This is a genomic window from Rhodanobacter hydrolyticus (assembly GCF_044904645.1).
Genome location: NZ_JADIKK010000008.1, coordinates 112284 through 342969 on the forward strand (window position 1 = coordinate 112284; position 230686 = coordinate 342969).

The 230686-nt window shown below is 63.6% G+C and carries 198 protein-coding genes, 12 tRNA genes, 1 other RNA gene and 2 pseudogenes (2 of these 213 only partly in view); 132 read left to right on the forward strand and 81 right to left on the reverse strand.

Annotated features, from left to right (window positions below; genetic code table 11):
- From hisD to hisIE, 7 genes are all read left to right on the forward strand, one after another.
- Window positions 1-617: the 3' end of a histidinol dehydrogenase gene (hisD, locus tag ISP25_RS02960; protein ID WP_404611557.1), read on the forward strand. 691 nt of this gene lie to the left of the window's left edge; the window shows 617 of its 1308 coding nt (coding positions 692-1308); its start codon lies off the left edge, out of view; the stop codon is at window positions 615-617.
- Window positions 614-1690: a histidinol-phosphate transaminase gene (gene hisC, locus ISP25_RS02965; protein WP_404611559.1), complete on the forward strand. Its 1077-nt coding sequence runs from the start codon at window positions 614-616 to the stop codon at window positions 1688-1690. The genes hisD and hisC overlap by 4 nt, the downstream gene beginning before the upstream one ends.
- Complete coding sequence (gene hisB / locus ISP25_RS02970) at window positions 1687-2754, forward strand: bifunctional histidinol-phosphatase/imidazoleglycerol-phosphate dehydratase HisB (protein WP_404611560.1); 1068 nt, start codon at window positions 1687-1689, stop codon at window positions 2752-2754. Before hisC ends, hisB begins: the two co-directional genes overlap by 4 nt.
- A complete protein-coding gene (hisH, locus tag ISP25_RS02975; protein ID WP_404611562.1) occupies window positions 2754-3344 on the forward strand; it encodes an imidazole glycerol phosphate synthase subunit HisH in 591 nt (196 codons plus the stop codon). Before hisB ends, hisH begins: the two co-directional genes overlap by 1 nt.
- 10 nt (window positions 3345-3354) lie before the next feature.
- Window positions 3355-4083: a 1-(5-phosphoribosyl)-5-[(5-phosphoribosylamino)methylideneamino]imidazole-4-carboxamide isomerase gene (gene hisA / locus ISP25_RS02980; RefSeq protein WP_404611564.1), complete on the forward strand. Its 729-nt coding sequence runs from the start codon at window positions 3355-3357 to the stop codon at window positions 4081-4083.
- Complete coding sequence (hisF, locus tag ISP25_RS02985; protein WP_192157758.1) at window positions 4077-4850, forward strand: imidazole glycerol phosphate synthase subunit HisF; 774 nt, start codon at window positions 4077-4079, stop codon at window positions 4848-4850. Before hisA ends, hisF begins: the two co-directional genes overlap by 7 nt.
- Window positions 4851-4933: 83 nt before the next feature.
- Window positions 4934-5557 carry a bifunctional phosphoribosyl-AMP cyclohydrolase/phosphoribosyl-ATP diphosphatase HisIE gene (gene hisIE, locus ISP25_RS02990; protein WP_404611566.1) on the forward strand — a complete coding sequence of 208 codons (624 nt, stop codon included), beginning with the start codon at window positions 4934-4936 and terminating at the stop codon, window positions 5555-5557.
- Window positions 5558-5931: 374 nt separating this feature from the next.
- Here the strand turns inward: hisIE and ISP25_RS02995 are convergent, their stop codons facing one another.
- The 4 genes from ISP25_RS02995 to ISP25_RS03010 form a co-directional block, all read right to left on the reverse strand.
- Window positions 5932-6945: a C13 family peptidase gene (locus ISP25_RS02995; RefSeq protein ID WP_192157754.1), complete on the reverse strand. Its 1014-nt coding sequence runs from the start codon at window positions 6943-6945 to the stop codon at window positions 5932-5934.
- Between the two features lie 12 nt (window positions 6946-6957).
- Window positions 6958-7644 carry an acireductone synthase gene (gene mtnC, locus ISP25_RS03000; protein ID WP_404611568.1) on the reverse strand — a complete coding sequence of 229 codons (687 nt, stop codon included), beginning with the start codon at window positions 7642-7644 and terminating at the stop codon, window positions 6958-6960.
- 77 nt (window positions 7645-7721) lie between these two features.
- A complete protein-coding gene (locus ISP25_RS03005; RefSeq protein WP_404611570.1) occupies window positions 7722-8276 on the reverse strand; it encodes a 1,2-dihydroxy-3-keto-5-methylthiopentene dioxygenase in 555 nt (184 codons plus the stop codon).
- Complete coding sequence (locus ISP25_RS03010) at window positions 8273-8920, reverse strand: methylthioribulose 1-phosphate dehydratase (RefSeq protein ID WP_404611572.1); 648 nt, start codon at window positions 8918-8920, stop codon at window positions 8273-8275. The genes ISP25_RS03005 and ISP25_RS03010 overlap by 4 nt, the downstream gene beginning before the upstream one ends.
- A gap of 177 nt (window positions 8921-9097) precedes the next feature.
- Here ISP25_RS03010 and ISP25_RS03015 point away from each other — a divergent pair, with 177 nt between their 5' ends.
- Window positions 9098-9430, forward strand: coding sequence for a high-potential iron-sulfur protein (locus ISP25_RS03015; protein ID WP_192157746.1), 333 nt, complete (start codon window positions 9098-9100; stop codon window positions 9428-9430).
- Between the two features lie 448 nt (window positions 9431-9878).
- Here ISP25_RS03015 and ISP25_RS03020 read toward each other — a convergent pair whose 3' ends face one another.
- Together ISP25_RS03020 and ISP25_RS03025 are read right to left on the reverse strand one after the other, a co-directional pair.
- Window positions 9879-11327 (reverse strand): amino acid permease, encoded by a 1449-nt coding sequence (locus ISP25_RS03020; protein WP_404611574.1) that lies wholly within the window; start codon window positions 11325-11327, stop codon window positions 9879-9881.
- Between the two features lie 73 nt (window positions 11328-11400).
- Window positions 11401-12885, reverse strand: coding sequence for an amino acid permease (locus tag ISP25_RS03025; protein ID WP_192157742.1), 1485 nt, complete (start codon window positions 12883-12885; stop codon window positions 11401-11403).
- Between the two features lie 161 nt (window positions 12886-13046).
- On the opposite strand from ISP25_RS03025, the gene ISP25_RS03030 reads away from it, so the two are divergent.
- Window positions 13047-13598, forward strand: a complete 552-nt coding sequence (locus ISP25_RS03030) for an NUDIX hydrolase (RefSeq protein ID WP_404611576.1) — start codon at window positions 13047-13049, stop codon at window positions 13596-13598.
- 67 nt (window positions 13599-13665) lie between these two features.
- Here ISP25_RS03030 and ISP25_RS03035 read toward each other — a convergent pair whose 3' ends face one another.
- From ISP25_RS03035 to ISP25_RS03055, 5 genes are all read right to left on the reverse strand, one after another.
- On the reverse strand, window positions 13666-14187 hold the full coding sequence (locus tag ISP25_RS03035; protein WP_404611578.1) for a 3-hydroxyanthranilate 3,4-dioxygenase: 522 nt from the start codon (window positions 14185-14187) through the stop codon (window positions 13666-13668).
- Between the two features lie 59 nt (window positions 14188-14246).
- Window positions 14247-15605: a GDSL-type esterase/lipase family protein gene (locus ISP25_RS03040; RefSeq protein WP_404611580.1), complete on the reverse strand. Its 1359-nt coding sequence runs from the start codon at window positions 15603-15605 to the stop codon at window positions 14247-14249.
- Between the two features lie 20 nt (window positions 15606-15625).
- Window positions 15626-18121, reverse strand: coding sequence for an acyltransferase family protein (locus ISP25_RS03045; protein ID WP_404611582.1), 2496 nt, complete (start codon window positions 18119-18121; stop codon window positions 15626-15628).
- A 106-nt stretch (window positions 18122-18227) separates the two neighbouring features.
- A complete protein-coding gene (parE, locus tag ISP25_RS03050) occupies window positions 18228-20117 on the reverse strand; it encodes a DNA topoisomerase IV subunit B (protein ID WP_404611584.1) in 1890 nt (629 codons plus the stop codon).
- Between the two features lie 78 nt (window positions 20118-20195).
- Window positions 20196-21995, reverse strand: a complete 1800-nt coding sequence (locus ISP25_RS03055; protein ID WP_404611586.1) for an aminopeptidase P family protein — start codon at window positions 21993-21995, stop codon at window positions 20196-20198.
- Between the two features lie 129 nt (window positions 21996-22124).
- On the opposite strand from ISP25_RS03055, the gene ISP25_RS03060 reads away from it, so the two are divergent.
- From ISP25_RS03060 to ISP25_RS03095, 8 genes are all read left to right on the forward strand, one after another.
- Window positions 22125-23795 (forward strand): CTP synthase, encoded by a 1671-nt coding sequence (locus ISP25_RS03060; protein ID WP_192157726.1) that lies wholly within the window; start codon window positions 22125-22127, stop codon window positions 23793-23795.
- Entirely contained in the window at window positions 23792-24625 is an 834-nt protein-coding gene (kdsA, locus tag ISP25_RS03065; RefSeq protein WP_404611588.1) for a 3-deoxy-8-phosphooctulonate synthase, read from the forward strand. The genes ISP25_RS03060 and kdsA overlap by 4 nt, the downstream gene beginning before the upstream one ends.
- A 45-nt stretch (window positions 24626-24670) precedes the next feature.
- Window positions 24671-25984, forward strand: coding sequence for a phosphopyruvate hydratase (gene eno, locus ISP25_RS03070; RefSeq protein ID WP_404611590.1), 1314 nt, complete (start codon window positions 24671-24673; stop codon window positions 25982-25984).
- A 17-nt stretch (window positions 25985-26001) separates the two neighbouring features.
- A complete protein-coding gene (gene ftsB / locus ISP25_RS03075) occupies window positions 26002-26355 on the forward strand; it encodes a cell division protein FtsB (RefSeq protein ID WP_192157720.1) in 354 nt (117 codons plus the stop codon).
- Window positions 26352-27044 carry a 2-C-methyl-D-erythritol 4-phosphate cytidylyltransferase gene (ispD, locus tag ISP25_RS03080; RefSeq protein ID WP_404611593.1) on the forward strand — a complete coding sequence of 231 codons (693 nt, stop codon included), beginning with the start codon at window positions 26352-26354 and terminating at the stop codon, window positions 27042-27044. Before ftsB ends, ispD begins: the two co-directional genes overlap by 4 nt.
- Before the next feature lie 2 nt (window positions 27045-27046).
- Window positions 27047-27520 carry a 2-C-methyl-D-erythritol 2,4-cyclodiphosphate synthase gene (gene ispF, locus ISP25_RS03085; RefSeq protein WP_404612068.1) on the forward strand — a complete coding sequence of 158 codons (474 nt, stop codon included), beginning with the start codon at window positions 27047-27049 and terminating at the stop codon, window positions 27518-27520.
- Between the two features lie 89 nt (window positions 27521-27609).
- Window positions 27610-28629 carry a tRNA pseudouridine(13) synthase TruD gene (gene truD, locus ISP25_RS03090; protein ID WP_404611595.1) on the forward strand — a complete coding sequence of 340 codons (1020 nt, stop codon included), beginning with the start codon at window positions 27610-27612 and terminating at the stop codon, window positions 28627-28629.
- A gap of 13 nt (window positions 28630-28642) precedes the next feature.
- Window positions 28643-29233: a hypothetical protein gene (locus ISP25_RS03095; RefSeq protein WP_404611597.1), complete on the forward strand. Its 591-nt coding sequence runs from the start codon at window positions 28643-28645 to the stop codon at window positions 29231-29233.
- A gap of 9 nt (window positions 29234-29242) precedes the next feature.
- Here ISP25_RS03095 and ISP25_RS03100 read toward each other — a convergent pair whose 3' ends face one another.
- The gene (locus ISP25_RS03100) at window positions 29243-29785 is read right to left on the reverse strand and encodes a Smr/MutS family protein (RefSeq protein ID WP_404611599.1); all 543 of its coding nucleotides are present in this window, start codon (window positions 29783-29785) and stop codon (window positions 29243-29245) included.
- A gap of 143 nt (window positions 29786-29928) precedes the next feature.
- Between ISP25_RS03100 and surE the strand changes: the two genes are divergently transcribed.
- From surE to ISP25_RS03120, 4 genes are read left to right on the forward strand one after another with little or no spacing between them, the layout of a single operon-like run.
- Entirely contained in the window at window positions 29929-30717 is a 789-nt protein-coding gene (gene surE, locus ISP25_RS03105; RefSeq protein WP_404611600.1) for a 5'/3'-nucleotidase SurE, read from the forward strand.
- A gap of 3 nt (window positions 30718-30720) precedes the next feature.
- Window positions 30721-31416 (forward strand): protein-L-isoaspartate(D-aspartate) O-methyltransferase, encoded by a 696-nt coding sequence (locus ISP25_RS03110; RefSeq protein ID WP_192157707.1) that lies wholly within the window; start codon window positions 30721-30723, stop codon window positions 31414-31416.
- Window positions 31416-32024: a YqaA family protein gene (locus ISP25_RS03115; RefSeq protein ID WP_192157705.1), complete on the forward strand. Its 609-nt coding sequence runs from the start codon at window positions 31416-31418 to the stop codon at window positions 32022-32024. The genes ISP25_RS03110 and ISP25_RS03115 overlap by 1 nt, the downstream gene beginning before the upstream one ends.
- 50 nt (window positions 32025-32074) lie before the next feature.
- The gene (locus ISP25_RS03120; protein WP_404611603.1) at window positions 32075-33058 is read left to right on the forward strand and encodes a peptidoglycan DD-metalloendopeptidase family protein; all 984 of its coding nucleotides are present in this window, start codon (window positions 32075-32077) and stop codon (window positions 33056-33058) included.
- 51 nt (window positions 33059-33109) lie between these two features.
- Here ISP25_RS03120 and ISP25_RS03125 read toward each other — a convergent pair whose 3' ends face one another.
- Both ISP25_RS03125 and ISP25_RS03130 read right to left on the reverse strand, forming a co-directional pair.
- A complete protein-coding gene (locus tag ISP25_RS03125) occupies window positions 33110-33490 on the reverse strand; it encodes an Mth938-like domain-containing protein (protein WP_192157703.1) in 381 nt (126 codons plus the stop codon).
- Complete coding sequence (locus ISP25_RS03130; protein ID WP_404611605.1) at window positions 33490-33786, reverse strand: YhbY family RNA-binding protein; 297 nt, start codon at window positions 33784-33786, stop codon at window positions 33490-33492. The genes ISP25_RS03125 and ISP25_RS03130 overlap by 1 nt, the downstream gene beginning before the upstream one ends.
- Before the next feature lie 76 nt (window positions 33787-33862).
- Between ISP25_RS03130 and rlmE the strand changes: the two genes are divergently transcribed.
- The 16 genes from rlmE to ISP25_RS03210 all read left to right on the forward strand — a co-directional run bounded on the left by rlmE (window position 33863) and on the right by ISP25_RS03210 (window position 46686).
- Complete coding sequence (rlmE, locus tag ISP25_RS03135) at window positions 33863-34513, forward strand: 23S rRNA (uridine(2552)-2'-O)-methyltransferase RlmE (RefSeq protein WP_192157699.1); 651 nt, start codon at window positions 33863-33865, stop codon at window positions 34511-34513.
- On the forward strand, window positions 34510-36465 hold the full coding sequence (gene ftsH, locus ISP25_RS03140; protein WP_192157697.1) for an ATP-dependent zinc metalloprotease FtsH: 1956 nt from the start codon (window positions 34510-34512) through the stop codon (window positions 36463-36465). The genes rlmE and ftsH overlap by 4 nt, the downstream gene beginning before the upstream one ends.
- 268 nt (window positions 36466-36733) lie before the next feature.
- Window positions 36734-36810, forward strand: a tRNA-Arg gene (locus tag ISP25_RS03145).
- Window positions 36811-36984: 174 nt separating this feature from the next.
- Window positions 36985-37061, forward strand: a tRNA-Pro gene (locus ISP25_RS03150).
- Between the two features lie 24 nt (window positions 37062-37085).
- A tRNA-Arg gene (locus tag ISP25_RS03155) sits at window positions 37086-37162 on the forward strand.
- Window positions 37163-37177: 15 nt separating this feature from the next.
- A tRNA-His gene (locus ISP25_RS03160) sits at window positions 37178-37253 on the forward strand.
- A 14-nt stretch (window positions 37254-37267) separates the two neighbouring features.
- Window positions 37268-37343: transfer RNA gene (locus tag ISP25_RS03165), tRNA-Lys, on the forward strand.
- 182 nt (window positions 37344-37525) lie between these two features.
- A tRNA-Leu gene (locus tag ISP25_RS03170) sits at window positions 37526-37611 on the forward strand.
- 83 nt (window positions 37612-37694) lie between these two features.
- Window positions 37695-38987 (forward strand): trigger factor, encoded by a 1293-nt coding sequence (gene tig / locus ISP25_RS03175; RefSeq protein ID WP_404611608.1) that lies wholly within the window; start codon window positions 37695-37697, stop codon window positions 38985-38987.
- A gap of 86 nt (window positions 38988-39073) precedes the next feature.
- Window positions 39074-39697 (forward strand): ATP-dependent Clp endopeptidase proteolytic subunit ClpP, encoded by a 624-nt coding sequence (clpP, locus tag ISP25_RS03180; protein ID WP_192157693.1) that lies wholly within the window; start codon window positions 39074-39076, stop codon window positions 39695-39697.
- 167 nt (window positions 39698-39864) lie between these two features.
- Window positions 39865-41157, forward strand: a complete 1293-nt coding sequence (gene clpX / locus ISP25_RS03185) for an ATP-dependent Clp protease ATP-binding subunit ClpX (RefSeq protein ID WP_192157691.1) — start codon at window positions 39865-39867, stop codon at window positions 41155-41157.
- Window positions 41158-41376: 219 nt separating this feature from the next.
- Window positions 41377-43869: an endopeptidase La gene (gene lon / locus ISP25_RS03190; protein WP_404611610.1), complete on the forward strand. Its 2493-nt coding sequence runs from the start codon at window positions 41377-41379 to the stop codon at window positions 43867-43869.
- A gap of 334 nt (window positions 43870-44203) precedes the next feature.
- The gene (locus ISP25_RS03195; RefSeq protein ID WP_192106112.1) at window positions 44204-44476 is read left to right on the forward strand and encodes an HU family DNA-binding protein; all 273 of its coding nucleotides are present in this window, start codon (window positions 44204-44206) and stop codon (window positions 44474-44476) included.
- 19 nt (window positions 44477-44495) lie between these two features.
- Window positions 44496-44570 (forward strand) — tRNA-Val (locus tag ISP25_RS03200).
- Window positions 44571-44579: 9 nt separating this feature from the next.
- Window positions 44580-44656: transfer RNA gene (locus ISP25_RS03205), tRNA-Asp, on the forward strand.
- Window positions 44657-44781: 125 nt separating this feature from the next.
- Window positions 44782-46686 (forward strand): SurA N-terminal domain-containing protein, encoded by a 1905-nt coding sequence (locus ISP25_RS03210; protein ID WP_404611613.1) that lies wholly within the window; start codon window positions 44782-44784, stop codon window positions 46684-46686.
- Between the two features lie 85 nt (window positions 46687-46771).
- Here the strand turns inward: ISP25_RS03210 and ISP25_RS03215 are convergent, their stop codons facing one another.
- A complete protein-coding gene (locus ISP25_RS03215) occupies window positions 46772-48016 on the reverse strand; it encodes a transglycosylase SLT domain-containing protein (protein ID WP_404611615.1) in 1245 nt (414 codons plus the stop codon).
- Window positions 48013-48780, reverse strand: a complete 768-nt coding sequence (gene gloB / locus ISP25_RS03220) for a hydroxyacylglutathione hydrolase (protein WP_404611617.1) — start codon at window positions 48778-48780, stop codon at window positions 48013-48015. The genes ISP25_RS03215 and gloB overlap by 4 nt, the downstream gene beginning before the upstream one ends.
- A gap of 224 nt (window positions 48781-49004) precedes the next feature.
- Between gloB and ISP25_RS03225 the strand changes: the two genes are divergently transcribed.
- The 3 genes from ISP25_RS03225 to dnaQ are packed head-to-tail and all read left to right on the forward strand — an operon-like array spanning window position 49005 to window position 50886.
- On the forward strand, window positions 49005-49685 hold the full coding sequence (locus ISP25_RS03225) for a class I SAM-dependent methyltransferase (protein ID WP_192157683.1): 681 nt from the start codon (window positions 49005-49007) through the stop codon (window positions 49683-49685).
- Between the two features lie 14 nt (window positions 49686-49699).
- A complete protein-coding gene (rnhA, locus tag ISP25_RS03230) occupies window positions 49700-50146 on the forward strand; it encodes a ribonuclease HI (protein ID WP_192157681.1) in 447 nt (148 codons plus the stop codon).
- Window positions 50143-50886 (forward strand): DNA polymerase III subunit epsilon, encoded by a 744-nt coding sequence (gene dnaQ, locus ISP25_RS03235; protein ID WP_404611620.1) that lies wholly within the window; start codon window positions 50143-50145, stop codon window positions 50884-50886. Before rnhA ends, dnaQ begins: the two co-directional genes overlap by 4 nt.
- Here the strand turns inward: dnaQ and ISP25_RS03240 are convergent.
- Window positions 50878-51579: a PP2C family protein-serine/threonine phosphatase gene (locus ISP25_RS03240; protein WP_192157678.1), complete on the reverse strand. Its 702-nt coding sequence runs from the start codon at window positions 51577-51579 to the stop codon at window positions 50878-50880. The genes dnaQ and ISP25_RS03240 overlap by 9 nt on opposite strands.
- Before the next feature lie 442 nt (window positions 51580-52021).
- Between ISP25_RS03240 and ISP25_RS03245 the strand changes: the two genes are divergently transcribed.
- Together ISP25_RS03245 and pgm are read left to right on the forward strand one after the other, a co-directional pair.
- Window positions 52022-60517, forward strand: coding sequence for a GH36-type glycosyl hydrolase domain-containing protein (locus ISP25_RS03245; RefSeq protein WP_404612070.1), 8496 nt, complete (start codon window positions 52022-52024; stop codon window positions 60515-60517).
- A gap of 195 nt (window positions 60518-60712) precedes the next feature.
- Window positions 60713-62362: a phosphoglucomutase (alpha-D-glucose-1,6-bisphosphate-dependent) gene (gene pgm, locus ISP25_RS03250; protein WP_404611622.1), complete on the forward strand. Its 1650-nt coding sequence runs from the start codon at window positions 60713-60715 to the stop codon at window positions 62360-62362.
- 41 nt (window positions 62363-62403) lie between these two features.
- On the opposite strand, the gene ISP25_RS03255 is transcribed toward pgm, so the two are convergent.
- Together ISP25_RS03255 and ISP25_RS03260 are read right to left on the reverse strand one after the other, a co-directional pair.
- The gene (locus ISP25_RS03255) at window positions 62404-63924 is read right to left on the reverse strand and encodes a mercuric reductase (protein ID WP_404611624.1); all 1521 of its coding nucleotides are present in this window, start codon (window positions 63922-63924) and stop codon (window positions 62404-62406) included.
- A complete protein-coding gene (locus ISP25_RS03260) occupies window positions 63921-65285 on the reverse strand; it encodes a glucoamylase family protein (RefSeq protein ID WP_404611626.1) in 1365 nt (454 codons plus the stop codon). Before ISP25_RS03260 ends, ISP25_RS03255 begins: the two co-directional genes overlap by 4 nt.
- Window positions 65286-65457: 172 nt before the next feature.
- On the opposite strand from ISP25_RS03260, the gene ISP25_RS03265 reads away from it, so the two are divergent.
- A complete protein-coding gene (locus ISP25_RS03265; RefSeq protein WP_404611628.1) occupies window positions 65458-69333 on the forward strand; it encodes a GH36-type glycosyl hydrolase domain-containing protein in 3876 nt (1291 codons plus the stop codon).
- 343 nt (window positions 69334-69676) lie between these two features.
- A complete protein-coding gene (locus tag ISP25_RS03270) occupies window positions 69677-70387 on the forward strand; it encodes a hypothetical protein (protein ID WP_404611630.1) in 711 nt (236 codons plus the stop codon).
- 423 nt (window positions 70388-70810) lie between these two features.
- On the opposite strand, the gene ISP25_RS03275 is transcribed toward ISP25_RS03270, so the two are convergent.
- Window positions 70811-70900: transfer RNA gene (locus ISP25_RS03275), tRNA-Ser, on the reverse strand.
- Window positions 70901-70997: 97 nt separating this feature from the next.
- On the reverse strand, window positions 70998-73370 hold the full coding sequence (gene ppsA / locus ISP25_RS03280; protein WP_404611631.1) for a phosphoenolpyruvate synthase: 2373 nt from the start codon (window positions 73368-73370) through the stop codon (window positions 70998-71000).
- Between the two features lie 234 nt (window positions 73371-73604).
- On the opposite strand from ppsA, the gene ppsR reads away from it, so the two are divergent.
- Both ppsR and ISP25_RS03290 read left to right on the forward strand, forming a co-directional pair.
- Window positions 73605-74420, forward strand: coding sequence for a posphoenolpyruvate synthetase regulatory kinase/phosphorylase PpsR (gene ppsR / locus ISP25_RS03285; protein WP_192157664.1), 816 nt, complete (start codon window positions 73605-73607; stop codon window positions 74418-74420).
- 25 nt (window positions 74421-74445) lie between these two features.
- Window positions 74446-74928 (forward strand): DUF1249 domain-containing protein, encoded by a 483-nt coding sequence (locus tag ISP25_RS03290; RefSeq protein ID WP_192157662.1) that lies wholly within the window; start codon window positions 74446-74448, stop codon window positions 74926-74928.
- A 118-nt stretch (window positions 74929-75046) separates the two neighbouring features.
- Here ISP25_RS03290 and ISP25_RS03295 read toward each other — a convergent pair.
- The 3 genes from ISP25_RS03295 to ISP25_RS03305 all read right to left on the reverse strand — a co-directional run bounded on the left by ISP25_RS03295 (window position 75047) and on the right by ISP25_RS03305 (window position 75315).
- Window positions 75047-75123 (reverse strand) — tRNA-Asp (locus tag ISP25_RS03295).
- Between the two features lie 30 nt (window positions 75124-75153).
- Window positions 75154-75229 (reverse strand) — tRNA-Glu (locus ISP25_RS03300).
- Window positions 75230-75239: 10 nt separating this feature from the next.
- Window positions 75240-75315: transfer RNA gene (locus ISP25_RS03305), tRNA-Ala, on the reverse strand.
- 171 nt (window positions 75316-75486) lie between these two features.
- Between ISP25_RS03305 and ISP25_RS03310 the strand changes: the two genes are divergently transcribed.
- From ISP25_RS03310 to ISP25_RS03330, 5 genes are all read left to right on the forward strand, one after another.
- The gene (locus tag ISP25_RS03310; protein ID WP_192157660.1) at window positions 75487-77256 is read left to right on the forward strand and encodes a cation:proton antiporter; all 1770 of its coding nucleotides are present in this window, start codon (window positions 75487-75489) and stop codon (window positions 77254-77256) included.
- Window positions 77257-77407: 151 nt separating this feature from the next.
- Window positions 77408-78196 carry an FKBP-type peptidyl-prolyl cis-trans isomerase gene (locus ISP25_RS03315; RefSeq protein WP_192157658.1) on the forward strand — a complete coding sequence of 263 codons (789 nt, stop codon included), beginning with the start codon at window positions 77408-77410 and terminating at the stop codon, window positions 78194-78196.
- Between the two features lie 120 nt (window positions 78197-78316).
- Entirely contained in the window at window positions 78317-79660 is a 1344-nt protein-coding gene (locus tag ISP25_RS03320; RefSeq protein ID WP_192157656.1) for a UDP-glucose dehydrogenase family protein, read from the forward strand.
- On the forward strand, window positions 79660-79872 hold the full coding sequence (locus ISP25_RS03325; RefSeq protein ID WP_192157654.1) for a SlyX family protein: 213 nt from the start codon (window positions 79660-79662) through the stop codon (window positions 79870-79872). The genes ISP25_RS03320 and ISP25_RS03325 overlap by 1 nt, the downstream gene beginning before the upstream one ends.
- A 150-nt stretch (window positions 79873-80022) precedes the next feature.
- A complete protein-coding gene (locus ISP25_RS03330; RefSeq protein WP_404611635.1) occupies window positions 80023-80616 on the forward strand; it encodes a DUF2058 domain-containing protein in 594 nt (197 codons plus the stop codon).
- 65 nt (window positions 80617-80681) lie between these two features.
- On the opposite strand, the gene ISP25_RS03335 is transcribed toward ISP25_RS03330, so the two are convergent.
- Entirely contained in the window at window positions 80682-82745 is a 2064-nt protein-coding gene (locus ISP25_RS03335; RefSeq protein ID WP_404611637.1) for a 3-hydroxyacyl-CoA dehydrogenase NAD-binding domain-containing protein, read from the reverse strand.
- Window positions 82746-82928: 183 nt separating this feature from the next.
- Between ISP25_RS03335 and ISP25_RS03340 the strand changes: the two genes are divergently transcribed.
- The 11 genes from ISP25_RS03340 to recO all read left to right on the forward strand — a co-directional run bounded on the left by ISP25_RS03340 (window position 82929) and on the right by recO (window position 94481).
- A complete protein-coding gene (locus ISP25_RS03340) occupies window positions 82929-83432 on the forward strand; it encodes a hypothetical protein (protein WP_404611639.1) in 504 nt (167 codons plus the stop codon).
- A complete protein-coding gene (locus ISP25_RS03345) occupies window positions 83429-85642 on the forward strand; it encodes a putative bifunctional diguanylate cyclase/phosphodiesterase (RefSeq protein ID WP_404611641.1) in 2214 nt (737 codons plus the stop codon). Before ISP25_RS03340 ends, ISP25_RS03345 begins: the two co-directional genes overlap by 4 nt.
- 132 nt (window positions 85643-85774) lie before the next feature.
- Window positions 85775-86395: an RNA polymerase sigma factor RpoE gene (gene rpoE, locus ISP25_RS03350; protein WP_192157645.1), complete on the forward strand. Its 621-nt coding sequence runs from the start codon at window positions 85775-85777 to the stop codon at window positions 86393-86395.
- Complete coding sequence (locus ISP25_RS03355; protein ID WP_404611643.1) at window positions 86392-87066, forward strand: sigma-E factor negative regulatory protein; 675 nt, start codon at window positions 86392-86394, stop codon at window positions 87064-87066. Before rpoE ends, ISP25_RS03355 begins: the two co-directional genes overlap by 4 nt.
- A 127-nt stretch (window positions 87067-87193) precedes the next feature.
- Window positions 87194-88678, forward strand: a complete 1485-nt coding sequence (locus ISP25_RS03360) for a DegQ family serine endoprotease (RefSeq protein WP_404611645.1) — start codon at window positions 87194-87196, stop codon at window positions 88676-88678.
- 125 nt (window positions 88679-88803) lie between these two features.
- Complete coding sequence (gene lepA, locus ISP25_RS03365) at window positions 88804-90594, forward strand: translation elongation factor 4 (protein WP_192157639.1); 1791 nt, start codon at window positions 88804-88806, stop codon at window positions 90592-90594.
- A 24-nt stretch (window positions 90595-90618) separates the two neighbouring features.
- Window positions 90619-91569 (forward strand): signal peptidase I, encoded by a 951-nt coding sequence (gene lepB, locus ISP25_RS03370; RefSeq protein ID WP_404611647.1) that lies wholly within the window; start codon window positions 90619-90621, stop codon window positions 91567-91569.
- 121 nt (window positions 91570-91690) lie between these two features.
- Window positions 91691-92074, forward strand: coding sequence for a DUF4845 domain-containing protein (locus tag ISP25_RS03375; RefSeq protein ID WP_404611649.1), 384 nt, complete (start codon window positions 91691-91693; stop codon window positions 92072-92074).
- Window positions 92075-92084: 10 nt separating this feature from the next.
- Window positions 92085-92744: a ribonuclease III gene (gene rnc / locus ISP25_RS03380; RefSeq protein ID WP_404611651.1), complete on the forward strand. Its 660-nt coding sequence runs from the start codon at window positions 92085-92087 to the stop codon at window positions 92742-92744.
- A gap of 74 nt (window positions 92745-92818) precedes the next feature.
- Window positions 92819-93754 (forward strand): GTPase Era, encoded by a 936-nt coding sequence (era, locus tag ISP25_RS03385; protein ID WP_404611653.1) that lies wholly within the window; start codon window positions 92819-92821, stop codon window positions 93752-93754.
- Between the two features lie 16 nt (window positions 93755-93770).
- Window positions 93771-94481, forward strand: coding sequence for a DNA repair protein RecO (recO, locus tag ISP25_RS03390; RefSeq protein WP_404611655.1), 711 nt, complete (start codon window positions 93771-93773; stop codon window positions 94479-94481).
- Window positions 94482-94483: 2 nt separating this feature from the next.
- Here the strand turns inward: recO and ISP25_RS03395 are convergent, their stop codons facing one another.
- Window positions 94484-95188 (reverse strand): response regulator, encoded by a 705-nt coding sequence (locus ISP25_RS03395; RefSeq protein WP_404611657.1) that lies wholly within the window; start codon window positions 95186-95188, stop codon window positions 94484-94486.
- A 44-nt stretch (window positions 95189-95232) separates the two neighbouring features.
- Between ISP25_RS03395 and ISP25_RS03400 the strand changes: the two genes are divergently transcribed.
- The 11 genes from ISP25_RS03400 to fabV all read left to right on the forward strand — a co-directional run bounded on the left by ISP25_RS03400 (window position 95233) and on the right by fabV (window position 105934).
- Window positions 95233-97254: a hypothetical protein gene (locus ISP25_RS03400; protein ID WP_404611659.1), complete on the forward strand. Its 2022-nt coding sequence runs from the start codon at window positions 95233-95235 to the stop codon at window positions 97252-97254.
- A gap of 56 nt (window positions 97255-97310) precedes the next feature.
- Window positions 97311-98654, forward strand: coding sequence for a 23S rRNA (uracil(1939)-C(5))-methyltransferase RlmD (gene rlmD / locus ISP25_RS03405; RefSeq protein ID WP_404611661.1), 1344 nt, complete (start codon window positions 97311-97313; stop codon window positions 98652-98654).
- 112 nt (window positions 98655-98766) lie between these two features.
- Window positions 98767-99291 (forward strand): CYTH domain-containing protein, encoded by a 525-nt coding sequence (locus ISP25_RS03410; RefSeq protein WP_404611663.1) that lies wholly within the window; start codon window positions 98767-98769, stop codon window positions 99289-99291.
- Complete coding sequence (gene nagZ / locus ISP25_RS03415) at window positions 99291-100307, forward strand: beta-N-acetylhexosaminidase (protein WP_404611665.1); 1017 nt, start codon at window positions 99291-99293, stop codon at window positions 100305-100307. The genes ISP25_RS03410 and nagZ overlap by 1 nt, the downstream gene beginning before the upstream one ends.
- Window positions 100304-100852: a hypoxanthine-guanine phosphoribosyltransferase gene (locus ISP25_RS03420; RefSeq protein ID WP_192157617.1), complete on the forward strand. Its 549-nt coding sequence runs from the start codon at window positions 100304-100306 to the stop codon at window positions 100850-100852. The genes nagZ and ISP25_RS03420 overlap by 4 nt, the downstream gene beginning before the upstream one ends.
- A 24-nt stretch (window positions 100853-100876) precedes the next feature.
- Entirely contained in the window at window positions 100877-101419 is a 543-nt protein-coding gene (locus ISP25_RS03425; RefSeq protein WP_404611667.1) for an NADPH-dependent FMN reductase, read from the forward strand.
- Window positions 101416-102168, forward strand: a complete 753-nt coding sequence (locus ISP25_RS03430; protein ID WP_192157614.1) for an S-methyl-5'-thioinosine phosphorylase — start codon at window positions 101416-101418, stop codon at window positions 102166-102168. Before ISP25_RS03425 ends, ISP25_RS03430 begins: the two co-directional genes overlap by 4 nt.
- Before the next feature lie 191 nt (window positions 102169-102359).
- Entirely contained in the window at window positions 102360-102566 is a 207-nt protein-coding gene (locus ISP25_RS03435; RefSeq protein ID WP_049620931.1) for a cold-shock protein, read from the forward strand.
- Window positions 102567-102887: 321 nt separating this feature from the next.
- A complete protein-coding gene (locus ISP25_RS03440; protein ID WP_404612072.1) occupies window positions 102888-103883 on the forward strand; it encodes a N(4)-(beta-N-acetylglucosaminyl)-L-asparaginase in 996 nt (331 codons plus the stop codon).
- Window positions 103880-104599, forward strand: a complete 720-nt coding sequence (locus tag ISP25_RS03445; protein WP_404611670.1) for a copper homeostasis protein CutC — start codon at window positions 103880-103882, stop codon at window positions 104597-104599. The genes ISP25_RS03440 and ISP25_RS03445 overlap by 4 nt, the downstream gene beginning before the upstream one ends.
- Window positions 104600-104731: 132 nt before the next feature.
- Window positions 104732-105934: an enoyl-ACP reductase FabV gene (gene fabV, locus ISP25_RS03450; RefSeq protein ID WP_404611671.1), complete on the forward strand. Its 1203-nt coding sequence runs from the start codon at window positions 104732-104734 to the stop codon at window positions 105932-105934.
- Between the two features lie 99 nt (window positions 105935-106033).
- On the opposite strand, the gene ISP25_RS03455 is transcribed toward fabV, so the two are convergent.
- Window positions 106034-106558, reverse strand: a complete 525-nt coding sequence (locus tag ISP25_RS03455; RefSeq protein WP_404611673.1) for a PepSY domain-containing protein — start codon at window positions 106556-106558, stop codon at window positions 106034-106036.
- A gap of 358 nt (window positions 106559-106916) precedes the next feature.
- Between ISP25_RS03455 and ssrA the strand changes: the two genes are divergently transcribed.
- From ssrA to ISP25_RS03470, 3 genes are all read left to right on the forward strand, one after another.
- Window positions 106917-107268, forward strand: a transfer-messenger RNA (tmRNA) gene (gene ssrA / locus ISP25_RS03460).
- A gap of 295 nt (window positions 107269-107563) precedes the next feature.
- Window positions 107564-109063 (forward strand): GGDEF domain-containing protein, encoded by a 1500-nt coding sequence (locus ISP25_RS03465; protein WP_404611675.1) that lies wholly within the window; start codon window positions 107564-107566, stop codon window positions 109061-109063.
- A gap of 516 nt (window positions 109064-109579) precedes the next feature.
- Window positions 109580-110233 carry a response regulator gene (locus ISP25_RS03470; protein ID WP_404611677.1) on the forward strand — a complete coding sequence of 218 codons (654 nt, stop codon included), beginning with the start codon at window positions 109580-109582 and terminating at the stop codon, window positions 110231-110233.
- A 77-nt stretch (window positions 110234-110310) separates the two neighbouring features.
- On the opposite strand, the gene ISP25_RS03475 is transcribed toward ISP25_RS03470, so the two are convergent.
- Window positions 110311-113331: an Rne/Rng family ribonuclease gene (locus ISP25_RS03475; protein WP_404611679.1), complete on the reverse strand. Its 3021-nt coding sequence runs from the start codon at window positions 113329-113331 to the stop codon at window positions 110311-110313.
- Between the two features lie 345 nt (window positions 113332-113676).
- Between ISP25_RS03475 and ISP25_RS03480 the strand changes: the two genes are divergently transcribed.
- Window positions 113677-114681 (forward strand): RluA family pseudouridine synthase, encoded by a 1005-nt coding sequence (locus tag ISP25_RS03480; protein WP_404611681.1) that lies wholly within the window; start codon window positions 113677-113679, stop codon window positions 114679-114681.
- Here the strand turns inward: ISP25_RS03480 and ISP25_RS03485 are convergent.
- Window positions 114659-116149: a CPBP family glutamic-type intramembrane protease gene (locus tag ISP25_RS03485; RefSeq protein WP_404611683.1), complete on the reverse strand. Its 1491-nt coding sequence runs from the start codon at window positions 116147-116149 to the stop codon at window positions 114659-114661. The genes ISP25_RS03480 and ISP25_RS03485 overlap by 23 nt on opposite strands.
- A gap of 14 nt (window positions 116150-116163) precedes the next feature.
- The gene (locus tag ISP25_RS03490; protein WP_192157596.1) at window positions 116164-116505 is read right to left on the reverse strand and encodes a 4a-hydroxytetrahydrobiopterin dehydratase; all 342 of its coding nucleotides are present in this window, start codon (window positions 116503-116505) and stop codon (window positions 116164-116166) included.
- A gap of 155 nt (window positions 116506-116660) precedes the next feature.
- On the opposite strand from ISP25_RS03490, the gene ISP25_RS03495 reads away from it, so the two are divergent.
- Complete coding sequence (locus ISP25_RS03495) at window positions 116661-117269, forward strand: NfuA family Fe-S biogenesis protein (RefSeq protein WP_404611685.1); 609 nt, start codon at window positions 116661-116663, stop codon at window positions 117267-117269.
- A gap of 118 nt (window positions 117270-117387) precedes the next feature.
- Here ISP25_RS03495 and ISP25_RS03500 read toward each other — a convergent pair whose 3' ends face one another.
- The 4 genes from ISP25_RS03500 to ISP25_RS03515 all read right to left on the reverse strand — a co-directional run bounded on the left by ISP25_RS03500 (window position 117388) and on the right by ISP25_RS03515 (window position 120869).
- On the reverse strand, window positions 117388-117738 hold the full coding sequence (locus ISP25_RS03500; RefSeq protein WP_192157592.1) for a c-type cytochrome: 351 nt from the start codon (window positions 117736-117738) through the stop codon (window positions 117388-117390).
- Between the two features lie 13 nt (window positions 117739-117751).
- Window positions 117752-118084: a c-type cytochrome gene (locus ISP25_RS03505; RefSeq protein WP_404611687.1), complete on the reverse strand. Its 333-nt coding sequence runs from the start codon at window positions 118082-118084 to the stop codon at window positions 117752-117754.
- 402 nt (window positions 118085-118486) lie between these two features.
- Entirely contained in the window at window positions 118487-119719 is a 1233-nt protein-coding gene (locus ISP25_RS03510; RefSeq protein WP_404611689.1) for a TraB/GumN family protein, read from the reverse strand.
- A gap of 259 nt (window positions 119720-119978) precedes the next feature.
- The gene (locus ISP25_RS03515; RefSeq protein ID WP_192157586.1) at window positions 119979-120869 is read right to left on the reverse strand and encodes a carbon-nitrogen hydrolase; all 891 of its coding nucleotides are present in this window, start codon (window positions 120867-120869) and stop codon (window positions 119979-119981) included.
- Window positions 120870-121037: 168 nt separating this feature from the next.
- Between ISP25_RS03515 and ISP25_RS03520 the strand changes: the two genes are divergently transcribed.
- The gene (locus ISP25_RS03520) at window positions 121038-122837 is read left to right on the forward strand and encodes a chloride channel protein (RefSeq protein ID WP_192157584.1); all 1800 of its coding nucleotides are present in this window, start codon (window positions 121038-121040) and stop codon (window positions 122835-122837) included.
- Window positions 122838-122905: 68 nt separating this feature from the next.
- Here the strand turns inward: ISP25_RS03520 and ISP25_RS03525 are convergent, their stop codons facing one another.
- The 4 genes from ISP25_RS03525 to ISP25_RS03540 form a co-directional block, all read right to left on the reverse strand.
- Window positions 122906-123430, reverse strand: a complete 525-nt coding sequence (locus ISP25_RS03525) for a YbhB/YbcL family Raf kinase inhibitor-like protein (protein ID WP_404611691.1) — start codon at window positions 123428-123430, stop codon at window positions 122906-122908.
- Window positions 123431-123520: 90 nt separating this feature from the next.
- Complete coding sequence (locus ISP25_RS03530) at window positions 123521-124270, reverse strand: helix-turn-helix transcriptional regulator (protein WP_404611693.1); 750 nt, start codon at window positions 124268-124270, stop codon at window positions 123521-123523.
- Between the two features lie 8 nt (window positions 124271-124278).
- Window positions 124279-125316, reverse strand: a complete 1038-nt coding sequence (locus tag ISP25_RS03535; protein ID WP_404611695.1) for an agmatine deiminase family protein — start codon at window positions 125314-125316, stop codon at window positions 124279-124281.
- 188 nt (window positions 125317-125504) lie between these two features.
- The gene (locus tag ISP25_RS03540) at window positions 125505-125852 is read right to left on the reverse strand and encodes a hypothetical protein (protein ID WP_404611697.1); all 348 of its coding nucleotides are present in this window, start codon (window positions 125850-125852) and stop codon (window positions 125505-125507) included.
- Between the two features lie 135 nt (window positions 125853-125987).
- Here ISP25_RS03540 and abc-f point away from each other — a divergent pair, with 135 nt between their 5' ends.
- From abc-f to asnB, 5 genes are all read left to right on the forward strand, one after another.
- The gene (gene abc-f / locus ISP25_RS03545) at window positions 125988-127934 is read left to right on the forward strand and encodes a ribosomal protection-like ABC-F family protein (RefSeq protein ID WP_404611699.1); all 1947 of its coding nucleotides are present in this window, start codon (window positions 125988-125990) and stop codon (window positions 127932-127934) included.
- Between the two features lie 6 nt (window positions 127935-127940).
- Window positions 127941-128855 carry a phosphoglycerate mutase gene (locus ISP25_RS03550; RefSeq protein ID WP_404611701.1) on the forward strand — a complete coding sequence of 305 codons (915 nt, stop codon included), beginning with the start codon at window positions 127941-127943 and terminating at the stop codon, window positions 128853-128855.
- Complete coding sequence (locus ISP25_RS03555) at window positions 128807-130666, forward strand: single-stranded-DNA-specific exonuclease RecJ (RefSeq protein WP_404611702.1); 1860 nt, start codon at window positions 128807-128809, stop codon at window positions 130664-130666. The genes ISP25_RS03550 and ISP25_RS03555 overlap by 49 nt, the downstream gene beginning before the upstream one ends.
- A gap of 352 nt (window positions 130667-131018) precedes the next feature.
- Window positions 131019-131390: a SpoIIAA family protein gene (locus ISP25_RS03560; RefSeq protein WP_192157566.1), complete on the forward strand. Its 372-nt coding sequence runs from the start codon at window positions 131019-131021 to the stop codon at window positions 131388-131390.
- Between the two features lie 464 nt (window positions 131391-131854).
- Entirely contained in the window at window positions 131855-133519 is a 1665-nt protein-coding gene (gene asnB / locus ISP25_RS03565; RefSeq protein ID WP_404611704.1) for an asparagine synthase B, read from the forward strand.
- 338 nt (window positions 133520-133857) lie between these two features.
- Here the strand turns inward: asnB and ISP25_RS03570 are convergent, their stop codons facing one another.
- A complete protein-coding gene (locus tag ISP25_RS03570) occupies window positions 133858-135171 on the reverse strand; it encodes an aspartyl protease family protein (RefSeq protein WP_404611706.1) in 1314 nt (437 codons plus the stop codon).
- 98 nt (window positions 135172-135269) lie between these two features.
- On the opposite strand from ISP25_RS03570, the gene prfB reads away from it, so the two are divergent.
- The 3 genes from prfB to lysS all read left to right on the forward strand — a co-directional run bounded on the left by prfB (window position 135270) and on the right by lysS (window position 138501).
- Window positions 135270-136395, forward strand: a protein-coding gene (gene prfB, locus ISP25_RS03575) for a peptide chain release factor 2 (protein ID WP_192157559.1) whose coding sequence is annotated in 2 segments (ribosomal slippage) — window positions 135270-135344 and window positions 135346-136395 — 1125 coding nt in all. Because the reading frame shifts where the segments join, the coding sequence is not laid out codon by codon here.
- 87 nt (window positions 136396-136482) lie between these two features.
- Complete coding sequence (locus tag ISP25_RS03580; protein ID WP_404611709.1) at window positions 136483-136830, forward strand: hypothetical protein; 348 nt, start codon at window positions 136483-136485, stop codon at window positions 136828-136830.
- A 165-nt stretch (window positions 136831-136995) separates the two neighbouring features.
- Window positions 136996-138501, forward strand: a complete 1506-nt coding sequence (gene lysS / locus ISP25_RS03585) for a lysine--tRNA ligase (protein WP_404611711.1) — start codon at window positions 136996-136998, stop codon at window positions 138499-138501.
- A 59-nt stretch (window positions 138502-138560) separates the two neighbouring features.
- On the opposite strand, the gene yidC is transcribed toward lysS, so the two are convergent.
- Complete coding sequence (yidC, locus tag ISP25_RS03590) at window positions 138561-139196, reverse strand: membrane protein insertase YidC (RefSeq protein ID WP_192157553.1); 636 nt, start codon at window positions 139194-139196, stop codon at window positions 138561-138563.
- Between the two features lie 137 nt (window positions 139197-139333).
- Here yidC and ISP25_RS03595 point away from each other — a divergent pair, with 137 nt between their 5' ends.
- From ISP25_RS03595 to zipA, 4 genes are all read left to right on the forward strand, one after another.
- Window positions 139334-139633, forward strand: a complete 300-nt coding sequence (locus tag ISP25_RS03595; protein WP_192157551.1) for a YciI family protein — start codon at window positions 139334-139336, stop codon at window positions 139631-139633.
- The gene (locus tag ISP25_RS03600) at window positions 139630-139881 is read left to right on the forward strand and encodes a BolA family protein (protein ID WP_404611713.1); all 252 of its coding nucleotides are present in this window, start codon (window positions 139630-139632) and stop codon (window positions 139879-139881) included. Before ISP25_RS03595 ends, ISP25_RS03600 begins: the two co-directional genes overlap by 4 nt.
- Window positions 139882-140024: 143 nt before the next feature.
- On the forward strand, window positions 140025-143534 hold the full coding sequence (gene smc, locus ISP25_RS03605; protein WP_404611715.1) for a chromosome segregation protein SMC: 3510 nt from the start codon (window positions 140025-140027) through the stop codon (window positions 143532-143534).
- Between the two features lie 81 nt (window positions 143535-143615).
- Window positions 143616-144620 carry a cell division protein ZipA gene (gene zipA, locus ISP25_RS03610; RefSeq protein WP_404611716.1) on the forward strand — a complete coding sequence of 335 codons (1005 nt, stop codon included), beginning with the start codon at window positions 143616-143618 and terminating at the stop codon, window positions 144618-144620.
- On the opposite strand, the gene ISP25_RS03615 is transcribed toward zipA, so the two are convergent.
- Complete coding sequence (locus tag ISP25_RS03615) at window positions 144590-144967, reverse strand: hypothetical protein (RefSeq protein WP_404611717.1); 378 nt, start codon at window positions 144965-144967, stop codon at window positions 144590-144592. The two genes, zipA and ISP25_RS03615, sit on opposite strands and share 31 nt — an antisense overlap.
- A 48-nt stretch (window positions 144968-145015) precedes the next feature.
- Between ISP25_RS03615 and ISP25_RS03620 the strand changes: the two genes are divergently transcribed.
- The 9 genes from ISP25_RS03620 to ISP25_RS03660 all read left to right on the forward strand — a co-directional run bounded on the left by ISP25_RS03620 (window position 145016) and on the right by ISP25_RS03660 (window position 159195).
- Window positions 145016-145486, forward strand: a complete 471-nt coding sequence (locus ISP25_RS03620; protein ID WP_404611719.1) for a chemotaxis protein CheW — start codon at window positions 145016-145018, stop codon at window positions 145484-145486.
- The gene (locus tag ISP25_RS03625; protein WP_404611721.1) at window positions 145464-146906 is read left to right on the forward strand and encodes a CheR family methyltransferase; all 1443 of its coding nucleotides are present in this window, start codon (window positions 145464-145466) and stop codon (window positions 146904-146906) included. Before ISP25_RS03620 ends, ISP25_RS03625 begins: the two co-directional genes overlap by 23 nt.
- Window positions 146903-147439, forward strand: coding sequence for a chemotaxis protein CheW (locus tag ISP25_RS03630; RefSeq protein ID WP_192157539.1), 537 nt, complete (start codon window positions 146903-146905; stop codon window positions 147437-147439). The genes ISP25_RS03625 and ISP25_RS03630 overlap by 4 nt, the downstream gene beginning before the upstream one ends.
- Before the next feature lie 29 nt (window positions 147440-147468).
- Window positions 147469-149178 carry a methyl-accepting chemotaxis protein gene (locus ISP25_RS03635; protein ID WP_404611723.1) on the forward strand — a complete coding sequence of 570 codons (1710 nt, stop codon included), beginning with the start codon at window positions 147469-147471 and terminating at the stop codon, window positions 149176-149178.
- A 6-nt stretch (window positions 149179-149184) separates the two neighbouring features.
- A complete protein-coding gene (locus ISP25_RS03640) occupies window positions 149185-151518 on the forward strand; it encodes a hybrid sensor histidine kinase/response regulator (RefSeq protein WP_404611725.1) in 2334 nt (777 codons plus the stop codon).
- Entirely contained in the window at window positions 151515-152576 is a 1062-nt protein-coding gene (gene cheB / locus ISP25_RS03645; protein WP_404611727.1) for a chemotaxis-specific protein-glutamate methyltransferase CheB, read from the forward strand. Before ISP25_RS03640 ends, cheB begins: the two co-directional genes overlap by 4 nt.
- Window positions 152573-155260, forward strand: coding sequence for a response regulator (locus tag ISP25_RS03650; protein ID WP_404611728.1), 2688 nt, complete (start codon window positions 152573-152575; stop codon window positions 155258-155260). Before cheB ends, ISP25_RS03650 begins: the two co-directional genes overlap by 4 nt.
- Window positions 155235-156455, forward strand: coding sequence for an EAL domain-containing response regulator (locus ISP25_RS03655; protein ID WP_404611730.1), 1221 nt, complete (start codon window positions 155235-155237; stop codon window positions 156453-156455). Before ISP25_RS03650 ends, ISP25_RS03655 begins: the two co-directional genes overlap by 26 nt.
- Before the next feature lie 568 nt (window positions 156456-157023).
- On the forward strand, window positions 157024-159195 hold the full coding sequence (locus tag ISP25_RS03660) for a bifunctional diguanylate cyclase/phosphodiesterase (protein WP_404611732.1): 2172 nt from the start codon (window positions 157024-157026) through the stop codon (window positions 159193-159195).
- Between the two features lie 129 nt (window positions 159196-159324).
- Here the strand turns inward: ISP25_RS03660 and ISP25_RS03665 are convergent, their stop codons facing one another.
- The 3 genes from ISP25_RS03665 to ISP25_RS03675 all read right to left on the reverse strand — a co-directional run bounded on the left by ISP25_RS03665 (window position 159325) and on the right by ISP25_RS03675 (window position 162301).
- Window positions 159325-160401 carry an oxidoreductase gene (locus ISP25_RS03665; RefSeq protein WP_404611734.1) on the reverse strand — a complete coding sequence of 359 codons (1077 nt, stop codon included), beginning with the start codon at window positions 160399-160401 and terminating at the stop codon, window positions 159325-159327.
- Window positions 160402-160834: 433 nt separating this feature from the next.
- The gene (locus ISP25_RS03670; protein ID WP_404611736.1) at window positions 160835-161380 is read right to left on the reverse strand and encodes a hypothetical protein; all 546 of its coding nucleotides are present in this window, start codon (window positions 161378-161380) and stop codon (window positions 160835-160837) included.
- Between the two features lie 24 nt (window positions 161381-161404).
- Complete coding sequence (locus tag ISP25_RS03675; protein ID WP_404611738.1) at window positions 161405-162301, reverse strand: DNA-binding protein; 897 nt, start codon at window positions 162299-162301, stop codon at window positions 161405-161407.
- A 104-nt stretch (window positions 162302-162405) separates the two neighbouring features.
- Here ISP25_RS03675 and ISP25_RS03680 point away from each other — a divergent pair, with 104 nt between their 5' ends.
- Window positions 162406-163494, forward strand: coding sequence for a site-specific integrase (locus ISP25_RS03680; RefSeq protein ID WP_404611740.1), 1089 nt, complete (start codon window positions 162406-162408; stop codon window positions 163492-163494).
- 214 nt (window positions 163495-163708) lie between these two features.
- On the forward strand, window positions 163709-165967 hold the full coding sequence (locus ISP25_RS03685) for an AAA family ATPase (protein WP_404611742.1): 2259 nt from the start codon (window positions 163709-163711) through the stop codon (window positions 165965-165967).
- A 96-nt stretch (window positions 165968-166063) separates the two neighbouring features.
- On the opposite strand, the gene rmuC is transcribed toward ISP25_RS03685, so the two are convergent.
- Both rmuC and ISP25_RS03695 read right to left on the reverse strand, forming a co-directional pair.
- Entirely contained in the window at window positions 166064-167848 is a 1785-nt protein-coding gene (gene rmuC / locus ISP25_RS03690; protein WP_404611744.1) for a DNA recombination protein RmuC, read from the reverse strand.
- Between the two features lie 356 nt (window positions 167849-168204).
- Window positions 168205-168282: pseudogene (locus ISP25_RS03695) on the reverse strand (integrase core domain-containing protein); the annotation flags it as partial.
- 225 nt (window positions 168283-168507) lie between these two features.
- Between ISP25_RS03695 and ISP25_RS03700 the strand changes: the two are divergent.
- Window positions 168508-168993 (forward strand): hypothetical protein, encoded by a 486-nt coding sequence (locus ISP25_RS03700; RefSeq protein ID WP_192160452.1) that lies wholly within the window; start codon window positions 168508-168510, stop codon window positions 168991-168993.
- Window positions 168994-169090: 97 nt separating this feature from the next.
- Here the strand turns inward: ISP25_RS03700 and ISP25_RS03705 are convergent, their stop codons facing one another.
- From ISP25_RS03705 to ISP25_RS03765, 13 genes are all read right to left on the reverse strand, one after another.
- On the reverse strand, window positions 169091-169408 hold the full coding sequence (locus tag ISP25_RS03705) for a CsbD family protein (RefSeq protein WP_404611746.1): 318 nt from the start codon (window positions 169406-169408) through the stop codon (window positions 169091-169093).
- 140 nt (window positions 169409-169548) lie between these two features.
- Window positions 169549-170658 carry a DNA topoisomerase IB gene (locus tag ISP25_RS03710; protein ID WP_404611748.1) on the reverse strand — a complete coding sequence of 370 codons (1110 nt, stop codon included), beginning with the start codon at window positions 170656-170658 and terminating at the stop codon, window positions 169549-169551.
- A 43-nt stretch (window positions 170659-170701) separates the two neighbouring features.
- The gene (locus tag ISP25_RS03715) at window positions 170702-170944 is read right to left on the reverse strand and encodes a hypothetical protein (protein WP_192160450.1); all 243 of its coding nucleotides are present in this window, start codon (window positions 170942-170944) and stop codon (window positions 170702-170704) included.
- Window positions 170945-171007: 63 nt separating this feature from the next.
- Window positions 171008-171901 (reverse strand): trehalose-phosphatase, encoded by an 894-nt coding sequence (gene otsB / locus ISP25_RS03720; protein WP_404611750.1) that lies wholly within the window; start codon window positions 171899-171901, stop codon window positions 171008-171010.
- 228 nt (window positions 171902-172129) lie between these two features.
- Window positions 172130-172837, reverse strand: a complete 708-nt coding sequence (locus tag ISP25_RS03725; RefSeq protein ID WP_192160442.1) for a response regulator transcription factor — start codon at window positions 172835-172837, stop codon at window positions 172130-172132.
- Between the two features lie 24 nt (window positions 172838-172861).
- Entirely contained in the window at window positions 172862-173209 is a 348-nt protein-coding gene (locus ISP25_RS03730) for a PRC-barrel domain-containing protein (RefSeq protein WP_404611752.1), read from the reverse strand.
- A 150-nt stretch (window positions 173210-173359) separates the two neighbouring features.
- Window positions 173360-173737 carry a sensory rhodopsin transducer gene (locus ISP25_RS03735; RefSeq protein ID WP_404611754.1) on the reverse strand — a complete coding sequence of 126 codons (378 nt, stop codon included), beginning with the start codon at window positions 173735-173737 and terminating at the stop codon, window positions 173360-173362.
- Window positions 173734-174801 carry an SDR family oxidoreductase gene (locus ISP25_RS03740; RefSeq protein WP_404611756.1) on the reverse strand — a complete coding sequence of 356 codons (1068 nt, stop codon included), beginning with the start codon at window positions 174799-174801 and terminating at the stop codon, window positions 173734-173736. The genes ISP25_RS03735 and ISP25_RS03740 overlap by 4 nt, the downstream gene beginning before the upstream one ends.
- A complete protein-coding gene (locus tag ISP25_RS03745) occupies window positions 174798-177767 on the reverse strand; it encodes an FAD-binding and (Fe-S)-binding domain-containing protein (protein WP_404611757.1) in 2970 nt (989 codons plus the stop codon). Before ISP25_RS03745 ends, ISP25_RS03740 begins: the two co-directional genes overlap by 4 nt.
- Window positions 177768-178023: 256 nt before the next feature.
- Window positions 178024-179094 (reverse strand): enolase C-terminal domain-like protein, encoded by a 1071-nt coding sequence (locus ISP25_RS03750; RefSeq protein ID WP_404611759.1) that lies wholly within the window; start codon window positions 179092-179094, stop codon window positions 178024-178026.
- A gap of 22 nt (window positions 179095-179116) precedes the next feature.
- Complete coding sequence (locus ISP25_RS03755; protein WP_404611761.1) at window positions 179117-180913, reverse strand: thiamine pyrophosphate-requiring protein; 1797 nt, start codon at window positions 180911-180913, stop codon at window positions 179117-179119.
- A 169-nt stretch (window positions 180914-181082) separates the two neighbouring features.
- Window positions 181083-182381, reverse strand: coding sequence for a glucoamylase family protein (locus ISP25_RS03760; protein WP_404611763.1), 1299 nt, complete (start codon window positions 182379-182381; stop codon window positions 181083-181085).
- 8 nt (window positions 182382-182389) lie between these two features.
- Window positions 182390-183850 (reverse strand): GH39 family glycosyl hydrolase, encoded by a 1461-nt coding sequence (locus ISP25_RS03765; protein ID WP_404611765.1) that lies wholly within the window; start codon window positions 183848-183850, stop codon window positions 182390-182392.
- A 535-nt stretch (window positions 183851-184385) separates the two neighbouring features.
- On the opposite strand from ISP25_RS03765, the gene ISP25_RS03770 reads away from it, so the two are divergent.
- Window positions 184386-184673: a hypothetical protein gene (locus ISP25_RS03770; protein ID WP_404611767.1), complete on the forward strand. Its 288-nt coding sequence runs from the start codon at window positions 184386-184388 to the stop codon at window positions 184671-184673.
- A 156-nt stretch (window positions 184674-184829) separates the two neighbouring features.
- On the opposite strand, the gene ISP25_RS03775 is transcribed toward ISP25_RS03770, so the two are convergent.
- Window positions 184830-185561, reverse strand: coding sequence for a response regulator transcription factor (locus ISP25_RS03775; protein WP_404611769.1), 732 nt, complete (start codon window positions 185559-185561; stop codon window positions 184830-184832).
- 444 nt (window positions 185562-186005) lie between these two features.
- Here ISP25_RS03775 and ISP25_RS03780 point away from each other — a divergent pair, with 444 nt between their 5' ends.
- The 3 genes from ISP25_RS03780 (at window position 186006) to ISP25_RS03790 (ending at window position 188216) form a co-directional block, all read left to right on the forward strand.
- Window positions 186006-186968 carry a cation diffusion facilitator family transporter gene (locus ISP25_RS03780; protein WP_404611771.1) on the forward strand — a complete coding sequence of 321 codons (963 nt, stop codon included), beginning with the start codon at window positions 186006-186008 and terminating at the stop codon, window positions 186966-186968.
- Between the two features lie 515 nt (window positions 186969-187483).
- On the forward strand, window positions 187484-187729 hold the full coding sequence (locus ISP25_RS03785; protein ID WP_404611773.1) for a response regulator: 246 nt from the start codon (window positions 187484-187486) through the stop codon (window positions 187727-187729).
- A gap of 148 nt (window positions 187730-187877) precedes the next feature.
- Window positions 187878-188216 (forward strand): response regulator, encoded by a 339-nt coding sequence (locus tag ISP25_RS03790; protein ID WP_404611775.1) that lies wholly within the window; start codon window positions 187878-187880, stop codon window positions 188214-188216.
- Here the strand turns inward: ISP25_RS03790 and ISP25_RS03795 are convergent, their stop codons facing one another.
- Together ISP25_RS03795 and ISP25_RS03800 are read right to left on the reverse strand one after the other, a co-directional pair.
- Window positions 188217-191081 (reverse strand): hybrid sensor histidine kinase/response regulator, encoded by a 2865-nt coding sequence (locus ISP25_RS03795; RefSeq protein ID WP_404611776.1) that lies wholly within the window; start codon window positions 191079-191081, stop codon window positions 188217-188219.
- Window positions 191082-191589: 508 nt separating this feature from the next.
- A complete protein-coding gene (locus ISP25_RS03800) occupies window positions 191590-192081 on the reverse strand; it encodes a DUF6496 domain-containing protein (RefSeq protein WP_404611778.1) in 492 nt (163 codons plus the stop codon).
- Between the two features lie 144 nt (window positions 192082-192225).
- On the opposite strand from ISP25_RS03800, the gene ISP25_RS03805 reads away from it, so the two are divergent.
- From ISP25_RS03805 to ISP25_RS03815, 3 genes are all read left to right on the forward strand, one after another.
- A complete protein-coding gene (locus tag ISP25_RS03805; protein WP_404611780.1) occupies window positions 192226-193218 on the forward strand; it encodes an SDR family oxidoreductase in 993 nt (330 codons plus the stop codon).
- A gap of 354 nt (window positions 193219-193572) precedes the next feature.
- A complete protein-coding gene (locus ISP25_RS03810) occupies window positions 193573-193830 on the forward strand; it encodes a hypothetical protein (RefSeq protein WP_404611782.1) in 258 nt (85 codons plus the stop codon).
- A gap of 97 nt (window positions 193831-193927) precedes the next feature.
- On the forward strand, window positions 193928-194179 hold the full coding sequence (locus tag ISP25_RS03815) for a hypothetical protein (protein ID WP_404611784.1): 252 nt from the start codon (window positions 193928-193930) through the stop codon (window positions 194177-194179).
- A gap of 502 nt (window positions 194180-194681) precedes the next feature.
- Here ISP25_RS03815 and ISP25_RS03820 read toward each other — a convergent pair.
- A complete protein-coding gene (locus ISP25_RS03820; RefSeq protein WP_192160416.1) occupies window positions 194682-194885 on the reverse strand; it encodes a hypothetical protein in 204 nt (67 codons plus the stop codon).
- A 97-nt stretch (window positions 194886-194982) separates the two neighbouring features.
- On the opposite strand from ISP25_RS03820, the gene ISP25_RS03825 reads away from it, so the two are divergent.
- The 8 genes from ISP25_RS03825 to ISP25_RS03860 all read left to right on the forward strand — a co-directional run bounded on the left by ISP25_RS03825 (window position 194983) and on the right by ISP25_RS03860 (window position 201291).
- Window positions 194983-195576, forward strand: coding sequence for a hemerythrin domain-containing protein (locus ISP25_RS03825; RefSeq protein WP_404611786.1), 594 nt, complete (start codon window positions 194983-194985; stop codon window positions 195574-195576).
- A 135-nt stretch (window positions 195577-195711) separates the two neighbouring features.
- Window positions 195712-197031, forward strand: a complete 1320-nt coding sequence (locus tag ISP25_RS03830; RefSeq protein WP_404612074.1) for a carbohydrate porin — start codon at window positions 195712-195714, stop codon at window positions 197029-197031.
- 175 nt (window positions 197032-197206) lie between these two features.
- Window positions 197207-197533 (forward strand): hypothetical protein, encoded by a 327-nt coding sequence (locus ISP25_RS03835; RefSeq protein ID WP_404611788.1) that lies wholly within the window; start codon window positions 197207-197209, stop codon window positions 197531-197533.
- 549 nt (window positions 197534-198082) lie between these two features.
- On the forward strand, window positions 198083-199387 hold the full coding sequence (locus ISP25_RS03840) for an NRAMP family divalent metal transporter (RefSeq protein ID WP_404611790.1): 1305 nt from the start codon (window positions 198083-198085) through the stop codon (window positions 199385-199387).
- A 98-nt stretch (window positions 199388-199485) separates the two neighbouring features.
- On the forward strand, window positions 199486-199938 hold the full coding sequence (locus tag ISP25_RS03845) for a PA2169 family four-helix-bundle protein (RefSeq protein WP_404611792.1): 453 nt from the start codon (window positions 199486-199488) through the stop codon (window positions 199936-199938).
- Between the two features lie 41 nt (window positions 199939-199979).
- Window positions 199980-200108 carry a hypothetical protein gene (locus ISP25_RS03850; RefSeq protein ID WP_404611794.1) on the forward strand — a complete coding sequence of 43 codons (129 nt, stop codon included), beginning with the start codon at window positions 199980-199982 and terminating at the stop codon, window positions 200106-200108.
- 49 nt (window positions 200109-200157) lie between these two features.
- The gene (locus ISP25_RS03855) at window positions 200158-201057 is read left to right on the forward strand and encodes a hypothetical protein (protein WP_404611796.1); all 900 of its coding nucleotides are present in this window, start codon (window positions 200158-200160) and stop codon (window positions 201055-201057) included.
- Window positions 201058-201132: 75 nt separating this feature from the next.
- Window positions 201133-201291, forward strand: coding sequence for a DUF3309 family protein (locus ISP25_RS03860; RefSeq protein ID WP_192160408.1), 159 nt, complete (start codon window positions 201133-201135; stop codon window positions 201289-201291).
- A 155-nt stretch (window positions 201292-201446) separates the two neighbouring features.
- On the opposite strand, the gene ISP25_RS03865 is transcribed toward ISP25_RS03860, so the two are convergent.
- The 5 genes from ISP25_RS03865 to ISP25_RS03885 all read right to left on the reverse strand — a co-directional run bounded on the left by ISP25_RS03865 (window position 201447) and on the right by ISP25_RS03885 (window position 206437).
- Entirely contained in the window at window positions 201447-202214 is a 768-nt protein-coding gene (locus ISP25_RS03865) for a hypothetical protein (RefSeq protein ID WP_404611798.1), read from the reverse strand.
- Window positions 202211-202957 carry a hypothetical protein gene (locus tag ISP25_RS03870; protein WP_404611800.1) on the reverse strand — a complete coding sequence of 249 codons (747 nt, stop codon included), beginning with the start codon at window positions 202955-202957 and terminating at the stop codon, window positions 202211-202213. Before ISP25_RS03870 ends, ISP25_RS03865 begins: the two co-directional genes overlap by 4 nt.
- Complete coding sequence (locus ISP25_RS03875; protein WP_404611802.1) at window positions 202957-203850, reverse strand: ABC transporter ATP-binding protein; 894 nt, start codon at window positions 203848-203850, stop codon at window positions 202957-202959. The genes ISP25_RS03870 and ISP25_RS03875 overlap by 1 nt, the downstream gene beginning before the upstream one ends.
- A gap of 417 nt (window positions 203851-204267) precedes the next feature.
- Window positions 204268-204576 carry a PadR family transcriptional regulator gene (locus ISP25_RS03880; protein WP_404611804.1) on the reverse strand — a complete coding sequence of 103 codons (309 nt, stop codon included), beginning with the start codon at window positions 204574-204576 and terminating at the stop codon, window positions 204268-204270.
- A 322-nt stretch (window positions 204577-204898) separates the two neighbouring features.
- A complete protein-coding gene (locus tag ISP25_RS03885) occupies window positions 204899-206437 on the reverse strand; it encodes an aldehyde dehydrogenase family protein (protein ID WP_404611806.1) in 1539 nt (512 codons plus the stop codon).
- A 208-nt stretch (window positions 206438-206645) separates the two neighbouring features.
- Here ISP25_RS03885 and ISP25_RS03890 point away from each other — a divergent pair, with 208 nt between their 5' ends.
- Together ISP25_RS03890 and ISP25_RS03895 are read left to right on the forward strand one after the other, a co-directional pair.
- Complete coding sequence (locus tag ISP25_RS03890; RefSeq protein ID WP_404611808.1) at window positions 206646-207470, forward strand: SDR family NAD(P)-dependent oxidoreductase; 825 nt, start codon at window positions 206646-206648, stop codon at window positions 207468-207470.
- A 57-nt stretch (window positions 207471-207527) separates the two neighbouring features.
- Complete coding sequence (locus ISP25_RS03895; RefSeq protein WP_404611810.1) at window positions 207528-208049, forward strand: Dps family protein; 522 nt, start codon at window positions 207528-207530, stop codon at window positions 208047-208049.
- Window positions 208050-208188: 139 nt separating this feature from the next.
- Here the strand turns inward: ISP25_RS03895 and ISP25_RS03900 are convergent, their stop codons facing one another.
- Window positions 208189-208482 (reverse strand): hypothetical protein, encoded by a 294-nt coding sequence (locus ISP25_RS03900; RefSeq protein WP_404611812.1) that lies wholly within the window; start codon window positions 208480-208482, stop codon window positions 208189-208191.
- Between the two features lie 90 nt (window positions 208483-208572).
- Here ISP25_RS03900 and ISP25_RS03905 point away from each other — a divergent pair, with 90 nt between their 5' ends.
- From ISP25_RS03905 to ISP25_RS03915, 3 genes are all read left to right on the forward strand, one after another.
- Window positions 208573-208749, forward strand: coding sequence for a hypothetical protein (locus tag ISP25_RS03905; RefSeq protein ID WP_404611814.1), 177 nt, complete (start codon window positions 208573-208575; stop codon window positions 208747-208749).
- Window positions 208750-208910: 161 nt separating this feature from the next.
- Entirely contained in the window at window positions 208911-211841 is a 2931-nt protein-coding gene (locus ISP25_RS03910; RefSeq protein WP_404611816.1) for a sensor histidine kinase, read from the forward strand.
- Window positions 211842-211993: 152 nt separating this feature from the next.
- On the forward strand, window positions 211994-212443 hold the full coding sequence (locus tag ISP25_RS03915) for a DUF302 domain-containing protein (RefSeq protein WP_404611818.1): 450 nt from the start codon (window positions 211994-211996) through the stop codon (window positions 212441-212443).
- 214 nt (window positions 212444-212657) lie between these two features.
- On the opposite strand, the gene ISP25_RS03920 is transcribed toward ISP25_RS03915, so the two are convergent.
- Window positions 212658-212993, reverse strand: a complete 336-nt coding sequence (locus tag ISP25_RS03920) for a hypothetical protein (RefSeq protein WP_404612094.1) — start codon at window positions 212991-212993, stop codon at window positions 212658-212660.
- Between ISP25_RS03920 and ISP25_RS03925 the strand changes: the two genes are divergently transcribed.
- The 3 genes and pseudogenes from ISP25_RS03925 to ISP25_RS03935 all read left to right on the forward strand — a co-directional run.
- Window positions 212926-213858, forward strand: coding sequence for an alpha/beta fold hydrolase (locus ISP25_RS03925; RefSeq protein WP_404612076.1), 933 nt, complete (start codon window positions 212926-212928; stop codon window positions 213856-213858). The genes ISP25_RS03920 and ISP25_RS03925 overlap by 68 nt on opposite strands.
- 300 nt (window positions 213859-214158) lie before the next feature.
- The gene (locus tag ISP25_RS03930; RefSeq protein ID WP_404611820.1) at window positions 214159-214314 is read left to right on the forward strand and encodes a type 2 periplasmic-binding domain-containing protein; all 156 of its coding nucleotides are present in this window, start codon (window positions 214159-214161) and stop codon (window positions 214312-214314) included.
- A 15-nt stretch (window positions 214315-214329) separates the two neighbouring features.
- Window positions 214330-214590 (forward strand): annotated as a pseudogene (locus ISP25_RS03935) (LysR substrate-binding domain-containing protein); the annotation flags it as partial.
- A 215-nt stretch (window positions 214591-214805) separates the two neighbouring features.
- Here the strand turns inward: ISP25_RS03935 and ISP25_RS03940 are convergent.
- From ISP25_RS03940 to ISP25_RS03985, 10 genes are all read right to left on the reverse strand, one after another.
- Complete coding sequence (locus tag ISP25_RS03940; RefSeq protein ID WP_450088472.1) at window positions 214806-215735, reverse strand: glyoxalase; 930 nt, start codon at window positions 215733-215735, stop codon at window positions 214806-214808.
- Between the two features lie 39 nt (window positions 215736-215774).
- Complete coding sequence (locus ISP25_RS03945) at window positions 215775-216239, reverse strand: DoxX family protein (protein WP_404611822.1); 465 nt, start codon at window positions 216237-216239, stop codon at window positions 215775-215777.
- Window positions 216218-218107, reverse strand: coding sequence for an amidohydrolase (locus tag ISP25_RS03950; RefSeq protein WP_404611824.1), 1890 nt, complete (start codon window positions 218105-218107; stop codon window positions 216218-216220). The genes ISP25_RS03945 and ISP25_RS03950 overlap by 22 nt, the downstream gene beginning before the upstream one ends.
- 282 nt (window positions 218108-218389) lie before the next feature.
- Window positions 218390-219661 carry a thiolase family protein gene (locus tag ISP25_RS03955; protein ID WP_404611826.1) on the reverse strand — a complete coding sequence of 424 codons (1272 nt, stop codon included), beginning with the start codon at window positions 219659-219661 and terminating at the stop codon, window positions 218390-218392.
- 62 nt (window positions 219662-219723) lie between these two features.
- Window positions 219724-220368, reverse strand: a complete 645-nt coding sequence (locus ISP25_RS03960) for a YceI family protein (RefSeq protein WP_192157447.1) — start codon at window positions 220366-220368, stop codon at window positions 219724-219726.
- A 75-nt stretch (window positions 220369-220443) separates the two neighbouring features.
- Complete coding sequence (locus tag ISP25_RS03965; RefSeq protein WP_404611828.1) at window positions 220444-221451, reverse strand: c-type cytochrome; 1008 nt, start codon at window positions 221449-221451, stop codon at window positions 220444-220446.
- Entirely contained in the window at window positions 221448-222137 is a 690-nt protein-coding gene (locus ISP25_RS03970; RefSeq protein ID WP_404611830.1) for a c-type cytochrome, read from the reverse strand. The genes ISP25_RS03965 and ISP25_RS03970 overlap by 4 nt, the downstream gene beginning before the upstream one ends.
- Window positions 222121-222891 (reverse strand): substrate-binding domain-containing protein, encoded by a 771-nt coding sequence (locus ISP25_RS03975; RefSeq protein ID WP_404611832.1) that lies wholly within the window; start codon window positions 222889-222891, stop codon window positions 222121-222123. Before ISP25_RS03975 ends, ISP25_RS03970 begins: the two co-directional genes overlap by 17 nt.
- A gap of 36 nt (window positions 222892-222927) precedes the next feature.
- Window positions 222928-223917 carry a substrate-binding domain-containing protein gene (locus ISP25_RS03980; RefSeq protein ID WP_404611834.1) on the reverse strand — a complete coding sequence of 330 codons (990 nt, stop codon included), beginning with the start codon at window positions 223915-223917 and terminating at the stop codon, window positions 222928-222930.
- 65 nt (window positions 223918-223982) lie between these two features.
- On the reverse strand, window positions 223983-224543 hold the full coding sequence (locus ISP25_RS03985; RefSeq protein ID WP_225578345.1) for a DsrE family protein: 561 nt from the start codon (window positions 224541-224543) through the stop codon (window positions 223983-223985).
- 383 nt (window positions 224544-224926) lie between these two features.
- On the opposite strand from ISP25_RS03985, the gene ISP25_RS03990 reads away from it, so the two are divergent.
- From ISP25_RS03990 to ISP25_RS04015, 6 genes are all read left to right on the forward strand, one after another.
- A complete protein-coding gene (locus ISP25_RS03990) occupies window positions 224927-225352 on the forward strand; it encodes a DUF302 domain-containing protein (protein WP_404611836.1) in 426 nt (141 codons plus the stop codon).
- Window positions 225353-225590: 238 nt separating this feature from the next.
- Entirely contained in the window at window positions 225591-225944 is a 354-nt protein-coding gene (locus ISP25_RS03995; RefSeq protein WP_404611838.1) for an SH3-like domain-containing protein, read from the forward strand.
- Window positions 225941-226576, forward strand: a complete 636-nt coding sequence (locus ISP25_RS04000; protein WP_192157439.1) for a nitrile hydratase subunit alpha — start codon at window positions 225941-225943, stop codon at window positions 226574-226576. Before ISP25_RS03995 ends, ISP25_RS04000 begins: the two co-directional genes overlap by 4 nt.
- Window positions 226577-226578: 2 nt before the next feature.
- Window positions 226579-226905: an SH3-like domain-containing protein gene (locus tag ISP25_RS04005; protein ID WP_192157437.1), complete on the forward strand. Its 327-nt coding sequence runs from the start codon at window positions 226579-226581 to the stop codon at window positions 226903-226905.
- A gap of 1 nt (window position 226906) precedes the next feature.
- Window positions 226907-227641, forward strand: a complete 735-nt coding sequence (locus ISP25_RS04010) for an aquaporin (RefSeq protein ID WP_192157435.1) — start codon at window positions 226907-226909, stop codon at window positions 227639-227641.
- A gap of 70 nt (window positions 227642-227711) precedes the next feature.
- Entirely contained in the window at window positions 227712-228785 is a 1074-nt protein-coding gene (locus tag ISP25_RS04015; RefSeq protein WP_225578343.1) for a HoxN/HupN/NixA family nickel/cobalt transporter, read from the forward strand.
- Between the two features lie 399 nt (window positions 228786-229184).
- Here the strand turns inward: ISP25_RS04015 and ISP25_RS04020 are convergent, their stop codons facing one another.
- On the reverse strand, window positions 229185-230686 hold the 3' portion of the coding sequence (locus ISP25_RS04020) for a TonB-dependent receptor (protein WP_404611841.1). The gene runs 1090 nt beyond the window's last position; 1502 of the gene's 2592 nt are visible here — the last part of the coding sequence; its start codon lies beyond the right edge, outside the window; its stop codon occupies window positions 229185-229187.

Genomic DNA, 230686 nt, shown 5'->3' on the forward strand with positions numbered 1-230686 from the left:
TCGATATGCCGGCCGGTCCGTCCGAGGTGCTGGTGATCGCCGACGCGGAAGCCAATCCGGTTTTCGTAGCCGCCGATCTGCTGTCGCAGGCCGAACACGGCCCGGACTCGCAGGTGATCCTGGTCAGCGAGTCCGCCTCGCTGCTGGATCGCGTCGAGAGGGAAGTCGCGCGGCAATGCGCCGACTTGCCCCGCGCGGAGATCGCCCGGCAGGCGCTTGGGCAGAGCCGCCTGATTTCGGTGTCGTCGCTCGCGCAGGCGATCGAGGTGAGCAACCGTTACGCGCCCGAGCACCTGATCCTGCAGGTGGCCGCGCCGCGCGCGCTGCTGGCCGGTATCGAAAGCGCCGGATCGGTCTTCCTCGGCGCATGGACGCCCGAATCGGTGGGCGACTACTGCAGCGGCAGCAATCACGTGCTGCCCACCTATGGCCATGCGCGCAGCTACAGCGGCGTGTCGGTGGCCAGCTACCAGAAGCAGATCACCGTACAGGAGCTTTCGGCCGACGGGCTGCGCACCATCGGTCCATGCACCGCCGTGCTGGCGGCTGCCGAGCAACTTGAAGCGCACCGCCGTGCGGTGACTTTGCGATTGACCGAACTGGAGACGACGAAATGAGCGTGCTCGATCTTGCGCGGGCGGAAATCCGCGCCCTGCAGCCGTATTCCTCGGCGCGCATGGAGGCCAGCGGCGGGCGGCTGCTGCTGAACGCGAACGAATCGGCGTGGGCGCCGACCGGCGATGTGGGCACCGGCTGCAACCGCTATCCGCAACCGCAGCCGTCGGCTCTGGTGGATGTGCTGGCGCGTCTGTACGACGTGCGCCGCGAACAGCTGCTGGTGGGCCGTGGCAGCGACGAAGCCATCGACCTGCTGGTGCGGGCATTCTGCCGTGCGGGGCGCGATGCGATCCTGATCCAGCCGCCGACCTTCGGCATGTACGCAGTGAGCGCGCGCATCCAGGATGCCGCCGTGGTCGAGGTGCCGCTGCGCGGCGACTTCACGCTGGATGTGGATGCCGTGCTGGCTGCGGTCACCGATGCAGTGAAGCTGGTGTTCGTCTGCACGCCGAACAATCCTGCCGGCAGCGTGGTGTCGCGCGACGACATCGAGCGCCTGGTGCGGGCGCTGGACGGACGCGCGCTATTGGTGGTGGACGAAGCTTATGTGGAGTTCGCGGACGAAGGCAGCGTGGCCGACCTGCTGGACCGCCACGACAACCTTGCCGTGTTGCGCACGCTCTCCAAGGCCTGGGCGCTGGCCGGTGCGCGTATCGGTTGCTTGCTTGCGCATCCGGATGTGATCGCGTTGCTGCGCCGGATCATGCCGCCGTATCCGTTGCCGCTGCCCAGTGTGGACGCAGCCCTGCTCGCGCTGTCCGGGTGGGGCCAGGCGAACGCCCGCGCGCACATCGACGTGGTGCGCAGCGAGCGTGCGCGCATGCGCGCGGCGTTGGCCCGGCTGCCGGGTGTGCGTGACGTGCTGCCTTCGCAGGCGAACTTCCTCACCGTGCGTTTCGACGATGCCGAGGCCGCGTATCGACGCCTGTTCGACGCCGGCATCGTGGTGCGCGACGTACGCCGCTATCCTGGCCTGGGCGATGCGTTGCGTATCACCATCGGCGCACCGGCGGACAATGCACAGGTGCTGGCCGTGCTGGCCAGCTCGGCGACGGTGCGGGGCGCGGCATGAGCGGACGCAAGATCCTGTTCGTCGACCGTGACGGCTGCCTGATCGAGGAGCCACAGGACGAGCAGATCGACAGCTACGAAAAGTTGGCGCTGTTGCCGGGCGTGATCGCCGCGCTGCAGCGCTTCGCCGCTGCGGGCTACGAGCTGGTGATGGTGACCAACCAGGATGGCCTCGGCACGGCGAATTTTCCGGAGGCGGACTTCCAGGGGCCGCAGGAGTTGCTGCTGCGCATCCTGTCCTCGCAGGGCATACGCTTCCGCGAGGTGCTGATCGACCGCAGTTTCCCGCACGAGGGCCTGGACACGCGCAAGCCCGGCACCGGCCTGATGCGTGGCTGGCTGGCCGACGACAGCTGGAGCCGTGCGGCTTCGGTAATGGTGGGCGATCGCGAAACCGACCTGAAGTTTGCCGCGAACATCGGCGTGCGCGGTTTGCGTGTTGGGCCGCAAGGCACGACGTGGAGCGAGGTGGCACACCTCGTGCTGGATGCGCCGCGCATCGCCGAGGCGGTACGCAATACCAAGGAAACCCGGATCCGCGTGCGCGTCGACTTGGACAAGTTGGCCGAGCCGAAGGTGCATACCGGCCTGGGCTTCTTCGACCACATGCTGGAGCAGATCGGCAAGCACGGCGGTTTCGCGCTGGAGCTTTCCTGCGACGGCGACATCCACATCGACGAGCACCACACTGTCGAGGATTGCGCGCTGGCTCTGGGGCAGGCGCTCAAGCAAGCGCTGGGCGACAAGCGCGGCATCGGTCGCTACGGGTTCTGCCTGCCGATGGACGAGAGCGCGGCGGAGGCGCGGCTGGATCTTTCCGGTCGTCCGTACTTCGTGTTCGAGGGCAATTTTCCGCGCGAACGCGTGGGCGAAGTGGCGGTGGAGATGGTGCCGCACTTCTTCCGTTCGTTGTGCGAAACGCTGGGTGCGAACCTGCATCTCGCGGTGCGCGGCGACAACGCGCACCACATGGTCGAAGCCTGCTTCAAGGTGGTGGCGCGCACGCTGCGCCAGGCGATCCGCCGCGAAGGCGACGAATTGCCCAGCACCAAGGGGGCGCTGTAATGACCGTGGTGCTGGTCGATGCCGGCGGCACCAATATCGGATCGGTGCGTTACGCACTGCAACGCCTCGGCGTGGATGCGGCGCTGACCTCCGATGCCGCGGCGATACGCGCCGCCGACAAAGTGATCCTGCCCGGCGTGGGTGCGGCGGGGCCGGGCATGGCGCGGCTGCGCGAGCTGGGCCTGGTCGAGCTGATGCGCTCGCTGACCCAGCCGGTGCTCGGCGTGTGTCTCGGCATGCAACTGCTCTGCGCGCATTCGGAAGAGGGTGATACCGAGTGCCTCGGCCTGATCCCGGCCACGGTGTGCCGCTTCGCGGAGCGGCCCGGCTTGCGCGTTCCGCACATGGGCTGGAACGGCCTGACCGTGCAAAACGCGCATCCACTCCTGCAGGACCTGTCCGACGGCGAGCAGGCGTATTTCGTGCACAGCTATGCGGTGCCGATGAACGAGTGGACCCTGGCTTCGGCGAATTACGGTGAACCGTTCTCCGCCGTGGTCGCGCGCGGCAACTTCCACGGCATGCAATTCCACCCCGAGCGCTCCGCCGCCGTCGGCGCCAGGCTCCTCAAGAATTTCCTCGCCTTATGACGGGTGTCGTATGACTTTTGCCGTGATTCCCGCCATCGACCTGCGCGGCGGCCGTGTGGTGCGCCTGAAGCAGGGCGACTACGCGCAGCAGACGACCTATTCGGACGATCCGCGCGCCGTGGCTCAGCGCTACGCCGAGGCCGGTGCGCGCTGGCTGCACCTGGTCGACCTGGACGGCGCACGTTCGGGCAGCCTCGACAACCTCGCGGTGATCGAGGCCATCGCCCGCGACGGTATGCAGGTGCAGGCTGGAGGAGGCGTGCGCGAGGAGGCCGATCTGCAGCGCCTGTTCGATGCTGGCGTGGCGCGCGTCGTGGTGGGCAGCGTGGCGATCCGTGATCCCGAGCGCGTGGCTGGTTGGCTGGGAAAGCTCGGCGCCGAGCGGCTCACATTGGCGCTGGATACCCGCAACGCCGAAGGCCGCTGGACCTTGCCCAGCGCGGGTTGGATCAAGGCGGAAACGCGCACGCTGGACGAGCTTGCGCCGTGGTATGCCGCGCATGGCGCCCGCCATCTGCTGTGCACCGACATCGAGCGCGACGGCATGCTGGCCGGCTTCAACCTCGGCTTGTATCGCCACCTTGCCGGCATCGTGCCGCAACTGGCGGTGCAGGCCTCGGGCGGTGTGCGTTCGCTGGATGACATCGTCGCGGCGCGCGAAGCCGGCGCGCGCGGCGTGATCCTCGGGCGTGCCCTGCTGGAAGGTCGCTTCACCGTGGCAGAGGCTTTGGCATGCTGAGCCGACGCATTATCCCCTGCCTCGACGTACGCGATGGCCAGGTGGTCAAGGGCGTGCGCTTCCGCGACCACGTGGCGATGGGCGGCATCGTGGACCTGGCGCTGCGCTACCGCGACGAAGGCGCCGACGAACTGGTGTTCTACGACATCACCGCCAGCCCGGAAGGGCGCAGTGTGGACCGCGGCTGGGTGGAGAAGGTGGCGCGGGTGATCGACATCCCATTCTGCGTGGCAGGCGGCATCCGCTCCGTGGACGACGCGCGCGCCGTACTGCATGCGGGCGCGGACAAGGTGTCGGTGAACTCCCCGGCGCTGGAACGGCCGGAGCTGGTCGCCGAGCTGGCCGCTGCCTTCGGCGTGCAGTGCGTGGTGGTGGGTGTCGATTCGCTGCGCGACGCCGACGGCGAGTGGCGCGTACGCCAGTACACCGGCGACCCGTCGAAGACGCGCGCCCTGGCGCGTCGCACGTTGGACTGGGTGGCCGAGGCGCAGCGCCTCGGTGCCGGTGAGATCGTGCTCAACTGCATGGGCAGCGATGGCGTGCGCCAGGGCTACGACCTCGAACAGCTCGGCGCGGTGCGTGCGCTGTGCCGCGTGCCGCTGATCGCGTCGGGTGGCGCCGGCACCATCGAACATTTCCGCGATGCTTTCGTCGAAGCCGACGTGGACGGTGCGCTCGCCGCGAGCGTATTCCACTCCGGCGCGATTGCGATTCCCGAGCTCAAGCGCTACCTGCAAGGGCAGGGCGTGGCCGTGCGAGCCTGTTAACTCGTCATTCCGCCTTTCGCCGGAATGACGGAGAAACCATACTTTCCTGTATGCCTTGGCGCATATGACTGCAGGTACCGCCCATGAGCGACATCCAGACTGATCTAGCGCGACTCGACTGGCCCAAGGGCGACGGCCTCTTGCCCGCCGTCGTGCAGCACTGGCTGACCGGCGAGGTGCTGATGCTCGGCTACATGAACGCCGATGCCCTGGCGGAAACGCAGCGCAGCGGCCACGTCACGTTCTGGAGCCGCAGCAAGCAGCGTCTTTGGACAAAGGGCGAAAGCTCCGGTCACGTGCTGGCGCTGAAATCCATCCGCGTCGACTGCGACGCCGACACGCTGCTGCTGCAGGCGGAGCCGCACGGGCCGACTTGCCACAACGGAACATCCAGCTGCTTCGGCGACGACGTACGGCCGCCACTGGGCTTTCTGGCCGAGCTCGATGTGCTGGTCGCGCGGCGCGATGCCGATCGTCCGCAAGGCAGCTACACCACCCGATTGTTCGAAGGCGGCGTCCGCCGCATCGCGCAGAAGGTAGGCGAGGAGGGCGTGGAGACTGCGCTCGCCGCCGTAGCGCAAGGCGAAAAGGAGCTGCTGGGGGAGGCGGCGGATTTGCTGTTCCACCTCGTCGTGCTGTTGCGTGCGCGCGGGCTATCGCTTGCCGATGCGGCAGGCGTGTTGGAGCGGCGTCACGCCGCGCGTTGAGGCGTCGCCCCAGAGCTCCTTCAAGCTCTCCGCATTAACTGTATTGCCTGGACAGCGAGCCACAGAAGCAGCTCAGCTTTCGGATATCGCGTGGCAGTCCGCCTGTCGCCTAGGAGAAACGGCTTCCGCGACCCTCTGCACAACTTGCTTGTAGCTCCGGCGTATCAAACTAGGCGGCTTCTGGTTCCTTCTCCCTTGACCATGGGCATCCCGCCCTCGGCACCTCGCGCCGGCTTCGCGGCTCGTCACCACTCCTGCGATGGTATGGGTCGGCACAGGGAAGGAGTTCGGGCAGCGGCAGCGATCGAAATCATCTTCTTACTTGCGACAATGCAGGGTGAGGTCCCCAGTGAATCGGAGATTGTCAGGAAGCCTCAAGGATTCGCCGCGGTGGAAGCGGGCGCTGGCGGCGCCGGCATAAACGGTACGGAGGCGCCGGGCACAACGCCCTTGCGCCAGGCATCCAGTTCGCCTTCGATGCCGTCCCCTACATAGCTCTGCGGTTCCGAGGGCGTGAGCTTGTCATGCTGCTCCCACTGCGCGATCTCGGTTTTGGCCTGGGCGAAGGCATCCACGAAGTTGTCGGTACGGTTCAGGGCATCAACCAGGAACGCGTGGCCGAAGTAGGTAAGGTCGGACTCGGTCCCGCAGCCGAACGAGCTGCGGTCGGTGCGCGCGGAAGTGAGCACCAGCGTGCCGCTGGTGGACAACGGAGGAATGAAGCCGCCGGAATAGCAGGCATTGACCACCACCACCTTCCACTTGAACGGGTGCTCCTTGAGGATCTCGGCGAGGTCCTGCGCACCGATCTGGTCCAGCGGCAGCGGATCCATGTCCACCAGCAGTTCGTGGTCGTCGCTGCCATGGGTGGTGACGTAGAGCATCAGGATGTCGTCAGGCTGCATCACCTTGGAAAGTCCGGTCAACGCGGCTTCGAGGTTGTTCCAGCCGGCAATGGGATGCGTGGAAAGCGAGGCCGGGTTGTTCTCCAGCACCAGCGCGTGCGCGCTGGCGCCGAAGCGTTGGCGGAACAGCTTGGCGGCATATTCGGCTTCGTTGCGGAACACGTCCTGGCTGCCGTCGCCGGCAAAGGCGACCAGGTAGAGGTTGGGCTTGCCGGGAACGCGCGGACCCAGTTTCGCCAGCTCGTCCTGCAGCATCTTGGGCTGGGAGTACAGCACCTGCTCGGGCGTGGGGGCCTGCTGCGGCCAATTGGCGTCGCCCTCGCTGTCCTCGCCGTCGTCGGCGGACGAACTGGACGAAGCGACACTGCCGGCCGCGGCCACCGTCGTGCCGGCAATGGACGGCGGCGCGGCGTGGCTGGGCAGCCACTGCATCAACAGCAGGCCGGCGGCGAAGGCGAGCAGGGCGGTAAGGACGGTGCGCATGCGGCGGCGGGCTCAGAGGGTGATGGCGTCGAAATCGGCGTAGGCGGGGTGGCGTGGTTCGGTGGGTATTGCCTGCGGTGGACGCAGCAGCCAGCCAGTCTGGAAGCCGGCGGCTCGGGCGGCGTCCAGTTCTTCGACGATGTCGGAGAGGAACAGCAGATGTTGCGGTTGCTCGCCGATGGCCCCGGCGATTTTTTCGTAGGAGTCCTGCTCGCGCTTCGGGCCGGTTTCGGTGTCGAAATAGCCGGCGAACAGCGTGGTGAGGTCGCCACTCTCGCTGTGGCCGAAGAATAGCTTTTGCGCCGGCACCGAGCCGGAGGAATACACGTACAGGTGCAGGCCCTTTGCGCGCCACGCGCGCAACTGCGCCGCCACTTCGGGATAGACATGGGCGCGGTAATCGCCGGCCTCGTAGCCTTCCTGCCAGATCATGCCTTGGAGGGCCTTCAACGCGGTGAACTTGCGATCCTCGTCTATCCAGCGCAGCAGCAAGTCGATCACTTCCTTGCGACTGGCCTCGATGTAGTTGGCTTCCTTCGCCGCTTCGTGCAGCCAGTGCTGCACCTCGGGCCGGTCGGCGTGGGTCTCGACGAAGGCGGGCAGGCGCTTGCGCGCATAGGGAAACAGCACGTCTTTGACGAAGCTGATCGAACTGGTGGTGCCTTCGATGTCGGTGACGATGGCGCGGATTTCGGGCATGGCTGCTGCTTGGGGCGGTGAACGAACAGTTTACCCGGCCTTGCGCGTCAAACCTTTTCCTGGGAGGAAGGCAAGGCTCAGGTTGTGACGGGTTGCATGCGCGGGAAGCCTGCTGCGATGTCGCTGCCGGTGAAGTTGGCCACCCAGCCTTCCTTGTTGGTGAACAGGCGGATCGCCACGAAATAGGGCGCCTCGCTCATGTCGAACCAGTGCCGGGTGCCGTCCGGCACGCCGATCAGGTCGCCCTGCTCGCACAGCACCTCGTAGACCTTGCCGGCTATGTGCAGGGTGAATTGGCCGGCACCAGCCACGAAAAAGCGCACCTCGTCCTCGCTATGGGTGTGTTCGGAGAGGAACTTCTGGCGCAGCGCGGCGCGATCCGGGTGATCGGGCGCGAGGCTGATCACGTCCACCGACTGGTAGCCTTCCTCGCGCATCAGGCGGTCGATGTCGTTGCGGTAAGCAGCGATCACCGTGTCCTGGCCGGCGCCGGGAGCGATGGGCTGGTTGGCAGCCCACTGTTCGAAGCGCACCCCCACCTTGCCCAATTCGTGGGCGATGGCCGCGTGCTCGGCATGGAGGGACAGTGGTGTTGCCGGATGGTTTTCGTCGAAGATGCGCAGACGGCTCATGCGTTGAGTCTCCGTAGGTCGAGTTCGCAGCCCAGCAGGAATTCCAGTGCCTCCAGATGGCGTCGCGCCTCGGCCATGTCGCGGCCCCAGGTGTAGATGCCATGGCCATCGATCAGGTAGGCCGCGAGCGGCTTGCCGGCGTCCAGCCATGCGTCGACGCGCGCCACCAGCTCGGGCATATGCTGGGTGTTGGGAAACACCGGGATTTCCAGCACGCTTTCGTGCGTGGTGTGGCCGGCGATGGCCTTCTGCAATTCCCAGCCCTCCAGCCGAATCAAGCCGTCGCGCGCGAACAGCCGAGACGCCACGCTCTGCGTGCGCGAATGGGTATGCAGCACGGCCTGTGCTCCCGGCCAGCGCCGGTAGATCTGGGTATGCAGCGCGGTTTCCGCGCTGGGGCGGGCGTCGGTGCCGACGGCATGGCCTTGCATGTCCACCAGCATGATGTCGTCGCGGCCCAGCTTGCCCTTGTCGCGGCCGGAGATGGTGATCGCGGCGTGTTCCGCATCGATGCGCATCGAGAAGTTGCTGCTGGTGGCAGGCGTCCATCCGGCGAGCGCCAGTTCGCGAGCTGCATCGGCAATGGCCTCGGCTCGCGCTGCGAAGAGGCCGGGTGGAATCGAGTCGGGCAGCTGTTGGCTCATGCAAATGGACGTCCAAACGAGTGCGAAACTATATCACGCATGAAGGGGTCGCCCTGCGGCAACGTGTCTGCACCGAATGCGATCCATTCGCGCCTCGATTTGGACGGTGGGCGTAGCATTCCGGATGTTTCCACCATCACGCGTGGTGGGGGCGTTGGCCCATGACGGAGGTTTCCGATGTCTCGTGACGAAAACAACGAATCGCGTCGCCGTTTCCTTAAGTTGGCTGCCGGCACCACGGCGGCCGTGATGGCAATAGGCGGTCTGCCGCGCGTGGTCCGCGCTGCCGATCTGCCGCACGTGGACGATTCCGACCCGACCGCCAAGGCGCTGGGTTATGTGGAGGATGCCAGCAAGACCACCGATCCCAAGCACAAGGCCGGCGACGCGTGCGCCAATTGCCAGTTTTACTCCGGTGGTCCGACCGGCTACGGCCCGTGCGCACTGTTTCCGGGCAAGGCAGTCAATGCGAAGGGATGGTGCGTGTCGCATTCGCCGAAGGCGAAGTGACCGAGCGATTCAGTCCGTTGCATCGGTGATTTGCGTGAAAGGCCGGCACGAGTTGCCGGCCTTTCTTTTGCGCGTGTTCGGCGCGGGGATCGATTGCCAACGGCTGCGTCGTGCAGTCGTGGAATGCGAAGGGAAGGGCGGCGGGAAAAGTGCTGCCCGGCGCGTCAGGCTTGAGGAGCTACCCACCTGACGCGCCGGGCGGCGATCCGGGGCCCACTGCCAAGTGATCAACCCTCGGACTGAGGATCATACCCCCGGCCGAGGCGAATGGGCTGTGGATAGTCGAGGCTCTTTCGGAAATATTCCGTTAAGTCATTCAAAGACAAGGATTTGTTTTTGAATTTGAAGTGTTCCCTGGTGCGGCGGCACTTCGAGACTGGGCCAGTCATGATCGGCATTGATGGCCGAAAAAGGAATGGTTTTCGGCACATTTTGCCGAAGTTCCGGTTCAGGCACTGGCCTGGGTGCGGCGCAGTTTGCTGTGCCGGTAGCCGTAGCCGAAGTAGATCGCCAGGCCGATCATCGTCCAGCTGATCATCAGCAGCCAGTTGAACCAGGACATGAAACTCAGCAGAGCCAGGCAGCTCAGCACGCCGGCGGGACAGATCACCCACGCCCACGGCACGCGGAAGCCGCGATGCAGCTGCGGGGCGGTGTAACGCAGGATCAGCACGCCCGCGCACACCGCGACGAACGCGATCAGTGTGCCCATCGAAGTGAGGTCGGCCAGCAGGTCCAGCGGAAACACCGCGGCGAGGATCGCGATGCCGACGCCGGTGATCACCGTGTTGATGTGCGGCGTGCGGTGGCGCGGATGGATGCGCTCGAGCACCGGCGGCAAGAGGCCGTCGCGCGCCATGATCATGAAGATGCGCGGCTGCGCGATGATCATCACCAGGATCACGGATGACAGGCCGATCAGGGCGCCGATCTCCACCACCCAGCGCAGCCATGCCAGCTGCGGGATGTTCTTGATGGCGGTGACCACCGGATCGGGCGTGTCGAGCTGGGTGTAGGAAATCAAGCCGGTCAGCACGGCCGCCATCGCCAGGTAGAGCACCGTGCAGATCACCAGAGAGACCAGCGTGCCGAAGGGCAGGTCGCGCTGCGGGTTCTTGCATTCCTGCGCGGCGGTGGAGGTGGCCTCGAAGCCGATGTAGGCAAAGAACACCATCGCCGCGCCGCGCATGATGCCCGACCAGCCGTACTTGCCTGACGCCACATTGTCGGGGATGAAGGGATGCCAGTTGGCCGGGTTGATGTAGCGGTAGCCGGCCACCACCACGATAATGATGAGGCCCACCTTTAGCGCCACCATCAGCACGTTGAGGCCGGCTGATTCCTTGATGCCGACGTAGCACAGTGCCGTCAGCGCCATCACGATGGCGACTGCGGGCAGATTCATCAGATGGCCGGTTGCCACGAGGTGGCCATCGGTGAAAGCGAGCGGTGCATCGGTCAGCGTTGCGGGCAAATGGATACCGACTTCGCCGAGGAGACTGACGAAATAGCCGGTCCAACTGGCCGCGACGGCGGATGCGGAGATCCCGTACTCCAGCACCATGTTCCAGCCGATGAACCATGCCACCAGTTCGCCCAGCGTGGCGTACGCATAGGAATAGGAACTGCCCGAGATCGGGATCAACGTGGCGAACTCGGCGTAGCACAGCGCGGTGAAGCCGCTGCAGATCGCCGCGAGGATGAAGGAGATCAGCACCGCCGGGCCGGCATGCTCGGCTGCCGCCTGTCCGGTGACCACGAAAATGCCGGTGCCGATGACGGCGCCGATGCCCAATGCGGTGATCCCCCAGGGGCCGAGCGTGCGCCTCAGTCCAATGCCATGCGCGCCATCGGCGCTGGAGAAATCAATCTTGCGGGCGAGCAGTTGCTTGAACATGGGACTTCCAAACAAGGAACCGGCACGACGTGGTCGTGCCGGTAATGTGGCGAATGACTTGTGCCTGCGCGAATCAGTCCGCTTCGGTACCGTGGGCCAGGTGGCTCTTGCGGTAGCCGTACAGGTAGTACACCACCAGGCCGATCGCACCCCACACGAAGAAGGTGATCTTGGCTTCGCTCGACAGATTGAGGAACAGCAGCAGGCAGCCGATCACCGCCAGCGGACAGATCACCCACGGCATCGGCGTGCGGAACGGACGCGGACGATCGGGCTGCGTACGGCGCAGTATCAGTACACCCAAGGCGACCATGATGAAGGCGAACAGCGTGCCCGAGTTGGTGATGTCAGCGAGGATGCCGACCGGGAACAGCGCTCCGAACAGCGAGACGAAGGTGCCGGTGATCAGGGTGATCACGTGCGGCGTGTGGAAGCGCGGGTGGATCTTGGCGAGCGAGTGCGGCAGCAGGCCGTCGCGCGACATGGTGAAGAAGATACGGGTTTGGCCATAGGTCATCGTCAGGATCACCGACGGCAATGCGATGCCGGCGGCAAAGGCGATGAAAGCGGCGACTGTGTTGTGGTTGAGCAGGCGCACCACATGGGCCAGCGCCTCCTTGCTGCACACCAGCGCCTGCGAACCGTCGCAGGCCGCAGCAAACGCTGGAGTGCCCGGCTCAAGCGCCAGACCGTTCGGGCCCAGCATGGGCTGCGCACCTACTGAACCCACGGCACCGTAGCTCACGAGAAGGTAGTAGACGGTGCACACGCCCAGCGAAGCGATCAGGGCGATCGGGATGTTGCGATTAGGGTTCTTAGTTTCCTCGGCAGCGGTGGAGATGGCATCGAAGCCGATGTAGGCGAATACGATGGAGGCCGCCGCGCCCAGTACGCCGATGCCTCCCATCGGGCTGCCCCAGCCGTTCGGCACGAAGGGCGTGAAGTTCTGGTCCTTCACCGCCGGCAGCGCGACGAAGATGAAGGCGGTAAGGGCGGCAATCTTGATCAGCACCAGCACGGTGTTGACCTTGGCGGACTTCGAAGTGCCGACCACCAGCAGGCCGGTGACCGCCAGGCCGATCAGGCAGGCCAGCAGGTTGAAGCTGCCGCCATCCATCGGGCCAGCCTGCAGGAAGTGCGGCAGCCCGTACCCCGCATGCGCGAGAAGGCCGTTGACGTAGCCAGCCCAGCCCACGCATACCGTACTTGCTGCGATGGTGTACTCCAGCACCAATGCCCAGCCCACGATCCACGCGACGCCCTCGCCAAGCACGCCGTAGGTATAGGTGTAGGCCGAGCCGGCCACCGGCACCATCGCGGCGAGTTCCGCGTAGGCCAGCGCGGCGAATGCGCAGACCACCGCGGCGATCACAAACGCGATCATCATGCCGGGACCGGCCTTCTGGCCCGCCTCGGCGGTGAGCACGAAGATGCCGGTGCCGATGATCGCGCCGATGCCCAACATGGTGAGCTGGAAGGCTCCGAGCTGGCGGGTGAGGCTTTTCTTTTCCGCCGTGGCGATGATCTGATCGATCGGCTTGATGCGTTTGAACAGCATGTGTTGCTCCCCGGGAAACTACGGCGTCACGCTCGAACGGAAACGCGACGAAAAGGGGCGCGACGAGCCGACGGACGCCCAACCATAGCCGAGCGGTTGGAGGGGGACAAGACGCGATGCAGCTAGAATGCGCTTTGTTTTCCGCGCCTCTGCCACAAGTCATGCCACTTCATTTTCCGCATATCGCTACCGCGCTGGACGACTATCTCGCGCGGCATCCCGAAGAGGGCGAGACCGTCGCCGACTTCGAGGTGTTCCTCGCCTCCCACAGGGCCGTGTTCGAGCGCGGCCATGCCGTCGGTCATTTCACCGGGTCCGCCTGGCTGACGAGTGCGGACGGCGAGCGCGTGCTGCTCACGCATCACGCCAAACTGCGGCGCTGGCTGCAGCTCGGCGGCCATGCCGATGGAGACAGCGAACTGGCGCGCGTGGCCCTGCGCGAAGCCGAAGAGGAATCCGGTCTGGGCGATTTGACGGTCGAGCGGGAGATCTTCGACATCGACCGCCACCGCATTCCCGCGCGCGTCGGTGAGCCGGAGCATTGGCATTACGACGTGCGGTACGTGGTGCGCGCCACCGGCAGCGAGGAGTTTGCGATCAACGCGGAATCGCTGGCGCTGGCATGGCAGCCGGTACGCGAGATCGTGCGTAATCCGCAGGCCGATGACTCGCTGCGGCGCATGGCGGGCAAGTGGCTGGCGCGCTCACCGTAGATGCTCTTCGTGCGCGAATGCTCTGGCGCTTCGATCGGAGCACAAGGCAATCGCGCACAGGGTGCTCCTACCCGTAGCGTTCTGGCGCGGGATTGAGGTGTCCGCAATCCTGGCAGGTGCGCGCCTCGCGTGAGCGGTAGAAACGTTCGAATACGGGCGGGAAATCGCGCTCGATGCTGTCGAGGACGAAGTACTCCTCATACAGCTTGTGGTTGCAGCGCTCGCAGAACCACAGCAGGCCGTCCTTCTCATGTGGCAGACGCCGCCGCTCGATCACCAGGCCGATGGAGTCGGCCATGCGTTGTGGCGAATGCGGCACGCGCGCCGGCAGGTAGAACATCTCGCCGGCATGGATCGGGATGTCGCGCGCCACGCCGTCGTCCTGCACTTTCAGCACCATCTCGCCTTCGAGCTGATAGAAGAACTCGGGGCCTTCATCATGGTGGTAATCGGTGCGCGCGTTCGGGCCGCCCACGATCATGACGATGAAATCCCCGTCCACGATGCACTTGTTTCCCACCGGCGGCTTGAGCAGATGGCGATGCTCGTCTATCCAGCGTTGCAGGTCGAAGGGGGCAGTAAGGGCCATGGAGGATCGGTCGAGTGAGAGGCCAAGTATCGGCGGAGCACGGGTGACGATAGCGCGATTTAAGGCGCCCAATCCAGGCTATGGGCCAGCGAACGGCCGGTGAGGCGGTAGCCGTCCGGGCTGAGGTGGATGAGATCGTGCCCCATCAGGCTGGGGTTGGCATGCGCCCAGCCATAGCTGCCGCCCGGGCCGCCCATGAGATCCTGCCAATTCCACGCCACGCAACCGAAGCGGCTGCCCACGTCGCGCTGTATCTGCTCGATGCGCTGGTGGATGCGGCCGTAGGTGAGCAGCGGCAGCGTGCCGCCCTTGCCCTGGCGCAGCACGCCGCGATCGGGCGGCCCGACGAGCACGCAGGACGCGGCGGGAAATACCTGCCGCAGGTTGCCCAGCGCCCGGCTCAGCATGGTCGCGTACTTGTCTCCGTCGAAATCAGGGTCGGCGCCTTCGTTCGTGCCGTATTCCAGCACCACGCCGTCGTAACTCACGCCGTGCAATGCCTGAGCAAGCGCTTCCGGATTGGCGTTCGCCCAGCCTTTGGCGGTGGCAGACGGGATGCCGAAGAAATCGAACGCGACGTCCGGTACTTGCGTGCGATCGAGAATGAAGCCCTGCAATACCAGCTTGCCTCGCGATAGGCGCAGCTTGAGGGTGGAGATCGGGGCGTCGGCGCGTAGCGCCACCATGTGGCTGGTGGCCGCTGCGGGCAGGGACACCGTACGTTGCACGCGGTCGTCGATGACGTAATCGATGGATGCTCCGGCGGGGGCGCTGTAGACCAGTTGCACCTGTTGCACGTCGGTTTGCCGCGCCGCGTCGCGCAGATCGAGCCAGAGATAGCTGTCCGGGCCGGCATCGACAGTGCGATTGGCCAATGCCGGCCCGATATCCAGCGTCGTCGGCGAGGTGTAGGCAATCTCGGTCGTCCAGCTTGAGCCGATGCAGTAAGCGCGCAGGCCGGGCAGCACGATGTTGGCGCGGCCCATGGTCGGCGGCAGGAAGCGTGCTTCCACGCTGAGCCCCTTGTCGCGCAAGGCCTGGATCAGGGTGGGTGCGAACGGACCGCCGGCAATATGGCTGTCGCCCCAGAAGGCAATGCGACGCGGACGGGTGGCGCTACCCGGTGCGAATCCGGCAATGGTTCCGGCAGCCAGCAAGGGTTGTGTGCGGATGACCGTGCGGGCCAGCGACCCGAGCTCGGCATCGCTGGGCATCTGTGAGCCCACCAGGGCAGCGCGACCGCCGGGATTGGTCGCGGACGGCTTGGGCTGGGCCGGCGACGTGTTGGGGCACACCAGGTCGTTGACGCCACCCACGGGCGGTGCGCCATCCTGCGCCATCAACGGCCGGCAGAAAGACAAGGCAAGCCAGCCAGCGCACCAGGCACTGATCGTCAATAAGCGCGAAACAGATGCCATGCGCCACGTACTCCGGTTATTCAAGAATCCATGCCTGCCAAGGATCCGGGCAGGCCGTTCTGCTTCAGGTAAATGAGGTGTTTCCTGTGCAGCTTCCTGCTGTAGATGCCGTCGGGCGCATCGCCAAGGATGCGTTGCAGGTCGCGCACCACTTCGCCGCGTTCGCCAAGATGGAAGGTCTGGGAAAGCACGCTCTCGCGAGTGTAGGTGTTAGGGGAGCTGGAATGCGGGCGACCCAGCGCCGCTACGCAGCGCCAGCGGACGAAACCGACCGGTTTGATGACCTCGCCCTGCGGATTCGCCCATCCCTGCGTCGAAATGCGGTTGGCCACTTCGATCTGCTGTGCAGGCGTCGCTTCCGCCGGGGTCGGGGCGAATTCGTCGCCGCCCCAGGTTTTCCAGTCATCCTCCGAAATCCCAAGGCCGCCCGAGCGGTGTCCGTTGTTTTTCCAGTTGGCGTCGGTTTCGCACAGCGCCATCTTGCGCCAGTAGGCGTCGCTGGCGGCTGACTGGGCGGCGAGCACCAGGGTCGGCGAGAGGTCGCCTGCCATGTTGGCACTTGCTTGAGACACGAGGGCGGTGTCCGTTGCCGGCGTGTTGTCTCGCGCCAGATGCCCGGTGCGCATGATCTCCGTGATGAACGCGCGCTGCCCGATGGTGGTCAGGTGCACGCCGTCGGAGACGAAGTAGTCGGGCTGGTTTTCGGAGAGATCACTCCAGCGGACTACCACGACGTTGGGAAATTCCGGTGCGACGTGGTCGATGAGCGCGTTGTTCGCTTCCATCCAGCGCCGCGGCACGTGCGTGTTGACCAGCACCACGCGCTTGCAGTCCGACAGCATGGAGAGGATCTGCCGCAGTTGTTCCTCGGTGACGTACCCGTTCGTTCCCAGGTGCACCAAGGCGACGGCACGCAGCGACTCGGCGTTCTTGAGCGCCTTGAGCTGGCGGATGACGTCGGCGGCCTGCCACCCCATCGTGGCGTGCACGTCCACGCCGGGCAGGGTGACCTTCAGCAGCCTGCTGGAACCCAGCAGCACCGAATCGCCTATGGCAGTGAGATCGCCACCGGTGTACGTCTGGACGGTGGGTTCATCCGGTAGCGTCGGCAGGACCGGCGGAACGATTGGCTCGATGGGAATTTCCACCGACGTGGCGGAAAGAGGGGCGAGCTTGCCTTGCAACGCAATGGGCGTTGCCGGCGCATCCAGTGACAGCGCTTCGCGCACGTCCAGTGCGGGCCTCGCTTCGGCAGGGGCGTGCCGCAGGGTCGCGCCCACGGAGCCGAAGGCCAGAGCCATCGACAACGCGATGGCCAGTCGCCCCGACCAGGCGTGGCGACGCTTGCCGGCGAAGATGCGTTCGAGCGCGCCGCGCCGCACCGGCATCTCCAGCCAACGGTAGGATAGTTCGGCGACGGCGAGCGTGAGCATGATGCGCAAGACAAGCGTCTCGCTGTGGCCCAGCCTGCGCAGGTCGATGTCCGGCCGCGTCAGCATGAAGATGGGCCAATGCCACAGGTAGATGCCGTAGGAACGCTCGCCGAGCCAGCGCATTACCGGGTTGTCCAGGCAGCGGCCGAAGGCCATGCCGGGATGGGTGGCCACGGCGATCAGGGTGATGGCCGCGGTGGCTGCTCCCAGGAAGCCCCAGGGATAGAGCACAGGCGAATTCTCGCCCATCACGGCGAACAGCATGATCATCAGGGCGAGCGCCCAGAGGCCGAGCAGCCAGCCAAGGATGCGTAGTGCGATGCCCGGATGTTCGGCCGGCGAAGGTTGCCAGAGCAGCCCAAACGCCGACCCAAGCAGCAAGGCGAAGCCATGGGTGTCGGTCCCGAAATACAACCGGGACGGATCGCCCTGTCCGGGGTAGCCCATCCGCTGCGCAAGCACCACCATCCAGGTCGCCGAGGCGATGGCAAGCAGGATGGCGACGGTCGCCAGCGCGCGCCGGCCAATGCGCGGCAACACGATGAAGGCCAGCGGTGCCCAGGCGATGTAGAACTGCTCTTCGATCGCCAGCGACCACAAGTGCTGCAGCAGCGGCGGCCGGCCGGTGGCTTCGAAGTACGAGGTCTGGCTGCGCAGCAGTTCCCAGTTGGTGGCGTAGAAAAACGAGGCGAAGGCATCGCTGCGCAGGTGGGGCAACGCGTCGCGCGCGACCCGCGCCGCGACGGCCACGACGACAGCCATCATCAGCCAGGCGGCCGGAAGCAGGCGCTTGGCGCGGCGCCAATAAAAGTTGCGCAGACCGAGCCGTCCCGTATCGTCCACCTCGCGGGCGATCAGACCGGTGATCAGGAAGCCCGAGATGACGAAGAACAAGTCGACTCCCAGGTAGCCGCCGCGGGCCCAGTAGAAGTCGGCATGGAAAAGCACGACGGCCGTGACCGCGATGGCCCGGAGGCCATCGAGTCCGGAAAGGCGTGCAGCGGGGACTGGAACAGCTTGCGTGGAGACAACGGCCACCCCTGGATGGCCTTCCACTTCCTGTGGGTACTCGGCGACTAGCATGGAGCTGTTCTTGGGTTGGAGGATGGTGCGAAAAGGATGGTCGCCCATTGTGCTGGGGCGGCGGCCAAAACGGGCGAATTCGGGGCGGCTTGGGGCGCCCTCCCGGTCAAACCTCCAGCGTGGCGAGGTCGCCCTTTTCCTCCAGCCAGGCCTTGCGGTCGCTGGCGCGCTTCTTGGCGAGCAGCAAGTCCATCAGCTTCGCGGTGCCGTCGTCGCCCTCCACGGTGAGCTGGACGAGGCGACGGGTGTCGGGATGGATGGTGGATTCGCGCAATTGCGGCGGGTTCATCTCGCCCAGGCCCTTGAAGCGGGTAACGCTGACCGTGCCCTTCATCTTCTCGCGCTCGATCTTCTGCAGCATCGCCTGCTTTTCGTTCTCGTCGAGGCAGTAGAACACCTGCTTGCCCACATCGACGCGGAACAGCGGCGGCATCGCCACGAACACGTGGCCCTCGCTGACCAGATGCGGGAAGTGCTTGAGGAACAGCGCGCTGAGCAGGGTGGCGATGTGCAGGCCGTCGGAGTCGGCATCGGCGAGGATGACAACCTTGCCGTAGCGCAGGCCGGCGAGGTCGTCCTTGCCTGGGTCGCAGCCGATCGCGACGGCGAGGTTGTGCACTTCCTCGGAGGCCAGCACCGAGGTCGATTCCACTTCCCAGGTGTTGAGGATCTTGCCGCGCAGCGGCAGGATCGCCTGGAACTCCTTGTCGCGCGCCTGCTTGGCGCTGCCGCCGGCGGAGTCGCCCTCCACCAGGAACAGCTCGGTGCGCGAGAGATCGGTGGAGGTGCAGTCGGCCAGCTTGCCGGGCAGGGCGGGGCCTTGCACGATCTTCTTGCGTACCACCTGCTTGGCGGCCTTGAGCCGCGCGCTGGCACGCTCGATGGCGAGCTGGGCGATGCGTTCACCGCTGTCCACGTTCTGGTTCAGCCACAGGCTGAAGGCGTCGTGCACCACGTTCTCCACCAGCGCGGCGGCATTGCGCGAGGAGAGGCGCTCCTTGGTCTGGCCGGCGAACTGCGGATCGAGCAGCTTGGCGCTGAGCACGAAGGCGAGCCGCTCCCACACGTCTTCCGGCGCCAGCTTCACGCCGCGCGGCAGCAGGTTGCGGATGTCGCAGAACTCGCGGATGGCATTGGTGAGGCCGGAGCGTAGGCCGTTGACGTGGGTGCCGCCCTGCGCGGTAGGGATCAGGTTGACGTAGCTTTCTTGCACCAGCTCGCCTTCCGGCAACCAGGCCAGCGCCACGTCCATGCCTTCGGTGTCGCGCGCGATGTGATGCACGAAGAGATCCGCCGGCAGCGCCTCGCCGCCGTCGAGTTCGCCGCGCAGGTAGTCGCGCAGGCCGTCCTCGTAGAGCCATTCGCTGGTCTCGCCGCTGGCTTCGTCGGTGAGCTTCACCGCGAGGCCGGCGCACAGCACGGCCTTGGCGCGCAGCAGGTGCTTGAGTTTCGACAGCGAGATCTTCGGCGAGTCGAAGTATTTCGGGTCGGGCCAGAAGTGCACGGTGGTGCCGGTCTTCTTCTTCGGCACCGTGCCGATCACCTGCAGCTCGCTCACGCGGTCGCCGTGCTCGAAGGCCATGCGGTATTCGTTGCCGTCACGGCGGATGGTCACTTCCACCCGCTGCGACAGCGCGTTCACCACCGACACGCCCACGCCGTGCAGGCCGCCGGAGAAGTTGTAGTTCTTGCCGCTGAACTTGCCGCCCGCGTGCAGGCGAGTAAGGATCAGTTCCACGCCCGGAATGCCTTCCTCCGGATGGATGTCCACCGGCATGCCACGGCCGTCGTCGGTGACCTCGACCGAGCCGTCCGAGTGCAGCACCACCTCGATCGCTTTCGCGTGGCCGGCCAGCGCCTCGTCCACCGAGTTGTCGATCACCTCCTGCGCCATGTGGTTGGGGCGGGTGGTGTCGGTGTACATGCCCGGGCGGCGCTTGACCGGGTCCAGGCCGGAAAGGACTTCAATGTCGGCGGCGTTGTAGCGACTGCTCATGCGTGGGGAATATGCCGGTGGAAACGCCGCAGCATGGCTGCGGGTGGGTGGAGGGTCAAGCCGTTCGACGTGGCGCGATCAAAGTGGAGCGCAATGCCACTCCAGCCAGGCGAGGTCGGCACCTTCCAGCAGCGGCGCCAGTGCCGCGCGCACGGTGGCATGGTAGTCGTCCAGCCACGCGCGCTCGTCGGGGCCAAGCAGGCTCGGTTCCAGTGCACGGCGGTCGAACGGGCACAACGTGAGCGTCTCGAAGGCGTAGTAGTCACCGAACTCGGTGCGCTCGGCTTCGGCTACCACCGCGAGGTTTTCGTGGCGGATGCCGTGGCGACCCGGCTTGTACAGGCCAGGTTCGATGGACGAGATCATGCCCGGCTCCAGCGCCACCAGCGCGCCGCCGGAAATCGGCGGCCGGATGGACTGCGGACCTTCGTGCACGTTGAGGAAGTAGCCCACGCCGTGCCCGGTGCCATGGCCATAATCGCAGCCGGCCGCCCACAGCGGCGCGCGCGCCAGCGCATCGAGCTGCGGGCCGCTGGCGCCTTTCGGGAAGCGGGCGCGGGACAGCGCGATCATGCCCTTCATCACCAGCGTCGCGTCGCGTCGCTGTTCGGCCGTGGTTTCGCCCAGCGCCAGCACGCGGGTGATGTCGGTGGTGCCGCCGAGGTATTGGCCGCCGGAGTCGATCAGCAGCAGGCCCTTCGCCTGCAGCGTGCTGTGCGACGCCTGCGTGGCGCGGTAGTGCGGCAACGCGCCGTTGGCCTGGTAGCCGGCGATGGTGGCGAAACTTTCGCCGATGAAGTCCGGCTGCGCGGCGCGGGCGGCGTGCACGAGGCGGTGCACGTCCAGTTCGGTGAGCGGCTTGCCTTGCGCGAGCTGGTGCTCGATTTCACGGAACGCGCCGGCCAGTGCGGCACCGTCGCGGCGCATCACCTCGCGCACGTGGTCCAGCTCGGCCGGTGTCTTCAGCGCCTTGAACGCAGTGCTGGGGTTGGCGGCTTCGGTGCGTTGCACGGCGGCAGGAATCGTGTTGCTGATCGCGCAAACCACGCGACCGGCATCGAACAGCAGCGTGTCGGCCTTGCCCAGCTCGGCCAGTGCGCCGGTGATGCCTTCGTAGGACGCGATGGCAATGCCATCGGCGGCGAGCTGCGCCACCAGTGCGTCGTCGAACTTGCCGCGCTCGGCGAACAGCGTGGCCTTGCCTTCGGTGGCCACCAGCAGGTGGGCGAGAAACACCGGGTTGCACTCCACGTCGCTGCCGCGCAGGTTGGTGAGCCAGGCGATGTCGTCGAGACTGGAGAGCAGGTGGTGCGTGGCGCCGTGCTTGCGCATGGCGCTGCGCAGTCGCGCGAGCTTGTCCGCGCGGGCGGTGCAGGCCCAGGCGATGGGATGCTCGACGATGCGTGCATGCGGGAGACCGGGACGATCGTCCCAGATCGTGCCAGGCAGGTCGAGATCGGTGCGCACGCGCACACCGTGTTCGGCCAGCTTGCCTTCCATCGAGCGCAGGCCGGCCAGCGACACGCTGTCGCCGGCCACGGCGAGGGTTTCACCGTGATGCAGGTGCGAAGCCAGCCAGTCGAGGTGTTCGGCCGTGTGCGCCACGCGCAGCTTCATCAAGGCGACACCGGTGCCGGCCAGTTGCTGTTCGGCCTGCGAGAAGTAGCGTGAGTCCGTCCACAGGCCCGCGTGTTCGCGCGTGACGATTAGCGTGCCGGCCGACCCGTCGAAGCCGGACAGCCATGCGCGCGCCTGCCAGCGTTCGGGCAGGTATTCGGACAGGTGCGGGTCGGCGCTGGGGACGATCACGGCGGCGACGCCGTGCTGCTGCATGGCCGCGCGCAACGCGGCGATCCGGGCGGGGATGGGCGTGTTCATGCGCGGCACTTTAGCAGGCGCGACAGCGCGGCCCGCCAAATCTCACAACAGATGAATTCGGTCGCCCGGACATCTCGCAGCGAAGGCCGTCTGCCGCTAGAATATGTATTTCCAGCACGGCTGCATCCCATGACCCCCCTGATTTTCGTCACCGGCGGTGTGGTGTCCTCGCTTGGCAAGGGCATCGCCGCGGCGTCGCTGGCCTCCATTCTGGAAGCGCGTGGCCTCTCGGTCACCATGATGAAGCTCGATCCCTACATCAATGTGGATCCGGGCACCATGAGCCCGTTCCAGCATGGCGAGGTCTATGTCACCGACGACGGCGCCGAGACCGATCTCGACCTCGGCCACTACGAGCGTTTCGTCCATACCCGCCTCACCGGCAAGAACTCCATCACCACCGGCAAGATCTACGAGAGCGTGATCCGCAAGGAGCGCCGCGGCGACTACCTGGGCGCCACCGTGCAGGTGATCCCGCACATCACCGACGAGATCAAGCACTGCATTCACGAGGCCACGCGCGGCTTCGACGTGGCGCTGGTGGAGATCGGCGGCACGGTGGGCGACATCGAGTCGCTGCCGTTCCTCGAGGCGATCCGCCAGCTGCGCTCCGAGCACGGCCCGGAAAAGTGCCTGTTCATGCATCTCACCCTGGTGCCCTTCATCAAGGCCGCCGGCGAGATCAAGACCAAGCCGACCCAGCATTCGGTGAAGGAGCTGCGCTCCATCGGCATCCAGCCGGACATCCTGTTGTGCCGCAGCGAGCAGCCGCTGCCCGAGGGCGAGCGCCGCAAGATCGCGCTGTTCACCAACGTGCCCGAGAACGCCGTGATCAGCGCGGTGGACGTGGACGTGATCTACAAGACCCCGTTGTGGCTGCACCAGCAGGGGCTGGACGAGATCGTGGTGAAGCGGCTGGGCCTCGACGCGAAGCCGGCCGATCTCTCCGGCTGGCAGCGCACGGTGGATGCCGTGGTGCACCCGAAGGACGAGGTCACTGTGGCCATCGTCGGCAAGTACGTGGAGCACAAGGACGCCTACAAGTCGCTGGGCGAGGCGCTGCGCCACGGAGGCATCAAGCAGCAGACGCGCGTGAACCTGCAGTGGATCGATTCCGAGCAGGTCGAGGCCGAGGGTGCCGCCAAGGTGCTGGGCGGCATGGACGCGATCCTGGTGCCGGGCGGCTTCGGCAAGCGCGGCTTCGAGGGCAAGATCATGGCCGCGAAGTACGCGCGCGAGCACGGCGTGCCGTACTTCGGCATCTGCTACGGCATGCACGCGGCGGTGGTGGATTTCGCCCGCCACGTGGCCGGCCTGGCCGATGCCGACTCCAGCGAGAACGACCGCAACACGCCCAATCCGGTGATCGCGCTGATCACCGAATGGACGACGGCTGCCGGCGAAGTCGAGCAGCGCAGCGAGCGCTCGGATCTCGGCGGCACCATGCGCCTCGGCGCCCAGGAATGCCGCCTCAAGGCCGGCACGCTGGCGCGCGAGATGTACGGCCAGGAAGTGGTGCGCGAGCGTCACCGCCACCGCTACGAATTCAACAACCGCTACCGACAGAGTTTCGAGGACCAGGGCCTGGTGATCTCCGGCAAGTCGATGGACGACCTGCTGGTGGAGATCGTCGAACTGTCGCCGCAGAAGCACCCGTGGTTCCTCGGCTGCCAGGCACACCCGGAGTTCACCTCCACGCCGCGCGACGGCCATCCGCTGTTCATCGGCTTCGTGCACGCCGCGCGCGAGTACAAGGCGGTGCGCGACGGGCAGAAGCTGGCGCAGGGAGCCGTGGCATGAAGCTGTGCGGGTTCGAAGTCGGCCTCGACCAGCCACTGTTCCTGATCGCCGGCCCCTGCGTGGTCGAATCCGAGCAGTTGCAGCTGGATACCGCCGGCAAGCTCAAGGAGATCACCGGCAAGCTGGGCATCCATTTCATCTTCAAGTCCAGCTTCGACAAGGCCAACCGTTCTTCCGGCACCAGCTTTCGTGGCCTGGGCATGGAAGAAGGGCTGCGTATCCTCGGCGAGGTGAAGCGCCAGATCGGCGTGCCGGTGCTTACCGACGTGCACGAGTACACCCCGTTCGCCGAGGTGGCTTCGGTGGTGGACGTGTTGCAGACGCCTGCCTTCCTGTGCCGCCAGACCGATTTCATCCAGGCCGTGGCCCGTGCCGGCAAGCCGGTGAACATCAAGAAGGGCCAGTTCCTCGCGCCCTGGGACATGAAGAACGTGGTCGCCAAGGCCAAGGACGTCGGCAACGACGCCATCATGGTGTGCGAGCGCGGCGCCAGCTTCGGCTACAACAATCTGGTTTCCGACATGCGCAGCCTGAGCGCGATGCGCGACACCGGCTGCCCGGTGGTGTTCGACGCCACGCACTCGGTGCAGCTGCCGGGCGGCCAGGGCACGAGCTCCGGCGGCCAGCGCGAGTTCGTGCCGGTGCTGGCGCGTGCCGCGGTGGCGGCTGGCGTGGCCGGTCTGTTCGCCGAAACCCATCCCGATCCTTCCAAGGCGCTCAGTGACGGTCCCAACGCATGGCCGCTGGACAAGATGGAAGCGTTGCTGGAAACCCTGCTGGAACTGGACGCCGTGACCAAGCGTCACGGCTTCCTCGAAAACACTTTGTAAGCCCCGGATCGTCCCCTCTCCAAAACTTTGAAGGATTGCAGCCGCATGAGTACCGACATCACCCGCATTCACGCCCGTGAAATCCTCGACTCGCGCGGCAATCCCACGCTGGAGGCCGAGGTCACCCTGGCGGGCGGCGGTTTCGGTCGCGCCGCAGTGCCCAGCGGCGCCAGCACGGGCACGCGCGAGGCGGTGGAACTGCGTGACGGCGACAAGTCGCGCTACCTCGGCAAGGGCGTGAAGAATGCGGTGGCCAACGTCAACAACTCCATCGCCAGCGAGCTGAAGGGGTTCGACGCAGCCAACCAGGGCGGCCTGGACGCCAAGCTGATCCGGCTCGACGGCACGCCGAACAAGGGCAAGCTGGGCGCCAACGCGCTGCTCGGCGTATCGATGGCCGCCGCGCACGCGGTGGCGGCGCAGCGCAAGCAGGCGTTGTGGCAGTACCTCGCGGAGATCAACGGCACCACCGGCAAGCCCGGTGCGCTGCCGGTGCCGATGATGAACATCATCAACGGCGGCGCGCATGCCGACAACAACGTCGACGTGCAGGAATTCATGGTGCTGCCGGTGGGCGTGTCCAGCTTCGCCGAGGCGCTGCGCGCCGGCGCGGAGATCTTCCACGCGCTGAAGAGCGTGCTGAAGGGCAAGGGCCTGAACACCGCGGTGGGCGACGAAGGCGGCTTCGCGCCGGACCTGCGCTCCAACATCGAGGCGCTGGACACCATCCTCGAGGCAGTGAACAAGGCCGGCTACAAAGTCGGCAGCGAGATCCTGCTCGGCCTCGACGCGGCCAGCTCCGAGTTCTTCAAGGATGGCAAGTACGACCTGGCAGGCGAGGGCAAGATCTACACCTCCGAGCAATGGGTCGACGTGCTGGCCGGCTGGACCCGGCAGTACCCGATCATCACCATCGAGGACGGCATGGCCGAAGGCGACTGGGGCGGCTGGAAGCTGCTCACCGACGCCATCGGCAAGAACATCCAGGTGGTGGGCGACGACCTGTTCGTCACCAATCCGGCCATCTTCAAGGAAGGCATCGACAAGGGCATCGCCAACGCCATCCTGATCAAGGTCAACCAGATCGGCACGCTGTCCGAAACGCTGGAAGCCATCGCCATGGCCGACGCGGCGAAGTACGCGGCGATCGTGTCGCACCGCTCGGGCGAGACGGAAGACACCACCATCGCCGACATCGCCGTGGCCACCACCGCGACCCAGATCAAGACCGGCTCGCTGTGCCGCACCGACCGCGTGGCTAAGTACAACCAGCTGCTGCGCATCGAGGAGGCGCTGGGCGCGTCGGCACGCTATGCCGGCCGCAACGCCTTCCCGAACCTGGCCCATCTGCCGGGCTGACGGAAGCACGTTGCCCCATGCTGCGTTGGGTCGCTCTCGTCCTGGTTCTGCTGCTGATCGGACTGCAGATGAAACTGTGGTCCGCGCAGGGCGGTGTGCATGAGGTGGATGCCCTGCGCGTGGCCATCAAGAAACAGACCGACGAGAACGGCCGCCTGCAGCAGCGCAACCAGGCGCTGGCCGCCGACGTGGCCGACCTGAAGAACGGCAATCAGGCCATCGAGGCGCGTGCGCGCACCGGGCTGGGCCTCATCAAGCCCGGCGAGGTGTTCTATCAGGTGGACAGCCAGCCGGCGGGCGCGAGCAGCAGCTTGCCCTTGCCGCCACCAGCCCGCCCGGCAGGCGCCGCCGCGGGCGGCGTCGTCAAATGAGCGAGGCCCTGTGGTGCGTGGTGCCAGCCGCAGGTCGCGGCATGCGCATGGGTGCGGATTGTCCCAAGCAATACCTGCCGCTGGCCGGCAAGCCGCTGATCGCGCATACGCTGGAGCGGCTGGCGGCGCATCCGCGCATCGCCGGCCTGCTGGTGGTGCTCGGCGCGCGGGACGAACTCTGGCCCGGCATCGAAACACTGCATGGCAAACCGGTGCGCGTCGCCATCGGTGGCGCCGAGCGCAGCGATTCGGTGCTGGCCGGCCTCAACGCGTTGCCTTCCGAAGTGGAGAATGCCGACTTCGTGCTGGTACATGACGCCGCACGCCCCTGCGTGCGTGCGAAGGACATCACGCAACTGATCGAGCGCGCTTCCGAAACCGATGGGGGTCTGCTTGGCGCGCCGTTGCGCGACACGCTCAAGCGTGCCGGTGAAGGCGACTGCAGCCTCGCCACGGAGCCGCGCGACCAGCGTTGGCGTGCATTCACGCCGCAGATGTTCCGCCGCGGCGAACTCGTTGCTGCGTTGGGCGCGGTATCGAACCATGGCCGTGCGGTCAGCGACGAAGCGATGGCGATGGAACTGGCCGGCTTCCGGCCGCTGCTGGTCGAAGGCGCCGAGGACAACATCAAGGTCACCACGGCGGCGGACCTCGCGCTCGCCGAATTCCTGCTGGCGAGGACGGCATGAGCATGCGCATCGGCAACGGCTTCGACGTGCACGCCTTCGGCGAGGGCGACCACGTCACCCTGGGCGGCGTGCGCATCCCTCACGCGCACGGCCTGCTCGCGCACTCCGACGGCGACGTGGTGATCCACGCGCTGTGCGACGCCATCTTCGGCGCGCTGGCGCTGGGCGACATCGGCAAGCACTTCCCCCCCTCGGACGAACGCTGGCGCAATGCCGACAGCCGCCAGTTCCTGCGCCATGCCGCCATGCTGGCGGCACAACATGGCTATGCGCTGGGCAACGCCGATATCACCGTGATCTGTGAATCCCCAAAGATCGGCCCGCACGCGCAGGCCATGCGTGAAAACCTTGCCGCCGATCTCGACTGCCAGCTCGGCCAGGTCAGCATCAAGGCCACCACCACCGAAAAACTCGGTTTCACCGGCCGCGGCGAAGGCATCGCCGCACAAGCCAGCGTATTGCTTGAAAGGCACTGAAGCACGAGTACTTCGATCCTCAGTTTCCAGATATGGCACGGTGTGGCCGTATCGTATGAGGGAGTGAACACCCGGATACCTGTCACGCCATGACGACTCAAGAGCTTCCATTCGCCCACGGCACCGCGCCTCCACTGGCAGCGCGCCTGCGCTGCACCCCTGAAGACTTCGTCGTCGAGGAAATCCTGGGCTACGACGCCGACGGCAACGGCGAGCACGCCTTGCTGTGGGTGGAGAAGCGCGGTGCCAACACCGACTGGCTGGCAAGGGAGCTGGCGAAATTCGCCGGCGTGCCGCCGCTGGCCGTGGGCTACGCCGGCCTGAAGGACCGGCACGCGGTGACGCGCCAGGCCTTCACCGTGCAACTCGCCGGCAAACCCGATCCCGACTGGTCGGCCTTCCCGCACGAGAACGTGAAAGTGCTGGCCGCCACTCGTCACGGCCGCAAGCTCAAGCGCGGTGCCTTGCGCGGCAACCGCTTCGTGCTGGTGCTGCGTGAGGCGCAAGGCGAGCGTGAACGCGCGGAACAGGTGCTGGCCGCGATCGCGGCACGCGGCGTGCCCAACTACTTCGGCGAACAGCGCTTCGGCCGCGAGGGCGGCAACCTGGAGCAGGCGCGCGCGATGTTCGCGGGACGCAGGGTGGATCGCGACAAGCGCGGCTTCCTGCTCTCCGCCGCGCGCTCGCAGATCTTCAACGACGTGTTGGCGGTCCGCGTCGAGCGCGGCACATGGGATGCGCAACTGGATGGTGAAATCTGGTCGCTGGCCGGCTCGCGTTCCTGGTTCGGGCCGGAGCCGTACAACGATGTCCTGGCGCAGCGCCTGGCCAAGGGAGACATCCATCCTTCCGGTCCGTTGTGGGGGCAGGGCGAACCACCCACGGCAGGCGAGGCGGGCGAGTTGGAACGCGAAGTCGCCGCAACGCACGATGATCTTGCGCGAGGCATCGCCGCTGCGCGCATGGATCAGGAACGCAGGCCGCTTCGCCTGTTGCCTAAAGACTTGCGCTGGCGCTGGCTGGCCGACGATGCACTGGAATTGTCTTTCGAGTTGCCGGCGGGCGCGTATGCGACGGTGGTGGCACGCGAAGTTGCAGCGTCTGCGTAGACAGGAGGTCGCGGTGGCGAATGACGCGTTGATTGCGCTGATATCGATGGGGATGTTGGCAGTCGCGTTCCTTGGATGGAGGAGTTCACTATCCGAGCGCGAGAACGCCGAGTTGTTCAAGACGACGGGCGAGCTGAAATCGCCCAGATATCGGGTGGTGCTTTTTCTGGCGCTTGGCCTGCTCAGTAGTGTCATCTCCATGGCAACTTTTCATCATGGGCGTGGCGGTGTGACTTGGCCCATGGCTCTGATTGGCCTTGCCGGATCGGTGTTCGTCTGGATCCGCTCCTTTTTTGGCCTTCGTTTGGAACAAAACGACATCCGCTTTGGTTGGCGATGCGGACAAGTTGTTGCCTATACGGATGTGCTCGAACTTGAGCGCAGATCGGATAGTCGTGAAGCACACCTGGTGTTGGTGCTCAGATCCGGTGTGCGGCGACGAATCGGCAGTTCCTTTCCGTGCGAGTGGCTGCTCATAGACGAATTGCAAAAGCGCACGGGATGCACGGTCACTTACTGGCTGGGCAATCGCACCACCGCCAAGCCGGAATGGCTGGCTTTGCAATCGAACTACGAAAAAGCCAAGCCCGGTACGCGGAAATAAGGCCTCGCGTCAACCTTGGAGTAGCACAACCACCGCCCCGGTGCCGCCTTGCGCCGGCCTTGCCGAAGCGAACGCGATCACGTCGTCCCGCCGCCGCAGCAGGCGATCGGTGAGCGTCTTCAATACCGGGCCGGCGGCTTTCGAGCGCAGACCCTTGCCGTGGATGATGCGCACGCAGCGCAGGCCGTGCCGTTTCGCTTCGGCGAGGAAGACGGCGATGCTGGCCTGCGCCGCGGCGGCGTTCATCTGATGCAGGTCGACTTCGTCCTGCACGCTGTACTGGCCGCGCTTCAACTGGCGCAACAGCTTCGGCGGATAGCCGTCGCGCAGATAGTTGAGTTCCTCGCCTACCTCGAGCGTGGCCGGGTCGAAGGCCATCTCCAGCAATTCGCCCGGCACGGCGGCTTCGTCGGCTTCTAGCATGCGCGGCTGCGGCGAGGGCTTCGGTGCGGACGGCGGTGCGGCTTGCGTGTCGATGTGGCGCACTTCGCCGACCGCCTCGCGGAACAGGCGGGCATCGTCTTCGCTGATCGCAGGCGGCCGGCGTTGCATGCCCCGATGCTAGCAAGCAACGGCTCGGGCGCAATGCATGCCGTCGATCCGTGAAACCGCGGTGTCGCTCCGGTAAACTCGGGCGATTGCGGGGTGCGCTTGCCTCTTGGCGATGCGCTGCGGTCGACTCAACACGGATCAGCATGCGAGTTCTTGTCAGCAACGACGATGGCGTGGATGCGCGGGGCATTCATGTGCTTGCCGCGCGTTTGCGCGAGGTGGGCGAGGTGACGGTGGTGGCGCCCGATCGCGACCGTTCCGGCGCCAGCAATTCGCTGACCCTGGACGCGCCGCTGCGCGTATTGCGCATGGAGGATGGCCGTTACCGCGTCGCGGGCACGCCCACCGACTGCGTGCATCTCGCATTGTCCGGCCTGCTCGACCACGAACCCGACATCGTGGTATCCGGTATCAACAACTCGGCCAATCTTGGCGACGACGTGATCTATTCCGGCACGGTCTCGGCGGCGATGGAAGGGCGCTTCCTCGGCTTGCCGGCCATCGCGGTGTCGCTGGTCAGCGAGGATCATCGCGGCGAGCATTACGACTCCGCGGCGACGGCTGTGCTGTTGCTGATGCGCCGCCTGCTGGTCGATCCGCTGCCGGCCGACACCATCCTCAACGTCAACGTGCCGGATCGGCCCTGGCCGGAAATCCGCGGCTTCGAGGTCACGCGGCTGGGGCGTCGCCATCGTGCGGCGCCATGCATCGCGCAGACCGACCCGCGCGGTCGCCCGATCTGGTGGATCGGCCCGGCGGGCGAAATCGATGACGCCGGCCCTGGCACGGACTTCGACGCCGTCCGTCGCGGCCATGTTTCGGTCACTCCCATCCATGTCGATCTCACCCGCTACCAGGCACTGGAAAAGGTGAGCAGTTGGGTGCAATCGCTGGGCAAAGACCAGGCCGCGCCCGGCCACAAGGCGGCTTGAGCGATGAGCATGCACACGCTGCCACCATCGGTATTGAAAGGCGAGGGCATGACCTCGCAGCGCGCGCGCGACCGGCTCGCCGCGCAGCTCAAGGAAAGCGGAGTCCGCGATGCACGGGTGATCGACGTGATCCGGAACCTGCCGCGCCACCATTTCATCGACCAGGCGCTGCATTCGCGCGCCTACGAGAACACCGCGTTGCCGATCGGCCACGGCCAGACCATTTCCCAGCCCTGGGTCGTGGCGCGGATGACCGAAGCGTTGCTGGAGCACTTCGACGAGCGCAAGGAAAAGCCCGGCCGCGTGCTGGAAATCGGCACGGGCTCCGGCTACCAGGCCGTGGTGTTGGCGGCGCTGGTCGAGCAGGTCTACACGGTGGAGCGCATCGAGGAACTGCTGCGCCAGGCGCGGCGGCGCTTCCGTCAGCTCGGCATCGGCAACATCCGTTCGCGCCACGACGATGGCAAGCTCGGCTGGGCTGACGAGGCGCCGTTCGACGCGGTGATCCTCACCGCGGCAGGCGACAGCATTCCCAGCCGCATTCTGGAGCAGCTCAGTCCCAGCGGCGTGCTGGTGGCGCCCGTAGGGTCGCCCAGCAATCAGGTACTGATTCGCCTGCGCGGCGACGGAGAGGGCGATTTCGTGCAGGAAGAACTCGGGGCGGTCAGCTTCGTGCCATTGCTCGGGGGCATCGGCTGATGCGTTTGTTCGGCAGACTCTACGCCCGCGCGCTGACGTGGGCGCGCCATCCCCACGCCGTTCGTTACCTGTGCGGACTCAGCTTCGTCGAAGCCTTCATCTTCCCGATCATGCCGGAGGTGATGCTGGCGCCGATGATGCTGGGAAAGCGGCACAGGGCGTTCTTCTACGCGAACATCAGCCTGGCCTTCTCGCTGCTCGGTGCGTTGGTCGGTTACACGCTGGGGCATTGGGCGTTCGAGGCGTTGAAGCCGCTGCTTGGCACGCTGCATCTGCTGGCGCCCATCGAGCTGGGTGTGCAGAGCCTGCGCACACAGATGGCCGAGCATCGCTGGGGGCTCTATGGCGTGCTGATGCTGGCAGCCTTGCAGCCGGTGGTACCGATGAAGTTCGTGACCTGGGCAGCGGGTATCGTCGGCGTGCCGGTGCTGCCCTTCCTTGCTTGCGTGGCGCTGGGGCGCGGCAAGCGCGTGTGGTTGCTGGCGTTGTTGATACGGCTGTTCGGCGAGCGCGCCGAGCACCTGCTGCACAAATACATCGAATGGATCGGCTGGGCCGTGCTGGTGTTGCTGGGAGCATTGCTGGCGTGGTGGATCTGGCGGCATTGACGGCGGCGGGTCGCATGAAAGTACAGGGGTGCTTCGCTATGCTGGCGCGCATGAATCGATACCGTTCTTTATTGCCGCTCTTCGTTGTATCGCTGCTGCTGTCGGCCTGCAGTACTGTGGTGGTGGAGCCGGCTCCGGGCCAGCAGCACTACGGCGCGCCCGTTGCGCCTGCACATGCCGTGGCGCGCACGCCGATTCCCGGTGGCAGCTATGTGGTGGTCAAGGGCGACACCATGTATTCGATCGCCTTCCGCAACAGCGTGGACTATCGCGACTTGGCGAAGTGGAACGGCATCGCCGTGCCCTACACGATCTGGCCGGGGCAGAAGCTGCGCCTGTCGCCGCCAAACGGCGGCAGCGCACCGCCCTCGCAGGCGGCGACTGCCGTAGCCAAGGCGAACCCTGCATCCACACCAGCTGCGCCGCCTGCTCCGGCCGCGCCGGTCTTCGAGAATGTGCCGGCGGAAGCGTCGGTATCGAATGCCGCGAGCGCGGTAGCGCCGCCGCATGCGCAGGCACCCACGGCAACGACCGCTGCGTCAATTACCGTGCCTGCCGTACCGGCGAGTACCGTGGTGCCCGTCGCGGGTGGCCCCAAGCCTGTGCCACCGCCGGCTCCGGCCCCGACGCCCGTGGTAGCGACCGGCAATTCCCACGCGGCGGGCGGCGTGACCTGGCGCTGGCCGGCCGACGGACAGATCCTCAAACGCTTCACGCCTGGCGACGCGGTGCCGGGTGTCGAGATCGCCGGCAATGCCGGCGACCCGGTGCGAGCGGCGGCCGATGGCGTGGTGGTGTACAGCGGCAATGGCCTGGTCGGCTATGGCGAGCTGGTCATCATCAAGCACAACGACAGCCTGCTGTCCGCCTATGGGCACAACAGCAAGCGTCTGGTTACGGAAGGCCAGCGCGTCAGCGCCGGCCAGGAGATCGCCCTGATGGGTTCCAGCGGCGCCTCGCGCGTGGAGCTGGGGTTCCAGATCCGCAAGGACGGCAACCCGGTCGATCCGATGAGTTACCTGCCAGCGAAGTGAGTTCTTCCTGAATAGCGCGGCCCCGGACAGCCGCCCGTCTGGTCTTTGCGCTCAGGAATGAGCGCCAAGAATGAACGCGGCGACGACACGCCGTCCTTCGCCGGCCAACAGGTTGTAGGTGCGTGCGGCCGCAGCGTTGTCCATCGCCTCGAGGCCGATACCCTTGCGCAGGAAGCCAGCCATGAAGGCAGCCGGTGGAAATGCCTGGCGCGAACCGGTGCCCAGCAGTACCAGCTCCGGTTGCAGGGCGAGCAGGGTTTCGACGTGCTCGGCCCCCAGGCTGCCGATTTCGTGTACCGGCCAGTGTTCGACCGCTTGGTCGGGTGCCAGCAAGAAGCTGTCAGTGAGCTCGCGGTCGATCAGAGTGATGCCGCTCTCGCCGACGCGGCGTACGAACAGGTACCCATCGGGCCGGTCGAGCGAGAGATCCATCAGCGGGGCAGGGCGATCTTCGGCTCGTCGGCATTGCGACGGAACAGCACGGCGACGTGGCCGATCTGCTGCACGGCTTCGGCGCCGGTGCCGGTCAGCAGGACGTCGAGTTGCGCTTGTCGCTCGTCCTTGTCACCACCGGAGAGCTTCACCTTGACCAGTTCGTGGATCTCCAGCGCCGAGCCCAGTTCCTTGACCACGGCTTCGCTGGCGCCCTTGTTGCCGAGCAGGATGACCGGGTTCAGGCCATGGGAAAGGCTGCGCAGGTAACGGATCTGCGACGGAGAGAGGGCCATGCGGTGGCTTCGATTCGCGGGGATTGGGCGGCAAAGGGTATCATGCGCGACCATACCCCTGTAGCGATGTTGTCCCATGAGCCGCAGCAAGAGCAGCGCCGGCTGGCTGCGTGAACATTTCAATGACGTCTACGTGAAGAAGGCGCAGGCTGAGGGCGTGCGCTCGCGCGCCGTCTACAAACTGGAGGAGCTGATCGACCGCGACCGCCTGCTCAAGCCGGGCATGGCCGTGGTGGATCTGGGCGCTGCGCCGGGCGGATGGTCGCAACTGGTGCGGCAACGGTTGGGCGACAGCGGCAAGGTGTTCGCGCTGGATATCCTGCCGATGCAGAGCATCGCCGGCGTGGATTTCCTGCAGGGCGATTTCCGCGAGGAAACCGTGGTGCAGGCGCTGGAGGCGCGGCTGGAAGGGCAGAAGCTGGATCTTGTGCTGTCCGACATGGCCCCCAATATGAGTGGAGTGGCGTTGGCCGACCAGATCCGGGCAATGGCGCTGGCCGAACTGGCGCTGGATTTTTCCCGGCAGTGGCTTAAGCCGGGAGGTGCGTTCCTGATCAAGCTGTTCCAGGGCGCGGGCTTCGACGATTACCTGCGCAGCTTGCGCGCGGACTTCTCGCGCGTGACGATGCGTAAACCAAAGGCCTCACGCGCGCGTTCGCGCGAGGTGTACGCGCTGGCGACCGGCCGCAAGGCCGCCGCGGCGCATCCGGGCGGGAACGGCGCATGAACGAAACAGCGAAACAAGTGTTGCTCTGGGTGATCATCGCGGTGGTGTTGTTCACCGTATTCCAGAGCTTCAACCCGCACGGTGGCGGGTCGTCCAACATGGCCTACAGCGCCTTTGCACAGAGTGTGGACAACGGCAACGTTTCCAGCGCCGTGATCAGCGCCGACCAGCCGGCCAGCATCAGCGGCAAGCTGAAGGACGGCACCAGCTACCGAACCGTGGCCCCGATGCTGGGTTTCTCCACCAATGCGGTGGTGAAACAGATGCAGGACAAGGGCGTGGAAGTCCGTCAGGATCCTGCCGAGAGCTTTTCGCTGATCGGCTTGTTCGTAAGCTGGTTGCCGATCCTGGTGTTCGCCGGTGTACTCATCTGGTTCATGCGCCAGATGCAGTCCGGCGGCGGCGGGCGCGGTGCGATGAGTTTCGGCCGTTCGCGCGCCAAACTGCAGGGCGAGGACCAGGTCAAGGTCAACTTCAGTGACGTGGCCGGTTGCGACGAGGCCAAGGAGGAGGTGGGCGAACTCGTCGAATTCCTGCGCGACCCGTCCAAGTTCCAGAAACTGGGAGGCAAGATTCCGCGCGGCGTGCTGATGGTTGGCCCGCCCGGCACCGGCAAGACCTTGCTGGCCAAGGCCATCGCGGGCGAGGCCAAGGTGCCGTTCTTCTCGATCTCCGGTTCGGACTTCGTGGAAATGTTCGTGGGCGTGGGCGCCAGCCGCGTGCGCGACATGTTCGAGCAGGCCAAGAAGCATGCGCCCTGCATCATCTTCATCGATGAAATCGACGCGGTCGGCCGCCATCGTGGCGCCGGCCTCGGCGGTGGCCACGACGAGCGCGAACAGACCCTCAACCAGTTGCTGGTCGAGATGGACGGCTTCGAAGGCACCGAAGGCATCATCGTGATCGCGGCTACCAATCGTCCCGACGTGCTCGATCCCGCGCTGCTGCGCCCGGGTCGTTTCGACCGTCAGGTGGTGGTGGGCCTGCCAGACGTGAAGGGGCGCGAGCAGATCCTCAAGGTGCACCTGCGCAAGGTGCCGGTCGCCGCCGACGTCGACGCCATGACCATCGCGCGTGGCACACCGGGTTTCTCCGGGGCCGACCTCGCCAACCTGGTCAACGAGGCGGCGCTGTTCGCCGCACGCGAGAACGCGCGCGAAGTGCGCATGGCTCACCTGGACAAGGCGCGCGACAAGATCCTGATGGGCACCGAGCGCCGCTCGATGGCGATGAGCGAGGACGAAAAGAAACTCACCGCCTACCACGAGGCCGGCCATGCCATCGTCGGCCGCCTGGTGCCGGAGCACGATCCGGTCTACAAGGTCACCATCATCCCGCGCGGCCGTGCGCTGGGCGTCACCATGTATCTGCCGGAAGGCGATCGCTACAGCATGAACCGGGTGGCGATCGAATCGCAGTTGTGTTCGCTGTACGGTGGACGCGTGGCGGAAGAGCTGATCTTTGGCACCGACAAGGTGACTACAGGTGCCTCAAACGACATCGAGCGTGCCACCAAGATGGCGCGCAACATGGCCACCAAATGGGGCCTGTCCGACGAGCTTGGCCCGATCACCTATGGCGAGGACGAGGACGAAGTGTTCCTCGGCCGTTCGGTGACTCAGCACAAGAGCATTTCCAACGAAACCGCCAGCAAGATCGACGGGGTGGTGCGCGGCATCCTGGATCGCGCCTATGCGCGCAGCACCCAGCTGTTGACCGACAACATCGAAAAGCTGCACGCAATGGCAGAGGCGCTGCTGCAGTACGAGACCATCGACGCGCGCCAGATTGACGACATCATGGCCGGACGGCAGCCGGGGCCGCCTGCGGACTGGAACCGCAATGCCGGCGGTGGTTCCACGCCGCCGCCTCCGCCGCCCAAGAGCGGTGACTCCACGGTGGGCAAGGTGGGCGATCCGGCGACACAGAACCGCTCCGGCCTGGACGTCTGAATTGGCCGTCTGGACGTCCAGACGGAAGTGGGTGCCGAATCGACCAAAGGGAGCCGCCACGACGGCTCCCTTTGTCGTTTGTGGAGCGGCCTGGTAATCCTGCCCGGCGAGTTTCGACGCGCAGCCGGAATGGAACAGGGCAGAGCACGGATTGCGAACGTGAAAAAAATTCACGAAAAGTGTTGACCTTCGATGCGTGACCCTGAATAATTCCGCTCCTCGCTTCGGCGGCCAGTGAAACCGGTCGACGAAACGATAAGTTCAGTGCGCGCCCGTAGCTCAGTTGGATAGAGTACCTGGCTACGAACTAGGTGGTCGGGAGTTCGAATCTCTCCGGGCGCGCCATTTTGTACTGCAAGTCGAAGCATCCGCGCTTCGTCATGCGCCGCGGAACAGGCTGTTTGCCGATGCCGCGGGATGGTGGGCATGGTGTCCTGGGCGATGCTTGCGGTTTGATGCTTGGTACGATCAACCGTGGTGTTCCGAGGCTCCGTTGATGAAGGCTGTCGCGGGCTCGTTCGGGGTATAGCTCAGTCTGGTAGAGCGTTGCGTTTGGGACGCAAAAGTCGGGGGTTCGAATCCCTCTGCCCCGACCACTGCCTGTTCTGCAAATGGCGTCCGCGCCTGTAGCTCAACCGGATAGAGCATCGGCCTTCTAAGCCGACGGTTGCAGGTTCGAGTCCTGTCGGGCGCACCACTAAATGATTTCATGGTGGACGTAGCTCAGCTGGTAGAGTCCCGGATTGTGATTCCGGTCGTCGTGGGTTCGAGTCCCATCGTTCACCCCAAAATTCAGGTTTCAGGGCCGTTAGCTCAGTTGGTAGAGCAGTTGACTCTTAATCAATTGGTCGTAAGTTCGAATCTTACACGGCCCACCAACACCGGAACGCCGACCCTCGTGGTCGGCGTTTCGCTTTGCGGATGCGGCTGGCGACATGCGTTGCGTGCTTGTGCTGCGGCTTGGCGCGCCCGTACAATGAACCGCTTTAGCGCAGGGTAATCATCGACTTAGGTACTGGCTGGGCGGGTGGGGTTCTGCCATGAAAGCCGGGCACGACAAGCGAAAGTGGCGGAACTGGTAGACGCACCAGATTTAGGTTCTGGCGGGTAACCCCCGTGCGGGTTCGAGTCCCGCCTTTCGCACCAACAGTGATGGTTCTCGGCGCAGCTTACGGTTGCCGCCATGGCGCCCGGTCGGGTGTCACAACAATCAGGTTTCAGGAGACGACATGCAGGTTTCGGTTGAAAGCATCGGCACGCTCGAGCGCAAGCTCACTGTGAAGTTTCCCGCCGAGCGCTACGAGACGCAGGTGGGTGCGCGCATCGCGGAGCTGGGTCGCACGGTGCGACTGAAGGGTTTCCGCCCGGGCAAGGTGCCGGTGGCCGTCATCAAGCAGCGCTTCGGAGAACAGGTGCGTGGCGAAGTGTTGTCCGACCTGATCGGCAGCACGCTGCGCGAGGCGGTGACGCAGGAGAAGCTGCAGCCGATCGCCAACCCCGCCATCGACACCACCGGCAAGCCGGAAAACGGCGAAATTGCCTACACCGCCACCTTCGAGGTGATGCCGGAGTTTCCGTCGATCGACGTCTCCGCGCTGGAGATCAAGCGTCCGCAGGCCGCGGTGAGCGACGCCGACATCGAGAAGATGCTGGAAACGCTGCGCCAGCAGCGCCGCAGCTTCGAACTGGTCGAGCGTGCTTCGGTCGAGGGCGATTTCGTGATGTTCGAGTACGCCGCGCAGGTTGGCGACTACCGCTTCCCGGCGGAAGGCCTGGAGCGTGCTGGCAGCGTGCTGGGCTCGGGTAATCTGTTCAAGGCGCTGGACTCGGCGCTGACGGGTCACAAGGCCGATGACAGCTACGAGGCCGACATCGAATTTCCGGCGGATTTCCGCAACGAGAACTTGGCCGGCAAGACTGCCAAGGTCAGCTTCAAGGTCGTCAAGGTGCAGGAGCCGAAGCTGCCGGAGATCGACGCCGAGTTCGCCAAGTTGTTTGGCATCGCCGATGGCGACCTGGAACACTTCCGCAAGGAAGTGCGGGCGAACCTCGAGCGCGAGCTGAAGGCGGCGCTGATGGGCCGCCTGAAGTCCGAGGTGGCCGAAAAGCTGTCCGACAAGCATGGTTCGCTGGACGTGCCGAACATGCTGGTGCAGTCCGAGGCCCGTGCGATGGCCGCGGGCAGCGTGCCGCGTGGCCAGCAGCCGCCGCCGCAGTTGGTCGAAGCAGCCCTGCCGATGGCGCGCAAACGCGTGATCGCGGGCCTGCTGATGGGCGAGATCGCCCGCAAGCAGGAGCTGAAGATCGATCGCACGCGTGTGGCGGAGCAGCTCGCCGCGATCGCCTCGACCTACGAAGAGCCGGAAAAGGTCATTGAACTCTACAACGGCGACCCCCAGTTGATGTCTGGGTTGCAGAACCGCGTGATGGAAGACCAGGTGGCCGAGTGGGTGGCGGAGCATGCCAACACCACCGTGCAAGACCTGAGCTTCGACGAAGTGATGCGCCCCGCGGGCGCCTGATACAGGCATCCGTCCATCGGGTCTGGCGCACGCCGGGCCCGATGGCATACTCCCTTCAGGCACATCAATCAGAGAGCGCACAGACCATGGAACCGATCCAGAACCTCAACTTGGTGCCGATGGTCGTCGAGCAGACCGCCCGCGGCGAGCGTTCCTACGACATCTATTCGCGCCTGCTGAAGGAGCGCGTGATCTTCCTGGTCGGCGAAGTGAACGACCAGGTGGCGAACCTGCTGGTCGCGCAGATGCTGTTCCTCGAATCGGAAAATCCGGACAAGGACATCCACCTGTACATCAACAGCCCGGGCGGTGCGGTCACGGCGGGTCTGGCGATCTACGACACCATGCAGTACATCAAGCCCGACGTCAGCACCATGTGCATTGGCCAGGCATGCAGCGCGGCTTCCTTGCTGCTCATGGCCGGCGCCAAGGGCAAGCGTTTCTCGCTGCCGAATTCGCGCGTGATGATCCATCAGCCCTCGGGGGGCGCCCGTGGCCAGGCCACCGACATCGAGATCCAGGCGCAGGAAATCCTCTATCTGCGTCGGCGCCTCAATGACATCTATGTGCAGCACACCGGCCAGCCGCTGGAGAAGATCGAGCGGGACATGGAGCGCGACCGCTTCATGAGCGCCGAGGCGGCCCGCGAATACGGCCTGATCGATGCGGTGCTCGACCGCCGTGCCGTCGATTCGGTCAAATCGGCCTGATATTGACCTTGCGATCATCCTGATCGCAAGGTCAAGTGGGTGGCCGTCCATGGCCCCACTCATCGCGGTATCGACCAAGGGGCTTCGCGTCCGCCAGCCGGTGCGGAGCCCTGTGCTATTCTCGGGCCGTAATTGAATTAACCACGGTTTTACCAGCGGGATCGAATATGAGCGACGACCGACAGGGGCGTTCCGGTGACAGCGGCAAGATTCTCTACTGCTCTTTCTGCGGAAAGAGCCAGCATGAGGTGCGCAAGCTGATCGCGGGTCCGTCCGTGTTCATCTGCGACGAGTGCGTTGAGCTTTGCAACGACATCATCCGCGAAGAGCTGGAAGAAAAGGCGGCCTCCGGTCGCACTCAGCTGCCCAAGCCGAAGGAAATCCGCGAGTCGCTGGATCAGTACGTGGTGGGCCAGGCTCGCGCCAAGAAGGCGCTGGCGGTGGCGGTATACAACCACTACAAGCGGATGGAGTCGCGCCAGAAGGGCGACGACGTCGAGCTGGGCAAGTCCAACATCCTGCTGATCGGCCCCACCGGCTCAGGCAAGACGCTGCTTGCCGAGACGCTGGCGCGCCTGCTCAACGTGCCGTTCACCATCGCCGACGCCACCACGCTGACCGAAGCCGGCTACGTGGGCGAGGACGTCGAGAACATCATCCAGAAGCTGCTGCAGAAGTGCGACTACGACGTCGAGAAGGCGCAGTCGGGCATCGTCTACATCGACGAGATCGACAAGATTTCGCGCAAGAGCGAGAACCCGTCAATCACCCGCGACGTTTCCGGCGAAGGCGTGCAGCAGGCACTGCTCAAGCTGATCGAGGGCACGCTGGCCTCGGTGCCACCGCAGGGTGGACGCAAGCATCCGCAGCAGGAATTCCTGCAGGTGGACACCAAGAACATCCTGTTCATCTGCGGCGGCGCGTTCGCCGGCTTGGAAAAAGTGATACAGCAGCGTTCCGAAAGCACCGGCATCGGTTTCGGCGCCGAAGTGCGCAGCAAGGAGCGCACGCAGAACCTGGGCAAGGTGCTGGCCGACGTGGAGCCGGCGGACCTGGTGCGCTTCGGCCTGATCCCCGAATTCGTCGGTCGCCTGCCGGTGATCGCCACGCTGGAGGAGCTGGATGAGCCGGCGCTGGTGAAGATCCTGACCGAGCCGAAGAACGCCGTCACCAAGCAATTCAAGAAGCTGTTCGAGATGGAAGAGGTGGAGCTGGAGTTCCGCCCCGAGGCCCTGCAGGCGATCGCCAAGAAGGCGCTCAAGCGCAAGACTGGCGCACGCGGCTTGCGCACCATCCTCGAACAGGTGCTGCTCGACACCATGTATGAGCTGCCGTCGCTGGAGCACGTCAGCAAGGTGGTGGTGGACGACGCGGTGATCGAAGGTCAGGCCGAGCCCTACCTGATCTACCGGGGCAACCTGCAGCAGCGTGCGGCAGGCGAGGGCGGCGACGCCGCCTGATCGTCGCAGGCTATGCAAACACGGCTCCGGCGTCCGCGTCGGAGCCGTTTTGTTTTGAAGAGTGCAGGGACAGGTGGCGGTCCGCTCGAATCTCGTGAAACATGGACGTTCGCCTAGGTAGGCCGCGCTTGAGTAATTCCCGTTTTGCCACCACTTGACGTGTCATGCGGCCCGGCGCAGTGTCGGGCTCGCCCCACCGTATTGCCGTGAGAAAACCCGATGGCCAAGAACGCCCCCAAGCGCGCCATACTCGATGCGCTGCCCGTATTGCCACTGCGCGATGTGGTGGTCTATCCGCATATGGTCATCCCGTTGTTCGTTGGGCGGGACAAGTCGATGCGTGCGCTGGAGCGTGCCATGGAGGGCGAGCGGAAGATCCTGCTGGTGGCGCAGAAGAGCCCGGATATCGACGACCCGGCGGTGGACGATTTGCATCAGATCGGCACCTTGGCCGGCGTGTTGCAGCTGCTCAAACTGCCCGATGGCACGGTGAAGGTGCTGGTCGAGGGCCAGTCGCGCGTTTCCATCGAAGACTGCCGCGAGGACGGCGGCATGCTGGTGGCCGGTTCGCGCGTTATCGAGCCGGTCTATGGCAGCAAGGACCGCGAACTGGACGTGGTGTCGCGCACCCTGGTGTCGCTGTTCGAGCAACTGGTGAAGCAGAGCCGCAAGCTTCCGCCGGAAGTCCTGGCCAGCCTGTCCGGCATCGAGGACCCCTCGCGTGTGGCCGACTCGATCGCGGCGCACTTGTCCGTGCGCATGGCTGACAAGCAGAAGGTGCTGGAAACGGCCGACGTGGGGGAGCGGCTGGAATTGCTTATCGGCCTCGTCGACGGCGAAATGGACCTGCAGCAGGTGGAAAAGCGCATTCGCGGTCGCGTGAAGTCGCAAATGGAGAAGAGTCAGCGCGAGTACTACCTCAACGAGCAGATGAAGGCGATCCAGAAGGAGCTGGGTGAGGGCGAAGAGGGCCCGAACGAGATCGAGGAACTGCAGAAGAAAATCGAGAACGCCGGCATGCCCAAGCCGGTGCTGGCCAAGGCGCGGCAGGAATTCGGCAAGCTGCGCCAGATGTCGCCGATGTCGGCCGAGGCCACGGTGGTGCGCAACTACCTGGATTGGCTGATCGGCGTGCCGTGGAAGAAGCGCAGCAAGGTGCGCAAGGATCTGGCGCTGGCGCAGGAAGTGCTGGACGCTGACCACTTCGGCCTGGAGAAGGTCAAGGAGCGCATCCTCGAATACCTCGCCGTGCAGCATCGCGTATCGACGATGAAGGGGCCGATCCTGTGCCTGGTCGGACCGCCCGGCGTGGGCAAAACCTCGCTCGGTCAATCCATCGCCAAGGCTACCAACCGCAAATTCGTCCGGATGTCGCTGGGCGGAGTGCGGGACGAGGCGGAGATCCGCGGCCATCGGCGCACCTACATCGGATCGATGCCGGGTCGCATCGTGCAGAACCTCAACAAGACCGGCAGCAAGAACCCGCTGTTCGTGCTGGATGAGATCGACAAGATGTCGATGGACTTCCGCGGCGACCCGTCCTCGGCATTGCTGGAAGTACTCGATCCCGAACAGAACCATGCCTTCAATGATCACTATCTGGAGGTCGACCTCGACCTTTCCGAAGTGATGTGGGTCGCCACCGCGAATTCGTTGAACATTCCCGGGCCTCTGCTCGATCGCATGGAAGTGATCCGTATTCCGGGTTACACCGAGGACGAGAAGCTCAACATCGCGCAGAAGTATTTGCTTCCGAAGCAGCTCAAGGCGAATGGCCTGAGGCCGGAGGAATTGAGCGTCGCCGAGGAGGCCGTGCGCGACATCGTGCGCTACTACACGCGCGAGTCCGGCGTGCGCAATCTCGAGCGCGAGATATCCAAGATCTGCCGCAAGGTGGTGAAGGAGCTCACGTTAGGCGAAGTGCGCAAGGCCAAGGGCAAGACGAAGCCGGTGGCGGCGGCCAAGGCAGCCAAGGGCAAGACAAAGGCCGCGGGGGCCGTGGTCGTGGATTCGTCCAACCTCGACCACTACCTCGGCGTGCGCCGCTTCGACTTCGGCCGCAAGGAGCTGCAGAACGAGGTTGGCCTGGTCACCGGCCTGGCCTGGACCCAGGTGGGCGGCGAGTTGCTTAGCATCGAGGCGTCGGTGGTGCCGGGCAAGGGGCATCTGGTGCATACCGGTCAGCTTGGAGACGTGATGAAGGAATCCATCCAGGCCGCGTTGTCGGTGGTGCGCGCGCGCGTGGATCGATTGGGCATCGACGCCGATTTCCACCAGAAATTCGATATCCACGTGCACGTGCCCGAGGGCGCCACGCCGAAGGATGGCCCCAGTGCCGGCATCGGCATGTGCACCGCGTTGGTGTCCGCGCTGACCAAGGTGCCGGTGCGCTCGGAAGTGGCGATGACCGGCGAGATCACCCTGCGCGGCCGCGTACTGCCCATCGGTGGCCTAAAGGAGAAGCTGCTGGCGGCGCATCGCGGAGGCATCACCACGGTGATCATCCCGGAGGACAACAAGAAGGACTTGGCCGACATGCCGGCCAATGTCACCTCGTCGTTGGAAATCCACCCGGTGCGCTGGATCGACGAAGTGCTGGACATCGCATTGGAGCGCGCGCTGCAGCCGAACGAAGCGAAACCGGAATCGCACACGGCACACGAGGAAAAGCCGGAAGCCGAGGAGGCTGAGTCGCATATCCGCCCGCATTGAAATCACACGCAGGCAAGGCGCCGCCGGGTCGTCAATCGACCTGCGGCGCCTTGTTCATTCACGCCTCCGGAGAATCCGCAAGTGCCGCAGGTGTTTTGCGGGATGCAAAAGTTTCAGCGACCTCCATGTATCGCCCGGAAACCTTGCTGCAGCTTGTATTGCGGTGCTTGGCGAGGCGCTGGTATAAAGGCGGGACCGTGATCCCGGCGCCTGCTGCATGCGTCCGCGATGCGGGGTTGCGTCACGACGCCCAGCGGCTACCAACCATCCATGGCGGTTGCGCGCGCCCATGCCACGGGGCGAGCCTGCCGCAAAACGCACTAGGGAGTTTTCAATGAATAAAACCGATCTGATCAATGCCATCGCCGACAAGGCCGAACTGACCAAGGCCGATGCCGGTCGTGCGTTCGACGCGTTTGTCGAAGTCGTGCAGAAGTCGCTGAAGAAGGGCGAGGACGTGTCGGTGGTGGGTTTTGGCACCTTCACCGTGCGCAAGCGCGCCGCCCGCACCGGTCGCAACCCGCGCACCAACGAGACGATCAAGATCAAGGCTTCGAAGGTTCCCGCCTTCAAGGCTGGCAAGACGCTCAAGGACGCCCTAAACTGAGCGGCTGATGCTCGGTTTCGGGTGCTTAGCTCAGCGGTAGAGCGCCGCCCTTACAAGGCGATGGTCGTAGGTTCGATCCCTACAGCACCCACCAGAAATCTGTGGAGCGGTAGTTCAGTCGGTTAGAATGCTGGCCTGTCACGCCGGAGGTCGCGGGTTCGAGTCCCGTCCGCTCCGCCACGGTTTGCAAGGGCGCCCCAGCGGCGCCCTTGTTGTTTGACGACGTCGCTGGGGAAGCCGTCGTGTTGAATGGTTCAGGCAACGCGCGCCGAGTGCGCCGCACAACACTCGCAGGAAGGTAGGCAATGCTGCAGGCAATTCGCAACAAGATGCACGGATGGCCCGCCGCTGTCCTTCTCGGCCTGGCCACCTTCGCGATGTCGTTCTTCGGCATCGAGGGCTACATCATGTCCCGCGCCGACACCTACGTGGCGAAGGTCGGCAAGCACGAGATCAGCCAGCAGGATTTCCAGGGCCGCATGAACGAGCTGCGCCAGCAGATGAGCGCAGAGCAGGGCGACAGGTTCGACGCGGACGCGTTCGAAAAGCCGGACATGAAGCTGAAGGTGCTGGACGGCATGATCGACCAGCAACTGCTGTTGAAGGCGAACGAGGACTGGGGCGTGCGCGTGCCGGACCAGGCCGTGCGTGACTACATCGCCGGCATTCCCGCGTTCCAGGTCAATGGCCAGTTCGACCCCAATATGTACCGTACCGTGCTGGCCGAACAGCGCAAAACGCCCGACATGTTCCAGGACGACGTGCGTGCTTCGCTGGCCACGCAGGCCTTGCCGAACGCAGTCAACGCCAGCACCATCGTCACCGACGAGGAAATCAACCATTACCTCGACCTGCGCATGCAGCGCCGTGACATCAGCTACGCCGTGCTGCCCAAGCCGCAGCCTGCCGACGCCAGCGTCACCGATGCGCAGATCGCGGACTACTACAAGGCGCACCTCGCGGATTACATGAATCCCGAGCAGGTATCGCTGCAGTACATCGAGGTGAAGGGTTCCGAGCTCAAGCCGGATGCGCCGCCCAGCGACGCCGACCTGATGAAGCGGTACGAGAACGAGAAGCAGCGCTTCGTGTTGCCCGAACAGCGCGAGGTGTCGCACATCCTCGTCAACGTGCCCGCCAACGCCACGCCCGACCAACAGAAGGCCGCGCTGGCCAAGGCCGAGAAGATCGCCACCGGTCTCACCCCGGACAATTTCGCCAAGGTCGCTGTGCAGGACTCGGACGACCTCGGTTCGAAACGCCAGGGTGGTGATCTGGGCTGGCTGCAGAAGGGCGTGACCAACGCCGTTTTCGACAGCGCGATGTTCGCGCTGAAGAAGGGCGAGATCTCCAAGCCGGTGCTGACGCCAGACGGTTACGACATCCTCTGGCTGCGCGACATCCGCAGCGGCGATGCCAAGTCGTTCGCCGAAGTCCGCGACCAACTGCTGGCCGAGGCGACCAGCGGCGACAAGGACCGCAAATACAACGAAGTGGCCGGAAAATTGTCGGACAACACCTATCAGAACCCGTCCTCGCTGGAACCGGCCGCGCAAGCGCTTGGCCTGCCGATCAAGACCACGGCGCTGTTCTCGCGCCAGGGCGGCCAGGGCGTTGCAGCCGATCCCAAAGTCATCAAGGCGGCGTTCGGCAACGACGTGTTGGCACAGGGCAACAACTCCAACCTGATCGAGCTGGGCAATGACGACGCGGTGGTGGTCCGCGTGGCGCAGCACGTGGCTGCTGCAGCCAGACCGCTGGCCGAAGTGCACGACGCGATCAGCAAGACCATCCTCGACCAGCGCATCACTGCCGCCGCGAAGCAACAGGCTGACGCGCTGCTGGCGCGCCTGCGCAAGGGCGAGACGCTGGCGGCAGTGGCCGCTTCCGACAACGCCAACGTGAAGAGCGTGGCCGACGTGGTGCGCATCCAGCCCGACGTGCCCGCGACACTGCGTGATCAGGCCTTCCTGCTGCCACACCCGGCGGACGGCAAGCCGCAGTACGCCGCGGTGGACATGCAGGACGGCAGCTATGCACTGCTGGCGGTGGACAAGGTGCAGGGGGCGGATCTTTCCAAGATGCCATCCGACCAGCGCAACGCGCTGCGCCAGCAGATGACTCAGGCCTACGGTGCCGTGGCAACCGAAGAGTTGATCAAGGCGCTGCGCGCTGGCACCGAGATCAAGATCGCCAAGGACCGGATGTAAGCCGAGGCGCCCCTGTATCATGCAAAGAAGGCGGCCAATGGCCGCCTTCTTTGCATGCGTCGCCACAGCGTGGTGTTGATCATGGTTATTGCGGCGAGCTGACCATGAGTACCTCGCCGGGACGAATGGCCTGCCCTTGCAGATGGTTCCATTGCTGCAAATCACCCACGCTTACCGAATAGTGGTGCGCGAGCTGCCACAGGGTTTCGCCTTGCGCGACCCGGTGCGTGACGGGGTGCGTGGCCGGTCTCGAACCCGTCGCATTGGGCGACGACGCGGGGCCGCTCTCGGCGGCGGCGAAGCTGTTCGCGAAGCCGCCATCGGTCGAATCACCGGCGTTCATGGCCTGGGCAAGCAGCGCATCGTGGAACTGCTGCGCGTGGTTTGCCGGCATCATCAAGTAGGAGGCCACGCTGGCATCCGCGATGTCGTTGCGGAAGGCGGCATTGAGGTCCTTCAATGTGTCCAACGGCATGCCGGCCTTGTCGGCAGCACGCGCCAGCGGCATCGAATGCGGCAGTTGCACCTTGACGAGGTGCTGGCTGGGCGCCAGTACGGGCAGGCTGACATTGAAGCGCCCGGGTTGGCGCACCACGCAGGCCATGGCCAGCAACTTGGTGAGGTGCTCACGGGTGATGTTGTGCACCGGCCAGCGCGGTATCGCTGGTGCCGCCGGCGGAAGACCGTGGCCCTGCACCAGCTGGCGCGCCTTGTACTCGCCGGCGTTGTAGGCGTAGTCGGCGACGCGCCAGTCGCGGAATTCGTCGTAATAGCGGCTCAGCAGCTTCATCACCGCGTCTGCGGTGGATTGCACATCCAGGCGCCCGTCGTAGCGTCCGTTCACACGCAGACCCATCGCGGCTGCGGTGGCCGGCATGATCTGCCACATGCCGGCGGGGCGACCGTTATGGCCGGGAATCGGCCGATAGCCGCTCTCGATCCACGGCAGGAAGGCGAACTCGCCGGCCACACCGTGTTCCGACGCCACCTGCTGCACGTAGATCAGCTTGGGCAACGCGTCCTGTACTTGCTGCTCGAAGCGCTGCGGGTTGCTCGTGTAGCGCTTCGCCCAGGACAGCACTGCGGGGTCTTCATCGCAATCGGCCATCTGGAAGCTGTTGCGCAACCGATTCCAGACGTTGTCGTCGTCTGACGGCGCTTGCGTGGCCGTCGCAGCGGACGTCGCCGCAGCAGCAGGAGCGGGCGCGGTTACCGGTTGGACGGCGGGTGTCGTCGTCGAGGGGCGCGGTGCCGGCGCGGTGGCGCATGCGGTGAGCAGGGCCGAGATTATCAGCGGCAATAGCCGTTTGGGATGAAGGTGTACGTTCATGCGCGGAACACATCCTTGGCTGCGCGGACGGAGGCGAAGCGTGCAATGCGATCCTCGGCTCGGCCGACCTGCCGTTCGCACCAGGCAATCACGGCTGGTTCGTCGATGCGCAGGAACGGGTTGGTCGCCAACTCGCTGGCCATGGTCACGGGCAGGCTGGGGTGCTGCCGGGCGCGAAGCGCGGCCACCTCCTGCCGGCGTGCCGACAGCGCGGCATTGCCGGGTTCGATTTCGTGGGCGAAGCGGCCATTGGCCGCCGTGTATTCGTGCCCGCAACAGAGCAGGGTGGCGGCCGGCAACGCGGCAAGACGATCCAGCGACGCCAGCATCTGCGCAGGCGTACCTTCGAACAGCCGGCCGCAGCCCATGCTGAAAAGGGTGTCGCCGGCCAGCAGCACGCCTTCGCCGTAGTAGGCCACGTGACTCAGCGTATGGCCCGGAACGGCGATTACCTTGTAGTTGGCTCGCGGCTCCGAAAGGGCGATGCTCTCGCCGTCGCGCACGCGCACGGTGGCTGCCTCGATGTGCGCATCCTCGGGCGCGTACACGGAGGCGCCATGTCGTTGGCGCAGCGCGGCCGCACCGCCGATGTGATCAGCATGGTGGTGCGTCAACAGTATCGCGCGCAGCCGCAGCCCCCGTGAGGCCAGTGCCTGCTCCACCGGTGCGTCATCGCCGGGATCGACGACGATGGCGTTGCCTGCGTCGTCGTGCAGCAGCCAGATGTAGTTGTCGGCCAGTGCCGGTAACGGTACGAGGTGCACGGCATGCTCCGCTGCGTTGGTCGAACGTGCAGACGCAGCCGTCCCGGCGTGCGTGAAGCTTCCGACTATAAACAGCCTGTTGCGGCAACTCGTTAGCTTGTCGTTAAGGGGCGTGGGCAGTTAAGCGATATGCATCGGGTCCGCGGGAACGCGACACGAGCGGCGCCTCCAAACGTTACACTGCCGACTGGATTCCAGCGACGACCGTGCGTCGGATCGAATGCATGCCGCTTCAACACGACGACGATATCCAGGCCAGTGCGCCCCTGCGGCGGTTGCGCAGCGGGCAGTGGCGCAGCATGGCGCCGCTGTTGCGGCGCGAGACGGGGCGGCGTGCGCTGCGCATTGGCGTGGCCGACGACGATGCCGTGCCCCCGCTGCCGGACATGGCATGGACACGCCTGTGGCTCGCACGCGACGGCTATCGTGGCGACTTGCGCAGCCACGCCGACGATCCGTTGCCTTTCATCGATGAAGCCTTTGATCTTGTCTGGTTGCAGCATGCGCTGGAACCCGCGCCGCAAACCGCCGCGCTGCTGGCTGAGGCCTGTCGCGTACTCGCACCTGGCGGCATCTTGCTGGTGACAGCCGTGCATCCGCTGGGCGGCTGGGCACCGTGGTTCCGCTGGCACGCGCGCGGACAGCGGCAATCGCTGCAATGGCCGTGGCGCCTGCGCCAGTATCTGCAACGCGACGGATTGGAAGTCGAGAGCCTGCGCCGCCTGGGCGCGTACCGGCCCGGCACCCAGGCGGTCGGCGACGACAGCCGCTGGGGTGGTGCATACCTGATGCTGGCGCGCAAGCAGCGGCGCATCGCCACCCCTCTGAAGCTGCGGCCGTTGCCCGCGCATGCGCCGGTGAATGCGCGCCTGTCGCCAGGTACGCGGCGACATTCCGTCTCTTGATTGTGGAAAACCGTGTGACTGAAGAAGTACAAGCCTTTACCGATGGCGCCTGCCTCGGCAACCCGGGCCCGGGCGGCTGGGCGGCGCTGCTGCGTGCCAAGGGGCACGAACGCCTGCTGGCCGGCGGCGAGGCAGACACCACCAACAACCGCATGGAGCTGATGGCTGCCATCGGTGCACTGGAAGCATTGACCCGGCCCTGTGCCGTGTTGCTCACCACCGACTCGCGCTACGTGATGCAGGGTATCGAGCAGTGGCTGCCGAAATGGCGCGCGAACGGCTGGCGCACGTCGGACAAGAAGCCGGTGAAGAACCAGGATTTGTGGGAGCGCCTCTCCGCCGCCACCGGCAATCACCGTGTGCGCTGGCAGTGGGTGAAGGGCCACAACGGCCATGTCGAGAACGAGCGCGTGGATCAGGCAGCGCGCGAGCAGGCCGAACAACGCAGGAGCCACGCATGAGGCAGGTGGTGCTGGATACGGAAACCACCGGCCTCGAGGTGCGCCAGGGGCACCGGCTGGTCGAGATCGCCTGCGTGGAAATGCTGGGCCGTCGCCTCACCGGCCGGCACTGGCAAACCTACCTCAATCCGCAACGCGCGATGGACGAAGGCGCCAGCCAGGTCACCGGCATCCGCGATGACTTCCTCGTGGACAAGCCGCTCTTTGCCGACAAGGTGGACGATTTCCTCGCCTTCATCGACGGCGCCGAACTCATCATCCACAACGCCAGCTTCGACGTGGGCTTCCTCAATGCCGAGCTGGCGCGACTGGGCGACAGTTTCGGCAGCATCGGCGATCGTTGCAGCGTGCTCGACACGCTGGCCATGGCGCGCGAACGCTATCCTGGCCAGCGCAACAGCCTGGATGCCTTGTGCAAACGCCTCGGTGTGGACAACTCGCGGCGCGACCTGCACGGCGGCCTGATCGACGCACAGTTGCTGGCCGACGTCTATCTTGCGATGACGTCGGGCCAGGTCGCCATGGATCTTGCTTTCGAGCAGCCGCAGGAATCGTCGACCGCCGCGATGGTTGCGGCACCCCTGGTTCTTCGCGGGCGTCCGCGCGTGTTGCGCGCGAGCGCCGAAGAGGTCGCCATGCATGAGCATCGGCTCGATGCACTGGACAAGAGCGCAGGCGGCGCCAGCGTTTGGCGCAAATTGGAAGCCCCCGCAGCCCTTGCGGAAGCCGGCTCAGCTTGAGCGCACAAGGATCGCGGTGATGTTGTCCTTGCCGCCGCGATCCAGTGCATTCAGCAGCAGCTGATCCACGCACTCCTGCGCGGCGAGATCGGTGCGCGCCACGGTGCGGGCGATTGACGCTACATCGAGGTCCTCGGTCAATCCGTCGCTGCACAGCAGGAAACCCATGCCGGGTGCGAGGCGGCCGTGCGCCATGCCCACGTGCAATTGCGCCGCGGCGGTTACACCCAAGGCCTGCGTCAGCACGTTGCGGTTCGGGTGTCGCGCGGTGTGCGCCGGGTCCAGCTTGCCCGCTTCGACCAGTGCTTGCACCAGCGAATGATCGTGACTGATCTGGCGCAACTCGCGACCCAAGGTGTAGATGCGGCTGTCGCCCACCCAGGCCGCCTCGTAGCCGTCGTCCACCAGGCGCAAGGCAGCGATGGTGCTTCCCATGGGCAGGCTGTTGCCTTGGTTGAGCAGTTGCGCCATCAGGTATTCGTTGGCGCCATGGATGGCCTCGGCCAGGCCATGTCCACGGCTGACCAACTCGACCACGTTGTCGCGCACCAGCGCCGAGGCTACCTCGCCGTGCAGATGGCCACCCATGCCATCGGCCACCAGGAACAGGCCGAGCGTGGCGTCGGCGTAATAGGTGTCTTCGTTGCGCGTGCGGCGCAAGCCGACGTGGGTGCCGTGTCCGAATTCGATCATGAGAGGTTGGGTAGGGCTGTTGCGGGGAGCATGACGGATGTCGGTAGGCGGTGCAAAGAATCTCTGTAAAAGCAAAAAGCGTACGCGAGTTTGCGAAGGCACGGTGTGGCGCAGCGTAGAACAGGCAGTTGACGGGTGCGCGCCGCATCGGCCCGTCGCGCGCGATGTGAACGCAGGATCACGGAGGCCTTCACGCGGCGCTTTCGCGCAGCCCGTTATCTAAAGAGGGACAGGGTCGAATCCATGGCCGCCTCGTGCGGTCGAAGCGCATCCGTGCGATGCGGCATCCCCTCACGCTCCTGCCAAAGGACGCCCGCTTTTGAAAAACGGCCTGCTATCCATTCCCTTTCTCCGCCGTCTGCGTATACGTCTGCGCCGTCGCCGGCAGCAGCAGGACGAGCCGGAATCGGCGTTGCGTGACGAGCTGTTCAGCGCCGATCGGATGGATCAGCACGGCGCCGAACTGGCCAGTCGTCACCGCACGAGTGCGCAGACGCGGACCGACGCATTGTTGGCGCGCCTGTCCAGCAATCAACGGCTGCTGGCAGAGGCCAGCGACCTGCTCACGCAAACCATGCGCGACGGCCGTCGCATCACCCCCGCGGCAGAGTGGTTGCTGGACAACTATTACCTGGTCGAGGAACAGATCCGCACGGCACAGCGTCACCTTCCCAAGGGTTACAGCCGCGAGCTGCCGGTATTGTTGAACGGGCCATGTGCGGGTTTGCCCCGGGTATATGAAATCGCCCAGGAAACCATTGCGCACGGCGATGGCCACGTGGATGTCGAAAGCCTGCGCCGTTTCGTCACCTCGTACCAGACCGTGGCTCCGCTTACGCTCGGCGAGCTGTGGGCCATCCCGATCATGCTGCGGCTGGCGCTGATAGAGAACCTGCGCCGCGTGGCCGCACGGGTGATGATCGACTGGGGCGATCGTCGCCGCGCCGCGCACTGGGCCAATCGCATGAGCGAGGTGGCGGAGCGCGATCCCAAGAGCGTCGTGCTGGCGGTGGCCGACATGGCACGCTCGAATCCACCGATGGTCAGCTCCTTCGTGGCCGAGCTGGCGCGCCGATTGCAGGGCCAGAGTCCTGCGCTGGTGCTGCCGCTGACCTGGGTGGAACAGCGCCTGACGGAGTCCGGACAAAGCATCGAACACATGGTGCGGATGGAAGCGCAACAGCAGGCGGCCGACCAGGTTTCCATCGGCAACAGCATCGGCAGCCTGCGCACGCTCTCGGCGATGGACTGGCGCGGCTTCGTCGAGAGCACCAGCCTGGTGGAGCGCGCGCTGCGCGAAGACCCGACGGGTGTCTACGCGGACATGGACTTCGCCACGCGCGACCAATACCGCCGCGCGGTGGAGACTCTGGCGCGGCATTGCACGCTGTCCGAGCAGGCGGTAGCCCAGGCCGCAGTGGCGTTGGCGCGTGAAGGTGGCGGTGGCGAACGGGCTGAGGCGCGCGGCCACGTCGGCTTCTACCTGGTGGACGGCGGAGTGGAGGCACTGGAAGCGCGTGTGGAAGCGCGCGCGACACCCGCGCGGTTTTGGCGTCGGCTGGTGTTTCACGGGCGCCGGCCGGTGACGCTCTACCTGGGCTTGATCGTGCTGCTCACCGTGCTGCTGGCGTGGCCGCTGGTACAGAACCTGCCGCTCGACACCGCCCGCCGCTGGCCCTGGCTGTTGCTGGCAATTCCGGTAGTCCTGGTAAGCAGCCAGCTGGCCATCAGCCTGGTGAACTGGCTGGCGACGGTAATCACCGATCCGCGGGTCCTGCCGCGGATGGACTATGACGAAGGCCTGCCGTCCGACAAGCGCACCCTGGTGGCGGTGCCCGCCATGCTGACGGATGCGGACGACGTCGACGAACTTGCCGAAGGCCTGCTGGTGCGCTACCTGGCGAACCGGGACCGCTACCTGCACTTCGCCCTGCTCACTGACTTCGCCGATGCCGCCGCCGAAAGTCAGCCGCAGGACGAAGCACTGCTGAACCTGATGCGCGAACGCATCGAGGCCTTGAACGAAGCCTATGCCGACGCCGAGGCAGATCGCTTCTTCCTGTTTCACCGTCCGCGCCGGTGGAATCCTTCAGAACGCACCTGGGGCGGACGCGAGCGCAAGCGCGGCAAGCTGTCCGACCTCAATGCATGGTTGCGCGGCGGCGCGCGCGACGCCTTCGCCCTGGTGATGGGCCGCGCCGATGTGCTGGCGGACGTGCGCTATGTGATCACGCTGGATGCGGATACCCAGTTGCCGCGCGAGTCCGCGCGCCGCTTCGTGGGTGCGATGGCGCATCCGCTCAACAGCCTGGTATTCGACCCCACATGCGTGCGTGTCGTCGCGGGCCACGCCATCCTGCAGCCGCGCGTGGGCATCAGCCTGTCCAGCGCGATGCGTTCGGCGTATGCGCGGCTGTTCGGCAGCGACGCGGGCATCGACCCATACACGCGCGCGGTATCGGACGTGTACCAGGACCTGTTCGACGAAGGATCCTTCATCGGCAAGGGCATCTACGATCTGGACGCCTTCGAGAAGGTGCTCGGCGACCGCTTCCCGGACAACCACATCCTCAGCCACGACCTGCTGGAAGGCTGCTACGCGCGCAGCGGGTTGATCAGCGACCTGCTGCTGTACGAGGAATATCCGGCGCGCTACATCGACGACGCCAGGCGGCGGCACCGCTGGATCCGCGGCGACTGGCAACTGCTGCCCTGGTTGCTGCCATGGGCGCCGGCGCGCGGCGGCGGCTGGCGGCGCAATCCGCTCACTGCGCTGTCGCGCTGGAAGATCCTGGACAACCTGCGGCGCAGCCTGGTACCGCCCTCGTTGATGGTCTTGCTGTTGTTCGGATGGCTGTCGTGTGCGACGCAACCCTCGTGGACCCTCGCCGTGCTGATGGTGGTGTTGGTGCCGCTGTTGCTGGCCTCGTTGTTGGAACTGTTCCAGAAGCCGCGCGACGCGGTGCTGGACCAGCATCTGCGCGCCGCCATGCGCGAGGTCGGGCAGCATGCGGCGCGCGCCGCACTCGGCCTGGTGTGGCTGCCGCACGAGGCGCTGTACAGCCTCGATGCGGTGCTGCGTACCCTGTGGCGACTCTTCGTCAGCCGCCGGAACCTGCTGCAATGGAAACCTTCGCGGCAGACCGCGCGTGCGGGGCGCGACGACCCCGCGGTGCTGTGGCGCGCGATGTGGATCGCTCCGTTGCTGGGCGTGCTGGTCGGCGCGACCCTGGCGTGGACCCGGCCGGCCGCGCTTGGCGTGGCCGCGCCGTTCCTGCTGCTGTGGCTGGTGGCGCCCGCGATCGCCTGGCGGATCAGCCGGCCGCAGCCGTCGCAACATTTCGACGCCACGCCCACCGATATCCGTTTCCTGCGCCGACTGGCGCGCAAGACCTGGGCGTTCTTCGAGAGCCATGTGGGTCCGCAGGAGAACTGGTTGCCGCCAGACAACCGGCAGGAGCAGCCGGAGCTGATGATCGCCCACCGTACCTCGCCCACCAACATGGGCCTGGCCTTGTTGGCGAATCTGTCGGCGTGGGACCTGGGCTACCTGAGCGTCGAGCGCTTGCTGCAACGTACGGGTGGCACGCTGCGCACGTTGCAGGACCTGCCGCGCCATCGCGGTCATTTCTACAACTGGTACGACACGCTGTCGCTGCAACCGTTGCCGCCCCGCTACGTATCTACCGTGGACAGCGGCAACCTTGCCGGGCACCTGCTTACCCTGCGCATCGGCCTGCTGGAGCTGGCCGATGCGCCGCTGTTCGAGCACCGCCAGCTCGAAGGCCTGGCCGACACCCTCGACCTGCTGGAGCGCGCACTCGTCGCGGAGGACCGCCGCACCGACGCGCTGGCTGCCCTGCGCCGCGAGCTGGAAGCCGCGCTTGGCCAGCCGCTCGGCAACGTGAAAGCCGCCGTCGCCTGCATGGAACGCCTGACCGACCTTGCCGAGGCCGCCGCGGCCGCGCTGGATGTCGAGCCGGAGGGAGACGCCGACTTCTGGTTGCAGGCACTGCGCGTGCAATGCCACGACGGTTGCGATTGCCTCCGCCCCTTCGTCCACTGGGCGGCCGGGGAGGGCGACCTGGGCATGCCTACGCTGCGCCAGCTGGCGCAGATCGACGAGGTGCAGGCCTCGATCCCGTTGCAGGAGGCGCGCAATCGTGCCTCGGACCTGCTCGCGACGATGGAGCGGCTGGCAGCACAGTGCGGTGCGTTGGCGATGATGGACTACGGCTTCCTGCACGACGCGCGGCGCGAGCTGCTGTCGATCGGCTACAACGTGGACGAGCGCCGGCTGGACTCGGGCTTTTACGACCTGCTCGCCTCCGAGGCACGACTCACCAGCTTCGTTGCCATCGCGCAGGGCCAGCTTTCGCAGGAAAGCTGGTTTGCGCTCGGCCGCCTGCTCACCGTCACCGGTGGCGAGCCGGTGCTGCTGTCGTGGTCCGGCTCGATGTTCGAGTACCTGATGCCGATGCTGGTGATGCCCAGCTACGAAAGCACCTTGCTCGACCAGACCTGCCGCGCCGCGGTGGCGCGGCAGATCGAGTACGGCCACCAGCTAGGCCTGCCATGGGGCGTATCGGAATCGGGCTACAACACGATGGACGTCCATTTCAATTACCAGTACCGCGCCTTCGGCGTGCCTGGCTTGGGCCTGAAGCGTGGCCTGGGCGAGGAACTGGTAGTGGCGCCCTATGCCACGGCGCTGGCGCTGATGGTTGCGCCGAAGGCTGCCTGCGCCAACCTGCAGCGGCTGGCGGAAGAGGGCCTGGAGGGCCGTTATGGATTGCACGAAGCCGTTGACTACACGCCCGCGCGGTTGCCGCATGGACAGCGCGCCACGGTGCTCCGTTCCTACATGGCGCACCACCAGGGCATGAGCCTGTTGGCGCTGGACCACTTGCTGTGCAGCCAGCCGATGCAGCGCCGCTTCGTCGCCGATCCGGCCCTGCAGGCCACCCTGTTGCTGCTGCAGGAGCGCGTGCCGCGCAGCGCGGCCGAATACCGTCATGCCACCTCGGCACCCGCGCCCGAAGCGCTGGCGCGGGGAGCGGAGACGAGGTTGCGCGTGTTCACCGATCCGAACCGCCCGCGGCCCGCCGTGCAACTGCTTTCGAATGGCCGCTACCACGTCATGGTGAGCAGCGCCGGCGGCGGCTACAGCCGTCGCCGCGAGCTGGCCGTGACACGCTGGCACGAGGACATCAGCCGCGACGACTGGGGGCAGTTCTGTTATCTGCGCGACGTGGAGAGCGGCGTGTTCTGGTCCGCGGCGCATCAACCCGTGCGGCGCCGCGTCGGGTTCCATGAGGCGATCTTCTCCGACGCACGCGCCGAGTTCCGCGTGCGCGAGCGCGACTTCGACACGCACACCGAGATCGTGGTTTCGCCGGAGGACGACATCGAGCTTCGCCGCATGCGCGTTACCAACTTCGCGCGTACGCGGCGCACCATCGAGATCACCAGCTACGCCGAAGTGGTGCTGGCGCCGCCGATGGCCGATGCGCTGCATCCGGCCTTCAGCAAGCTTTTCGTGCAGACCGAACTGGTGCGTGCACTGCAGGCCATCGTTTGCACGCGCCGGCCGCGCTCGGCCGACGAGCATGTGCCGTGGATGTGCCACTTGCTTGCAGTGCACGGCGCGGACATCGACGAGATCTCCTACGAGACCGACCGCGCACGCTTCATCGGCCGCAACCGCACTCTTGCCGCGCCGCGTGCGCTCGCATCGGGTGAGGCGCATCGCAAGCTCGGCGACAGCGAGGGATCGGTGCTCGATCCCGTGGTGGCGATCCGCTGCCGCATCACGCTGGAGCCGGAACAGTCGGCGCGGGTGGACCTGGTCACCGGCATGGGCGACAGCCGCGATGCCTGCCTGCGCCTGATCGAGAAATACCGCGACCGCCACCTTGCCGATCGCGTGTTCGACCTGGCCTGGACGCACAGCCAGGTACTGCTGCGCCAGCTCAACGCCAGCCTTGCCGACGCGCAGCTGTACGAGCACATGGCCACCTCCATCGTCTACGCCAATCCGTCGCTGCGCGCCGATCCCGGCATCCTGCGCGCCAACCGGCGCGGGCAGTCCGGTTTGTGGGGGCAGGCGGTTTCCGGCGATCTGCCTATCGTGCTGCTGCATATCTCCGATCCTGCACACATCGAGCTGGTGCGGCAGCTCGTGCAGGCCCATGCCTATTGGCGCCTGAAAGGCCTGGCGGTGGACCTGGTGATCTGGAACGAAGACCACGCCGGCTACCACCAGCAGCTGCGCGACCAGATCATGGGACTGATTGCTTCGGGTGTGGAAGCGAATCTGATCGATCGTCCGGGCGGCATCTTCGTGCGTTCCGCGCAGCAGCTGTCCGGCGAGGAGCGGTTGCTGATGCAGGCGTCCGCACGGCTGGTACTGAGCGACAGCCGCGGTGGCCTGGCAGAGCAGGTCGGGCGCCATCACGTGCAGACGCAACCGGCGCCGTTCCGCGCCACCGAAGCAAAGTCCTCGGGTGCCTTGTCCGCGCCGGCGCAAACACCGGCGAGCGAGGAGTTGATGTTGCGCAACTCCTACGGCGGCTTCGCGCCGGACGGCAGCGAATACGTGGTGACGCTGGCGCCGGGCCGCGCCACGCCCGCACCCTGGGCGAACGTGCTGGCCAACGCGCAGTTCGGCACGGTTGTTTCGGAAAGCGGCGGCGCCTACACCTGGAGCGAGAACGCACACGAGTTCCGGCTCACTCCCTGGGGCAACGACCCGGTCACCGACGCAGGCGGCGAGGCGATCTACCTGCGCGACGAGCAGAGCGGAGAGTACTGGTCGCCCACGCCGCTGCCATGCCGCGGACGGGGCACCTACCGCACCCGTCACGGCTTCGGCTACAGCGTGTTCGAGCACGAGCAGGACGGTATCCGCAGCGAGCTGTGGGTGTACGTGGCACTCGATGCGCCGGTGAAGTTCTCGGTGCTGCGCGTGCGAAACACCAGCGGCCGCACGCGCAAGTTCAGCGCCACCGGTTACGTGGAGTGGGTGCTCGGCGACCTCCGCGACAAGACCGCAATGCACGTGATCACCAGTTCCGATCCCGTCACCGGCGCGCTGATGGCGCGCAACGCCTGGAACATGGAGTTCGTCGGCCGCGTCGCCTTCATCGACGTCGACCACCCTGCGCGCAGCATCAGCGGCGACCGGGCGGAATTCCTCGGCCGCAACGGCAGCCTGCGCCGACCGGCGGCCATGGCGAACGCGAGACTTTCCGGCCAGGTCGGCGCCGGCATGGATCCCTGCGGCGCGGTGCAGGTGGCATTCGAGCTGGACCATGACGACGAGTACGAGGTGATCTTCCGCCTTGGTGTCGCCGCCGATGCCAAGGCGGCCAGCGAACTGGTACAGCGCTTCCGCTATCGCGGCACTGCCGCTGCCGCGTTGGAGGCGGTGCGCATGCATTGGCGCTGGACGCTGGGCAAGGTGCAGGTGCGCACGCCCGATCCGGCGGTGGACGTGCTCGCCAACGGCTGGCTGATGTACCAGACCATCGCCTGCCGCTTCCTGGCGCGCAGCGGCTATTACCAGTCGGGCGGCGCGATCGGTTTCCGCGACCAGTTGCAGGATGCGATGGCGATGGTCCACGCCTCGCCCTATGCGGTGCGCCAGCATCTGTTGCTGTGCGCCGAGCATCAGTTCCCCGAGGGCGACGTGCAACACTGGTGGCACCCGCCGCTGGACCGTGGCGTACGCACGCGCTGCTCGGACGATTTCCTCTGGTTGCCACTGGCCACCAGCCGGTATGTGGAAGTTACCGCCGACACCGGCGTGCTGGGCGAACAGGCGAACTACATCGAGGGACGGCTGCTGGGACCGGGCGAAGAGTCCTACTACGACCTGCCCACGCATTCGGAATTGCGGGAGTCGCTCTACGAGCATTGCAAGCGTGCGATCAACCGTGCTGCCGCGCGCGGTACGCACGGCCTGCCGCTGATGGGCAGCGGCGACTGGAACGACGGCATGAACAAGGTGGGCGAAGGCGGCCGCGGCGAAAGCGTATGGCTGGGCTTCTTCCTGTATCACGTGCTGCAGCGCTTCGTGCCGCTGGCGCGCCTGCACGGCGACGAGGCTTTCGCACAGCGATGCGTGGACGAAGCCGCCACACTGCGCGAGAACCTCGATCGCAGCGCATGGGACGGCGGCTGGTATCGCCGCGCCTGGTTCGACGACGGTACGCCGCTGGGCTCGACGGCCAATCTCGAATGCCGCATCGACTCCATCGCGCAGAGCTGGTCGGTATTGTCCGGCGCGGGTGATCCCCTGCGTCAGCGTCAGGCGATGGATGCGCTGGATACGCATCTGGTGCGCCGCGACGCCGGCCTGGTGCAATTGCTTGATCCCCCGTTCGACACTTCCGCGCTCGACCCCGGCTACATCAAGGGCTACGTGCCCGGCGTGCGCGAGAACGGCGGCCAGTACACGCATGCCGCAGTATGGGCGGCGATGGCCTTCGCCGAACTGGGCGACGGCGCGCGCGCCTGGGAGTTGCTCAACCTCATCAACCCCGTCAACCACGGCCAGGGCGATGCCATCGCCACCTACAAGGTGGAACCCTATGTGGTGACCGCCGACGTGTACGGCGCACCACCGCACGTGGGACGAGGGGGCTGGAGTTGGTACACCGGCTCGGCAGGCTGGCTGTACCGCCTGATCGTGGATTCGCTGCTGGGCCTGCGCGTGGAAGGCGAGCGCCTGCGTCTGCTGCCCTTGCTGCCGCAAAGCTGGGACACGTTCGCGCTGGACTATCGCTTCCGCGAAACCGACTACCACATCGTGGTGCGCCGTGTGCGGGACGGCGAAACCGAACGCTGCGTACTCGACGGCCAATTGCAGGACAGCAACGACATCGCGTTGGTGGACGACGGCCGCGACCATCACGCCGAGGTGTTCCGTGGATGAACGCGATGTTCGCTCCTGTGTGCGGCTTGCATACCTGATCTTTACGCCGGCACATCCATGCTTGCCGACCTCCTCGCCGTCCGGCGGACACAAGGCAATTGACATGTCGGCATCAGGCGCCCAGCCAGCATCGCCGGATCTGCATGGAGCCGTGATGGCGCTGACTGCACCGCTTCCCACCCAGCAGGAATCCACATGAGCACAGACATCAGTCCGCTCGCCGGCAAGCCGGCGCCCGCCTCGATCCTGGTGGACGTGCCCAAGCTGCTCGCCGCCTACGCCAGTCTGCGCCCGGATCCGGCAGTGGCGGACCAGCGCGTGGCCTTCGGTACCTCAGGCCATCGCGGCAGCTCGCTGGAGCGCAGCTTCAACGAATGGCATATCTGGGCGATCAGCCAGGCGATCTGCGAATACCGCAAGAAGAAGGGCATCGATGGCCCGCTGTTCATCGGTTGCGACACCCACGCGTTGTCGCGCCCAGCCTTCGAGAGCGCGCTGGAAGTACTGGCAGCGCATGAGGTGGAAGTGCGCGCTTCCGCCGGTGACGAGTTCACGCCCACGCCGGCGGTATCGCACGCCATCCTGGCGCACAACCGCGGGCGCAGCACGGGCCTTGCGGACGGTATCGTGATCACGCCTTCGCACAATCCTCCGGACAATGGCGGTTTCAAGTACAACCCACCCAACGGCGGTCCGGCCGATACCGGCATCACCGACTGGGTCCAGCACCGTGCCAATGAATTGATGGAGGGCGGCCTGAAGCAGGTGCGACGCGTGCCGTTCGCACAGGCGCGCCGCGCCTCCACGACGCAGGAGCACGACTACCTCGGCGCCTACGTGGCCGACCTCGCCAACGTGGTGGACTTCGAAACCATCCGTGCCGCCGGTGTGCACATGGGCGTGGATCCGCTGGGCGGCGCGGGTGTGCACTACTGGGCGCCGATCGCCGATCGTTATGGCATCGACCTCGCCGTGGTCAGCGAAGAAGTGGACCCGCAGTTCGCCTTCATGACGGTGGACTGGGACGGCAAGATCCGCATGGACCCCTCCTCGTCGTACGCGATGCAGCGCCTGATCGGACTGAAGGACCGTTACGACGTGGCCTTCGCCTGCGACACCGACCACGACCGCCACGGCATCGTGACGCGCAGCAGCGGTCTGATGCCGCCCAACCATTACCTGTCGGTGCTGGTGGATTACCTGTTCCGCCATCGTCCCGGCTGGAAGGCCGATGTCGGCGTGGGCAAGACGGTAGTCAGTACCGCGTTGATCGACCGCGTGGCGAAGCGCCTGGATCGTCGCCTGCACGAGGTGCCGGTGGGCTTCAAATGGTTTGCCGAGGGTCTGTTCGACGGCTCACTGGGCTTTGGCGGCGAGGAAAGCGCGGGCGCTTCGTTCCTGCGCTGCGACGGCACCGTGTGGACCACCGACAAGGACGGCCTCGTGCCCGCGCTGCTCTCCGCCGAAATCACCGCGAGCAGCGGGCGCGACCCCGGCGAGCTGTACGCGGAACTCACCCGCGCACTGGGCGAGCCCTGCGCCGACCGGGTCGAAGCGGTCGCCGATGCGGGGCAGAAGAAACGCTTGTCCCAACTGACGCCGAAACAGGTGAAGATCGATACGCTGGCCGGTGAGAAGATCGAGCAGGTGCTCGACCATGCGCCGGGCAACAACGCGCCGATTGGCGGCATCAAGGTGGCTACCGCCAGCGGCTGGTTCGCCGCGCGCCCCTCCGGCACCGAGGAGATCTACAAGATTTACGCCGAGAGCTTCCTCGACGAGGCGCACCTCAAGTCCATCCTGGACGAGGCGCAGCACATCGTGGACGAGGCGTTGAAGGGATAGCGGCGCATATCCGGCGATCCGGCAGCCGTCCGCGGGTCCACTCAGGTCTTGTCCAGCCATCGGGTCAACCGCGCCCGCACCCGTTCGGTGAGGCGCGAGGCACGGTAGGCGTCGGTGGCGGCGCGGATCACTTCGGCCTGCGTAGGGTAGGCATGGATCACGCGCTCAAGCCTGCGCAGGCCCAGGCCGGCCTCCATCGCCAAGGTGAGGCCGTTGATCATGTCGCCCGCGTTGCGGGCCACCACGGTGGCGCCAAGGATGCGGTCGGTGTGGTCCTGCACGTGGATCTTCGCGAAGCCCTCCCGTTCGCTGTCTATCACCGCGCGATCGATTTCGTGCATGGGTACGGTGTAGGTCTTCACGGGAATGCCGCGACGGTTGGCCTCGCGCACGTAGAGGCCGACGTGGGCGATCTCGGGATCGGTGAAGGTGCACCACGGAATCACCAGCCGGCTGAGGCGTTCGCTTCCGCGGAACAGCGCGTTGGACACCGCCAGGCGCGCGGCGGCCGCCGCGGCATGCGCGTATTTGTGTTCCATGCATACGTCGCCGGCGGCATAGATGCGCGGATTGCTGGTGCGCAGGAAGTCGTCCACCCGCACGCCCGAGGCGCGATTGCATTCCACTTCCGCACGCTCCAGGTCCAATCCGTCCACGTTGGCGACATGGCCGATGCCGGTGAGGATCGCGTCCACCTCGACGGTGCTGTGGTAGTTGTCGCTGACCATCTCGACGAACCGCGTTTCCCCCTGGCCGCGCACGGCGGTGATCCGGTTGTTCAGGCGGATGGCGATGCCGTCCCGGGCCAGTGCATCGGAGAGCAACTGCGCGGCGTCGCGTTCCTCGCGCGGCAGGAACAACGGGCGGTCCTGCACCAGGGTGACTTTCGCACCCAGTCGGCAGAACGCCTGCGCCATCTCGCAGCCCAGCGGGCCGCCGCCGATCACCAGCATGCGCGGCGGCAGCGTGGTGAGGTCGAATATGTTTTCGTGGGTGAGGTAGCCCGTTTCGACCAGGCCGGGAATCGCGGGAATGTTCGGACGCGCGCCGGTGGCGATCAGCGCCTTGGCGAAGTGCAGCATCGTGCCGTCGACACGCAGGCAATCGGTGCCGGCAAAGCGCGCCTCGCCAAAAAAAAAGTCGATGCCCGAAGCCACCAATCGCCGCGCACTGTCGTCATCGGCGAGGCGGGCGCGGATGCGCTGCATGCGTTCCATCGCGCGGCCGAAGTCCGGCGGCGCCGTTTCATCGGACACGCGGGCACCATAGCGCGCCGCGTCGCGCAGATCGGCGCACAGGCGTGCGGTACGGATCAGTGCCTTTGAAGGTACGCAGCCGGTGTTGAGGCTGGTCCCGCCGATCTGTGCGCGCTCCAGCAGCGCCACCCGTGCACCTGCCGCGGCGGCGGCCCGCGCAGCGGCTACGCCGGCGGGGCCGGCGCCGATCACCACCAGGTGATAGCGCGATGCAGGTTCCGGATTGCGCCACTGCGTCGGATGCAGGTGCCCGGTGCGACGGAGCTCGACCTCGTCCTGCGGAAGGGAAGGGGCTGCAGTCGTCATCGGCTCGTTTCCGGCGCGACATTCTCCAGCCAACCGCCACGGAAGCCCGCGCGCCGCAGTCCGCGCACCAGCCAGGGATTGCGGCGCATCAGGCGCCAAGGCAAGCCGCTGCGGTGATTCTCTATCATCATCGCCACGATGCCCTGGTCCAGCCCGTAGTGCCCATCCGACACCCAGGGCCGGCCATGGCTGTCGGCCAGTGAGGGATTGAAGCTGGCAGCCAGGCGATCCCCGCTGAGCATCTCCGGGTACTGCGCCAGCATGTGGCGCAGCCCCTGCAGTGCCAGCTGCGGTTCGAATGGCAGCGAGGCCAGTACGGCCGGTGCCGACACGGTGCCGTCGTCCGGGCCGTAAGGAACGCCGCGCGCCGAATAGCCGAACAGGCGATGCGGTTCGCCGCAGGCATCCAGCCGGCCCTCACTGGGGCCGTCGCACGCCGACAGTCCCCAACACGATTCGCCGTAACCCGCGAATCCGTTCGGATTGCGCCGGGCGTATTCGCGCTGCACCAGCGCTGCCCGGCGGCTGTTTTCGAAATAGTCGCAGCGTTTCTCGTGCATGAAGCGGTCGCGGATGCCGCGGAAATCGATCCACGCATGCGAGTAGTGGTGCACGAACAGCGGTCCGGCATAGAGGAAATCGTGGCCGTACAGGTTTTCCCACTGGTAGGTGAGCGTCCACGCGCGGTAACACTCGTCGGTGATGGCATGGGCGGGCGAACCGGCCGCCAGCGCGTACAGCACGATGGCCTCGTTGTAGCCATCCCAGCCGTAGTGCAGGAAGCCGCATTCCGGCTTCCAGCCCTGGCGTATCGTGGACTTGCCGTCCTGGGCCCAGTGCCAGTCCACGCGCAGGTATATCTCGTCCGCCAGCTCGCGCACGTCGCGTTCGGCCGCGGCATCCGTATCGAAGTATTCACGTGCGGTCAGCATGCCGGCAATCAGCATGGCGGTGTCGATCATCGAAAGCTCGCATGTCCAGGTGCGTCCGCCGGTGTGCATGTCGAGGAAGTGGTAGTAGAAACCCTTGTAGCCGGTGGCATCCGGGCGATCGCTCTGCTCGCTGGCGCGAAAGAAGCGCAGCGCCGCCAGGCTGCGCTGGAGCGCTTCGGCGCGCGACATCCAGCCGCGTTCCACCGCAACCGGATAGCACGACAGTGCGAAGCCCGTCACTGCGGTGCTCGACGGCGAGCCTTCGCGCGAGGTGTCCGCCATCAAGCCGTTGTGCGGATTGCCTGCCTGGGTGAAATAGTCGCAGGCTGCGCGCTGCAGGCGGTCGAGCAGAGACTCGTCGTCCAGCGCGTCGAGGGACGGCCGGCCGGCAGCGGCAGAGGCGGGCGTGGCGGAATATTTTTCTGACATGCAGGGCCAGTAGACGTGAACCGCCTTGCAGCATGCCGCAGCCATTGCATGGAGCATGTGTAGAGGACGCCTAGCCATCGCTTTCACGCCACATTTCTGAGCGGGCCGTAGGCTCGGGTTCTTTCTGCATGCGCGGCCTGAGCTTGGCCGTGCGAAGGATCACCGACCGATCATGGCCTCGTCTTCCCGCGTCGCGCATCCCGTCTTGTGGCTTTCCAACGGCCGTCTCGCCAGCTTCGTGAGCGCTGCCGGCACGGGCGGTTGCCAGTGGAACGGGCAGGCGGTCACACGCTGGCGCGGGGATCCCGTTGGCGATCCCTGGGGCAGCTATGTGCTGCTGCGCGACGAGGACAGCGGCGAGGCCTGGTCCACCGCAACGCAACCGCTGGGTGGAGAGGCGCAGGAATTCGCCGTGGAATTCCATGCTTCCCATGCACGTTTTATGCGCTGTCACGGCATGCTCGAAAGCGTGCTGGACGTCGCCGTGCATGGCGATTTGGACGCGGAGCTGCGTCACCTCACCGTGACCAACCACGGTGACCGGTCGCGCGATCTTTCGCTCACGTCGTATGCGGAATGGGTGCTGGGACCGGCCAACGAAGACGCCACGCATCCGGTGTTTTCCAAGATGTTCGTGCAGACGGAATGGGCGGCCGATGCCGGCGCGTTGCTGGTCACCCGTCGTCCGCGCACGCCGGACGAGACGCGCATGTGGGCTGCGCATGCCATGACCCTCGAAGACGGGGCACCGGGCGCCGAGGCACACGAAAGCGACCGCATGCGCTTCCTTGGGCGCGGTCACACGCTGCACGATGCGCTTGCGATGCGCGCGGGCGCGACGCTGTCCAATCGCACCGGCTGCATGCTCGACCCGGTGCTCAGCGTGCGTCGCCGCGTGAAGCTGGCGCCTGGTGAGCACATCAGCCTGTGTTTCTGGACCGCACTGGCCGACAGTCGCGATGGCGTGTTGTCGCTGTTGCGCTCCTTGCAAACCCCGGGTGCCGCCGATCAGGCACTCCGCAGCGCCGAGGCCCGTAGTGCGTCGCGACGTCGCGCGTTGGAGATCGACGAAGAACAGGCCGCGCGCTTCGATGCCCTGGTCGGTCCGATGCTCTATGCAGACATCGCCTGGCGCGCGCCGACGGACGTGCTGGCGCGCGGGCAGGGCGGCGCGCCGGCACTGTGGAGCGCTGGCATTTCCGGCGACCGTCCCATCGTGCTGCTGCGACTGACGACCAAGGCCGCACTTGAACGCGCGCGCGAACTGCTTAAGGCCCAGCGCTACTGGCAGGCCATGCAATTGGGTGTGGATATGGTGTTGCTGGACTGCGCGGACGGTGCTTTGCACGACGTGCTGCAGCCCATGACGAAAGCCCAGACCGAGCAGCTCAAGTCGAAGGATCTCGCGCATGCGCAATGCTTCGCGCTGGACGACAAGACCTTGCAACCGGCATTGCGCGATGGCCTTCGCACCGTCGCGTGCATCGAGCTGGATAGCACCTCACCGTTGCCGGCACCGCTGCGTGGAACGATGAAGGTGGCTGGTGCGCTCTCGCAGCGCGCACATGTTCCGCCGGCACCTGCGCCCTCGTCGACGCAGGCGGCCACGCAGTCGCGCGAATTCGACAATGGTCTGGGCGGCTTCGTGGACGGCGGCCGCAGCTATCAGGTCGAGCTGATCGGCGAACGCTGCACGCCGGTGCCGTGGATCAATGTGCTGGCGAACCCGCAATTCGGCTGCCTGGTCTCGGCCGAAGGCGGCGGCTATGCGTGGTCGCAGAACAGCCAGCAGAACGCCTTGACGCCCTGGCCGAACGATCCCGTCTCCGACACTCCGCACGAAGTGCTCTACCTGCGCGACGAAGATCGCGGCCTGCTGTGGAGCGTCACCGCCGCGCCGATACGCGTGCCTTCGGCGCATTACCGCGTCACGCATGGCAAGGGCTGGAGCCGCTTCGAGCATATTGCGCACGACGTCGAGGTTGAGCTGCTGCAATGCGTACCCACGCACGACACGGTGAAGCTCTCGCGGCTGCGCCTTCGCAACCGCTCGGCGCAGTCACGTCGGCTGTCGGTCACCGGCTATGTGGAATGGGGTTTGAGTGCCAACGGCGTCGCCGGCGCGCCCTTTGTCGTGACCGAACGCGACACCTCCGGCGCCTTGTTTGCGTGCAATGGCTGGCGCGAGGAGTTCGGTACGCGCGTGGCCTTCGTCGACCTGGGCGAAAAGGCGGCCGTCTGCACTGGCGATCGGCTGGAGTTCCTCGGCCTCTATGGCTCGGTGGGGCGGCCGGCCGCATTGCTCGAGCAGGGTGAGCTGTCCGGCCACACGGGGGCGGGATTCGATCCCTGTGGCGCGCTGCAGGCTGTGCTGGAACTGCAGCCGGAGGGAGAGGCCGAACTACTGTTCATCCTTGGCGATGCCGCGTCGCACGAGGACGCGCGCGCACTGGTGCGCCACTATCGGGAGGCGGGCATCGACTACGCACTGGCGGAAGTGCGCGCGCAGTGGGATGCCATGCTCGATGTCGTGCAGGTGCGCACACCCGATCGCGCCATGGATCTCCTGCTCAACGACTGGCTGCCGTACCAGGTGCTGGCCTGTCGCCTGTGGGCGCGCACCGCGTACTACCAGGCCAGCGGCGCGTACGGCTTTCGCGACCAGTTGCAGGACATCATGGCACTGTGCACAAGCCGGCCCGACGTCGCGCGCGAACATCTGCTGCGCGCCGCCGGCCGTCAGTTTCCCGAAGGCGATGTGCAGCACTGGTGGCTGCCGCCCACCGGCAAGGGCATCCGTACCCGCATCAGCGACGACCGCCTATGGTTGCCGTTCGTCGCTGCGCATTACGTGGAAGTCACCGGCGACACGGCCGTGCTCGACGAGTCGCTGCCCTTCCTGAAGGGCGATCCGATCCCGCAAGGTGCATCCGACGCGTTCTATCTGCCCCAAGCTTCCAGCGATTCCGCCAGCGTGTATGAACACGCTGCGCGCGCCATCGATTCAAGCCTGACCACCGGTGCGCACGGCTTGCCGCTGATCGGCACCGGAGACTGGAACGACGGCATGAACAGTGTCGGCGCACAGGGCCGTGGCGAAAGCACCTGGATGGCCTGGTTCCTGATCGCCACCATCGATGCGTTCGTGCCGCTGGCGGAGTCGCGAGGCCAGGACAAGCGCGCCACACACTGGCGCCAGCATGCCGACGCGTTGCGCGGGGCCATGGACGGCGATGCCGGTTGGGACGGCGCCTGGTACCGGCGTGGGTACTATGACGAAGGCACCCCATTGGGTTCGCACCAGAGCGCGGAATGCCGTATCGATACCATCGCGCAATCGTGGAGCGTCCTCGCCGGCGCCAGCGACCGCGCTCATACCGAGACCGCCATGCAGGCCGTGCGTCAACAATTGCTGATGCCTGACGCGGGCATCGCACGGCTGCTTACGCCCCCGTTCGACCATACCGACAAGAACCCCGGCTACATCAAGGGTTATCCGCCAGGTATCCGCGAAAACGGCGGACAGTACACGCACGGCGCCGTCTGGTCGGTATTCGCCCTCGCCAGGCTGGGGCAGGGCAACCATGCCGGCGAACTGTTCGACCTGCTCAATCCCATCCGTCACGCAGACACCGCCGCAGCATTGGAACGCTATCGCGCGGAACCATACGTGGCCTGTGCGGATGTCTATTCGGTCGAGCCCTGGATCGGTTGCGGCGGCTGGACCTGGTACACCGGTTCGGCTGGCTGGCTGTATCGCGCCGGCGTGGAAGCCATCCTCGGCTTCCACCTGCAGGGCAGCCGGCTGCAATTGTCGCCATGCCTGCCGGCTGCGTGGCCGTACCTGGAGATGCGCTACCAACGCCGTGCTTCCGACGGCCTCGTCACCCGCTATGAGATCGGGGTGGACAATCCGCACCGCTGCCAACACGGCATCGCCAGCGCCTCGCTGGACGACAAGGCATTGGCGATTATCGGCGGTGTGCTATGCGTTCCCCTGGTTGATGACGGCGCCATTCATCGCATCCATGCGGTGCTTGGTGCCTGACGCGGTCTCGACGGACGGCCAGAAGTGACTCAAATCAAAAAGGGCTGCATCCTCTGATTTGGTGAAGAGGACGCGACCCAACAACGGCTGTCATATCACGGTGAAACCAGCCTCGATCAGGGCAGGGTGCCGAGGGCGATCAGGGTCGCCGCAAACACCGCCTGCCCTACGTTGGCCATACGCATCGCTTGATCCTCTCGGTGCTGTTGCGGCTAAAGGTTACGCAAAGGCGCGGAAAGCGGACTCCGCGTCGCTCATGCATTAAGAGCAGCGAAGTTGCTTCAGCGGGCTCCGCCAATAATTTCAACAATTTCGACCGCCTGGTTGATGGGACTTCCGGCCCTTGCGCGCACCTGCCGTTGGTCGCGATGATCGGGCGCTTCAACCGGTTGCATTCGATGCTCCGGCAACGCCCACGGGAAGACAAGGCCTGGTTATGGAACTGGAACCTGAGGTACACGCGCACTCGCACAAATCAGGACACAGCCTGGTCGATCTGATGCTGGCCTTGAGCGCGCTGGTGCTCTCCGTCGTTTCGATGATCATCGCCATCGAGAACCATCACGCCATGAAGCAGTTGGTCATGGCCAACTCGTGGCCTTACCTGCGGCACGAATCCAGCAACGTCGGCAGCAGCGGCGACGCGGTGGCGCTACTGGGGCTTACCAATGCCGGTGTCGGCCCGGCCTTGATCGAGAAGTTCACCGTGAGCTATCAAGGAACGCCCATCAAGACCACTACCGACCTGTTGCGCCACTGCTGTGTCAAAGATGCTGGCGATGTCACTGCGATGAAAGCCAACATGATCACCGGCAGCATGAACGGGCGTGCCGTGGCTGCCAGGGAGTCTGCCTATTTTCTGCAGATGAAGAGGCCAGGCGAGGGGCCGATGCTTGACCACTGGAAAGCGCTGGACGATGCCAGGGAGCATGTTTCGGCAGCGGTTTGCTACCGATCGGTGCTCGGCGATCACTGGGTCACCACCAGCGACGACTTCCGGCCCAGACAGGTGGATTCCTGTGATGTGTTGCCCGGGCCGGCCTATCAGGAATAGCGACGGACGCATGGACGGGTTCATCCGGTGACCACTACGAAGTGGCTGAGTTGGGATGCCGGGGCGACCAGGGGCGCCGCATACGCTGAGCTAGCAGTACGCCATTGCTTCATTCTTTTCCCGGTGATGCCTCGCTGTGCCCCGCAGTGCACTGCTCGTCCGTAGCAGCCATTTATGCCAGCGTTAATGATCTTCCCGATCAAATCGCGGACTGACGGTACACCCACGATCCAGCGAGTCTTGGCAGAACCGATGGCGTGTCCGCGGTGCCGGTGTACGGAGGTCAGGTCAGCGAGTTGACGATGGGTGGCACCCATTTGTGGGTCACCACTACGGATGCCGCGGTGACCCCAAGGTGACCCCGACCCCCCAGAAACACAAATCCCAGCGCATGGCTGGGATCGTGTAGGGCTTTGATATTACTGGCGGAGAGGGTGGGATTCGAACCCACGGTACGCTTACACGTACGCCTGATTTCGAGTCAGGTACATTCGACCACTCTGCCACCTCTCCGGAAGCTGTCGCGTGGTCTGCGCGAGCCGGCGATTTTACGTGCTGGCCGGGGCTGTGGCAAGCGCGACGGGTCGGCTTGCCGCGCCTGCCGTGAGGTTTAGCCGGCCTTCTTCTTCGCCAGCCGCAGCCAGGTGTCGACCACGGTGTCCGGGTTGAGCGACACGGACTCGATGCCCTGGTCCATCAGCCATTCGGCCAGGTCGGGATGGTCGCTGGGGCCCTGGCCGCAGATACCGACGTACTTGCCCTTGGCGCGCGCGGTCTGGATCGCCATCGACAGCAGCTTCTTTACCGCCGGGTTCCGCTCATCGAACAGGCTGGCGACGATGGAGGAATCGCGGTCCAGGCCCAGGGTGAGCTGGGTGAGATCGTTGGACCCGATCGAGAAGCCGTCGAAGATCTCCAGGAACTCTTCGGCTAGCAGGGCATTGGAGGGCACCTCGCACATCATGATGACCTTGAGGCCGTGCTCGCCCTGCTTGAGGTGGTTCTTCGCCAGCACCTCGACCACCTTGCGGCCTTCGTCGAGCGTGCGCACGAACGGGATCATCACCCACACATTGTCCAGCCCCATCGTCTCGCGCACGCGCTTGACCGCCTTGCACTCCAGCCCGAAGGCCTCGGCGAAGCTGGGGTCGACGTAGCGGCTGGCGCCGCGGAAGCCGATCATCGGGTTCTCTTCGTGCGGCTCGTAGCGCGAACCGCCGAGCAGGTTGGCGTACTCGTTGGACTTGAAGTCGCTCATGCGCACGATCACCGGCTTCGGGTACACCGAGGCGGCGATGGTGGCGATGCCTTCCGCGAGGCGATCCACGTAGAACTCGACCGGGCCGGTGTAGCCGGCGATGCGTTCGTCGATCTTCGCGCGGGTCTCGGCATCCTGCTTGCCGTATTCCAGCAGCGCCTTCGGATGCACGCCGATGTGGCTGGCGATGATCATCTCCAGGCGGGCCAGGCCGATGCCGGCGTTCGGCAACATGCCGAAATCGAAGGCGCGCTCGGGGTTGGCCACGTTCATCATGATCTTCAGCGGCGCTTCGGGCATCGCGCCGAGATCGGCGGTGACACGTTCGAATTTCAGCTGGCCTGCGTAGATCGTGCCTGTGTCACCTTCGGCGCAGGACACGGTGACGTCGGCGCCATCGGGGATGGTGTCCAGCGCGTTGTGCGTACCCACTACGGCCGGCACGCCCAGCTCGCGCGCGATGATCGCCGCGTGGCAGGTGCGGCCGCCGCGGTTGGTGACGATGGCGCTGGCGCGCTTCATCACCGGCTCCCAGTCGGGGTCGGTCATGTCGGCTACGAGTACGTCGCCGGGCTGCACCTTGTTCATGTCGGCCAGCGAGCGGATCACGCGTGCCTTGCCGGCGCCGATCTTCTGGCCAATGGCGCGGCCCTCGGCCAGCACCTTGCCCTTCTCGCTGAGATGGAAGCGTTCGAGCTGGGTGGCGTGCGCGCGCGACTTCACCGTCTCCGGGCGCGCCTGCACGATGTAGAGCTTGCCGGTGTTGCCGTCCTTCGCCCACTCGATGTCCATCGGACGGCCGTAGTGCTGCTCGATGATCAGCGCCTGCTTCGCCAGCGATTCCACGTCGGTGTCGTTGATGCAGAACTTGCGGCGCAGTTCGGCGGGCGTCTCCTCGGTCTTCACGCGCTCGCCGGGCTGGTTCGAATAGATCATGCGCAACTGCTTGGCGCCGAGATTGCGGCGCAGCACCGCAGGCTTGCCGGCTTTCAGCGTGGGCTTGAACACGTAGAACTCATCAGGGTTCACCGCGCCCTGCACGACCATCTCGCCCAGGCCGTAGCTGCCGGTGACGAACACCACGTCGCGGAAGCCCGACTCGGTGTCCAGCGTGAACAGTACGCCGGAGGCGCCCACGTCCGAGCGCACCATCAGCTGCACGCCGGCGGAGAGGAACACGTTCTCGTGGGCGAAGCCCTGGTGCACGCGGTAGGCGATGGCGCGGTCGTTGTACAGCGAGGCGAAAACTTCCTTCACCTTGTGCAGCACGTCCTCGATGCCGACCACGTTGAGGAAGGTCTCCTGCTGGCCGGCGAAGCTGGCGTCGGGCAGGTCCTCGGCGGTGGCAGAGGAGCGCACGGCTACGGCGATGTTGTCGGCGCCGGCGTCCTTGCACAGCTTGGCATAGGCATCACGGATCGCCTGGTCGAGGTCGGAAGGCAGCGGCGTCTCGGTAACCCACTCGCGGATTTCCTTGCCTGCCGTGGTCAGCGCGTCCACGTCGTCCACGTTGAGGTCGGCGAGGCGCGCGGCGATGCGCTTGGCTACGCCGCTCTTTTCCAGGTACTGCTGGAACGCGTCGGCGGTGGTGGCGAAGCCGCCCGGCACGGACACGCCGAGCTTGGCGAGATTGCCGATCATTTCGCCGAGCGACGCGTTCTTGCCGCCGACCTTGGCAAGGTCGGTCATGCGCAGTTGGTCGAGCCAAAGCACCAGGTGGTTCAAGGCAATCTCCTAGAGGGAAGGGCGATAAAGAGTGGAATGCACGCGCAGCGAAGGCCCGAAGCGGGCTGCAAAGGATTGGTATTGTCCGCTGTCGATGGTGCGTGGCACAAGAAGACCAATGCCAGCCGGCGTCGCGCCAACTGCATACCAGTCAGGCGGCGGTCAAGCGGCGACAGCATCCGGACCTTGCGATATGGTGCGAGACAGACAGATGACACGGCCTTCGGACTTCCCATGCAGCGCACGGTTTTCTTCATATCCGACTCCACCGGCATCACCGCGGAGACGATAGGCAACAGCATCCTCGCGCAGTTCGAGGGCGTGAGCTTCGACAAGCATCGCTTGCCCTTCGTCGACGACGCGGGCAAGGCCGAGGCGGCCGCGCTGCGCATCAAGACGCACTACGCGAAGAGCGGCGAACGACCCATCGTGGTCAACACCCTGGCGGACCGCGCATTGTGCGAAATCGTGGCCTCCAGCGGCGCGTTGATGCTGGACGTGTTCGCGCCCTTCATCGGTCCGCTGGAGGAGGAGCTCGGCGCCAAGCGTTCCGGCGCGGTCAACCGTTCGCACGGTCTGGTGGATTTCGACAAGTACGAGGCGCGCATCAACGCCACCAACTACGCGCTGTCGCACGACGACGGCATGGACGTGGACTACGCGCAGGCCGACCTGATCCTGGTGGGGGTGTCGCGCTCGGGCAAGACGCCGACCTGCCTGTACATGGCCTTGCATTACGGCGTCAGCGCCGCCAACTACCCCTTGACCGACGAGGATCTGGAAAAACTGGAACTGCCTGCACGCCTGCGGCCGTATCGCGATCGCCTGTTCGGCCTCACCATCGAGCCCGAGCGGCTGGCGCAGATCCGCGAACAGCGTCGGGCCGGCAGCCGTTACGCCACGCTCAAACAATGCCGCTGGGAACTGGAGCAGGCCGACCGGCTGATGCGCCAGGCCGGCCTCCCGTTTCTCAACACCACACACGTCTCGATCGAGGAGATCGCGAGCAAGATCTTCGCGAGCTTCGGTATCGAGCGCACCATGTACTGAAGCCGCACGGAGTAGTCAGCGCCCCATGAGTGCCGTACTCGACGATCGCCACAGTCTTCTGCCGGGACGCTTCGAGTTCCTGATGGGGCTGTACGCGGAGAATTACCACCGGCTGACGCGGCTGTTCGCGCCCCAGCAGCTGGCGCCGGGACAGTACGTATCGGACGTGGACGACAGGCTCAACGTGCACCTGTCGGTGCAGGAGCGCCATCCCTACACGCTGGAGCTGGAGCTCACCTACGATTTCGTCGATGCGCACACCGGCCGCCGCGCGCCGTCGGCGCAACTGCGCATGTATACCGACGCCCATGTGGCGGAGGCGCTGCATTGCCATCCGGGACGGCACCTGTGGCAGGTGCTTGGACCGTTCGCGCCGGCGCACACGGTTTTCCAGCATCGCCTGCAGATGAATGGCTTTCTCGCGCGCTGGCTGGAGTATCTGGCGGAGCAGGGGCATTCGGTGGGTACGCTGGAACCGTTCGAGCCACGCGAAAGCGACAGGGTGTAGCGACGCTTCGTAAAAAAAGCAGCCGTGTGCGGCTGTCTTTTGATACTGGCCTTCACGGACGAGTGCACAAATGCACAACAACAAAAAAACCGCCCGAAGGCGGCTTCTTTGTTGTTAGTGGCGGAGCGGACGGGACTCGAACCCGCGACCTCCGGCGTGACAGGCCAGCATTCTAACCGACTGAACTACCGCTCCACTTTGTTTACCAGCGTTGTGAGCCAACCTTGGCGTCCCCACGGGGATTCGAACCCCGGTCGCCACCGTGAAAGGGTGATGTCCTAGGCCTCTAGACGATGGGGACGTGTTTAGGTTGGTGGAGCCAGGCGGGATCGAACCGCCGACCTCCTGCATGCCATGCAGGCGCTCTCCCAGCTGAGCTATGGCCCCGCCGCTGGAAGCCGCAAAGAATAGGCACGGTTCGCATTTCCGTCAAGCTTTTTTTCAACAAATTTTCACGCAAGTGTCGAAGCGCGACGAGGTGCTTCGCGGAGCGCCAAGTGCGACGCATCGAAGACATCGCGATTAAGCTTCGGACCTGGAAGCTGCACAGAGGAAGACATGCACGAGATCGGCTTCATTCGCGACCTCGCCCTGGTGATGCTGGTCGCCGGCGCCACCACGATCCTGTTCCAGCGCCTGCGCCAGCCGGTACTGCTGGGTTACATCCTCGCCGGCGTGCTGATCGGCCCGCATACGCCGGGCATGCTGGTGGCCGACGCGCAAGCCATCGACGACATCTCCAACCTTGGCGTGGTGCTGTTGATGTTCACGCTGGGCCTGGAGTTCAGCGTGCGCAAGTTGCGCGAAGTCGGCATAGGCGTGCTCCTGGTGGCGGTGCTGGAAGTCGGGCTGATGCTGTGGGTGGGTACAGGCATGGGCCGCGCGTTTGGCTGGAAGGGTATCGACGCCCTGTTTCTCGGCGCGATCATTGCGTTGTCCTCCACCATGGTTGCCACGCGCACGCTGAAGGACACCGGCAAGCAGGCGGAGCCGTTCGCGAAGCTGGTGATCGGATTGCTGGTGGCCGAGGATGTGTTGGCCATCGTGATGCTGACCTTGCTCACCGCGTTGGCGGTGGGCGGCAGTGTGCACGCGGGAACCGCGTTCGCAGTGATCGGCCACCTGGGCTTGTTCGTGGTGGTGGGCATGATCCTGGGCCTGCTGCTGTTGCCGCGGCTGGTGGATTACGTGGCCGGCTTCGGTCGCGACGAAACCTTGCTGGTGAGCGTGCTGGGCATCTGTTTCGGTGCGAGCCTGCTGGCGGCGCAGATGGGTTTCAGCGTGGCGCTGGGCGCCTTTATTGCCGGTGCGGTGGTGGCGGAGGCGCGCAGCGTGGGGCGCGTGCTGCATCTGGTCGAGCCGTTGCGCGACATGTTCGCGGCGCTGTTCTTCGTTGCGATCGGACTGAAGATCGACCCGGCCATGCTGTGGCAATACGCGCTGCCGGCGTTGCTGATCGCCTGTGTGGTGGTCGTTGGCAAGACCCTGGCATGCAGCTTCGGCATCCTCGCCCTGGGGCACGACGCGCGCGCAGCGTTGCGATCGGGTCTGGGCATGGCGCAGATCGGCGAGTTTTCGTTCGTGATCGCCACACTGGGCCTGTCGCTGCATGTGACCAGCGACTTCCTGTATCCCATCGCGGTCGCGGTCTCGGTGCTGTGCATGGCGGCCTCGCCCTACCTCAACCGGTCGTCCGATCGTGTCGCCGATGGTCTGGCGCGCATCGTGCCGCGACCGCTGCACGTACTGCTGGACAGCTACAGCGGCTGGCTGGAAAACCTCGGGCCGGTGAACGAGAACGCCGCGTTGGCGGCGATGTTCCGGCGCCTGTTGTGGCACATCGCGATCAACGTGTTGCTGGTGGTCACGTTGTTCGTGATCGGTGCCTACGTGAATGCGCACGGTTGGGACTGGTTCTCGCGGTTCGGCATCCAGCGCGACCTGCGCCACGCGCTGATCTGGGCTTGCGCATTGTTCCTGTCGCTGCCGATGCTGATCGCGGTGTATCGAAAGGCCGAGGCACTCGGCATGCTGCTGGCCGAGTTGGGCATACGCGAGCGCTACACGGGTGCGTACACGCATGCGATCCGCAAGGTATTGGCGCGGATGATCCCCTTGGCCACGCTGTTCGCGCTGGCATTGCTGGTCGGTGCACTGGGGTCGGCGATCCTGCCGCCGCGCGGGGTGGCGCTGTCGCTGCTGGTGGCGCTGGTGGTGCTGGCGGTAGTGCTTTGGCGCACGCTCGTTAAGCTGCACGCACGCTTGCAGGCGGCCTTGAAAGAGACGCTGGACAAGCCGGAGCCGCCAGCGCCCGAACATTCCCCCTGAATTCCGGGGCTGCTGAACCTTTTCCCTGCTTGATTGTCGCAACTGCACCCGATTGCAAGCCCGGCGCGGGAACCCCACAATGGGCGACCATGCCCCTGCAGTAGGGGCCCGGCCGGCGGCACCGGCATATCCAAACACGAGGGAGTTCCGAATGAAGCATTTTCTGCGTCCTACGCTGACGGCGGTGGCGATGACCGCGGCGCTGGGCCTGTCGGCGGGTGCGTTCGCCGCCCAGACAACCGCCAAAGCGGCTAGCAGTGCCCCTGGCACGGTCGACAAGGCCAAAGCCAGCTACGTGGTGGGCTACCAGCTGGCTGGGCAGATTCCGGAGCCGATGCGCGCCGAGCTCGACCCCAATGCCGTGGCGAACGCGGTGAAGGCTGCGCTCTCCGGCCAGAAGCCGACGATGACCAATGCCGAGGCCGAAGAGGTGATGAAGCCCTTCATGGCCAGGGTCAAGGCCAATTACGAGGCCGAGCGGGCACAGGAGGCAGCCAAGAACAAGGCTGCAGGTGATGCCTTCCTCGCCAAGAACCGTACCCAGCCCGGCGTGAAGGTCACCGCCTCGGGCCTGCAGTACCAGGTCATCAGCCAGGGCACCGGCGCCCGCCCGGGCCCGAGCGACACCGTGAAGATCAACTACACCGGCACCCTTATCGACGGTACCGAGTTTGACGCTTCGTCCAAGCACGGCGATGCCCCGGCCGAAATCCCGCTGAGCGGCGTGATCCCGGGCTTCCGCGAAGGCCTGCAGCTGATGCAGGTGGGCGGCCATTACAAGCTGTACATCCCGGCGGGCCTGGCCTATGGCGCCGAGCCGCAGCCGCCGATGCAGCCCAACGAGACGCTGATCTTCGACGTGACGCTGGTCAGCACCAAGCCCACTCCGGCTGCCCCTGCCGGCAATGGCGGTCCCGGCGGTGGCGACAGCGGCCAGTAAGCGCTGTTGCTCAGTCCATGGCGAGAGGGCGCGAAGCGATTCGCGCCCTCTCGCTTTCCCGTTGCTGTAACCATCGCGCGTTAGAATGCGCGCTCGCGTTTTCCGGGAATCGACCGCACGATGAAAGTCACGATCTTCGGTACCGGCTATGTCGGCCTGGTTACTGGTGCCTGCCTTGCCGAGATGGGCAATCACGTGGTGTGCGTCGATATCGACGCGGGCAAGGTCGACCGGCTGGCGCGTGGAGAAATCCCGATCTACGAGCCTGGCCTTGAGCCCATCGTCAAGCGCAACCACGCGGACGGCCAGATTGATTTCACCACCGACGCCGCGGCCGGCATCGCGCACGGCGACATAGTCTTCATTGCGGTGGGCACGCCGCCTGACGAGGACGGCAGCGCCGATCTCAAGTACGTGCTGGGTGTGGCCGGGACCATCGGCCAGCACCTGGAGCGCCATGCCGTGGTGGTGAACAAATCCACTGTGCCGGTGGGCACGGCCGATCGCGTGCGCGAGGCGATTGCGGCGGAACTCGCGGCGCGCGGTGTCGGTGTCGAGTTCGACGTGGTCTCCAACCCCGAATTCCTCAAGGAGGGGGACGCGGTGGAGGATTGCCTGCGTCCGGACCGCATCGTGATCGGCAGCTCCAGCGCGCGTGCGGTGGCCTTGCTGCGCAAGCTCTACGCGCCGTTCAACCGCAACCATGAGCGTATCGTGGTGATGGACGAGCGTTCCGCCGAACTGACCAAGTACGCCGCCAACGCGATGCTCGCGACCAAGATCAGCTTCATGAACGAGATCGCCAATATCGCCGAACGTGTGGGTGCCGACGTGGAGCAGGTGCGCCAGGGTATCGGCGCCGATCCGCGTATCGGCTATCACTTCATCTATCCGGGCGCGGGCTATGGCGGTTCGTGTTTTCCCAAGGATGTACAGGCGCTGGAACGTACCGCGCGCGGCGCGGGTTACGAGGCGCGCCTGCTCGGCGCAGTCGAGGCGGTGAACCGCGACCAGAAGACCAAGCTGTTCGAGCTGATCGCACGCCACTTCAATGGCGATCTGCGCGGCCGGACCATCGCCCTGTGGGGACTGGCCTTCAAGCCGAACACCGACGACATGCGCGAAGCCTCCAGCCGCCGCCTGATGGAAGCGCTGTGGGCGGTCGGTGCCAACGTGCAGGCTTTCGATCCCGAGGCGCGCGGCGAAACCCGGCGCATCTACGGCGAGCGCGCTGATCTGGTGTTGTGCGAGCATGCGTGGGATGCCTTGCAGGGCGCCGATGCCTTGGCCATCGTTACCGAATGGAAGGCCTTCCGCAGCCCGGATTTCGCGCGCATCCGCGCCGTGCTGAAAACGCCGGCGATTTTCGACGGCCGCAACCTTTACGACCCGGCGACGGTGGAGGAGGCGGGCCTCGCGTATTACGGTATCGGCCGCGGTCGCAGCCTGCAGGCGGTGCGCTGATGGACGCCATAGAACAGCGCCTTGCGGATCTGGAGGTGCGGTTGACCTTCATTGACGATACCGTGCAGGCTCTGGCCGCCGCGGATGCCGAACAGGCGATGCGCATCGTCGAACTGGAGCGGCTGCTGCATCTGCTGCGGCAGGAGTTGCAGAGCGTGCGCCTCGGTTCGGCTTCCGATCCGCACAACGAACCGCCGCCGCCGCATTATTGATACATGTCTCCAATGACGACCAACCTTTGATTCCCGTGATCGTGGATGGTCGGAAAATTGAAAAGTGCGGCGAGGAAGGCCGCCCATACGATCTCCGCGATCATGGATGGTCGCAATTGAAAAGCATCGAGCATCACTGGAACCACGAGCATGAGCGAATCCCTGCGCGATCAGCTGCTGAAGAGCGGCCTCGTCAAGCAAATCCGCGAGGAAAAGCGCGGCAACGAGGGCAAAGGCAGGCCGACTGGCAGGCCTCAAGGTCATGGCGGAAAGCCGCAGGGTCATGGCGGAAAGCCGCAAGGCCATGACGGAAAGCCGCCGTCTTCGCGCCGCAACCAGGAAGAGATCGATCTCGCCAAGGCCTACGCGATCCGGGCGCAAACCGAGGCGAACGAACGCAAGCGTGCCCAGCAGGAAGCCGAGGAACAGGCGCGCGCGCGCCGTGAGCGCAAGCAGAAGATCCAGCAATTGCTGGACGGCAAAGTCTTGAACAAGGCCGAGACCGATCAGGTACGCAACTTTGAATACGGCGGCAAGATCCGCCGTATTCACGTCGATGCTGCCCAACTGGTGGCGCTCAACGCCGGCGAGCTGGCCGTGGTGCAGCAGGCGGGACGTTATCTGCTGGTTGCCCGCGAAATCGCCGAGCAGGTGCGGGCGATCGACGAACATCAGCTGGCTTTGTTGATAGATCCGAACGCTGCCCGCGACGACGACGGTGTGCCGGACGATCTGGTTTGGTGAACCGCTGGCGCTCGCAAAACGCCCGGCCATGACCGGGCGTTTTGCGTCTTGATGCGGGCCGTCTTTCAGACGAAGTCGGTGACAGCCACCAGGGCCGGATGATCCCAGCCTTCCTTGGGCGTGAAGCGGGCGCCGTGGCGCTGCGCCAGTTGCTCCAGCTTTGCCCTTACCTTGTCCGCGCCCTCGCTGCGCACGTACTGGATCGGGCCGCCACGGAACGGCGCGAAGCCGGTACCGAAGATCACGCCGGCATCGAGCAGGTCGGCATCGTCCACCACGCCGTCGGCGAGGCAGGCGACGGCCTCGTTCACCATGGCCAGAATCATGCGATCCGTGAGGTCGGGCGCGGGCTGGTAGTCGGGATCGACCTCCGGTTTGATGGGTTTGCCTTCCTGCCACACGTACAAGCCCTGGCCGTCCTTCTTGCCGCGCTTGCCGGCATCGAGCTTTTCCTCCAGGCCAGGCGGCAATTCCAGACCGAGGAAGGGTGACAGCTCCTTGCCCACCGAGGCGCACACGTCCAGACCCACAGTGTCGGCGAGTTCGATCGGTCCCATCGGCATGCCGAATTGCGTGGCTGCCTTGTCCAGTACCGGGCCGGGCACGCCTTCGTTGTACAGGCGCAACGCTTCCAGCAGGTAGGGCACCAGGATGCGGTTGACCAGGAAGCCGGGCGTGCCTTTCACCGCCACCGGCAGCTTGCCGATGGCCTTGCAGAAGGCCAGTGCGCGCCTCTCGATGGCGGGATCCAACGTGTCGTGGCGCACCACTTCCACCAGCGGCATCTGCGCTACCGGGTTGAAGAAGTGCAGACCGAGGAAACGTTGCGGCGCCTTGAGTTTCTTGCGCAGCTCGTCCAGCGGAATGCTTGAAGTGTTGCTGGCGAGGATTTCGTCGTCCTGGAATTGCGGCTCGATGGCAGCGTACAGCGCCTCCTTGGCCTCGGCATTTTCGTAAATCGCCTCGATGGCGAGGTCGGCGTCCTTTACGCCGACGCCTTCCACATCGGCGCGCAGTCGGCGCGTGGCGGCCTCGATCTTCTCCGGCGTCTTCAGCTTCTTTTCGTAGAGCTTGAATGCACGATCCAGCGCAGGCTGGACGAACTTCATCTCGCGATCCTGCAAGGTCACGTCGAAGCCCTTGAGCGCTGCCCACGCTGCGATGTCGCCACCCATCACGCCGGCGCCCACCACATGTACGTGACCGATGCCATGCTCGGCGCCGGTGCCTTGATTCTTCAGCCGCTCCTGCAAGAAGAAGATGCGGATCAGGTTGCGCGCAGTGGGCGTCTGCGCCAGTTTCGCCACCGAGCGGGCTTCAAGCTTCAGCCGTTGCTTGATGTCCCCGCCGCCACGCTGCCACACATCGATCATTGCGAATGGTGCCGGGTAGTGTTCCCTGCGCACCTTGGCTGCTGTCTGCTTCATCACCATCGGAGCGAGTATCTGCCGCGCCGGCCATGAATTGGTGAGCCACGCTTTGGCCCGTCGCGCGAACGGACGTGCCTGCGGACGGCGCAACAATGCGCGCGCTTCGGCCAGCAGCTCGTCGGGCGGTGCCACGCGGTCGATCACTCCCAGCGTCAACGCGCGCCGGGCCGACGAGGCGTTGCCGGTAAGCATCAATGGCAGCGCCTCGGGTGCGCCAATCAGTCGCGGCAGGCGTGCCGTACCGCCCCAGCCGGGATGGATGCCGAGCATCACCTCGGGCAGGGCGATCCTGGTTTTGTCGTCGTCTGCGGCGATGCGCTGCCTGCAGGCCAACGCCAGCTCGGTGCCTCCGCCCATGCAGGCGCCATGGATCGCGGCTACCGTTTGACAGGGCAGTTGGGCCAGGGCATCGAACACGCGCTGGCCGTTCTCGATGCTCTCAAGCACGCTGCCTTGCTTGGCGTACTCCACGAATTCCTTGATGTCCGCCCCCACCGCAAAGCCGGCGACCTTGGCAGAATGCACGATCACGCCTGCCGGCCTTTCGATGGCCAGTCGCTCGACGATCTGGCCCAGCTCGTCCAGCACGGCGCGGCTGATCGCATTGACGCTGCTGCCGGCGCGGTCGAGGCCAAGCATGACGATGCCGTGCTCGTCCAGGCTCGTCTTCCAGTGGTTGAAGCGCAGTCCTTCGAACATGGCCGGAGTGGGGTGGTGGTGGGAACCCGAACCATACCGTTCCGTGTGGTGGAATGCGAGATGCACCCCCGAATGTGAAGCGGTTCGCCATTCGCGGCACCGGCCAATGCGCAGAATGGGCATAAACCGTGGAGAATGCAGGGTGACGCCGGTTGCCGGCGCCGGATTACCCAGGAAACCGCGATGACATCCTTGATGCGCATGCCCATGCCGTCCTCCGGTCATGACGTGTTCGAGCGCATCCTGGCCGCGCCGGCCGGGGTGGTGGCTCTGCGCAGCCGCGATGGCGAGGCCTTGCTGGAGCAGTTCCGCAGTATTGCCAGGCATAGCGGGCAGGCGGTCTACCTCTGGCAGCCCGGGCAGGGACTGTCCAGCCTGCGCGATGCCTATGCGAGGGTTCCCGATGCGCAGCGCCTCGGCCAGGCGCTGCGCTACATGCAGCAGAGCATGCATTTCGGCATCTACCTGTTGCAGGAGGTGGAGTTGCCTTTGGCTGCGACCGATCTCACCTTGCTGCGGCAACTGGCGCGCGCCACCACTGGGCACCTGCGTCGTGTGGTGCTGCTCAATGCGCCGCGGGCTCTCGTCGAACAGTTGGGCGACCAGATCGCATGCGTCGATGGCGAGCCCGAGGCGCCTGCGCGCCTGCGTTTGCGCGATGGCCGCTGGTTGAGTGGGCAGGCATGAGCGAGGGCATCCTTGTTCTCGCCGAACGGCGCGATCTGCGCCGCCGCCTGTTCGACGTGTTCGACCAAGCGGGCTGTCGGCACATCCACAGTGCGCGCGATGCACAGCACGCGGCGATCGTGCTGGAAGGGCGGCAGTCGCTCGACCTGATGGTGGCCGTGCTCGGCGACGACGCGGCGCAGGCCCGCCAGTGCTGCGAGCAACTGCGCACGCTTAAGGCCTGCGAAGACGTCCCTCTGTTGGCGGTGCTCGACGAAGGGGCATCGTTGCAGCCAGCGCAGTTGCCCGGCGATATCGCCGGTTGGCTGCATGCTGCGCAGATAGAGACCGAGTTGTTGATGCGCTGGAAGCAACACCCGCCCACGGTGTCGATGGCGCGTCCTGCGCCAGCTCCCGGCGCGGCGGAGAAGGCACTGGCCTTGCTCGCGCGCATCTTCGCCACCGGCGGCGGTGGCGCCACCCGGGATGCCACTGCGCGGTTGCTGTTCGACGAGATGGCGCTGGATTACTTCGCGGTGTGGCCGCTGCGCAAGGACGGCGGCGAGTTCCCGGTGCCGCTGCTGCAGCTGTGGAACGGAACCGAGCCAGCTTGGCCGGCGGTCGAGTCGCAGGCGCTGCTGCAACACGTGTTGGCCGGCGAGCCGGTGCTTTGCCGCAGTGACGCGCAACAACGGGTGCCAGACGACCCGCTTCTGCCGTTGCTTGGGCTGTCCGGTTTTGTGGGCATTCCATTGCTGGACGAGCGTAGTGTGGTGCTGGGCGCAATGCTGGCCGGCACCCGACGTGGCTTCGGCGACATGGCCATCGTCGAACCGCTGCTGCGCTGCGCGGCGGCACGCTTCGCGCAAGGGCTGGAACTGGGCCTGACCCGCGAGCAGGGGCGGGCCGAGGGCTTGATCGACGCACTTACCGGCTTGCCGAACCGGCTGCTGTTCGCCGATCGGCTGGAATCCATCCTGCGCGAAGCCGTGCGCAATGGTGAATGCTTTGCCGTGCTGTTCGTGGACCTCGACCACTTCAAGGTGATCAACGACACCCATGGCCACGCCGCCGGCGATCAGGTGTTGCAGGAGATCACCCGTCGACTGCGTGGCAGCGTGCGCGCGTCCGACACGGTCGCACGCTATGCCGGCGACGAGTTCACCGTGGTGGTGCGCCACATCGTGAAGAGCGATGACGTGCAGCGCATCGCCGAGAAGATCCTGCAGACGGTGGCCGAGCCGCTGCAACTGGAAAATGGCGTGTATCTGCAGGTCGCTGTGTCGATCGGCGTGAGCTTCTTTCCCGATGACGCATCCGATGCGGAAACCCTGCTGAAGCACGCCGATGAGGCGATGTACGCGGCCAAGCACCAGGGGCGCAACGCCTATCGCATCTACGAAGTGAGCCCGGAGTACGCGCGCGAGCATGGCATGGCGTTGCGCTCGCGCCTGCGTCATGCGTTGGGCAACGGCGAACTGCGGCTGGTCTACCAACCGCAGGTGGACACCGGCAGCGAGGACATCGTGGGCATGGAGGCGCTGCTGCGCTGGGAGCACCCCGACCTCGGGCCGATCAGTCCTGCGGTATTCGTGCCGCTGGCCGAGGAAACCGGGCTGATCGTGCCCATCGGCGAATGGGTGCTGCGTACCGCTTGCCGGCAGGCCCAGGAATGGGAGCAACGTTACGGGCTGCGCCTGCGTCTGGGCGTGAACCTGTCTGCGCTGCAGCTGATGGAGCCCAAGCTGCCCGCCACGGTGTTCCGCGCCTTGCAGGAAACCGGCCTCGATCCCGCGCTGCTGGAGTTGGAAGTCACCGAAAGCATCAGCATCAAGGCCGCGCCGAACCTGGTGGAGAACCTGCAGGCGCTGCACCGCATGGGCTGCGGGATCGCGATCGACGATTTCGGCACTGGCGCCGCTTCGCTGGACTACCTGCGCAAGCTGCCCGCCGATCGCATCAAGGTCGATCAGAGCTTCGTGCGCAACATCGGCGTGGATCCGGACGACGAGGCCATCGTACGCGCCACCATCGAGATGGCGCACCGGCTCAAGCGCACCGTGGTCGCGGAGGGCGTGGAAACCGAAGCGCATCTTGCCTTCCTGCGCGAACAGGCTTGCGACGAACTGCAGGGTTATCTGTTCTGCCGGCCGCTGCCGGTGGTGTCCTTCGAACGCTTGCTGGCCGAGCGCCAGCAGTTAATGGGTTTGCCGACCGCCGTACCGGCTTGAGCCGGCTGCGCGTCGTCCCCATGCTAGCCATGCGTCAGCAAGGAATCGCTAGACTTGGCGGCAACGCTGAACTTGCGTGCTTGATTCCTGTCTGACAGCGCGCTCGATCTGGCATAGGCTTCGCAGCGGGACATGGCATTGACGACGGAAACGGCCCGTACGGGCGAAAACGAAGTGGATCGGGCTCTGGTCGAACGCGTGCAGGGCGGCGACAAGCGTGCTTTCGACCTGCTGGTGCGCAAATACCAGCACAAGGTGGTGGGGCTGGTTTCGCGTTATGTGAAGAGCCATGCCGAATGCGAGGACATCGCCCAGGAGTCCTTCATACGCGCTTGGCGGGCGATCGGCTCGTTCCGTGGCGACAGCGCGTTCTACACCTGGCTCTACAAGATCGCGGTGAATACGGCCAAGAACCATCTGGTGGCGATGGGCCGTCGGCCGCCCACCGACGATATCGATGCCGAGGAGGCCGTGTTCCTGAGCGGTGCCGAACGCATGCACGACAGCGCCACCCCTGAACGCGAATTGATGCGGCAGGAAATTGAACGTTCGGTATTTTCCACTGTCCAAGCCCTGCCCGAGGAACTGCGGGTGGCCATTACGCTGCGCGAGGTGGACGGCTTGAGTTACGAGGAAATTGCCGAACAAATGGGCTGCCCCATCGGCACGGTGCGTTCGCGCATCTTCCGGGCCCGTGAGGCGATCGACGAAAAATTGCGCCCGTTGTTGACGGGTGGCGAGGAAACGACATGAACCAGCCTGACCAGCACGCGCGTGAACATCTTTCGGCCGGCATCGATGGCGAGCTGGCGCACGAGGAACTGCGCTTCCTGCTGCGCCGGCTTGACCACGACATCGAGCTGCAGCGCACTTGGGTTAGCTATCACGTGGTTCGCGACGGCTTGCGCCGGCAGTTGCCGCCACTGGCCGGATCAGGCTTCGCCTCGCGGGTGATGTTGGCTATCGAGCAAGATTCCGTGGCAGTCGCGGTTGCGGCACCGCGACATCATCGTTGGTTGCGGTGGTCGGCTGGTGGCGCCATTGCCGCCGGTGTGGCCGCCGCGGCGTTGATGGTTTCCCAGCCTGCCGGCAATGCTGATCGGCATGCGGCCCCGCTCACTGCCCGGGCTACGGCTGGTGCCCCGGCGCACAGCCTGCCGACCACGGCGCCACAGCCCGAGGTAGCGGTGGTACCGCAGTGGTTGAGCGGCAACACACCTGGCCTACTCAGCCAGCAGGCCTCGGCCACCTTGGGTGCGCCGGCCAGTTCCCGTTTCTCGCCTTACGGCAGCAACGCTTCGCCATTTCCCGTGCAACGCTACCGCACGCTGGATAACCACGATGGCAGTTACCTGATCCTGCTCGATCCGGCCCAGCAGCCGGCGCCGAATGCCCTGCGCCAGGGTACCGTCAGCGCGCAGTAAGGCCGGTCCGCGTGTCCGCTGCGCAGTCGGATCGCCGTTCCAAATGTCTTCACCCACACACGGCCCGATCCGGGTCGCGGGTGAGGCATGCCTGTTCCATTGCCCGAGTTCAACCAAAGGAGGAGTCATGCATTCGTCCATCCTGCGCAGCACCCGCTTGAGCATACTGCTGTGTTGCGCCTTGGCCGGCACGGCCTTTGTCGTGCCTGATGCGCCGGCCCAGTCTGCCCCGTCCACGGCTTTGTCGCTGCCCGATTTCACGGGCATCGTGCAGAAGAACGCGCCTGCCGTGGTGCAGGTGGAGGCGAAGTACGATGGCCACGACAAGCCAAGCGTGCGTGGCCGGCAGGGGCAGGGCGGCATGCCGGACGACCCGCAGGCCGAGATCCTTCGCCGCTTCTTCGGCATGCCGATGATGCCGTCGCCGGCGGAGCAGGCGCACACGTCGCTGGGTTCCGGTTTCATCATTTCCGGCGATGGCTACATCCTTACCAACAATCACGTCGTTGCCGACGCGGACAAGGTGATCGTGCGCCTGCAGGACCGGCGCATTCTCGACGCCAAAGTGGTGGGTACCGATGCCACTTACGACATTGCCCTGCTCAAGGTGAACACGAGCAGCAGTCTGCCCACGGTGAGCATCGGCGATTCGCGCAGCCTCAAGCCCGGCCAATGGGTCTTGGCGATGGGCTCGCCGTTCGGCTTCGACTACACCGTGACCCAGGGCATCGTGAGCGCGGTGGGCCGCAACCTGGGCAGCCAGGACCAACCCTACACCTCTTTCATTCAGACCGACGTACCGATCAACCGAGGTAATTCCGGCGGTCCGCTGTTCAACCTGCAGGGCCAGGTAGTGGGTGTCAATTCGCAGATCTACTCCAGCACGGGGGGATACCAGGGCGTGGCGTTCTCCATCCCCATCGACGTTGCGATGAGTGCGGTGGATCAGCTCAAGACCAAGGGGTACGTGACACGCGGCCAGCTCGGCGTGCAGGTGTCGGCGGTGAGTGACGACATGGAGAAAGCCTACAAATTGCCGGATGCCTCCGGCGCAGCGGTGGCGGATGTCACCTCTGGCGGCAGTGCCGACAAGGCGGGTATCCAGAACGGTGACATCATCCTTAATTACAACGGGCAGGCCATCCACGATCCTGCGGATTTGCCGCCGCTGGTCGCCATGACCAAGCCGGGCACCCGGGTGCCCTTGGAGATCCTGCGCAACGGCAGCAGGAAGACCGTGCAGGTCACCGTCGGTGCGATGGCGCGTGACAAGGATTCGGTAGACAGCAGCGGCGCCGCGCCAAATCCAGGCAGCAGCGGCTCCAGCATGCTGGGCATCACCGTACAGTCGTTGGACGATGCCACACGCAAGCAGGCTGGCCTGAAACCTGGGCAGGGCGTGTTGGTGGGCGATGTCACGGGCGATCTGGCAGCGCAGGCCGGCCTGCAGCCGGGCGACGTGATCCTGATGGTGAATCAGCAGCCGGTAGGCAGCGTAGAGGCGTTCCGGGCCGCCACCAAGGACGTGAAGGCCGATTCCACCGTGCTGCTGCTGGTGCGCCGCAATGGCCAGAACGGCTTCATCGGCCTGACAGTGCCGGGCGGCAAGTGAGGGTGGCGCGCGCGCCGGCTTGATCGGCCGGTGCGCCTCGCACCACCACGGTTCCATGCGACAATAGGGGGTTCATGTCGCCCTACCGGCGGCATCCCCAAGGTAAGGCTGGCTGTCCGCGCTCCATGGAACTGATCCGCAATTTCTCCATCATCGCCCACATCGACCACGGCAAGTCCACGCTGGCGGATCGCATCATCCAGATCTGCGGTGGCCTGGCCGAGCGCGAGATGGAAGCGCAGGTGCTCGACAACAACCCGATCGAACGCGAGCGTGGCATCACGATCAAGGCACAGTCGGTGTCGCTGCCGTACAAGGCTCGCGACGGCAAGACCTACCAGCTCAACTTCATCGACACCCCCGGCCATGTGGATTTCAGCTACGAGGTGAGCCGTTCGCTGGCCGCCTGCGAAGGCGCGCTGCTGGTGGTGGACGCCGCACAGGGCGTGGAGGCGCAGTCCGTCGCCAACTGCTACACGGCGGTGGAGATGGGGCTGGAAGTGGTGCCTGTTCTCAACAAGATCGACCTGCCCACTGCCGACATCGACAAGGTGAAAGGCGAGATCGAGGCGGTGATCGGCATCGATGCCATCGACGCGGTGGCGATCAGCGCCAAGACCGGCCTCAACGTGACCGAGGTGCTGGAAGCCATCGTGGCGCGCATCCCGCCACCGAAGCCGCGCGACACCGACAAGCTGCAGGCGCTGATCATCGACTCGTGGTTCGACAACTACCTCGGCGTGGTGTCGCTGGTGCGCGTGATGCAAGGCGAGATCAAGCCGGGCGACAAGCTGCTGGTGATGTCCACCGGCCGCGTGCACGAAGTGGATGACGTGGGCGTGTTCACGCCCAAGCGCAAGAAGCTGGACAAGCTTGCGGCGGGCGAGGTGGGTTGGATCAACGCCTCGATCAAGGACGTGCATGGCGCGCCGGTTGGCGACACGCTTACGCATGCTGGCAAGCCTGCTTCCGAACCGTTGCCCGGCTTCCAGACCATGCAGCCGCGCGTGTTTGCCGGCCTGTTCCCCGTCTCGGCGGACGACTTTCCAGCCATGCGCGAAGCGCTGGACAAGCTGCGCCTCAATGACGCCGCGCTGTTCTTCGAGCCGGAAAGCTCCGAGGCGATGGGCTTCGGTTTCCGCTGCGGCTTCCTCGGCATGCTGCACATGGAAATCGTGCAGGAACGGCTGGAGCGTGAGTACGACCTCAACCTCATCACCACCGCGCCCACCGTGGTGTACGAGGTGCTGAAGACCGACGGTACGGTGCTGGCGCTGGACAATCCGGCCAAGCTGCCGCCGGTGCCGCAGATCGACGAGATCCGCGAGCCGATCATCGTGGCCAGCATCCTCACCCCGCCGGACTACATCGGCAACATCATCACACTGTGCGAGGAGAAGCGCGGCGTGCAGCGCTCGATCCAGTACCTGGCCACCCAGGTGCAGATCACCTACGAGCTGCCGCTGGCCGAGGTGGTGCTGGACTTCTTCGACCGCCTGAAGTCCGTGTCGCGCGGCTATGCCTCGATGGATTACCACTTCGAGCGCTTCGACGCCGGTCCCTTCGCGCGCGTGGACGTGCTGATCAACGGCGACCGCGTGGACGCGCTTTCGCTGATCGTGCACCGTACGCATGCGGATCGCCGCGGTCGCGAGCTGGTGGAGCGCATGAAGGATCTGATCCCGCGCCAGCAGTTCGATGTGGCGATCCAGGCGGCGATCGGCGCGCAGATCATTGCGCGCTCGACGGTGAAAGCGTTGCGCAAGAACGTGCTTGCCAAGTGCTACGGCGGCGACGTCAGCCGCAAGAAGAAGCTCCTGGAAAAGCAGAAAGAAGGCAAGAAGCGCATGAAGCAGGTCGGCCGGGTGGAGATTCCGCAGGAAGCCTTCCTCGCCGTGTTGCGTACAGACAAATAAGAAGCGGCACTCTCAGGAGCAAGCATGGAATTCGACTTTTCCGCCATCCTGCTGGCCCTCACCGTATTGTTCGGTGTGGTGTGGGGACTGGACCGGCTGTTCTTCTACAAGAAGCGCAAGGCAAGACTGGACGCGACGGGCAGCGAGTACGTCGATCCGGTAGCGGTGGACTGGGCGCGTTCGTTGTTCCCGGTGGTGCTGGTGGTGTTGCTGCTGCGTTCCTTCGTGGCCGAGCCGTTCCGCATCCCCTCCGGCTCGATGATGCCGACGCTGGACGTAGGCGATTTCATCCTGGTCAACAAGTTCGCCTATGGCCTGCGCATGCCCGCGTTCAACACCAAGTTCCTCGACCTTGGCGAGCCCAAGCGCGGCGATGTGGTGGTATTCCGGTTCCCGGGTTACCTGTGCCGCCGGCCGGATGGTTCGCTGATTCGCGTCGGAGGCGACGAAGGCAATGGCTCGCCGGCTGTCGGCTCGGAGCAAAGTTGCCCGAGCACGATGCTGCCGGTGCAGAACCAGAACTGGATCAAACGCGTGATCGGCCTGCCCGGCGACACGCTGGAAGTCCAGGGTTCCGACCTGCTCGTCAACGGCAAACCGGTGCAGGCCGATGAAATCGGCCCCTTCGTGGGCAACCCGCAGCGCGACGAAGACCGGCTGATGCTGGACATGGGCGCCACGGTCTGGACCGAACACCTGGTGCGCGAGGACGGCAAAGTGGTCAACCACACCATCGCGCGCATGCCGGCCTATACCACGCCCAACTCGATCCCGAACCCGGTGGTGCCGTCCAAGGTGCCGCCGGGCTGCTACCTGGTGATGGGCGACAACCGCAACAACAGCACCGACAGCCGTTGGTGGGGCTGCCTGCCGGAGAAGAACCTGGCGGGCAAGGCCTTCATGATCTGGATGAGCTGGAAGGGCTGGGGCACCGGCGGTGTGGATTTCCATCGCATTGGCAGGATCATCCATTGATGTGATGCGACAGCACGTGCAAGGCGCTCCACCGCTGGCATAATCGCCACGAGCGGCTGCGTGGGGTGCGGCCGTCGCACGCATCCACAATCGGCCTGGCTGGCCGCATGGCGAGGGGACTATGAAAACGAAACAGTCGGGTGTGACCCTTATCGGGTTTCTGATGATCCTGTTGGTGGTGGGTTTCTTCGGCTACATGGCGATGAAGCTGGTGCCTGCCTACACCGAATACGGCGGGGTGGTGAAGGCGATGAGCGGCATAGCCAGCTCCGGTACCAGTGGCCAGTCGCTGGACGAGATTCGTCGCGAACTGCTTCGTCGGATGGATTTCCAATATGTGAATGACGCCACCATCAAGCCGACCGATATCACGATCAGTCGCAATAACGGCGGTACCAATTCGCTGAACGTGTCCTACGACAAGGACATTCCGTTCCTGTACAACATCGATTTCCTGCTGCACTTCCAGAAAAGTGTGCCACTGCAGGGTAACGTGAACCAGTGAGCCGATTCGCTTGCCCCTGAACTATCGTTTCCGAGACCCCGCGCTTGCCGCGCTGGCGCTGACCCATCGCAGCGTCGGCAAGCCGAACAACGAGCGCATGGAGTTCCTCGGCGACGCGCTGCTCGGCGCCTTTGTCGCCGAGATGCTTTACGAGGCGCATCCCAAAGCCAGCGAAGGCGAGTTGTCGCGTCTTCGCGCGCAGCTGGTCAACGGCCAGGCATTGGCGGAAATCGCGCGAAAACTCGAGCTGGGCAATGCGCTGACGCTCGGCCCCGGTGAATTGAAGAGCGGTGGTTTCCGTCGCGACTCCATCCTGGCCGATGCATTCGAAGCCTCGCTGGCGGCAGTTTTCCTCGATGGCGGCCTTGAGGCGTGCCGACAGGTGGTACGCGAACTGTTTGGCGAGCGCGTCGGCGCATTGCCGCGTTCTTCCAAGGACGCCAAGACACGCTTGCAGGAATGGTTGCAAGGCCATGGCCATGCGTTGCCGCAGTACGAATTGATCGACAGCCATGGCGAGGACCACGCCAAGACCTTCGACGTGCGCTGTACGGTGAGCGAGCCGCAAGTGCATAGCGCCGAAGCCAGTGGCTCCAATCGCCGCCAGGCGGAGCAGGACGCCGCGGAGATCGTGCTGGCTCGACTGACCGCGCAGGCGCGCAACACCTGAACATGCGGCGCGTGCCGCCTAGATCACCGTCAGGCGCACTACAATGCCTGCATTCCTTTCAGTAGTCGTCATCCATGGATCACACCCTCGAAACCGAAGCTGACGCCGCGCTGCCACACGACGACTATCGCTGTGGCCTGGTCGCGCTCGCCGGCCGGCCAAACGTGGGCAAGTCGACCCTGCTCAACGCGATGATCGGCTTCCGCCTCTCCATCGTCAGCCCGCGTCCGCAGACCACGCGCCATCGCATCCTTGGCATTGCCAGCAGCGAGGCGGGGCAGATCCTTTATGTCGATACGCCTGGCCTGCATCGCGGCGCCAAACGGGCGATGAACCGCAGCCTCAACCGTGCCGCACGGGCGGCGATCAGCGATGTGGATCTGGTGGTGCAGGTGATCGAGGCCGGCCGCTGGACCGACGAGGACGAGGCGCTGTATGCCGCACTCACCGAACAGAAGGCGCCGCGTATCCTGGTCATCAACAAGGTGGACTTGAGCAAGGACAAGGGCGCCCTGCTGCCATTCGTGGCCTCGCTCAGCGAGAGCCATGTCTACGACGAGATCCACTACGTCAGTGCATTGAAGAAGAAGGGCCTGGCTGAGCTGGAGCGCGCCATCCTCGGCCGCCTGCCGGTGCGTGCACCGGTTTACGGCGAAGACGAGATCACCGACCGCAGCGAGCGTTTCCTTGCTGCGGAGATGGTGCGCGAGCAGTTGATGCTGCGGCTCGACCAAGAACTGCCTTACGCCACCACGGTGGAAATCGAGCAGTTCAACGACCGCCCTGATGGCATCGCCGAAATCCACGCCGTGATCTGGGTGGAACGCGATGGCCAAAAGGCCATCGTGATCGGCCAGGGGGGTGCCCAGCTCAAGGCGATCGGCACGGCCGCGCGCCGCCACATGGAGCGCCTGTTCGAGCGCAAGGTCTTCCTCAAGCTGTGGGTGAAGGTGCGCGAGGGCTGGGTCGACGACGAGGCGATGCTGAAGAAGTTCGGCTACACCGACTGAGGCATGCCAGGCTGCGATGCGCCTCGACCAGCAACCCGCATATGTGTTGCATGCGCGGCCTTACCGCGAAACATCGCTGCTGCTCGAATGCCTGACGCGGGACCATGGCCGGCTGGGCGTGGTTGCGCGCGGGGCACGTGGCGAGCGGGCGCGCCTGCGCCGTTCGCAGTTGGAACCGTTCCAGACTCTGGCACTGGATCTGGTGCTGCGCGGCGAGTTGTCCACGCTGGCCGGCGCCGAAGTGGTGGGCATGCCGTTGCGGCTGGCTGGCGACCATGGTTTTGCCGGGCTCTACCTCAACGAGCTGGTGGTGCGGCTCACCGCACGGCAGGACGCACAGCCGGTGCTGTTCGACGCCTATGCGCGGACACTGACGCGGCTGGCTGCCGGTGAACCGGTGGCATGGACGCTGCGCCGTTTCGAGCGCGACCTGCTGGAAGCCATCGGCTACGGATTGCAGTTGCAGCACGAGGCTGATGGCGAGAGCACTCTGCAGGTGCAGGCGCATTACCGTTACGACGTCGAACAGGGAGCGCTGCGTTGCACCCCGGGAACGCCTCACGCCGTGCGTGGTGCCGACTTGCAGGCACTGGCTGATGACCGCATGCCGGATCGCGCAGGGATGGCTGCCTTGCGCCACCTGATGCGCGAGGTGATCCGCTACCACCTCGGCGGTGGCGAGTTGCGCGCCTGGCGGGTGCTGGCCGGCGTGCAACCGCAACGCTGAGGTCAAATATCCAGTGCCTGCAATGTGACCTGCAAGGCGGTGCGGAACTGTTCGATAGCCTTGAGGGGCGCAGAAGGGGATTCGCGGAGCCGCCGTTGCAGGTGTTCCGCCTCGATCGCCAGTGCAGTGGCGCCGCAGAAGCCGCAGGACGAGCGCAACCGGTGCAGACGATCGCCCAGCGCCGAGTCATCCCGGCCGACCTGACCCAGGTCGCAGTGCAGTTGAGCGAGTTCATCGCGCAGCAGACTGCGCAGCGCCTGCATGGTGGCGGCATCGCCACTGGCACGCAACGCTGCTTCGTTGTCCAGCACGGGAACGGTGCCAGGCAACAGGGCCAGCAGGCGCTGCAGCTCGGCGATGCCACAGGGCTTGCGCAGCACCTCGTGAAAGCCGCCGGCCAGCAGTTCGCGCCGTTCGGCGATGCCCAGCTCGGCGGAACTGGCGACGGCAAGGCAACTGGCGGAGGCGCCACCGTTCGCGTGCAGTGCCGCCAGCACCTCGCGTGCACCTGCACCGGGCATGCGGCAATCGAGCAGCAGCAGGTCGAATGCCTGCTCTCGGGCCAATTGCAAGGCTTGCGTGCCGTCGACACACTCCCAGGCCTCGGCGCCCAGCGAATGCAGGCCATCGCACAGGAAGCGGCGGCTGGCCGCATCGTCGTCGGCCACCAGCACGCGTGGCGAGAGATCGGCGGGTTGGGCCGGCATGACCGTCTCCTTGGTTCAGCTGTTGTTTGGCAGAATGGACGGACATGCGTGCGACTTCAAGCCACCTGCTGTTGTGCCTGTTCCTGCTGCTCGGCCTGGGCCTGCTGCCGACCGCGCGTGCTGACGTCACGGTCGCCGCTAAGCAGATCGATCTGCCGGGCCTTCGCCTGCAGGACGTGAACGCGCAACTCGGCGAGGACCCAGCCGGCGGCCTGCATCTGCAATTGCAGGCGAGCCAAGCCGACGTTGCCGCGATGGGTTGGCGCCACGTGGGTCTGCATCTCGAAGGTCGTCTGCAACGCGATGCGCAATTACGTTGGGTGTTCGACGGCCGGGTGCAACTGCGTGGAGCGCCTGGCGGCGCGTTGGCCGATGCGCAGCTGACTTGGGTGTTGGATCCCGACGCCGACACCATGCAGGTCGAAGTGCAGCAGGACAAAGCACTGGCCAACGCATGGCTGCCGCTGGACCAGCCCAGCCACGCAAAGATCAGCCTGCACCAGTTGCCCGCCGGCTGGTTGCAAGGTGTGTTGGGGCGCTTGTGGCCGGCGCGACTCACCAGCGGTCACGTGGATGCCGACCTTGCGCTGGATGTGGAGGATGCAAGCGTGCAGTCGTCCGGCCAGTTCACGCTGGATGCCGTGGGCTTCGACACGCCTAGCAACGCGATGGCAGGGCAGGGTGTGGCCGGCAGCGGGCGCTTTGGTTTCGACAACAGTGCGGATGGCCGCAGGGTAAACGTTCAGTGCAACCTGGAGGGGGGCGAGCTGCTGCTGGGCCCGTTCTACGCGAAGCTGCCAGCGCATCCGGTGCAATTGGATGTGGATGTGCGCACCCGCCAGGGTACAGTCGAATTGCAGAAGCTCTATATCGACGATATGGATGCACTGCAGCTCGATGGTGCGATGGCGTTCGATGCCAGGGGCAAGCTGCAGAAACTGCAACTGAATCGTTTCCAGGCGAATTTCCCGCTGGCCAGCCAGCGCTATGGTCAGGCTTGGCTGGCCACGCTGGGCCTGCGCGACGCGCGCATCGCCGGGCGCGTCGCCGGCAGCATCGACTGGCGCAGCGACGGTCTGCATGCCTTCGCATTCGATACCGACGGGCTCGACTTGGCCGATGGCGAAGGGCGTTTTGCAGTGAGCGGACTGCATGGCGGCCTGGACTGGTCGTCGCAAGACGATCGCCCCGCCACTACGCTGGCCTGGCAAGGACTGCAGCTCCGTCGAATTTCCGTGGCCGCCGCGACATCGCACTGGCGGGATCGCGGTGGCAGCCTGATCCTGTCGCAGCCGCTCGCCATGCCCATGCTGAAGGGCGAGGTGCGGTTGACCAGCCTGGATTGGCGTCCAGCGCCGGCAAGGGGACAGCGCATCATTGCCAGCCTTGCCGTCGCCGGCGTGGACATGGCAGACCTCAGCCGCATGCTGGATTGGCCGATCATCCCAGGCACGCTAGCCGGTACCTTTCCTTCGCTGCGCTGGGCCAATGATCGCCTGGAGCTGGATGGCAGCCTCGTGGCAGGCGTGTTCGGCGGCACCGTGGAAGCTACGCATCTTTCATTGCAGCAGCCGTTTGGCGACGCGCCGGTGCTGGCCGGCGACTTCAAGTTCGACCAGCTCGATCTGGCGGCGTTCACCAGCGTGTTCGACATCGGCGCCATAACCGGGCGACTGCATGGTGCCGTCGATGACCTGCGCCTGGTGGACTGGCATCCCGTCACATTCAAGGCATCGCTGCTGGCCGACGGCGGCGGACGCATCAGTCAGCGCGCGGTGAACAACCTCGCCGCTTTGAGCGGCGGCGGCGTGGCCAACGGTCTGCAGGGTGCAATGCTGAAACTGTTCAGAAACTTCAGCTACAAACGCATCGGCCTGGCTTGCACGTTGCAAAGCGGAGTCTGTCTGATGGGCGGGTTGGCGAACGAGGAGGACGGTTACACCATCATCGATGGCAGTGGCTTGCCGCACTTGCAGTTGCTCGGCCGCCAGACCAAGGTGGATTGGCCCACCTTGCAGCGACGCCTGCACGAAGCCGCAAGCAGCCGTGCGCCGACGGCTCACTGACCCTCGAATCGGCGATAATGCCCGGTCTGCTCCTGCCGTGTTGAAACCTCGCAGACATGTCCCGATCCAACTCCCGTTCCCGCGCGCCCGTCGCGGAGATTGAAGCCGACATCGCCGACCTCGCCCACGATGGCCGTGGGGTGGCCCGCATCGATGGCAAGGCGGTATTCGTCGCCGGTGCGCTCGAAGGCGAGAGGGTGCGGTTGCGCATCCGTAAGCGCCATCGCCATTTCGACGAGGCAGAGGCGGTCGAGGTTCTCATGGCCTCGCCACATCGGGTCGAACCGAAATGCCCCCACTTCGGCGTGTGCGGCGGCTGCTCGCTGCAACACCTGGATGCGGCCGCGCAGATCATCGCCAAGCAGCGCGTGCTGGCCGACAACTTCGCGCGCATCGGCAAGGTTGAGCCATCCGGTTGGCTTCCACCCTTGGTGGACGAACCCTGGGGTTATCGCCGCAAAGGCCGTCTTTCCGTGCGGGCCGTGGCGAAGAAGGGACGTGTGCTGGTCGGGTTCCGCGAGGAGGCCAACCCGCGCTATGTGGCCGATATCCGTCATTGCGACGTGGTGCATCCTGCGTTGGGTACGAAGATCGAACTGCTCGGTGAGCTGGTCGGTTCACTGGACGCCGCTGCCGACATCGCGCAGATCGAATTCGCCGCCGGCGACGACACCGTGGCGCTGGTGTTCCGCCACCTGCAGCCATTGAGCGATGGCGACCGCGCCGCACTCATCGCCTTCGGCCAGCAGCACGGCTTTGCCATCTATCTGCAGCCAGGTGGCGTGAGCAGCGTGCATCCGTTGTGGCCGGAGGCGCCCAGGCTGGCGTTCAAGCTGTCGCCGGGTGGCGGCGCGGAAGATGTGGAACTGGAATTCCGGCCCCTGGATTTCGTACAGGTCAATGCCGGCATGAACCGGCGCATGATGGCGCGCGCGATGGAATTGCTCGATCCGCAGCCCACCGACCGCGTGCTCGACCTGTTCTGCGGCCTGGGCAACTTCACCCTGCCCATCGCGCGCCGGGTGGCCGAGGTGGCGGGTGTGGAAGGCGAACACGGCCTGGTCGAGCGAGCGGGCGAAAACGCCCGGCGCAATGGCATCGCCAACGCGGGCTTCCACGTCGCCAACCTGTTCGAGGACCAGCGCGGTACAGACTGGGCGTGCCAGCCTTGGGACAAGCTGTTGCTCGATCCGCCACGCGCCGGCGCCGACCAGGTGTTGGCCTACCTGCCGCACAAGGCCACGCGGCGCATCGTCTATGTTTCCTGCCATCCCGCTTCGCTGGCACGCGATGCCGGCATTCTGGTCAATCAGCACGGCTTCAAGCTCAGCGCAGCCGGAGTGATGGACATGTTTCCGCATACGGCGCATGTCGAATCCATCGCCGTGTTCGAGAGGTGATGCCCGTGCTTTTGTCCATGCATGCGAAGATCGGGCGGCGGCGATCCATGGCCGCACCCTTGCCAACGCCGCACCTTGTGAGTGGGATTCTGCAGACTGCTGGCGCCGAACCATGGGTATAGAGATCGAACGCAAATTCCTCCTGCGCGACGACGGCTGGCGTGCGCAGGTTTCGTACAGCGAGCACATTGCACAGGGCTATCTGGTCGGTGCGGCAGCGCTTGCGGCAGGGAACGCGCGCGGTTCGGTGCGCGTGCGCCGCGCGGGCGACGAAGCGTGGCTCAACATCAAGGCCGCGCGACTGGGCATCGAACGCGCCGAATACGATTACGCTATTCCGCCCGGCGATGCCGATGCGCTGCTGGCGACTTTGTGCGATGGCGTGCTGGGCAAACGGCGCCACCACGTCACGGTGGAAGGCGTGCTGTTCGAGATCGACGAGTTTCTGGGCGACAATGCCGGCCTGGTAGTGGCCGAGGTGGAACTGCCGTCGGTGGATGCGCCATTCCCGCGACCCTCATGGCTGGGTCGCGAGGTGAGTGCACTGGCGCGCTATTACAACGTCAACCTGATCGCGCACCCGTATGTCCGCTGGACGGCTGCCGAGCGCGACGCCAACGATGGAGCGAATGCCTGATGCTGCTGATCGGCCTGGCCGGACTCGAAGTCGCCGAGCGTGAACGCGCATGGCTTGGTGCCCCTGGCGTGGCGGGCGTGATCCTGTTCGCGCGCAACTATGCCGACCGTGCGCAATTGATGGCCCTGTGTGAATCCATCCGCGAGATCGGCGGCGAGCACCTGCTGGTCGCGGTGGATCAGGAGGGCGGCCCGGTACAGCGCTTCCGCGAGGGCTTCACCCGCCTGCCGGCGCTGGCGCGCATCGGCGAGGTATACGACTGCGACCCCATCGAGGCGGTGCGTCTCGCCGAGGAGCACGCCTGGGTGATGGCCAGCGAGTTGCGCGCCTGCGGCGTCGACTTCAGCTTCGCACCGGTGGCGGACCTGGCGCGTGGCAACGCGGCCATCGGCGCGCGTGCTTTCCACGCCGATCCCGCCGTGGCCGCCGAACTCGCCGCGGCCTACGTGCGCGGCATGCATCTCGCTGGCATGGCCGCGGTGCTCAAGCATTTCCCCGGCCATGGCTCGATCGCGGTGGATACGCACAAGGCGCAGGCGGTCGATGCGCGGCCGCTGGAACTGATCCGCCGCGATGATCTGCGCCCGTTCGTCGAGTGCATCGCCGCGCGGGTGGAGGCGGTGATGATGGCGCACGTGGTCTATCCCGCTGTGGACGCCCAGCCGGCGGGCTATTCGCGCAAATGGACCATCGAAATCCTGCGCGGCGAACTGGGTTTTGCCGGCGCGGCGATCAGCGACGACATCAGCATGGCTGCCGCGGGCGTCGCTGGTGGCGTGGCCGAGCGAGTGCATGGCCATCTGGACGCTGGCTGCGACCTCGTGCTGACCTGTTTCCCCGACGTGGTGGACGAAGCCATCGCGGCCGTCGCACGCCGCGTGCCTGCGCATCCCGAACGGCTGGCGGCATTGCGCGGCGCCATCGGCGCCAGTTGGGACAGCCTCACCGACAACCCGCAGCGCGACCGCTTCGTCGCGCGCATCACGGCGCTGGACGCCACGCAGGCCAATGCATGAACGACAAGCTTCCATCCTTGAGAGATGCACTGGCGAACGCCGACGTGCTGTTCGAGCGCGCCGAACTGGAAACCGTGATCGCCGAGCTCGGTCGACGCATCGATGCCGCGCTGGACGGCGAGCGCGCGGTGTTCCTTACCGTGATGAACGGCGCCCTGATGTTCGCCGGCCAGCTCGCGCTGACGATACGCACGGATCTCGAATTCGACTACGTGCATGCCACCCGCTACCGCGGTGCGACCAGCGGTAGCGATCTGCATTGGCTGCGCGAGCCGACGGTGGATCTCGCCGGTCGTACCGTATTGCTGGTGGACGACATCCTCGACGAAGGCCATACGCTGAAGGCCGTGCGCGATGACTGCCTGCACCGCGGCGCCAGGCGCGTGCTGATCGCCAGCCTGTGCTGCAAGGATCACGATCGCCTGGCTGAGGGCGTCACCTCCGACTTCAACGGCGTGGTCTTGCCCGACCGCTACGTGTTCGGTTATGGCATGGACTACCACGAGCAGGGTCGCAATCTGCCGGCGATCTACGCATTGCGTTGAGCAGCACTTCCTGGGAACTCGTGCATGAACATTCTGGGCATCTCCGGCAGCCTGCGCCGGGCTTCGTTCAACACGGCGCTGTTGCATGCCGCGCAGGAACTGCTGCCAGTGGGCACGACCCTTGCCATCCACGACCTGCACGGCTTGCCGCTGTTCGACCAGGACGTGGAGGAGCAGGGTGACCCCGCGTCGGTCGCCGCGTTGAAGGAGGCGGTGACCCGAGCGGATGCGTTGCTGCTGGCCTGCCCCGAATACAACGGCGGCATCACCGGCGTGCTGAAGAACGCCATCGACTGGGTCTCGCGGCCAGGCATTGCCAGGACGGTCGCGCCGCTGGCAGGCAAGCGTGCCTGCATCTTCGGGGCCAGCCCGGGCATCACCGGTACGGTGCGCGCGCAGGATCAGTTGCGGCTGGTGCTGCGCCGTGCCGGTGCTGTGGTCGAACCGCAAGGCGAAGTCCTGGTATTCCAGGCGCACACCAAGATCGCCGATGGCCGGCTGGCGGACGAGCGCACCCGCGAACTGCTGGCGCGTCACCTTCACAACTTCCTCGGAACCTTCGCATGAGCAACCACCTGATTGACCTGGCCGTGATCGGCGGCAGTGGCCTGTACAAGTTTCCGGGCCTGGAAAACACCAGCCGGCATGCGGTGGGGACACCGTTCGGTGTGGCCTCGGGTGAGGTGGTGCTGGGTGATTTCGCGGGTAAGCGCGTGGCCTTCCTTGCGCGCCACGGCGAGAGCCACAGCCTGCCGCCGCACCGGGTGAACTACCGCGCCAATCTCTGGGCGCTGCACCAGCTCGGTGCGCGCGCGGTGATCGGCGTCAACGCCGTAGGCGGTATCCGTTCCGACATGGGGCCGCGCGCCATCGTGGTGCCCGATCAGCTGATCGACTACACCCATGGCCGCTACACCAGCTTCTGCGACATCGAGGGAGCCGAGGTGAACCACATCGATTTCAGCGAGCCGTACACCGCTTCGCTGCGCCATCGCCTGCTGCAGGCCGCGCGCAAGACCGGCATCGCGGTAATCGATGGCGGCTGCTACGGCGCCACGCAAGGACCACGGTTGGAAACCCGTGCCGAGATCGCGCGCATGCGGCGCGATGGTTGCGACCTGGTCGGCATGACCGGCATGCCCGAAGCCTCGCTGGCGCGCGAACTCTCGCTGGAATACGCCTGCCTCGCCCTGGTGGCGAATTTCGCCGCCGGTTGCGGCGACGAGGCCGAAATCAGCATCGAGGAAATCTTCGCCCATCTCGCCGCCGCCACCGCCGAAGTGCCACGCCTGTTGGAGGCGATGCTGCGCGCCTGATCGCGCATTAGCGCATTACCGCGTTGCGCAGCATCTTGCGCGGAGTGTGCGGGCAAGCCGCGAATCGGTCCGCGCATATTGCGCTTTGCCCCGGATCATGCGGATACTTCCCAGGCACCAGGACGGTGAGCCAGGGGGATGGTTCGAGCTCGGTCGGGTGCATCCTGTCCATGCTTCCAGAGGTTCCAGCAATGCGTTTCGGTACGGTCAAGTGGTTCAACGACGCCAAGGGCTTCGGTTTCATCGCGCCCGAGGACGGTGGGGAGGACGTGTTCGTCCATTTCTCGGCGATCAATTCCAAGGGCTTCCGCAGCCTGCAGGAAGGCCAGCGCGTGAAGTTCGAAGTCACTCAGGGCCCGAAAGGCGCCCAGGCTTCGGGCGTCGAAATCGCGGGTTGATCTCCATGGGCCGGCCTTGCTTCGGCCATGCAATGAAGTCGAGCCCCGCGCCCAGGCGCGGGGCTTTTTGCTTTGAGAAGTGTGACCATGGGCAACCGCACATGGTTTCCGCGGCGCGATCGCCAGATTTGAAAAAAGCGGCCACGGACGGCTACTCGTTTGATCTCATCACCATGACGATCGCAAAAAATAAGAATGCAGCCACGGACGACTGTCCGTTTGATCTCCGCGACCATGGACGATCGCAAAAACGAAGGAATAGACATGACTGACCGGCGACAATTCCTCAAGACTTCCTTGCTTGGCGCATCAGCGCTAGCGATGGCCAAGCCGCTTGCCGCGGCTGCTTCCTCGGGCGCAACGGGTGCCACGGGCCAGCCCGGCATCGTGCGCGTGGCTTCCACCTGGGATTTCGGCGTGGCGGCGAACCAGGCGGCGTGGACTGTCCTGGGCCAGGGCGGCCATGCGTTGGATGCGGTCGAAACCGGCGTACGCGTCCCGGAGGCCGATCTCAAGAACCACAGCGTGGGCCGCGCGGGTTATCCGGATCGCGACGGCCACGTCAGCCTCGATGCCAGCATCATGGACGCCGAGGGCAACTGTGGCGCGGTCGCCGCGATCGAACACATCGCCCATCCGATCTCGGTGGCCCGGCGCGTGATGGAGCGCACGCCGCACGTGTTGCTGGTCGGCGACGGCGCGCTGCAGTTCGCGCTGGAGCAGGGCTTCAAGAAGGAGCATCTGCTCACGCCCGAATCCGAAAAGGCCTGGCACGAATGGCTGAAGACGGCGCACTACGAGCCGTCGATCAACAGCGAAGTGCGCGATTACGGCAAGACGAATCTCGGCCTGCCCGGCGGCAAGGACAACCACGACACCATCGGCATGCTCGCGCTGGACGCGCACGGCAAGCTGGCTGGTGCCTGCACCACCAGCGGCATGGCGTGGAAGATGCGCGGTCGCGTCGGTGACAGTCCAATTATCGGTGCCGGCCTGTACGTGGACGGCGATGTCGGCGGTGCCACGTCCACCGGCGTTGGCGAAGAAGTGATCCGCAACGCTGGAAGCTTCCTGGTGGTGGAGCTGATGCGCCAGGGCCGCACGCCTACCGAGGCCTGCAAGGAGGCGGTGATGCGCATCATCAAGCGCCGCCCTGAGGCCACCAAGACACTGCAGGTCGGCTTCCTCGCCATGAACAAGGAGGGCGAAGTGGGCGCCTACGCGATCCAGCATGGCTTCACCTACGCCGTGTGCGACGCAAAGAAGCAGGACGCGTTGCTGCCTTCGGCCAGCGTCTATACCACGAGCTACTCATGATCCTCGAAGTCTCTGCCAATTCGGTGGCCTCCGCGCTGGCTGCACAGGCCGGCGGGGCAGGGCGGGTGGAACTGTGCGCCGCGCTGGAGCTCGGCGGCCTTACTCCTTCGCACGCCACCATCGCGATGGCGCGCGAGCGGGTGCGCATCCCGCTGTACGTGCTTATCCGGCCGCGTGCCGGCGATTTCCTTTATGACGACGACGAATGCGAGGCCATGCGCCGCGACATCGAAACCTGCGTGGCGCTGGGTTGCGACGGCGTGGTGCTGGGTGCTCTGGATGCCGATGGCGACGTGGACATGGAGCGCTGCTACGGCCTGATCGCTGCGGCGGGCCATATCGGCGTTACCTTCCATCGCGCCTTCGATCTCGCGAGCGACCCGCATCGCGCGCTGGGCGACGTGATCGCCCTGGGTTGCGAGCGCGTGCTTACTTCGGGCGGCCAGGCCAGCGCGATGGAAGGCGCTCCGCTGATACGCGAGTTGATCGCGCAGGCCCACGGCCGCATCAGCATCATGCCCGGGGCGGGCGTCACCGACCGCAACATTGCCGCGCTCGCCGCGGCCACCGGGGCGCACGAAATCCACGCCTCAGCCAAGCGGCAATTGCCTTCCGGCATGCGCCATCAGCCGCCACGGCTCGGCGACATGCAAGGCGGGGAGCTGCGCAGCGATGTCGAGCAGGTGCGCGCCTTGGTGCGGGCGATGCAGCCTTAGCTTCTCTCGCCTGGGGGAGTCGTGGCCTGGCTTCGGAAGGGCCGAGACCAGGGCCGATTTCCCTACCGCAGCGCATGTTGCCCCACCTTCGCTAAGATGCCGCTTTGCAATTCCCTTGCGGAGCGAGTTCCTGTGATCATCAAACCCAAAGTGCGCGGCTTCATCTGTGTCACGGCCCATCCGGTCGGTTGCGAGCTCAACGTGGCCGAGCAGATCGCCACCACCAAGTCCGCCATCCATGACGACGGCAAGGGCCCGAAGCGCGTGCTGGTGATCGGAGCCTCCACCGGCTACGGCCTCGCTTCGCGCATCACCGCCGCCTTCGGTTATGGTGCCGCCACACTGGGAGTGTTCTTCGAGAAGCCAAGCAGCGAGGACAAGCCCGGTACTGCCGGCTGGTACAACGCTGCGGCGTTCGACAAGTTCGCCAAGAACGCCGGCCTGTACGCGAAGTCCATCAACGGCGACGCCTTCGCCAACGCGACCCGCGAACGCGCCATCGAGATCATCAGGAACGAGATGGGCGGCCAGATCGATCTCGTCGTCTATTCGCTGGCATCTCCTGTGCGCAAGCTGCCGGACTCCGGCGAGGTGGTGCGCTCCGCGCTCAAGACGATTGGCGACACGTTCACGGCGAGCTCCGTCGATACCAACAAGGACACGGTGATCCAGGCCAGCGTTGAGCCAGCCACCGAGCAGGAGATCAAGGACACCGTCACCGTGATGGGGGGCGAGGATTGGGCGCTGTGGATCGAGGCGCTGGGCAACGCTGGCGTGCTGGCGCCGAATGCAAAGACCATCGCCTACAGCTACATCGGCACCGAGATCACCTGGCCGATGTACTGGCACGGCACGCTGGGCCAGGCCAAGCAGCACCTCGACAACACCGCCAAGGCGTTGCGCGGGGGCCATGCCGGGCTGGATGCCCGCGTGGGCGTGATGAAGTCGGTGGTCACCCAGGCCAGTGCCGCGATCCCGGTGATCCCCCTGTACGTCTCCATCGCCTTCCGCGTGATGAAGAGCAAGGGTATCCACGAAGGTTGCATCGAACAGATCAACCGCCTGTTCCATGATCGTCTCTACCGGGCCGACGGGGCTGCGGTGCCTACTGACGACGATGGTCGCGTACGCCTCGACGACTGGGAACTGCGCGAGGACGTGCAGGATGCCTGCAAAGCGCTCTGGCCCACCGTTACCACCGAGACGCTGCGCGAGGTCACGGACTACGACGGCTACAAGCACGAGTTTCTCAAGCTTTTCGGCTTCGACCGCAACGACGTGGACTATGGCGCCGAGGTGGATGCCGATCGCCGCTTCGACTGCGTGGAAATGTAAGAGCCCGCTCCGCTTCATGAAAAAGCCCCGCACAGCGGGGCTTTTTTGTGCGCCGGAATTATCGGCCCGACATAACGCTGTCAGGTGCGAAGTGTCGGATCATCCGTGTGACTGAGCGACTACGCTGCCGTCATTGGGATCGGCCAGCAATTCGACGCTATGTCCATCATTGGACTTCGCCTTTGCACTCCACAAGCCGTGATCGAACTTCACGTCCTTGACGTTCTGGTAGCCGGCGGCAGTCAGCTTGGCGCTGACCTCGTCTTCGTCGAGCTTGGACGGTGCATCGGTAGGATAGACGCGGCCGGAAACGGGGCCGACCGCAAGCTTGACCCACTTCTTGTTGCCGCCACGAGCCTTGCTGCGCCACACACCGTCCTTGAATTCCAGGTCTTTCACTTCCTTGTAGCCGGCATCGGCGATCGCGGTCTTGATAGCGTTCTCGCTCATGGCCCCATTGGGCGGCTGCGTAGACCAAGTGCTTGTGGTGGTGGTCGTGGTGGTGTGGGTCATGGACGACGCGGCCATTGGCGTAGGCGGCGACGTTGGCGAAGGCTGGGTTTGCGCGAAGGCGACACCGCCAATCGACAGTCCAATCAACAGGGGAAGCAGGCGTTTGCTCATGATGCACTCCTTGATGATGGGGCAGGGTCGTGCCGGCAGGGAAAGCTCACGGTTCGGTGTTTGCGATGGATAGACCGTCTGTCGGCTCTGACAGAACAAATGAGACCATCGCATTCCAGACGGTGGTCTGAATAAAAGCGTGGACGGGAGGTGAAAGCCGGCTTCGGTTCAGTTGGTCTGGATTTAGTTCGCAGCGAGGCGGTCACGCATCGGACGCCTGCGGCGGATGGGAGGGGCACATTTCAACGTAGTTGTGCCCTAGCCCAGGTGGGGGCGGCTTTGCAGAGCCCCAGCAATGCGATCGCATTGATGCAATACGTCGCGACCCCATATACTTGAGCGGCCATACCGTTTCCCCGGGGGTGTACTGGCTTCGACGGGGGTAGTGAGATGGCTTGGTGCATGCCGAGGGGGCAGCTTTCCTCGTTAATCCAGCAGCAAACTTATAGTTGCCAACGACGACAACTACGCTCTGGCCGCTTAAGGCCTAGCCCCGAACCCGCTTGTGCTCGTGCTCGCCGGTGTAGGGTCATTATCACGAGATCGCCCGAAGCTGCCGCCTGTCGGTAAGGGTTAAATCAAGCAGGCTGGTCCTTCGATGCGCTTCGCACATCGTGCTGTCGCGGGACGAGATTCAACGGTGAGCTAAGCATGTAGTACCGGGCGTCAAGCGCCTTCGGACGCGGGTTCGACTCCCGCCACCTCCACCAATACAGCCACCTAAGCGAATGATTCGCTCAGGTGGCTTTTTCATTTTGGTGGTGGTTGGGTCTGGACTTGGTGTCGACGATGATGACGGGAATAAGCATATGATTTGCTTAAGGGCGGTCACGTAGGATGTTTGCCAGCGTCAGGGCAGAGTGAGTAGGACCTGGGGCGTTGCCTACATTTCCATGCATATGCCTGCACGACGGCGCTGGCGGAGCACTTTCCCTATTAACGCGACGCGTTTTGTCCGTAGACGTTGGGCCATCGCCCCTGCGCTGATCTAGAGGAACCATACGCTTGCAAGTTGTCTTGCTCATCGTATTGCTGACGGCCCACTTGGCACTGGCGCACTGGTACGGGCATACGGAGGCAGTGCTGCCCCAGTTGGCCATGTTGGCGGTGCAGGGCATGGCGGTGTGGGCGGTATTTACACGCTATCGACGCAGCCCGTCTCTGATACGGCTGCCATGGCTGCTGTTGGCGCTGGCTGTGCTGATGCAGATGCTATGGGACAGTACCAATGTGCTGGCAACAGTGCTGGGCGACAAGGGCGGCTACCTGGCCGCGTTGGCAACGGTGTTGTCGGCCTTGTACGTGATCCCGTGCATGTTCATGTCGACGCGCTTGTTTACGCAGCATGAGCCGCGCACAGTGGTGGCGCTGGATCTGGTGCTGCTGTGCATGGTGGCGGCGCTGGTCTACCAGTTCTTCATCACGCTGTTGAGCGGCCCGCTGGCTTCCGATCCGGCCAGCATCTACGTGGTGGTCTACCTTGCCGACGCCATCGACTTTTCGCTGGCTGCGATGGCGATACTGCGCCTGTTTGGTGCGCGCAGCTTCCGCTGGCGCTTCTTCTACTACGTGGCCAGTGCCTATCTGCTGGTCAATGCATCGGTGGCCTGCATCTACAACCGCGTCGAAATGCACGGCCTGCCGTGGTGGGCGGGTTCATTGATCGATGTTCCGCATGCCTTGCTGCTGGTGGTGGCCTTGCGCCAGCCACCGCGCTGGTTGCGCACTTACCGTCCGTCGCTGGGGGTTTCCCAGACGATCGGCTCGTTTGCGCCGATCCTGCTGGCGATGATGGTGGTGATGCTCGGCATCAGCACTTCGCGCATCAACTTCGTGCTCAGCTTGCTGGTCGGGGCGGCGGCGGTGCTGTTCTATGGCTTGCGTGTCGCATTCATCCAGAGCCGCCATATCGACCAGCAGCGTGCCATCGATCTGAGTACCTGGCGATTGGAACAACAGGTGGGGCGCGACCCGCTTACCGGCATCGCCAACCGGGCCACGCTGGACACGCGCCTGCGCGAAGTACTGGAAGAGGGGCGCAGCACCGGCTGCTTCGGCTCGCTGCTGATGATCGATATCGATTACTTCAAGCAATACAACGACAGCCTCGGACATATCGCCGGCGACGCTTGCCTGATACAGGTGGCCGGTGCCCTGAGTCGCAGCCAGGTGCGTGCACGCGATCTGGTGGCGCGTTACGGCGGCGAAGAGTTCGCCATCGTGCTGGTCGATACCAATGCGGAGGTGGCGCTGGAAGTGGCGCGCCGCCTGGTCACCGCGATCGAGCACCTGCAGATCGCCCATCCGGCCTGTCCTCTTGGACGCCTTTCGATCAGCATCGGAGTGGCTACCCAGACAGAGCAGACGCCGATAGATCCTGTGGCTATGCTGGATCAAGCCGATCATGCGCTATATCGCGCCAAGCGCAATGGCCGCAACCGTTTCGAGGCGGCGACAGGCGATGCCGATCCATCTTCGGCTCTGTACGGCGCCAGCAACGCGTAGCGCACCTGATCTGTCCACGCAGCGTGCGATTCATCTATGCCAGCTGGCTACTGCTGGGTGAAACGTGATTCGCCAGGTACGTGCAGTGTCGCGGGTCGCGCCGTGGCCGACCCTGTAGGGATATCCGTAAAAGGCCGGTAAGCTCGGCAACATCGAGGCTACGGGCTTTTCTTGCTCGAAGCCGCCTCGGGCATTCATCGCAGTCCGGCCTTTGTCGGGGAATGGCCAATTCCTGCCTGTTTAGCGGACACGAGATGTGGGCATCGGCTGACGCATCCAATGGACATGGCATGGCACAGTGCATGGGATCGGCGGTGTTCGACGCCGCCTCGCACCGTGATTCACACGTGAAGAAACACTTGGTGATTGGCAATTTTGTGACGGCTTGCGTTGTTCGATGTACACCCCACGCTTGCATCTGGCGGCGGGGCTGCCTAGCTTGCAGGCAGGAGTGTCCCCGTGGGCGCGATGACATGGTGCATCGGCAACCGAGATATCCATCAAGGAGGAGAGGGCATGATCCAGATTGTTCTGATCGACGACCACGAGCTCGTTCGCACGGGCTTCCGGATGATCCTGCAGCAGCAGCCGGACATGCACATTTGTGGCGAGGCGGCGAGTGCGGAAGATGGCTTGCGCTTGATCCGCAGCCTGAAACCGGAGATCGCTCTGGTGGACGTACACATGCCGGGCATGAGTGGTATCGAGTTGACGGAACGGGTTAGTCGTGCCGACTTGGCCACGCGTATCGTGGTAGTCACCGTGGTGGACGATGGCCGCTTCCCCAAACGCCTGCTCGATGCGGGTGCCTCGGGCTACCTGACCAAGGGTTGCAATGCCGACGAGCTGGTGACTGCCGTGCGGCAAGTGGCTGGCGGCCGACGTTACCTCGCGCCGGCAGTGGCTCAGCAATTGGCACTGGCCACGCTGGATGGCAAAGCCTCGCCGTTTGACTCCCTGTCCAGCCGTGAGCTGGAAGTGGCAATGATGCTGGTGCGAGGCAAGCCCCTGACGATGATCGGTGAGCAACTCAACCTCAGTCCCAAGACCGTATCCACCTACAAGCAACGATTGATGGAAAAGTTGCGCGTGGAGCACGTGCTGGAGCTTGCGCACCTGATGACGACGCACGGTTTGATCGACGCCCCGAATCATCGAGTGGGAACCTGAGCAACCGGCACGGTATGGGCTGACAAAAAAGCCGAACCCCTAGGGTTCGGCTTTTTTGTTTTGATGACGGGTGGCGCTTAGGGCGCCGCGTCGTGTCGAGGCTTTTCCGGGGACTCCGTGGCCACATCGTCGGAAGGTTCGGTCGTGGCAGGCCGCACGGGCGAGGCAGGAGCACTCGTGGTTTCGGCCACGAGTCCAAGCAAATCGCCCTGTTGCGGTTGCGCGGCAGCCGGCGGTGCGGCGTGCTCGTTCCCGGAAGGCTCCGCGTGCGTTTCCACGACGGCAACCGGAGCCGGAGCAGCCGGCACAGCGGTTTCCGTAGGCTTCTCCTGCTCCGCGGCCGGATTCTTCGTTACGGGCTCACGCGACTGCTCCGTTTCAACAGTGGCAGCCTCTGTTCCAGCGGAGGACGACACTTCTGTTTCCGCGGTGGCGGGTGCCATGGGCTTTTCGGGAATCGGCGGCAGTGTCGGCAGACTGAAGGCAGTGGCAACGGCAGCGGCCAGCGGCGCTTCGGTCAGTACTACGCGCACGGGTTCGTGGCGTTCGGCTTGCGGAGGCGCGACACGTGGAGCGGGTGCCGGACGAGGAGCCGGGGAAGTGGCCGGGCTGGGCGAAACGGCTTCGGCGACAGCCTCATCGGCAACGGCAGCAGGTGCCGCCACGGCGGGCGAAGCGGCATCTGCAGGTCTGGCTTCTCCAGCGGCGACGTCCGCCTCGTCGCGATCCTCGTCGTCCAGTTCGCCAGCCTGCTCGGCGCCGGGCAGGCCTGCGGTGGCCTCGTCGTGACGGCGGCGGCGACGCCCGCCACGGCGACCACGACGGCGACGCGAGGAACCTTCGGCGTCGCCCTCGGTGGCGCCGGCCGCCACTTCCTGGCCATCAGTCACCGGGGCAACGGCCAGTTTGGCTTCATCCATTGCTTCAGCAGGAGCGACAGTGGGACGTACAGCCGGTGCTTCCGGTTTCGGTGCTGCGGGCATGGCGGCGACGGGGGCCGGAGCCGCAGGCTTGCGCTCAGGCTGGGGAGCCTTGTTGCTCTCCAGATTGTTGTTGCGCGGCTGCTGTTGGCGGTCTTGCTGGCGCTCTTGCTTCGGTGCCTGGCTGGCCTGCTGCTGGCGCTGCGCGCCTTCGTTGCCCTTGTTGCGGCTGTTCTGCTGCTGTGAGTTCGGCTTGGCCTGCTGCGTACCGCTATCGCGACGTTCGTCACGACGCTGCTGCTGGCGGTTGCCGCTGCTGCCCTGTGCGTTGCGGCTGCGCTCGTCGCGACGGGGTTGTTGCTGCTGGCGGTTGTTGCCGCGCGCGCTGCCGCGGTCGTTGGCGTTCGGCTGTGCGGCGGCCGCAGTCGTGTCCGTCGCTGCGGCGCCGTTGCGGAACCAACCGAACAGGCGGGAAATGATGCCGCCGCTCGGAGCGGAAGCAGGGGCAGGTGCCGCCGCCTGACGACGTGGCGCCTGTTGTTGCTGCACAGGTGCTGCGGTCTCCTCGCGCACGGGTGCGGGGGTGGCGGGCACGATGCCGCTGACGGCGGGCTGCTCGTTGCTGCCCAACGCCTGGCCCATCTTCGGGATCGGCGTGGCGTCGACCGCGGTGAGGCGCTCGTAACTGGGCTTGCTGTGCTCGCCCATGTCCGCTTCCTTGATCCGCTGGATCTGGATATGCGGCGTTTCCAGCTTGTCATCGGCCACGATCACCACGTGCGCCTTGTGGCGCAGCTCGATCTCGACCACGCTGGCGCGCTTCTCGTTGAGCAGGAAGTTGGCCACCGCGGACGGAGCCTGCACCAGCACCTGGCCGGTGTTGTCCTTCATCGCATGCTCTTCGATCAGGCGCAGGGTGGACAGGCCCAGCGACTCCACGCTGCGGATGTGGCCATGGCCTTCGCAACGCGGGCAGACGATCTGGGTGGCTTCGCCGAGGCTGGGGCGCAGGCGCTGACGGGAAAGCTCCAGCAACCCGAAACGCGAGATGCGGCCCACCTGCACGCGGGCACGGTCGAGCTTCAGGGCGTCCTTGAGCTTGTCCTCGACCTCGCGCTGATGACGCGGGCTGTCCATGTCGATGAAGTCGATCACGATCAGGCCGCCGGCGTCGCGGATGCGGCACTGACGGGCGATCTCCACCGCGGCTTCGAGGTTGGTGTTGAACGCCGTTTCCTCGATGTCCGAGCCCTTGGTGGCCTTGGCCGAGTTGATGTCGATCGCGGTGAGCGCCTCGGTCTGGTCGATCACGATCGAGCCGCCGGAGGGCAGGCGCACCTGGCGGTCGAACGCGCTCTCGATCTGCGTCTCGATCTGGTAGCGGCTGAACAGCGGGGTGTCGTCCTTGTACAGCTTGAGTTTGCGCAGCGAGGTGGGCATCACCTGCTGCATGAACTCGCGGGCGTCCTCGTACAGCGATTCCTCATCGATCAGGATCTCACCGATGTCGCTGCGCAGGTAGTCGCGCAGGGCGCGGATGAACAGCTTGGATTCCTGGTAGATCAGGAACGGCGCCTTGCGCTTGCTGGCGGCGTCGGAGATCGAGCGCCAAAGGGTCAGCAGGTAGTCGAGATCCCATTGCAGCTCTTCGGCGTCGCGGCCCAGACCGGCGGTACGCACGATCAGACCGACGTCGTCGGGTACGGTGACGTGTTCCAGTGCTTCCTTCAGCGCCTGCCGATCCTCGCCCTCGATCCGGCGCGAGACGCCGCCGGCCTTCGGGTTGTTCGGCATCAGCACCATGTAGCGGCCAGCCAGCGAGATGAAGGTGGTCAGCGCGGCGCCTTTGTTGCCACGCTCTTCCTTCTCGACCTGGACGACGACTTCCTGGCCTTCCTTCAGCAGGTCGCGGATGCCCGACTTGTGCGGGTTCAGGCCAGGGGTGAAGTACTGCTCGGCGATTTCCTTCAGCGGCAGGAAGCCGTGGCGCTCGGCGCCGTACTCGACGAAGCAGGCTTCCAGGGATTGCTCCACACGGGTGATGCGGCCCTTGTAGATATTGGCCTTTTTCTGCTCGCGGGAGGGGATTTCGATGTCGAGATCGTAAAGGTTCTGGCCATCGACGATGGCCACGCGCAACTCTTCACGCTGAGTTGCGTTGATCAACATGCGCTTCATTGTAGTTTTCCTCAGCTCGCCCGCGCGTCGCGTGCCGCGGTGGCGCCGGGATGGCGGCCTGCCGGGGATCGCGCCGCTGCGGTGGAGCGGCTCATGTGACGGCGCCGTTCCCGGCGCCCGGATGTTCGGGTTGCTGCACCAGCCGCGCCCAAGCCAAACGGGCTTCGGGCAAACGACGGTCCGAACCGTTACGATGAAAGGGAGTCGCGACCGCTGCCTGGGAATCAATCCTTGGGCAGTCGGCGCAATCCTCGCCGGCGTGACGGGCGGGGCCCCGGCCCGAACCGGTCTCGGCGGGCAGGGAATGGCGCTCGCCGAGTATCCTATTTCGACAGGTTTTTTTCAATGCAGACGGCAACTTCCCGCGACGTACCTCAAGGTGTGCGTCAAGTCGCGATCGGACCCGAGCGGGACGGCCAGCGTATCGACAATGCGCTGGCGACCCTGCTCAAGGGTGTGCCGAAAAGCATGATCTACCGGCTGCTGCGCACCGGCCAGGTGCGCGTGAACGGCAAGCGTGCCAAGCCGGATACGCGGCTAACCGACGGCGATATGCTGCGAATTCCGCCGATACGGCAGGCAGAACGCCCCGAAGAGCGTGCGGCGCCAGAGACAATGGTCGCCTCGGTAGCCGGGGCGGTGATCTTCGAGGACAAGCACTTCCTGGTGATCGACAAGCCCTCGGGCATCGCCAGCCATGGCGGCAGCGGAGTCAGCCACGGCGCCATCGAGCTGCTGCGCGCGGCGCGCCCCCACGAATCCCTGGAGCTGGTGCACCGGCTCGATCGCGATACCAGCGGCGTGCTGGTGCTGGCCAAGTCCCGGGCCGGCCTGACCGGCCTGCAGGCGGCGATCCGCGCCGGCGAAGTCACCAAGCAGTACCTGTGCCTGATGGTCGGCCATCCGCCCAAGGCCAAATTCGACGTCAACGCGCCGCTGCGCAAGTTCGCCCTGCAAGGCGGTGAGCGCATGGTGCGGGTCAGCGAGGACGGCAAGCCCGCACTGACCTTCTTCCGCGAGATGGAGCAGTATCCGGGCGCCCGCCTGATGCAGGCCACGCTTGGCACGGGACGCACCCACCAGATCCGCGTGCACGCCGCCCACGTCGGTCACCCATTGGCCGGCGACCCGAAATATGGCGATCGCGAGATGAACAAGCGCCTCCGCGAGATGGGGTTGCAACGGCTGTTCCTGCACGCCTCGCACCTCAGCTTCGAGCTGGATGGGCGCCTTTACAGCTTCTCCGCGCCGCTGCCGGACGACCTGAAGACCTTTCTTGATGTCCTGGCCGTGAAGGGCAAGCACCTGCCGTACATCCAGGCTGCCGCTAGAGAAAGAAACGGGCGCTGACCTCCAGCGAACGCAACAAGCCACCCTCCAGCCCGGCTTCCACCAGCAACGCGCAGGCGGCATGTGCCGCGGCCACCGGCAGCAGTGCGCGCGACCGCTGGAAACACCAGGCCCACCACAATTCGGCCAACAGGCAGAGCTGCATCAGCGCGCCGTTCGGCGTGTGCATCAAGGCGAACACGAGGGCGGTGAGCAGCACGGCAAAAGTGCCGTGCACCTGTTTGCTTTCGAGGCGACGCATCACCACGACCAGCATCAGCCATTGCTGCAACAACGCCCACGACAGATACATAAGCGCATGGCTCAATGCCGGCACCGCGAGCTGGCCACCGAAACGGATGACCAGCAGCAGCGCCAGCGGCAGCAGCGCGAATGGCAACAGCCACGTACGGGGATTGCCCCACCAGCACCAGTTCGCCGGGCGGCGCCGCCGTTCGGTTTGCGCGGCGAACAATACGGCGCCGACGAAGACCAGCACGCTGGGTACGGTCAACCGCAGCCCGAGTTGAAGACCGGCAATCAGCCACAGCGGGCCGGCGAGGCAGGCGAGCAACTCCAGCCATAGGCGCCCAGGCAGGCGTGGCCACCACGATGCCAGCATGAGCAGTCCCAGCAGGTAACCACCGGCACCGATCCATGGCAGCCAGCCATGATCATTGGACTCCCGCATGGTTGCCGGCGCGTCGCCATGCGGCAGGATCAGCGCACCCGGTCGTTGCCGCCACGTCAATTCGCGCAGCATCAATTGGGTTTCCGCCGAGGCGCCTGCGGGCAGGGCGATCCAGGGCACTGCCGGCAACATGGGATCGGCGAGCTGACGTGCCGCCGTCAACGGATCGGGCGACAGCAGCAGTGTGGGCAGCGCGGGGGCGGGCAGGGACGCATCGGGGTGCAGCGCCAGCTCGTCCAGTCGCAAGGAGACGTGTGCAGGAAGTAGCAGTCTCAGGCGCAGCACGTCGATCCGCTTCGGTGCGGAGCAGTCGCTGCCGCCAGCGGTTTGCCAATGCAGGTGGCGCAGATCGACCGCAAGTTGCAGCGGGCCGGCGGCGACGGGAGCGTCCTGCCAACCCAGGCAACCGGGCTGGTCCAGTCGTGGCTGCCAGACAATACCCAATTTGAACGGCGCATCCGCCACGCCGTGCAACGACAGCCGGGGCCAATGCTCCACATCGAGCATGCCGTGCACAGGCAGGCCGATTTCGAACGGCGAGCCGTCGCGGCTGGTGATGCGCAGGGCGCCGCCGGAGGATTCAACATCGGCGGCACCGAAGGCACGCCCGGCAACGAGGTCGTGCGGTTCGCGCAATGGCCAACGCCACAGCGGCTGGCCATGCTCGATCAGCGCAAGCCGGCGGTTCGCCACCTCATGCAGGTGCAAGGCGACAATGCGTTCGGCCAGGGTGCGCAGGCCGAGCAGCAGCAGAACCACCAGCAGCGCGAAAGCCGTGCCGGCAAGCCATCGGCGCACGATGGGGCGCACGGTCAACGTGCCAGCAGCGCCTCGACCTTGGCTGCACAGATGATGTCGTTGAGCGACAGCCCGCCCACGTCGTGGGTGGACCACAGCAACTGGCAATGGCCGTAGCCGGCTTCGATGTCCGGATGGTGATCCTCGTGGTTGGCCATGAAGCCGACCGCGTTGATGAAGCCCAGTGTGCGGTGGAAATCGGGGAAGCGGAAATCCTTGACGATGGCGTGGCCATCGGCAGCAAGCGTCCAGCCGGGCAGCAGCTGCAACAACTGGGTGATCTTGTCCGCACTCAGCGCATGTTCCTTGCCCTTGCGCGGCTGGCAATGCTGGCTGGCGAAATCGTGGATGTTCATGGCAGCTCCATCGGATGCACAAAGGCGAGGCTGCGCAGCGTCGAAGTTGTGCGTGCAAATGTCAAAGCCCGCAGCGCAGGAAAACAGTACTAAAATGGTGCTGATTCGACGGGCCGCGCTGGCGCGGCTGTCGCAACAGTTGCCACAGGTGAGACATGATCGAAATTTCTGAACGCGCCCAGCAGCACTTCCGCCGCCTGTTGGCGCAACAGGGCAACGAAGGCATGAGCATCCGCCTGCACGTGACCGCACCGGGAACGGCCGCGGCGAACTGCGAGCTGGAGTTCTGCGAGCCGGCCGAGTTGATAGGCAACGAGTGGACGGTCGAATGCGCAGGCTTTGATTTCCACGTCGAAGGGAGCAGCGCGCCGTGGCTGGATGGCGCCAGCATCGACTTCGAACCCAACACCACCGGCGGCCTGCTCAACATCCGTGCTCCGAAGATCAAGGGAGACGTGCCGGGGCTGGAAGCTGGCGTGATCGAGCGCGTGCGCTACGTGCTCGATGCCGAGATCAACCCACGGCTGGCCTCGCACGGTGGCCGCGTCACCTTGCTGGAGGTCGATGCCGAAGGCGTGGTGCTGCTGCAGTTCGGCGGTGGCTGCCATGGTTGCGGGATGGTGGATGTCACCCTGAAGCAGGGTGTGGAAAAAACCTTGCGCGAGCGCGTGCCTGAAGTGAGCGCAGTACGCGACGCCACCGATCACAGTGGCGGCAAGCAGCCGTACTACAGCAAGCACGAAGGCAAATCGGCCTTGGGCTGAGGCAGGCATTCGCAGGCGTCCCGATCGTGATAACCCGGCAAGCGGCCGTCCACGGCTGAACTCCTCAAACAGAAAGCCCGCCGTGAGGCGGGCTTTCTGTTTCGGTGAGAGGAGCGCGTCAATCGCCCTGGACGTGTCCCTTCAGCGTGTCGAGCTTGGTCGACTGGCTGGAGAAATAAGCGGCGATGTCCTCGATGTCCTGATCCGACAGCGTAGCCACCATACCCTTCATGATCGGGTTGTTGCGACGGCCGTCCTTGTACTCGTGCAGCACCTGTTGCAGGTATTCGTTGTACTGGCCGGCGAGGCGCGGGTACTGCGGATCGACCGCGTTGCCGTCGGCGCCGTGGCAGGCGAAACAGGCGGTGGCCTTGGTCTTGCCATCCGCAGGGTTGCCGCTGGCAAGCAGCGGAGTGGAGGCGATCGCCAAAACGGCGCCGAACGAAAGCAGGGCAAGTGCGCGTTGCATGCGGGGTCCTTGGTTACTTGGTCGGCGTGATACTGGACAGGTAGGCGGCGATGTCCTTGATGTTCTGGTCGGTCAGGCTTTGCGCCTGGGCCACCATCGTCGGATAGGTGCGGTCGCCACTCTTGTATTCGTTCAATGCATTGATGATGTACTGCTCGTTCTGCCCGGCGATTTTCGGCACGGGGTAATCCGGGTAGGCGTTGGCATAGCCCGGCACGCCGTGGCAGCCGGCACAGGTGTAGACCAGCGTGCGCCCAGCGGCCTTGTCGCCGCCTTCGGCGTGCGCGCTGACGGTGGCCAGCAAGGCAAGAGCGCCCGCCAAGCCAAGTGTGTGCAGTCGAATCATCGAGATCGTTCCCCAGGTGCGGCGGCAGATGCGAATGAATGCAACAATCGTCGCAGTATAGACAGCAGCTCCGGGCACGGACAACCTGCGGTGGCTAGAGCTTGCTCAAAGCCTCCCTACGGATCGCGCCGGGAGCTGTTTGCGCACAGGCCAAGGAAGAACGAAGGCACGCAGGGAGAGCTGCGGACGCACGGCTTTGTGGGGCAGGCAGTGGCCCATTCGCGACGCGGTGATGACATGGGCATCTGCGCAAACGGGCCCCGTCCCGTGGACTGCCTAGCAGCGGCCGCCATGCGACGGTGCGCGACTCGACCAGCCGGCCAGACAAGCACTGCGCCATGCACTACGACCTGACGACTGCGCAACGCGGGCTATGCGGAGATTTCGAACAAGTTTTGCCGCTCAGAACAGGCTGCGGACAATGTGGATGCCCGCGCTGTACTCGCCCACGATGGTGCCGAGGCTGACCAGGAAGAAGTTCAGCAGGGTGCGCGCCACGCGGTTTTTCCACCAGCCGCTCCAGTGCACGATGTCGTCGCGCAGCGTGTCGAAGTCGGCCACACGCGGGCGACGCACCCAGGCTTCGGCCATGGCGCTGATGCCGCCGGCCGGGATGCCTGGACGAAACGGCTTGATCGGCGCGGCGATGAAGGCGGCGAGGATGCTAAGCGGATGTGCGCCCGCAGCGACCGCGCCCAGCGCGGCGAAGCCGCCGGTGAACAGCACCCACGCGGTGAGCACCTGCGTGCCCAGCGCCGCGTTGCGATGGAAGGCGAAGGCGATGGCTGCGAATACCGCCAACACGAGGCCCACGGCCAGCCATTTCGGCCACCGTGCCTTTGGCGGCGACCGCGCCAGATCGGCGGCGATCGTCGCCGGGTCGTCGCGCTGTTCGCGCAACAGTTCGCACATGCCCTTCAGGTGCCCTGCGCCGATCACCACCAGTACGCGGCGCGGTTCGGCAGAAGGCTTGCGCGCGGCTTCCTCGCGCAAGCGCGCGGCCATGTAGGCGTCGCGCTCGCCGATCAGGCTCTGGTACAGCGGCTTGGACTCGCTGGCGAACTCGCTGAAGGCGCTTTCCAGCATGTCGCCCTGCTTGAGCTTCTCGATCTCGCCGGGCTCGATTTCCTCGCGCTCGAACACGCTGGCGAGCAGGCCGCCGAGCAGGCCGAAGCGCTGCCAGAAACCTACGTTGTGCCAAGCGCGCTTGAGCGTAGTGCCAACCTCGCGGTCGATCAGCCACAGCGGCAGGTTGCGCGCGGCGGCGCCTTCCATCGCCGCCTTCATCTCGGCACCGGGCTGGATGCCGGATTGCTCGGCGAGGCGTTTCTGGAAGGTGGAAAGGACCAGGCTGGCAGCCACCATGCCTGCTTTGCCCTGGCGTATCACCTGGAACAGGTCCATGCGCTTGAACGCCTCGGGATCGCGCATGCCCTGTGCGCGGCTATCGCACAACTCCACCGCGACCGCGTCGAAGTGCTCGTGGTCCAGCAGTGCCTCCACCGCCTCCATGCTGGTGCGCGAGACGTGCGCCGTGCCCAGCACCACGTACTCCACGCCGTCGCGCGTCACGCGTTCGATGGGCTGGTCCTGCAGCACGGCTGGCAGGGGAGAAGTGGATTTGGGAACACTCATGCGTAAGGCATATCGGTCACTGGGAAGTCCCCAAGCATGGGGACGCGCCCCGCGCGAAGCAAGTCAGAAGTGTGGCCACGGGAGCCACGCATGTGATTTTCGTCGCTGGGAATAGTCGCCATGAAATTGAAGAGTGCGGCCATGAATGGCCGCCCGTGTGATTTTCGCGATAGGGATGATCGCCATGGAATCGAAGAGTACGGTTATGGGTGGCCGCTCATGTGGTTTTCGCGATCAGCGATCACCGCAAAGGCAAAATTCAGTCCCGGAAACGCTTGAGCAGGTCGCCGTAGGAGTCGATGCGACGGTCACGCAGGAACGGCCAGATGCGACGCACGTGCTCGCTGCGCTGCATGTCGATCTCGACCAGCAGCAGCTCGCGCTGATCGGTGCCGGACCTGGCGAGGAATTCGCCTTGCGGTCCGGCGACGAAGCTGGTGCCCCAGAACTGGATGCCCGCGCCCGTGCCCGAAGGGTCGGCCTCGTGGCCGGTGCGGTTGCAGGCCAGCAGCGGCAGGCCGTTCGCCACCGCGTGGCCACGCTGTACGGTGACCCAGGCTTCGCGCTGGCGATCCTTCTCTTCCTGTGCGTCGTTGGGGTCCCAGCCGATCGCGGTGGGGTAGAGCAGCAGCTCCGCGCCGGCCAGCGCCATCAGGCGCGCGGCTTCGGGATACCACTGGTCCCAGCACACCAGTACGCCAAGCTTGCCTACCGAGGTCTGGACCGGATCGAAACCAAGGTCGCCTGGCGTGAAGTAGAACTTCTCGTAGAACGCCGGGTCGTCGGGAATGTGCATCTTGCGGTACTTGCCCGCGATCGCCGTCGAGCGGTCGAATACCACGGCCGTGTTGTGGTAGAGCCCCGCCGCGCGCTTCTCGAACAGCGAGGCCACCACCACCAGCTTCAGCTCCTCAGCCAGCTTGCCGATGCGGGCGGTACTGGGGCCGGGGATGCTTTCCGCGAGATCGAACAGGTCGACCGACTCGTGCTGGCAGAAATACGGGCCGTTGTGCAGCTCCTGCAGCAACACCAGTTCGGCACCGGCCTTGGCAGCTTCGCGCAGGCCGGCCTCGATCGCATCGAGGTTGGCGTCGCGGCTGCCGCGGTCGGTTTCCTGCAACAAGGCGGCTTTCAGGATTTTGCGGGTCATGGCGATTCGGCGTGAGAGTTTGCGCCGCATAGTGTAACAAGGCCGTCCGCCATGACTGCCGTTTGGGCTACTCTGGATCGCAGCGATGCTTCCCTGACGGAGGTGGCCGATGGTTGGTGCAGACGGACGCATGATCCGGTGCTGCGGCATCGGTGGCGGGTGTGCCGCATGAACGCTGTCGCCAACTGGCTGCTGCGCAAGTACGAACGCTGGAAGCAGGACACGCTGAGTCAGAGCGATTTCCGCCCCAGTGTCAGCATCCTCAAGCTCTCGCTGATGGCCGTGTTCGTGGGTATCGCTGCGGCCTTCGTCGCGTACGTGCTGTACCGGATGATCGGCCTGGTCACCAACCTGGCGTTCCGCCAGCAGTTCTCCTTCGATTTCATCGCGCCGGCCCTGCACGCTCCGTTGTGGGCGATCGTGCTGGCGCCGCTGGTAGGCGGCCTGCTGGTGGGGCTGATGGCGCGCTATGGCAGCGACCGCATCCGCGGGCACGGCATCCCGGAGGCACTGGAGGCGATCCTGTTCCGCCGCAGCAAGATGATGGCGAAAGTGGCGATCCTGAAGCCGCTGTCCGCGGCGGTCGCAATCGGCACCGGCGGCCCGTTCGGCGCGGAAGGGCCGATCATCATGACCGGCGGCGCGGTGGGCTCGCTGTTCGGCCAGATGTTCTATCTCACCTCGATGGAACGCCGCACCTTGCTGGTGGCCGGCGCGTGCGCCGGCATGGCGGCGACCTTCGGCACGCCGATCGCGGCGACCCTGCTGGCGGTGGAACTGCTGCTGTTCGAGCTGCGCCCGCGCAGCACGATTCCGGTGGCGATCGCTTGCTTTGTGGCCGACGCGCTGCGCATGTGGTTGCTCGGCCCCGGCGCGTTGTTTCCGTTGGCGACGGCATTCGAGGTAAGCCTGCCGACCTTCGGCCTGGCCGCAGTGTGCGGCTTCCTCGCCGGCTTGCTTGCCACGGCGCTCACTGCATTGGTGTATCGCGCGGAGGATCTGTTCCACCGCTTGCCGGTGCATTGGATGTGGTGGCCGCTGATCGGCGCGGTGGCGGTAAGCGTCGGCGGCGTGATCGAACCGCAGGCGCTGGGCGTGGGCTACGGCGTGATCGACAGGTTGCTTAACGGCCAGTTGGTAGGCATGGCGATTCTGGTGTTCATGCTGGTGAAGTCCGCGATGTGGGTGATCTATCTCGGTTCGGGCACGTCCGGCGGCGTGCTGGCGCCGCTGTTGTCGCTGGGTGCCGGCCTGGGCGGGCTGGAGTCGATGGTGTTTCCCGGCCAGGATCCGTTGCTGTGGCCCTTGCTCAGCATGGGCGCGATGCTGGCCGGGGTGATGCGCCTGCCGTTCACCTCGATCATGTTCGCGCTCGAGCTCACCCACAACGCCAGCGCACTGCCAGTGCTGCTGGTGTCCTGCACCATGGCCTACGGCGTGAGCGTATTCCTGATGAAGCGCTCGATCCTCACCGAGAAGATCGCGCGCCGTGGTCTGGACATCTTCCGCGAATACACGGTGGACCGGCTCGAGCACATCCCCGTGCGCGAGGTGATGACCACCACAATGATCACCGTACCTGGTGATGTCAGCGTGCGTGAGCTGTCCGAACGTTATTTCGGTCCAGACCAGCGATACCGCGCATTTCCCGTGGTGGATGCCGAAGGCGGCCTGCTCAACGTGGTCAACCGGCAGGACGTGCAGCGCTGGCTGCGGGACGATCCTGCAGGTAGCGCGCGGCTGGCCGAAGTGGTGGACAAGGAACCGGTGGTCGCCTTGCCCGACGAGAGCTGCCAGAGCGTGGCCGTGCGCGCCGCGGTGGAAAAGCTCGATCGCATCCCGGTGGTCGGCCCGGACCGTCGCACCCTGGTCGGCATGGTCACTCGCTATGACCTGCTCAAGCCGTACACGCACTACCACGACGAAGAGAAGGTACGCGAACGCTTTTTCCGCAACGGCAAGCCGTGACGGCGGCGTCGAGAGCGCGAAAACGCAGGACACGGAAAGCCCGGGCCACATGCGCTCCCGCCGATCATTCAACGGCCGTAGGTCAACGTGACATGGGCTTTGCCAAGCGTATGGCCGTGGATCATGAAGCCGGCCAGTGCCGGCGAAGCGCCTTCCGGCAGCTCCATGGAAGGCACGTCCAGCGCATACACGGTGAAGATGTAGTGGTGCGGCGCATCGCCCTTGGGTGGGCAAGGGCCGCCCCAGGCTGCCTGGCCATAGTCGTTGCGCACCGCAAGTGCGCCGGTCGGCAAGTCGCCGCCGGCCGGCAGCGCAGTGTTCGAGGCCGGCAGGTTGATCACCACCCAGTGCCACCAGCCGCTACCCGTGGGAGCATCCGGGTCGTAAACGGTCAGCGCATAGCTGCGCGTGCCGGCCGGTGCGTGCTGCCAGTGCACGGCGGGTGCGCGGTTGCCGCCGGTGCAGCCAAAACCATGGAAGCTGCTGCTCCGGGGCAGGTGGCCGTGTTCGCCATCGACCTGCACCCGGAAGTCGGCGGCATGGGCACCCAGAGCAAAGGCGGATGCAAACAGTGTGGCAATCAGGCGGCGCATGGGGAACCTCGCGGGGACGGAGTGCACGCATGGTGCGTGGCATCGCATCGTCGCGGTGGCTCCAAACGCGCAAGCGCTCGCTCGATCCGCTCAATCACGCAGCTCGGAGGGCAAGCTGCCGAAGCGTTCGCGGAAACGCGCGGTGAAGCGCGAAGGCGAGGCATAGCCGCACTCGACGGCCACTTGCTTGAGCGGCTTGTGCGAGCCCTGCACCAAGGCCAGCCCGTGGGTGAGCCGCACCTCTTCCAGGATCCCGCGGAAGCTTGTCGCCTCTTCGGCCAGCCTACGGCGCAGCGTGGCGGTGCTGAGCGCGAGTTGCGCGGCCACGGCTTCTGCGCGCCACTCGCGTGCGGGCTGTGTGTTGAGCAGCAGGCGAATGCGCTCGCCCAGCCCGCGGTCGCGCGGCATCGGCGCTCGGTAACCGGCCAGCGCCACGGCGGCCACCAGTTCGGCGACACGGTGGCGCAGCAGGTTTTCCGGGAGCTGTTCGGAGACGCCTTGCTCGACGTGGGCAAACGCCTGTTCCAAGGCGCGCTGGACAGGCAGTGCCGCCCAGGGCGGTGCATCGGCGGGCGCCAGGTCGGCAGTCGTCAGCATCGCCTGCGGCAGGCACAGGCAGACGGCGCGATACGCGCCATCGTCCGGCGGCAGGTTCTCCACATGCAGCAACTGTCCAGGCGCCACCGCGGCAAAACCGCCGGCAGGGATTTCGTCCTGACGTTGTCCGTTGCCTATGCGCTTGCGGCCCGCGCGCACCTGGAAGATCGAGAACTCGGCGAAGGGCGCGGCAGCGATGCGCTGGCGCCGCCTTGCGAATATCTCCAGGCGTGCGATGGTCACGCGTGAACTTAATCGACCAGCCCGGCAGGCAACTGCATGGTGATGCAGTGCAGGCTGCCGTTCTGCCAGATCAGCGGACGGCAGGGCACCTGCACCACTTCGCGGTCGGGATGCGCAGTGGCGATGATGCGCGCGGCCTCGTCGTCGACCGCGTCGCCATAGGCGGGCACCAGTACGGCGCCGTTGACGATCAGATAGTTCGCGTACGAGGCGGCGAGGCGACGGCCTTGGTCGATGATGGGCTGGGCCCAGGGCAGCGGGTGCAGCCGATAGGGGCGGTCATCGGTAGTGCGCAATGCGGCGAGTTCGTCGCCCATGCGCGCGAGCTCGTCGTGGTGTTTGTCGCCGGCGTCATTGCAGGCTTGGTACACGATGCGTTCGCCAGGCGCGAAGCGGGCAAGGGTGTCGATGTGCGCATCGGTGTCGTCGCCTTCCAGGTAACCGTGATCCAGCCACAGGATGCGATGGGCGTGCAGGCTGTCCATCAGGACGGCGTCCATCGCCGCGCGACTCTGTTCGGGGTGGCGTTGGCTGAGGCACTTCCAGGTGGTGAGCACGCTGCCGACGCCGTCGCTCTCGATGCCGCCGCCTTCCAGCGCCCAGTCGATGCGGCGGTGGCCGGCCTTGCCGAACACCCCGGCATCGACGAGGCCCGCGATCAGCGCGTCGTCCTGTTCGGCGCCGAACTTGCCGCCCCAGCCGGTGAAACGGAAATCGGCGAGCTGGAAGTTGCCGTCGCCGTCGGCGAGGGTGATCGGACCGGAGTCGCGCAACCAGGTGTCGTCGTAGGGGAGCTCGATGAAACGGATGCGGGCAAGTTCGACACCCGCCGCGCGCAACAGGGTTTCGGCATGGGTACGCACATCGGCATCAGCCACCACCACGATCAGGCGCTGGAAGCGCGTGACCGCTGCGGCCAGCGCCACGTAGGTGGTTTCCACCTCTGCAAGGCGTTCGGCCCAGTCGGTGCCCGCATGCGGCCAGGCGATCAACACCGCGGCTTGCGGCTCCCATTCGGCGGGCAGGCGCCAGCGGGGTTCGGTCATGAGGAGATACTCGTGCGGGTCGGACGGCGCCACCGGGGCGCAGGGCCGCTCATTTTAAGCGATACGCACAGCGCAAAACGGCGGGGCGCCGCTTTGCGCGCCCGAACGGCGCCGCAAGGGCGGCACAGAAGTGTGCGGCATGAAAAAAGCGGCCCGCATTGCCGCGGGCCGCGATTGGGAGCCGGCAATCAGTTCGTGGCGGCCGGATTGGTGTTGTTGCCGGCCGGCGTGTTGAGCACCGAATGGATCACGTGGCTGCCCTGGAAATATACGATGAAGTCCGCGTATTCCCAGCGGTTGATGACCGGATGCTTGCTGCTGTCACCGCCGCGCGGCGCGAGTTTGCGCTGCGGTGCGCCGTAGCGCTGTTCGACCTGCGCCATGCTCATGCCGCGCGTCGGTAGGTTCATGGTGTTCTCCTGCTGCACGCGATGGATCAGCAGGTTGTCGGCGCGGGCCATTTGCGGCGCGGCGAAGCCGCTGAATCCGATAGCGATGGCTGCCAGCAAGGGCAGGTTGTAGCAATGCTTGGACATGATCCCCTCTCCGCACGTGGCGTTGCCGCGCCGTTGTAGCAGAACTGCCGACGACTATCCACGGTTGGTGGCGCCGGGTGTGATCCCCATAGCCGTTATGATGTGCGGCCGATTCGCCCCGATTGAAGTGTTCCCATGATCGCGTTCCGCCATTTTGCCCTGCGCCGCGGCAGCCGCCTGCTGCTGTCCGACATCGACCTGGTGATCCAGAGTGGCTGGCGGCTGGGCGTGATCGGGCGCAACGGCTGCGGCAAGTCCAGCCTGTTCGCCGCGTTGCAGGGGCAGGTGGAGGCCGACGCCGGGGACATCGACCTGCCGGCCAGGCTGCGCCTGGCCTCCGTCGCGCAGGAAACGCCCGCGCTGCCCGATCCGGCGATCGACTATGTGCTGGGTGGCGACATCGAGCTGGCTACCGCACTGCGCGACGAAGCCGACGCCGAGGCGCGCGGCGACAGTGAGGCGATGGCGCGCGCGCATCACCGCATCGAGGAACTGCACGGCTACGACGCCCGCGCCCGTGCTGGCCGCCTGCTGCACGGCCTCGGCTTCGCGCCGGAAACGCACGAACGCGCGGTCAAGGAGTTCTCCGGCGGCTGGCGTGTGCGCCTGAACCTGGCGCGCGCGCTGATGGCGCCGTCCGAACTGCTGCTGCTCGACGAGCCGACCAACCACTTAGACCTCGACGCCGTGCTGTGGCTGGAAGAGTGGCTGCGGCGCTACCAGGGCACCTTGCTGATCATTTCGCACGACCGCGAATTTCTCGACGGCGTGATCGACCACACCTTGCATCTGGTCGATGGCGGCGCGCGCCTCTATACCGGCAACTACAGCGCGTTCGAGCGTCTGCGCGCCGAACAGCTGCGCCAGCAGCAGATCGCGCACGAACGCGAGCAGGCCGAGCGCGCGCACCTGCAGAGCTTCATCGACCGTTTCAAGGCCAAGGCCAGCAAGGCCAAGCAGGCGCAGTCGCGCATGAAGCGACTGGAGAAGATGGCCGGCACCGAGGCGGTGCGCGCCGAACGCGCCTTCCATTTCCAGTTTGCCAGGCCTGATCGCGTGCCCGATTCCATGCTGCAGCTGGAAGAGGTGAACGCCGGCTATCCGGCCGGTTCGCGCGAGGAAGGCAACGATCATCTGCCCGGTCACGACGCGCCCAGCCGCGAGGCCACGATCATCCTGCGCGACGTGCGTTTCCGCCTCGAAGCCGGCGAACGTATCGGTCTGCTCGGCCCCAACGGCGCTGGCAAATCCACGCTGGTGAAAACGCTGGTGGGCGAGCTCACGCCGCTGGCGGGCGAGCGCAAGGCGCACAAGGACCTGAAGATCGGCTACTTCGCCCAGCACACGGTGGAGAGCCTGCGCGAAGGCGCCAGCCCGTTCGACCATCTGCAGGACAAGGCGCCCGGCGTGGCCGCGCAGGCACTGCGCGATTTCCTCGGCACGTGGAACTTTGCCGGCGACCGCGCCTTCGAGTCGGTGGACGGTTTCTCCGGTGGCGAACGCGCACGTCTCGCGCTGGCCTTGATCGCCTGGGACAAGCCCAACCTGCTGCTGCTCGACGAACCCACCAACCATCTCGACCTCGACATGCGCGAGGCGCTGGCCGATGCGCTGGCCGACTTCGACGGCGCGCTGGTGCTGGTGTCGCACGACCGTCACCTGCTCGGCATGGTCAGCGACAGCTTCTGGCGCGTGGCCGACGGCGTGGTGGAGCCGTTCGATGGCGATCTCGACGACTACGCACGCTGGCTGCGGGCGCGCGGTTCGGCGAACAGGAAATCCGCCAAGGTCGAGGCGAAACCTGCGGCAACCGTCGAATCGCCGGAAGAACGTCGCCGCAATGCGGCCCAGCAGCGCGACAGCGAAAAGGCCTCGCGCCAGCGCGTGAAGAAAATCGAGACGCGCGTGGCCGCCATCGACGCCGAGCTGGTTGCGCTGGAAGCTAAGCTGGCCGACCCGGAAACCTACAACGGCCCCACCGCTGCGTTGATGAAGCTCGGCCAGCAGCAGACCGAACTGCGCCGCGAGAAGGAAACGCTGGAGACGGAATGGATGGCCCTCTACGAAGAACTGGAAGCCTGATTGCCGATGAGCGCGCAACCGACGCAGTTGTGGCTGCCGGCGCTGGATCGCTTTGATCGCACACATCCGCTGCGTCGCCTGTTGGTACGCGCGGATCGCGAGGCAGACTGCGGCCATGACCGGCTCGCGGCGCTAGCCGATGCCTTCCAGGCTGGCGCAGCGACGCTGCCGGCGGCGGCGCTGCTGCGCCAGCATCTGGCAGGCGATGCGGGCGACGCCATCTGGCTCAATGCCGATCCCGCCTGGGTACAGCCGGACATGGCCGGTGTGCGCATGCTTGCCTGCGGCTCGATGCCGCTGGAAATGGACGAGGCGCAAGCCTTCTTACAGGTGCTGCAACCGGCCTTCGCCGAAGCCGGCCTGCAACTGGAGGCCGGCGCGCCCAACCATTGGCAATTGCGCCTGGCGCACGAGGTGCGGCTGCCGGATTTCGCCACGCCCGAGCAGGCGTTGGGCGAGGACTTGTACCAGCACTTGCCACAAGGCGCGGAAGGCCGCGTGTGGCGCATGCTGCTCAATGAAGTGCAGGTGTCGCTGCACCAGCATCCCTTGAACGTCGCGCGCCAGTCGCGTGGCCTGCCGCCTGTCAACAGCGTGTGGTTTTGGGGAGCAGGGCGGCTGCCTGCGTCGCTGCAAGGCCGATCTGCTGGTGTGGTCGGCAGCGATGCGTTGCTGCTTGCGCTGGCCGCGCGCGCAGGCATTCCGTTCGCAGGACGCACGCAGGATGCCGTGGCGTCGGTGCCAGCCGGCTGGCTGGTCGACCTGCAGGACTTGCCTGCGGCGGAGTTTGACGAAGCATGGTGCTCGGCCATCCAGACGCTGGCGCAACGACAGCCTTTGCACATCGCATTCGCCAGCGGCGAACGCTGGTCGTGGCGGCCGCTGCACCGCTGGCGCTTCTGGCGTGGAGTGCCGCATTGAGCGTGCTGGAACTGCGGCGGCGCGAATCGCAGGGCGAACCGTCCGGCTGGGACGCCGCCGTGCACCCGGTGTTGCAGCGGGTCTATGCCGCGCGAGGCGTGCTGCGACCCGAAGGCGTGGCGCATCGCTTGCAGCATCTGCTGCTGCCGCAGTCGCTGGGCGGCCTGGATGCCGCCACCGAGCTGCTGGCCGAGGCCATCCGCGACGATTGGGCCATCCTGATCGCCGGCGACTACGACTGCGATGGCGCCACCGGCACCGCCGTGGCCGTGCGCGGCCTGCGCATGCTGGGCGCCAAGCGCGTGGCTTATGCCGTGCCCAACCGCTTCGTGCACGGTTACGGGCTCACGCCCGCGCTGGTCGATTCGCTGCAACCGCGGCCACAACTGATCGTCACCGTGGACAACGGCGTGGCCAGCGTGGCCGGCGTGGCGCGGGCGCGCGAACTCGGCATGCGCGTGATCGTCACCGACCACCACCTGCCGGGCGAGCAGCTGCCGGGTTGCGATGCGATGGTGAATCCCAACCTTGCCGGGGACGGCTTCCCGAGCAAGGCGCTTGCCGGCGTGGGCGTGATGTTTTATCTCCTGCTCGCACTGCGCGCGCGGCTTTACCCGGGCGATCGTCCGGATCGCCAAGGTCGAGAAGAGTCCATCCACGGACGCACTCCCGAAAAGGGCAGACCCGACCTCTCCACCTTGCTCGACCTGGTGGCGCTCGGCACCGTGGCTGACCTGGTGCCGCTGGATTTCAACAATCGCGTACTGGTGGAGGCCGGCTTGCGGCGCATCCGCAATGGCTATGCCTGTGCCGGCATCGCTGCGCTCATCGAGTGCGGCAAGCGCAGTGCGGCCACGCTGTGCGCCAGCGATCTCGGCTTTGCGGTGGGGCCACGTCTCAATGCCGCCGGCAGGCTGGAAGACATGCAACTGGGCGTGGAATGCCTGCTCACCGACGACATCGCACAGGCACGCCGCTACGCCGGGGAGCTCGACGCGATCAACCGCGAGCGCCGCGACCTGCAAGCCTCGATGGTGGCCGAAGCCGAGGCGATGACGGCCGGCCTGAGCGATATCGACGCGGTGGGCGTGGCGCTGTACGAACCCTCGTGGCACGCGGGTGTGGTGGGCCTGGTGGCCTCCAAGCTGAAGGAGCGCCTGCACCGGCCGGTGATTGCCTTTGCGCCGGCCACCCTTGAAGAGTGCGGCGACGGATCGCCGCTTCTTGATTCTTCCGCACAAGAAGTGCGTACCAACCGCTCCGACACCGAACACCTCCGCGGCTCGGGGCGCTCGATTCCCGGTTTCCACCTGCGCGATGCGTTGGCGATGATCGATGCCCGCCAGCCCGGCCTGATCGAACGTTTCGGCGGCCATGCGATGGCGGCCGGCCTGAGCCTGCGCACGGCGGATTTCCCGCGCTTCGCCGCCGCTTTCGACACGGCCGCGCGCGAGCTGATTGCGCCGGAACGCCTGCAAGCGGCTCTTTACACCGATGGCGAACTTCCTGCAGGCAGCCTGTCGCTGCAGCTGGCCTTGCAACTGCGCAGCGCCGGTCCCTGGGGGCAGGCCTTTCCCGAGCCCCTGTTCGACAACGTGTTCGAATGCGCGAACTGGAAGCCGATGGGCGAGGGCCACTGGCGGCTGGGACTGCGCGATCCGCGCGACGGCAGCATGCACGACGCGGTGATGTTCAACGTCGGCAGCGTCTCTCCACCCTTGCGTCTGCGCGCCGCCTACGAACTCGTGGTCAACGACTGGCAGGGCCGCGAGTCACCGCGCTTGCTGCTGCGCCACATCGAGCCGGCCTGAGAGTCTGTTCGCGATCTCCAAGTGCCGGGCGTTGCCATCGAGTGGCAGCGCGCGGCGTAGCGCCTGTCCAGCAACCGTGCGCCGCGTGGCGGCCACTCGATGAGAGCCTAATGAGCCGAGTTTGTTTGCCCATAGGCTGGCCTCATCATTCGATATTGGACAGGCGTCTACTCCTCGCTTCTCAAGGCCGAATCCATCCATGGATTCCCCTGCGTGCCTTCGGCCTTCTTTCGCCTGCGCATACACAGAGCTCTGCGTGCGCGGCACCTGGAGATCGTGAACAGACTTTGAGCTCGCGCGGCGTTCACGACGTACGTCCCACACTGGTCACCCGCTCGTCACGGAGACCCTCATGCTTGAACAGATCGATGGATTGCCGCCCGGTACAGTGGGCTTTCGCGCGCACGGCCAGGTGACCGCGGCGGACTACGAGCAGGTGCTGGTGCCGGACGTGGAAGCGGTGTTCGCGCTCAATCGCAAACTGCGCATGCTGTTCGTGGTGGACCCCGACTTCACCGGCTTCGACGCCGGCGCGATGTGGGACGACGCCATGCTCGGCATGCGCCACCTCAGCGGCTGGGACCGCGTGGCGCTGGTGACCGACGTGCGGTGGCTGCGCACGGCGACCAAGGCGACGCGTTTCCTGGTGCCCGCCGATTTTCGCCTGTTCGCGCTGGCCGGGCTGGAGGAAGCGACGCGCTGGATCGCAGAACCAGCGGAATAGTGCATGCCGCGCCGGGTCACCGGGTCACCGGGTCAGTGCATGGTGAGTACATGGACGGCCAAATGCCTTCATGCCCAATCGTCACTTGCGCAAACGCCAGCCTTCTGTTCTAGTCGTTCCATGACCTTCACGTCCGCCATGTTTCCGAACGCCACCGCGCTTGCCGCGCCGGGCATCGTGGCGGTCGCCAACAATAATCGCGCGAGCAGTAACGCCAATCGTTGGCGGGCCCGCGCGTAGCTGAAAGCAACACCACCAGACACGCGACCAAGGCCCGCCCAGTGCGGGCCTTGGTTTTTTTGTGGGTCTGATTTGTGCGCGGATCCATCCGCGCGAAGGCAAGACCGGCTCTCCATGGCCGTGCATCGACCATTGCGTGGCTCCATCCACGCAAAGCAAAACCGGCCATCCGTGGCCGACTTTCAAATAGAGCTTTCATCACCAGCAAACGAGGAACGCCCACCATGTGTTCGATTTTCGGAATGTTCGACCTGCAACCGGGCGACGATCTCGCCGCCCTGCGCCGGCAGGCGCTGGAACTGTCGCAGCGCCAGCGCCATCGCGGCCCGGACTGGAGCGGCGTGTTCGTGGATGCTGGCGTCATCCTGGTGCACGAGCGCCTCGCCATCGTCGATCCGGCCTCCGGCGCGCAGCCGCTGCGCTCGCGCGACGGCGCGCTGGCGCTGGCGGTCAACGGGGAGATCTACAACCACCGCGAATTGCGCGATACCAGCGGCTATGACTTCACCACAGGATCGGATTGCGAAGTCATCAACGCGCTTTACCGCGAATACGGCGCGGACTTCCTGCACAAGCTCAACGGCATCTTCGCGTTTGCCCTGTGGGACGGCGCCGCGCAGCGTTACCTGATCGCGCGCGATCCCATCGGCGTATGCCCTCTGTACTGGGGGCATGACGAGCAGGGGCGCCTCTGCGTGGCTTCGGAGATGAAGGCGCTGTCCGGCGTGTGCGCCGACGTGGCCACGTTCCCGCCCGGCCACCTGTACGACAGCGCCACCGGCGAGCTGCGCCGCTACTACGAGAAGGGCTGGCGCGACCATGCCGCCACGCGCGGTCACGAAGTGCCTGCGGCCGAGCTGCGCGAAGCGTTCGAGCGGGCCGTGCATCGCCAGCTGATGACGGACGTGCCCTATGGCGTGCTGCTTTCCGGCGGGTTGGATTCCTCGCTGGTGGCCGCCTGCGCCGCGAAGTTTGCCCGCGAGCGTATCGAAGACAACGACAGGAGCGAGGCGTGGTGGCCGCGCCTGCATTCCTTCGCCATCGGGCTGGAAGGTTCGCCCGATCTTGCCGCCGCGCAGATTGCTGCCGATGCGCTGGGTACGGTGCACCACGGTTTCGTCTACACCTTCTGGGAAGGGCTGGACGCGCTGCCCGAGGTGATCCGGCATCTGGAGACCTACGACGTCACCACCATTCGTGCCGCCACGCCGATGTACCTGCTGGCTCGCCGCATCAAGGCGATGGGAGTGAAGATGGTGCTGTCGGGCGAGGGTTCGGACGAGATCTTCGGCGGCTACCTGTACTTCCACAAGGCACCCTCGGCGGAGGCTTTCCACGAGGAAACCGTACGCAAGCTCGACGCACTGCACAGCTACGACTGCCTGCGTGCGAACAAGGCGATGATGGCCTGGGGCGTGGAGGCGCGCGTGCCGTTCCTCGACCTCGAGTTCATCGACGTGGCAATGGGCATGGACGCCACCTACAAGATGGCCGGCAACGGCAGGATCGAAAAGCATGTGCTGCGTGCCGCATTCGACGGTGCCTTGCCGAAGGAAATCCTCTGGCGCCAGAAGGAGCAGTTCAGCGACGGCGTGGGCTACGGCTGGATCGACGGACTGAAGGCGAACGCCGAGCAGATGGTGAGCGACCGCGAATTCGCCGCCGCCGCGGCCCGCTTTCCGTTCAACACTCCCGCCACCAAGGAGGCGTACTTCTACCGCCGAATCTTCGAACAGCATTATCCGGGCGAAGCCAGCGCGGCCACCGTGCCGGGCGGCAAGTCCATCGCGTGCTCCTCGCCGGTTGCGATCGAATGGGATGCGAGCTTTGCCGGCATGGCCGATCCGTCGGGTCGCGCGGTGCGCGGAGTGCACGAAAAGGCGTTGTAACGACGCCGAAGGTTCAAGCGGTTATTCCAGGGCACGCCCATTGCTGTTCGGGATATCCGAACTCCTGTGTCCAGACTCCTGGCACCGCGGACCCTTGCTCCAAACAGTGAAGCCGGGCGACTTGAATTCGCGCGAACGCCGGATAGTGAATCTCTCTCCCTCCGGGAGAGGGGGCGGCAGCCGGGAGAAGGTTCGGGCAGAGCGAGATGCCGTGGCAGGTACGGCCCCTCTCCCCCGGCTCTCTCCCGGGTAGGAAAGGGGAGAAGAGCGGCCGCGAAATATTCCGGGCAGCAATGGATGCACACCGGGATGTGCACTCCATCTGGCGTCGACAGGCCTCAATGTTTCAGCAGACAAGTGTGCTGGCTGTTGAAGTCCACGTAGAGGTCCATGTCGTCGAGCATGGCATGGCCCAGCGCGTAGTCCCATGGCAGGTTCGGACTGCGCGCGGCGACATAGGGCATCCGCAGGGTCTTGCCATCGAGCGTGACCTCCAGCGTGCTGCGCGCGCTGCCGCCACGGCCGCCGCCCATGCTCCCCATGCCTCCGCCGCCCATGCCGCCCATCCCACCCATGCGATGTCCGCCTCCATGGCTTGGTGCTGCCGGCGCATCCTTGTTGCCATAGAGATAGAACGGGCTGTCGAGGCTCAGCATCGCCACGCTTTGCGCATCGTCTATGCCCAGCTGCACAGCCAGGCGCAGGCCGGTGCTTCCGCCTGCATCGCTGGCGAGCAGCATCGCGTCATCGCAGGCCGGGCGGGCGTCGGTCGGGCCGTAGACCTGGATGTTGTCGCGCGCCATGCGGAACGTGCGCAGATACTTGAAGAGGCCCATGCCGATGGCATGGATGTGCGCGCCAGGCACGACCTGCACCGGCACATGCCGGAAGGTGGCGCCGGCGAAACTCAGGCTGTCCAAAGTGGCGAAGGTTGGCGATGCCGGGTGGTCCTTGTCGGCGCTTTCAGCTGCGACCTGGATGCCCAGGCCCTGGGCAGTGTCCTGATCCAGTACGACATAGGCGCTGCTGGTGCCGACACGTAGCGCGACTGGCTTGCCGTTGATTTGCGCGTCGATGGTGTCGTCGTCACTTTCGCGATTGCCATGATGCCTGCCGGCATGTACCGGGATGTCGAAGCCCGTGCTCGGCAGCTCCGCTTCAGTCACCGCCTGCCCGGTCTGCAGGGCTACAAAATGGTTCAGCTGCTCCCATTGCGCGGCCGGCAGCTTGCCCTGGAATTGTTGCGGTAGTTGCTGCATCGCTGTGCTGGCGGCATGGTCCTGACCGGACAGGCGCAGGTTGCCCAATGCGAACAGCGCGCAATACAGCGCTACCTGTGGCTGGTTGTTGATCAGGCCATTTTTGCAGGTTGCGGCCTCGGTGCTGGACTGGGCCAGGCGCCCATGCACGCGGTCCAGCGCCATCGCGGCCAGCACCCGCGTCAGCGGATCGTTTTGTCGGAGGAGTTTGTCCAAGGCATCGGTATCCACCTTGACCAGGGCGGTGTTGATGACTTGCACGGTATCCGCCGGGGTGGCGGCTGGCGGATTGTCTGCCGCAGCCACCGGCATCGCGGCCACGGTGGCGGCAAGCATGGCAAGCAGGGCGAAAACAGGGCGAAGGCGCACGAAGATTTCCCGGATCGATGGCATTCCGAACGCCAACGCGGCAAATCCGGGTCGGTGGACAGGGCCATGTCATGGGGCGCTCTGTTAACATGGACGGCCTTTCTCCACCGTTTTCACCATCCATGATCGAGACCAATCCGATCCTCGCGCAGATCGCGGACCTCACGGCCCGCGTCGAGTCGCTTAGGGGGTATCTTTGACTACGCCACCAAGCGTGAGCGCCTCGAAGAAGTAAGCCGCGAACTGGAAAGCCCCACCGTGTGGGACGATCCGCCGCGCGCGCAGGAACTGGGCCGCGAACGCGCGCGCCTGGACACGGTGGTGACCGGCATCGACGAACTCACCGCCGGCCTCTCCGACGCGGGTGAGCTGGTGGAAATGGCCGCCGCCGACGGCGACGAGGAAACCGTCGCTTCGGTCACGGACGACGTCGGCAAGCTCGAAGCCCGTGTCGGCAAGCTGGAATTCCAGCGCATGTTCTCCGGCAAGATGGATTCGGCGAACGCCTTCGTCGACATCCAGGCCGGCGCCGGCGGCACCGAGGCGCAGGACTGGGCCGAAATGCTGCTGCGCATGTACCTGCGCTGGGCCGAATCGCGCGGCTGGAAGACCGAGCTGCTGGAAGCCTCCGGCGGCGAAGTGGCGGGCATCAAGTCGGCCACGTTCCGCGTCGAAGGCGACTATGCCTACGGCTGGCTGAAGACCGAGATCGGCGTGCACCGCCTGGTGCGCAAGTCGCCGTTCGATTCCGACAACCGCCGCCACACCAGCTTCACCAGCGTGTTCGTCTCGCCCGAAGTCGACGACGACATCGACATCGAGATCAATCCGGCCGACCTGAAGACCGACGTCTACCGTTCGTCCGGCGCCGGTGGCCAGCACGTGAACAAGACCGAGTCCGCGGTGCGCATCACCCACGTGCCCAGCGGTGTGGTGGTGGCCTGCCAGACCGAGCGCAGCCAGCACGCCAACCGCGACCGCGCGATGAAGATGCTGGCTGCCAAGCTGTACGAGCTGGAAGTGCAGAAGCGCAATGCCGAGAAAGATGCGCTGGAAGCGACCAAGTCCGACATCGGCTGGGGCAGCCAGATCCGCAACTACGTGCTCGACCAGAGCCGCATCAAGGACCTGCGCACCGGCGTGGAGCGTTCCGACACGCAGAAGGTGCTGGACGGCGACCTCGACGAGTTCATCGAGGCCAGCCTGAAGTCCGGTCTGGATGCGGGCGCCAAGCGCATCGATGCCTGAGGAATCCGTATCGCGGCTTCAGCCGCGATACGGAAGGTCGCCTGTATAGAGCTTTCCCGGTTCCCAACACAGACGGAGGTAGCCAGCATGAATGCCAAGAAGATTTGCAGCATCCTGTTTGCCTGCGCCGCATTCACGGCGTTTGGCGCGAGTGCGCAGAGCGCAGGCCAGGACATCAAGCAGGGCGCAAAGGACGTAGGCCACGGTGTCGCCACCGGTGCACGGGCGGTGGGGCACGCCACCAAGAACGTCGCCACCAAGGTCGGCCACGGGGCGAAGGAAGCCGGCACGGGTATTGGCCACGGTGCCAAGAAAGCTGGCGTCGCCGTCGGTCATGGCGTCAAGAGCGCCGGTACCGCCATCGGCCACGGTGCTAAGGAAGGCTGGGACGCCACCAAGGACGCGACCAAGAAAGCGTTCGGCAAGGGCAATTGACCGCCTTCTGACCGTTCGCGCTGAGCATTGCTTGCGTAAGCAAGCGAAGTCGAAGCGTCTCGCGCAGTTCCTTCGACTTCGATCCTGCGGACCTGCGCTCGGGACGAACGGTTCTATTTCAGATATGCAGCCACCGGTGCCAGCACCGGCCATCACGGAAGCCTCATGAGCGACGATACCCAAGACGAAAACAAGCTGATCGCCGAACGCCGCGAAAAACTCACGGCATTGCGCGGGCAGGGCATCGCGTTTCCCAACGACTTCAGGATGGACAGCTTCGTCGGCGACCTGCAGGATGAGTACGCCGACAAAGATAAGCACAATGCCGAGGCCATCGAAGCCGCACAGCGTCGCGTGAAGGTGGCCGGCCGCATCGTGCTCAAGCGCGTGCAAGGCAAGGTCAGCTTCGCGCAGATCCAGGACATGACCGGTCGCATCCAGCTGTTCATCCATGCCGGTACCGTGGGCGACGTCTACGATGCCTTCAAGGGCTGGGACATGGGCGATATCGTCGGCGCCGAAGGCGTGCTGATGCGCACCAAGACCGGCGAGCTGTCGGTGAAGGTGGACGCGCTGCGCCTGCTCACCAAGAGCCTGCGCCCGCTGCCCGACAAGCACCACGGCATGGCCGACGTGGAGCAGCGCTACCGCCAGCGCTACGTGGACCTGATCGTCACGCAGGAAGCGCGCGACACCTTCCAGAAGCGCTCGCGCATCATCGGCTTCATCCGCCAGTGGCTGGAAGCCGAACCGCGCCGCTTCATGGAAGTGGAGACGCCGATGATGCACGTGATCCCCGGCGGCGCCACGGCCAAGCCCTTCATCACCCATCACAATGCGCTGGACATCGACCTGTTCCTGCGCGTGGCGCCGGAGCTGTACCTGAAGCGCCTGGTGGTCGGCGGCTTCGACCGCGTGTACGAGATCAACCGCAACTTCCGCAACGAGGGCGTGTCCACCCGGCACAATCCCGAGTTCACCATGCTGGAGCTGTACCAGGCCTACGCCACCTACAACGAGATCATGGACCTCACCGAGTCGGTGATCCGCGATACCGCACGGCACGTGCTGGGCACCACGCACCTGGAGTGGGATGGCGCGCAGATCGACGTCGGCCCGACCTTCCGCCGCTGGACGATGGAAGACGCGGTGCTGGAGCACAACCCCGAGATCAAGCGCGAAGAATTGCGCGACCGCACGGCGATGGCTGCGCACGCGAAGCGCCTGGGCGTGCAGGTCAAGGACGGCTACGGCTGGGGCAAGCTGCTGCTGGAGATCTTCGAGAAGACGGTGGAGCACACCCTGGTCCAACCCACCTTCATCACCCAGCATCCGGTCGAGGTGTCGCCGCTGGCGCGCGAGAACGACAGCGACAAGGGCATCACCGACCGCTTCGAGCTGTTCGTCAACGGCAAGGAGCTCGCCAACGGCTTCTCCGAGTTGAACGACCCGGAAGACCAGGCCGCGCGCTTCCAGGCCCAGGTGGACGCCAAGGATGCCGGCGACGACGAGGCCATGCACTTCGACGCCGACTACATCCGCGCGCTGGAAGTGGGCCTGCCGCCCACCGGCGGCCTCGGCATCGGCATCGACCGCCTGGTGATGCTGCTCACGGGCTCCGCCTCGATCCGCGACGTGCTGCTGTTCCCGTACATGCGGCCCGAGGCCTGAACCTCTCCGCCGGGATATGGCAACAAGGCCCGCGAGTCGCCTCGCGGGCCTTGTGCGTTTCAGGCTGGCAGGCGTCGGACGCGCTGCCGCAGCAGCAGGTTCTGCAGCACGGTCACGCTGCCCGAGCCCAGCCAGTACAGGCCCAGCCCGGCGGCCACGTGCCACACCATGAAGAACGAGATCGCCACCGGCAGCCAGTGCAGCAGGGTGCGTGCCTGCTCGGGCAGCATGGGATTGAGCAGCATCGCGGCCATGCCCAGCATTGCCACCGACAGCGCCAGCCACAGGTCGGGCCGCGCCAGTTTCGGTATCCAGAGGAAGGAACCCATGCTGGTCATGCCCTGGCGGATCGCCGCATAGATGCCCGCGCTCATCGGCGCCTGCACCAGCGCGGTGAGCAAGCCGCTGCCGAGTCCGCTGGTTATACCGTGTTCGCGGTAAAGCGATTGCATGGCGGCTGCATGCGCCGCGGGGTTCTTCGCATGGTGCTCGCGCAGGCGTTCCAACTGGGGCTTCAACGTGGCCAGTCTGCGCTGGCGCAACCAGCCCTGTTCGGCGGCATGCAGGGTCATCGGCAGCAGCGCAAGCCGTACGGCCAGCGCGAGTGCGATCACCGCAAGGCCATAGCTGCCGTCTAGCCCTGCCGCCAGATGGCCCAGCAGCGCGACGATCCCGTTCACGAACATCGTCCACATGTAACGCTCTCCCCAACACGTCGTTGATGACGACACGCAAAGTGGGCATCGCCACGTCCGCTTCAAGCGGGCAATGCACATGACTGGCGGCACAGTCGGGTAAAATTGCGGTTTCGACTCGCAACGGAGCCTTGCCCATGTGGTTCGCGATCATCGCCCAGGATCATCCCGGTTCGCTGGACAAGCGCCTCGCCGCCCGCCCCGAGCACCTGGAACGGCTGAACAAGATGCAGGAAGAAGGGCGCCTGTTGCTGGCCGGTCCGTTCCCGGCGATCGAGTCGGAGAATCCCGGTCCGGCCGGCTTCACCGGCAGCATGATCGTGGCCGAGTTCGCCTCGCTGGCGGACGCCGAGGCCTGGGCGGGCGCTGATCCCTACGTGGCTGCCGGTGTCTACGCCGAAGTGAGCGTCAAGCCGTTCCGCAAGACCCTGCCATGAGCGAAGCGATGGCCGAGCAGATCCGCGTCCGCCTTGCGGCCGCGTTCTCGCCCACCGAGCTGGAGGTGGTGGACGAGGGCCATCTGCACCGCGGCCACGCAGGGGAAGGCAAGGGACATTTCCACGTGCGCATCGTCAGCCCCGCGTTCGCCGGCGTGCTGCCGATCAAGCGCCATCGGATGATCTATGCCACGCTCGATGACCTGATGAACCGCGGCATCCACGCGCTGTCTATAGATGCGAAGTAGAAAATAATTAACAAACAATACGATACAACACATTTCTTCAGTGAAACATCATGTAGAAATGCGTTGCGGCACCGCCCCTCCTTTGGCACAGTGCCCTGTCGCCCAGCCCTTTGGGCGCCCTCCGATTTCCCTGCGATGACCGCATGCGCCTGACCACGATCAAACTCGCCGGCTTCAAATCCTTCGTCGATCCGACCACCTTGCATCTTCCGGCCAACATGACCGGCGTGGTGGGACCGAACGGCTGCGGCAAGTCCAACATCATCGACGCGATCCGCTGGGTGATGGGCGAGAGCGCGGCCAGCCGCCTGCGCGGCGATTCGCTCACCGACGTGATCTTCTCCGGCTCCACCTCGCGCAAGCCGGTGGGTCAGGCCACCGTCGAGCTGATCTTCGACAACGCGGACGGTACGGTGCAGGGGGAGTACGGCCAGTACGCCGAGATCTCGGTGAAGCGCCAGGTGACGCGCGACGGCCAGTCCGCCTATTTCCTCAACGGTGCGCGCTGCCGCCGCCGCGACATCACCGACCTGTTCCTCGGCACCGGCCTGGGTCCGCGCAGCTACTCGATCATCGAGCAGGGCATGATCTCGCAGATCATCGAGGCGCACCCGGAGGAACTGCGCACGCACCTGGAGGAAGCCGCCGGCATCTCCAAGTACAAGGAACGCCGCAAGGAAACCGAGAGCCGCATCAAAGCCACCCGCGAGAACCTCGATCGCGTGAAGGACGTGCGCGACGAGGTGGACAAGCAGCTCGAACAACTCAACCGCCAGGCTCGCGCCGCCGAGCGCTGGAAGGCCTACAAGGAAGAGGAAACCCGCAAGCAGGCCGAGCTGCGCGCGCTGGAATACCGCGCGCTGAAGGGCCAGCACGATGGCGAAGGGGCCGGGCTGTCCGCCGCCGAGATCGAGATCGAGAAGCAACTGGCCGGCCAGCGCGAAATCGAGGCGCAGATCGAGGCCGTGCGCGAACGCCACACCGATGCCGGCGAGCACCTGGGCTCGGTGCAGGCCGAGGTCTACAAGGTCGGCGCCGAAATCGCCCGCGTCGAACAGCAAGTACGCCACAACCGCGAAACCGCGGAGCGCCTGCAGCGCGCGCAGGGCGAGGCCGAGCGCGAACACAACGAACTGGCCGAGCACATCGCCGGCGACCGTGCACAGGTCGAAACGCTGCGCATGGCGCTGGCCGAAGGCGAACCCAGGCTCGAAGCCCTGCAGCAGATGCAGGACGACACTGCCGAGGCCCAACGCAGCGCCGAAACCAAGCTTGCCGACTGGCAGCAGCGCTGGGACACACACACCCGTACCGCCGGCGAATCCAACCGTGCGGCCGAAGTGGAGCGCACCAAGCTCAACTATCTCGATCGCCAGGCCATCGACCTCGCCAGGCGCCGTGAAGCGCTGGAAGCCGAACAGAAGGCCACCGACCTCGTCGCACTGGACGCTGCCGCCGAGCAGATGCATCTGGAGCACGACACCCAGCGCGAGAAGGTGGAATCGCTGGGCAGCCTGCTCGACCAGCACAAGAGCAACCACGAGAAGGTGCTGGAAGAGGAACGCCAGCTGCAGTCGGCGCTCAACGAGTCGCGCTCTCAGCTGCAGACGGCGCGTGGCCGACACTCCTCGCTGGAAGCCCTGCAGCACGCTGCGCTGGGCCAGGAAGAAAACGCAGCCAGCCAATGGCTGGCGCGGCTGGGCCTGGACAAGTCGCCACGCCTCGGCGAGACGCTGCAGGTGGAAGCCGGCTGGGAAACCGCGGTGGAAACCGTGCTCTCCGGCTTCATCGACAGCGTGCTGGTCGATGGCGCACACGCGTTGGCCGCGGACTTCAGTGCGCTGGAAAACGCCGATGTCGCACTGCTCGATGCCGCCGAGGGCGGTGCCAACACTGCCGGCACGTTGGCCGCGCACGTGCGAGGCCCGGCGGCGGCCATGGCCATCCTCGGTCACGTGCTTATTGCCGAGACGCTGGACGAGGCGCACCAGCGCGTTGCCGGCCTGTCCGCGCTGGCGCCGTACCAGTCGGTGATCACCCGTGGTGGCGAGTGGCTGGGCCCGGGTTGGGCACGCGTACGCCGCGCGCAAGGCAACCAGGTGGGCGTGCTGGCGCGCGAGCGCGAGATCCGCACGCTGGCCGAACAGGTCGCCGCGCTGGAAGCGCGCATCGAGGAATGCACCGCCCAGCTCGACGACCAGCGCACCCGCAAATTCGAGGCCGAACGCGCCCGCGACGACACCCAGCGCGAGCTGTACAACGCGCATCGCCGCCAGTCGGAACTCGCCGGTCAGCTGCAAAGCCATCGCGGCAAGCTGGAAACCGCCCGCGCCCGCGGCGAGAAAGTGGCCGGTGAACTGGCAACGTTGATAGAGCAACTGGACGAGCTGCAGGCGCAGACCCGCGAGGCACGCGCGCGGCTGGACGAGTCGGTCGGCCATATGGGCGACCTCGAGGACCAGCGCCGCGAACTGGAGAACGAACGCCGTGCCCTGCTGGAGGCCCGCGAGGCCGCGCGCATGAACGCGCGCGAGGCCGCCGACCAGGCTCACGCGCTGGCGCTGTCGCTGGAATCCAAGCGTTCCTCGCTGGCCTCGCTGGAACAGGCACTGGCGCGCATGGAGAACCAGTTGCGCCAGATCGAGGCGCGTCGAGGCGAGATCGCCGAACAGCTCGCCGCGGGATCCGACCCCATCGCCGAGCTCGAAGCCGAGCGGCAGACCTATCTCGACCAGCGTCTGCTGGTGGACAAGCAGTTGGTGGAAGCGCGCCGTGCACTGGAGGAATGCGATATCGCTTTCCGCCAGTTGGAACAGCGCCGGCACCTTGCCGAACAGAGCCTCGCCAACCTGCGTGAAAACCTTTCCGAAAAGCGCCTCGCCGCGCAGGCCTTGCAGTTGCGCGCCGAGCAGCTGGCCGAAGCCATCGCGGCTTCCGGCCTCGAGCTAGAAACCCTGCTCGCCGAACTGGCGGAGAACGTGGATGCCTCGGAGTGGAAACAGCAACTGGCCGAGCTCGCACAGAAGATCGTTCGCCTCGAACCAGTGAACCTCGCCGCGATCCAGCAGCACGCCGAACAGAGCGAGCGCAAGACCTATCTCGACAACCAGCTCAGCGACCTCACCAGCGCAATGGAGACGCTGGAAGGCGCGATCAAGAAGATCGACCGCGAAACGCGTGCGCGCTTCAAGGAGACCTTCGACAAGGTCAACGCCGGCGTGCAGGAGTTGTTCCCGCGCCTGTTCGGCGGTGGCCATGCCTACCTCGAACTCACCGGCGACGACCTGCTCGACACCGGCGTGGCGATCATGGCGCGGCCGCCCGGCAAGCGCCCGTCCAACATCTCGCTGCTCTCCGGCGGCGAGAAGGCGCTCACCGCGGTGGCCCTCGTATTCGCCATCTTCAACCTCAACCCCGCGCCGTTCTGCCTGCTCGACGAGGTGGACGCGCCGCTGGACGAAGCCAACGTGGGCCGCTTCTCCAGCATGGTGCGCGAGATGAGCGAGCGGGTGCAGTTCATCTTCATCAGCCACAACAAGGCCACCATGGAAGCCGCCAGCCAGCTCTGCGGCGTGACCATGCGCGAGCCCGGCGTATCGCGCCTGGTGCAGGTGGACCTGGCCGAAGCGGCTAAACTGGCGGGCACCGCGTGAGTGCCGCCTGCGGCGCCCGCGTGATTGAACTGAGGAAGTGCGTTCGCCACCCGCGGCGAACGAACCGATGAGGAACCGATGATGACGCTGCAACCCGTGCTTGCCCTTGGCTGGAACCCGGCTGTCGGCATACCGATGTTCATCGTTGGCCTGGTCGTGCTCGCCCTGGTCTGGCTGTTTGGCCAGCCGAAGAAGGAACAGCAGGGCAAGCGGCGCATGCCGCCGGGACCGGTGCCGAACAACACGGGCGGCGAACGCCGCGAACCCACGCTGGGCGAGCGCGGCGACGCCGACGGGCTTTCCTTCAGCGCCACCGATGAACTGCGTTTCGACGAAAACGCGGTGCCGCCGAAGCAGGGCGAGCTCGATGTAGGTCTGCGCGAAGAACTCGAACGCCTCGGCGCCACGCTTTCGGGCGAACGCAGCACCGGTGTGTCGCGCAGCAAGCTGGCCGGGCAGGCTGCCGCCATCGTGGATGCATTGCGTGCGCCGTCGGCCTCGGCCGAACCGGCCGCCGCGCCGGCCGGCAGCGTTCCGGCGGCGCCAGCGTCGGCTCCCGCGGGCGCTGCGCCCGTTTCCGCGCCACAGCCGAACCGGCCGCCGCCGCGCTCCGACCTCGGTCGTCGTCCTGCGCAGATGCCGGTGGAACGCATCGTCACCCTGTTCGTGGTGGCGCGCGAAGGCTCCAGTTTCCACGGCCCCGATCTGATCGTGGCCGCCGAGAAGGCAGGCCTCGAGTTCGGCGACATGGGCATCTACCATCGGCTCGCCGACGGCAAGCGCGAGCTTGGTCCGATCTTCAGCGTCGCCAACATGCTCAAGCCGGGCAGCTTCGATCTGTCCAGACTCGACGTACTGCGCACGCCCGGCCTCAGCTTCTTCATGACCTTGCCCGCGCAGCTGCCCGCGCTCGACGCATGGGACACCATGCTGCCCACCGCGCAGCGCCTTGCCGAGTTGCTGGACGGGCAGGTGCTGGACGAAGAACGCAACGCGCTCGGTCGCCAGCGCATCGCCCACATCCGCGACGAGCTGCGTGGCTGGGACCGCGACCGTCAGGGCGAGGAAATCCATTTCAGACGCTGAGCGTCCGCGGCTTTCACAATCGTGCACCGCCGGAAGCTTTCGGCGCTGTCTATCAAGGCGAGTAGGCCATCGACGGCTGGATGGTGGCCGCGCCCGATATGGGAGAGATCCAGTTCCTCGACGGCCCGGTCATTGCCGTTCGAAGAGCGGCCAGGCACAGGTGACGTGCGAGTGATGTAGGCAGCAATCAGGCTTGCCTGTGCATCGCTATTCAAGCCGATCGATTCAAGCCCGCTCACTGCGCTGCCGATAATGGCCAAGATGCGTAATGGTAAACGGCGTTTAATCGCGCTATGGTTGCCGGGCTCTAGGGGTATGGCAGTCGCTTGCAGCGAATCAACGTGCATGGACCGCCGCAGGTCGGAATCATTCTGCAAACGTGGTGGCCATCCGATATGACGGCACCGGTTTCCCTGCTTGTGTTCAAACTGGACCTGCTGCGACTGGGCGTGTCGCTGGCCGCGGTCGAGCGCGTGGAACACGCCTGTGAGGTCACTCCCTTGCCCGGGGCACCGACGGCCGTGTTGGGCGTGGTCAACCTGCACGGCCACGTGGCCGTGGTGATCGACCTGAGGCTGCGGCTGGGTTTGCCACCGCGTCCAATCAGTCCTGCGGACGCCTTCGTGGTGCTGGCGTTACCGCAGCAGTTGTTCGTACTTCCGGTCAGCGAAGCAGAAGGCGTGACTGCGGTCGATAGCGGGGATTTCGTGCCGGGGGAGGCACTGATCCAGGGCGTTGCCCAGGTACGGGGCCTGGTGAAAACGCCGGACGGCCTGTTGCTGATCGACGACCCACAGCAATTCCTCGATGTCCACGACATGAAGGCGCTGGCCAGTGCCTTGGATGCCCGACGTGCCGGGCAGTGAGTCAACCGTTCTTTGGGAAAGGGTCGGCTCGGTCGTGGAGCGGCTCTTCGGGCTGCACCTGCAGGGCGAGAAATTGCCGGATCTGAAGCGCTCGCTCAGGGGAGCGGCAAGCGAACTCGGCCTTTCCGATGTGGAGGCATGCGCACAGCTGCTGCTGTCGGAAAAGCTCGACGCCGTAGGCGTGGAAATCCTGGCCAGTCACCTCACCATCGGGGAGACCTATTTCTTCCGCGACCAGGAAGCGTTCGCCGCACTTTCGACCCATGTCCTGCCTGCGCTCATTGAGGAGCGGCGCCGCATGGACAGCCGGCAGCTGCGTATCTGGAGCGCCGCCTGCTGTACCGGTGAAGAAACCTATTCGATCGGCATCCTGCTGCGTCAACTGTTGCCGGACATCGGCAGCTGGCAAATCAATCTCCTTGGTACCGACGTCAATCCGCGCTTCCTGCGCAAGGCTGCGGAAGGGGTGTATGGCCAATGGTCGTTTCGTGGAACATCGCCGGATTTCCGCGCCCGGCATTTCCGTCAGCTGGCAGGGGGGCGCTACATACTGTCGCCTGCGATCCGGCGCATCGTCCGCTTTGCACCCTTGAACCTCGCTGACGAGGCCGCGCTGGCCAGCATGCGTGATGGCGGCTTCGACCTGATTCTCTGCCGCAACGTCCTCATGTACTTCACGCCGGCGCAGGCATCGAAGGTAGTCGAGGCACTGCATGGGGCCTTGCGCGAGGATGGCTGGCTGGCGGTCGCGCCGTGCGAGGCCTCGCAGACCCTGTTTGCCGGCTTTCGTGCAGTCCATTGCGACGGCGCGATCTTTTACCAGAAAGGCCAAGTGCAGTATCGCCGCGGAGTTGCTCCAAAAGACGAGGGCGCAACGGAGGTGACACCGGCCAAGACGCTTCCGGCGCGGGTTTACGCAACACATGAAGTGTCGTCCGGTTTTCCTAAACCAGCGACACCGCCATCTGCTCCCAAGCGGCGGCCGCCTCTCGCAAAGGCGAAGGAAACGGTACTTTCCGCGGAGGCAATCGCCGCACGGGCACGGACGTTGGCCGACCAGCGCCGCATGGACGAAGCGCTGGTCTGGTGCGATCGCTGGATAGCCGCCGAAAAACTGGACCCGACGGCCCATTATCTGAGAGGGATGATTCTTGCCGAGACGGGCAACGTGCCCGAGGCCGGCGCCGCATTCGAGCGCAGCCTGTACCTGGCACCCGATGGCGTAATGGCCGGCCTGGCGCTTGCCAATCTGGAGCGCACCCGCGGACGGGAGAAGCATGCGGCACGCCACTATCGCAATGTCCTGGCCTTGCTTGAACAGCTGCCCCCGGACGCCTACCCCGAACATGCCGAGGGTATTAGCGTGCGGCAACTGACCGCCCTGGTCAGGGACTTGATGGTCGTGGGAGACCACGCATGAACTCGTCCGATGGCCTCGACGCCTCTCATGTCATCTTGCGCGAACGTGCGCGACGGCTGGCGCAACGGCCCTCCGACAAGCCGCTCGAGGAGCAGATCGAGGTGCTCGAGTTCACTCTTGCCCACGAGCGTTACGCCCTCCTGGCCAGTCAGGTGAACGACGTGCAGCCGCTCAGGGATCTCACGCCGCTGCCTTGCACGCCATCGTTCCTTCGCGGCCTGGTCAACCTGCGAGGGCGGCTGGTGGCGGTGATCGACCTGAAGCAGTTTTTCGGTCTGCCCGAACCAGGCATCACCGACCTGCACAGGATTGTGCTGCTGCGCAGGGACGAGGTGGAAATCGGGCTGCTGGCTGACACGGTCGAAGGTGTCTCGGCCATCGGCAAGAGCCGCATCCAGCCGGCGCCGTCGACCGTGGGGGGAGTCGCAGCGGAATATATCGTGGGAGTCACGCCGGAACGGCTGGTGATACTGGACACAGACGCCATCCTCAACGATCCGCGTCTTGTCATAGATGAGGACGTGAGTTCGTAAACAACCATAGGCATCAGTAGGGGGTTGCCATGAACGGGTTCAACAACCTCAAGACCGGCACCAAGATGGTGCTCGGCCTCGGGCTTATCGTAGCGCTGCTCGTGCTGTTGGGCGTCATGGCCCAGCACGCCATGGAGGAAATTACGCAGAGCCGCAATGTAGCGGTGGAGGCGAACGCATTGGAGGCGTCGCTCAATGACGATCGCGCCGTCGTCCTGACGCTGCTCTCCATTAGCGATGCGAGCACGCGCAACAATCTGTTCGACGAGGCTGGAAAAAACGGCAGATCCGCAGCCGCCTACCTGCAAGGCATGCGCAACCTCACGCAGATGGAACCGGAACTGGAGACGATGATCGCCCAGTTCGCCGACCAATATGCGGTATATGCGCAGGTTCGCGATGGCCAGGTCCTCGACCTGCTCCGCAAAGGCCAGGTCGAGGCAGCGCGCGCTACCTCGCTGGGGGAACAGAACAGCCGTTACCTCGCCATGCGGGACCTTGCTGAAAAACTTTCGGACCGCGCCTTGACTCTCGGTACGCAGCAGGCCTCGAGTGCCCGCAGCACCTTCGCCGTCGTGGGCGTGCTGGCGTTATTGGCGGCGATAGCGATTGGCTGGTTGCTGACCCGTACGATCGCTGGCCCGCTGCGTTCGCTGACGACGGCAGCCGAACGGATCGCGATCGGCGATCTTCCTTCCGAAGAACTATCGCTGGGCCGCAGCGACGAAGTCGGACTGTTGCATCAGGCCTTCGGGCGCATGAGTCGCTCGCTGCGGCAGATGGCCGGGATAGCGCACAGCATCTCCGAGGGTGATCTTCGCGTCAGCATCGAGCCGCAATCCGAGCACGACGTACTGGGCAAGGCGTTCGCGTCGATGATCCAGAACCTGCGCAACCTGACGGCGGATCTCCACGAAGGCATCAATGTGCTGAGCAGCTCGGCGAGTGAAATTTCGACCTCGACCAGCGAACTCGCCGCCAGCGCCACCCAGACCGCCGTGGCCGTCAGCGAAACCACGACTACGGTGGAGGAGGTCCGGCAGACCGCGCAGATGTCCAGCGAGAAGGCCCGGGCAGTCTCCGATTCCGCCTTGCGGGTGGCCTCCATCTCGGAGGAAGGGCGCAAGGCTACGGATGACACCGCAGTCGGAATGGCGCGAATCCAGCAGCAGATGGAACTGATCGCTGAAAGCATGGTGCGGCTCAGCGAACAGAGCCAGGCGGTCGGCCAGATCGTGGCTACCGTCGATGATCTGACCGGACAGTCCAAGCTGCTGGCCGTAAACGCCTCGATCGAGGCGGCCAAGGCCGGCGAGCACGGCAAGGGTTTTGCCGTGGTCGCGCAGGAGGTCAAAAGCTTGGCCGAGCAGTCGCGCCAGGCCACGGCACAGGTGCGCAGCATTCTCGGCGACATCCAGCAGGCCACGAGCGCGGCGGTACTGGCGACCGAGCAGGGCAGCCACGCCGTAGCCGAAGGCGTACGCCAGTCCACGCAGGCGGGTCAGTCCATCCAGGCGCTCACCGGCAGCGTCAGCGAAGCTTCCCAGGCAGCCGTGCAGATCGCCGCATCCAGCCAGCAACAGCTGGTCGGTGTAGACCAGGTAGCCACGGCGATGGAAAGCATCAAGCTGGCGAGCAACCAGAATGTGGACAGTGCCAAGCAGATGGAAGCGGCGGCGCACGGCATCAAGCTGCTTGGCGAGAAGCTCAAGCAACTTGCCGCCGGCTACCGCCTCTAGCCGGCAATGAACGAACGCGACGCCGAATTCCTGCAACGCCTGCGAGCCGTCTTCCTGACGGAGGCGCGTGACCACCTGCTCGCTATCGGCACCGGCCTGGTGGCATTGGAAAAGGGCGGTTCACCAGTCGAACGCGGACAGCACGTGGAAGCCGTGTTCCGGCACACGCACAGTCTCAAAGGGGCGGCGCGCGCTGCAGGCTTCCCGCGGATAGAAAAGCTTTGCCAGACGCTCGAGGAAATCTTCGCGCTGTGCAAGCGGCGCGGTCGGGTGCTGCCGGCCGGCAATTTCGATGTGCTGCACCGGGCATTCGACATGGTCAGTGCCGATGTGGATGCTGGTGGCGGCACGGTACCGAACCTCTCGCCCGATGCCATTGCCGCGATGCTGACCCAGTTGGAGGCGATCGCCCGGGGCGAGGCTGCGGTCGAATGCGAGCCGGAGAGCCTGCACGAGCCCGAGTCTTCTGCCGAAGAGGCCGTCGATCAGCCGCCTGCCGTGCCCGATGTCGATACCGGTGCGGTGCCGGTGCCGGTGCTGGTGCGTGAGGTGACCAGTACTGTCCGCGTCCAGACACCGCGTCTGGATCGGGTCCTGCTCGCGGCGGAAGAACTGCTGACGGTCAAACAGGCGGGAGCCGAGCGCACTGAAGAACTGCGGCTGCTGGAGTTGCGCTTTGGTCTATGGTCCAAGCACTGGCTGGCAGCGCAGCCGGCACTGCGCCGGCTGCGGAGTCTGGTTGCCACGAGTGATCCCGGCACCCGGATCGAGCTGGAATCGGTAACCAGGGCGCTGGAATTCCTGGAATGGAATTACGGCCATCAGCGCTCCCTGGAAGGTGACGTTCGCGCCATCGCGCGATCGGCCGCGCGCGACAGCCACTTTGCCGGCAAGCAGATCGACGAGTTGCTGGACGATTCGAAGACCTTGCGGATGCTGCCGTTTTCGGCGCTCTCCGAGGCTTTGCCCAAGCTGGTGCGCGACCTCGCGCGTGACCAGGACAAGCAGGTCGACCTGCAGATTTCGGGTGAGGATGTGCAACTGGACAAGCGCATGGTCGAGTTGCTGCGCGATCCGCTGGTGCATCTGGTGCGCAATGCCTTGGACCATGGCGTCGAGCTGCCGGCGAAGCGACAGGCTGCCGGCAAACCGCCTCGCGCGACCTTGCAGGTGCAGGCTCGTCTACTGCATGGCAATCAGATAAGCATTGAAATCGCGGATGACGGTGCCGGCCTCGATCCGCAGCGGCTGCGCAAGGCGGCGCTGCGCTCCGGCGTGCTGGGTGAGGATGCCGCCAGAGAGCTCAATGACGCGCAGGCCCTGGAACTGGCCTTCCGTTCCGACGTGTCCACCAGTCCGATCATCACCGAAATTTCCGGGCGCGGGCTGGGACTCGCCATCGTGCGCGAGCAGGTCGAACGACTGGGTGGGCGAGTCGAGGTGGAGAACCGCGAGCCCTGCGGTGCGCGCTTCCGGATACTGTTGCCACAGAGCATGGCCATGCTGCGCGGCTTGTTCGTGGAGGCGTGCAACCAGGTATTTGTCCTCCCCAGCGCACATGTCGAGCGGGTGATCCAGGTGCCGCGTGCCAGCTCGAAAACCGTTGGCCAGCGCGAAACGCTGACAATCGACGGGCAAGTCGTCGCACTTGCCCGTTTGCACCAATTGCTCGAGATGCCTGCCTTTCAATCGGCAGCCGATCCCATGACCGTCGTGCTTCTGGGCGCAGGGCACCAGCGTGTGGCCCTGGTTGTTGACGAGGTGCTGCACGAGGGGGAAGTCCTGGTCAAGCGCCTGCGGCGACCGCTGGTGCGTGTGCGCAATATCGCCGGGGCTACCGTGCTGGCCTCGGGCAAGCCGGTACCGATTCTCAACGTGGCCGACCTGCTCAAGTCTGCCAGGCACACTGCCGTGCAGGCTCCGGTACGGCCGGAGGCAAAGGAAGGCGGCCGGCCGCTTGCACAACGGGTGCTGCTTGCCGAGGATTCGATCACCTCCAGACTGCTATTGAAGGGCATCCTGGAGTCCGCCGGCTGCAAGGTGAGGGCGGTGGCCGACGGCATCGAGGCCTTCACGGCATTGCGCAGCGAATCGTTCGACCTGTTGGTTTCCGACATCGAGATGCCGCGGTTGAACGGCTTTGACCTGACCTTGCGCATACGCGCCGACCACAAGCTTGCCGATCTCCCGGTCGTGCTGGTCACCGCGTTGTCCCGGCGCGAGGATCGCGAGCGCGGTATCGACGTGGGCGCAAATGCCTATATCGCCAAAGGCAGCTTCGATCAACGTGAATTGCTGGAGGCAGTGCGCCGCCTGGCCGGTGCCCGGGAATCCTCGTGAACAGAAATCGCATCAGCGTCCTCGTGGTAGACGACTCGGAAGTCATCCGGATGCTGCTGGTGCACCTGATCGAACAGGATCCTGCGTTGCGCGTGGCTGGGGCTGTCGGGAGAGGCGACCAGGCGGTGGCCTTCGTGCAGGCCAATCCGCCGGATGTGGTGCTGATGGACATTCAGATGGACGGCATGGACGGATTTGAGGCGACACGCCGCATCATGGAGACCCAGCCCGTTCCGATCGTGATGTGTTCGGCGGTGACCGACGTTTATGCCGTGGCAACCGCCTTCCACGCCTATGATGCTGGCGCCGTGGCCTTGCTGGAAAAGCCGGTCGGCGACAGTCATCCCGACGCTGTGCGTCTGGGCAGGGAACTGCTGCAGACCCTGCACCTGATGTCGGAGGTGAAGGTGGTGCGGCGTTGGGCCCGCAAACCGCAGGCACAGGCGTCGCAACCCCCATCGTCGTCCAGTCGCATCCAGTTCGTGGGCATCGGTGCTTCCACCGGAGGGCCGCCGGCCTTGCAGGCGGTTTTGGGGCGGCTGGACAAGGATTTCCCTGTGCCGATCGTGATAGTCCAGCACATCAGCGCCGGGTTCCTGCCTGGCCTGTCGGAATGGCTGGGGCAAACCACGGCGATGCGCGTGCAGATCGCAGCGCACGGCATCGAGGCGCGCCCGGGCCATGCCTACCTCGCACCCGACGACTTCCATCTGACCGTGGGCGAGCATCGTCGGCTGCGGCTCGAGAAAGCATCGCCGGTACACGGACTTCGACCTGCCGTGGATACCCTGTTCCATTCGATCTCCAGGCAATGCGGGCCCAACGCCGTGGGCGTTCTGCTGACAGGCATGGGGAAGGATGGAGCCCAGGGCCTCCTGGCGATGCGCGACTCGGGCGCGATCACCCTCGTGCAGGACAAGGCCACTTCGGTGATCTACGGCATGCCCGGCGAAGCTGTGGCGCTTGGAGCGGCCAGCCAGGTCCTGCCACTCGACAGGATCGGCGAAGCCCTGCAACGCGTCATCCAACCGCATTCCTACCCCAAGGCGCTTCCGTGAACAGCAAGCAAGCTAGTGGCGGCGACGCAGTCGAGATCCTGGTCGCCGAAGACAGCTCCACCCAAGCCCTCAGCCTGCAGTATCTGCTGGAACAGCAGGGCTACCGGGTGACTATCTGCCAAAACGGCCGTCTGGCGTTGGCCGAGGCAAAACGGCACAAGCCGGACTTGATCATCAGCGACATCGTCATGCCGGAAATGGATGGCTACGGCCTTTGCCGCGCAGTCAAGTCGGACGCCGACCTGAACGATGTGCCGTTTCTGCTGGTCACTACGCTCAGTAATCCGGAAGACGTTCTCAGCGGTCTTGAAGCGGGTGCCGACAGCTTCATCCTGAAGCCTTACGACGATACCTTCCTGCTCAACCGCGTGAATTTCGTGCTGTTGCACCGCCGGCTTCGCCAGTCCGATCGCGCCGACATGGGGGTCGAGATCAGCTTCAAGGGACGCAGCCACTTCATCACGTCCAATCGCCTGCAGATCCTCAACCTGCTGTTGTCCACCTACGAAGCAGCCATCCAGCGAAACGACGAGTTGCGTCGTTCGGAAGAGGAGTTGCGCGAGGCCAACATCGCCCTTTCTGCGGTCAACGAACGTCTTGAGGAAGAGATCCGCCAGCGCCAGGCCATGGAGAAGCAACTGGCCGCCGCCAAGCAACAGGCGGAAATTGCCAACGAAGCGAAATCCGCTTTCCTGGCCACCATGAGCCACGAGATCCGCACGCCCATGAACGGCATCGTGGGCATGGTCGATGTGCTGGCGCACAGCAAGTTGTCCGAGTATCAGACTGACGCCGTGCGCACGGTGAAGGAATCCGCGTTTGCACTCCTGCACCTGATCGACGATTTGCTGGATTTCTCCAAGATCGAAGCCGGCAAGCTCGAGCTGGAGCTCACGCCGACCAGCCTGTGCGACACGGCCGAAGCCGTCTGCGACACCTTGAGCGCGCTGGCCGATCGCAAGGGCGTGGATCTGTTCGTGTTCGTCTCGCCCGAGGGGCCGGCCCAGGTCCTTGCCGATCCGGTGCGCCTGCGCCAGATCATGTACAACCTGGTGGGCAATGCCATCAAGTTCAGCAGCAGCGAGCGGGAGCGGCGGGGGCGCGTCGACATCCGCGTGGAAGTGAGCCGCCAGCAACCCTTGCAGATCGCCTTCAAGGTCAGCGACAACGGTATTGGCATTCCCCGGGAGGCACGCGCCCACCTGTTCGAGTCGTTCCGCCAGGCCGAGGTATCGACCACCCGGCGCTTCGGTGGCACCGGTCTCGGCCTCGCCATCTGCAAGCGCCTGGTCGACTTGATGCAGGGTGAAATCCTCGTTGACAGCATACCGCGCATCGGCACGACCTTTACCGTCCATCTGCCCTTCGAAGCCGTGGCCGGTGCTGCTGCTCCGGGAGTTCCTGATTTGTCGGGAGTGGAGTACGTCATTGTCGATGGCCAGAACGCCCGTGCGGACGACCTGCGCAGCTACCTCCAGTACGCGGGAGCACAGGTAACCGTGGTGACGGACGATGAGGACGCGGTACGGATCTGCGCCGATGCGACCAAACCGATAGTGCTCGTGCACGGTGGCATCGACGAGGCGGGCCGCGCGGCATGGCTGGACCGGTTCGATGCCCAGCCGAACGTGCACCACCTGCTGGTGTCGAAGGGGCGCCGCCGCGTGGCGCGTCTGGTGAGCGCCGGCGTGGTGACGATGGACGGCAATCTGCTGCGTCGGCGCTCGCTGCTGCATGCCGCGGCTGCCGCGGCGGGGCTGGCGTCGCCCGCTACGGAACAATGGCGCTCTTCCAGCCAGCCGGAACCCGAGGCCAGCGCACCCACCATCACCCAGGCGCGCGCATGCGGACAATTGATCCTGGTGGCGGAAGACGACATCACCAACCAGAAAGTGCTGTTGCGGCAGTTGAACCTGCTGGGCTACTCGGCCGAGTTGGCCAAGAACGGGCGCGAAGCGTTGGAGCTCTGGCGCCGCGGCCGCTATGCAATGTTGCTCACCGACCTGCATATGCCAGTGCTGGACGGATACGGGCTGGCTGCCGCCATTCGCCTCGAAGAGCCGCCGCAAAGCCATTCCCCGATCATTGCCCTGACGGCAAACGCCTTGCGCGGCGAAGCCAGCCGTGCGCTCGCGGCGGGAATGGACGACTACCTGACCAAGCCGCTGCAACTGCCTGCGTTACGCAAATTGCTGGAGCAATGGTTGCCGCCGCCCGTAACCAAGGAGGGTCGCCAGGATGCCGAACCTCAGCAGACCGAGCCTGCGCAGGATCGACCGACACTGGACATCAATGTGCTCAAGAACTTGATCGGCGACGAGCCGGCGCTGTTGTACGTGTTGCTCAAGGACTTCCTCGACGCGCTGATGACGGGAATGGCCGCTATCCGGAAGGCGGCGGCGGGAGATGATTTCGGTGAAGTGGGTGCGATGGCGCATCGGCTCAAATCTTCGTCGCGCAGCGTCGGGGCTCTTCAAGTAGGTGACATTTGCGCCGAACTAGAGAACAGTTCGCTTCTTGGTGACAAGGCGGTCACGGTAGGGGCCGTCGCGAACTTCGAAGCAGCAGCCGGGGAGCTGCTGCTGAAACTGCGGGAACAGCTGCATGAGCTGGAGTCCCGCCTGGATGCAAATTCGAATGTTTCCGGATGGAACGGCGATGAAAGCCCTACTGGTAGACGATGACCCTTTTATCCTGAAACTGCTTTCCCTTCAGTTGCGGACAGTCGGGATGCAAGTGGAGATGATCTGTCACAGCAGCGGGCAGGCCGCCCTGGATCTGCTGGAACATGATCGGGACATCGGGATCGTCTTCTGCGACTTGCAGATGCCCGGGATGGATGGCGTGGAATTCGTCCGCCATCTCGTACGCCTCGCGTACGCCGGCAGTCTGGTGCTGGTCAGTGGTGAAAATCCCCGGACGCGGCAGGCCGTGGAGCAGTTGGCCCGTGCGCATGGCTTGCATGTGCTTGGAACCCTGGGCAAGCCGGTGACCACGGAGTCATTGCTTCAAGTGCTGGCTACGGGCAATCCTGCGTCTCCCTCGCCGGATTCGGCTACTCCAGCGCCACGCTATACACCGGCCGAACTCCAGCGGGCCATCTCCCAAGGGGAATTGCGCAACCACTATCAGCCGAAAGTGGAACTGACGACCGGCAAGGTGGTTGGCTTGGAGGTACTCGCACGCTGGCAGCATCCGCGAGATGGCCTGGTGATGCCCTGCCATTTCATTCCGATGTCCGAGGAGCACGGGCTGGTGGGCCCGCTGAGTGTCGAGGTGACGCGTAAGGCGTTGCATGATCTGCGGCACTGGCTGGACGCCGGCCACCGATTCGATTTGGCCATAAATGTGCCTTTGGGTAGTGTTTCGTCGCTCGACTACCCGGAAATCCTGCTTGAGCAAGCGCACGTTGCCGGGGTGCCGATGCACCATCTCGTATTGGAGATCACCGAGACGCAGTTGATGGATGACCCCCAGGTACAACTGGATGTGCTGAGCAGGCTGCGCCTCAAGCAGGTCAAACTTTCCATCGACGATTTCGGCACCGGGTACTCCTCTCTGGCCCAATTGCGTGACCTGCCGTTCGACGAACTGAAAATAGATCGCGGCTTTGTCCATGGGGCGAGCCATAACGCTTCTTTGCGTGCCATCCTCGAAGCCAGCCTTGGCCTGGCACGCGACATGGGCTTGCGCACGGTCGCCGAAGGCGTGGAAGACCGTGAGGACTGGGATCTCCTGCGGGCGGCTGGCTGCGACATGGTGCAGGGCTACTTGGTCGCCAAGCCGATGCGCGGAGATCAGGTTGACGGTTGGCTGGCCGAGTGGGAAACCCGCCGAAGTACCTTGATTCCTCCTGCTTCCGAAGCAAGAGAACATTAGGCTGCGACCTGGCGCCCGAGGCCGAGCAACGTCGGCTAGCGCGACAGGACGTCTTGCCGGGCAGGGTAGTGGCGAATCTGTTTCTGGCAGCACCGCCGGCGGCTCATCCATCTAGGGCAGGGCATGGCCGCTTTCGACTTGCCGGTTCCGCAGTGCTGAAGTGACACTTCCTGGCCGACGATGAGCAACCGTCAAGGTATCGATCGGCTTCGATCGCAGCTGGCTGCCGAAAGAAAGTCGCCGGTCCTGAGCGTAGCGTCATCTGAAAATAGTAGGCGCGGGCGGTGCGGATTTCTCGTAATCTGGTCCAGGGGAGGAGGCATCCACGTCCGTGCCGGATATCCGCCGCGAATACGGCACCGGTTAGCTGTCCCGCCAACGGAATCGGGCTCACCTCAATCCCTGCCCAGCCTTGCGGTGTCAGACACCAGGATAAGGGGGAAGCGCAGTGCGAGTCCCGGGTTCATTTCTGAAGACACCGGCCCTTTTCATCATCTCGGGAATCGCCATCACGCTCGCCACCACGAGCGTGATGGCCTTGTCGCTTTATCAGATGCGACGGGACGCGATGTCACAAGCACGCGATGCTACCGGGAACCTGGCCAGTTCTCTGGAGAAGGAAACCGAGCGCAACCTCGACATCTTCAGACTTGCCATGCGCGAAGTGGAGACCTGCATCGAGACGCCTGCGCTCGAGGGTCTCCCTCCGGATGTCCGGCAGCTCGCGGCATTCGGCACGATCAGGGACGCCAAGCAACTCGGCACGCTGTTCGCGACCGATGCGGCCGGCAACTTCATTCTCGACTCACGCTCGCCTGCGCCGCGGAAGTTGAATGTAAGCGACCGCGACTACTTTCTGGTCCAGCAGCAGAACAAGGACGTCGGCCTCTATCTAAGCAAGCCCTTCATCTCGAGGTCCAGTGATTCCAGGCAGCCAACCATTGCGCTGAGCCTCCGGCTCGACAAGGAAGATGGGCAGTTCGCCGGTATTGTCGCCGGCACGCTTCGCCTCAATTACTTCCATGAAATGTTCAAGGACGCGATCCTTGGCGAGCACGGCACCATCACGCTGTTGCGCACCGACGGCACGGTCCTGATGCGTCAGCCGTACCATCCAGGCGACGTAGGCAGCACGCTGGCAGGGGGCCACTCGTTTCCGCCACTGGTCCAGTCAGCTCAGGGGAGCTACGTCGATATCGCCGTGCTCGACCACGTGGAACGGTTGTACAGCTTCAAGCACATCGGCAAATACCCGCTGATCGTCGTGGTCGGCTTCGCGACCGAGGACATCTACGCTGGGTGGCACAGACGTGCCATCACCATCGGTGCCGTCACGGTGGTGATCGACGTGCTTTCCATCTGGTTGTCGCTGATGTTCGCCAGCCTGTTGCATCGAAGGCTTGGAATGGAACGCCAACTGCAGCAACTGGCCAGGTTTGATTCGTTGACGGGCCTGCCCAACCGGATACAGCTGCAACGGGAGGCAAGCCGCGTACTCGCGCACGCGAAACAGAATGCCTCGAATTTCGCCACGCTGTTCATCGACCTGGACCGTTTCAAGCGCGTGAACGACACCCAAGGTCACGCCGTCGGCGATGAAGTGCTGCGCAAGATCGCGGAGCGCCTTCGCGAACATTTCCATACCGGGGATTCGATCAGTCGCCTCGGTGGCGACGAATTCCTGGCCATTCTGCAGGATTGCGACGTGCTGAAGGCCATGCATGCCGCCGGACGCATCCTGCAGACGATCCGCCAGCCCGTTGTTCTCGATTCGGAACAGGACACCAGCATCACGATCAGTGCCAGCATCGGCATCTCGATGTATCCGTACGACGGGCAGAACACCGATGTCCTGCTGCGCAACGCGGACCTCGCGATGTACCAGGCCAAAAGCAGCGGCCGCAACAGGATCCATTTCTATGCGCCGGAATACGAGCGCAAGGCGAGGGAACACCTCGACCTGGAGATCGCCCTGCAACATGACCTCAAGGCACAGGCGCTCAGCGTTGCCTATCAGCCCAAGGTCGACGCGATGGGCATTCTGTACGGAGCGGAAGCCCTGGTTCGCTGGCGCAACGACAAGATGGATTTCGTTCCGCCGGACTATTTCATCCCCATCGCGGAAGAGAGCGGACTGATTGCGGAGCTGGACGCCTGGGTGCTTGGCGAGGCCTGCCGCCAGCTTGCCGCGTGGCGGGCAGGGGGTTTAGAGGTGCCAAGCATCTCGGTGAACGTATGCGCCATGGATCTCAAACGGCAGGGCTATCCTGACTTTGTCGCCCGGACGCTGGAGGCTCACGGCCTTGCTCCGGGAGACCTCATCCTGGAGATGACCGAACGCGTGATGTTCGACGAGGCAACCGACGATATCCGGACATCCATCGACGAAATCCACGCGATGGGTGTCATGCTCGCCATCGACGACTTCGGCACGGGCTATTCGTCGCTGAACTACCTGCACCGGTTTCCCATCAAGGAGCTCAAGATCGACAAGAGCTTCGTCCAAGGCATCGGTGACAACGCCAAGTCCGAATCCCTCGCGCAAACCATCATCAACATCGGCAAGACCTTGAAACTGACGGTCGTTGCCGAAGGCATAGAGACGCAAGCGCAAAGAGATTTTTTGTGCCGACACAATTGTGACCTGTACCAGGGTTACCTGTTTTCACCGCCACTGTCGCCGGACGACTTTGCGCTCTGGGCAACAGGGCAGAGCGGACTCATCCGTCCAGACGAATGACGTGCCCAATGACGCTGCAGAGTGGCGCAGGTTGTGGATACGGAGTATCCAGTCGAGAGTCAGAGAGGGTGCTTACAAGGGTTTGCATTGGCAGCACCACGCCTTGCGGTACGGCACGGCATCGCAGGCTCAGTGGCTTGGCCACGCACCGCGTTCCGCTGCGCTCAGCTCCAATACGACGGATTTCCCTTCCGTGGCTGACACCATCGCCGCTTCGATCACCGCCATCACGGTAATGGCCTGCCGTGGCGGGACCGGGTTGGGGCCGCGCCCTTGTACCGTGTCACGGAAGGCGGCGTAGTAACGGCTCTGGTCGCCACGGGGTGGGGCAAGCGGCTCGGCGCGGCCGTTGCCGTCGTACAGCAGCAGGTTGTCCGTGTCCTCGCCCCAGCCTGCATCGCCCGGCCGCATGCCAGCGAGCAACTGCGTCTCCTGCGGATCGATCTTCTGCTTCACCACGCTGCCTTGCGTGCCGTGCACGATGAAACGAGGGCTGCCACCGGCCACCAGCATGCTGGCATGCAGGATCACCCGTCGTTGGTCGTACTCGAGTACCACATGCGCCCAATCAACGGCTTCGCCACCGTCGCGCTGCATGGCGAGGCTGGCCTGGACACGGTCAGGCACGCCAAACAGGCACAACGCCTGATCCACCAGGTGTGGTCCCAGGTCATACCAGAGCCCACTGCCTGCGACCGCCTGTTCGCGCCAGCGCGCACGCACCTGCGGGCGAAAGCGGTCGATACGCGATTCAAAATGCGTGACCTTGCCCAGCCGGCCGGACTCCATCAATTGCCGCACGCCGAGGAAACCGGTATCCCAGCGACGATTCTGGAATACCGACAGCACGCGCCGTTCGCGTTCCGCGATGGCAACTAGTTCGCGCGCCTGGGCCAGATCGAGCGCAAAGGGCTTGTCGACCACCACATGCTTGCCGGCTTCCAGTGCGGCGCGCGCCAGCGGCACATGCGTGTCGTTGGGCGACGCGATCACGACCAGATCCAGCCGCGGGTCGACGAAGGCAGCGGCCGCATCGGCGACGACATCGACGTCAGGCAAGTCCGCATGGACCTTGCCGGCATCGCGCGAGACCACCGTATCCAGTACCAAACCGGGAACGCTACAGATCAGCGGTGCATGGAAAGTCTTGCCGGCGAAACCGTAACCGACCAAGGCCACGCGCAGCGGAGCGGTGGAGTCATGCATAGCGGGTCCGGAAACCGAGGGGTGCCGCGATGATAGGCCACGCGTGCCAGCGGGCCAGCTGGTAGATGAGCCTCTGGTGGCAGTTTCGTTATTTTACATAATATACATTATGCGAAAGGACGGTATGTTTCTAGGTGTTGCGTAAACCCAGCTCGGCTCGCTCAGTTTGGTGCAATCGGCACTTATCCTTAGTCAGCAGCGGCTGTTCTCCGCAGAGAAACTTCTACTTCCACGGCAGTAAACCTCTGCAAATGGCGCACATAAAGTTCTGCACCGAGGAATGCAGCGCAGACAAACCTCTAACTGGAGAATGCAGCGCAGTAAAACCTACGCAGCGGAGAACGGCCTTTCCTGACAGGAGCGTGTCTGAAGGCCCTACGGATAAGTGCATTCCCAGGGGGGTAGTTGCGCTGAATCCAGCGCTTTAGTGCACTCAAACCACTGGTTCTCTGCACTCGTTTGGTTGCCAGTCGTCAGGGGTGATATCGCCTGCTGCGCGGTATAGCGGACGCCGGTAGCTGTCGAACAGGAACCGCATACGGGAGGCGTCTCGACCGACGAATAGCCATAGAAATTTTCGGTCGAATTGAAATTTGGATCGGAACGGATAGGTGGGCCCGTCCTGCGTGTCGTCGCCGAAGGCGTCGAACCCAAGCAAGATCAGCAGAGGTTGCACCGCGTGGTCACCGCTATCGACCGCTCCACTTTGCCAGCCGTCGAGTCGCGCCGTAACGGCGTCCAATCGCTCGGCAGGCGCCGGCCGCAAGTCGATGACCTCTGCTGGAATCCCCTGTACGGCTGCAGCTCGCGTCATCGCAACGACAATCGCCTGCTCCGCCTCATCTGAGGGACAGATCAAGCGTGCCGGTATCCCTAATAAGGGTGTCAGACGATGGATGAAGCCTCCAGCGAGCCGCGCTGCGATTGCCTCAAGCGCGGGTGCTGCGGCAGCCATACGGCACTCCTCACGGTTGCTCATGATCGTGGATGATCCTCAGGTCCGTTACTTGGCCTTGGCTGTCTTCGAAGACCTTGCTGATCGCGGACCTCGTTTTGCCTTTGGGTTTGCCTTTGGGCGGGCGCTGGCCTTGGCTAGCAACGTTTCGAGTGCCGCGATGTGCCCCGAGAGACGCGCGACTTCCTTCTCGGCGTTCTGCCATTGCTTTTGTAACGCCTCGCTGCACGCCTCCTGGGTCTGCACCGCTTCACGATAGCTCCGTTCGGCCGCTTCGTGGCGATGCTGCCACTGCTTGGTTTCTTGCCGGGCGCGATCCACTTCCTGGTGTGCCCGGTCCTCAGTGGCTCGGATGTGTGCCGCGGTACGTTCGCGTTCCTGATCCGCAGCAGCAAGGCGGTCGGACTTGTCGGCTTGCAGGGCTTCGAGTTCGCCCGCTTGCCGGTCGACCACCGCCTGCAACCGATCCCGCTGCTGCAGCAGATCTTCCCGCAGGGCGTGACTGTCACGGAGCTGGCTGTCCAGGTTCGCGCAGGCATGTTCGGCCAGTTCCTGGCGCGTTCGTGCCTGAGCCACCGTGGTCTCGGCCTCGGCCAAGGTGGTCGTCCAGTGCGTGCGTTCCTCGGCGAGACGGGCCTCGTTCACCGAAAGGGCGGCCCGATCCTCGGCCATCCGGGCCTGAAGGAGGCGTTCGGCATGCGCCACGGCCAACTGCCACAGCGCGGTCATGGCCTGCCCCGCTTCCGCCGGGAGTTCCGGAAGCTGCAGGACGTTCTGCAAACGCTCCGCCAACCCATTGCGCCACGTGTCCAGCATGCGCGTGATCGTGTTCGGCGAGCCGGTGCCCAAGGCCGCGCGCACTTTTTCCACGGTCGGTTTGTCGCCGGCGGCGACCAGCGTGTCCGCGGCCGCGTTGACCTGGTCCTGGGTGATGCCTGTGCGCATGGAATGGTCTCCTCGATCGGCGCCCTGCCCGCTTGGCTTTGTACTCGCGATAAGTGATGATTATCGTGGGTAGACGCCCTATTTCGTAGTATACATTACATAATATGAAAGATATTTCCATGATACCGACCCTCGCCCAACCGGCGGCCAGCTTGGTTTTGCCGATCCAACTGGCACAGCAAGCGGCCGACGCCGTGCGCGAACTGCTCGCCGAAGCGGCCGCGGCCAACACGACCCGCAGCTACGCCAGCGCCCTGCGCTACTGGGCCGGCTGGCATGCCGCGCGCTACGGGATCGAGATGACGTTGCCGGTACCCGAAGCGACCGTGCTGCAGTTCGTGGTCGATCACGTGGTGCGCCGGTCGGCCGACGGCGAACTGGCCTGGGAGCTGCCGCCAGTCGTCGACCAGGCCTTGGTCGCCGCCGGCCTCAAAGCGAAGCTCGGCCCCTGGACGCTGGCGACGGTCCGTCATCGGGTCGCCGTCCTGTCCACGGCGCATCGGCTCAAGCACGTCACCAATCCGTGCGAGCAGCCGGCGATTCGTACGGTACTCAGCCGGGCGGCCCGCGCCGCGGTCAAGCGCGGCGTACGGCCCCGCAAGAAGACCGCCATCACGCTGATGGAACTACAGGCGATGCTGGCCACCTGCGACGACAGCCTGGAAGGCCTACGTGACCGCGCCCTGCTCTGTTTTGGCTTTGCCAGTGGCGGCCGGCGGCGCAGTGAAGTGGCTGCCGCCGACCTGCGTGACTTGCGCCGCATCGGCCCGCAAGGCTTCATATATCGCCTGGAGCACAGCAAGACCCAACAAGCCGGCGTGACCGCATCGTCGACGCCCGACAAGCCCGTTCTTGATCGCGCGGCCCAGGCGCTGGAGGCCTGGCTGGCCGCGGCCGGCATCAGGGAAGGGGCGATTTTTCGGCGGCTGTGGAAACACCGCCTCGGCCCGGCCCTCTCCCCCGCGGCCGTGGGTGAAATCGTGCAGCGGCGCGCCAAGCTGGCAGGTCTCGAGGGAAACTTTGGTGGGCATAGCCTGCGGTCGGGCTTCGTGACCGAGGCGAGCCGTCAGGGCGTGCCGTTGCCGGCGATCATGGCAATGACCGAGCACCGGGCGGTGACTAGCGTGATGGGTTACTTCCAAACGGGCAGCGCAGCGGATAATCCGGCAGCGAGTCTGCTTGAGGACACTTAGGCGGTTGGCAGAGAGAGTCGGAGACCATACGGTTTCCTGTGTGCCGCGCCAGCTCAAGCCCTGCAGCGGCGGACATCCCAGCCCCGCCGAGTTGACGAACGCATGGACTCTCCCATGGCGCTCGAAAGTTGCACCCCAAGGGCGGCCAGCGCACCATGAGCATCGGCATGCCAAGGACTGGAGAAGCGCCAGCGCCGTGCCAACAGGGGATTCGTTGATTCGTTCCATCCAGCGGTTGCGCCATTTCGGCGTATTTGACGACTTCCGAAAGACGGCGGCGTTGTCGGATTTTGGGTCCAAAAACATCATCTACGGTTGGAACTACTCCGGGAAGACCACCCTTTCCCGACTCTTCGCTGCGCTGGGTCAAGGCAAGCCCTACCCCGAATGCCCCTCAGCCACATTTGAGGTCCAAACCTCAAGCGGGCAATCCGTTACCGAAACCATGCTATCGACTTCCAATCTCAAAGTGGAAGTCTTCAACAGCGATTTCGTAGCGACGAATCTCAGCTGGACCGGGGAGGACTTCCAATCTATTTTGCTGCTGGGCGATGAGTCCATCGAGGCAGAGAAGGCAATCGAACATTGGTCGAAACGATTGAACGAATGCCGTGGGCGTTGGGCAAACACTCGCACCAAGATTAGTGACATCGATGGTCGCATCAGTAGTGCAAAGACTGCTGCCGCCAAAGCCATTAAAACGACCCTTCAAATCGTAGAGGCGTTTACCGCCACACATCTCGGATCTGAAATCACACGTCTGCCTGCCGACCGTCAGCAAGCTGTGTTGTCTGATGAGGCCTATGCGGCAGATATGAAGCTGGCCATGACGAGCGAACAGGAACAGTTGTCGGCTGTTCCATCCATTAGTGCGCCAACGCTCTCCCTGCAGACCCTGCTTCAGGGCGCAATGCCGCTTCTCCAATATCTCCCAGCCATCTCCGCCACGTTGGACTACCTTCGCGCACACGCGGACGTAGCACGATGGGTCGAACAGGGACTGAGCTTGCACGAGGACGCAGCCGCATGTGAGTTCTGTGGTGGCCTTCTGACTGAGGAACGATTGGCGCAGCTGCGCGGGCACTTTTCAAAAGACCTGGCCCAACACAAAGTCTCATTGAACGCGCTGCATGCCCGCGTCAAAACAGCTCAAATCGCCACCGAGTGGCTGACGCCAACCGCCTTTGCTCCTCAGTTTCAGGCAGAAGCATCGACCCTCAATTCAAGGCTCAAACATCTCTGTGAAGTCTACAACGACGACTTAGTTAAGCTGATGGCAGCACTCCAGACGAAAGTAGATGACCCGTTCGTGGATCAACTAGCTCCGATGGTGTTTCCCGATATATCGCCCGTCCTTGAAAACACCTTCACTCAAGCGAAAAACCTAATCCTGCGCAACAACAAGAGCATCGGTAACTTCGGCCAAGAGAAAAAGTCAGCGATTGGCCGACTGAAGGCCCATTTCGCAGCCAAGTTTGCTTTGGACCAGACTCAAGCCAAGGAAAACAAAGACCGAGAGCGTGCCGAGCGTTATCAAGGTCGCCTCAAAGCGCTGGGTGGAGGGATGGCGCAGCAAATCAAAGACCTTCAGGCGAAAATCGACCGTGCGCAAAAGGGCCGGGAACGACTGAACGAGCGCATCGGCGGATTGCTTGGCACGGGCATCATTCAAATCGAAGTGGTGCAGGTGAATGAAACTGACCGCTTTACGTTGCGTAGGCAGGGACAGCCAGCCCGCAACCTGAGCGATGGGGAACGGACAGCGATTGCCTTTGCCTTCTTCCTGACCAAGCTAGAAGAACACAAGTCATTGGATGACGTCATTGTATATATCGACGACCCCATCTCCAGCCTCGATAGCAACCACGTATTTCAGGTCTATTCCATCATTGAGTCGATGTTCTTCAAGCAGGAACAAGTTGGCGGAAGATGGATAACGTCTTGCCGACAGTTGTTTCTTTCGACCCACAATTTCGAGTTTTTCGAGATGCTCAAACGGCTACCCATCAAGGGGCAGACCGAAGCCAGGTATTTCCTCGTCAAGAAAACGAGTCCTACGACATCGACACTAACCGACCTCCCAGCGGCCCTGCGCCAGTACACCTCGGAGTATCACTACCTGTTTAGTGTCATTCGCTCGTTCGTCGAAAGTCCGAACAAAGACGACGTGGGCCAACTGCTGGCCCTGCCCAATGCATTACGTCGTTTCGTAGAACTCTATACCTACATGCGATTGCCTTTGCCTCACAGCACGGTTGAGCAGCGAACGGCCGAGTTGCTTGGCCCGGAAAAAGCACTTCGGATTACCAAGCTGCTGCATCACTTCAGTCATCTTGAAACGGTGGAACGACTTGCGACCCACACCAATGTGATCGCGGACATCGAGGCTGTTGTGGCCGAAGTGATGAATCTCCTCCAAGAGGACCCGGCCCATCTGGCTGCATTGATGGGAGCGCACCCAGAAGCCGCTTAACCGATCAGGCCGATGCATAGCCTAGGCGATATGCCGGTTACGCACTTAAAAGGCGTTCTTGGATGCTTGAACTTGATTGCTCGATATCAACTGGTGCTAGGGATCTGTGACCAATAAGGCGTTAGTGTCGCCCTCGAGTGAAAGTGGCGACTCATCCTCCCCAGGGAGCGGTTTCAGTGATTCGTGAAGCACCCTCTTCCCCTTAGCTCCCGCTCCGACCAATCGGCGGGCGCGAGCAACCACAGACTGAGGGGAATCATTGAGTCGATTCTTCGCCTTGTTGTAAGCCTCTCCCGCCTTCTTCAGGCGTTCATCGATAGACTCAAAGTCCTCGATAAACCCACTAAGCGAGTCCAGCAGCTTTGCCGCCTCCTCACCGATGGTGCTGATCTGCTGCTGTAGCTTGTCGCGGGTCCAAAGCCGTTCAACGACGCGGAGCATCGCCATCAAGGTGTTCGGGGATGCAAACACCACGCGCCTGTTGAACGCTTCGGTCTGTAAGTCCGGGCTGATCGACAACGCTGACGACAACGCGCCCTCGATAGGCACAAAAAGAACTGTCAGGTCCAGAGTATCGGGCCCCATGATGCGGGGGTAGTTCTTGTCCGCGAGATCACGCACATGGGCTCGGAGCGCTGCCGCATGGCGTACTAAGGCTTCCTGCTGGTCCTCAAAGGAATCGGCATTTTGAGCATCGCTCCAGGCAATGAGATTGACCTTGGAATCGACCACAATCTTCCGCTTGTCCGGCAAGGTCACAACCACGTCCGGTCGCACGCGCTGGCCGCTGTCCTCATCGACCGCGTGTCCCTGCGAGATGTAGTTGTGCCCCTCTACGAGCCCAGACGCTTTAAGCACTGTATCAAGAATGAGTTCACCCCAGTCACCCCGGGTTTTCGAGTTGCCTTTGAGTGCACGAGCTAGGGCCTCGGTCGCAGTCGCCATGTTCTGGTTTAAGCCTTTCAACTCGCCGATGGTTCCAACGAGCGTCGCATGCTCCCTGGCCTGTTCGGATCCGAGTTGTTCCACCTTTGCTTGAAAGGTGGCGACTTTCTCTGCAAATGGCTTGAGGGTCGTTTCGAGCCCCTCTTTTGATGCATCCGCACTCGCCTTGATTCGCTGGTCAAGAACGACAGACTTCTCATCAAAGACGCGGCTCGCCGCTTCGGTAAAAGCGGTGCGCATCTGGGTTTCAGCTGTGGCGAGAAACGCTTTGGTTTGCTCAACCGCTTCGAGCGCCGCATCTCGAACGGCCACAGCGGTCGCGTGCTCGGCGCTTAGATCTCGGAGGGCGACGTTGGCATCGTCGAGGCTTTTACGGAGGCCGTCCCGTTCACGGCGAAGCTCGTTGCTTTCTGTGGCTTGGCTGGTGAGATTAGCATCGATAACCGCTGCCGACCGCTGCAACTCCTCCAGTGCCTGGCGCGACTGCTCAAGGCTTGCTCGCGCATCGTTTCGCTCAAGTCGGAGTTGGTCGGCTTCAGCAAATTTTGCGGCGAGGTTGGCCGTCGTCGTTGCCGTGGTCCGCTGCAAGGCCTCAAGGGCCTCGCGCACCTCTGCCAGTAACCGGTCTCGCTCGACAACTGTGCCGGCTAGCTTCTCCAGCGATAACCTGGTTTCTTCAATCTGTGCGCCGAGCGCGGCTTCCCTCGCCGTCGCCGCTCTGAGGGATTCCGTCAATTCGCCGACCTGCTTTTCAGCCCGCCCACTTCGCTCGATAGCATCGGGCAAGCGCGCGGCCTCCCCGGACAGCGCGTCAATCCTTCCCTGCAGATCCCGTGCCTTCGCCCCGGCCTGCCATATGATCAGTCCGACGACGACGGCTGCGATAGCGACGGTCAACAGAACGATCGTCCATCCCCAAATCGGCATGCTGTCCATGGTTCCTTCCTCGGTATTGGCACTGTGCCCCGTCGCATGATACGTCGGGGACAACGCCGCGATCACGGTACGGCCAAATTCAGTTCGATCCCAGATCTGGCAATCTTTAGCCGAAACGGCGAACCCCACCCCCGATAACACGGGCTAATCGGTTCGCTTTTACGTTGTGCTTTGCCGAAAGCTATCCCTTGGCCAAAGTCAGCTCATCGTCTCCATTGCGGCGAGCGACAGCTGGCGTTCCACCGCAGCTGCCGAGTGTCACATCTTGTCCTTGAAGAATGGCGCGAGTTGCCCGGTGGTTTCGTTACAGATGGCTTAACCATCGCCGCATCAGGTTGAACACACAGCTGAGACAGTTCGTTGCGCAGACGCCCGTTGAACGACTCAATGTAAGCGTTCTGGTTCAGCTTACCCGGCTCAATCAAACTCAACAACATGAAGCGTGAGGGAGAGCTGCCCGCGAGCACCCGCTTCGTCAAAGGAACTGCTACTGGCAGTTTTGAGTTGATAGTGCGAGTGGCTGTCGTCAGGGTTGACCAGAATCTGGAATATCCAAGCATTGATGCCGGTACAGTGATCAGGGGGTTTATGCGTCGAAGATCCGTAGATGCGCGAAATCGCACTATTTACCTGCGTCGTCCTAGTGACGGGAGAGTGCTGTGCCCAAAACACCCGAAGACACCCGGCTTGAGAGCTGGCATCGATTCTTCGCGGCCTACGCGAACAATGAAGCGTGGACACTGGCTGAAGCGCCACTGTCTCGGATGGATGATGTTTTAACGCTTCTCAATGCTGCGCATGCCGCGGCTTGGCATTGGCAGGCTGTCGGCAACGTCTTGAACCACATGCGCGCCCTCATGCTTCTTGCCCAGGCGCACGCTGTGGCTGGCCTGGGGCAAAGCGCTTTGCTATATGCAGACGAAATGCGCGCGTACTTTTTGAGTGAAGCTTCCACCCCGGAATGGGAGCAGGCTTTCATGCATGCTGTTCATGCGCGCGCAGCGCATGCCGCGGGGGAGCATGCCCAGCACGCAAGCTCGTACGCTTCAGCAGAAAGTGTCATCCGAGCCCTCACAAACGAAAATGATCGAGCCATGGTTTCTCGTATCTTTGAACAGGTGCCCCGGCCGTGGTTGCCGTCGTGAGGTTGGGCTCTTCCATAACGAGCGTATTGTCGGCCGTGCGGGCGCCCAAGAAAAAGGCCGGTCGAACTCCGACCGGCCTTTTTCACTACTAACTCACTCAATGCTTTTTGGCTTCGTCACGGGCGCGATCTGCAGCCTTCCCTACAGCATTCTGAACTTTGCCAGCGTTCTTCTCAATGTTGCCAGACGCTTCTTTCGCCTTGTTGCCAGTTACTTTGCCTACTACCTCTTTGATGGCGCCTTTGACTTCGTGTTTGGTGCCTTCTGTCCGGTTCTTGTCCATGGTGCGGTTGCTCGCTTTGGCCGCAGGGGCGCGGCCATTTCTTATAGGCGCGAACTGGTCTTCCTCGCGTGAATCTTTGTCGAAAAGCAGCCCACATAGTTCGGATGGTGAAGCGGAGAGTTTGCCAGGCAAATCTGTTCTTGGTGGCCCAATGGCCGTCTATTCTCTTTGACAATACGACACTCACCCAGCAGTGGCATCAAGAGTACAACTCGGCCGCGCCATTCTGAGTGGCGCATCGCCTCTTCGTGTCAACAGCGGTGGTTTGCTTCTCAGGACCGAGCCATGTGGTGAAGAAAGCGCAGGACGCCGGCCTCTAGTTTCCGTGGAAAGTTGACGATCTCGGCTGGAACGAAGTGTTGCAAGGTTCCCTCTTTCCAACCCCTTAAAACGTAGGGATGGACGTAGGAAGCGCGGCATACACTGGGCGTATTGCGCAGTAGGGTTGCTACTTTGGTCATGACAGCGTTCAGTGCAGCCTGATTAGACCGCTCGCGGGCACGCACCGGTGTCTGTGTTAGCAATCCAGCGGCCCTTACCGTGCCCGACCAAGTGCGAAAGTCTTTGGCGGTGAAATTGCCCACCGACGCCTGCTGCAGATAAGCATTGACCATTCCGGAGTCCACAGCGTGGCGTCCTCCCTCAGCATCTAAATACTGAAAAAGGCGTTGCCCGGGCAATTGCTGTACACGACGCAACAACCGGACCAAGCGGTTATCCGGCAGCATCAATTCGATGTGCCGACCGCTCTTGGCACGAAAGCGCAACCACAAGCATCCATGTTCCCGCTTGAGATGTCGCGTGCGTAAGGTGGTAAGACCATAGCTTCCGTTGTCATGGGCGTATTCCTCGTTACCCACTCGGACAAGCGTCTCATCGAGCAAGCGGACCACCAACGCTAGCACCTTGCTTTTAGGCCAACCTGGCAATGCCAAGTCGGCGCGCACGCGACGACGAAGACTTGGAAGGATAGCCCCGAACTCGCGCATATGATCAAACTTGTCCGCATCGCGATGCCGCCGCCAGTCGGCATGATAGCGATACTGTTTGCGTCCCCTCGCATCACGCCCCGTCGCTTGCAGATGGCCGCGCGGATCGGCGCAGATCCACACATCGGTGTAAGCCGGAGGGATGGCCAGCAGGCGGATTCGCTCCAGAACATCTGCACGCGTAACCCGCCGCCCGCGGGTATCGTAGTAGATAGTCCCCTTTCCCTTGCGAGCGCGGCGATACCCTGCCTGGGCATCGCTGGAATACACCAAAGGCCCTGCCACTTTGCGGGTTCGTTCCAGTCTTTTATGGACCCGCTTTTCTACATCTGCCATTTCTATAAAGAGAGAGGGCGCATGACAGTGGCTCGCTTTTGGACGCAGCAATGGCAAAGTCTGGGCTTGTTTGCATGATCACCGCCACGCTTACCCCTGCTCAATCTTCCTTGACCTCGTCGCCTTCACTATTTCGGCTTTTATGCCCGCCACCCGGAGTGTGGTTGTCCTCACCTGTGCCGTTCTTGGCATCACCGCTGCGATCCGTATCTTCCGGCTTTCTGGGAATTTTGGACGTGTCCACTTCATACGTAGAACAGTGGTTCGAGCTCTTGGTCATCGCAAAGTCTTCCTTCTTCTGGATCTGCGCCTTCTGGACTGCTTCCTCGATGTAGCCAAGCATGCTGCCGGTCCTGGTTTCGATGACGCTGTCGAGTAAATAAGATGAAGGTTGGATCAACGGTGCCTAGAGGCTCAGCCGTTCGAGATCACGCTCTTCGTAAGAGCTGGTATGCACCATCACATCCGCAATGAAGTTCATTTGATCTGAAGGCACACACACATAGGGCTTGTCCGGATGGAGCTTCGCGGGTGCCGAGCGACGCAAGGTCCCAAGCAGATCGCACAGGTAGCCGCGAACTTCGGCCGGCTCTGCCAGATGCTGAGTTGCCCAGCTTGCCGCCCGACTGCCTGTCAGGATGGCGTTGCCACTTAGACTGCGTACATGCGCGAAGGCTGCCTCATCGGAGTGATCGTCACCGAAATACCATGGCTTGCGATCCGCGAATGGAGCGAGTCTGAGCAATCGCTCGATCGCATACGCCTTGGTGATGCCGAGTGGCCTGAACTCGATCGCCCTGTCCCTCAATTGGATGTCGCATCCGGGCAGCGCGGGGGCAAGCAGGCTCGCCTGTAGCAGCAATTCCATCCAGGCAGCATCGTCATCGTGCGCATGCAAGGTCATCATGATCCCCTTGTCTTGCAATATGACGCCAGGGATCTTCAGCGCCAGTTCCGTCACTGCAGCACGCATGCGTGGGCGATCCACGATCGGTATCGCCAGGCGCCGAAGCCGGCCGCCACAACGGATCTCCATGCCGTAAAGACCAGCGACGTTCCAGTCTGTATTGCCGAACAAGCAGTCGATATCCTCGATGCTGCGACCACTCACGAATGCCAGTGCACCGTCCAACGCTTGGCGCAGCTCCATGAGGAGCGCCAGCAGCTTTTTGTCTGCGCACGGTTCACGCGAGCCCTTGACGGCGCCAAGCAGAGTCCCATCGATGTCCAGCAGAATGGCAGGACGCATTTCCGGTCGGTCCTCAGGTGTGGCGAGTAGCGCATGCATGGCAAATGTCATTCCTGGGTTCGATGCCTGCTTGGCAGGGTCCTAAGTGATATCCGCGCAGTAGTGAATTCTTCGTTGCCCATCGACATGACCCAGGCTGCCTCTTTGCAACGAAATTTTCGCGGTTGGTCTATGTCACGCTTACCAAGATGCCGCCTCCCTCGCGCTATCCGCAGGGTGCGCTCCAGCCACCTGCTTCCAATGCTCGATACCCTGCGAATCAACCGTTTGCGAAGAATGTCACCGCATCGACTCCAAATTCGCGAGACGATAGCCAGCCGAATGTATGGTGTGGAGCAATGGCAGATCGAACGGTTTGTCAATGACCTGTCGCAAGTTATACAGATGCGAGCGAAGTGTGTCTGAGTCGGGCATTACGCCGCCCCACACCTGTCGTTCTAGATCACGCCTCTTCACGACATGAGGTGACTCTCGCATCAATATCGTCAGTAGCTTGAGGCATATCGGCGAAAGGCTGAGTTCGCGGCCGCCACGCGTCAATCGCAGTGTCTGGGTCTCCAGCTTCAAGTCGCTGACGATCAAGATATTCTCGAAGACCTGACGCCGTTCGCGGCGTATCAAGGCTAGCAAGCGTGCCTCAAGCTCCCTCGATTCAAACGGTTTCGCCAGATAGTCATCTGCTCCTGTACCCAGACCACTTATCTTGTCATCCGTACTGTTGCGGACACTCAACATCAGAATAGGCGTGGCCTTTCTTGCCTCCTTTCGAAGCTTGCTACACAGGCTCAGGCCGTCCAGCCTGGGTAACATCACATCGAGGACGATGGCATCGTAGTCATCTACGATCGCCATGTGCAGCCCCAACACTCCTTCAGCTGCGCGGTCTACTCTATATCCGGCCCTTTCCAGCAGTATTTGGGTCGTCAATGCGACCTGCTCGTCATCTTCCACCAACAAGATGCGGCCCAAGTAGTCACTTGTATCCATACCCCCTCCCCCGCAGATAGCTGCTTACAGCTGGGAGTAGTACTGCCGCACCCGATCCTCAAATCCTGGGTCGGCGAAATCCGGCCAATGATCTTTGTCGAATCCAGGGGCGTTCTCGAGACGGTCCTTGTTGACATTCAAGATGAGACATTTGTTTTCGCCATCGACGGTCAAGGCGTCCCATGGAACAGCAAAGAGCTTGTCGCCAATACCGAGGACTCCACCGTAGGAAAGGACGCCATAACTCACTTCGCCACTCAGCGTATCGATCATGATGTCCTTGAGCTCGCCTAGCGCCTCATTGTCGAGGTTCTTTACCTTATCTCCGGTAAGCGTCGAAGCCGAGAGGAATTGGGTACTTGTGTTCGTCATAGCAATGTCCAAGTTGAAGTGATGGCCAAAACGGCGGGGAGCGACAATGCTGCCTGTCTGGGGATCAAATCCCGGTCGATCACCCAATGGCGAAAATTGACATACTGATAACATCTGCAGCCTCAACCGCTCTGAATCGCATCAGGAGCGTCAGGCGTTTTCACCGAATGCAATCGTGCTCAGCAGTGCAAGGGCATCCTTGCGCGAGTCCAGTCGCGTGTGTTGCACCACGATCGGGACATCCGATTCGAACACGCTGGAGTAATCGGTATCGCGCGGCACCGGTGCTGGATCGGTGAGGTCGTTGAAACGCATGTGCAAGCTGCGCCGTGCGGGCACGACGACGTGATAAGGCCCAACTGGATCGCGGTCTTCGAAATACAGCATGATGCGCACCTTGGCATCGCAATCGCTTGCGTTGAGCATGCAGGCGGCTTCATGGCTGACGAAGCGGCGGTCTTCATCGTCGCTGCTTTGGCCAGGAATGTAGCCCTCGGCGATGGCCCAACGACACATCCCGATGCTCATGACCACCTCCGCTGCAATTTGCGCGCACTGCGTTGCAGCAAATTGTCCGATTTGGCTTGGCGACTCGCGGCGTACCAGCAACCTGCGGCCAGCGCAGCCGCGGTGAACAACGCAGCGCCCAGCAAGGGCGAGCGGTTCCTTTCTATCCAGAGTGCCCGGCTATGGTTTCGTGCGCGCTGGCTGAAGCGACCGCGGGCGCCAGAGTCACCGGCCACCGGCGTAAACAAGTTGTCGGCGCGGTTGGGATCATCGGGCTCGTTGGTCTGCTGACCGCTGTAACCGGTGCGGCCCAGATAGCGATCAAGCAGGCCCGGCACGATTTTCTGTCCCCACTCAGCCATCAACGTTGGGGCGCCCACCGGCACACTGCGCCGGCGATGCGCTGCGGCCCATACGATCGCGCTAGCCGCCACCTCCGGCTCGAAGATTGGTGGTACCGGTTGCGGTCGGTTCGGCATGCGGTTGCGTGCCCATGAGAACTGTGGCGTGTTCAACGCCGGCATCTGCACCGAGGTGATGTGGATGCGGCTGCGGTCGTGAATCAGCTCGCTACGCACCGCGTCGATGAACCCCACCAACGCATGCTTGGCTCCGCAGTAGGCCGATTGCAGTGGGATGCTGCGATAAGCCAGTGCGGAACTCACCTGCACAATGGTGCCGCGGTTACGGGGCCGCATGTGCTTTAGCGCCGCCATTGTGCCGTAGACCCCACCGAGATAGGTGACCTCCGTGACGCGCTTGAACTCCTCTGCATCGATCGCGCTGACGGGCGCGAAAATCGTCACCATCGCGTTGTTGATCCACACGTCGATCGGGCCCAGTTCGTCCTCGATCTTCTGTGCGGCCTGGCCCACGGCCTCCGCGTCAGCCACATCGACGCTGCAGGCCAGCGCACGCACGCCCAGCCGTTCGAGCTCGCGCGCCGTGGCGTTCAATCCCTCTTCGCCGCGGGCCAGCAAGCCCACATGAGCTCCTGCACGAGCGAAGGCGCGTGCGGTGGCACGACCGACACCGGCGCTAGCGCCGGTGATCACTATTACCTGGTTCTTGAAATCGATAGTCATGTACGTTCCTCGTTAGTCGGGGGAGCGCGTTGCGGCGCGGGGGCGGCCGGCGCCGTGCCGTCATGGATTGCGCGTTGCAGTACCTGGGCTAAGTGCAGCGGCATACGCCCGGTGGCCTGACGCACTTGCTCGCGGCAACTGAAGCCGTCGGCGATCAGAAGAGTGTCGGCGCCAGTGCGGCGCACAGCGGGCAACAGCATACGTTCACCAATGGTTTGCGATAGCGCGTATTTGTGCGTTTCGAAGCCGAACGAACCGGCCATACCGCAGCAGCCGGAATCGAGCAGCTCGTAATCCAGGCCAAGCTGCTCGAACACGTGGCAGTCGGCCTCCTTACCCATCACCGCGCGATGATTGCAATGCATGTGCACTACGGCTTTCGCCGCAAGACGGTTGGGAACATAGGCGTTCTTCTGCAGGAATTCGGCCAGCGTATGCGTCTGCTTGCACAGCCGCTTGGCATCTTCATCATGCGGAAATAGGTTGCCAAGCTCGTCGCGGAATGCGGCCACGCAGGCCGGCTCCAATCCCACAATGGGCGTGCCAGCACGGATATCCTCGTGCAGCATGACGAGGTTCCGCTTCCAAAGCTCGGTGGCGCGATCGAGCATGCCCCAGTCGTACAGCGGCCTGCCGCAGCACAGCGGCTGTTTGGGTAGCACCACGGTGCACCCGGCATGTTCCAACACCTCGACTGCAGCGATCGCGGTCTCGGGAAAAAAGTGGTTGGTGAACGTGTCCGGCCAGAGAATCACGCGAAGGCCGTCCGATTTGCCCTCGCTACGCCGGGCGAACCAATCGCGGAAGGTCTGCTTCGCGAACTCGGGCATCTCGCGCTGTGGTGCTATGCCGCCCAGCTTCTTGAGTAGCGGCGACCACAGACTGCTGTGGGTGAAGTAATTCACCGTACGCGGCAGATGCGCTGCCAGTCGTGCCCATATGTGGATCAGGCCCATCGTGTACGCGGCGCGTGGACGCAGGTGCCCCTGGTAGTAGTGGGACAGGAACTCGGCCTTATAGCTGGCCATGTCGACATTGACCGGACAATCGCCCTTGCAGCCCTTGCATGCCAGGCATAAATCTAGTGCCTCGCGTACGTTCTCATCGCGCCAGCCGCCGGTAATCACCTCGCCTTTCAGCATCTCGAACAGCAGCCGTGCTCGCCCTCGCGTCGAATACTTCTCCTCACGGGTGGCCATGAAGCTAGGACACATGGTGTCGTGATGGGTGCGCCGGCAATTGCCAATTCCCACGCAGCGCAGGATGGTGCGACCGAAGTTGTGGTCGTCCTTGGGAAAATGGAAGTGCGTCTGCGACCTCGATGGCGCATAGCCTGTGCCGATGCGCAGGTTTTCAGTAGGTAGGTAAGGATCGACGATCTTGCCCGGGTTCATGTGGCAACCCGGATCCCAAATGCGCTTGAACTCACCGAATGCCTGCACCAGTTCCGCACCGAACATCCGGTCCAGGAACTCGGCCTTGGATTGACCATCACCATGCTCGCCGGACAGTGAACCGCCATAGCTCACCACCAGGTCCGCGGCATCGCCAAGGAAACGATGGAATTTATCGATGCCCGGCTGGGTTTCCAGATCGAAATCAATGCGTGTATGGACACAACCCTGGCCGAAGTGACCGTACAGATCACCTTTGTACGAGTAGCGCTTCAGCAAAGCGCGGAAGTCGCGCAAATACGGGCCAAGCTTCTCCGGAGGCACCGCAGCGTCCTCCCAGCCCTCCCAGGTAATCTGCTTGTTCGGTACATGGGCAGTCGCACCAAGCCCCGACTGACGTACCTTCCAGATCAGCTCTTCCTTGGACTTGTCGTCGTACAGCTTCATATCCAACGGGGCATCTTCCCTGCCCTTGAGCTGCTCCATCAGCTTGTGGGCCTTGCCGTCGGATTCGTCCTTGGTCTCGCCACCGAACTCCACCAACAGCCAGCCGCCGCCTTTGGGCAGCAGCTCAAGGTCGTCTGGATGCAAACCAATCGCCTTCATGTCGGAGACCAGTTCTTCGCCTAATCCTTCCAGCCCCACTGGGCCGGCGGCCAGCGCGTCCATTACGTGGTCTGCGGCGGAGAACACATCGATGTAGCCCAGCACCAGCAGCGACCGTACCGGTGGGCTGTAGACCAGCCGCGTGGTGGCTTCCAGGATGGTGACGCAGGTGCCCTCGCTGCCAACGAGCGCGCGTGCCACGTTAAAGCCGTTCTCGGGCAGCAACTCGTCGAGGTTGTAGCCAGACACACGACGTGGAATTTTCGGATAGCGCGAACGGATCAGCTCGGCATATTTGTCGCGCAGCGCCTTCAGTGCGGCGTAGATTTCGCCGCGCCGATCGCCCTCGCGGATGATCCGTTCCAGTTGCGCATCGGACGTTGCGCCCACGCGCATGCGCAAGCCGTCGTAGGTCAGTATCTCCAGTTCCTCGATGTTCTCGGAAGTCTTTCCACCCATTACCGAGTGCACGCCACAGGAGTTGTTGCCGATCATGCCGCCCAAGGTGTTGTGGGTATGCGTGGACGGATCGGGGGCGAACGTCAGCGTGTGTTTTTCGGCAGCGTCGCGCAGATCGTCCAGGATCAAACCCGGCTCAACCCGTGCACGCTTGTTGGCTGGGTCGAGTTCGACGATGTTGTGCAGGTATTTGGAAAAATCCATCACCACGGCGACATTGCAGCACTGACCGGCCAGCGAGGTGCCGCCGCCGCGCGAAAGCAGCGGTGCACCATATTTTCGGCAAGCGGCCACGGTGGTCACCACGTCCTCGAGTGACTTCGGCAACACCACACCGATCGGCACTTGCCGGTAGTTGGAACCATCGGTGGCATACAGCGCGCGGCTGCCGGCGTCGAAGCGCACCTCACCTGAGATGCCGGCCAGGTCACGCACCAACGCGTTGACGTAGTCCGGCTGTGCTACCCCAGCGCCACGCGCATCGGGCTTCAATGCTTCGGCCTTCACTGCTCGTTTTCCGCTAGCGAATGGGTACCAGCGCTGCAGTCGTCATGACCGCACTGGCAACCGTCGGCCGCCTTCGTGCGCACTGAAGATCCCTCAGCCGCGTGGCGGCACTCCTCACTGCAATACGCCTGCCCATTGGGCACTCTGCATCGGCATCCGTGGCGCTGGCACTGTTCCTGCTCGTGATCGATCTGCATGACATGTTCCCCGCTCACCTGAGGCTGCTCGCTGGCCGGAATCACCGGACCGTCGCGATTCAATGCGCCGCGTAGCGCGCGGCGTCCTGTTCTTTCAAAATCAACCCCAACCCCGGCCGGGTTCGATCTGGGCGCAGCGCGCCGTCGACCGGCAAAAGCGCACCATCAAAGAGCAGTTGCTCGATGCGTACGTGGTCGTGGAAATATTCGGCGTGGATCGCCGGCCGCAGCGCGCACAACGGCTGCGCGTGGATAGCCGGCGCACAATGCGAGGACAACGGCAAGTCGAACGCTTCGCACAGCGCCGCCACGCCAAGCAGGCCGCTGATGCCGGCGCAGCGCGTGGCGTCGGCCTGGAGTACGTCCACCGCGTCTGCCGCGAGCATGCGGCGGAAGTACGCCGAGTCGTAACCGTATTCGCCGGCGGTGATGTCCATGTCGGGTGGTGCGCGGTCCCGCAGCAGGTGCAGGCCATCCAGGTCATGCGAGGGGCGCGGCTCCTCGAACCAGCTCACGCCAAGTTCGGCGAAGGATTGCGCCAACGCCAACGCCTGCTTGCGCGTGTAGGCGCCGTTGGCGTCCACAAACAGGCGCGTACCACCGACAGCGCCGCGAGCCGTCCGTACACGCGCCACGTCGCGATCCGGGCTCCGCCCCACCTTCATCTTGACCATGCCGATGCCCGACTCCACCCAACCGCCAAGCTGTTCGGCAAGCTGCTTGTCGGTATAGGAGGTGAAGCCGCCACTGCCGTATACCGGAATCGCCTCACGCACCGCGCCCAGCAAATCCAGCAGAGACAGGTCCAACAACTTCGCCTTCAGATCCCACAAAGCGTTATCCACCGCAGCGACGGCCATCGAGGCAATGCCGGGGCGACCGAGATTGCGGATCGCAGCGAGCATCGCTGCCCACACGGCGGCAATGTCCAGCGCGTTGCATCCGGTCACGACCTTAGCCAGGGTGTCGCGTATCAATACCGCTGTGGCGCCATCCGCGTAGCTGTAACCCAGGCCGTGTTTGCCCCCAGCGTCGATCTCGACCAACACCAGCGTGGTTGATTCCCACGCCAAGGTACCGTCGGATTCCGGCAGGTCAGTCGGAACGGTGTACACAGACACTTTTGGCATCTGGAGTTTCACCGCATCCATGTCAATGTCCACGATGACCGGGAAGGAAGGTGGCGAGCACCTCCTTGGCGGACTGCCGGATCATGCCGCCCGTGTCCTCGTCGCCCTTGAGCATCGATTCGGCAAATGCTTTGGCCTCTTTCAACGTGATATGTGGCGGCAACGGCGGCACGTCGGGGTCGGTAATCGCCTCGATGACGCACGGTCGATCCGCGGACAACGCGGCGTCGAATGCAGCACCGATCTGTGCGGGATCATTCACCATGATGCCTTTCAGCCCGAGCATCTCGGCGTAGCGCGCATAGGGAAAATCCGGCACATGTTGCGCGGCGTCGAATTTCGGGTCGCCTTCCAGTACGCGTTGCTCCCAGGTCACCTGGTTCAAGTCGCGATTGTTAAGCACCACGATGATGAGCCGCGGATCGGACCATTCCTTCCAGTAGTCGCCTATCGTGATCAACTCCGCATTGCCATTCATCTGCATCGCGCCATCGCCGACGACGGCGATCGCGACACGCTCGGGATAGGCAAATTTCGCTGCGATCACGTAAGGCACACCGGGCCCCATCGTGGCCAGGCAACCTGACAGCGACGCCATCATGCCGCGGCGGATCTTGAGGTCCCGGGCATACCAGTTCGCCGCAGAGCCGGAATCGGCCGCCAGGATGCATTCGTCGGGCAGTCGCGACGAAAGCTCCCAGAATACCCGTTCCGGGTTGATCGGCACCGCCTCGTGCATTGCTCGCGCTTCCAGCACGCGCCACCATTCAGCAACGTTCTTCTCGATCGTCTCGCGCCAGCCACGGTCGGTCTTGCGCTGTAGCAGCGGAATCAGCGCACGTAAGGTGGCGGCGGCATCGCCGACCAGACTGATCTCCATCGGGTAGCGGATCGAGAGCATCGCGGGATCGAGATCGATCTGCACGCCGCGCGCCTGTCCTTCCTTTGGTAGGAATTCAGAATACGGGAAGCGCGATCCGATCATCAGCAGTGTGTCGCACTCCATCATCATGTCCCAGCTCGGCTTGGTGCCAAGCAGACCGATGGAACCGGTGACATACGGCAGCTCGTCAGGCAACGCCGCCTTGCCCAGCAGCGCCTTAGCCACGCCCGCACCGAGCAGCTCGGCAACTTCGATCACCTCATCGGCGGCCGCCAACGTGCCAGCACCAACCAGGATCGCCACCTTGCTGCCCGCATTCAGCAGATCGGCGGCATGACGCAGATCGCCCTCAGCGGGTACCACCCGCGGAGGGCGGTAGCCGAAACCGGAATGGACGGTGCCATGCGCACGTGGTGGAACCGGCACCGCGCCGAGGATCTGCACATCGTTGGGCACGATGATGCAGGTCACCGTACGCTTGGCAATCGCGATGCGCAGCGCGCGATCCACCACATGGCGGACCTGCGCTGGCACCATGATCATCTCCACGTAGTCGCTGGCCACGTCCTTGAACAACGAGACCAGGTCGACCTCCTGCTGATATTGACCACCCAACGCCGCGCGCGCCTGCTGGCCTACGATGGCCATGACGGGCTGGTGATCAAGTTTGGCGTCGTACAAGCCGTTCAGCAGATGGATGGCGCCCGGCCCGGAAGTGGCCATGCACACGCCGACCTCGCCGGTGAACTTGGCGTGCGCACAGGCCATGAACGCGCACATCTCCTCATGCCTTGCGCGCACCAACTTGAATTTGTCGCCTGCGCGATCGATTGCGCCCATCAGTCCATTGATGCCATCGCCGGGAAAGCCGTACAAGCGCTCGATGCCCCATTCGGTCAGTCGGTGCAACAGAAAATCGCTGACGTTTTCGCTCATGGCTCGGTTCTCCGGTTCTGATCGGGGACATGGGTCGTAAGCGACCCGCGCAGGCACCGAACAGGGTCGGCGAATGAAAGTCATCCTGCGCGGCATGTCGTTAGTGGACTATGAGTGCGCCGTGCGTATCTCCATCACACCAGTGACGGGCGCGCTCACGTTCTTTCCTTCAGCACGCATGATCGAGCCAACCGCCGTGAAAGCCGGCGCGTCGCAAACCGCGCACCAACGGCGCACAGTCGCGCATCAAGCGCCAGATCAGGCCATTGCGATAGTTTTCCAGCATCAGCACGATGGGACCCTGGTGCAATCCGTAGTGCCACGGCGAAGCCCAGCCGGCATCGCCGCGTTTGGCATGGAAACTGGGATTGAAAGAAGCGTAGAACCCGAAGTCGTTCCGCGGATTCTCCGTTTCCTCGACCAGATGGCGCAGGGTGGGTACCACCAGCTCGGGTGCGAAAGGCAGTGAGGCCAGCGATGCCCACGGTGCCATCGTTCCGTCGTCCGGTCCGAATGGCGCGCCGCGTGCAGCGTAGCCGGCGAAGCGCAACAGCTTACCTTTCCTTTTTTGCGCCGCCGGCCCTGGGCCATGGGTAGCGGTCAACCCCCAGCACTTCGCCTGATAACCTTCGAAACCACGCGGGTTGCGCCGTGCGTATTCGTATTGCACATACGTGGCACGGCGACTGTTCTCGAAATAATCGATACCCTTCTCCGCCATATAGGCATCGTGGATTCCCAGGAAGTCGATCCAGACATGCGAGAACTGATGAATAAACATCGGTCCGGCATACACGTAGGCCAATTCATAGATCCGCTTCCAGCGGTAGCCGCTCAGCCAGTGGGCATAGACATTGGAGGTGGGTGGATGGCTTGCTGAACCGAGTGCCAGCGCGTACATGATCAGCGCCTCGTTGTAACCCACCCAGCTGGCGCGCTGGAAGCCACGCTCCGGCTTCCACCCCATCGAGATGCCGGCGCCACCATGTTGTGCCCAGCGCCAGTCGACGCTGTCATAGATTGCATTCGCTGCGGTGCGGATTTCGGCTTCTTCACGATGCTCGCCGCTGAAGTACTGCGCACAGGTGAGCATGCCCGCCACCAGCAATGCGGTGTCGATAGTGGAAAGCTCGCAATTACCCGCGCGCCGTCCCGTCCGGAGATCGAGGAAGTGATAGAAGAATCCTTTGTAACCGACGCCATCGGTCGCGCCGGACTGATCCGCCATCAGAAAGAAGCGCAACGTCCCCAAGACCAGCTTGCGCGCCGCGGCGCGTGTCATCCAGCTCCGCTCCACCGCTACTGGATAACAGGACAAGGCGAACCCCACCGCGGCGATGCTGCATGGCGAGTGCGGCTCGGTCGAATCGGGTATCAGTCCGTTGCCGGGCTGGCGGTGATCGATGAAGTATTGGAACGAATCGTGCTGGATCAGGTCCAGCAAATCCTCGTTGCTGGATCCTGTCATTGATTTTTTCACGAAGTTTCTCCCGTGCTGTCGTCATTCGGGACATGCAGCGTGATCGCAGCGACGGCGTGCGGAGGCAGATCGATGTTCAGTGAGAATCCACCGGTCTTCGCGTGCCACCGCAATGGCTCGCGTTGCAGGAGCGCAGCCTCGTGTAGCCGATGTTGCTGCTCGGCGTTTGGATAGTCCGGTGAGCCAAGCGCCTCCCACAGCTTGCGCGGATTGCAATGATCCTCGTCGATGCGCTCCAGCCACGCGCCAGTGGGTGGCTGTGAGCAGGCAAGTTCAATCGTCACTTTCTCGGCGGCGATCGGATGTTCCGGGAACGCGTGGTTGCTCAGCAACACCATCACGACGCCCTCCGCGCGCACCACTGCAGCGTCCACTGTGACATGCGCACCGTCCACCCGAAGCCGTTCGCGACCGAGCCGGTGCAGCATCTGGAACGCGCGATAAGTAGGTTTGGCGATGCCACCTATAGTGAGCAGGCCGAAGCCGCCATGAAACGGTACCGAGGAAAAGTAGTTCTCGGCAAAAATGTCCGAGAACGTCCACCAGCTATAGCACTGCACCAAATCGGCTACGGCCAGGAAGTTCTTGATCATGAAGGCTGCCGCGTATGGCTCGTCATGAAGCCTGAAGAACGGATTGGACGAGCTACACCACTCTGTGTAGTACACAGGCAAAGTGTCTGCTGCGGCACAACTGTCCAGCACGCGCCGATGCAAGATGCCACGCGTTGCCAACGAAAGCTGTTTTTCGGTGTCCTCCCCCGGCTTGCCGAACGCATCGGTTGGGTAATGATGAGTTGATACGAAATCACACGGCAGCTTCGCTCGCCGGCAGAACGCCACGAAGTCCGCGATCCATTCGTCATTGGCAGTGGCGGGGCCGCCCACCTGCAACTGAGCATCGACCGACTTGATGGTAGTCGCGGTGTGCCGGTACAGCTCGAAATAGTCGGCCTGGGTTCCGGTCCAGAACGAGGGAATATTGGGCTCGTTCCATACTTCGAAGTACCACCTGCGCACCTCGTCCAGTCCGTAGCGATCCACCCAATGGCGCAGCAGTCGGTCGATCAGCGCGTCCCAGTCGGCCAGTTTCTTCGGCGGCGTCACGTTGCCGCGATAACTGAATACCGTGGTGTGGCCTGATGCGAGCGCGGTTGGCATGAAACTCAGTTCCACGAACGGGCGCATGCCGATCTCGCGCAGAAAATCGATGATCAGGTCCGCATTATGGAAGCCGTAGTGCAACGTGTCCTGCTCATCCAGCAGAATCGCCATATCGTCGTCGAGCAGACCATGGAAGCGCACATATTCGACACCGAGTTCCTCACGCACGCGGCGCATCTGCTCGCGCCAATCCGCACGCAAGGCCATACGCGCGTGATCGCTACCAATGGTGTGCGACCACACATGGCGCAGGGGGGCGCCTGTCTGGTCGAGGTCGCAATGGAATTCGGGCATCGTTCATCTCCTCCGTTCAGATGTCACCGCCCAGCATGCGGTGCCCCCTTGCGTCGGCATACCGACCGCCGCTAGCACGATCAGCATCGACGACCATGCAAGACCGACCGTCGAGGCAGTGCAGATCAGCGATCCGCCGCGCAAATACATGAAGATCGTCACATGCAATACCTTGTGCTGCGCGGTACCGAGACTGGTGAACGCATCGAATGCCTCGAAGAGAAATCAGTGCACTGCTCGCGCCAGGAAAAATCAGCGACACGATCAATGTGTCGAAGTGCATAGCTGATGCGGATGGCGAGGCCGCCGCGCCGGAGCGGCAACGTTGAGTGTTCATCCTGCGCGTCTCACCAAATAGATCAGCGGAGTCACGAAGACTCGCACGATTTCTTCGAGGAAAAATCTGAGCGTAGGAATGGCGAAGTTAACGCGGTGTGGTTGTTACGTTTTCACGAGAACATGCGTGGCGTTCCGTCACCTCAAAGATGCAAGAGTCCTGCAAGGATCCGTCTACGGACTTTTTCGGAGAATTCACATGCCCATGGTTCGATTTCGACTCATCGGACAACGTGCCGACGCAGATACTCTCATCACTTCGCTGCACGGCATCGACGAAGTCGACCATGTCGAAGAAGTTGACGACTTGATACCCCGTATGCGCGACGATTCGAGCTCGTCGGAGCAGGCCAGTGATAGCGAGGGAAAGGTTTATTGTGTCGAAGTCGAGATTCGCGACGACGAGGTATTCGATACCGTGCGCAGAAAGGCGGAAGACCTTACCCGCCGGCTAGGCGTCGGCATCGAATTCGTTGACGAGTTCTAGAAAACAGCGTATCCGTCGCGGCCACTTCTGGCCTTTACGGGTCACTCGACTCGTCACAGGCATTGTCTGGACTTGATTCGCCACATCCCTTTCCGCCAAACGATTCTGCTTATGGCATTCGGCGGAAAGGACAGGTAGTTTCAGCGAACACAGGACTCAGGCCGCATCCCCGGCAGCGCACATTTCCGCATCAAGATCCGCGAGGCGATAGCCTGCCGAATGAATGGTATGGAGCAGTTGGTTGGCAAATGGCTTGTCGATGATGCGACGCAGGTTGTACAGGTGCGAGCGTAAGGTATCGGAGTCAGGAAGCATATCGCCCCAGATTTCGCGCTCGATGTCGCGTCGGCTTACCACGCGCGGAGACTCGCGCATCAGGATCGCCAGCAGCCTCAGTCCAATCGGCGACACATTGAGCACCTTCCCAGCACGCGTCAACCGTAGGATCGCCGTATCAAGCGTCATATCGCCGACGGTCAGAATCTCGGTAGAGACTTGCCGACGATCGCGTCGAATCAGGGCATGCACACGCGCCGCAAGCTCACTCAATTGGAACGGCTTCACGAGATAGTCGTCAGCACCTGCTTCCAGACCAGTGAGCTTGTCGTCTAGGCTGCCGCGCCCTGTAAGCATCAGAAGAGGAGTGGCTCTGTTTGCCTCACGGCGAAGCTTCCGGCACACCTCCAAACCATCCATCCCAGGCAGTGATAGGTCGAGCACGAGGACGTCATAGCTGCCAGTCACCGCAAGATGCAATCCGCTAGGACCATCAGCTGCGTAGTCGACGGAGTAACCAATTTTTTCGAGAAATTCGCCTAATGGCTCGGAGATCTGGCGGCTGTCTTCCACCAGCAAGATCAGACCTTTCTGGTCATCACGCGTGTTCATGTGAATTCCTGCGATATTGCCCCTGCGCTGATCAGCTTAAGCGGAGAAGAGATGACGGGCGAGTGAAAGGGTTGTACTCGCTTTTGCTCTTGCAGCCGCGACAATTCGACCACCCAAAGTTCATGACGAAGTAACGAGCAGCCCGGAATGATGGAAAGCCACCGCAAAAATCGGAATCCTTCATGCTTCCCTTTACGTTGTCGCCAACCTTGCGAAGCATGCCGATTCCACCGGAACCTGCGCCTTCGCCACAGGAGCCCGTGCCGCCAAGCCAGCCCGGCGAACCGCCAGCGCCGATGCCACCAGCCGCTCCGCCATTTCCGCAACCGGGGCGTCCACCATTGGTCGAGCCGCAACCCGCGCCATTACCAATAGGCGATCCCGTGCCGCCACCTCCCGAACGCCCCACGGCATGAGGTACCGATCACGGCGATACCTTGCCCGATGTCTCCCTCCGCTTCACACAAAGTGGTCTATGTCGCGCTCGGCGGCAACCTGCTGATTGCTGTCGTGAAGTTCATGGCAGCAGCTTATTCCGGCAGTTCAGCAATGCTGAGCGAAGGCGTGCATTCTCTTGTCGATACCACCAATGAATTGCTGCTCCTTTATGGTTTGCGCCGCGCCGCCATGCCTCCGGATCCACTACATCCGTTCGGACATGGTCGCGAACTGTATTTCTGGAGCTTCATTGTGGCGCTGCTGGTTCTGGCAATAGGCGCTGGCCTCTCCTCCTACGAAGGTGTCGTCCACATTGCACGCAATAAGACGATCGATCATTCCGGCGCGAATTACATCGTTCTGCTGGTGTCGATGCTGTTCGAAGGCAGCTCATGGCGTGTCGCACTGGGCGAATTCCGCGCCCGCAAAGGCAAGCTTGGCTACTTCGAGGCGTTTCGCCTAAGTAAGGATCCGACCACCTTTACCGTGCTACTGGAAGACAGTGCGGCTCTGGTCGGTTTGCTAATTGCACTGGTTGGACTGGCAGGTGCGCAACTGCTCAAGTCGCCGGTGTTCGACGGCATTGCCTCTGTGGGCATCGGCTGCGTGCTAGCCGTCTCGGCTCTGCTGCTCGCACGGGAAACCAAGGGGTTGCTAATCGGCGAAACCGCCCATCCAGCCGTAAGCGATGCGATCATGGCGATCGCCGCCGCCGACGCCGACGTGCGCATCGCCAACGGCGTATTGACCGTGCAGATGGGGCCACATCAGGTAGTTGCTGCGCTGAGCGCCGAATTCGAGGATGTGCTTTCCACCACACAGATCGAAGCCTGCGTCCATCGGATCGAAAAGCGAGCCAAAGTGGCTCGCCCGGAGATCATTTCGCTGTTCATCAAACCGCAGACCGCCAAAGTTTGGCGAGATCGCCGTCGCGCGATCGAAGCGAACGCGCATGAACTGGAAAACTGAGCTCTCATCTCCGCTTGGCTGCACGATCAGGTCTATGGACTTTGAGTACAAACCACTTCGATTCGCTCACTGAGCGTCAGTTGTTCCTATGGCGCTTCCGATCCGCCTTCGCATGCCGTTCCGGACTTCTGCCGGGGACGGCTCCATCTCGATCTCGTTCGCTTCGTGTACTGCTCACGTTGTCCGACTGATTGCCATGAACACTCTCTCCCCCATGTATACGGCATAGGTCGTCGATGGTGTGGTATTGACTTTCGTGGACATCACACAAAACCATCGCAGCGAGACCGCATGCGCACGGTTGGCGACTATTGTCGACAATTCGCAGGACGGGATCATCGGTTAAGCCGCGAACGATACAATCACCAGCTGGAATGCCGGGGTCGAGCGTATTCTCCGGCATCGCGTCGAGCAGGCACTGCGCAAGCACTTCGCGATGCTGGTGGCTATGATGCTGGAGGATGTGATTCAGCGCGGGCTTCAGCGTATTGTTGACGGCCCGGTTGAGCAGCGGCTTGGAGCTGGCTACGACGGAATGGATCGATGACGCTGTCCTGGACATCAATCTCGCAGGTGAAGATAGCTTTCTGCTCGCCGCGGAGCTGCGCCGCCGAAAGATCCCGTTCGTGTTCGCCTCCGGTTATGGAAGCGACGGATCGCCGGACGAATATCGTGACGTCGAAGTGCTGCTGAAACCCTATAGCGTGAAGCATATCGAGGAAGTCTTGGATCGCATGCTTGCCGGCGGCCGAACCGGGTAGCCAAATACCGGCACCGCTTCGCACCCATGATGCATGTTGATGGTGTCATGCTGCTATTGGCGATAGGCTGAACACCGGTCGGAACAGATCGTACGAGGGGACTATGGAGGGAGGACTCATGCACAGCCAAACATCCACGCTTGGCCGCGTGTTGGTGATCGAAGACGACCCCGTTGTCGCCATGGTACTGGAGGACGTCCTGCAAAAATTGAAGCTGGAAGTCATCGTCGATCTCAGTCTGGCCAATGCGCTCACGGAGATCGAATCGGGCGAATTCGATGCCGTGTTGCTCGACATGGAACTGCGCGGCGAAAGCGCGCGCCCGGCGCTGCTGGCCATGATGGCGCAAAACGTCCCGTTCGTTGTGATTTCCGGCAGCGACCAGTCTGCCTTGGTAGCGGAGTTCCCGCAGTTATGTGTTTTGATGAAGCCGGTGAGCAGCGCGGAGTTGCAACGCATCGTGCGATCCTTGCTTCGCCACGCGTAGTCAAGCGCCGTCCTTCTGCACGGGGTCTGTTTGCAAGTCCTCTCCCTTACTCATCACTTCGCGAATGCAGCGGGCAAGTTTCGCGGTGCTGAAGGGCTTGGTGATCAGCGGCCATTTCTGAGTCGCTTGCTTGCCGCCTTGGGTCTTATCCGGCGCATAGCCGCTCATCAGCAGAATCTTCAGCTTCGGGCGCATGACGTGGGCGGCCTCCACCAGAGTGCATCCGGTCATCCCAGGCAAACCTAGGTCGGATATCAGCAGATCAACGGACTCCTGCGTCAGGAGCAAACTGAGCGCTTCATCGCCACTAGCCGCTTCCAGGGTGGAATAACCCAACTGGTGCAGCACTTGGACGACGATGCCGCGTACCACCGGCTCGTCTTCCACCACCAGGACCAGTTCGCCCGCGCCTTTGATAAGGTGCAGTTGCGCAACGCGCGGCGTTTTCTGTGGAGCCGCAAGGTTCCGAGGCAGACCAATACTGACGCTGGTGCCCTCGTCCACCTCGCTGCGGATCTCGCAGAAGCCGCCGGACTGTTGCGCAAACCCGTACACCATCGACAATCCCAAGCCTGTTCCACGTCCAACTTCTTTGGTGGTGAAGAACGGATCGAACACTTGATCAACGATCTCTTTCGGGATGCCCGTTCCCGTGTCGGTAACCGTCAGTAGTACGAATTGCCCGCAGTGGAGGTCCGGCCGATGAGCCGCGGCCGACTCGCCGATATCGAGGTTAGCCGAGCGCAGGGTCAGGCGGCCGCCCTCCGGCATGGCGTCGCGGGCATTGATTGAAAGATTGAGCAATGCGCTTTCCAACTGGTTCGCGTCGCACCTGCAGGGCCATAGGTCATCTGCAAGCTCCAAATCGAGCGCAACTGCTTCACCCATGGTGTGCTTCAGCATGTCGCTCATGGACATGACTAATTGATTTGCATCGACCGACTGCGGATCGAGCGGCTGTTTGCGCGAAAAGCTCAACAGTCGCTGCGTGAGCGCGGCAGCGCGCTGGGCGGAATTCAACGCACCATCGATGAAACGAGAAACGTCGCGCGCATCGTTGTCCTTAATTCGCAGATCGATGATCTCGACCGCGCCGATAATCCCTTGCAGCAGGTTGTTGAAATCATGGGCTATGCCTCCTGCCAGCATGCCAACGGATTCCATTTTTTGCATTTGACGCAGTTGCGCCTCGATCGAAATCCTTTCACCGATATCACTGATAAAAAGGTTGAGTGGATCACTGCCCCAGGATGTGCGAGTGCCGAAGTTAAGCTCGACAGTAACAAGATCGCCGCTTTTCGTTCGCAGCTTGAGCGGGATAGCATCATGCTGGAAAATGTTGGGTCCGCTCAACGAAACACGTTCAACAAAGCGGCCGCGCTCGTCATCCGGCACGATCAATTGAATGAGTTCCTTTCCGATCGCCTCCTCGCGCGACCAGCCGAACATCTCGACTGCGGCGGGATTCCATTCGACTATCCTGCCCGCGGGGTCCAATTGAACGAAGCCATCCGGTGCGGTATCGATCACAGCGCGTGCGCGCCGCTCGTTCTCGACGATAGCTTCCTGGTTTTTCATCCTTTCGGTGACGTCCCGGGTAATCTTGGCGAAACCCACCAGATGGCCCTTATCGATAATAGGGTCGACAATCGCGCTCACCCAGAAAAGGCTGCCGTCCTTGCGTAGGCGCCAACCCTCTCCCTCATGCCTCCCCTCACACGAAGCGGTTGCCAGTACCTTCTCCGGCATGCCGTTGGCGCGGTCCTCGGGTGTGTGGAACGTCGAGAAATGCCGGCCGACGATTTCCTCGGACCGATATCCGTAGATCCGTTCGGCGCCCTGATTCCACTGGGTGATGTTGCCCTTCGGATCCAGCATTATGATCGCGTAATCAAGCACGCTCTCCACCAACATGGCGAACTCGCGCTCGCGACGGTGCAGCCTCGTCAATGCCGCCTCTGCTCTGTTGGTCCGATACACCACGCGCTGCTCCAGCGTTTCGTTGAGACTACGAAGCGCTTGCTCTGCATCGATACGCTCGCTGATATCGATCAACACATTCACTGCTCCGACGAGTACGCCCGACTTGTCGAGCAACGGCGTTGGATAGGCCTCGCAAACCACCCGACTGCCGTCTGGCCGCAAGGCGACGATCTGACAGGCATACCGGGCACATCCATCGCGGAGCGTAATCGCCATGGGACACTCATCATGCGGCATTGGTGTTCCATCGGGATGAAGCAACTTCCAGCTGAAGCACCATCTATCTCTTACGGAGGGACGGCGCCCCGCAAGAGCGACCGCGGCCTCGTTAAAGAACATGATGGTTCCATCGACATCCGTGGTGTACACCGCGACAGGCAAAGCTTGCAGCATTTGGCGAAATAGATCGCCCTGCCGATGCTCACATTCTGCGGTCCCGTTCCGCTCGAGTGTCGCAGTCAAGTCACTGAAGAGCGGCGGCCCCTGAAAGCTGCACAGGACGGCTTTGACTGAACCATCCGTCGCCACCAGCGGCGTCAACCTGGCATGCAACGAGAGGCGAACGCCGGGGTCGCTTTCGATTTCCAGTACCGCGTCGCATGCTGGACAGCCGCTCTGCAAGACATCGATCAAGGATGTTCCGACGGCCCCGGCTCTCTGTCCATGTCGCAGCAGATCCCGGAACCGGTCTTCGATCGTCGAATCATCCGGTCTGACACGCTCCAACAGACGTTTCGCATCTTCGTTCCAAGCCAGCAATTGGCCTTGTCGGTCGCAAACGCACGCAGGCCACGGCATCGCCTGCAGCATGCAACGCCCAAGATCGCCGAACCATGCGTCCGCTTCAGATCGGTTCCCTAGTATCCGATGCAGCCAGGTCATCGGCGAAGCCTCGTGTAGATGATGTGAAAGCAGTGCGAACCGCGATGCCGATGCATGTCTTTCCGTGGATTGGCGTCAGACTACGCCGCGCCCGGCGGAATCCACTTCAGCAACTGTCCATCAGAATCTACTGAAAGAATGGAGCAAGTAATACCACTTCAATATCTCGGCCAGGATGCGGCTTTCGGTCTGCTCGCCATCCACGGCAAATTGGGCATCGAGTACGTCGCGCAGAGCACGAGGGGCGGATGGGAACGGCTCGAACGAATTTGAATTGAAGTGTTCTTATTGGACTTGGGCCAACTAGTCGTAGATCTCATGGCCACCCACAACGTTGTGCGTAACAGTCGATGTTGGGCTCCTAGCGCTGACAAAGAGGGGGGGCACAAGCGCTCGATTCTCCGCACATCCGCCGCGCGGTCAATTTCAAAGCGATGCCAGCACGTTGAGCAGAACGTAGGAAAGCGTATCTATCCAGATGAGCCGAGGTATGTGAGGCACTCCTTGCTCAAGACGCGTTCCGAGCCCGCGTCCTGGCGGCCTTTTTGGCAGCAGCTGATCGCCCCGCTGAGCCCTTGGTTCGTGCCGCCTTCTTGGCGGCTGCCGAACGCGATTTCGGCGTGCGCTTGGCGGCTGCTTTCTTGGCGTTCGACGAGAGCGCGGATGAGGAAGCCGCCTCGTGCCCCTCCTTCTCCAGTACGTGCTTAGTCGCCGCGGAGCGCTTCCGTGATGGCTGTTTGCGACGATGCGAGGCTGCTTCGTCCTGCGCTGCCTTCTTCTTCGTCGATTTGCTGGCGGACTTGCTGATCGGGGCCTTGATTCCGGCACGGCGTGCCTTGGAGAGACCAATGGCGATGGCTTGCTTGGTCGATCGCGCGCCGTGCTTGCCTTCACGCACATGCTCGCTTTCCTCCCGCACATATTCCCCGGCTTGCGTGCCCGGAGACTTGCCCTCCTTCTTGTCCTTAGCTGCGGCGCGACGAGTGCGTTGTTCAGGCATGACCATTCTCCCAAGGGACGTGTGCCGACTATCACGACCTGCGTGTCCATGCGTCGTCAATAGACATCGCTCTGATCCATTGTTCACTGGAGCGGAACAAATTGCCGGATAACGTGAACCATCCCGCCATCGGAGCACGGGACCATGGGTACGAAATCGCGAGACACCAGCAAAACCGCCGAGAAGCATCGCGACATAAAGGCGCAGGCCGAACGCAAAACACGCGGTGGCAAAGAAAATCGTGCTCCCGCGCCATCCACAAAAAAGACCAAGACCGGGGACCATCAGCATCCGGAAACACCGTTTCCCGAGCGGCAGCTGACAAAACCAGGCCTGGAGCGCGATCTCGATCCGCGGCCGCAGTTCCTGGCGCCCACCTATACAGGTAGCGGCAAGTTGCGCGGCATGGCGGCGCTCATCACCGGCGGCGATTCGGGCATCGGGCGGGCGGTAGCCGTGTTGTTCGCCCGCGAAGGTGCCGACGTAGCCATCGTATATCTGTGTGAGGACGCCGATGCGGAGGAAACTCGGGATTACATTCAGGCTGAGGGCCAATGCTGCCTCCTGATTCGCGGCGACGTCAAGGAACCCAACTTCTGCAAGCAAGCTGTCGAGGCCACGGTCGAGAAGCTCGGCAAGCTGTCCATCCTGGTTAACAATGCGGCCTTTCAGCAGCACGTGGACGCCATCGAGGACCTCACCGAGGCGCACTTCGACGAAACGCTGAAGACCAATCTCTATGGCTACTTCCACATGGCCAAAGCGGCGTCACCACACTTGGGCAGCAACTGTTCGATCATCAATACCGGCTCGGAAACCGGCTTGTTCGGCAACGACAAGCTGCTGGATTATTCAATGACCAAGGGTGGTATCCATGCCTTTACCAAAGCCTTAGCAGCGAACCTGATCTCGCGCGGAATCCGCGTGAATGCAGTCGCACCCGGGCCGGTATGGACACCGCTGAACCCGGCCGACCAATCGCCTGAACAGATCCGTGACTTCGGCAAATCCAGTCCGATGGGCCGCCCTGCCCAACCGGAGGAGATCGCGCCAGCTTATGTCTTCCTGGCCTCACCCTCATGCGCCAGCTACATCTCGGGTGCGATTCTTCCCGTTATGGGTGGCCCCGCCCCATAACGACTGGCACCAAATAGCGAGGTTGCACGACTAACTGCAAAACGCGATTTCCCGAAGAGGTGAGAGCCCTACCCTGGCATGAGTTCGAATACCGACCTCCATGCCATCTTCGTAGTGCAACTGCATTGCGAACCGTGGTAGCGCGACTTGCACGGGTACGTTCAGACCCATGGGAAGGCATCGAAACCTTGCAACAGAGCTTTGGTCGGAGCGATGGACCAGCAAGCGGAATGGCATTCAGGATGATCAGCCACGCTCACGACGAACTTCCCACCCGTCGTTAACCTCGGCTCTGTAAGCATCAGTAGAACGCCTTCCAGCGGCATTTGCCGAACACAGCGACTGGAGAAACTCATGACCTCATCTGCCGAATCCACCACTCAGACACTCGCCGAAGCACACGAACATCACGACAAGGCTGCCGAACATCACAAGCAAGCGGCGCACCACCACGAGGAGGCTGCCAAGCGCCTTCGTGACCACAACACCGCTGAGGGTGCTCATCACGCCCATTTGGCTCACAGCCACGGACTGTACGCTGCGGAGCATGCCAACCAGGCGTCCAAGAGCTTCGCCAAGCGCCATGGCCTCGGCACTCTCGACCGACGGTAAACGGTACGCATCACCTGCGGCCGCAGCTATTTCGCTGTGGCCGTAGTGCTACCAGCAGCAATTGGACTTTCGCACCGCCAAGTCACGGGATGCCGTCATGCTTCAACTCAATCCACCGCTTCCTATGAATACGCCCAAGGGAGAAGGATTCGCTCATATCCTCATCGACTATGGCCCGGAATCGGACTTGTATTGGACGGTGTTGATCACCGCCAGCGGCGAGATATGGACCTTTGCCAACCGGGACGTCCGGGCCTCGAAGAATATTACCTTGGGCCGTGTCTCGCCCGGCAGCCCGCAAGACGACAGTGCGCCCATCCAGATGCGTCCACGAAACCGCGACGGCTAGATAAACCGTCGTTTCGCACAAGGTGGCGGGGCTCCGTCGTCATCAAGCGACGAGGGAGCACGACTCAATAGCATTCCACCGCGCCAAGAATCTGGGGTGGATCCTGCACCGAGCTCAGAGTGATCCGAGATTGCCCGGGTTAACCAGATGGCCGTGTATCCAGGGGTCTTTACCCATCCCGTGAACCACTCTCGCTAGCGCGGCACGCGCAGCCTCCTTGCTCCCCACACATGAAACTGGAGGAACCGGGCTTGTCGCTGCGCAGGTACACGGAAGGGTCGCGGATCCATCCGGCGGTTGTGGCGGCACTCCCTGATAGCCGAGGCCGCGTCCCCAGCGCTCTTGTCCTCGTCGGAAGATACATCGCTTGCAGGCTTGGACAGTTCCTTTGGCGCGAGATCTTCGAATTGGCGCCTTCGAATTGGCGCAAGCTCGATTGATTCGACCCACACGAAGCGGAAGGCGCGGAAAGCCGCGCCTTTCGCTTCGTTCCATTGATCCATCAACGGTCGTTCTTGTGGCTCTGCTGGCCGGACTTCATATGCTGCTCTTGGCCGCCGCCACGCACAGAACCGCCTGAGTTCTTGGAGTCCTTGGCAGCGCTGGAACTGCGGTCTTCGTTCTTGGGATTCTGCTGACCAGCCTTGATGGGCTGCTCGTGATTGCCGCCTCGTTCGTTGTTCTGGTTGGAATGCGAATGTGTCATCAGTGATCTCCGGAGAGCGCAAGGACGTTACCGACGAAGCTGCGCGAATTCACCGTCGGACGCCAAGTGTCGCGTTCCACTCATCAAGCGCGCATGCATGGGGCGTGAGAACTCCTTGGATCTTCATGAAGCGCGCTTGTCTGCGTCGTTCGTGATGACCGAAAAGCTGCACAAGTTTCACGACGAATGCATCGTGCCGCATTTACAAGTGGGCGCCCCATCAGGAGCTCCGCTCATGAAAAATGCCATCCAGCTACTCACTGACGACCACAAAAAAATCAAGTCACTGCTCGAAGAACTGGCTAACACCTCCACTCGCGCGGTCAAGAAGCGCGCACAGCTTCTGGACGAGGTAGCCACGATGCTGAAGATCCATACGACCATCGAAGAGGAAATCTTCTATCCGGCATTCAAGCAGGCTGGCAACAAGGACGACGCCAAAACGTACTTCGAGGCGATGGAAGAACATCGTGCCGCCGGCGAGCTCGTGCTCCCCGACCTCATGGGCACAAAACCCGATAGCGAGCAATTTTCCGGTCGAGCGAAAGTACTCAAAGAACTTGTCGTCCACCACGCCGACGAGGAAGAACAGGGAATGTTCAAGCGTGCCAAGTCCATCTTCGACAAAGCAGCTCTCGACGCATTAGGTGAGCGTATGCAGGCACGAAAGGCACAGATGCTCGGCGAGTAGCCGCCGCGATCACAGGGCTGGATCGATCGCTCCCTCGCCATCCAACACAGCGCTCCGGTTGTTTCTGGCCATCTGCGAAATTCGATGGCGCGAGCGCCGCAAGCGCAGTTGTTTGAATAGGAAATTAGCTTGAACATGCGCCTGGCGGTTGCAACATTCCTCGTGCTGCCGGCGTGTTCGGCAGGTGCAGCAGCCGATGACGTAGATTATCTGATGCCGCAGTTGATCGGTGCGCAGTACACCTTCATCGATCAGCGCCAAAACAGCCTGCACTCGCCCTATCAAGGGCCATTGAGCCTGCGTCCACAGGCCAACCAGGCACGCTCTCATACCTTTGGCCTTTACTTCGGTCTGCCGATCACACCTCATTGGGCGGCCTATCTGGACGTGGAAATGTTTCGCGGCGGCGGCGTCAGCCACAGCACTGGTTTGGCCGGGCTCACGAACGGCGACGTTGTTCGCGGCGGTGGCGGATCGCTGGGACGCGATGCTTATGTGGCACGGGTGTTCCTTACCTACGACGTTCCGCTAGGCGGCAAAACCATCCCCCTCAAACGAAAAATGGACCAACTGCCGGGTGAGCAAGCGGACCATCGCCTGAGCTTCAAGGCAGGTCTGTTCGCCGTGAACGACGATTTCGACCAGAGCCGCTACGCAGACTCCACACGTACCCAGTTCCTCAACTGGGCGCTATTCAACAATGCGGCGTGGGACTTTGCCGCAGATACGCGCGGCTATACCGTAGGCGGTGTCGTAACCTATGCAGCCGGACCGTGGACGTGGCGCTACGGGCTGTATCAGATGCCCTATCGCGCCAACGGGCAACGACTCGACGCCATTTCGCGCGCACGTGAAATGGACGCGCAGGCGACCTGGCAATCGAACCCGGATGGACCGGCGGTCTGGCTGCTGCTCTATCGCAACACCGCACGCATGGGCGTCTACCAGGTTGCCTTGGCGCGTGCGCTGCAAGCCGGAACCGTGCCCGACATACGCCAGGATGACCACGGTGGCCGGCACAAGTACGGCGTTGCGCTGGGTGCTGATCTGCCCCTAGCAGATCATGGCGATACCGGGCTTTTCGGCCGCCTTGGCTGGAACGACGGCAAGACCGAATCGTTTGCCTTTACCGAAGCGGATCGCAGCGTGAGTATCGGTGGACAGCTCGCCGGAGTGCGCTGGCACCGTCCGGATGATCGCATTGCCCTAGCGCTGGCGGTCAACGGATTGTCACCCGATCATCGTGCCTACCTCGCTGCAGGCGGCACGGGTTTCAACTTGGGCGACGGGCAATTGAACTATCGCACCGAACAGATCCTGGAGACCTATTACGATCTCGCTATCGCCGGCCATGCGTGGGTGACGACCGATCTGCAGCTAATACACAACCCTGGCTACAACCATGACCGGGGGCCGGCGCGCTTCGTTGGTGTTCGCGTGCACCTGGAATACTGATGCTCGTTGCTCCGACCTCACTTGAAGATGCTGGTGGATTCTGATCAATGTCCCGGAAAATCACCCCAAGACAGTTGCCAGCGAAATACGCGGCTGAACTCATCACACTGGGGCATTCGGCAGCAGGCCGCCCCAAAAACGGATTGAGACCTGTGGATGAAGTACGCATGCAAACATGAACGATATCGACTTGCAGCAAGCTGATTTCGCGAAGCAGCGACGCGCTGGCATAGTTACCATTGCCATAGCGATGCCGATTGCCCTGTTGTTGTGGTTAGTTATCGCGTACTTAATGCTACCTTTGACTGGCATGGATGGCATTGGCGAACGGATGCTCTTCACCCTGAAATGCTTTTGCCTTGTGGCTTTGTTCTGCCTAGTGACGGGAGTTGAAGCCGTAGCTCATGAACGGCTGAACTCGCCTGCATTCGATCCGCTGGCAGGATTCGAGACACGACGACTGCGAGTCAACCTATGCTATCTCCAGAACACTCTGGAATAGATCGTCGTGTTTGCTGCGGCCCTGTTCGGGCTGGCGACCTACTCGCCAGATGGAGCTGCCATGCGAGCTGTCCTGGCGACCGCCGTGGTATGGGCGCTGGCACGTTTTGCATTTTGGATCGGCTATCACCGTAGCGCCGCTATGCGTGGCTTGGGCGCACCCGGCATGGCACTCAGCATGATCGTTCTGATCTACGTCGCGAGTCGGATAGGTTTCGACGTAGGCGGCACTTTGGGGCTGCAGTTCCCATCTTGGCGTTCGTGTTGATCGAGGCGGTCTTGTTTCGGACGACGCGTCGTCTGCGAACCATCGATTCCACCTGATCGCACCTTATCGCCTTGGGGCACCTCGGATTGCAGCTCGCATTATTCGGACTCTGCCGAGCCTGCCCATCAATGTCCGTATGGCGGTTTCAAGGATATGCATTCGGACACATCAAAGGGTTGTTCACTTCAGTTTCGCGCGGGCGATGCGTGCACCTGAGGATGCTGAGTATGCCTGCCTTGGTGCTCTCCGTCAGGTGCCCGCGCCTTTCGGAATCCGATTCTCATGGTCGCAAAAGCAGCTGCATTGACAGGCAAGTCGCTCGAAACCGATGAGGGGCGAAAGTCATTTTTTGGCCGCTTAAGTGCTGGCCTGATTACCGGGGCGGCGGACGACGATCCCAGCGGTATCGCGACCTACTCGCAGGTGGGCGCCGCCTTCGGTTACAGCACACTTTGGGCAATCCTCTTGACCATGCCGCTGATGGTGGCCATCCAGGGGGTAAGCGCCGGCATCGGGCGAGTGACAGGACACGGCTTGATGGACGGCATCCGCCGCCACCATCCTAAATCCCTGGTATACGCGCTTACTACATGCATCCTGGTCGCGAACGTGATCAACCTCGCCGCCGACATTGGTGCCATGGGCGCTGCGCTGAAGCTGCTAGTGGGTGGACCGGCACTCGTCTACGCCGCTGTGTTCGGTTTGGGATCGCTGCTCCTGCAAATGTTCATTCCGTTCTCACGTTACTCGCCTTTCCTGAAAGTGCTGACGCTGAGCTTGTTCGCCTACGTCGCCACAGTGCTTGTGATCCACGTGCCGTGGGGAGAGGTACTCAAAAGCATCGTGCGACCAGCGATCACCTGGAACGCCAAATACGCGGTTGGTTTGGTGGCATTGCTTGGTACCACCATCAGTCCCTATCTGTTCTGCTGGCAAGCCTCGCAGGAGGTTGAGGAGATCCGCACTAGCAATGAGCGCGAACCTTTGAATAGAGCCCCGCATCAAGCTCCAGACGCATTGAGGCGCATCGGAGTCGACACCAGCACCGGGATGATTTTTTCCAACCTGATCGCTTTCTTCATCATCCTGACCGCGGCCGTTGTACTCCACGCGCACGGCAAAACCGATATCCAGACCTCATCCGATGCCGCGCAGGCATTGCGCCCCCTGGCAGGAAAATTGGCGTTTGCCTTGTTTGCGGCCGGCATCATCGGCACCGGCCTCTTGGCCGTGCCGGTACTCGCCGGCGCCACAGCGTACGCTGCCTCCGGGGCCTTTGCGCAACGCTCAGGGCTGCAGCACAAGCCGCAGCATGCGAAGTTCTTCTACGGGGTTCTGATCGTCGCCACCGTGATCGGATTTGGGCTGAATCTGACGCCGCTCGATCCGATCAAAGCGTTGTATTGGAGCGCGGTGATCAACGGTGTAGCCGCGGTTCCACTCATGGTCGTGATGATGTGGATGAGTTCCCGGCGCAAGGTAATGGGCGAATTCACGATTCCATGGGCCATGAAGATTTTGGGCTGGTTGGCCACCCTCGCCATGGCTACCGCTACCATCGTTATGTTCGCGACCTGGGGAAAGTGAATGAAGTTCAGTCACGTGCTCTGGACGGTTCGTTCACGTCAACTAAGCGACACATCGCTGATTCTTCCTGTCCATAATTTTCTTCGACCGGATGCGTCATGACCTCCACGAATATCCACGACATCGCAGTCTTGAATGGGCTTGTTCAAACCACGATCGACAGTGTTGACGTCTATGCTGAGGCAGCCCGAAAGGTAAATGACGCTTATCTGAGCGGCAGCTTTTCACGATGGTCGGAAGATCGCAGTCAGGTCGTCGGTGCACTGAAAGCCCATGTCAGCACCTTGGGCGGCGATGCCGAACTTGGAGGCACCACCCTTGGCTCCGCACATCGCTTGTTCGCCAAGCTTCATGAGGCGCTGGTCTCGGGTGACACCCCGATCGTTGACGAAGTCGAGTGCGGGGAAGACCGCATCAAACACAGATTCGAAGAAGCGCTGAGGGATACCGCACTCTCCGTGCCGACCCGGCGAGTCATTGAACGTGCCTACGTATCTGTCCTCGCCGGTCATGAGCAAGCCAGTGCCTTGAAGCGTTCGAGGCGTGGCTAGATCGTGGCCCGAACGCCCCTTCCCTCTCAAAGGAGACCGTCATGAACGAAGACTCCGCTTTCCCATCGAGTCGGAAGGAGCGCGGCGGGATCGGCTATGTGCTGCTGTGGTTGCTGGGGGTACCACTTCCGATATTGGTTCTCATCGCTCTGTTGCGAGGCTGCGCCTGACGCAAGGCGTGGGCTGCATGGCTTATCGACGCAGTGACGGGGAAAGATGATGAATTCGAACATCGCAAGCACCGAACCAGTGGCAGTGGTGGAGCATCCGCGTATGAGCTGGGGCGCCGTGATCGCTGGGTGGGCGATTGCAGTCGGAATGGCATCGCTGTTGTACATCGTCGGTCTGGCCGTCGGGCTTTCAGTGTTCGATCCGGAACGCGCCGCGAACAGCGCCAGGGGGATGGGAATAGGAACGGCTATCTGGATGATCCTTACCTGGGTCGTCTCGCTTTTTCTTGGCAGCATGTTTGCAAGTTGGTTCGACGGCAAGAACGACACGACGATGGGCACGATGCACGGAGTAACGGTGTGGGGTCTCGCCGTTGTGATGAGTGGCCTCTTGCTCTCGGCAGGAATCGGGCACGCCATGAATGCACCTGCGCTGTTCGGTGATCACATGGGATCAGGACAAGCCAACGAGGCAAATGTGCCAATCATTGGAATGCCGGGCTCGCCAGCGGCAAATGCCTCCGCGGACATTCAAGCCCAGTTGGAGTTGGGAGCTCGATCGGCTGACGGCGCCGCCAATGCCACCCCTCGATACGCCATGGCAATACGTACCGAGCCGGGAGCCATCGCCATGGCCACTGACGCAATAATGTCGTCGCAGCCGCAAACGGCGAAAGACATCCTCGTGGCTTATACCGCCATGACACCGCAACAGATCGATGTCACGGTCGCCAATGCGACAGCACGGGCGCAACGGTATCAAACTGAAGCGAAAGCGCTTGCTACACGGACCGCCAAATGCACGAGCGCTGCGCTTTGGGTCGTCTTTCTCAGTACATTCCTGGGCCTGCTTGCGTCAGCCCTGGGTGGCTGTTTGGGAGCAGCGCGGGTTCACCGCGTGTACCACCTTCGAACATACCGTCCCATGACCTCGACCGAGTTGAATTGATCGAATCTATATGCAGGCACGCCCGCATCGGTAGGCGTGCATCCCGTTCTGGCGTACCGACAATGAGGTGCTCCCATGGCTCTCTCCACCATCCTGATCATCGTGCTCATCCTGCTACTGCTCGGCGCACTACCTGCGTGGCCGTATAGCCGCACATGGGGCTATCGTCCCATGGGTGGGTTGGGTCTCCTGCTAATCATCTTGATCGTGCTATTGGCACTGAGGGTGATCTGATGGCCTCGATCTATGATCAGGCTAGCGCGAATACGGTGCGTCCGATCTGACCAAATGATATGGCTGTACGCGTTGCCTAACCACGATAACACGGGCTAACCACCGGCTCTGGCATCTGCCTGGTCAGTATCGACGAGCGGATCGTTTCGGACGGCTCACGAATAGTCTCGTTGCTTGCTGATTCGAACTGCCAGGGCAATCAGCAGTCCTGCAACGATCATCATCGAAACAAGCAGCGTCCAAGGCGGCCTCCCCACCAGCAGCGCGGTTCGCGCATCGAAATAACGCATCGTCAGACCGGACATGATGTGATTGAGGTTCAATGGGTACCGGCTCAGCGGAGGAAAGAGCACGGCGGCTGGATAGAGGATCATGAAGACGAACGAAACGGCCAGCGCCGCGTATTCGCTTTGGAACAACGCTGCCGACAGGAAGGCCACGGCGAAGAACACCGCGCCACTTCCGAACCACAACAGACCGAAGCAGGCCATCTGTCGCAGGGGATACGCGACGTGCGCCAGCTGCGAGCACGCGGCCAGCAGCAACACAGGTAATGCCGACAAGACTGCGACCTGGGTTAGGCCGAGTAGCGCTTGCGCCGACACCAGCCATGCGCGATTCACGGGAAGTGCCAGGGTAAATCCCGCAGTACGCTGCAGTCGCTCACGTTGCAGGCCCCCCAGCGCAAGCACCACGGCCATGATGGTGAACAAGCCGCGTGCCGTTCCCTTGTATATGAGTCGGTAGATGTAACCAATGTACGGGTCGCCGACGAACCGTTCGTCCGGGACGAACACCGCCATCAAGCTGGCGCGGCAGAACACGCCAAACACACAGATTGTCGCCAGCAACACGGCGCTGAACAGAAATCGTCCGCGGCTCTCTCGCCAAGCCTTGAACAACAGGGGCGCCATGGCGTTCATGAAAAATCCCTACGTGCCATGATGGCGCCGGCCATGCCAACGAGGCCCAGCGTCACCAGCGCGTATAGACCCAGCGCCATCCAGGGCAGTTGGGTAACGAGGGCGGCCAGCGAACCTTCTCCGTGGAAAGTCGAAAGCTGCATGCCGTGCATCGTGTCGATCAAATCAAGCGCTGGATAGCGTGCAAGCAGAGGTAAGTCAGCAAGGACCGAGTAGATCGACAACGCCGCCACTGAGGCGATTGCCGGCGAGTAGCCTCCCGGCAAGATGATCGAGAAGAAAAATGCCAGTGCGTACACGACTATGCCGCAGCCAGTCCACAACAGACTGAACTGCAAAGCGTGCGCGAAGGGATAAGCCTCACCGACAAACGGTGACAGCAGCGGAACCAGCAGTGCGGGTAGCAGTGCCAACATCGCAACCTGTGTCAATCCGATGGCTGCCCTGACGGCGGTCAGGCGCCACCGGCTTACCGGCAGCGACAGCGTGAACCCGGCCGTACCTTGTGCTCGCTCCTGCAGCACACCGCCAAGCCCCAGGACGATCACCAGCAGGATGTACAAATCCAGCGCGTTGGCCTTGTAGACCGCATTCCAGATGTATTGCGCATAGCTCAGCGGTTCGCCGGCATGGGTACGCACCTGCCGCTGTAACAACACCACGACGCCGCATAGCCACAGAAGGGCCGCGGCGCTGATGACGAAGCGGGTCCGGCTCTCTCGCCACATCTTGTACCAGAGCATCAGGAAGCTTCCCTGACGATGTCGAGAAAGACATCGCGCAGGTTCACCGACGTCACCTGCACAGTGGCATGGAGCGAGCGTGCGTGAGCCACAATACCGTCGACGTTCGAGCTGGCCAGCACCCAAGTCCGGTGGCCATCACTCCGTATCCGCTCTACGCCGGCTAGATCGAATGTCGGCACCGGACCTGGCGCGACGGATTCCACGGTGATGTTGCGGTAGTTGTTCAGCAGATCGTCGAGCAGCGCATTCAGGACCAGTTGCCCACGATCGATCATCAGCACCCGGTCGGCGATCCGCTCTACCTCGTCCAGTTGATGCGACGAAAAGAGGACGCTGGTGCCTGCATCGCGCACCACCCGCAGGGTTTGCAGTAGTTCGTCGATGGATACCGGATCAAGCCCTTCTGTTGGCTCGTCGAGGATGATGAGCTCGGGTCGGCGCGCTAACGCCAGCAGAAGTGCCAGCTTAGTACGCATGCCCTTGGAGATGGCCTTGACCTTGTGCCCAGTCGGCAACTGGTATTCCCGTAGCAGGCGCGCTTCGATCTCAGGCTGCCAATCCGCGTAGAAGGAACGGGTGAAGCGGATGAGCTCGGCGACGGTCATGTAGCCATAGAGGCCCTTGTCTTCACCCACGTAGGCGATGCGTCGACGGACTTCCAGGCTCTGCGCAGCATCGGCGATGTCGTAGCCCAGCACTCGACCTGTGCCAGCGCTGGGGCGGACCATGCCGAGCAGCATCTTGATCGTGGTGCTCTTGCCGGCGCCGTTGCGTCCGAGGAAGGCTGTGATGTGCTGAGGCTCCACCTGCAGGCTCAGATTGCGCACTGCCTCGACGCCACCGTAATGCTTGGTGAGGCCCCGAGTTTCAACGACTAGTTCGTGGGTCATGCGCGATGGACGCCCCGAGGTTGATTGCCCATGCGTCCCTTACCGCGCGACTTGAATGAGGCGGGCAGCCGGATTTCTGGCACCCATGAAACACGGTCAGCAAAATGCGCTCGCGCTGATAGGGTTTTTGGATCGCGTATACGCCAACCAACGCGATAGCCAACACCGCACTTGCCCGAGCTAGCGCCTTGAAGATGGGGTACGTCGAAAGCGCTCTCCCGAACTCGTAGGACGAGCGCTCCTTGAGCGCAAAGAACATGCACCCAAGGGCCCAAGACAAAGCCGCTCGACGGGATCCGATGTATGCGACCTCGTTAAGTGCCGCTTCGGCCCATTCCCGACGATGCTTGGGCAGCATCCGAGTCGCGAATCGGATCAATGCAGTCGGGAGCGTGTCTGCAACGTTGCGGATGGCCATCAGAGACGCCCCGGTGACAGCTGTCGCCAAGTCTTGCCCGCAGGATTCGAATGCTCGATGGCGAAGCCCACTCCTTCGGCGTTGAGGCGATACAGCTTTCTCTGCGGACGTCCCTGATGCGGGGATGGCTCCCACTTCGAATCGAGTAGGCCTCTGTCGCTCAGGCGCATGAGGATGGGATAGAGCGTCCCTGACGGAAGACCCGTCTGTTCGGATAGATCGTAGCCATGGCGCCATTGCCCCCGTTGTGACAGCAAGGCATCCAGGAGTTGCCGGGTTTGGATTGAAGGCGTTCGCGTCTGAGGCATGATGTAACTCTACATATGTAGCCAAAGAGAGGCAAGCCTTGCCTTGGCGCAGGAATGCCCAGGCCGTACGCACCCTCGCAATAACACCAGCTGCGTCCCCTGCATGATCAAGCGAGCCAAGCAATCTCTGCAGGTGGAAGGCGCGTGGCATCGTGAAAGCTGTCGTTCAATTGGCCGGTAGGACGCCCGCCCTACCCTCGATAACCACCCCTAATCGTTCCTCTCTGGCACCAAGGCCTCACCATAGGCTTTTCAATAGCCGGATAGAGCATTCGATGGCTGTCCGGAACAGTGACGAAAGACGGCGCTTCTCAACAGTCTGCTAAAAGGGATAGTCCCGATGCCCGCGCTGCACAGATACCCAATGTTCGGTGGTGAACTCTTCGATCAGTCCCATTGCGCCGAAACGCCCCAGGCCCGAGTTCTTTTCCCCACCGAACGGCATATTGGCCAGATCGACGGCGGGGGCGTCGTTGATATGGGTCATGCCTGCGTCGATGTGCTGCGCTAGGCGTTCGGCGCGCGCGAGCTCTTGCGTAACGATGGCGCTGGACAATCCGTATTCCGTATCGTTGGCGACAGCGACGGCCTCGTCTTCGTCGCGCACTTTGATGATCGGCGCGATGGGGCCGAAGATTTCATCGCGGCCCAGACTGTCCGATAGCGAGACATTGAGAAAGACATGCGGCGGCAGCACCAAGCCTTCCGCGGGGCCGCCAACGCGCATGATGGAACCATCGCTGCGCGCTTGAACGATCATCTGCAACAAGCGGCTTAGTTGGCGTTGATTGATGATCGGACCCACCGCCGTATCGGGCAGGTTCGGATTGCCGAATTTCAGCACCCTGACGCGTTCGACGAAGGCATCGACGAAACGGTCGTAGATCGCTTGATGCACGATCAGGCGATTGGCACTGACGCACAACTCGCCTTGATGAAGAAAACGCCCGAAGACAGCAATGTCGACGGCGCGCTCGAGCTCGGCGTCATCGAGCACAATCAGCGGATTGTTGCCGCCTAGTTCCAGTTGCACTTTCTTGAGCGTAGGGCCAGTAACAGCGAGACTGGCGATGCGCCGTCCAACGGGGCTCGAGCCGGTAAAGGAAATCACTTTCGAGAGCGGATGAAGTACCAGCGGATCGCCGATCAGCTGATTGCTGCCGGTAATCACGCTGAGGACGCCCGGCGGCAGCCCGGCTTCTTCAAAAATCTTTGCCAGCAGCAATCCGCCCGACACCACGGTTTCCGTGGCAGGTTTCAGCACCACCGCGTTACCCAGCGCGAGCGCCGGTGCAAGCACACGCGAACTCAAATGCATGGGCCAGTTCCATGGGCTGATGACGGTGACGACACCCACGGGCTTGCGATAGATGCGATGTTCCTTGCCAGATATGTCGCCGGGAATGATGCGGCCCCAGACATGCGTGGGCAGCGTGGCGGCTTCCATGATGATGGCGCGTACGGCTGTCCATTCGGCTTCGGCTTTGAGGCGTACGCTGCCCGATTCGCGAATAAGCCACGACACGACTTCTTCGTGCCGTGCGTCCAGAATGGCGGCTGCACGATGCAACAGCGCGCTGCGTTCGCTCGGCGAGGTGTGCGCCCACGCCTGTTGTGCACGCGCGGCCGATTTGAACGCCTCATCTACATCCTCGACGCTGGCTTGCGGCACTTCGACAAGCGTTTCACCGGTGTAAGGATCGAGGTCCTTGTAGACAGAACCGGCCGTACCTGCACGCCACACCCCGCCGATGAACAGATTCCCGAATTCGTAGGCGACCGTGCCCGTACTTTCTCGCTGATTCATGGTGAATACCCAGTCGATGGAAGACCCCCGGCGATGCACGTTGCGTCGACTCATATGGGTCGTCTATCGAATCTAGGCCGCTGTGGCAGCGGACGACTAGCAAAATCCAGCGATTTTTTGCTTCGATCGAGAACGCACCGGCGCCTACCTCTTTGGGGTAGGTACTCGATGGATGGGTGGAACTACCATCAATGCGTCGCTCCCGTTTTCATAACCCTCTGCACGCATGGCGCTCTGCCATTCAAGCTGAAGGAATCCGACGATGAAGAAGAAGACCTGGTTCGTCACTGGCGTTGGCCGAGGTTTTGGCCGTGCGCTTTGCGAAGAACTGCTCAAGCGTGGACACACGGTGGTCGGCACCGTTCGGCACGGCGCATCCGACATCGTGCACCCACAGTTTGTCGAGTTGCATGCGGATGTGTCGGATGAGCGGCAAACGCATGAGGTAGTCGCTCAAGCCGTCGCGAAGGTCAGCTCCATCGACGTGGTGGTGAACAATGCCGGTTTCGGCATGGTCGGCGCAGTGGAAGAGGTGTCCACCGTCGAAGCGCGCAAAGTATTCGAAACGAATTTCTTCGGCACATGGAACGTGATTCGTGCCGCGCTACCGCACCTTCGCGCGAACGGAAGCGGACACATCGTCAACTTTTCCTCCATCGGTGGCATTACTGGATCGATGGGGAACGGCTTGTACAACTCATCGAAGTTCGCGGTGGAAGGTTTATCGGAAGCGCTCGAGGTTGAAGTGAAACCGCTGGGCATCGGCGTGACGATTGTCGAGCCCGGTTACTTCCGCACGGATTTCCTTTCCTCATCGTCGATCCAGCAGGCAGGTACGGTGATCGACGCATATGCCAAGACCGCCGGCCTCACTCGTAGCGCCGTCGCGACGCGCAGCGGCACGCAGCCAGGAAGCCCCGAAAAGGCCGTGGCGGTGATCATCGACGCCGTGGAATCCGAAACGCCGCCGCTGCGCCTGCCATTGGGTCCAGACGCGTTTGCGCGTATCGACGGCAAGATCCATCGCCTGGAGAGGGAGATGGCGCAGTGGCGCACGGTGGCATCCGATACACAGTTCGATACATGAACCGAATAGTCATGTCCGCGCAAGCGATCATTCCCCCAACGATGAGGATCACCGGCCATGTCGGCAACATCTGATCATAAAATTTCCCGACCCCGCGGGTTGTCCGGCCTCTCCTCCGAGGCCGTCCGTGACATAAGCGCAGCCCTCGAAGGAGTGCTCGCCGACGTATTTGCCATCTACCTCAAGACCAAGAACTTTCACTGGCACTTGGCAGGTCCGCATTTTCACGACTATCACCTGATGCTGGACGACCAGAGCGATCAGCTGTTCGCCATGACCGACCCGATCGCCGAACGCGCGCGCAAACTCGGCGGAACGACACTTCGTTCAATTGGCCATATCGCTCGCATGCAACGCGTACCCGATAACGATGCGCCTTTCGTAACGGCAGACGACATGCTCGCCGAGCTGGCCCAGGACAATTCGCACCTTGCTGCCGTCTTGCGTGAAGTGCACGGGGTCTGCGACGTACATGGCGACGTCGCCACGGCCAGTCTGCTGGAGAATTGGATCGACGAGACGGAGCGTCGCGTGTGGTTTCTATATGAAACCTCGCATCCACATTCTCGCGAACGCTGATCGATCCCGCTAATCCACTGTCCTACGTCATGTTTCATAACCGGGATCTATGGATGGTTGGTCTTGTGGCAGCCACGAGACACGATCTTCCACCCTGCATATGTACACCTTCCGTCGTAGCTCACGTCGGTGACGGCGCTCATCCCCCACTGCTGCAACCGAGGCCGATCAGGTTGTAGGCAGCAAATGCCCAGGTTATCCAGTCACGCACCGCAGAGGTGCCCACCATCGACAGCTTGCGCGGCCCGCCGATGGTCTTGATGTAGCCAATGCCCTGCTCGATCAGCTTGCGGATCTTCTGGCTGATGCTGCAGTCACCAGCGCGCGCCACGGCACGCGGCACGGTGCTGTGGCCACCGGTGCTGGTATTGCGCGCGATAGACGGTGCGATCCCGCGTATCCCCAACGTCGCAGCTAATGTCTTGCGTGTCATGTTCCTGGTCAGCACCCAGGGCCGATCCTTGCCTGACGCCAGCCCGGCGAGTGGCTCCAAGATATCGTCCCGTTCACCGTTGCCACTGGCATGACGGGCGTCCAGACCGATGAACTTGCAACAGCAAAGCGCAGGATGCGCTCTGGCGAGATCGACGGACGACCGCCTCCGGCGCAGCACACCGCCAGCAAACTCACCCAGTTCGCCAAAGGTTTCGTGTTGACCGATTTCCCAGAAACAGACGACACTCCCGTGATCAGCGGTTGAAGATGGCCCGGACGGCTGAAGCCAGCCGTCGGCAAAGATCTTTGCGCACGGTCCTGGCCCGACCTGGGGAAACCTTGCACAAGAGCGGCAACGGCATTGCATAGCGCGATGCTTCTGTTCTGTGAGTTCCAGCAACGACGCATCGAGGACTGCCTGGCCGCATGAAAAGTCTTGTTCCAGCGCGTGCCTGCATTGCCGTCCGCCACCTTGCATGCTGGTGCCTGCTGATCTGCGTGGCCATCGCCGCCACCCCGCACGCCAGCGCTCGACCGGCCAGCTCCGGCGAGGTAACTGCCAAGCCGGCATTTCTGCAGTTGTCGCAGCTTCGACGCACCCTGTTCACGGTCAAGGACGGTCTACCATCAACGATCTATGCCATCACCGAGGACAAGGACGGCTATTTGTGGCTTGGCGCACCCACCGGATTGTTTCGTTTTGACGGTCTGAACGTTGAGCCGATGCTGAAAGGCCGGCTCCCCCCCGAAGCGATTACTGCGCTGTATGGCGACAGGGATGGAAATCTTTGGATCGGCGGCGTGCACGGGGCGGTAACGCGTGTCCATAACGGCATCGCCGAACCCATGAACCGCGGCCTGAGCGAAGCCACCATCATGTCGTTCAAGCAGATGGCCGACGGCACGCTCTGGGTAGTGACATCGGGCAGGGTCTACCGGCTCGACGACGGCGCCTGGCGTCCTGCCGGCCCGTCCGAGGGCATCGATGCGAAATTCATGTGGGTCACAGGTACGGGTGTGGATGGGTCCTATTGGATCTTTACCCCAGGCGCCGCGTATCGCCTCCGTCCAGGCACCCGGCGTTTCGAGCGCGACACCGTGGACAAAGGCATTGCAGCCATGGCCAACCTGCCTGCTGGCACCGTCTATCCGAGTGCTGGCGTGACGGCCGATCTCATCGTCGATCAGGCCGGTGCATTGTGGGTACCCACCAACGGCAAGCTAACGCGGCTGCACGCGGACAATCCGTCCGGCCAGCAACAACTTGTCACGGAGAACGTCGAGGCCTCCGACAATCACTCCGACATCCAGGTCACGGCCGACTTCAGCGACAGCCAGGGCAACGTGTGGATTGCCACGACCAATGGACTGGAACAATTTCGTGCCACCCGTTTTGTGCCGCTGGTACTGCCCCTGCCCGTCCTGTGGCCGGCGATGACTGAAGACAGCGATCATGGGGTATGGATTGTCAGCAACTCGGACACACCACCGCTCCGCATCGGCGAGACAGTCACGACGCATCCGGAGCTTGGCGGCTCCGCACCTTGCGTGGCAAGCAGCCCGGATGGCAGCGTCTGGTTCAGTGGTGACAAGGGTATCCAGCACTACATCCATGGCCAGGTGAGCGAGATCCCTGCCCCCCCGGTACCGGGACCACAGGCGCTGCCAGCAAACCTGAAGCAATACTGCGTGGACATGCAGTTGGCGGGCGACGGTTCGCTGTGGGTCTCGATGCGATTCAGCGGCGTCGTCCGCTGGGACGGCCACGCCTGGAACGCCATCGAGCCCCGCATGGCCACGAGCATCCAGCTCGAAGGCACGCGGGCATGGCTTGCCTTCTCCTCAGGCAAGTTGAAATCGGTCGAGCAGGGAAAGACAACTGCCTACTCGGCGCAAAACGGGCTCGATCTGGGCGGGCTCAACAAACTGCGTCAAGGTATCTCCGGCCTCTGGATCGCGGGTGATGGCGGTATCTCGGTCAAAACCGGTGCGCATTTTCACCGGCTTGTTGGCACGCATGGCGAGCGCTTTGAAAACGCGTACGACGTCATCCAACTGCCCGACGGCGACGTCTGGATAGCGTCTCCCCGTGGGCTGTACCGCGTAACCGGCACGGAGATCCGGTTGGCCCTGGCTGCAGCGGATCATGCGGTCGCATACACCTTGTTCGATCCAGCCGATGGCGTGGAAAACCCCAGGCGCCTGCTGGCTTCCGACAATGGTCGCCTGTGGGTTTCAACGCTGCAGGGCTTGGTCTCGATCGATGCACTGCATATGCCATCCATCCCTGCAGCGGCACGCGTATCGATCAAATCAATCAACGATCATGACGTGCGTTTTTCCGGAGCGTCTGTTCCCGCGCTGGAGAAAGGCACCCGAAGCATCACCATCGCTTACACGGCACCCACGCTCTCGACGCCCTCCGAGTCGCATTTTCGCTACCTCCTCAAAGGTATCGACGACGACTGGCAGGTGGCCAGCGATCGACGCGAAGCCCACTACGCCAATCTGGGAACTGGCCACTACTTGTTTCAGGTCGAAGCATCCGACGCCGATGGGGCGTGGACCGGTCAGCCCACCGACCTCGCTTTTCAGATCCTGCCCGAGTTCTACCAGACCTGGTGGTTCAAGGTGCTGTGCCTCGCAATCGCGCTCGCAGGGCTGGGATTGTTGTACCTGATGCATGTAAGGCACATCTATGCGCAGCTCAACGCGCGGACACGTGAACGCGAACGCATGGCCCGGGACTTCCACGACACCATCCTGCAGAACTTTCAAAGCCTGCTGCTGCACGTGGAGGTCGCCGCGCGGAGCGTGACCGAGGACGCCGTCAAGCGAAAACTGGCCAAGGCGCTTTCCGTCACCGAGAACGCGCTGAACGAAGGCCGCGACAAGATCGGAGAACTGCGTTCGTTGACCGAGCCGCTGGAAGACTTGCCCACCGACATTGCTCGCCAGGCAAATCGTCTGAGCGAAATGTATCCCACCGCATTTTCAATGCATGTGGAGGGCAAGCCGCGGCCACTGAACGCAGCGGCGGCCGGCGATGTCCATGCGATCGTCGGCGAGCTGGTCACCAACGCCTTCCGTCACTCGGAGGCAAGCGCCCTGCATGTCGAACTGCATTACGGTCGACGCGAGTTGAACATCACGGTCATTGACGACGGTCGGGGTGCGGACCTTCCAGCCCTGATGCATGGGAAATCGGGGCACTGGGGTTTGCAAGGCATACGTGAAAGGGCGCGCCGGATCGGTGGCCGATTTACCATCGGTACGGCGCCATCCGGAAAAGGAACCCGCGCAACCCTGAGGATTTCTGCACGTTTCGTCTATGCAGGCAGGCACTGGTTTCGCTAGCGACCGCAGTTCACCAGCGGCCGTTTCGCACTCGATGCCGGGATCCTTCAGTCGCTGACAACCCAAGACTTCGAAAGCCGCGACTACCTCTTTGGAAGGAGGCGGCGACGCCCTGCTGCGCCTAGTCTTGCATGGTGGCGAGGCCTTCGGGAATGAACGCCTCCGCCTGGCCAGACCTATCGAATCTGCCGGGAGAGATGCACATGACTCACCCAGGTTTCGGCTCCGCGATCGAATTCGGCAGCCCTTTCACCTTCGAGAAGACGGTCGAGCGACCGTACGAAGCGATCTCGAACGCAGGCATGAAGCTGTTCGCAACCATCGATCAGGCCGCGAACGCGCGCGATGCGGGGCTGAGCATGCCCTCCACGGTCGTCCTCATCTATGGAAAGGCAGAGGGCAGAACGCCCATCACGCTGATCTCGCCGCGCAGTGCCCTGGATCTGCCCTTGCACGTTCTGGTCAGGGAAGACGCCGACCATCGAACCATCGTCGGTTTCCGTCCCATCGTGCCGACACCGGAAACATCGGACGTACCCGCAGCGCTCGCCGGTCGACTGGAGCCGGCGCAGAAGCTTCTCGTGAAGGCGATCGAGTCGTGACCTCCATGGCATCGCTCCGGAAATTCGTCATCGCATGGACGCCGGCACGCCGTGAAACCCGTCCGACCGGTGACAGGCGATGAACGCTACGGCACTCGAACTGCGATCGAGGATCGCGTCCGGCGGCCAGCTCGAGCTATGGCTTGAAGAGATGACCATGCCCGTACCTGCCGAGCCGACCGCGGCATTTGCCAGCCGATACAGCACGGAACGGTCATTGGCCGAAGCACCGGACCCGAACGTGATCCGCACTTACCGCCCGAATACGCCAGGTGAAAGTACTTGCTGATGCAGTCAAAAACACCGCCTGAGTCGTCGACGGACCACGAGTCCATACCCGACTTCGGGCAATGCCACGGATAAATCGAGGAACCAAGGTGAAAACCGCCCCTATCGAAAGCATCAATGTGAAGCGGCGCAACGTGCTGTCTTCATTCTTGTTCGGCTCGATCGCCCTGGCCACCGCACAAATCGCAGATGCGATGGACCGCTCCGGTTTTTCCGCAAAACGGCTCCGTGCCTCGAACTCCACCCAGGAAAATTCACCCATGACCCTTACCTATAAAACTCAGAAAGTAGGCAACGTCGACGTCTTCTATCGCGAAGCCGGCCGACCGGGCTCACCCGTATTGCTTCTGCTGCACGGCTATCCCACTGCCGGCCACATGTTCCGCGACCTGATTCCCCTGCTCGCGGATGACTACCACGTGATCGCACCCGATCTGCCGGGATTCGGCAACACAAAAGCACCTCCTCGCGGGCAGTTCGACTACACCTTTGACCACCTAGCGCAGGTGGTGACGCACTTCACCGAGGCGCTGAATCTGGCGAAATATGCGCTCTACGTTTTCGACTACGGCGCACCAACCGGTTTCCGTGTTGCGGCGGCGCATCCGGAACGCGTGACTGCAATCATCAGCCAGAATGGCAATGCCTACGAAGAAGGTTTGAGCGACGTGTGGGGCCCGTATCAGGCCTACTGGCGCTCCCCGTCGGAACAAACGCGCGAAGCTTGCCGCGATGCGCTTTCGCCGGAAGCGATACGCATGCAGTACCTGCATGGCGCCGACCCTCTCAAGGTATCGCCGGACGGCTATACCCTGGATACCGCGTATATCAGCCGCCCCGGCATGGATGACATCCAGCTGGATCTGATACTCGACTACCGCACCAACGTGGCCCTGTATCCGACGTGGCAGGCATATTTCCGCAAGCACCAGCCTCCACTGCTGGCTGTATGGGGCGACCAGGATCCGTTCTTCCTGCCTGCGGGTGCGAAAGCCTACAAGAGGGATATTCCGGACGCGGAAGTGCACCTGTTGAACACCGGGCACTTCGCACTGGAAACGAACGCAAACGAGACTGCCGGCCTGATTCGCAATTTCATGAATCGCAAGGTGCGCAGCGTGTCGTAAAACTGATCCGAACATGGGTTGTCGTTGTGAACAGCCGCTCATGAGTGTTCGAGCCAGGCGGTGCGGACCGTGGGCTGCTGGACCGGGTTGGCGATGGGAATTGCCGGCTGATCTTCACTCTTGTTGGCGATCAACTACGGACTTCTTCGCCCAATGGTTGAAGCGGCGCCATCCGCGAATTTGTTCCCCGCAAAGCCATACGTCGCTCGCGCAAGCCCTGTCCCAGGTTTGGAGAAACGATCGTGCGGAACAGCCACTCGAACCATCGCTCGTCAGCGATGCCTGCAGCTCGCGAAAGACATGATCGCGATACCGATCGGTCCGCCCACGCGCCTGGTGGTGGTGGCAACACCGACATACTTCGCGACGCGTAGCCCTGTCCGGACCCCGCATGACCTCATGGCGCACGACTGCATCAATATCCGCTTCCTCACCCATGGCGGCCTGTACACATGAGAGTTTGAGAAGAACGGTCACCCGCTCAATGTGCGTGTGGAAGGCCGCCTGACCTTCAACAGCATCGAGCGTATCCACGTCGCAGTTCTTCGGGGCTTCGGCGCCGCGTACCTTCCAGAAGACATGGTCAGCGAGCACATTTTAGGCGGCCGACTGCAACAAGTACTCGACGACTGGTGCCCGCGTTTTCCCGGCTACCATCTGTACTACCCGAGCAGGCGCCAACCCTCTCCCGCCTTTGCATTGCTGGTCGAGGCGCTTCGCTACAGAAAATGAAGCAACGGATGGCGATGGAAGTCCGCCGCCCGGCCCGGAAGCAATTCCCGGCCCCGATAGCTTGGCCTAAGCACCCACAGGCACAGATCCGCTGGCGGCTATTCACGGCTGCCAAGGGAAAGGATGGCTGGCGACGCGGTTCCACGCGCCGCCAGCCACCGGACAGGCGAAGACTGTTCGGACTCGGCAAAAGCGCGCATCTCCCGACCGGGCATCTAGCGCGCCTTGGAGGCATGCACCTCCGCGATATATCCGCCCGGGAACTGCACGATCGCCGAACTGCGATCGCTGCCGTCGTAACGAGGCACCAGCACCTTCGCCCCGTTCGACATGGCCTTGGCCAGCGTGGCGTCGAGATCCTTGACCTCATAGCCGGTGATCTCGTGACCGAACGGGTACGGCAGATGACCATCCGTCACGTTGACTTGCATCTTGCCGAAACCGGAGTCGATGCGGATGCGCCGGTAGGTTTCGCCAGGCTTGCCGATCTCGCCCGCATCGGCCTTGCGATCGTCGGAAACCACCTTCCCGTGCGAGAAGCGCAGCCAGTCGCGCACGAACGTGTCCGCGGTATCGCGCGATACATAGATGCGGTTGTCCGGCACCGTCTCCATGGACGCATAGGAGGGCGCCTTGAAGTGCCAATACAGTTGCATCTTCACGCCGCCGGGCCACTGGATCACCGTGTCGAGACCGATCGCGTCCTTGAACTTATCGACGATCACCTCGGCACCTGCCGCACGCGCCTCCTTGATGGCCTGATCCATGTCGGTCACCAGGTAGCCGGTGCGCTCCTGCCCGAACGGATACGGGATCGGAGTCAGGAAGGCGAACGTCGACAGCATGCCCACGGGCGTCCAGACATATTGTCCTTCGGTGCTGCTGGGCACCGGCAATACATTGAAGGTGCCGCGCGCGGACGGCTTGCCGCCAAACGTGCCGGTGAAACTGTTCACGAAAGCGTCGAAATCGCCGGGGGCGATATAGACATGGGTGGAATCGTATTGCGGGCCGACGGCGACGCTTGAAGCGCTGCTTGCCGCTTCCTTCGCCAAGCCGGTCGAAAGGGGTGCTGCCGACAACAGCGCGACCGAGGCGATGGCGATCGCCATACGGGTGATCTTGGTGCATGACTGGATGTGCATGAAGTGCCTCTCCCGATGGGATGGTGGATTGGATGGGAGCTAGGCGGCAGGTCTTTGGCCCGCATAGCTGAAGAGCGCCGCGAGCGCCAGGCCCGCGATCAGGGCGATGTGTTCCATGAAAACGTTCATCTCGGCGAAGCGCGCCGCGCCGGCCAGCTTCCAGAAGCCGTGTGCCAGGCAGGTCGCGAAAGCCGTGAATATCGCCAGGGCACCCGCTCCCAACCATGCGTGGCGATTGCAGACGATCGCGACCGATCCGCCCAGTTGCACCGCCAGGACGAGCGCATAGAGCAGCCACGACGCGGGCAAGCCTGTGGCATGGAACTCTTCCAGGGTTGCCTGCGGGTGAGTGAGCTTGTCGACGCCGCTCCACCAGTACGGCAAGGTCAGGCCGATGCGTGCGAACCACACTGTCGCCGGCGCCCTCAGGATGACGGCAACGATGGCCGGCATACCGATGGCATACCGCGGCGCATTCACGCTCATACTGCCCAGCAAGCGCATCCGAGCGCACCCCAGAACGACTTCAGGTCCGGCTCCGATACCGGGAGCGTGGCCGACCAGGCCGTCATGTGGTCGTGGCCGTGGATCGAACAGGCACGGGCGCAGCTGCAGGCATTCGCGTGGCTTTGCCGCACCACGGCGGAGCTGGCATCGTCCCAGGCTGCGTAACCGCCGAACATGCGGACGGGCGACCAGTCCGGCATCGCCGGCGGCAAGGGATCCTCATCCAGGTGCCGGAAGCTTCCGGCCGCGAAGACGATCTTGCCGCCGACGATCGTCAGGTCCGAGGTCATATCGGCAATCTCGCTGTCGGCGCAAGCGAAGTAGTCGCGGCAGGGCACGATGAGGTCCGCAAACTGCCCGACCTTGACCTGCCCTTTCTTGCCTGCTTCGTTTGAAAACCAGGTCACGTGCTGGCTCCACATGCGCAGCGCTGTCTCGCGATCCAGGCAATTGCGCTGCGGATAGAGGCGGAGACCGCCCACCGTCATGCCGGTGGTCAGCCAGGCGAGCGAAACCCATGGGTTGTACGACGCGACGCGCGTGGCATCGGTGCCGGCCGAGACCTTGATGCCCTTCTCCAGCATCATGGCGACCGGAGGCGTGGCAGCGGCGGCGGCCGCACCGTACCGTTCGACAAAGTACTCGCCCTGATAGGCCATGCGATGCTGCACGGCGACGCCGCCACCAAGTGCCGCGATGCGGTCGACGGAGGCCTCCGAGATCGTTTCGGCGTGGTCGAAGAACCAGTTCAGTCCCTGCAGCGGAATATCACGGTTGACCCGCTCGAACACGTCCAAGGCGCGGCTGATCGTCTCGTCGTACGTCGCATGCAAGCGCCACGGCCAGCGATTTTCGGCCAACACGCGTATGACATCTTCCAGTTCCCCTTCCATGGCATCGGGCATATCGGGACGCGGTTGCCGGAAGTCCTCGAAGTCCGCCGCCGAATACACCAGCATCTCGCCGGCGCCGTTGTGCCGGAAGTAGTCGTCGCCTTGCTTGTACTTGGAAGTCCTCGTCCAGCTGAGGAAGTCGTCCTTTTCCGCCTTCGGCTTCTGCGTGAAGAGGTTGTAGGCCAGCCGGATCGTCAGCTGGCCGTCTTCGGACAGCTTCTGGATCACGGCATAGTCCTCCGGATAGTTCTGGGAGCCACCGCCCGCGTCGATGGCGCCGGTAACGCCCAGCCGGTTGAGCTCGCGCATGAAATGGCGGGTGGAGTTGAGCTGGTAGTCGAAGGGCAGCTTCGGCCCTTTCGCCAACGTCGCATACAGGATGGCGGCATTGGGTTTGGCCAGCAGCAAACCCGTAGGATTGCCTGCCTTGTCCCGCTCGATATGAGCCCCGGGCGGCTCCGGCGTGTCCCTGGTGTAGCCTACGACCCGCAACGCCGCCGCATTCAGCAGCGCGCGGTCGTAGAGGTGCAGCAGGAACACCGGCGTATCCGGTGCCGCCGCGTTGAGTTCGGCAATGGTCGGCAGGCGCTTCTCGGCAAACTGGTGCTCGGTGAAGCCGCCGACGACACGAACCCATTGAGGTGGCGGCGTGATCGCGACCTGCCGCCGCAGCATGTCCATCGCATCGGCAAGCGAACGTACGCCGTCCCAGCGCAACTCCATGTTGTAGTTCAGGCCACCGCGAATGATGTGCAGATGGTTGTCGATCAACCCTGGCAGCACGCAACGACCGCCGAGGTCGACCTTTCGCGTGGCGTTGCCCGCCGAACCCAGCACGCTCGAATCGTCGCCCACCGCCACCAGTCGTCCGTTGGCGATGGCGACGGCGCTCGCCCGCGGCTTGTCCGGATCGAGCGTGGCAAAACGTCCGTTGTACAGAAGCAGCTCCGGTTCGGTATGCGTATCGCTCATGACGCTGGCTCCTTCTTCCTGGTTGTCGCAGGTGGCTGCGTGCCCTGCGGCGACTGTGCGACGCGATGTGGTTTGACCCGCCGGGTTACCCCGCCGCCACACTCGCCGAAGTGATCGACGTGGTCGCCAGGCGGGATCCGGTGCTGGCCTCTGCGCGGCCAAGTTGCCCCGACCGCCGATGGCTCACTTTTTCGATGAAAGCCCAATCTGTCTTTTGAGTGGAAATCGACACGAAGCCTTCTCCTTGGCTGCCAGCGGTCCGTATCGGACGACCAAGCCGCACTAGCCGTTTTCGAGCAGCGCGACGACGCCTTGGCCGCCATCGGCGCACACGCTGACGATTGCCTTGGATGGGCGCGGCATGGCTGCAAGCTCCTTGACCGCCTGACTCAAATCGCGGGCTCCGGTGGCGCCAAATGGATGGCCAATCGCGACCGATCCACCGTTCGGATTCACCCGCTCCCAGGGGAAGCGGCCGAAGTCACGGGTGACGTGCGTCTTTTCCGCAATCCATCCGGGCTTCTCCAGCGCGGCCACGTTGGCCAGCACCTGCGCCGAAAAGGCTTCGTGGATCTCCCATAGCGCGATGTCCTCGAAAGACAGGCCATGCCGGTCGAGCAGGCGCGGAATGGCATACGAGGGTGCCATCAGCAATCCTTCCTTGTGGAAATCGACTGCCGCGATTTCGTAGTCGAGAAGCCTGACCGTCGGCAAGTTCGCGGGCAGCCGCCTGCGCCCCTGGTCTGACATGACCCACAGGCCCGCCGCGCCATCGGTAATGGACGACGAGTTGCCGGCAGTCAGCGTGCCGAGGCCGCTCTTGTCGAAGGCTGGCTTCAATGCGGCGAGCTTTTCCAAGGAAGTGTCCGCGCGCGGATTCGCGTCCCTGGCCAATTCCGGCAGCGCTATCACCAGGTCACCGAAGAATCCGCTTTCCCAACCGGCAATGGCTTTCTGGTGGCTGCGGTAGGACCACTCGTCCTGCGCCTGGCGGGATATGCCCCATTGCTTCGCCGTCTCTTCCATGTGATCGCCCATGGTGCGACCGGTGATGCGGTTGGCCCAGCCTTTGGTGGGAAGGTTGAAATCCGTCGCTCGCAGGCTGCCCAATGCCGCCACCGCCTGCGCAGGGTCGGTGGCAAAAAGCCCGAGCAGGCGATCGTTGGCCTGGCTGGTCAAGCCGAGCGACGGGCGGCTCATGACTTCCGAGCCGCCCACCATCACGACGTCGACACCCGGGCCGATCGTGCCGGCTGCCGAGAACGCAGCCGTCATGCTGGTACCGCAGGCCAGGACGACGGAATAGGCCGGCACGGCGGCATCCAATTTCGCGTCCATCCAGATTTCGCGCGCGAGGTTGCTCCACCCCAGGTTGGGGATGACCGATCCCCACAGGAAAAGATCAGGCTTTCGGCCCGCGACTTGTTCGGCCATCGCGCGAACGACGGGTACGGACAAGCTCAATGCGTCATAAGCGGCCAGCGCACCGCCGCCGCGTCCGAAGGGAGTACGAAGCCCGGGGGCGAGATAAACAGCTTGCTTGAAGCGTGTCATGAGTCGGTCCTTTAGCCGCAATGCCGCACCAGCGGGTCTGGCGTCTCAAATCTGGAAATGGCTCATGTCTTGACGAATTCCGTCTCGATCAGGAGGGTCACCTCATCCGCCTCCAGAGGCACCCATTCTCCGACGCCGAATTCGGAACGCTTGAAAGTCGCCTCACCCGAAAAGCCCATCCGCCCATGGGTGAAGCCCCGATAGACGACGCTCAGGGATACCGGCTTCTTGACCCCGTGGAAATCCAGGACGCCATCGACGGAAAAGTGATCTCCCGTGATCGTGATCGACGACGACGCAAATGTGATGGATGGGTATTTGCCGTTTTCGAAAAACCGGGTCGCAATTCTCTTGTCGAAAGCCTGGTCGCCGGTGTCGACCGATGCCGGGTCGACGGAAATCTGCAGATTCGAAGCGGTCGCACGAGTGGGGTCGAATGAAAATCCGCCGCTGACTGCATCGAAACGCAGCGTGTAACGCGACAGGTCCATATGTGCGAGCTTCGCAGTGACCGAGGTGTGATGCGGATCGAGCCTGTAGCTGCCTCCCGTCGCCGCTGCCGGATCCCTGGTGAGATTGAGCGTTTTGTACTGGGCCGAAGCGCTCGCATCTTCGGGAGAACCATGGCCCTGCTGGAACGCCGTCGCAGCCGTTGTGAACAGCAGGAATGCGGCAGCGATGGCGACGGAGGCGTTGAAGCTTTTCATCTTCGATCCTAAGTTTTGGTAAGGGCCACGTCCCAGGCACGGCGACGGTGCGCGCTCGCAATTGCGACCACGACGTCACGGTCTCGAACTTGTTTCCGTTGCTCTCGGATGTCCGCCGCTCGTTATCGAGTCGCTGCCCAGCAGATGGCCATTGACGACCGTGCCGTAGGCGGAATTGGAACTGTTGTGAAAGCGCTGGCGCGTTTCGGCGACGGAACCTGTAAAGCGCGGGTCCTGCGGGCGTTCTTGGCTGTCCATGAACGTGGCCACGTCCCAGGCGTCCTGCACGCTCAGGCTCCCGGCCAACCCGAGCGGCATGTTGGCGCGAATGAAGGCCGCGGCGTTTTCGAAGCTCCCCATCCCTGCGCCCCAGTTGAATGAATCGGGGCCCCACAGCGCCGGGAAGCCGGGGCTTCCATCATTGGCCTGACGCCCCGTGCCATGAGCTCCATGGCAAAGTGCACAGTTCTCGTCGTAGACCTGTTGTCCGCGTTTGTAATCTGCGGGCATCGGCGGTTTGTCGAGTTTCGGATAGCCGCGCCCGGCAATGTCGGGGTCTACGCGTGCTCCCCTCGACATCCAATAGGAATAACTCTCCAGCGCGACCAATACCTTGTCTCCCAACGGAGGCGCCTTGCCATTCATGCTGAAGCGAAAGCAGCCCTGCAGTCGTTCTTCGAACGTATTGACGTGGCCATTCTTTGACCGATACGCCGGGTAGGACACATAGGCTCCCCACATGGGGGCGGAGTTCGCCAGGCGTCCCGCATCCAGATGGCAATTGCTGCAGCGGAGATCGTTACCCACATAGGCACTGGCGTGGTGCGCGGGATCTTCGAAAATCTGCTCGCCGAGGCGGACCATTTTTCCGAAGTCGTCCTTTGGCATCGCGTTGAGAGGCGGAGGAATGAAAGCGGAACGCTTGCTGTCGGATGGCGCCTGCGGGGAAGGCGTCGACGCAACGGCGGCCTCCGTCCTTGGTGTGGCATTGCTTACCTTGGCCCTTGTGGATGAGACGTACGCCACCGCGCCGGCAAGGAACAGGGCCGCAGCCGCGGCAATGGAACGGGCGATCGCACTCATGGCTGAACATCTCGCGTAGCGGGCTGCGCCGCGAAATAGGCGGAAACGCCGCGAATGTCGGACTCGGACAACTTGGCGGCGATACGGGGCATCAATCCCATCGGTCCCGCAGGTCGCGCGCCGGCTTTCCAGGCTTCGAGCTGGTTGGCGATATACGTCGCCGATTGCCCTGCGAGCGGCGGGAAATCGTCGCCGATACCGACACCGCGTCTACCGTGGCACAGCACACATGCAGGAAGCCTATCGTCGGCGCGTCCGTGTTCCGCCAGCTCTGCCGCCGCTGCGGGATCGGAACCGGCAGGCTGCGGTGACGAGGCGGGTACCGGGAGCTCGGAATAGTAAGCGGACAATGCACTGACCTCGTCCGGCGACAACGCTTTCGCTATGGAGGACATCACCGCGCTGTTGCGCTGTCCGTCGGCGAGCGTTTCGAGCTGTTGCCGGAGATACCGTGCGGGAAGGCCCGCGAGGCGCGGAAAAGCAGCCAGGCCGTTGCCTTGGCCCTCCGCGCCATGACAGCCCGCGCAGGGCGGAACTCCGCGCTGCGCATCGCCCTGGGCTGCGATGGCCTTGGCGCCGGTCGCGGTCGCTCGGGTGTCGCTCGCACGAATACCCGGCGCAGTCGTTGCGAGGCAAACGCCCAAGAGCATCCAGGCAGCCGGATACCTGTCAATTCGCAGCAGCATGATCCGTCCATCCGTACCTGACGAAGATGCGGCGACCTTCGGGCCCACCGAGAAATTCAAGGAAAGCACGTGCATTGGCCTGCCGTTCGCCCTGGTGGGTAAGCGCCACGCCGCAATCCCGATAAATCAAATAAGGCGGCGACAGCGGGACCACATCCGCCACGCCGGGATGGGCTACCGCCCAGATGGGGAAGATGATCCAGGCATCGATCGAAGGCTGGGCCTGCCAGGCGTTCAGCGCTTCGGCACTGTTCGATGCGTAGCGCACGATGTGCATGCGAAAGGCACGGACGGCGTCGACGTTTCCGCGCGCACCGGCAATGTCTTCCCACATGCCGACCTGCCCTGCCCCCTCCACCACCATTACCTGCATGCCCGGTTTGAGCAAATCTTCGAAGCCGTGGATGTGCCGCGGATTGCCAGGCCGGACCAGAATCCCTGCGGGTCGGACATAGAGGGGATTGACCGTGGCCGTATCGATCACGCCGGCAAACTGCGCCAGAAATCCACTCATCATGTTTTCCGAGCCGCTGTAGATGATGTCGCCGTTCTTTTGAAAATCCGCGCCCCACTTGCCCGTCGGCCCGGCGACCACTTCGACATCGATGCCATGGGCGTTTCCGAACACCTTGGCCGCCTCGCGCATGGCGGGCGCCGGGCCGCCTGGGCCGTATACGTGGAGAACGTCGGCTGCGCTGGCAGCCGAACTCGATGCCAGGGCGATCAGGCCGGAAAACAACAATGACTTAAACATGAGCCGCTCCCATGGCGACGTCGACGGTCGAGGCGTTCAGGGCGAACGTGGTGTATAGCGTTTGAATCCGAAGCGCTCGAATATGGCCAGGCTTTGCTCGGATCGGATGAAGTCCAGCCAGCGGCGGGCCGCTTCAGCGTGGGCCGTACTCTTGACGATTGCCGCCGCGTAGATGGCCGTCGTGTTTTGCGATTCGGGGATCGCAACATGGCCGATGGGATGGCCGATCTGTTCCTGGAAGACGGCTTCCGACTGCCAGGTCACGCCGGCGTCGACGCGCCCTTGCATGATCCAAAGTGGCGTCTGGCGATGATGGATGTGTGTGAGCTCGGTCGTGCCTTGCTTGACCTTCGATTCGTAGATCGTGGTTTCGAGCCGTTCGCCACCGGCCTTGTCCAGGGAGGCCTTGATCTGCCGCGAGATGCCCTCGAACTCCGGGTTGGGCATCGCAAGCGTGATATCGGGCCTGCCCAGGTCGAGAAGCCCCGTAATGTGCTTGGGGTTCCCCTTCGCGACCATGATGGTCATGTCATTGGTGGCGTAAGGTACGGCGGGCGACTGCAGGAGCCCCGCGTCGACCTGCTTCTGTACGGCATTCAAACCTGCCAGATAGACATCGGGCTTTGCCGTCCACGTCATGTTGCCTACGGTCACGGTGCCACCGGCCTTCATTTGATCGACCAACAGCCCGGGCGGAATGGTTTCCCAATAAAGCCGCCCCTTGTATTCGGGATACTTTTCCTCGAAGGCTTTCACAAGCGGTGCCATGGCAAAGAAATAATTGCCGCCGACGTACAGCACCAATGCAGGGTGAGCGGGGTTGCCGTGGAAATCGGCAAGGTTGTCGGCGTCCGGCACGGTAAATTCGAAACCCCGATCGACCGCATCGTTGTTCTGGCCATGCTGCCATGGTGGACTCTGCACTTGAGCCGACTGCGTCGCCTGGGCGGCCCCATCGAGCGCGAGAGCGCTCGTGGCCGAGCAGGCCAGCGTCAGGGCGGCAGCAAAAACCATCTTGATGTGCATGCATTGCTCCTGGCGGGCGTGATGATGACGCCCTTGGCAAGGCCAAGGACAGAAGGCGGATGCCCTCAGAGTTGAACGAGGGAATAGCCCTGGTGTTCCAATGTCGAAATAGTGGTGAGCGCCGACAGTGAGATCGTCACGCTCTTGTCCACCCAGTCGTACTGGTACTTGTGCTCGGCCACGGCCTGCCCGCAGACGGCAACATCTACACCGGCATCGCGCAATTTCCGGATGAGCGGCAAGTTGGGATTGGGCACGCCGTACGCCGCCTTGTAGTGCGCGTCGTCCAGGACCAGTGGCGTCGCAGGGCCGTAGGCGACGGCCACGAATTTCAGGTGGTTCAACGGCACGCCGGATTGGGTATACAGGTTGATCGACCGCGCGACGCGGTCAAGCGATGCGTTGACCTGGCTCGGTGATTCGGCTCCCACCGACAAGGCGAACACGATGCTGTACGTCTGGTCAGGCTGGGGGCGATAGGCGGAATCCGGAAGCCAGTGGATCTTTCCGTAGGGACTGATGGTCGGATTCGACCAGAACTCCGTCGCGTCGGCCGCGTGAGTGACGCCGCCCTGGGCGGCAACGCCCATCGCCATCGAAAGGGCCAGTAGTTTGTTCATTTTCATGAAATTTCACCTTTGCTGGAATTTTGGAAAAGCCATCCGGGGCCGGCAGCCACAGCGGAAAACTATCCAAGGCGACACGGCGCCTCTTGTTGAAAAGCCCCGTAATTGCCGCAATCGGATGCGCCGGTGACACGAGTTTCGATAGCGCTGGCAGCACGCAGTCTTCGGTCATCGATGAGTCAGTGGCTCTGCACGGCAGTGGCGTTTGGCGGCCACACCCGATCGTCCTGCGCGGCATCAAGGGCCGCCTTTTCTTCCAAGATTCCGATCCACGACAGGCTTAGCCTGGGGTTCTGCGTGCCTTCGCGCCGCCGCGGCATGGCCTTTCCGGAATGACGGCCATCCCCATACCGACCAGTACCCGAAGGGACGGAAATGAACTCATGAAAGACAACGGTTTGATGACGATCGACAGCAATGGCACGACGCCGGAAACGCTTGCCCGCCTGGCTCAGGCCATCGAGAAGACCGGCATGGCGATCCTGGCCAGGGTCGATCACGCCGCCGCTGCCCATGCCTCGAATTTGCCGCTTCGGCCCACCGAGGTTTTCATCTTTGGCAATCCGCGCGCCGGCACCCCGCTGATGCAGCTCGATCAAAGGGTCGGTATCGATCTGCCGATCAAGGTCCTCGTGTGGGAAGACGAGTTCGGCAAAACCAAGGTCTCGTACAACACCATTTCGTGGATCGCCTCCAGGCATGACCTCGGACCTTCGACGGGGGCTGTCGTAAAAGCCATGACCGCCGCCATTGAAACGGTCGTGGCCGAGGCGGCAGCTCGACCCGTGCAGGCAAACCCGGCTTTCTGAAGGCCGGGATTCGTTTATGCGGTTTCGCTCATGCAGCGCGTGGTTGCTGTGCTGCTCATTGAAGCATCGGATGCGGCTTCATGGCGCACCCAACGCCGCACTGTGGTGAGTCAAGGATCGTCGCTTTGCACAAGATCCGGGGCGCCATCCGACCTAGCCTGTTCCCCGCAGGCGACGTCTTTATGGAGGCCGTCCCGCCTCACCTGATTTTCGATTCCGCTATCGATGAGGAAGCCTCATGCGAGACGACACGATCCCAGCGGGTGGCCTGCTTACCGGCATGGTGTTTGCCGAAGGCGAGCGTCCCGTGTTCAGTCCTGGCGACAAGGCACGCATTCTGGCGCGATCCCCCGTTGGGCACTATCGCGTACCTACCTACATGCGCGGCAAGTTTTGCACCGTCGAGAAGATTATCGAGCCGGCTGCGGTCGACAACGAAGAAGAAGCCTTCGGTCGCAATGCGGGCTCCAAGCGACATTACTACCGGGTAGCGGTGCCCATGTCCGAGTTGTGGCCGGAATACAAAGGCCCGGCAACGGATGGCCTGCGCATAGAAGTCTACGAAACATGGCTTGAAAGGGTTCCGGCATGAGCGCTCACGATCATTCTTCGCCACACCCGGAGCCGGCCGCTCCGCAGCATGGCGGCGACTATGAAATCATGGAAACGGCGGTGCGTGAGCTGCTCGTCGAGAAGAAGCTGATCGGTCCCGGCGAGATACGCCGGCAGATAGAAGTTCTCGATTCGCGCAGTCCCGCGCTGGGCGCCAAGGTCGTGGCAAGGGCATGGCTCGATGCCGGATTCAGGGGCCGGCTGCTCGAGAACGGGCGGCGCGCGTGCGAGGAACTCGGCATCAGTTTCTACGACGACACGCAACTCATCGTCCTGGAAAATACCGAGAGCGTGCACAACCTCGTCGTATGCACGCTGTGCTCTTGCTACCCGCGTCCGGTTCTTGGCCTGCCTCCCGACTGGTACAAGGTGAAGCCCTATCGCGCCCGTGCCGTATCCGAGCCGCGCAAGGTGCTGGAAGAGTTCGGCACGCACATCCCCGACAACGTCGAAATCCGGGTAAGCGATTCGACTGCCCTGGTCCGGTACCTGGTGCTTCCCCTGAGACCCGAGGGGACCGAGGGCTTCTCGGAAGAGGACCTCGCCGCTCTCGTGACGCGCGACGCAATGATCGGTGTCGTCGCCGCGAATCCCCCCACACGGAGTGCCTAGCCATGCCCGAAACCTACCAATTCGTCAAAAGGCTGCCGAACGATATCGGTGGCTTGCAGGCCGACGCCGTCCAGCAGACGGACCACGTGCTTCTCCCGTGGGAGAAAAGGTGTCACGCGCTGGCCGATGTGCTCGATTTCCACAAAATCATCAACACCGAAGAAAAGCGCCGGGGCGTCGAGGCGTTGGGCGCCGACCTGGTGGGGAAGCTCAGCTATTACGAGCGCTGGATCGTCGCCTTCGCGAACATTCTCTTCGAGAAAAGGATTCTTTCGCCGACGGACCTGGCGTTGAAGATGGACGAAGTCGCTGCGAGACCACGAGACTGACGTGCCCGCGTTCAAGACGAAAACGTGCTTCTTCGAAAAGGATCCGTCAGTCGCGTTGTACAGGCGTGCGCTATCCGAGGCCGTCGGCACGCTGCTGCTCGTGTTCTGCGTGGTCAGCGCCGGGATCGAGGTCCAGCGCATAACCTCCAACCATCTGGCCGTGCAAGCCGTGCTCGCTTTCGTCACGGGCGGCGTTCTATGCGGGTTGGTGGTGGCATTCGGCAATTCGTCGGGCGGCCACTTCAACCCCTTGATCACGGCTCTGCAGTGGTTGAGTGGCGATCGGGATATTCGATGCACGATCGCCTATGTGATGAGCCAGTGCGCCGGTGGAGTTCTTGGTGCGCTGCTCGCCAACTTCCTGCTTTCAGGGGAACGCCCGGCAACCTACCCGCCCGCGGACCTCCTGCATCTGGCGATCGCCGAGGCCATCACCACGGCCGGCTTGATGATCGTCATTTTCGGCTGCATGCGTGCGCAGCGGGCGATGACGGGGCCGTTTGCCGTGGCGGGCTGGTTGACGGCCGCCCTTCTCGCCTTTCCCACATCCTTTATGAATCCGGCCATCGTGCTATCCGCCACATGGGCCGACGGGATCGTGGCACTTCCGTTGTCACGCGCGCTTTTTCTGGCGCCGGCCGAGATCGTGGGAGCCGTGACCGCTCTGGCCGTCATCACGGCTGCCTATCCGCGCTCGAAACAAGCCGCAACAGACAGCCTGCCTACCGACGCGTAGCTCACAGCTCGACGCCCCCCGTTTCGGCCGCCCCAGCTGGCGGCCCTTGACCGGCCGCTGGAACGCTCTCATGAAAAGCATCGTCAATCCCCCGGGGAACGCCTCCTCCATCCAATGCGGCGTCGATCCAACGCACACCAGGATGAGGCTGATCGTCATGTATGCCTTCCTGCTGCTATTCAATCTGACTTCGTGGGTCTGGGCGATACTGGCTTTTGGACACAGGCCCGACCTGCTCGGCGTCAGCCTGTTGGTGTATGGCCTGGGACTGCGCCACGCGGTCGATGCCGATCACATCACGGCGATCGACAATGTGACCAGGAAGCTGATGCAGGACAACAAGCGCCCGACGTCCGTAGGGTTCTGGTTCGCCATCGGCCACTCGTCCATCATCGTCGTCGTGGCCCTCATGGTGGCGAGCGCCGAGCATTATCTGTCGCGATTTGATGCGCTCCGTTCCATCGGAACGCTGGTAAGCACGTCGATATCGGTCGTGTTTCTCATGGCAATCGCCGTCATGAACGTGACCATCTTTTTCTCCCTGTACAGGAACTATCGAAACCTCAAGCAAACGGGACGCTATCAGTCCGAGAAGATCGAAAGCCTGCTTGACCAGCGAGGATTTCTCGCCAGGATACTGACGCCGTTGTTCCGGCTCGTCAGCAAGAGCTGGCACATGGTCTTTCTCGGCCTGGCATTCGGACTGAGTTTTGACACGGCCACCGAAATCGCCATGTTCACCGTCTCCGCGAAGCAGGTTGCCAGCGGCGTTTCCCTGGGAACCATCGCCGTTCTTCCCCTGCTGTTCGCCGCGGGCATGACGCTGGTGGATACCACCGATGGCGTGATGATGCTGAAGGCCTACGAATGGGCTTTCATCAACCCGATTCGAAAGATCTACTACAACATGACCATCACCTTGGTCTCCGTATGCATCGCCGTATTCATTGCGGCCGTGGAGGCCATGGCCATGCTGGCAGACAAGTTCTCCCTAGGAGGTGGCATATGGAAAGCCGTGCAAGGCATCGAGGATCATTTCAATGCATTGGGCTTCTCCATCATTGCGATCCTCCTCGCCGTGTGGATGGTTTCATACCTGGTCTCCCTCTCCAGGACACGGGGCACCGCCGGAATCACGCCGTAGCGCGAACCGGGGTATCCGCCCGTACGCATTCCTTTCCACGGCATACCATGCGTGCATTTCTCGAGCTCCAGGCGCCAAACCCACGAACTTTCCTTTCGTGGGTTTTCCTTTCAAAACTGGACAGATGAAGGTCGGTTCCGGGCCGAGCTCCTGCGCAAGACTTCCTCGAGCGTAGCCAACGCGAATGTGGAAATTTCCGGGATGGCTTATCCCGCCAGGATCCCATGGTGCGACGACGGAAGATTCGATCGCGGAAAGCTCCAGGACCGGAACAAAAGCGAGAAGTCGCCCTGCCAGGCTCGCAAGACGATGCACTCGAATCCACGCAGGGCAGCAAGACGTCGGCCGCCCAAGCGGTAGCGCGCGCCACTGCCGCTCAATACCCTGCCACCCAAGACATCAGAACCTGTATGTCGCGCCGATCTGGCCGTAGCGACCCATGTACGAGTACAGCGATGGATCGAAGTATCCGCGGTTCACATAGGTCCACGATGCATCGTACGGCGGGGCACGATCGAGGATATTGTTGATGCCGGCATAGAGCTTCCAGTTCCTGAAGCCGCCGTAGCTGACAAGCAGATCGAGCTGACTGTACGACGCGACGTTGGGTCCGGAAACAATTTCCTGCGCATAAGGGCCGGTGAATTGCCAGGTCAGTGTCGTTGTCCATTCGCGATGCGTCCAGCTCAACTCAGTATTGCCTTTCCAGCGCGGGAAGGCCCCTCCAAACACCGTATCGTTCGCATCATTGTTTCCCGCCAGGTCTGCCGCGATGCCGTTGATGGGCATCTTGAAGCGCCGCACGTAAGCCCAATCGCCCGACAGGGTGAAGGTTCCGATCTTCGTGGGGAACCCCTGTTTGAACGTCGCCTCGAAGCCGTCGGTACGCAAGTACGCCAGGTTCTCGTACCCCAGGTAATAAATCGTCTGCCCTGGATTGGCATTGACTTCCGCCACGATACTCGGCTGGCCTATTACCTTGGTGACATCGATCTTGTACCAGTCAAGGCCGACATCCGTGCTGGCCGTCGGTGACAATTGGAATCCGACGTTGTAATTCTCGGTGTGCTCGGGCTTCAAGTCAGGATTCCCGACGAAATATTCGTCGACGTTCCGGGCACCTACGGGCTGAGAGGTCACGCTCGCCGTCTGATACAGTTCGATCAACGTTGGCGCACGAAAACCGCGGTCATACGAAGCGTATACCGTCAAGGCATTCATTGGCTGATAGCGCAGCGCAAGACGGGGTGAATAGACTCCGCCAAAATTTCCGTAGTAGTCATAACGTCCCGACTGGCTGAACGTCAATTCGCTCAGGAGCGGAACATCAATTTGATAATAGGCGGCAGCCATATTGCGTTCGCCATTTACCGCCTGGGTGAATGGATTCACAAAGCCGGTGGAGCCGGGAGCTATATATTCGCTCTGATGCTGGAGCTGAACGCCGAAGCCCATGCCGACGTCTCCAGCAGGCATGCTGAGCAGGTTTGATGTCGACGCCGTTGCATCCAGCGTGTCGAGCTTGGAAACGCCCCGGTCACGTGAAGCGCCGAGCACTCCCGGCAAGTCATCGAGGGTTTCAGCGCTAAACGTGGCGGGCGTCACCTCGTTGGTGTAATCCAGAACCGCTGACGCGTTAACCTGGCTGGTAAAGGTATTCGATACCTCGCTTTGCGAATGTCCGTAGGAAGCGGACCAGTCCCAATCGCCGAAATTTCTTGTGCCAAACGAACCTTTCACGCCGGATGAAAAACGATAAAAAACTGAGGTGGTGTCCCAGTCCTGCGCGTCCGGGAAATAATATGTCAGCGCGTTTCCGCCAACCGTGGGCGAGAATGCAGTGAATCCGCGATCTGCATAGTAGAACGATGGCACCAATGCATCTGTACCGAAGCCGGCGA

Bases quoted from the DNA above. Each gene is read 5' to 3' on its own strand.
- nagZ (WP_404611665.1), top strand. From the start codon at position 99,291: ATGCTGCTGATCGGCCTGGCCGGACTCGAAGTCGCCGAGCGTGAACGC.
- ISP25_RS03410 (WP_404611663.1), top strand. From the start codon at position 98,767: ATGGGTATAGAGATCGAACGCAAATTCCTCCTGCGCGACGACGGCTGG.
- ISP25_RS03830 (WP_404612074.1), top strand. From the start codon at position 195,712: ATGCGCCTGGCGGTTGCAACATTCCTCGTGCTGCCGGCGTGTTCGGCA.
- lepB (WP_404611647.1), top strand. From the start codon at position 90,619: ATGGAATTCGACTTTTCCGCCATCCTGCTGGCCCTCACCGTATTGTTC.
- ISP25_RS03835 (WP_404611788.1), top strand. From the start codon at position 197,207: ATGAACGATATCGACTTGCAGCAAGCTGATTTCGCGAAGCAGCGACGC.
- ISP25_RS03840 (WP_404611790.1), top strand. From the start codon at position 198,083: ATGGTCGCAAAAGCAGCTGCATTGACAGGCAAGTCGCTCGAAACCGAT.
- hisB (WP_404611560.1), top strand. From the start codon at position 1,687: ATGAGCGGACGCAAGATCCTGTTCGTCGACCGTGACGGCTGCCTGATC.
- ISP25_RS03855 (WP_404611796.1), top strand. From the start codon at position 200,158: ATGAATTCGAACATCGCAAGCACCGAACCAGTGGCAGTGGTGGAGCAT.
- ISP25_RS03680 (WP_404611740.1), top strand. From the start codon at position 162,406: ATGAAAGATATTTCCATGATACCGACCCTCGCCCAACCGGCGGCCAGC.
- ISP25_RS03525 (WP_404611691.1), bottom strand. From the start codon at position 123,430: ATGCGCCGCCTGATTGCCACACTGTTTGCATCCGCCTTTGCTCTGGGT.
- ISP25_RS03880 (WP_404611804.1), bottom strand. From the start codon at position 204,576: ATGCCTCAGACGCGAACGCCTTCAATCCAAACCCGGCAACTCCTGGAT.
- ISP25_RS03925 (WP_404612076.1), top strand. From the start codon at position 212,926: ATGGACCGCTCCGGTTTTTCCGCAAAACGGCTCCGTGCCTCGAACTCC.
- ISP25_RS03550 (WP_404611701.1), top strand. From the start codon at position 127,941: ATGAGCGCGCAACCGACGCAGTTGTGGCTGCCGGCGCTGGATCGCTTT.
- ISP25_RS03640 (WP_404611725.1), top strand. From the start codon at position 149,185: ATGAACGAACGCGACGCCGAATTCCTGCAACGCCTGCGAGCCGTCTTC.
- ISP25_RS03900 (WP_404611812.1), bottom strand. From the start codon at position 208,482: ATGACACGCAAGACATTAGCTGCGACGTTGGGGATACGCGGGATCGCA.
- ISP25_RS03490 (WP_192157596.1), bottom strand. From the start codon at position 116,505: ATGAACATCCACGATTTCGCCAGCCAGCATTGCCAGCCGCGCAAGGGC.
- ISP25_RS03515 (WP_192157586.1), bottom strand. From the start codon at position 120,869: ATGACCCGCAAAATCCTGAAAGCCGCCTTGTTGCAGGAAACCGACCGC.
- ISP25_RS03600 (WP_404611713.1), top strand. From the start codon at position 139,630: ATGAGCGAAGCGATGGCCGAGCAGATCCGCGTCCGCCTTGCGGCCGCG.
- kdsA (WP_404611588.1), top strand. From the start codon at position 23,792: ATGAAGCTGTGCGGGTTCGAAGTCGGCCTCGACCAGCCACTGTTCCTG.
- ISP25_RS03655 (WP_404611730.1), top strand. From the start codon at position 155,235: ATGAAAGCCCTACTGGTAGACGATGACCCTTTTATCCTGAAACTGCTT.
- ISP25_RS03860 (WP_192160408.1), top strand. From the start codon at position 201,133: ATGGCTCTCTCCACCATCCTGATCATCGTGCTCATCCTGCTACTGCTC.
- ISP25_RS03430 (WP_192157614.1), top strand. From the start codon at position 101,416: ATGAGCAACCACCTGATTGACCTGGCCGTGATCGGCGGCAGTGGCCTG.
- parE (WP_404611584.1), bottom strand. From the start codon at position 20,117: ATGAGCAGTCGCTACAACGCCGCCGACATTGAAGTCCTTTCCGGCCTG.
- ISP25_RS03290 (WP_192157662.1), top strand. From the start codon at position 74,446: ATGAGTGCCGTACTCGACGATCGCCACAGTCTTCTGCCGGGACGCTTC.
- abc-f (WP_404611699.1), top strand. From the start codon at position 125,988: ATGATCGCGTTCCGCCATTTTGCCCTGCGCCGCGGCAGCCGCCTGCTG.
- ISP25_RS03445 (WP_404611670.1), top strand. From the start codon at position 103,880: ATGATCCTCGAAGTCTCTGCCAATTCGGTGGCCTCCGCGCTGGCTGCA.
- otsB (WP_404611750.1), bottom strand. From the start codon at position 171,901: ATGACATTTGCCATGCATGCGCTACTCGCCACACCTGAGGACCGACCG.
- ISP25_RS03210 (WP_404611613.1), top strand. From the start codon at position 44,782: ATGCTGCAGGCAATTCGCAACAAGATGCACGGATGGCCCGCCGCTGTC.
- ISP25_RS03255 (WP_404611624.1), bottom strand. From the start codon at position 63,924: ATGACGACTGCAGCCCCTTCCCTTCCGCAGGACGAGGTCGAGCTCCGT.
- ISP25_RS03310 (WP_192157660.1), top strand. From the start codon at position 75,487: ATGCACGAGATCGGCTTCATTCGCGACCTCGCCCTGGTGATGCTGGTC.
- ISP25_RS03945 (WP_404611822.1), bottom strand. From the start codon at position 216,239: ATGCGCTTGCTGGGCAGTATGAGCGTGAATGCGCCGCGGTATGCCATC.
- ISP25_RS03475 (WP_404611679.1), bottom strand. From the start codon at position 113,331: ATGAAGCGCATGTTGATCAACGCAACTCAGCGTGAAGAGTTGCGCGTG.
- ISP25_RS03035 (WP_404611578.1), bottom strand. From the start codon at position 14,187: ATGGCCCTTACTGCCCCCTTCGACCTGCAACGCTGGATAGACGAGCAT.
- ISP25_RS03040 (WP_404611580.1), bottom strand. From the start codon at position 15,605: ATGGCATCTGTTTCGCGCTTATTGACGATCAGTGCCTGGTGCGCTGGC.
- ISP25_RS03130 (WP_404611605.1), bottom strand. From the start codon at position 33,786: ATGGCCCTCTCTCCGTCGCAGATCCGTTACCTGCGCAGCCTTTCCCAT.
- ISP25_RS03240 (WP_192157678.1), bottom strand. From the start codon at position 51,579: ATGATCGAATTCGGACACGGCACCCACGTCGGCTTGCGCCGCACGCGC.
- asnB (WP_404611704.1), top strand. From the start codon at position 131,855: ATGTGTTCGATTTTCGGAATGTTCGACCTGCAACCGGGCGACGATCTC.
- ISP25_RS03375 (WP_404611649.1), top strand. From the start codon at position 91,691: ATGAAAACGAAACAGTCGGGTGTGACCCTTATCGGGTTTCTGATGATC.
- tig (WP_404611608.1), top strand. From the start codon at position 37,695: ATGCAGGTTTCGGTTGAAAGCATCGGCACGCTCGAGCGCAAGCTCACT.
- rpoE (WP_192157645.1), top strand. From the start codon at position 85,775: ATGGCATTGACGACGGAAACGGCCCGTACGGGCGAAAACGAAGTGGAT.
- ISP25_RS03750 (WP_404611759.1), bottom strand. From the start codon at position 179,094: ATGCCAAAAGTGTCTGTGTACACCGTTCCGACTGACCTGCCGGAATCC.
- ISP25_RS03755 (WP_404611761.1), bottom strand. From the start codon at position 180,913: ATGAGCGAAAACGTCAGCGATTTTCTGTTGCACCGACTGACCGAATGG.
- clpX (WP_192157691.1), top strand. From the start codon at position 39,865: ATGAGCGACGACCGACAGGGGCGTTCCGGTGACAGCGGCAAGATTCTC.
- ISP25_RS03715 (WP_192160450.1), bottom strand. From the start codon at position 170,944: ATGCTTGGCTACATCGAGGAAGCAGTCCAGAAGGCGCAGATCCAGAAG.
- surE (WP_404611600.1), top strand. From the start codon at position 29,929: ATGCGAGTTCTTGTCAGCAACGACGATGGCGTGGATGCGCGGGGCATT.
- pgm (WP_404611622.1), top strand. From the start codon at position 60,713: ATGAGCACAGACATCAGTCCGCTCGCCGGCAAGCCGGCGCCCGCCTCG.
- ISP25_RS03260 (WP_404611626.1), bottom strand. From the start codon at position 65,285: ATGTCAGAAAAATATTCCGCCACGCCCGCCTCTGCCGCTGCCGGCCGG.
- ISP25_RS03805 (WP_404611780.1), top strand. From the start codon at position 192,226: ATGGGTACGAAATCGCGAGACACCAGCAAAACCGCCGAGAAGCATCGC.
- ISP25_RS03810 (WP_404611782.1), top strand. From the start codon at position 193,573: ATGACCTCATCTGCCGAATCCACCACTCAGACACTCGCCGAAGCACAC.
- ISP25_RS03885 (WP_404611806.1), bottom strand. From the start codon at position 206,437: ATGAGTCGACGCAACGTGCATCGCCGGGGGTCTTCCATCGACTGGGTA.
- ISP25_RS03775 (WP_404611769.1), bottom strand. From the start codon at position 185,561: ATGAACACGCGTGATGACCAGAAAGGTCTGATCTTGCTGGTGGAAGAC.
- recO (WP_404611655.1), top strand. From the start codon at position 93,771: ATGCGCCTCGACCAGCAACCCGCATATGTGTTGCATGCGCGGCCTTAC.
- ISP25_RS03540 (WP_404611697.1), bottom strand. From the start codon at position 125,852: ATGTCCAAGCATTGCTACAACCTGCCCTTGCTGGCAGCCATCGCTATC.
- ISP25_RS02995 (WP_192157754.1), bottom strand. From the start codon at position 6,945: ATGCGCACCGTCCTTACCGCCCTGCTCGCCTTCGCCGCCGGCCTGCTG.
- ISP25_RS03825 (WP_404611786.1), top strand. From the start codon at position 194,983: ATGGGGCGTGAGAACTCCTTGGATCTTCATGAAGCGCGCTTGTCTGCG.
- smc (WP_404611715.1), top strand. From the start codon at position 140,025: ATGCGCCTGACCACGATCAAACTCGCCGGCTTCAAATCCTTCGTCGAT.
- ISP25_RS03995 (WP_404611838.1), top strand. From the start codon at position 225,591: ATGCGAGACGACACGATCCCAGCGGGTGGCCTGCTTACCGGCATGGTG.
- ispD (WP_404611593.1), top strand. From the start codon at position 26,352: ATGAGCGAGGCCCTGTGGTGCGTGGTGCCAGCCGCAGGTCGCGGCATG.
- ISP25_RS03800 (WP_404611778.1), bottom strand. From the start codon at position 192,081: ATGCCTGAACAACGCACTCGTCGCGCCGCAGCTAAGGACAAGAAGGAG.
- ISP25_RS03435 (WP_049620931.1), top strand. From the start codon at position 102,360: ATGCGTTTCGGTACGGTCAAGTGGTTCAACGACGCCAAGGGCTTCGGT.
- ISP25_RS03725 (WP_192160442.1), bottom strand. From the start codon at position 172,837: ATGGATACAAGTGACTACTTGGGCCGCATCTTGTTGGTGGAAGATGAC.
- ISP25_RS03110 (WP_192157707.1), top strand. From the start codon at position 30,721: ATGAGCATGCACACGCTGCCACCATCGGTATTGAAAGGCGAGGGCATG.
- ISP25_RS03850 (WP_404611794.1), top strand. From the start codon at position 199,980: ATGAACGAAGACTCCGCTTTCCCATCGAGTCGGAAGGAGCGCGGCGGG.
- ISP25_RS03760 (WP_404611763.1), bottom strand. From the start codon at position 182,381: ATGACAGGATCCAGCAACGAGGATTTGCTGGACCTGATCCAGCACGAT.
- ISP25_RS03005 (WP_404611570.1), bottom strand. From the start codon at position 8,276: ATGAGCCGTCTGCGCATCTTCGACGAAAACCATCCGGCAACACCACTG.
- ISP25_RS03975 (WP_404611832.1), bottom strand. From the start codon at position 222,891: ATGTTTAAGTCATTGTTGTTTTCCGGCCTGATCGCCCTGGCATCGAGT.
- ISP25_RS03675 (WP_404611738.1), bottom strand. From the start codon at position 162,301: ATGCGCACAGGCATCACCCAGGACCAGGTCAACGCGGCCGCGGACACG.
- ISP25_RS03665 (WP_404611734.1), bottom strand. From the start codon at position 160,401: ATGCATGACTCCACCGCTCCGCTGCGCGTGGCCTTGGTCGGTTACGGT.
- ISP25_RS03265 (WP_404611628.1), top strand. From the start codon at position 65,458: ATGGCCTCGTCTTCCCGCGTCGCGCATCCCGTCTTGTGGCTTTCCAAC.
- ISP25_RS03010 (WP_404611572.1), bottom strand. From the start codon at position 8,920: ATGAGCCAACAGCTGCCCGACTCGATTCCACCCGGCCTCTTCGCAGCG.
- ISP25_RS03395 (WP_404611657.1), bottom strand. From the start codon at position 95,188: ATGCCGGCCCAACCCGCCGATCTCTCGCCACGCGTGCTGGTGGCCGAC.
- ISP25_RS03765 (WP_404611765.1), bottom strand. From the start codon at position 183,850: ATGCCCGAATTCCATTGCGACCTCGACCAGACAGGCGCCCCCCTGCGC.
- ISP25_RS03345 (WP_404611641.1), top strand. From the start codon at position 83,429: ATGAGCGAGGGCATCCTTGTTCTCGCCGAACGGCGCGATCTGCGCCGC.
- ISP25_RS03670 (WP_404611736.1), bottom strand. From the start codon at position 161,380: ATGAGCAACCGTGAGGAGTGCCGTATGGCTGCCGCAGCACCCGCGCTT.
- ISP25_RS03965 (WP_404611828.1), bottom strand. From the start codon at position 221,451: ATGAGTGCGATCGCCCGTTCCATTGCCGCGGCTGCGGCCCTGTTCCTT.
- ISP25_RS03470 (WP_404611677.1), top strand. From the start codon at position 109,580: ATGATCCAGATTGTTCTGATCGACGACCACGAGCTCGTTCGCACGGGC.
- ISP25_RS03060 (WP_192157726.1), top strand. From the start codon at position 22,125: ATGACCCCCCTGATTTTCGTCACCGGCGGTGTGGTGTCCTCGCTTGGC.
- ISP25_RS03770 (WP_404611767.1), top strand. From the start codon at position 184,386: ATGCCCATGGTTCGATTTCGACTCATCGGACAACGTGCCGACGCAGAT.
- ISP25_RS03960 (WP_192157447.1), bottom strand. From the start codon at position 220,368: ATGAAAAGCTTCAACGCCTCCGTCGCCATCGCTGCCGCATTCCTGCTG.
- ISP25_RS03360 (WP_404611645.1), top strand. From the start codon at position 87,194: ATGCATTCGTCCATCCTGCGCAGCACCCGCTTGAGCATACTGCTGTGT.
- ISP25_RS03615 (WP_404611717.1), bottom strand. From the start codon at position 144,967: ATGCACGTTGATTCGCTGCAAGCGACTGCCATACCCCTAGAGCCCGGC.
- ISP25_RS03780 (WP_404611771.1), top strand. From the start codon at position 186,006: ATGTCTCCCTCCGCTTCACACAAAGTGGTCTATGTCGCGCTCGGCGGC.
- ISP25_RS03560 (WP_192157566.1), top strand. From the start codon at position 131,019: ATGCTTGAACAGATCGATGGATTGCCGCCCGGTACAGTGGGCTTTCGC.
- ISP25_RS03815 (WP_404611784.1), top strand. From the start codon at position 193,928: ATGCTTCAACTCAATCCACCGCTTCCTATGAATACGCCCAAGGGAGAA.
- ISP25_RS03055 (WP_404611586.1), bottom strand. From the start codon at position 21,995: ATGAACACGCCCATCCCCGCCCGGATCGCCGCGTTGCGCGCGGCCATG.
- ISP25_RS03420 (WP_192157617.1), top strand. From the start codon at position 100,304: ATGAACGACAAGCTTCCATCCTTGAGAGATGCACTGGCGAACGCCGAC.
- ISP25_RS03120 (WP_404611603.1), top strand. From the start codon at position 32,075: ATGAATCGATACCGTTCTTTATTGCCGCTCTTCGTTGTATCGCTGCTG.
- hisA (WP_404611564.1), top strand. From the start codon at position 3,355: ATGACTTTTGCCGTGATTCCCGCCATCGACCTGCGCGGCGGCCGTGTG.
- zipA (WP_404611716.1), top strand. From the start codon at position 143,616: ATGACGCTGCAACCCGTGCTTGCCCTTGGCTGGAACCCGGCTGTCGGC.
- ISP25_RS03520 (WP_192157584.1), top strand. From the start codon at position 121,038: ATGAACGCTGTCGCCAACTGGCTGCTGCGCAAGTACGAACGCTGGAAG.
- ISP25_RS03225 (WP_192157683.1), top strand. From the start codon at position 49,005: ATGCCGCTTCAACACGACGACGATATCCAGGCCAGTGCGCCCCTGCGG.
- ppsR (WP_192157664.1), top strand. From the start codon at position 73,605: ATGCAGCGCACGGTTTTCTTCATATCCGACTCCACCGGCATCACCGCG.
- ISP25_RS04005 (WP_192157437.1), top strand. From the start codon at position 226,579: ATGCCCGAAACCTACCAATTCGTCAAAAGGCTGCCGAACGATATCGGT.
- ISP25_RS03400 (WP_404611659.1), top strand. From the start codon at position 95,233: ATGCGTGCGACTTCAAGCCACCTGCTGTTGTGCCTGTTCCTGCTGCTC.
- dnaQ (WP_404611620.1), top strand. From the start codon at position 50,143: ATGAGGCAGGTGGTGCTGGATACGGAAACCACCGGCCTCGAGGTGCGC.
- hisIE (WP_404611566.1), top strand. From the start codon at position 4,934: ATGAGCGACATCCAGACTGATCTAGCGCGACTCGACTGGCCCAAGGGC.
- hisH (WP_404611562.1), top strand. From the start codon at position 2,754: ATGACCGTGGTGCTGGTCGATGCCGGCGGCACCAATATCGGATCGGTG.
- ISP25_RS03495 (WP_404611685.1), top strand. From the start codon at position 116,661: ATGATCGAAATTTCTGAACGCGCCCAGCAGCACTTCCGCCGCCTGTTG.
- ISP25_RS03030 (WP_404611576.1), top strand. From the start codon at position 13,047: ATGCCACTTCATTTTCCGCATATCGCTACCGCGCTGGACGACTATCTC.
- ispF (WP_404612068.1), top strand. From the start codon at position 27,047: ATGCGCATCGGCAACGGCTTCGACGTGCACGCCTTCGGCGAGGGCGAC.
- ISP25_RS03985 (WP_225578345.1), bottom strand. From the start codon at position 224,543: ATGAAAATGAACAAACTACTGGCCCTTTCGATGGCGATGGGCGTTGCC.
- ISP25_RS03845 (WP_404611792.1), top strand. From the start codon at position 199,486: ATGACCTCCACGAATATCCACGACATCGCAGTCTTGAATGGGCTTGTT.
- ISP25_RS03740 (WP_404611756.1), bottom strand. From the start codon at position 174,801: ATGACTATCGATTTCAAGAACCAGGTAATAGTGATCACCGGCGCTAGC.
- ISP25_RS03500 (WP_192157592.1), bottom strand. From the start codon at position 117,738: ATGCAACGCGCACTTGCCCTGCTTTCGTTCGGCGCCGTTTTGGCGATC.
- ISP25_RS03920 (WP_404612094.1), bottom strand. From the start codon at position 212,993: ATGGGTGAATTTTCCTGGGTGGAGTTCGAGGCACGGAGCCGTTTTGCG.
- ISP25_RS03940 (WP_450088472.1), bottom strand. From the start codon at position 215,735: ATGCACATCCAGTCATGCACCAAGATCACCCGTATGGCGATCGCCATC.
- ISP25_RS03510 (WP_404611689.1), bottom strand. From the start codon at position 119,719: ATGAGTGTTCCCAAATCCACTTCTCCCCTGCCAGCCGTGCTGCAGGAC.
- ftsB (WP_192157720.1), top strand. From the start codon at position 26,002: ATGCTGCGTTGGGTCGCTCTCGTCCTGGTTCTGCTGCTGATCGGACTG.
- lepA (WP_192157639.1), top strand. From the start codon at position 88,804: ATGGAACTGATCCGCAATTTCTCCATCATCGCCCACATCGACCACGGC.
- ISP25_RS03630 (WP_192157539.1), top strand. From the start codon at position 146,903: ATGAACTCGTCCGATGGCCTCGACGCCTCTCATGTCATCTTGCGCGAA.
- ISP25_RS03890 (WP_404611808.1), top strand. From the start codon at position 206,646: ATGAAGAAGAAGACCTGGTTCGTCACTGGCGTTGGCCGAGGTTTTGGC.
- ftsH (WP_192157697.1), top strand. From the start codon at position 34,510: ATGAACGAAACAGCGAAACAAGTGTTGCTCTGGGTGATCATCGCGGTG.
- ISP25_RS03915 (WP_404611818.1), top strand. From the start codon at position 211,994: ATGAACGCCTCCGCCTGGCCAGACCTATCGAATCTGCCGGGAGAGATG.
- ISP25_RS03325 (WP_192157654.1), top strand. From the start codon at position 79,660: ATGGACGCCATAGAACAGCGCCTTGCGGATCTGGAGGTGCGGTTGACC.
- rlmD (WP_404611661.1), top strand. From the start codon at position 97,311: ATGTCCCGATCCAACTCCCGTTCCCGCGCGCCCGTCGCGGAGATTGAA.
- clpP (WP_192157693.1), top strand. From the start codon at position 39,074: ATGGAACCGATCCAGAACCTCAACTTGGTGCCGATGGTCGTCGAGCAG.
- ISP25_RS03115 (WP_192157705.1), top strand. From the start codon at position 31,416: ATGCGTTTGTTCGGCAGACTCTACGCCCGCGCGCTGACGTGGGCGCGC.
- ISP25_RS03315 (WP_192157658.1), top strand. From the start codon at position 77,408: ATGAAGCATTTTCTGCGTCCTACGCTGACGGCGGTGGCGATGACCGCG.
- ISP25_RS03020 (WP_404611574.1), bottom strand. From the start codon at position 11,327: ATGTTCAAGCAACTGCTCGCCCGCAAGATTGATTTCTCCAGCGCCGAT.
- ISP25_RS03045 (WP_404611582.1), bottom strand. From the start codon at position 18,121: ATGCTAGTCGCCGAGTACCCACAGGAAGTGGAAGGCCATCCAGGGGTG.
- hisC (WP_404611559.1), top strand. From the start codon at position 614: ATGAGCGTGCTCGATCTTGCGCGGGCGGAAATCCGCGCCCTGCAGCCG.
- rmuC (WP_404611744.1), bottom strand. From the start codon at position 167,848: ATGGACAGCATGCCGATTTGGGGATGGACGATCGTTCTGTTGACCGTC.
- lysS (WP_404611711.1), top strand. From the start codon at position 136,996: ATGAGCGACGATACCCAAGACGAAAACAAGCTGATCGCCGAACGCCGC.
- ISP25_RS03195 (WP_192106112.1), top strand. From the start codon at position 44,204: ATGAATAAAACCGATCTGATCAATGCCATCGCCGACAAGGCCGAACTG.
- hisF (WP_192157758.1), top strand. From the start codon at position 4,077: ATGCTGAGCCGACGCATTATCCCCTGCCTCGACGTACGCGATGGCCAG.
- ISP25_RS03990 (WP_404611836.1), top strand. From the start codon at position 224,927: ATGAAAGACAACGGTTTGATGACGATCGACAGCAATGGCACGACGCCG.
- ISP25_RS03795 (WP_404611776.1), bottom strand. From the start codon at position 191,081: ATGACCTGGCTGCATCGGATACTAGGGAACCGATCTGAAGCGGACGCA.
- ISP25_RS03015 (WP_192157746.1), top strand. From the start codon at position 9,098: ATGTCTCGTGACGAAAACAACGAATCGCGTCGCCGTTTCCTTAAGTTG.
- ISP25_RS03100 (WP_404611599.1), bottom strand. From the start codon at position 29,785: ATGCAACGCCGGCCGCCTGCGATCAGCGAAGACGATGCCCGCCTGTTC.
- ISP25_RS03870 (WP_404611800.1), bottom strand. From the start codon at position 202,957: ATGCTCTGGTACAAGATGTGGCGAGAGAGCCGGACCCGCTTCGTCATC.
- ISP25_RS03505 (WP_404611687.1), bottom strand. From the start codon at position 118,084: ATGATTCGACTGCACACACTTGGCTTGGCGGGCGCTCTTGCCTTGCTG.
- ISP25_RS03480 (WP_404611681.1), top strand. From the start codon at position 113,677: ATGCAGACGGCAACTTCCCGCGACGTACCTCAAGGTGTGCGTCAAGTC.
- ISP25_RS03440 (WP_404612072.1), top strand. From the start codon at position 102,888: ATGGCCAAGCCGCTTGCCGCGGCTGCTTCCTCGGGCGCAACGGGTGCC.
- eno (WP_404611590.1), top strand. From the start codon at position 24,671: ATGAGTACCGACATCACCCGCATTCACGCCCGTGAAATCCTCGACTCG.
- ISP25_RS03215 (WP_404611615.1), bottom strand. From the start codon at position 48,016: ATGAACGTACACCTTCATCCCAAACGGCTATTGCCGCTGATAATCTCG.
- ISP25_RS03895 (WP_404611810.1), top strand. From the start codon at position 207,528: ATGTCGGCAACATCTGATCATAAAATTTCCCGACCCCGCGGGTTGTCC.
- ISP25_RS03125 (WP_192157703.1), bottom strand. From the start codon at position 33,490: ATGGATCTCTCGCTCGACCGGCCCGATGGGTACCTGTTCGTACGCCGC.
- ISP25_RS03535 (WP_404611695.1), bottom strand. From the start codon at position 125,316: ATGACCGAACCCCGCTGGCGCCTGCCCGCCGAATGGGAGCCGCAAGCC.
- ISP25_RS03245 (WP_404612070.1), top strand. From the start codon at position 52,022: ATGGATCAGCACGGCGCCGAACTGGCCAGTCGTCACCGCACGAGTGCG.
- ISP25_RS03820 (WP_192160416.1), bottom strand. From the start codon at position 194,885: ATGACACATTCGCATTCCAACCAGAACAACGAACGAGGCGGCAATCAC.
- ISP25_RS03980 (WP_404611834.1), bottom strand. From the start codon at position 223,917: ATGCACATCAAGATGGTTTTTGCTGCCGCCCTGACGCTGGCCTGCTCG.
- ISP25_RS03875 (WP_404611802.1), bottom strand. From the start codon at position 203,850: ATGACCCACGAACTAGTCGTTGAAACTCGGGGCCTCACCAAGCATTAC.
- ISP25_RS03955 (WP_404611826.1), bottom strand. From the start codon at position 219,661: ATGACACGCTTCAAGCAAGCTGTTTATCTCGCCCCCGGGCTTCGTACT.
- ISP25_RS03320 (WP_192157656.1), top strand. From the start codon at position 78,317: ATGAAAGTCACGATCTTCGGTACCGGCTATGTCGGCCTGGTTACTGGT.
- rlmE (WP_192157699.1), top strand. From the start codon at position 33,863: ATGAGCCGCAGCAAGAGCAGCGCCGGCTGGCTGCGTGAACATTTCAAT.
- ISP25_RS03970 (WP_404611830.1), bottom strand. From the start codon at position 222,137: ATGCTGCTGCGAATTGACAGGTATCCGGCTGCCTGGATGCTCTTGGGC.
- ISP25_RS03330 (WP_404611635.1), top strand. From the start codon at position 80,023: ATGAGCGAATCCCTGCGCGATCAGCTGCTGAAGAGCGGCCTCGTCAAG.
- ISP25_RS03735 (WP_404611754.1), bottom strand. From the start codon at position 173,737: ATGAGCATCGGGATGTGTCGTTGGGCCATCGCCGAGGGCTACATTCCT.
- ISP25_RS04015 (WP_225578343.1), top strand. From the start codon at position 227,712: ATGAAAAGCATCGTCAATCCCCCGGGGAACGCCTCCTCCATCCAATGC.
- ISP25_RS03595 (WP_192157551.1), top strand. From the start codon at position 139,334: ATGTGGTTCGCGATCATCGCCCAGGATCATCCCGGTTCGCTGGACAAG.
- ISP25_RS03455 (WP_404611673.1), bottom strand. From the start codon at position 106,558: ATGAGCAAACGCCTGCTTCCCCTGTTGATTGGACTGTCGATTGGCGGT.
- truD (WP_404611595.1), top strand. From the start codon at position 27,610: ATGACGACTCAAGAGCTTCCATTCGCCCACGGCACCGCGCCTCCACTG.
- ISP25_RS03570 (WP_404611706.1), bottom strand. From the start codon at position 135,171: ATGCCATCGATCCGGGAAATCTTCGTGCGCCTTCGCCCTGTTTTCGCC.
- ISP25_RS03865 (WP_404611798.1), bottom strand. From the start codon at position 202,214: ATGAACGCCATGGCGCCCCTGTTGTTCAAGGCTTGGCGAGAGAGCCGC.
- ISP25_RS03580 (WP_404611709.1), top strand. From the start codon at position 136,483: ATGAATGCCAAGAAGATTTGCAGCATCCTGTTTGCCTGCGCCGCATTC.
- era (WP_404611653.1), top strand. From the start codon at position 92,819: ATGGATCACACCCTCGAAACCGAAGCTGACGCCGCGCTGCCACACGAC.
- lon (WP_404611610.1), top strand. From the start codon at position 41,377: ATGGCCAAGAACGCCCCCAAGCGCGCCATACTCGATGCGCTGCCCGTA.
- ISP25_RS03910 (WP_404611816.1), top strand. From the start codon at position 208,911: ATGAAAAGTCTTGTTCCAGCGCGTGCCTGCATTGCCGTCCGCCACCTT.
- ISP25_RS03335 (WP_404611637.1), bottom strand. From the start codon at position 82,745: ATGTTCGAAGGACTGCGCTTCAACCACTGGAAGACGAGCCTGGACGAG.
- ISP25_RS03625 (WP_404611721.1), top strand. From the start codon at position 145,464: ATGCCCGACGTGCCGGGCAGTGAGTCAACCGTTCTTTGGGAAAGGGTC.
- ISP25_RS03930 (WP_404611820.1), top strand. From the start codon at position 214,159: ATGATCGCGATACCGATCGGTCCGCCCACGCGCCTGGTGGTGGTGGCA.
- ISP25_RS03730 (WP_404611752.1), bottom strand. From the start codon at position 173,209: ATGACGAACACAAGTACCCAATTCCTCTCGGCTTCGACGCTTACCGGA.
- ISP25_RS03425 (WP_404611667.1), top strand. From the start codon at position 100,877: ATGAACATTCTGGGCATCTCCGGCAGCCTGCGCCGGGCTTCGTTCAAC.
- ISP25_RS03620 (WP_404611719.1), top strand. From the start codon at position 145,016: ATGACGGCACCGGTTTCCCTGCTTGTGTTCAAACTGGACCTGCTGCGA.
- ISP25_RS03660 (WP_404611732.1), top strand. From the start codon at position 157,024: ATGTCACAAGCACGCGATGCTACCGGGAACCTGGCCAGTTCTCTGGAG.
- mtnC (WP_404611568.1), bottom strand. From the start codon at position 7,644: ATGCCCGAAATCCGCGCCATCGTCACCGACATCGAAGGCACCACCAGT.
- ISP25_RS04000 (WP_192157439.1), top strand. From the start codon at position 225,941: ATGAGCGCTCACGATCATTCTTCGCCACACCCGGAGCCGGCCGCTCCG.
- ISP25_RS03950 (WP_404611824.1), bottom strand. From the start codon at position 218,107: ATGAGCGATACGCATACCGAACCGGAGCTGCTTCTGTACAACGGACGT.
- ISP25_RS03340 (WP_404611639.1), top strand. From the start codon at position 82,929: ATGACATCCTTGATGCGCATGCCCATGCCGTCCTCCGGTCATGACGTG.
- ISP25_RS03355 (WP_404611643.1), top strand. From the start codon at position 86,392: ATGAACCAGCCTGACCAGCACGCGCGTGAACATCTTTCGGCCGGCATC.
- yidC (WP_192157553.1), bottom strand. From the start codon at position 139,196: ATGTGGACGATGTTCGTGAACGGGATCGTCGCGCTGCTGGGCCATCTG.
- ISP25_RS03635 (WP_404611723.1), top strand. From the start codon at position 147,469: ATGAACGGGTTCAACAACCTCAAGACCGGCACCAAGATGGTGCTCGGC.
- ISP25_RS03905 (WP_404611814.1), top strand. From the start codon at position 208,573: ATGACGGGCGTCCAGACCGATGAACTTGCAACAGCAAAGCGCAGGATG.
- ISP25_RS03025 (WP_192157742.1), bottom strand. From the start codon at position 12,885: ATGCTGTTCAAACGCATCAAGCCGATCGATCAGATCATCGCCACGGCG.